This is a genomic window from Caulobacter sp. BE254, assembly GCF_031457295.1.
Taxonomy (GTDB): Bacteria; Pseudomonadota; Alphaproteobacteria; order Caulobacterales; family Caulobacteraceae; genus Caulobacter.
Genome location: NZ_JAVDWJ010000010.1, coordinates 1 through 190,556 on the forward strand (window position 1 = coordinate 1; position 190,556 = coordinate 190,556).

At 69.1% G+C, this 190,556-nt stretch carries 167 protein-coding genes, 1 tRNA gene, 4 pseudogenes and 2 riboswitches; of the genes and pseudogenes, 71 read left to right on the forward strand and 101 right to left on the reverse strand.

Translation table 11 applies throughout. The features are described 5' to 3' along the window. Nucleotides 1-109: 109 nt before the first annotated feature. From J2X41_RS17150 to J2X41_RS17165, 4 genes are all read right to left on the reverse strand, one after another. Nucleotides 110-1,342: a sigma-70 family RNA polymerase sigma factor gene (locus J2X41_RS17150; RefSeq protein ID WP_310083443.1), complete on the reverse strand. Its 1,233-nt coding sequence runs from the start codon at nt 1,340-1,342 to the stop codon at nt 110-112. Nucleotides 1,343-1,347: 5 nt separating this feature from the next. Then, nucleotides 1,348-1,701 (reverse strand): YciI family protein, encoded by a 354-nt coding sequence (locus J2X41_RS17155; protein ID WP_310083446.1) that lies wholly within the window; start codon nt 1,699-1,701, stop codon nt 1,348-1,350. A gap of 122 nt (nt 1,702-1,823) precedes the next feature. Then, nucleotides 1,824-2,180: a YciI family protein gene (locus tag J2X41_RS17160; protein WP_310083449.1), complete on the reverse strand. Its 357-nt coding sequence runs from the start codon at nt 2,178-2,180 to the stop codon at nt 1,824-1,826. A gap of 218 nt (nt 2,181-2,398) precedes the next feature. Continuing rightward, nucleotides 2,399-3,733 carry a dihydroorotase gene (locus tag J2X41_RS17165; protein WP_310083451.1) on the reverse strand — a complete coding sequence of 445 codons (1,335 nt, stop codon included), beginning with the start codon at nt 3,731-3,733 and terminating at the stop codon, nt 2,399-2,401. A gap of 283 nt (nt 3,734-4,016) precedes the next feature. Between J2X41_RS17165 and pip the strand changes: the two genes are divergently transcribed. Beyond that, the gene (gene pip / locus J2X41_RS17170; RefSeq protein ID WP_310083454.1) at nt 4,017-5,102 is read left to right on the forward strand and encodes a prolyl aminopeptidase; all 1,086 of its coding nucleotides are present in this window, start codon (nt 4,017-4,019) and stop codon (nt 5,100-5,102) included. A gap of 12 nt (nt 5,103-5,114) precedes the next feature. Here pip and J2X41_RS17175 read toward each other — a convergent pair whose 3' ends face one another. Beyond that, the gene (locus J2X41_RS17175; protein WP_310083457.1) at nt 5,115-6,239 is read right to left on the reverse strand and encodes a glycosyltransferase family 9 protein; all 1,125 of its coding nucleotides are present in this window, start codon (nt 6,237-6,239) and stop codon (nt 5,115-5,117) included. 109 nt (nt 6,240-6,348) lie between these two features. Between J2X41_RS17175 and J2X41_RS17180 the strand changes: the two genes are divergently transcribed. The 3 genes from J2X41_RS17180 to J2X41_RS17190 all read left to right on the forward strand — a co-directional run bounded on the left by J2X41_RS17180 (nt 6,349) and on the right by J2X41_RS17190 (nt 8,896). Further along, nucleotides 6,349-7,167, forward strand: a complete 819-nt coding sequence (locus tag J2X41_RS17180) for a folate-binding protein YgfZ (RefSeq protein WP_310083460.1) — start codon at nt 6,349-6,351, stop codon at nt 7,165-7,167. Nucleotides 7,168-7,219: 52 nt separating this feature from the next. After that, entirely contained in the window at nt 7,220-7,804 is a 585-nt protein-coding gene (locus J2X41_RS17185; RefSeq protein WP_310083849.1) for a DNA-3-methyladenine glycosylase I, read from the forward strand. Nucleotides 7,805-7,891: 87 nt separating this feature from the next. After that, nucleotides 7,892-8,896 (forward strand): glycerophosphodiester phosphodiesterase family protein, encoded by a 1,005-nt coding sequence (locus J2X41_RS17190; RefSeq protein ID WP_310083462.1) that lies wholly within the window; start codon nt 7,892-7,894, stop codon nt 8,894-8,896. Here J2X41_RS17190 and J2X41_RS17195 read toward each other — a convergent pair. Beyond that, a complete protein-coding gene (locus tag J2X41_RS17195; RefSeq protein ID WP_310083464.1) occupies nt 8,880-10,934 on the reverse strand; it encodes an acyltransferase family protein in 2,055 nt (684 codons plus the stop codon). The two genes, J2X41_RS17190 and J2X41_RS17195, sit on opposite strands and share 17 nt — an antisense overlap. A gap of 201 nt (nt 10,935-11,135) precedes the next feature. Here J2X41_RS17195 and J2X41_RS17200 point away from each other — a divergent pair, with 201 nt between their 5' ends. Continuing rightward, nucleotides 11,136-11,786, forward strand: coding sequence for a ribonuclease HII (locus J2X41_RS17200; RefSeq protein WP_310083852.1), 651 nt, complete (start codon nt 11,136-11,138; stop codon nt 11,784-11,786). Nucleotides 11,787-11,793: 7 nt separating this feature from the next. On the opposite strand, the gene J2X41_RS17205 is transcribed toward J2X41_RS17200, so the two are convergent. Then, the gene (locus J2X41_RS17205; protein WP_310083467.1) at nt 11,794-12,351 is read right to left on the reverse strand and encodes a dihydrofolate reductase family protein; all 558 of its coding nucleotides are present in this window, start codon (nt 12,349-12,351) and stop codon (nt 11,794-11,796) included. Nucleotides 12,352-12,567: 216 nt separating this feature from the next. Here J2X41_RS17205 and ccrM point away from each other — a divergent pair, with 216 nt between their 5' ends. Further along, complete coding sequence (ccrM, locus tag J2X41_RS17210; protein WP_310083469.1) at nt 12,568-13,644, forward strand: adenine-specific DNA-methyltransferase CcrM; 1,077 nt, start codon at nt 12,568-12,570, stop codon at nt 13,642-13,644. A 5-nt stretch (nt 13,645-13,649) separates the two neighbouring features. On the opposite strand, the gene J2X41_RS17215 is transcribed toward ccrM, so the two are convergent. Beyond that, complete coding sequence (locus J2X41_RS17215) at nt 13,650-14,246, reverse strand: hypothetical protein (RefSeq protein ID WP_310083472.1); 597 nt, start codon at nt 14,244-14,246, stop codon at nt 13,650-13,652. A 61-nt stretch (nt 14,247-14,307) separates the two neighbouring features. Continuing rightward, nucleotides 14,308-15,372 carry an A/G-specific adenine glycosylase gene (gene mutY / locus J2X41_RS17220; RefSeq protein WP_310083474.1) on the reverse strand — a complete coding sequence of 355 codons (1,065 nt, stop codon included), beginning with the start codon at nt 15,370-15,372 and terminating at the stop codon, nt 14,308-14,310. Between the two features lie 201 nt (nt 15,373-15,573). On the opposite strand from mutY, the gene J2X41_RS17225 reads away from it, so the two are divergent. From J2X41_RS17225 to J2X41_RS17240, 4 genes are all read left to right on the forward strand, one after another. Then, nucleotides 15,574-16,116, forward strand: coding sequence for a DciA family protein (locus J2X41_RS17225; RefSeq protein ID WP_310083478.1), 543 nt, complete (start codon nt 15,574-15,576; stop codon nt 16,114-16,116). A 152-nt stretch (nt 16,117-16,268) separates the two neighbouring features. Further along, on the forward strand, nt 16,269-16,904 hold the full coding sequence (locus J2X41_RS17230; RefSeq protein WP_310083481.1) for a thioredoxin domain-containing protein: 636 nt from the start codon (nt 16,269-16,271) through the stop codon (nt 16,902-16,904). Further along, nucleotides 16,901-17,557: a DsbA family protein gene (locus J2X41_RS17235; RefSeq protein WP_310083484.1), complete on the forward strand. Its 657-nt coding sequence runs from the start codon at nt 16,901-16,903 to the stop codon at nt 17,555-17,557. Before J2X41_RS17230 ends, J2X41_RS17235 begins: the two co-directional genes overlap by 4 nt. Nucleotides 17,558-17,573: 16 nt before the next feature. After that, nucleotides 17,574-21,020, forward strand: coding sequence for an AAA family ATPase (locus J2X41_RS17240; RefSeq protein WP_310083487.1), 3,447 nt, complete (start codon nt 17,574-17,576; stop codon nt 21,018-21,020). Between the two features lie 148 nt (nt 21,021-21,168). Here J2X41_RS17240 and J2X41_RS17245 read toward each other — a convergent pair whose 3' ends face one another. The 3 genes from J2X41_RS17245 to J2X41_RS17255 form a co-directional block, all read right to left on the reverse strand. Further along, on the reverse strand, nt 21,169-21,963 hold the full coding sequence (locus J2X41_RS17245) for a TSUP family transporter (protein WP_310083490.1): 795 nt from the start codon (nt 21,961-21,963) through the stop codon (nt 21,169-21,171). A gap of 76 nt (nt 21,964-22,039) precedes the next feature. After that, nucleotides 22,040-22,369: a DUF6481 family protein gene (locus J2X41_RS17250; RefSeq protein WP_028037484.1), complete on the reverse strand. Its 330-nt coding sequence runs from the start codon at nt 22,367-22,369 to the stop codon at nt 22,040-22,042. Between the two features lie 102 nt (nt 22,370-22,471). Beyond that, nucleotides 22,472-24,454, reverse strand: a complete 1,983-nt coding sequence (locus J2X41_RS17255) for a hypothetical protein (RefSeq protein WP_310083493.1) — start codon at nt 24,452-24,454, stop codon at nt 22,472-22,474. A 366-nt stretch (nt 24,455-24,820) separates the two neighbouring features. On the opposite strand from J2X41_RS17255, the gene J2X41_RS17260 reads away from it, so the two are divergent. The 5 genes from J2X41_RS17260 (at nt 24,821) to J2X41_RS17280 (ending at nt 27,439) form a co-directional block, all read left to right on the forward strand. Beyond that, entirely contained in the window at nt 24,821-25,201 is a 381-nt protein-coding gene (locus J2X41_RS17260) for an AtpZ/AtpI family protein (RefSeq protein WP_310083494.1), read from the forward strand. Between the two features lie 25 nt (nt 25,202-25,226). Then, entirely contained in the window at nt 25,227-25,997 is a 771-nt protein-coding gene (locus J2X41_RS17265; protein ID WP_310083854.1) for a F0F1 ATP synthase subunit A, read from the forward strand. 50 nt (nt 25,998-26,047) lie between these two features. Beyond that, the gene (locus J2X41_RS17270; RefSeq protein WP_018061086.1) at nt 26,048-26,275 is read left to right on the forward strand and encodes a F0F1 ATP synthase subunit C; all 228 of its coding nucleotides are present in this window, start codon (nt 26,048-26,050) and stop codon (nt 26,273-26,275) included. Between the two features lie 105 nt (nt 26,276-26,380). Beyond that, nucleotides 26,381-26,917 (forward strand): hypothetical protein, encoded by a 537-nt coding sequence (locus tag J2X41_RS17275; RefSeq protein ID WP_310083496.1) that lies wholly within the window; start codon nt 26,381-26,383, stop codon nt 26,915-26,917. A 12-nt stretch (nt 26,918-26,929) separates the two neighbouring features. Then, nucleotides 26,930-27,439 (forward strand): F0F1 ATP synthase subunit B, encoded by a 510-nt coding sequence (locus J2X41_RS17280; protein ID WP_310083498.1) that lies wholly within the window; start codon nt 26,930-26,932, stop codon nt 27,437-27,439. 228 nt (nt 27,440-27,667) lie between these two features. On the opposite strand, the gene J2X41_RS17285 is transcribed toward J2X41_RS17280, so the two are convergent. The 6 genes from J2X41_RS17285 to gcvT all read right to left on the reverse strand — a co-directional run bounded on the left by J2X41_RS17285 (nt 27,668) and on the right by gcvT (nt 33,254). Further along, entirely contained in the window at nt 27,668-28,111 is a 444-nt protein-coding gene (locus J2X41_RS17285; protein ID WP_310083500.1) for a hypothetical protein, read from the reverse strand. After that, nucleotides 28,108-28,539: a hypothetical protein gene (locus J2X41_RS17290; protein WP_310083502.1), complete on the reverse strand. Its 432-nt coding sequence runs from the start codon at nt 28,537-28,539 to the stop codon at nt 28,108-28,110. Before J2X41_RS17290 ends, J2X41_RS17285 begins: the two co-directional genes overlap by 4 nt. 133 nt (nt 28,540-28,672) lie before the next feature. Beyond that, a complete protein-coding gene (gcvPB, locus tag J2X41_RS17295; protein WP_310083505.1) occupies nt 28,673-30,253 on the reverse strand; it encodes an aminomethyl-transferring glycine dehydrogenase subunit GcvPB in 1,581 nt (526 codons plus the stop codon). Then, nucleotides 30,250-31,596: an aminomethyl-transferring glycine dehydrogenase subunit GcvPA gene (gene gcvPA, locus J2X41_RS17300; RefSeq protein WP_310083509.1), complete on the reverse strand. Its 1,347-nt coding sequence runs from the start codon at nt 31,594-31,596 to the stop codon at nt 30,250-30,252. Before gcvPA ends, gcvPB begins: the two co-directional genes overlap by 4 nt. Nucleotides 31,597-31,736: 140 nt before the next feature. Continuing rightward, nucleotides 31,737-32,102 carry a glycine cleavage system protein GcvH gene (gene gcvH, locus J2X41_RS17305; RefSeq protein ID WP_310083512.1) on the reverse strand — a complete coding sequence of 122 codons (366 nt, stop codon included), beginning with the start codon at nt 32,100-32,102 and terminating at the stop codon, nt 31,737-31,739. A gap of 24 nt (nt 32,103-32,126) precedes the next feature. Beyond that, on the reverse strand, nt 32,127-33,254 hold the full coding sequence (gcvT, locus tag J2X41_RS17310; RefSeq protein WP_310083855.1) for a glycine cleavage system aminomethyltransferase GcvT: 1,128 nt from the start codon (nt 33,252-33,254) through the stop codon (nt 32,127-32,129). A gap of 138 nt (nt 33,255-33,392) precedes the next feature. After that, nucleotides 33,393-33,484: riboswitch (glycine riboswitch) on the reverse strand. Nucleotides 33,485-33,718: 234 nt separating this feature from the next. Between gcvT and J2X41_RS17315 the strand changes: the two genes are divergently transcribed. Continuing rightward, nucleotides 33,719-34,066 (forward strand): antitoxin Xre/MbcA/ParS toxin-binding domain-containing protein, encoded by a 348-nt coding sequence (locus tag J2X41_RS17315; RefSeq protein ID WP_310083515.1) that lies wholly within the window; start codon nt 33,719-33,721, stop codon nt 34,064-34,066. A 10-nt stretch (nt 34,067-34,076) separates the two neighbouring features. Beyond that, nucleotides 34,077-34,595 carry an RES domain-containing protein gene (locus tag J2X41_RS17320; protein WP_310083518.1) on the forward strand — a complete coding sequence of 173 codons (519 nt, stop codon included), beginning with the start codon at nt 34,077-34,079 and terminating at the stop codon, nt 34,593-34,595. Nucleotides 34,596-34,598: 3 nt separating this feature from the next. On the opposite strand, the gene J2X41_RS17325 is transcribed toward J2X41_RS17320, so the two are convergent. Both J2X41_RS17325 and J2X41_RS17330 read right to left on the reverse strand, forming a co-directional pair. Beyond that, on the reverse strand, nt 34,599-36,440 hold the full coding sequence (locus tag J2X41_RS17325; protein ID WP_310083522.1) for an arginine--tRNA ligase: 1,842 nt from the start codon (nt 36,438-36,440) through the stop codon (nt 34,599-34,601). Then, nucleotides 36,437-37,144, reverse strand: coding sequence for a Tat pathway signal sequence domain protein (locus tag J2X41_RS17330; protein WP_310083525.1), 708 nt, complete (start codon nt 37,142-37,144; stop codon nt 36,437-36,439). The genes J2X41_RS17325 and J2X41_RS17330 overlap by 4 nt, the downstream gene beginning before the upstream one ends. 158 nt (nt 37,145-37,302) lie before the next feature. Here J2X41_RS17330 and ispH point away from each other — a divergent pair, with 158 nt between their 5' ends. From ispH to rnhA, 4 genes are all read left to right on the forward strand, one after another. Further along, a complete protein-coding gene (gene ispH, locus J2X41_RS17335; RefSeq protein ID WP_310083528.1) occupies nt 37,303-38,274 on the forward strand; it encodes a 4-hydroxy-3-methylbut-2-enyl diphosphate reductase in 972 nt (323 codons plus the stop codon). Nucleotides 38,275-38,601: 327 nt separating this feature from the next. After that, nucleotides 38,602-39,387: a type VI secretion system-associated protein TagO gene (locus J2X41_RS17340; protein WP_310083530.1), complete on the forward strand. Its 786-nt coding sequence runs from the start codon at nt 38,602-38,604 to the stop codon at nt 39,385-39,387. A 206-nt stretch (nt 39,388-39,593) separates the two neighbouring features. Next, complete coding sequence (gene thrB / locus J2X41_RS17345; protein ID WP_310083532.1) at nt 39,594-40,556, forward strand: homoserine kinase; 963 nt, start codon at nt 39,594-39,596, stop codon at nt 40,554-40,556. Continuing rightward, a complete protein-coding gene (rnhA, locus tag J2X41_RS17350; protein WP_310083535.1) occupies nt 40,553-41,002 on the forward strand; it encodes a ribonuclease HI in 450 nt (149 codons plus the stop codon). Before thrB ends, rnhA begins: the two co-directional genes overlap by 4 nt. Here the strand turns inward: rnhA and J2X41_RS17355 are convergent. After that, nucleotides 40,999-41,418 carry a rhodanese-like domain-containing protein gene (locus J2X41_RS17355; RefSeq protein ID WP_310083538.1) on the reverse strand — a complete coding sequence of 140 codons (420 nt, stop codon included), beginning with the start codon at nt 41,416-41,418 and terminating at the stop codon, nt 40,999-41,001. The genes rnhA and J2X41_RS17355 overlap by 4 nt on opposite strands. Before the next feature lie 86 nt (nt 41,419-41,504). On the opposite strand from J2X41_RS17355, the gene ftrA reads away from it, so the two are divergent. The 4 genes from ftrA to J2X41_RS17375 all read left to right on the forward strand — a co-directional run bounded on the left by ftrA (nt 41,505) and on the right by J2X41_RS17375 (nt 45,561). Next, a complete protein-coding gene (gene ftrA, locus J2X41_RS17360; RefSeq protein ID WP_310083540.1) occupies nt 41,505-42,515 on the forward strand; it encodes a transcriptional regulator FtrA in 1,011 nt (336 codons plus the stop codon). Nucleotides 42,516-42,545: 30 nt separating this feature from the next. Further along, nucleotides 42,546-43,157, forward strand: a complete 612-nt coding sequence (locus J2X41_RS17365) for a hypothetical protein (RefSeq protein WP_310083543.1) — start codon at nt 42,546-42,548, stop codon at nt 43,155-43,157. Nucleotides 43,158-43,430: 273 nt separating this feature from the next. Continuing rightward, complete coding sequence (locus J2X41_RS17370; RefSeq protein ID WP_310083547.1) at nt 43,431-44,369, forward strand: VOC family protein; 939 nt, start codon at nt 43,431-43,433, stop codon at nt 44,367-44,369. A gap of 13 nt (nt 44,370-44,382) precedes the next feature. Continuing rightward, on the forward strand, nt 44,383-45,561 hold the full coding sequence (locus tag J2X41_RS17375; RefSeq protein WP_310083549.1) for a Gfo/Idh/MocA family oxidoreductase: 1,179 nt from the start codon (nt 44,383-44,385) through the stop codon (nt 45,559-45,561). A gap of 157 nt (nt 45,562-45,718) precedes the next feature. Here the strand turns inward: J2X41_RS17375 and J2X41_RS17380 are convergent, their stop codons facing one another. Next, nucleotides 45,719-46,327: a helix-turn-helix domain-containing protein gene (locus J2X41_RS17380; RefSeq protein WP_310083551.1), complete on the reverse strand. Its 609-nt coding sequence runs from the start codon at nt 46,325-46,327 to the stop codon at nt 45,719-45,721. A 190-nt stretch (nt 46,328-46,517) separates the two neighbouring features. Between J2X41_RS17380 and J2X41_RS17385 the strand changes: the two genes are divergently transcribed. The 3 genes from J2X41_RS17385 to J2X41_RS17395 all read left to right on the forward strand — a co-directional run bounded on the left by J2X41_RS17385 (nt 46,518) and on the right by J2X41_RS17395 (nt 49,665). Further along, on the forward strand, nt 46,518-47,855 hold the full coding sequence (locus J2X41_RS17385; RefSeq protein WP_310083860.1) for a cytochrome P450: 1,338 nt from the start codon (nt 46,518-46,520) through the stop codon (nt 47,853-47,855). Between the two features lie 128 nt (nt 47,856-47,983). Next, nucleotides 47,984-48,907 carry an ABC transporter ATP-binding protein gene (locus tag J2X41_RS17390; protein WP_310083554.1) on the forward strand — a complete coding sequence of 308 codons (924 nt, stop codon included), beginning with the start codon at nt 47,984-47,986 and terminating at the stop codon, nt 48,905-48,907. Continuing rightward, on the forward strand, nt 48,904-49,665 hold the full coding sequence (locus tag J2X41_RS17395; RefSeq protein ID WP_310083557.1) for an ABC transporter permease: 762 nt from the start codon (nt 48,904-48,906) through the stop codon (nt 49,663-49,665). Before J2X41_RS17390 ends, J2X41_RS17395 begins: the two co-directional genes overlap by 4 nt. A 126-nt stretch (nt 49,666-49,791) precedes the next feature. Here J2X41_RS17395 and J2X41_RS25335 read toward each other — a convergent pair. The 4 genes and pseudogenes from J2X41_RS25335 to J2X41_RS17415 form a co-directional block, all read right to left on the reverse strand. Beyond that, a pseudogene (locus tag J2X41_RS25335) lies at nt 49,792-49,854 on the reverse strand (hypothetical protein); the annotation flags it as partial. Further along, complete coding sequence (locus J2X41_RS17405; RefSeq protein WP_310083560.1) at nt 49,853-50,305, reverse strand: NfeD family protein; 453 nt, start codon at nt 50,303-50,305, stop codon at nt 49,853-49,855. The pseudogene J2X41_RS25335 and the gene J2X41_RS17405, both read right to left, overlap by 2 nt. Nucleotides 50,306-50,309: 4 nt before the next feature. Beyond that, entirely contained in the window at nt 50,310-51,266 is a 957-nt protein-coding gene (locus J2X41_RS17410) for an SPFH domain-containing protein (protein WP_310083862.1), read from the reverse strand. A gap of 47 nt (nt 51,267-51,313) precedes the next feature. Then, nucleotides 51,314-51,751, reverse strand: a complete 438-nt coding sequence (locus J2X41_RS17415) for a TIGR02301 family protein (RefSeq protein WP_310083563.1) — start codon at nt 51,749-51,751, stop codon at nt 51,314-51,316. Between the two features lie 156 nt (nt 51,752-51,907). On the opposite strand from J2X41_RS17415, the gene J2X41_RS17420 reads away from it, so the two are divergent. Then, nucleotides 51,908-52,117, forward strand: coding sequence for a hypothetical protein (locus tag J2X41_RS17420; RefSeq protein ID WP_310083566.1), 210 nt, complete (start codon nt 51,908-51,910; stop codon nt 52,115-52,117). A gap of 103 nt (nt 52,118-52,220) precedes the next feature. Beyond that, a complete protein-coding gene (locus J2X41_RS17425) occupies nt 52,221-52,973 on the forward strand; it encodes a Crp/Fnr family transcriptional regulator (protein ID WP_310083567.1) in 753 nt (250 codons plus the stop codon). Nucleotides 52,974-53,174: 201 nt separating this feature from the next. On the opposite strand, the gene J2X41_RS17430 is transcribed toward J2X41_RS17425, so the two are convergent. The 7 genes from J2X41_RS17430 to yaaA all read right to left on the reverse strand — a co-directional run bounded on the left by J2X41_RS17430 (nt 53,175) and on the right by yaaA (nt 57,918). After that, a complete protein-coding gene (locus tag J2X41_RS17430) occupies nt 53,175-53,312 on the reverse strand; it encodes a hypothetical protein (protein ID WP_310083569.1) in 138 nt (45 codons plus the stop codon). A 246-nt stretch (nt 53,313-53,558) separates the two neighbouring features. Beyond that, the gene (locus tag J2X41_RS17435) at nt 53,559-54,098 is read right to left on the reverse strand and encodes a DUF1993 domain-containing protein (protein ID WP_310083572.1); all 540 of its coding nucleotides are present in this window, start codon (nt 54,096-54,098) and stop codon (nt 53,559-53,561) included. 33 nt (nt 54,099-54,131) lie between these two features. Further along, nucleotides 54,132-54,449: a hypothetical protein gene (locus J2X41_RS17440; RefSeq protein ID WP_310083575.1), complete on the reverse strand. Its 318-nt coding sequence runs from the start codon at nt 54,447-54,449 to the stop codon at nt 54,132-54,134. Then, nucleotides 54,446-54,910, reverse strand: a complete 465-nt coding sequence (locus J2X41_RS17445) for an NUDIX hydrolase (protein ID WP_310083577.1) — start codon at nt 54,908-54,910, stop codon at nt 54,446-54,448. The genes J2X41_RS17440 and J2X41_RS17445 overlap by 4 nt, the downstream gene beginning before the upstream one ends. 87 nt (nt 54,911-54,997) lie before the next feature. Then, the gene (locus tag J2X41_RS17450; protein WP_310083580.1) at nt 54,998-56,059 is read right to left on the reverse strand and encodes a patatin-like phospholipase family protein; all 1,062 of its coding nucleotides are present in this window, start codon (nt 56,057-56,059) and stop codon (nt 54,998-55,000) included. Between the two features lie 191 nt (nt 56,060-56,250). After that, nucleotides 56,251-57,048 (reverse strand): 3-hydroxybutyrate dehydrogenase, encoded by a 798-nt coding sequence (locus J2X41_RS17455; RefSeq protein WP_310083584.1) that lies wholly within the window; start codon nt 57,046-57,048, stop codon nt 56,251-56,253. Nucleotides 57,049-57,150: 102 nt separating this feature from the next. After that, complete coding sequence (yaaA, locus tag J2X41_RS17460; protein WP_310083587.1) at nt 57,151-57,918, reverse strand: peroxide stress protein YaaA; 768 nt, start codon at nt 57,916-57,918, stop codon at nt 57,151-57,153. Between the two features lie 101 nt (nt 57,919-58,019). Between yaaA and J2X41_RS17465 the strand changes: the two genes are divergently transcribed. Continuing rightward, nucleotides 58,020-58,352, forward strand: coding sequence for a hypothetical protein (locus tag J2X41_RS17465; protein ID WP_310083589.1), 333 nt, complete (start codon nt 58,020-58,022; stop codon nt 58,350-58,352). Between the two features lie 15 nt (nt 58,353-58,367). Here the strand turns inward: J2X41_RS17465 and J2X41_RS17470 are convergent, their stop codons facing one another. Next, nucleotides 58,368-59,777, reverse strand: a complete 1,410-nt coding sequence (locus tag J2X41_RS17470) for an FAD-binding oxidoreductase (protein WP_310083591.1) — start codon at nt 59,775-59,777, stop codon at nt 58,368-58,370. 67 nt (nt 59,778-59,844) lie between these two features. Between J2X41_RS17470 and J2X41_RS17475 the strand changes: the two genes are divergently transcribed. Together J2X41_RS17475 and J2X41_RS17480 are read left to right on the forward strand one after the other, a co-directional pair. After that, nucleotides 59,845-60,129 (forward strand): type II toxin-antitoxin system VapB family antitoxin, encoded by a 285-nt coding sequence (locus J2X41_RS17475; protein ID WP_310083595.1) that lies wholly within the window; start codon nt 59,845-59,847, stop codon nt 60,127-60,129. Further along, a complete protein-coding gene (locus J2X41_RS17480; RefSeq protein WP_310083597.1) occupies nt 60,126-60,524 on the forward strand; it encodes a type II toxin-antitoxin system VapC family toxin in 399 nt (132 codons plus the stop codon). Before J2X41_RS17475 ends, J2X41_RS17480 begins: the two co-directional genes overlap by 4 nt. On the opposite strand, the gene J2X41_RS17485 is transcribed toward J2X41_RS17480, so the two are convergent. Genes J2X41_RS17485 through J2X41_RS17495 form a run of 3 tightly spaced genes read right to left on the reverse strand, consistent with a single transcriptional unit; the run spans nt 60,521 to nt 63,105 of the window. Beyond that, nucleotides 60,521-60,838, reverse strand: a complete 318-nt coding sequence (locus tag J2X41_RS17485) for a 1-deoxy-D-xylulose-5-phosphate synthase (protein ID WP_310083599.1) — start codon at nt 60,836-60,838, stop codon at nt 60,521-60,523. The two genes, J2X41_RS17480 and J2X41_RS17485, sit on opposite strands and share 4 nt — an antisense overlap. Nucleotides 60,839-60,844: 6 nt before the next feature. Further along, nucleotides 60,845-61,822 (reverse strand): L-threonylcarbamoyladenylate synthase, encoded by a 978-nt coding sequence (locus tag J2X41_RS17490; protein ID WP_310083602.1) that lies wholly within the window; start codon nt 61,820-61,822, stop codon nt 60,845-60,847. Next, nucleotides 61,753-63,105 (reverse strand): YceI family protein, encoded by a 1,353-nt coding sequence (locus J2X41_RS17495; protein ID WP_310083604.1) that lies wholly within the window; start codon nt 63,103-63,105, stop codon nt 61,753-61,755. Before J2X41_RS17495 ends, J2X41_RS17490 begins: the two co-directional genes overlap by 70 nt. Before the next feature lie 50 nt (nt 63,106-63,155). On the opposite strand from J2X41_RS17495, the pseudogene J2X41_RS25340 reads away from it, so the two are divergent. After that, nucleotides 63,156-63,247, forward strand: a pseudogene (locus J2X41_RS25340) (hypothetical protein); the annotation flags it as partial. 27 nt (nt 63,248-63,274) lie between these two features. Here the strand turns inward: J2X41_RS25340 and J2X41_RS17505 are convergent. Beyond that, nucleotides 63,275-63,904, reverse strand: a complete 630-nt coding sequence (locus J2X41_RS17505) for a YceI family protein (RefSeq protein ID WP_310083606.1) — start codon at nt 63,902-63,904, stop codon at nt 63,275-63,277. Nucleotides 63,905-64,076: 172 nt separating this feature from the next. Here J2X41_RS17505 and J2X41_RS17510 point away from each other — a divergent pair, with 172 nt between their 5' ends. Further along, nucleotides 64,077-65,822, forward strand: coding sequence for an acyl-CoA dehydrogenase (locus J2X41_RS17510; protein ID WP_310083609.1), 1,746 nt, complete (start codon nt 64,077-64,079; stop codon nt 65,820-65,822). Between the two features lie 184 nt (nt 65,823-66,006). On the opposite strand, the gene J2X41_RS17515 is transcribed toward J2X41_RS17510, so the two are convergent. Next, nucleotides 66,007-66,489, reverse strand: a complete 483-nt coding sequence (locus tag J2X41_RS17515) for a peroxiredoxin (protein WP_310083612.1) — start codon at nt 66,487-66,489, stop codon at nt 66,007-66,009. A 136-nt stretch (nt 66,490-66,625) separates the two neighbouring features. Here J2X41_RS17515 and J2X41_RS17520 point away from each other — a divergent pair, with 136 nt between their 5' ends. Beyond that, on the forward strand, nt 66,626-67,237 hold the full coding sequence (locus tag J2X41_RS17520; RefSeq protein ID WP_310083614.1) for a YqgE/AlgH family protein: 612 nt from the start codon (nt 66,626-66,628) through the stop codon (nt 67,235-67,237). Nucleotides 67,238-67,360: 123 nt separating this feature from the next. On the opposite strand, the gene J2X41_RS17525 is transcribed toward J2X41_RS17520, so the two are convergent. Both J2X41_RS17525 and J2X41_RS17530 read right to left on the reverse strand, forming a co-directional pair. Continuing rightward, nucleotides 67,361-69,028 (reverse strand): bifunctional diguanylate cyclase/phosphodiesterase, encoded by a 1,668-nt coding sequence (locus J2X41_RS17525; protein ID WP_310083618.1) that lies wholly within the window; start codon nt 69,026-69,028, stop codon nt 67,361-67,363. A 69-nt stretch (nt 69,029-69,097) separates the two neighbouring features. Beyond that, a complete protein-coding gene (locus tag J2X41_RS17530) occupies nt 69,098-69,682 on the reverse strand; it encodes a GNAT family protein (RefSeq protein WP_310083621.1) in 585 nt (194 codons plus the stop codon). A gap of 261 nt (nt 69,683-69,943) precedes the next feature. On the opposite strand from J2X41_RS17530, the gene J2X41_RS17535 reads away from it, so the two are divergent. Both J2X41_RS17535 and J2X41_RS17540 read left to right on the forward strand, forming a co-directional pair. Continuing rightward, nucleotides 69,944-71,167: a serine hydrolase domain-containing protein gene (locus tag J2X41_RS17535; protein ID WP_310083623.1), complete on the forward strand. Its 1,224-nt coding sequence runs from the start codon at nt 69,944-69,946 to the stop codon at nt 71,165-71,167. Between the two features lie 137 nt (nt 71,168-71,304). After that, nucleotides 71,305-71,832, forward strand: a complete 528-nt coding sequence (locus J2X41_RS17540; protein WP_310083627.1) for a hypothetical protein — start codon at nt 71,305-71,307, stop codon at nt 71,830-71,832. Between the two features lie 55 nt (nt 71,833-71,887). Here J2X41_RS17540 and J2X41_RS17545 read toward each other — a convergent pair whose 3' ends face one another. From J2X41_RS17545 to coxB, 11 genes are all read right to left on the reverse strand, one after another. Next, nucleotides 71,888-73,153, reverse strand: coding sequence for a pitrilysin family protein (locus J2X41_RS17545; RefSeq protein ID WP_310083629.1), 1,266 nt, complete (start codon nt 73,151-73,153; stop codon nt 71,888-71,890). Between the two features lie 128 nt (nt 73,154-73,281). Continuing rightward, the gene (locus J2X41_RS17550) at nt 73,282-73,566 is read right to left on the reverse strand and encodes a hypothetical protein (protein ID WP_310083631.1); all 285 of its coding nucleotides are present in this window, start codon (nt 73,564-73,566) and stop codon (nt 73,282-73,284) included. A gap of 3 nt (nt 73,567-73,569) precedes the next feature. After that, entirely contained in the window at nt 73,570-74,970 is a 1,401-nt protein-coding gene (thrC, locus tag J2X41_RS17555; RefSeq protein ID WP_310083635.1) for a threonine synthase, read from the reverse strand. Continuing rightward, nucleotides 74,970-75,650 carry an SURF1 family cytochrome oxidase biogenesis protein gene (locus tag J2X41_RS17560; RefSeq protein ID WP_310083638.1) on the reverse strand — a complete coding sequence of 227 codons (681 nt, stop codon included), beginning with the start codon at nt 75,648-75,650 and terminating at the stop codon, nt 74,970-74,972. The genes thrC and J2X41_RS17560 overlap by 1 nt, the downstream gene beginning before the upstream one ends. Further along, nucleotides 75,643-76,005 (reverse strand): DUF983 domain-containing protein, encoded by a 363-nt coding sequence (locus J2X41_RS17565; protein ID WP_310083641.1) that lies wholly within the window; start codon nt 76,003-76,005, stop codon nt 75,643-75,645. Before J2X41_RS17565 ends, J2X41_RS17560 begins: the two co-directional genes overlap by 8 nt. 71 nt (nt 76,006-76,076) lie before the next feature. Further along, the gene (locus tag J2X41_RS17570) at nt 76,077-76,952 is read right to left on the reverse strand and encodes a cytochrome c oxidase subunit 3 (RefSeq protein WP_310083644.1); all 876 of its coding nucleotides are present in this window, start codon (nt 76,950-76,952) and stop codon (nt 76,077-76,079) included. A 135-nt stretch (nt 76,953-77,087) separates the two neighbouring features. After that, nucleotides 77,088-77,726 (reverse strand): cytochrome c oxidase assembly protein, encoded by a 639-nt coding sequence (locus J2X41_RS17575; RefSeq protein ID WP_404979952.1) that lies wholly within the window; start codon nt 77,724-77,726, stop codon nt 77,088-77,090. Between the two features lie 31 nt (nt 77,727-77,757). Next, the gene (locus J2X41_RS17580; RefSeq protein ID WP_310083650.1) at nt 77,758-77,904 is read right to left on the reverse strand and encodes a hypothetical protein; all 147 of its coding nucleotides are present in this window, start codon (nt 77,902-77,904) and stop codon (nt 77,758-77,760) included. Then, entirely contained in the window at nt 77,901-78,941 is a 1,041-nt protein-coding gene (cyoE, locus tag J2X41_RS17585) for a heme o synthase (protein ID WP_310083653.1), read from the reverse strand. Before cyoE ends, J2X41_RS17580 begins: the two co-directional genes overlap by 4 nt. Before the next feature lie 95 nt (nt 78,942-79,036). Beyond that, nucleotides 79,037-80,716, reverse strand: coding sequence for a cytochrome c oxidase subunit I (ctaD, locus tag J2X41_RS17590; protein WP_310083655.1), 1,680 nt, complete (start codon nt 80,714-80,716; stop codon nt 79,037-79,039). Nucleotides 80,717-80,740: 24 nt separating this feature from the next. Then, nucleotides 80,741-81,685, reverse strand: coding sequence for a cytochrome c oxidase subunit II (coxB, locus tag J2X41_RS17595; protein ID WP_310083657.1), 945 nt, complete (start codon nt 81,683-81,685; stop codon nt 80,741-80,743). 383 nt (nt 81,686-82,068) lie between these two features. Between coxB and J2X41_RS17600 the strand changes: the two genes are divergently transcribed. From J2X41_RS17600 to J2X41_RS17610, 3 genes are read left to right on the forward strand one after another with little or no spacing between them, the layout of a single operon-like run. Next, nucleotides 82,069-82,395, forward strand: coding sequence for a PadR family transcriptional regulator (locus tag J2X41_RS17600; RefSeq protein WP_310083661.1), 327 nt, complete (start codon nt 82,069-82,071; stop codon nt 82,393-82,395). After that, nucleotides 82,392-82,958, forward strand: a complete 567-nt coding sequence (locus tag J2X41_RS17605; protein ID WP_310083664.1) for an HAAS signaling domain-containing protein — start codon at nt 82,392-82,394, stop codon at nt 82,956-82,958. The genes J2X41_RS17600 and J2X41_RS17605 overlap by 4 nt, the downstream gene beginning before the upstream one ends. 10 nt (nt 82,959-82,968) lie before the next feature. Continuing rightward, nucleotides 82,969-83,781, forward strand: a complete 813-nt coding sequence (locus tag J2X41_RS17610) for a GIN domain-containing protein (RefSeq protein ID WP_310083667.1) — start codon at nt 82,969-82,971, stop codon at nt 83,779-83,781. Nucleotides 83,782-83,885: 104 nt separating this feature from the next. Here the strand turns inward: J2X41_RS17610 and J2X41_RS17615 are convergent, their stop codons facing one another. Genes J2X41_RS17615 through J2X41_RS17625 form a run of 3 tightly spaced genes read right to left on the reverse strand, consistent with a single transcriptional unit; the run spans nt 83,886 to nt 85,922 of the window. Then, the gene (locus tag J2X41_RS17615; protein WP_310083865.1) at nt 83,886-84,230 is read right to left on the reverse strand and encodes a VOC family protein; all 345 of its coding nucleotides are present in this window, start codon (nt 84,228-84,230) and stop codon (nt 83,886-83,888) included. Between the two features lie 43 nt (nt 84,231-84,273). Next, complete coding sequence (locus tag J2X41_RS17620) at nt 84,274-84,948, reverse strand: methyltransferase (protein WP_310083669.1); 675 nt, start codon at nt 84,946-84,948, stop codon at nt 84,274-84,276. 32 nt (nt 84,949-84,980) lie between these two features. Next, entirely contained in the window at nt 84,981-85,922 is a 942-nt protein-coding gene (locus tag J2X41_RS17625) for a fatty acid desaturase family protein (protein ID WP_310083671.1), read from the reverse strand. 72 nt (nt 85,923-85,994) lie between these two features. On the opposite strand from J2X41_RS17625, the gene J2X41_RS17630 reads away from it, so the two are divergent. Next, nucleotides 85,995-86,351, forward strand: a complete 357-nt coding sequence (locus J2X41_RS17630; protein ID WP_310083675.1) for a hypothetical protein — start codon at nt 85,995-85,997, stop codon at nt 86,349-86,351. Nucleotides 86,352-86,499: 148 nt separating this feature from the next. Here J2X41_RS17630 and ubiA read toward each other — a convergent pair whose 3' ends face one another. After that, nucleotides 86,500-87,438: a 4-hydroxybenzoate octaprenyltransferase gene (gene ubiA / locus J2X41_RS17635; RefSeq protein ID WP_310083677.1), complete on the reverse strand. Its 939-nt coding sequence runs from the start codon at nt 87,436-87,438 to the stop codon at nt 86,500-86,502. A 228-nt stretch (nt 87,439-87,666) separates the two neighbouring features. Here ubiA and J2X41_RS17640 point away from each other — a divergent pair, with 228 nt between their 5' ends. The 3 genes from J2X41_RS17640 to J2X41_RS17650 all read left to right on the forward strand — a co-directional run bounded on the left by J2X41_RS17640 (nt 87,667) and on the right by J2X41_RS17650 (nt 91,029). Then, the gene (locus tag J2X41_RS17640) at nt 87,667-87,915 is read left to right on the forward strand and encodes a hypothetical protein (RefSeq protein ID WP_310083679.1); all 249 of its coding nucleotides are present in this window, start codon (nt 87,667-87,669) and stop codon (nt 87,913-87,915) included. Between the two features lie 986 nt (nt 87,916-88,901). Further along, nucleotides 88,902-89,192, forward strand: coding sequence for a DUF454 family protein (locus J2X41_RS17645; protein ID WP_310083681.1), 291 nt, complete (start codon nt 88,902-88,904; stop codon nt 89,190-89,192). Nucleotides 89,193-89,238: 46 nt separating this feature from the next. Beyond that, nucleotides 89,239-91,029 (forward strand): ABC transporter ATP-binding protein, encoded by a 1,791-nt coding sequence (locus J2X41_RS17650; RefSeq protein ID WP_310083684.1) that lies wholly within the window; start codon nt 89,239-89,241, stop codon nt 91,027-91,029. Nucleotides 91,030-91,141: 112 nt separating this feature from the next. Here the strand turns inward: J2X41_RS17650 and J2X41_RS17655 are convergent, their stop codons facing one another. Next, nucleotides 91,142-92,941 carry a DUF4153 domain-containing protein gene (locus tag J2X41_RS17655; RefSeq protein ID WP_310083687.1) on the reverse strand — a complete coding sequence of 600 codons (1,800 nt, stop codon included), beginning with the start codon at nt 92,939-92,941 and terminating at the stop codon, nt 91,142-91,144. 134 nt (nt 92,942-93,075) lie between these two features. Between J2X41_RS17655 and J2X41_RS17660 the strand changes: the two genes are divergently transcribed. Genes J2X41_RS17660 through J2X41_RS17670 form a run of 3 tightly spaced genes read left to right on the forward strand, consistent with a single transcriptional unit; the run spans nt 93,076 to nt 95,229 of the window. Beyond that, entirely contained in the window at nt 93,076-94,605 is a 1,530-nt protein-coding gene (locus tag J2X41_RS17660) for a UbiD family decarboxylase (RefSeq protein WP_310083690.1), read from the forward strand. A 43-nt stretch (nt 94,606-94,648) separates the two neighbouring features. After that, on the forward strand, nt 94,649-94,915 hold the full coding sequence (locus J2X41_RS17665) for an AbrB/MazE/SpoVT family DNA-binding domain-containing protein (protein WP_056758129.1): 267 nt from the start codon (nt 94,649-94,651) through the stop codon (nt 94,913-94,915). Then, nucleotides 94,909-95,229, forward strand: a complete 321-nt coding sequence (locus J2X41_RS17670) for a type II toxin-antitoxin system PemK/MazF family toxin (protein ID WP_310083695.1) — start codon at nt 94,909-94,911, stop codon at nt 95,227-95,229. Before J2X41_RS17665 ends, J2X41_RS17670 begins: the two co-directional genes overlap by 7 nt. Nucleotides 95,230-95,240: 11 nt before the next feature. Here the strand turns inward: J2X41_RS17670 and J2X41_RS17675 are convergent, their stop codons facing one another. Continuing rightward, entirely contained in the window at nt 95,241-96,056 is an 816-nt protein-coding gene (locus J2X41_RS17675; RefSeq protein WP_310083698.1) for a DUF817 domain-containing protein, read from the reverse strand. A 54-nt stretch (nt 96,057-96,110) separates the two neighbouring features. Here J2X41_RS17675 and hisI point away from each other — a divergent pair, with 54 nt between their 5' ends. The 3 genes from hisI to J2X41_RS17690 all read left to right on the forward strand — a co-directional run bounded on the left by hisI (nt 96,111) and on the right by J2X41_RS17690 (nt 98,149). Beyond that, nucleotides 96,111-96,512, forward strand: coding sequence for a phosphoribosyl-AMP cyclohydrolase (hisI, locus tag J2X41_RS17680; RefSeq protein WP_310083701.1), 402 nt, complete (start codon nt 96,111-96,113; stop codon nt 96,510-96,512). Nucleotides 96,513-96,673: 161 nt separating this feature from the next. Further along, nucleotides 96,674-97,480, forward strand: coding sequence for a hypothetical protein (locus J2X41_RS17685; protein ID WP_310083704.1), 807 nt, complete (start codon nt 96,674-96,676; stop codon nt 97,478-97,480). 39 nt (nt 97,481-97,519) lie between these two features. Then, on the forward strand, nt 97,520-98,149 hold the full coding sequence (locus tag J2X41_RS17690) for a LysE family translocator (RefSeq protein ID WP_310083706.1): 630 nt from the start codon (nt 97,520-97,522) through the stop codon (nt 98,147-98,149). A 151-nt stretch (nt 98,150-98,300) separates the two neighbouring features. Here J2X41_RS17690 and J2X41_RS17695 read toward each other — a convergent pair whose 3' ends face one another. Further along, a complete protein-coding gene (locus J2X41_RS17695; RefSeq protein WP_310083709.1) occupies nt 98,301-98,978 on the reverse strand; it encodes a TetR family transcriptional regulator in 678 nt (225 codons plus the stop codon). Nucleotides 98,979-99,070: 92 nt separating this feature from the next. Between J2X41_RS17695 and J2X41_RS17700 the strand changes: the two genes are divergently transcribed. After that, complete coding sequence (locus J2X41_RS17700) at nt 99,071-99,736, forward strand: O-methyltransferase (RefSeq protein WP_310083712.1); 666 nt, start codon at nt 99,071-99,073, stop codon at nt 99,734-99,736. A gap of 141 nt (nt 99,737-99,877) precedes the next feature. Here the strand turns inward: J2X41_RS17700 and J2X41_RS17705 are convergent, their stop codons facing one another. Next, the gene (locus J2X41_RS17705) at nt 99,878-101,590 is read right to left on the reverse strand and encodes an alkaline phosphatase D family protein (protein ID WP_310083715.1); all 1,713 of its coding nucleotides are present in this window, start codon (nt 101,588-101,590) and stop codon (nt 99,878-99,880) included. 271 nt (nt 101,591-101,861) lie between these two features. On the opposite strand from J2X41_RS17705, the gene J2X41_RS17710 reads away from it, so the two are divergent. After that, complete coding sequence (locus tag J2X41_RS17710) at nt 101,862-102,926, forward strand: RluA family pseudouridine synthase (RefSeq protein ID WP_404979949.1); 1,065 nt, start codon at nt 101,862-101,864, stop codon at nt 102,924-102,926. A gap of 32 nt (nt 102,927-102,958) precedes the next feature. Here the strand turns inward: J2X41_RS17710 and J2X41_RS17715 are convergent, their stop codons facing one another. Next, nucleotides 102,959-103,288, reverse strand: coding sequence for an antibiotic biosynthesis monooxygenase (locus tag J2X41_RS17715; protein ID WP_310083716.1), 330 nt, complete (start codon nt 103,286-103,288; stop codon nt 102,959-102,961). 250 nt (nt 103,289-103,538) lie between these two features. Between J2X41_RS17715 and J2X41_RS17720 the strand changes: the two genes are divergently transcribed. From J2X41_RS17720 to J2X41_RS17745, 6 genes are all read left to right on the forward strand, one after another. Then, nucleotides 103,539-104,267 carry a hypothetical protein gene (locus J2X41_RS17720; RefSeq protein ID WP_310083718.1) on the forward strand — a complete coding sequence of 243 codons (729 nt, stop codon included), beginning with the start codon at nt 103,539-103,541 and terminating at the stop codon, nt 104,265-104,267. Between the two features lie 101 nt (nt 104,268-104,368). Then, the gene (locus tag J2X41_RS17725) at nt 104,369-105,211 is read left to right on the forward strand and encodes an MBL fold metallo-hydrolase (protein ID WP_310083721.1); all 843 of its coding nucleotides are present in this window, start codon (nt 104,369-104,371) and stop codon (nt 105,209-105,211) included. Between the two features lie 85 nt (nt 105,212-105,296). Beyond that, nucleotides 105,297-105,719 carry a PaaI family thioesterase gene (locus tag J2X41_RS17730; protein ID WP_310083723.1) on the forward strand — a complete coding sequence of 141 codons (423 nt, stop codon included), beginning with the start codon at nt 105,297-105,299 and terminating at the stop codon, nt 105,717-105,719. 136 nt (nt 105,720-105,855) lie between these two features. Then, nucleotides 105,856-105,945: transfer RNA gene (locus tag J2X41_RS17735), tRNA-Ser, on the forward strand. Nucleotides 105,946-106,511: 566 nt separating this feature from the next. After that, a riboswitch (cyclic di-GMP riboswitch) is annotated at nt 106,512-106,587 on the forward strand. Between the two features lie 246 nt (nt 106,588-106,833). After that, nucleotides 106,834-121,851, forward strand: coding sequence for an autotransporter-associated beta strand repeat-containing protein (locus J2X41_RS17740; protein ID WP_310083725.1), 15,018 nt, complete (start codon nt 106,834-106,836; stop codon nt 121,849-121,851). Nucleotides 121,852-122,594: 743 nt separating this feature from the next. Beyond that, entirely contained in the window at nt 122,595-125,729 is a 3,135-nt protein-coding gene (locus J2X41_RS17745; RefSeq protein WP_310083726.1) for an amino acid permease, read from the forward strand. A 527-nt stretch (nt 125,730-126,256) separates the two neighbouring features. Here J2X41_RS17745 and J2X41_RS17750 read toward each other — a convergent pair. From J2X41_RS17750 to J2X41_RS17770, 5 genes are all read right to left on the reverse strand, one after another. Continuing rightward, nucleotides 126,257-127,270 carry a DUF1353 domain-containing protein gene (locus J2X41_RS17750; RefSeq protein ID WP_310083729.1) on the reverse strand — a complete coding sequence of 338 codons (1,014 nt, stop codon included), beginning with the start codon at nt 127,268-127,270 and terminating at the stop codon, nt 126,257-126,259. A 92-nt stretch (nt 127,271-127,362) separates the two neighbouring features. Next, nucleotides 127,363-130,197 (reverse strand): AAA family ATPase, encoded by a 2,835-nt coding sequence (locus J2X41_RS17755; RefSeq protein WP_310083732.1) that lies wholly within the window; start codon nt 130,195-130,197, stop codon nt 127,363-127,365. Continuing rightward, the gene (locus tag J2X41_RS17760) at nt 130,194-131,273 is read right to left on the reverse strand and encodes a hypothetical protein (protein WP_310083734.1); all 1,080 of its coding nucleotides are present in this window, start codon (nt 131,271-131,273) and stop codon (nt 130,194-130,196) included. Before J2X41_RS17760 ends, J2X41_RS17755 begins: the two co-directional genes overlap by 4 nt. Further along, nucleotides 131,274-132,296, reverse strand: a complete 1,023-nt coding sequence (locus J2X41_RS17765; protein WP_310083737.1) for a serine protease — start codon at nt 132,294-132,296, stop codon at nt 131,274-131,276. Beyond that, on the reverse strand, nt 132,293-132,970 hold the full coding sequence (locus J2X41_RS17770) for a hypothetical protein (RefSeq protein WP_310083740.1): 678 nt from the start codon (nt 132,968-132,970) through the stop codon (nt 132,293-132,295). The genes J2X41_RS17765 and J2X41_RS17770 overlap by 4 nt, the downstream gene beginning before the upstream one ends. A 123-nt stretch (nt 132,971-133,093) precedes the next feature. On the opposite strand from J2X41_RS17770, the gene J2X41_RS17775 reads away from it, so the two are divergent. Continuing rightward, nucleotides 133,094-134,182, forward strand: a complete 1,089-nt coding sequence (locus tag J2X41_RS17775; RefSeq protein ID WP_310083743.1) for a hypothetical protein — start codon at nt 133,094-133,096, stop codon at nt 134,180-134,182. Nucleotides 134,183-134,376: 194 nt separating this feature from the next. Further along, the gene (locus J2X41_RS17780; RefSeq protein WP_310083747.1) at nt 134,377-136,062 is read left to right on the forward strand and encodes an alpha-glucosidase; all 1,686 of its coding nucleotides are present in this window, start codon (nt 134,377-134,379) and stop codon (nt 136,060-136,062) included. 47 nt (nt 136,063-136,109) lie between these two features. Here J2X41_RS17780 and J2X41_RS17785 read toward each other — a convergent pair whose 3' ends face one another. The 7 genes and pseudogenes from J2X41_RS17785 to J2X41_RS17815 form a co-directional block, all read right to left on the reverse strand. Then, nucleotides 136,110-136,946 (reverse strand): alpha/beta hydrolase, encoded by an 837-nt coding sequence (locus J2X41_RS17785; RefSeq protein WP_310083870.1) that lies wholly within the window; start codon nt 136,944-136,946, stop codon nt 136,110-136,112. 296 nt (nt 136,947-137,242) lie between these two features. Then, nucleotides 137,243-137,959 (reverse strand): annotated as a pseudogene (locus J2X41_RS17790) (DUF6445 family protein). After that, nucleotides 137,956-139,551 carry a tryptophan 7-halogenase gene (locus J2X41_RS17795; protein WP_310083749.1) on the reverse strand — a complete coding sequence of 532 codons (1,596 nt, stop codon included), beginning with the start codon at nt 139,549-139,551 and terminating at the stop codon, nt 137,956-137,958. Before J2X41_RS17795 ends, J2X41_RS17790 begins: the two are co-directional and overlap by 4 nt. 42 nt (nt 139,552-139,593) lie before the next feature. Further along, the gene (gene nagE, locus J2X41_RS17800; protein WP_310083751.1) at nt 139,594-141,354 is read right to left on the reverse strand and encodes an N-acetylglucosamine-specific PTS transporter subunit IIBC; all 1,761 of its coding nucleotides are present in this window, start codon (nt 141,352-141,354) and stop codon (nt 139,594-139,596) included. A gap of 5 nt (nt 141,355-141,359) precedes the next feature. Next, the gene (gene ptsP, locus J2X41_RS17805; RefSeq protein ID WP_310083754.1) at nt 141,360-143,888 is read right to left on the reverse strand and encodes a phosphoenolpyruvate--protein phosphotransferase; all 2,529 of its coding nucleotides are present in this window, start codon (nt 143,886-143,888) and stop codon (nt 141,360-141,362) included. A 27-nt stretch (nt 143,889-143,915) separates the two neighbouring features. Then, nucleotides 143,916-146,282, reverse strand: a complete 2,367-nt coding sequence (locus J2X41_RS17810) for a family 20 glycosylhydrolase (RefSeq protein ID WP_310083872.1) — start codon at nt 146,280-146,282, stop codon at nt 143,916-143,918. A 207-nt stretch (nt 146,283-146,489) separates the two neighbouring features. Continuing rightward, a complete protein-coding gene (locus J2X41_RS17815) occupies nt 146,490-149,261 on the reverse strand; it encodes a TonB-dependent receptor (protein WP_310083756.1) in 2,772 nt (923 codons plus the stop codon). A 200-nt stretch (nt 149,262-149,461) separates the two neighbouring features. Here J2X41_RS17815 and J2X41_RS17820 point away from each other — a divergent pair, with 200 nt between their 5' ends. The 3 genes from J2X41_RS17820 to nagA are packed head-to-tail and all read left to right on the forward strand — an operon-like array spanning nt 149,462 to nt 152,540. After that, nucleotides 149,462-150,256 (forward strand): GntR family transcriptional regulator, encoded by a 795-nt coding sequence (locus J2X41_RS17820; RefSeq protein WP_310083758.1) that lies wholly within the window; start codon nt 149,462-149,464, stop codon nt 150,254-150,256. A gap of 53 nt (nt 150,257-150,309) precedes the next feature. Then, nucleotides 150,310-151,401 carry an SIS domain-containing protein gene (locus J2X41_RS17825; RefSeq protein WP_404979950.1) on the forward strand — a complete coding sequence of 364 codons (1,092 nt, stop codon included), beginning with the start codon at nt 150,310-150,312 and terminating at the stop codon, nt 151,399-151,401. Next, nucleotides 151,401-152,540 carry an N-acetylglucosamine-6-phosphate deacetylase gene (gene nagA, locus J2X41_RS17830; protein WP_310083762.1) on the forward strand — a complete coding sequence of 380 codons (1,140 nt, stop codon included), beginning with the start codon at nt 151,401-151,403 and terminating at the stop codon, nt 152,538-152,540. Before J2X41_RS17825 ends, nagA begins: the two co-directional genes overlap by 1 nt. Nucleotides 152,541-152,626: 86 nt before the next feature. On the opposite strand, the gene J2X41_RS17835 is transcribed toward nagA, so the two are convergent. From J2X41_RS17835 to J2X41_RS17895, 13 genes and pseudogenes are all read right to left on the reverse strand, one after another. After that, nucleotides 152,627-155,611, reverse strand: a complete 2,985-nt coding sequence (locus J2X41_RS17835; protein ID WP_404979953.1) for a TonB-dependent receptor — start codon at nt 155,609-155,611, stop codon at nt 152,627-152,629. A gap of 340 nt (nt 155,612-155,951) precedes the next feature. Continuing rightward, nucleotides 155,952-156,422: a chemotaxis protein CheE gene (locus tag J2X41_RS17840; RefSeq protein ID WP_310083767.1), complete on the reverse strand. Its 471-nt coding sequence runs from the start codon at nt 156,420-156,422 to the stop codon at nt 155,952-155,954. Continuing rightward, nucleotides 156,419-157,003 (reverse strand): response regulator, encoded by a 585-nt coding sequence (locus J2X41_RS17845; RefSeq protein ID WP_310083770.1) that lies wholly within the window; start codon nt 157,001-157,003, stop codon nt 156,419-156,421. Before J2X41_RS17845 ends, J2X41_RS17840 begins: the two co-directional genes overlap by 4 nt. Before the next feature lie 3 nt (nt 157,004-157,006). After that, nucleotides 157,007-157,396, reverse strand: coding sequence for a chemotaxis protein CheU (locus J2X41_RS17850; protein ID WP_310083773.1), 390 nt, complete (start codon nt 157,394-157,396; stop codon nt 157,007-157,009). A 4-nt stretch (nt 157,397-157,400) separates the two neighbouring features. Continuing rightward, the gene (locus tag J2X41_RS17855; protein ID WP_310083777.1) at nt 157,401-157,976 is read right to left on the reverse strand and encodes a chemotaxis protein CheD; all 576 of its coding nucleotides are present in this window, start codon (nt 157,974-157,976) and stop codon (nt 157,401-157,403) included. Further along, entirely contained in the window at nt 157,973-158,362 is a 390-nt protein-coding gene (locus J2X41_RS17860; RefSeq protein WP_019847929.1) for a response regulator, read from the reverse strand. Before J2X41_RS17860 ends, J2X41_RS17855 begins: the two co-directional genes overlap by 4 nt. A 4-nt stretch (nt 158,363-158,366) precedes the next feature. Further along, nucleotides 158,367-159,395: a chemotaxis response regulator protein-glutamate methylesterase gene (locus J2X41_RS17865; RefSeq protein ID WP_310083780.1), complete on the reverse strand. Its 1,029-nt coding sequence runs from the start codon at nt 159,393-159,395 to the stop codon at nt 158,367-158,369. Continuing rightward, nucleotides 159,395-160,276, reverse strand: a complete 882-nt coding sequence (locus J2X41_RS17870; RefSeq protein ID WP_310083782.1) for a protein-glutamate O-methyltransferase CheR — start codon at nt 160,274-160,276, stop codon at nt 159,395-159,397. The genes J2X41_RS17865 and J2X41_RS17870 overlap by 1 nt, the downstream gene beginning before the upstream one ends. A gap of 1 nt (nt 160,277) precedes the next feature. After that, the gene (locus J2X41_RS17875; protein WP_310083785.1) at nt 160,278-160,745 is read right to left on the reverse strand and encodes a chemotaxis protein CheW; all 468 of its coding nucleotides are present in this window, start codon (nt 160,743-160,745) and stop codon (nt 160,278-160,280) included. 4 nt (nt 160,746-160,749) lie between these two features. Beyond that, on the reverse strand, nt 160,750-162,999 hold the full coding sequence (locus tag J2X41_RS17880) for a chemotaxis protein CheA (protein ID WP_310083787.1): 2,250 nt from the start codon (nt 162,997-162,999) through the stop codon (nt 160,750-160,752). Between the two features lie 47 nt (nt 163,000-163,046). After that, entirely contained in the window at nt 163,047-163,412 is a 366-nt protein-coding gene (locus tag J2X41_RS17885; RefSeq protein WP_028038734.1) for a response regulator, read from the reverse strand. Beyond that, nucleotides 163,409-163,696, reverse strand: coding sequence for an STAS domain-containing protein (locus J2X41_RS17890; RefSeq protein WP_310083789.1), 288 nt, complete (start codon nt 163,694-163,696; stop codon nt 163,409-163,411). The genes J2X41_RS17885 and J2X41_RS17890 overlap by 4 nt, the downstream gene beginning before the upstream one ends. Then, nucleotides 163,696-165,709 (reverse strand): annotated as a pseudogene (locus J2X41_RS17895) (methyl-accepting chemotaxis protein). Before J2X41_RS17895 ends, J2X41_RS17890 begins: the two are co-directional and overlap by 1 nt. A gap of 358 nt (nt 165,710-166,067) precedes the next feature. Between J2X41_RS17895 and J2X41_RS17900 the strand changes: the two are divergent. Next, a complete protein-coding gene (locus tag J2X41_RS17900; protein WP_012284370.1) occupies nt 166,068-166,379 on the forward strand; it encodes a hypothetical protein in 312 nt (103 codons plus the stop codon). A gap of 170 nt (nt 166,380-166,549) precedes the next feature. On the opposite strand, the gene J2X41_RS17905 is transcribed toward J2X41_RS17900, so the two are convergent. Continuing rightward, nucleotides 166,550-167,698 (reverse strand): acyl-CoA dehydrogenase family protein, encoded by a 1,149-nt coding sequence (locus J2X41_RS17905; protein WP_310083793.1) that lies wholly within the window; start codon nt 167,696-167,698, stop codon nt 166,550-166,552. A gap of 157 nt (nt 167,699-167,855) precedes the next feature. Here J2X41_RS17905 and J2X41_RS17910 point away from each other — a divergent pair, with 157 nt between their 5' ends. After that, on the forward strand, nt 167,856-168,536 hold the full coding sequence (locus tag J2X41_RS17910; protein WP_310083796.1) for a phytanoyl-CoA dioxygenase family protein: 681 nt from the start codon (nt 167,856-167,858) through the stop codon (nt 168,534-168,536). Nucleotides 168,537-168,546: 10 nt separating this feature from the next. On the opposite strand, the gene J2X41_RS17915 is transcribed toward J2X41_RS17910, so the two are convergent. From J2X41_RS17915 to J2X41_RS17925, 3 genes are all read right to left on the reverse strand, one after another. Continuing rightward, on the reverse strand, nt 168,547-170,820 hold the full coding sequence (locus J2X41_RS17915) for a S8 family peptidase (protein ID WP_310083799.1): 2,274 nt from the start codon (nt 170,818-170,820) through the stop codon (nt 168,547-168,549). A 28-nt stretch (nt 170,821-170,848) separates the two neighbouring features. Beyond that, complete coding sequence (locus J2X41_RS17920; protein WP_310083802.1) at nt 170,849-172,279, reverse strand: amino acid permease; 1,431 nt, start codon at nt 172,277-172,279, stop codon at nt 170,849-170,851. 418 nt (nt 172,280-172,697) lie between these two features. Beyond that, the gene (locus tag J2X41_RS17925; RefSeq protein ID WP_310083804.1) at nt 172,698-172,949 is read right to left on the reverse strand and encodes a DUF6356 family protein; all 252 of its coding nucleotides are present in this window, start codon (nt 172,947-172,949) and stop codon (nt 172,698-172,700) included. 46 nt (nt 172,950-172,995) lie between these two features. On the opposite strand from J2X41_RS17925, the gene J2X41_RS17930 reads away from it, so the two are divergent. Both J2X41_RS17930 and J2X41_RS17935 read left to right on the forward strand, forming a co-directional pair. Continuing rightward, nucleotides 172,996-173,535 carry an Lrp/AsnC family transcriptional regulator gene (locus tag J2X41_RS17930; RefSeq protein WP_404979951.1) on the forward strand — a complete coding sequence of 180 codons (540 nt, stop codon included), beginning with the start codon at nt 172,996-172,998 and terminating at the stop codon, nt 173,533-173,535. 252 nt (nt 173,536-173,787) lie between these two features. Next, nucleotides 173,788-174,165 (forward strand): hypothetical protein, encoded by a 378-nt coding sequence (locus J2X41_RS17935; protein ID WP_310083809.1) that lies wholly within the window; start codon nt 173,788-173,790, stop codon nt 174,163-174,165. A 287-nt stretch (nt 174,166-174,452) separates the two neighbouring features. Here the strand turns inward: J2X41_RS17935 and J2X41_RS17940 are convergent, their stop codons facing one another. Then, nucleotides 174,453-174,947 carry a DUF2199 domain-containing protein gene (locus J2X41_RS17940; RefSeq protein ID WP_310083812.1) on the reverse strand — a complete coding sequence of 165 codons (495 nt, stop codon included), beginning with the start codon at nt 174,945-174,947 and terminating at the stop codon, nt 174,453-174,455. A gap of 111 nt (nt 174,948-175,058) precedes the next feature. After that, nucleotides 175,059-175,688 carry a helix-turn-helix domain-containing protein gene (locus tag J2X41_RS17945; protein ID WP_310083817.1) on the reverse strand — a complete coding sequence of 210 codons (630 nt, stop codon included), beginning with the start codon at nt 175,686-175,688 and terminating at the stop codon, nt 175,059-175,061. Between the two features lie 262 nt (nt 175,689-175,950). Here J2X41_RS17945 and J2X41_RS17950 point away from each other — a divergent pair, with 262 nt between their 5' ends. Both J2X41_RS17950 and J2X41_RS17955 read left to right on the forward strand, forming a co-directional pair. Beyond that, nucleotides 175,951-176,781 carry a UDP-2,3-diacylglucosamine diphosphatase gene (locus tag J2X41_RS17950; protein WP_310083819.1) on the forward strand — a complete coding sequence of 277 codons (831 nt, stop codon included), beginning with the start codon at nt 175,951-175,953 and terminating at the stop codon, nt 176,779-176,781. After that, nucleotides 176,781-177,872, forward strand: coding sequence for a glycosyltransferase family 1 protein (locus tag J2X41_RS17955; protein WP_310083823.1), 1,092 nt, complete (start codon nt 176,781-176,783; stop codon nt 177,870-177,872). Before J2X41_RS17950 ends, J2X41_RS17955 begins: the two co-directional genes overlap by 1 nt. Nucleotides 177,873-178,051: 179 nt before the next feature. Here the strand turns inward: J2X41_RS17955 and J2X41_RS17960 are convergent, their stop codons facing one another. The 6 genes from J2X41_RS17960 to J2X41_RS17985 form a co-directional block, all read right to left on the reverse strand. Further along, nucleotides 178,052-180,697: a glycoside hydrolase family 3 C-terminal domain-containing protein gene (locus tag J2X41_RS17960; RefSeq protein WP_310083826.1), complete on the reverse strand. Its 2,646-nt coding sequence runs from the start codon at nt 180,695-180,697 to the stop codon at nt 178,052-178,054. A 137-nt stretch (nt 180,698-180,834) separates the two neighbouring features. After that, nucleotides 180,835-181,149 carry a hypothetical protein gene (locus tag J2X41_RS17965; protein WP_310083829.1) on the reverse strand — a complete coding sequence of 105 codons (315 nt, stop codon included), beginning with the start codon at nt 181,147-181,149 and terminating at the stop codon, nt 180,835-180,837. Continuing rightward, nucleotides 181,146-181,394: a hypothetical protein gene (locus J2X41_RS17970; protein ID WP_310083830.1), complete on the reverse strand. Its 249-nt coding sequence runs from the start codon at nt 181,392-181,394 to the stop codon at nt 181,146-181,148. The genes J2X41_RS17965 and J2X41_RS17970 overlap by 4 nt, the downstream gene beginning before the upstream one ends. Further along, a complete protein-coding gene (locus tag J2X41_RS17975; protein ID WP_310083833.1) occupies nt 181,394-181,726 on the reverse strand; it encodes a DUF6481 family protein in 333 nt (110 codons plus the stop codon). Before J2X41_RS17975 ends, J2X41_RS17970 begins: the two co-directional genes overlap by 1 nt. Nucleotides 181,727-181,748: 22 nt before the next feature. Next, entirely contained in the window at nt 181,749-181,874 is a 126-nt protein-coding gene (locus J2X41_RS17980) for a hypothetical protein (protein ID WP_156402172.1), read from the reverse strand. A 393-nt stretch (nt 181,875-182,267) separates the two neighbouring features. Further along, nucleotides 182,268-183,008, reverse strand: coding sequence for an enoyl-CoA hydratase/isomerase family protein (locus J2X41_RS17985; protein ID WP_310083836.1), 741 nt, complete (start codon nt 183,006-183,008; stop codon nt 182,268-182,270). A gap of 284 nt (nt 183,009-183,292) precedes the next feature. Between J2X41_RS17985 and ccrA the strand changes: the two genes are divergently transcribed. Next, entirely contained in the window at nt 183,293-184,564 is a 1,272-nt protein-coding gene (gene ccrA / locus J2X41_RS17990; protein ID WP_310083839.1) for a crotonyl-CoA carboxylase/reductase, read from the forward strand. On the opposite strand, the gene J2X41_RS17995 is transcribed toward ccrA, so the two are convergent. From J2X41_RS17995 to J2X41_RS18005, 3 genes are all read right to left on the reverse strand, one after another. Beyond that, complete coding sequence (locus J2X41_RS17995; RefSeq protein ID WP_310083841.1) at nt 184,548-187,925, reverse strand: M1 family aminopeptidase; 3,378 nt, start codon at nt 187,923-187,925, stop codon at nt 184,548-184,550. The two genes, ccrA and J2X41_RS17995, sit on opposite strands and share 17 nt — an antisense overlap. A gap of 69 nt (nt 187,926-187,994) precedes the next feature. After that, nucleotides 187,995-189,185, reverse strand: coding sequence for an MFS transporter (locus J2X41_RS18000; RefSeq protein ID WP_310083844.1), 1,191 nt, complete (start codon nt 189,183-189,185; stop codon nt 187,995-187,997). A 61-nt stretch (nt 189,186-189,246) separates the two neighbouring features. Continuing rightward, nucleotides 189,247-190,212, reverse strand: coding sequence for an NAD-dependent epimerase/dehydratase family protein (locus J2X41_RS18005; RefSeq protein ID WP_310083846.1), 966 nt, complete (start codon nt 190,210-190,212; stop codon nt 189,247-189,249). Between the last annotated feature and the right edge of the window lie 344 nt (nt 190,213-190,556).

Below are 190,556 nucleotides of genomic sequence, written 5' to 3' on the forward strand. Positions count from 1 at the left end.
ACGTCACCAGCCCAAGGGCTGGCTAGACTTAGCGAAGCAGGGGCCGAGGTGTCAGCTATGTCCCCGGACTGAACAACAAGGCCCGGGATGACGGCTGCAGTGTGGGCAATCACGGCCCTGCCGCCCGCCCCCGCCGCCGCTCCAGCCACAGGCGCTCGGCCGGGGCGGGATCAAGCGCCAGGGCGCGGTCGTAGGCGGCGACGGCCTCGCCGCCGCGGCCCAGCCGGGCCAGCAGGTCGGCGCGCACGGCGTGGAACGGGCCGAAGTCGCGGAAGGCGACGGAGTCCAGCCAGTCCACCTCGGCCAGGGCCTGGGCCGGCCCCGTCACCTCGGCCACCGCCACGGCCCGGTTCAGCCGCACCACCGCGTCGTCGCGCCACCGCAGCAGGGCGTCGTAGAGGGCCAGCACGGCCGGCCAGGGCGCGGGCTCGGCCAGGCTGGCGCGCGAGCACCAGGCCGCGTGGATCGCGGCTTGAAGCTGCCTGGGCCCTGGCTGGCGGCGGCGGGCGGCGGCGTGCAGCAGGGCCTCGGCCTGGTCGATCAGCGGTCGCCGCCACAGGGCCGGATCCTGCTCGGACAGCGGCGTCATCGCCCCGCCGTCGTCCAGCCGCGCCGGGCGTCGGGCCTCGGCGTAGCGGACCAGGGCGGCGAAGGCCAGGCATTCGGGCTCGTCGGGCAGCAGGTCGGCCAGCACCGCGGTCAGGTCCAGCATCTCCTTGGCGTAGCCGGCGTGCTGCCCGGCCCCGGCCGCGTCCTCGTGGGCCTTGGCGTAGGCGATCTCCAGGGTCGACAGCACCGCCCCGATCCGCTCGGGCCAGGCCTCGGGACCTGGCACCTCGAAGGCGATGCCGGCCTCGGCGATCTTGCGCTTGGCCCGCACCAGCCGCTGGGCCAGGGTCGGCTCGGCCACTAGGAAGGCGCGGGCGATCTCCTGGGTGGACAGGCCGCAGACCAGGCGCAGGGTCAGGGCCGCGCGGGCGTCGGGCGCCACGGCCGGGTGGCAGCAGACGAAGATCAGCCGCAGCCGCTCGTCGGGGATCAGGCGGGCGTCGTCGATCATGGCGTCCTCCGCGCTGGGGGGCGGCGCCGGCGGGTCGGGGACCAGCCGGGTCCGCACCCCGCGCCGCCGCAGCATGTCCAGCGCCCGCCGCTGGGCGACGCTGTAGAGCCAGGCGGCGGGATCGCGCGGCTCACTGTCCTTGGGCCAAGCCTGGGCGGCGGCCAGGCAGGCTTCGGCGAAGGCCTCCTCGGCCAGGTCCAGGTCGCGGAACTTGGCGGCCAGGGCGGCGATCACCCGCCCGCCGTGCGCCCGGGCCGCCTGGTCGAGGAGACTCCTGCCCATCGCGGTCAGGTCGTCCCGTCAATGATCGGCCGGACCTCGACCGAGCCGTCGCCGGCCAGGGGCAATTTGCGGGCCCAGGCCAGGGCGGCGTCCAGGTCGTCCGCCTCGATCAGGTAGAAGCCGCCCAGCTGCTCCTTGCTCTCGGCGAACGGTCCATCGTGCAGGCCGCACTGGCCGCCGGCCCGGCGCACGGTGGTGGCGGTGTTGGTGGTCTTCAGCCCCGCGCCACCCCGCAGCAGACCTTTCTCGACCAGTTCGGCCGCGAAGGCCTGGTGCTGGGCGATGATCTCCTTCCAGGCGCGGCCGTTCTCGTCGCGATAGGCCGTCTCGTCCTCGTAGATCAGCAAGGCGTATTGCATGGATCGGTCCTCCTCGATGGCCGGATCGGCGGGAGCGCCGGCCGGTCTCGGATCAGAGACGGGGCAGCCTGGCCGGACTCGACATTCGCCCGCAAGTTTTTCGGCGCGCCCGGTCGTCAGCCTCAGGCGACCTCGTGCGCGATCGCCCGGATCTCGACCTTGCCGCCCGGGATCTGCGGGATCTTCCGGGCCCAGGCCTCGGCGGCCGCCATGTCCGGCGCCTCGACCAGGTAGAAGCCGGCCAGCTGCTCCTTGGTCTCGGCGAACGGCCCGTCATGGACCACGTGGCCGTCGGCGGTCTGGGCGATGGTGCGAGCCGACGGGGTATTGACCAGCCGCGCCCCCAGCCAGGCCACGCCGCCGGCCCGCAGCTCCGCCTGCAGCGCCTCATGCGCGGCGATGACGCCCGGCTTGATCGGATCGGTCTCGGGCCGCGCCCACTCGGCTTCGCTGGAATAGATCATCAGCAGGTACTTCATCGAACCCTCCGTCGGCGCACGGGCGCGCGCCCTCGCTGAAAGACGCGCGAGGTGGAGTGGATTCGACAGGGTGGTGAAGAAAAGTCGAGGGAGATAGGTCCTCCCCCTGTGGGGGAGGCGGCGCGAAGGCGCCGGTGGGGGGCGTAGACCCACCTCGGCAAACTCCCCCCTCCGTCGGCTGCGCCGACACCTCCCCCATAGGGGGAGGGCCTTTTGCGTCAGCCCGCCAGCGTCTCCAGGAACCTTACCGGCGCGCCCGTCCCCTCCGCCACGATCTCGTCGTCGCGCATGACCACGGTCCCACGCACGATGGTCGCCACCGGCCAGGCCTTGGCCTCGAAGCCGTCGAACGGGGTCCAGCCCGAGCGGGTGGCCATCCAGTCGTGGGTGATGATGCGCCGGGCCTTCATGTCGACGATGGTGAAGTCGGCGTCGAAGCCCTCGGCGATGCGGCCCTTGTCGGCCAGGCCGAACACGCGGTTGACCCCGTGGCTGGTCAGGTCGACGAAGCGCTCCAGCGACAGCCTGCCATTCACGACATGCGTCAGCATGATGGGAACAAGCGTCTGGACGCCGGGCATGCCCGAGGGCGAGGCCGGATAGGGCCGGGCCTTTTCCTCGCGGGTGTGGGGGGCGTGGTCGCTGCCCAGCACGTCGGCGATGCCCGTCTCGATCCCGCGCCAAACGCCGGCCACGTGCTCGGCCGAGCGGATCGGCGGGTTCATCTGGGCGAAGCCCTTCAGCCGCTCATAGGCCTCGGGCGCGACCAGGGTCAGGTGCTGGGGCGTGACCTCGACGCTGGCCACGTCCTTGTTCCGGGCCAGGAAGTCGATCTCCTGGTGGGTGGTGACGTGCAGCACGTGGATGCGCTTGCCCAGGCGCTTGGCGATGTTCACCAGGCGATGGGTCGACTGCAGGGCGGCCTGGGCGTCGCGGACCTCCGGATGGCTGGTCCAGTCGCCGGGCCGGGCCAGGCTGCGACGCTCGGCCAAGCGGTATTCGTCCTCGGAGTGGAACGCCGCGCGGCGGTTGACATGCCGCAGCACGTTCTCGACGCCCTCGTCGTCCTGGACCAGCAGGGTGCCGGTCGAGGCGCCCATGAACACCTTGATGCCGCAGCAGCCCGGCAGGCGCTCCAACTCGCCCAGGAAGGTCGCGTTCTCGTGGGTGCCGCCGACATAGAAGGCGTGGTCGGTGTGCATGCGACCCTTGGCGCGGGCCAGCTTGTCGGCCAGGGCGTCGGGATCGGTGGTGGTCGGCTCGGTGTTGGGCATCTCGAACACCGCCACCACCCCGCCCAGGGCCGCGCCGCGCGAACCGCTCTCCAGGTCTTCCTTCCACTCCAGGCCGGGCTCGCGGAAGTGGACCTGGCTGTCGATGACGCCGGGCAGCACGGTCAGGCCGGCGGCGTCGAACACCTCGCCGGCGCTGGCCTGGGACAGGTCGCCGATGGCGACGATCTTGCCGCCGCGCACGCCGATGTCGGCGAAGCCGCGGCCCGCGTGGTTGACCACCTCGCCGCCGCGCACGATCAGGTCGAAGGTCTGGGTCATGAGGCTGAGCTCCCAGTGAGTTTGGGCGGTCTAGGACAGATCGACGTCTAACGGCTGTGGCGAAAACCTCGTCCTTCGACAAGCTCAGGATGAGGTTTTTCTAACGCCGTAGCCTGTGAATGGTCCTCATCCTGAGCTTGTCGAAGGACGAGGACCACGCACTGTTCGAATGCAGGCCCGTCCTAGGAGTGCGCCTGGGCTACCGCAAGCCAAAACCGACATTGACCGCCGCGCGCGACGGGCGCACCTCCCCGTCGTTTCCTCAAACAGCAACGAGGCTCCGATGGACTTCTCCAGGCTCCAGGCCGCCAGCAAGGTCACGGACGAGTGGAAGTATCCGCAAGCCCGGCCCAACCGCACCGGGATGCTGCCGGTCGACCAGGCGCCCGATCACACGCTCTACTGGGAGGAATACGGTAACCCGCAGGGCGAGCCGGTGATGTTCCTGCACGGCGGGCCGGGCGGGGCCTGCGCGCCGGTGATGTCGCGGTTCTTCGATCCCGGGCGCTATCGGGTGATCCTGTTCGACCAGCGCGGCTGCGGCAAGAGCACGCCGACCGTCGCCTCGCACGGCCCCGCCGTCGCCCTGGTCCGCAACGACACCGACCACCTGGTGGCCGACATCAACCGCCTGCGCGAGGCGCTCGGCATCCGGGGTCCGATGCACGTGTTCGGCGGCAGCTGGGGCAGCACCCTGGCCCTGGTCTACGCCGTCCGCCATCCCGAGCACGTGGCCTCGCTGATCCTGCGCGGCGTCTTCCTGGGGACGCGCGAGGACCTGCTCTACATGTACCAGGGCAATGCGGCGGTGTTCGACAAGACGCCCTACGCCCTCAGCGAGCCGGGCGCCTATGTCGCCTATCCCGACGAGTGGAAGGCGTTCGTCGAGGTCATACCGCCCGAGCGGCGCGGCGACATGATGGGGGCCTACAAGGCGATCTTCGACGCCAAGCCAAGCGACGATGCCGGCCGCCAGGCCCAGCTGCGCGCGGCCCTGGCCTGGTCGGTCTGGGAAGGGGCGATCTCCAACATGATCCCCGAGACCGGCGACCCGGGAAAGTTCGGCGAGGCCGACTTCGCCCTGTGCTTCGCCCAGATCGAGGCCCAGTTCTTCGCCAACGACCTGTTCCTGGAGCCGGACTATATCGTCCGCAACGTCGCGCGGATCGCCCGGCTGCCGATCCACGTCGTGCACGGCCGCTTCGACCAGGTCTGCCCGCTGACCCAGGCCTCGCGGCTGGTCGCGGCGCTGGCGTCGGTCGGCGCCGCCCCGGCCACCTATGTGCGCACCAACGCCGGCCACAGCGCCATGGAGGCGCAGACCGTGCTGGCCCTGACGGCGATCATGGACGGGCTGCCGAGGCTGTGAGTTGGGATGGCGCTAAGTGCGGTCTGCGTCGATAGCGTCTTCGGAAGGCGCGGCCTCTTCCGCTGGCGCCGCATCCTCGACCACGGCCTGGAGCTCCGACGTCACCGCCGCGTCCTCGACGGTCGGCTCGGCCGCGTCTTCCTCGATCGCCTTGGCCTTGACCTCGGCCAGCAGCGCCTTGGCCGCCTTGACCACCGTGGCCACCGGCAGGTCGCTCATGTGGCGGATGGCCTGGGACAGGTCGGGGTCGACGGCCAGGAACTGCTCGAAGCTGCGCGGGCCGCGCACGGCCTTGGTCAGCGGGCCCCAGGGGCCGTAGCGGCGCTCGTCCGAGGGGCCGAACAGGCCGATCGTCGGGACGCCTGCCGCGGCGGCGATGTGCATCAGGCCGCTGTCGTTGCCGATGAACAGGTCGGCGCGCTTCAGGGCCGCATAGGCGGTCAGCAGGTCGACCTTGCCGGTCAGGTCGACATAGCGGCCGCGGGCCGAGGCCATGCGCAACTCCTCGACCATCCGCCCGTCGCCGGGACCGCCCAGGATCAGCAGCCTCCCGCCGGCCAGAGCGCCGCCGGGCCCCAGAAGCTGCTGGGCGGTCTGGGCGAAGCGCTCGATCGGCCAGATCTTGCCCACCCAGTTAGAGGCCGGGCCGACGGCCAGGATCGGACCCGCCGGCTCGCCCGGGCGCGGCGCCAGCAGCTGGTCGGCCAACGACTGGACGTCGGGGGTGATGTAGAGGTGCGGGGCCGGCGGGTCGCCTTCCAGCTTCAGCACCTTGGCGGCCTCGACCACCTTGTGGATCGGCTCGCCGGTGTTGCGCTTCCAGACCGCGCGCTTCTCGCGGCGCAGGAAATAGGCTGTGCCCGAGCCGCGCAGATCGACGACCAGGCCCCATTTGCGATGACGCACCTGGTTCCACAGCTTGAACCAGTGGCCCTTGCCCTTGCCCTTCTCCATGACGATCACCCGGTCGAGCCCGGGCACGTGGGCGAAAAGGGGAGCCGCCAGAGGGCCGGAGACGATGGTGAAGCGGGCGTTGGGGATCTGGTCGGCCAGGAACTTGATCAGGCCGGACGACAGCACGGCGTCGCCGATCCGCGTGGCGGTGATGAAGAGAATCGGGAAGGCCCGCTGTGTCATCGGAGCATGTATAGGGCGTCCGGCGAGTCGGCGCATCCCTCGATAACGGTTGAGCTTTCTCTTCGTTAAGGACTGGCGCGGGTGCGTCCGCCTTGCCACATGTACAGGCATGAGCACGCCCCGCATCGCCCACCTCGACAGCCGCGCCGTCATCGCCGTCACCGGTCCCGACGCCAAGACGTTCCTCAACGGCCTGTTGAGCCAGGAGATCGAGACCCTCGCGCCGGGCGAGCTGCGGTTCTCCGGCCTGCTGACCCCGCAGGGCCGGCTGCTGTACGACCTGTTCGTCGTGGCGGTGGGGGACGGACTGCTGCTGGACATCGCGGCCGAGCACCGCGACGCCATCCTCGCGCGCCTGACCCTGTACAAGCTGCGGGCCAAGGTGGAGCTGGTGGCGTCGGACTCGGCCGTTCTCGCGAACTTCCCAGCCCAGGTCGACGAGGTGGAGGCGGGATGGTTCGCCGACCCCCGCCTGCCTGCCCTGGGCTGGCGGGCCTATGGCCTCGACGTCGCGCCCACCGCCACGGAGGATGACTACGACGCCCATCGTCTGACCCTCGGCGTACCCGGCCCGACCGACTGGGGAACCGACAAGACCTATCCGATCGAGGCCGATTTCGACCTGCTGAACGGGATCGACTTCAAGAAGGGCTGCTTCGTCGGCCAGGAAACGACCAGCCGCATGAAGCGGCGCGGGACGATCAAGAGCCGCATGCTGCCGATCGCCTTCGACGGCCCGCCGCCGGCCTTCGGGACCGAGGTGCTGGCGGGCGAGCTGCGGGCCGGCGAGCTGCTGTCAGGCCGCGACGGCCGGGCCATGGCCCTGCTGCGCCTGGACCGCGTCGCGGGCGCGGCGCTGACGGCGGACGGCCGCGCGGTGACGGTCGATTGGCCCGACTGGGTTCCCGCGCCGACGCCAGCCGAGTAGGCGTTCACGAAAAGTTCTGGAAATTCTCGTGAACCTCGGCCAAGCTCGCGGCATGACCGAGATCCAACGCTGCACCTGGCGGGGCATGAACGGCGACCCGTTCTACGAGGCCTATCACGACACCGAATGGGGCGTGCCGGAGTACGATTCCCGCGCCCTGTGGGAGAAGCTGGTGCTGGACGGGTTCCAGGCCGGGCTGTCGTGGATCACCATCCTGCGCAAGCGCGAGGCCTTCCGCGCCGCCTTCGCCGATTTCGATCCCGACAAGGTGGCCCGGTTCGGCGACGCCGACCGCGCCCGGCTGATGGCCGACGCCGGCATCATCCGCTCGAACGGCAAGATCGACGCGGCGATCTCCGGCGCCCGGATCTATTGCGACATGCGCGAGCGCGGCGAGGACTTCTCCGCCCTGCTGTGGGGCATGGTCGGCGGCAAGCCGGTGCAGAACCATTGGACCGGCGGCGACGTCCCGGCCCAGACGCCCCTGGCGGTCGACATGGCCAAGATGCTCAAGGCCAGGGGCTTCAAATATTGCGGCCCGGTGATCGTCTACGCCTTCATGCAGGCGACGGGCCTGGTCAACGACCACCTGACGACCTGCTTCCGGCACGAGCAGTGCCGCGAGCTGGCGCGGTAGGGCGCGGCGCCCGTCATGGCCCCGTCGATCTTCTGACGCTCTACTGTTGCGGGAATCTGGCATATAGGCGCAGTGGATAGCTTGACCATGCGCCCCGCCCGTTTCCTTTCCCGACGCCTCGCGGCGATCGCCGCGGCGTTCGCCGCCGGCGCCGGCCCGGCGCTGGCCGAAATCCCGGCGGATCCGCCGGGGGCGGACCTGCGAGGCCGGCTCTATGACTGGGCCGACGGCGTGCTGGTGGTGGCGCACCGCGCCTGCCACGCGCCGGCCGCTTCGCGCGGCATGGCGGCGGCCCTGCCGGAAAACTCCCTGGCGGCGCTGGATCGCTGCCTGGCCCTGGGCGTCGACATGGTCGAGATCGACATTCGCCGCACGGCCGACGGCGCGCTGGTGGTCCTGCACGACCCGACCGTCGACCGCACCACCGACGGCCACGGCCGGGTGGCCCAAATGACCTTGCGCCAGGTCCAGGCGCTGCGCCTGACGTCGCCCGGCGGCCGGTCGGGCGAGGCCCCGCCGACCCTGGAGGCGTTTCTGGCGCACGCCCAGGGCCGCATCCTGGTCAATCTCGACGTCAAGGAGCCGATCGCCGAGCAGGTGGCCCAGGTCGTCCTGGCCAGCGGGGCCGCCGGTCAGGTGCTGGTCAAGGCCCGGCCCGAACCGGACGCCGCCCCCATGGCCGACCTGCCGCCCTATAGCGGCCTGGCCTTCATGCCGATGGTCGGCGCCGTCAACGGACGCGCGGCGCGCGACCCGGCCGGGATCACCGCCCGCCAGGTGTCGGCCGAGAACCGCGTCCCGGCGATCGAGCTGTGCGACCTGCGGCGCTCGCAGTTCAAGGCCGTGCGGGCCGCCGCGCGCCTGGCGCGGGTGAGGCTGTGGAGCAACGCCCTGGCCGGCAAGGGTCTGAAGGGCGTCTGGGCCCGGGCCTGGGCCGGCGGCGCGGCGGCCGACGGGCGGCGCACCTGGGCGCGGCTGGTCGACGACGGGGTCAGCGTGATCCAGACCAACCGGCCGGCGGCGCTGCTCGACTATCTCGACGCGCGAAGCCTGCGCGGTCGCGCCCCGCCCCTCGTCAACGCCGCCCTGTAGGCGCCCCCAGCGGCGCGGACAGGCGCCGCCAGCCGTCGTCCAGCCACGGCGGGACCAGCCGCCGCGCGCCGGAGGCGCTGAGGTGGTCGTCGTCGAAATAGACCGGACGGCCGTCGATCACGCCGGCGCAGCCGTCGTCCCGGCACAGCGTGTCGGTGGGGAAGACGGCGACGACGCCCGGACGGTCCTCGACCGCGGCGCGGATCGCGGCCTCGGCGGGTATGGCCCGGGCCAGGGGCGGACCGGCCGGGACCCGGGCGCAGACATCGGGGCGCCCGCCCAGCTGGCGCTGCTGGGCCAGGCATTCGGGCGGGGCCAGGGTCAGTTCCGGCACGGGGCCGATCACCACCACCCGCAGGTCTGGCCGGCGGCGGGCGATGGCGTCCAGGGTCGCGCCGAGGACGGCCGACAGTTCCGGCCTGACGCCGGGCCGGGCGGCGGCGTCGACCGCCACGCGCGGCGAATTGACGTCGTAGAACGGTGGCGCGTCGCGATACAGCGGCCAGCGGGCCGCCAGCACCACCAGGGTCAGCCGGCGATCGGCGGCGATCTGGTCCAGGGTCCTGGCCGCCCACGCCTCGCAGCCCCGGTCCAGGCGGCCGAACACCCGCACCCGCACGCCCGTCAGCGGCGGACAGCCGCCCCGGGCGACTTCGCGCACGCTCCAGCCCCGCGCCCGCGCCCAGGCGACCACGCCCGGCGTGACGGCGTCGGCGTGGGAGTCGCCCCAGACCAGCACCTGGTCGCCCCCGGGACCGGGCGCGACGCCCGGCGCAGCGCCGAACCGGCATTGGTCGGGCGAGGCCTTGTCCGCCCCTTCGAAACAGGCCTTGCGTGCCGGATTGACGTCGGTTTCCTCCAGGTCGGCCAGGGCCCGGGCGTCCGGTGACAGGCGCTGGGGCAGGCCATGACCGAGGAACAGCGCCGCTCCGGCCACGATGGGCGCCAGCAGCAGCGGCAAGACGCCGCCCAGCCGCCGCCAGGGACGGTCGACCGGGCCGCGCCGCAGGGGCTGCTCGACGAAGCGCCAGGTCAGGACGGCCAGGCCCAGCGAGAGCGCCACCACGCCCAGCCGCTGGACGATCGTCAGGGGCTGCTGCGCCACGTCGGCGGCCAGCACCAGCAGCGGCCAGTGCCACAGATAGAGCGAATAGGACACGCGCCCCAGAGCCACGACCGGGGCGGCCCGCAGGAGCGCCGCCGCGCCGGGCGTCGCGTCCTGGCCGCTCCAGACCAGCAGCGCCGCGCCCAGGCAGGCCGGCACGGCGCCCAGGCCGGGGAACGGACTGGCCTGGTTCAGCGCGACCAGGCTCCAGGCGATCGCCAGCAGGCCGCAGCCCGCCGCCAGGTTGGCGGCTCGGGAATCGCCGGGCGGACGTACCAGGCCCAGGGCCAGGATCCCGCCCGCCAGGAACTCCCAGGCCCGGGTCGGCAGATGGAAGAAGGCCGCGACCCCGCCGCCGCCGGCCACCATCGCCTGGGCCAGGACCAGCGACGCCGCCAGCAGCGCCAGGGCCAGCCCGGCCCGGGCCCGGCGTAACGCGCCCAGCGACAGCAGCGCGATCAGGGCCGGCCAGACCAGGTAGAACTGCTCCTCCACCCCCAGCGACCACAGGTGCAGCAGCGGGTTCTGCTGCAGGGATGGCGCGAAATAGCCAGGGCTCTGGCCGGCCAGGACATTGGCCAGGAACAGGCCCGAGGCCGCCGCGGCCGCGCCGGTCTGGGCCAGCAGGCGCGGCATCTCGATCCAGGCCGCCAGGGCGACGGTGACCAGCGTCACCAGGACATAGGCCGGAACGATCCGCCGCGCCCGGCGCAGGTAGAACCCGCCCCAGGAGAACCGCCCTTCGTCGCGCGCCCCGGCCAGGATGCGGGTGATCAGGAAGCCCGAGATCACGAAGAACAGGTCCACCCCGACGAAGCCGCCCGGCAGGACGGCGGGGAAGGCGTGGTGGATCACGATGGCGGCCACGGCCAGGGCGCGCAGCCCGTCGATGTCGCGTCGGTAGGCCGGACGCCCCTCTTGACCGTTCTGCATGCCGCCCTCGACTTACATCTGTAATCTACAGTGCCGCGACTAGGCGGGCTCGGTCAAGGCTATTTATTACGGGCGTAATTATCCTCACGGCGCGCCGTTTCACGCGGCCGCCATGCACGCCCGGTCTTTTCCCCTTCCCCCGAAACGGACTATGAGCAGGTCGTGCCCAAGTCCCCCGCCCTCGCCCGCACGGGCCCCGACATGATGCTGGAAGCCGCCTGCGGCCCCGGCCACGTCTGCGGCGTGGACGAGGCCGGGCGGGGCCCGTGGGCTGGACCGGTCAGCGCCGCGGCGGTGATCCTGGACCCCGCCCGCGTTCCCAAGGGCCTGGACGACTCCAAGAAGCTGACCGCCAAGGCCCGCGCGTCCCTGGAGATCGAGATCAAGCAGGTCGCGATCGCCTGGTGCGTGGGCCTGGCCAGCGTCGAGGAGATCGAGGACCTCAACATCCTGCACGCCGCCGGCCTGGCGATGCGCCGGGCGATCGAGGGGCTTTGCGTCCAGCCGGCCATGGCCCTGGTCGACGGCAACTACGCGTTCAAGCTGCCCTGCGGGGTCAAGACGGTGGTCAAGGGCGACAGCCTGTCGTGCTCGATCGCCGCGGCCTCGATCCTGGCCAAGGAAGCCCGCGACCGGATCATGGTCGAGATGGACGCGGTCTATCCCGGCTACGGCTTCGCCGGCCACAAGGGCTATCACGCCGCCGTCCATGTCGAGGGCCTGCGCAGGCTGGGCCCCTCGCCGATCCATCGGATGGGCTGGGCGCCGGTCAAGCTGGCCCTGGCTGGCGAGCTGGGGTCTGGTGACCTGGCGCTGGGCGATGCAGCGTTCGACGACGAGCTCGGCGCCTGACCAGCCGCTACGAAGCCACCGCCAGCTTCCGAACCGACCTGTAGCTCAGCCCGTAGTCCAGCAGAACCACCCCGCGCTCCAGCGCCTCGACACCGTTCAGCCGCATGCCGCCCAGGCCTCGCGCGCAGCGGGGAAACAGCGACCGCCCCTCGCCCAGCAGCACCGGCGCGACCAGCAGTTCCAGCCGGTCCAGCGCCCCGGCCTCGATCATGCCCGCCATCAGCCGGCCGCCGCCCACCACCCAGACGTCGCCGTCGTCCAGACCGCGCAGATAATCGACCAGGGCCGGCAGGCCGTCGGTCCAGAACCGCGTCTTCTCGCGCACGCTGGCGCCGCGCCCCGAGGTCAGCACTAGGCCGCGCTTGCCGGCGTAGGGCCAGCCGATCCCCAGGCTGGGGATCAGGTCGTAGGTCCGCCGGCCCATCACCACGGTGGCGACCTGGTCGATGAACCGCTGGTAGCCGTGCTCGACCGAGACGAACGGCGCTAGCGCCGCGACGCTCCCGTCGAGGCCGGCCACATAGCCGTCCAGGCTGGCGGCGATCAGTCCGCGAATGACGGCCATGGCTCCCTCGAAATCAGACGCGAAAGTCGGGTCGCCAGCATTTCAGAACAATTAGGGAACATCAAGTATCGCGCTGACGATGCTGGATTTTCTGAGTCCGATCAGACTCAATCGGTCGAGCGCCGGTAGGGTTAACGGGCGATAACCATGTCCATCAACACACTATTTACTAGCTAGACTCATGATTCCGCTCAGTGTTTTTGACGGGAAGCGGACATGTCCTTCGGGCCTGAAACCATCATCCAGGGCGACTGCATCGAGGCGATGAACGCCCTGCCCGAGAAGTCCGTGGACCTGATCTTCGCCGATCCGCCCTATAACCTGCAGCTGGGCGGCGACCTGCTGCGTCCCGACAATTCCAAGGTCGACGCGGTCGACGACCACTGGGACCAGTTCGAGAGCTTCGCCGCCTACGACAAGTTCACCCGCGAGTGGCTGAAGGCCGCCCGCCGGGTGCTGAAGGACGACGGCGCGATCTGGGTGATCGGCAGCTACCACAACATCTTCCGCGTCGGCGTCGCCGTGCAGGACCTGGGCTTCTGGATCCTCAACGACGTGATCTGGCGCAAGTCCAACCCGATGCCCAACTTCAAGGGCACCCGCTTCGCCAACGCCCACGAGACCCTGATCTGGGCCTCCAAGAGCCAGGGCGCCAAGCGCTACACCTTCAACTACGACGCGCTGAAGATGGCCAATGACGAGGTGCAGATGCGCTCGGACTGGACCATCCCGCTGTGCACCGGCGAGGAGCGCATCAAGGGCGCCGACGGAAACAAGGCCCATCCGACCCAGAAGCCCGAAGCCCTGCTCTACCGGGTGATCCTGTCGACCACCAAGCCGGGCGATGTGATCCTGGACCCGTTCTTCGGCGTCGGCACCACCGGCGCGGCCGCCAAGCGCCTGGGTCGCAAGTTCGTCGGCATCGAGCGCGAGGCCGAATATATCGCCCACGCCAAGGCGCGCATCGCCAAGGTCGTTCCGATCGCGCCGGAAGACCTGGACGTCATGGGCAGCAAGCGTTCGGAGCCGCGCGTGCCGTTCGGCAACATCGTCGAGGCCGGCCTGCTCAATCCGGGCGACACCCTGTACTGCGCCAAGGGTTCGCACGCCGCCAAGGTCCGGGCCGACGGCTCGATCACGGTGGGCGACCTGTCGGGCTCGATCCACAAGGTCGGCGCCCTGGTGCAATCGGCCCCGGCCTGCAACGGCTGGACCTACTGGCACTTCAAGACCGACAAGGGCCTGGCCCCGATCGACGTGCTGCGCAGCCAGGTGCGGGCGGGGATGAACTAGCAGGCTTAGTGGGTCGTGGCGCCCCGAAAAGCATCGAACTCAGCCGCGAGATCGGCCAGGGGACGGGCTTCCGGTGGCGCGAGGGCTTCAAAGCTGACCGCTCCGACCCCGGTCATGACGTCATACTCACCCAATGCCTGATCGAGCATTAGAAATCCGATCATTGAACGCTCGCGCTCGGTGAAATCCCCGTCGATGAAGACCGCCAAGTCGAGCTTCTCGCCGTCGAAAGCCGAATTATAACGAACATCATCGCCGGTGATTTTCCGATCCAGGATTTCCAGGCCCAGGGTCGGCCAGCGATGGCGAAACGCGGTGAAGAGGAAACCCGGCAACTTCGGCGCGGCGCGCGTAAGTGCGAGAACCGCCGGCAAGGCCTCCCTCATGCCATCGGCCGAAATAATCAGTTCGACGGTGTCCGCGTCGGGCTTGCCGATCTCGTGGACCACGGTCGGATGCACTTTCGAGAGCCTGTCACCTAGTTTTCCGATGATGAGAGCATGATCCTGGCGTTCGACGCCCTTCCGGATCTTGTCGGCGTTCGCCCCGAACCAACGCCAGAAGGCGGCGACGTCATCCTTCGGGCGAAACCAGTTCAACATGATCAATCCACTTCAGGTCGAGCTTGCACGGAAGCATGCCTCGCCGTCTGAAGGCAATAAGCTAGACCAGGCGATCCCGTCCCGCCTTGGCCGCCTTCAGGAACACGCTCGGCAGCGCCGCCAGGCCTTCCGGATCGGTCCAGACGAAGTCGCCCTCGCCGTTACTCTCGGCCCGCAGCACCCTCAGCGTGAGGGAGAAGTGGGTGAAGACGTGCTCCACCACGCCGAAGTCGCGCCAAGCGCCGGCGGCGGGCGCGGCCTCGGCGGCTTCCGAATCGGCCCACGGACGATCGCGCCAGTCGCTGGTCGGCAGGCCCAGCATGCCGCCCAACAGGCCCTTGGGAGGGCGGCGGACCAGGGCGGTGGCGTCGCCGCGGGTCAGCACATAGGCCACGCCATGGCGGTGCGGCCGGTCAGCCTTCTTGACCTTGCGTGGATAGGTCTCCGGCGCGCCGGTCTTCAGGCCCGCGCACCAGGCCCGAACCGGACAGCGGTCGCACAGCGGGCTCTTGGGCCGGCACACGCCGGATCCCAGATCCATCAGCGCCTGGGCCCAGTCGCCGGGGCGCCCATGGCCCTTAGCGCCGGTGACCAGCTCGCCGGCCAGGCGCTTGAGTTCGGGCTTGGCGTCGGGAACCGGATCCTCGACCGCGAACAGCCGAGCCATCACCCGCTCGACATTGCCGTCGACGACATTGGCCGGGCGGTCGAAGGCGATGGCGGCCACGGCGGCGGCGGTGTAGGCGCCCACGCCCGGCAACGCTCGCAGGCCTTCTTCGGTGTCGGGAAACACCCCACCGTGCTCGGCCGCCACGGCCCGGGCGCAGGCCAGCAGGTTGCGGGCCCGGGCGTAGTAACCCAGCCCCGCCCAGGCGGCCATCAACTCGCCGTCCTCGACCGCCGCCAGGTCCGACACGGTCGGCCAGCGCTGGGTGAAGCTCAGGAAATAGGGCGTGGCGTGCGGCACCGTGGTCTGCTGCAGCATCACCTCCGACAGCCAGACGCGGTAGGGATCCGACCGCGCCCCGGCCTTGCCGGCCGCCGGCCCTGTGCGCCAGGGCAGGTCCCGCGCCTGGGCGTCGTACCAGGCCAGCAGGGCGGCGCGGAGGGCGGGGATGTCGAGCATGAGGCTCGTATGGCAAATCCGGGAGAACAGGGGGAGCCCCCTTTCGGTTGTCATCCCGGAAAGCGCGTGGCGCTTGTCCGGGACCCAGGACAGCCGCACCGCCTTCGCCCAGTCCCCTGGGCCCCGGACAGCCTCTGCGAGGCTTCCGGGATGACACCCTTTTTGATCATCACAGGCCTTCGCCTCTGCTACCTTGCCGCCATGCGCCGTCGCCCCCTGCCCACCGCGGAAGAAGCCCTCGAGATCCTCAAGCGCCGCCGCACGCGTCCGCAGCGGCGACCGCCGCCGCCGGCCGGCAAGTCGCTGGCCCCGCTGATCAAGCAGCTGGACGAGAAGTTCGGCCAGGGGCCCGCCGTGCTGAAGGCCCGCTGGCGCGAGATCGTCGGCGAGACCCTGGCCCGCCGCACCGAACCCGTGCGCGTGATCAAGAGCCGCACCGGCGAGGGCGGCACGCTGGAGCTGCGGGTCGACGGGCCCGTGGCTTCGCTGATCCAGCACCAGGCGCCGCAGATCACCCAGCGCCTGGACCTGCTGCTGGGCAAGGGCGCGGTGACCAAGCTGCGCATCGTCCAGGGACCGGTGAAGGCCCCGGCGGCCCCCGTCGCGGCCGCCTCGCGCCGCAAGCCGCCGCTGGACGCCGCCCAGGAGCGCGACCTGGCCGACAGCCTGGCCAGCCAGCCGGACGGCGGCCTGAAGGACGCCCTGCTGAAGCTGGGCCGCGGCGTGCTGCGCGATCCGCGCTGAACCCGGCCGCCGGCAGGCCTTAACGGCAAGGCCTCACTGGATTGACAACCGGACGTTCGATAGGCTGATGCGACGCCTTATCCGCGCCCTTTTCACGCGACTAAAGAATCGCGCTTAACTTCACTGTTCACGCCTCTTCCAGGGAAGATCACATGCGTCCGCTGACCCGCCGGCTCCTGACCGCCGTCGCCCTCACCGCCTCTCTGGGCGTCGCGCTCGCCGGCTGCGACAAGAAGGAGTCGGTGTCCGCCGACGACATGTCGCTGGGCAACGCCAACGCCAAGGTCACGGTCGTCGAGTACGCCTCGGCCTCGTGCGTCCACTGCGGCCGCTGGAACAACGAGGTCTTCCCGGCCTTCAAGGCCAAATACATCGACACCGGCCGCGTGCACTACGTCTATCGCGAGTTCCTGACCGAGCCTGTTCAGGTGGCCTCGGCCGCGTTCCTGATGGCTCGCTGCGCCGGCAAGGACAAGTATTTCTCGGTGCTCGACTCGGTCTACCACTCGCAGGAAGAGATGTTCACCACCGGCGACTATCGCGGCGTGCTGCTGCGCATCGCCCAGTCGGCCGGCATGGACGAGGCCCAGTTCACCAGCTGCGTGACCGACGAAAAGGCCCTCAAGGCCCTGAACGCCCGGGTCGAGAAATACCAGGCCGACGCCAAGATCACCGGCACCCCGACCTTCGTCATCAATGGCAAGAAGGCCGGCGGCGACGACGGCGGCGAGCAGTCGATGGCCCAACTGGACGCCGCCATCGCCGCGGCCGAGGCCGCCGCCAAATGATCCTCGACCGGCGCGCCTTGATCGGAACGGGTCTCCCTGTCTTGGGATGGGCGGCCTCGGGCGCGGCGATCATCGCCGCGCCGACGATCGCGCGCGCCGCGCCGCTGCCGCCGGCCGAGGGCGACATGGCCTTGGGCTTGCCCAAGGCCAAGGTGCAGGTGGTGGAGTACGCCTCGCTGTCCTGCACCCACTGCGCCCACTGGAACAACGAGGTGTTCCCGGCCTTCAAGGCCCGGTTCATCGATACGGGCAAGGTCCGCTACGTGTTCCGCGAGTTCCTGACCGAGCCCGCCCAGTTCGCCGCCGCCGGCTACCTGCTGGCCCGGCGGGCGGGGCCGGGCCGCTATTTCCAGGTGATCGACGCGGTCTTCAAGCAGCAGGCGGCGATCTTCGAGAGCCAGGACCTGTGGGGCGGCCTGCTGAAGATCGGCAAGAGCTTTGGCCTGACCGAAGAACAGTTCACCGCCGCTCTACAGGACAAGGCGGGGCTGGACGCCGTCAACGCCCGGGTCGAGAAGGCCGCCGAGCGCGACAAGATCCAGTTCACCCCGACCTTCTTCGTCAACGGCCAGCGCTACGAGGGCGGCCTGCCGATCGAGACCCTCGCCGGCGCGATCGCCAAGGCGGCGCAAACCAAGCCCGGCAAGGGCTGAGGGGCGGGCGCGCGCCGTGCAATTCCAGCGCCTGCGCCTTTCGGGATTCAAGTCCTTCGTCGAGCCGACCGAGTTCCGGATCGAGCCCGGCCTGACGGGGATCGTCGGGCCGAACGGCTGCGGCAAGTCCAACCTGCTGGAAGCCCTGCGCTGGGTGATGGGCGCCAACTCCGCCAAGGCCATGCGGGCGGGCGGCATGGACGACGTGATCTTCGCCGGCAGCGGCGCCCGCCCGGCCCGCAACCACGCCGACGTCACCCTGACCATCGACAACGCCGACCGTACGGCCCCGGCCCAGTTCAACGACGATCCGGTGCTGGAGGTCGTACGCCGCATCGACCGCGGCGAGGGCTCGACCTACCGCATCAACGGCCGCGAGGTGCGGGCCCGCGACGTCCAGCTGCTGTTCGCCGACGCCTCGACCGGCGCCAACTCGCCGGCCCTGGTCCGCCAGGGCCAAATCAGCGAGCTGATCGGCGCCAAGCCGCAGAACCGCCGCCGCATCCTGGAGGAGGCGGCCGGAGTCTCGGGCCTGCACACCCGCCGCCACGAGGCCGAGCTGCGGCTGCGCGCCGCCGAGGCCAATCTCTCGCGGCTGGAGGACGTGGCCCGCGAGCTGGAGACGGCGCTGGGCCGCCTTCGCCGCGAAGCCCGCCAGGCCGAGAAGTACAAGCGGCTGTCGGCCGAGATCCGCGCCGTGCAGGGCGCGGTGCTCTACACCCGCTGGACCGAGGCCCGCGACACCCTCAACCGCACGCAGAGCGAGGCCACCGAGGCCGCGCGCGCCGTCGAGGACACCGCCCGCGCCGCCGCCGCCGCCCAGACCGCGATCCTGGCGGCCGAGACCGCCATGCCGCCGCTGCGCGAGGAGGCCTCGATCGCCCAGGCGATCCTGGGCCAGCTGGCCATCCAGAAGGACCGGGCCGAGCGCGAGGCCGAGGCGGCCCAGGCCGAGTTCGAGCGATTGTCGGCGGACCTCGCCCGTATCGACGACGACCGGGCTCGCGAGGCGCAAGGGCTGCAGGACGCCGTCCAGGCCCTGGCCCGCGCCGACGCCGAACTGGCCGAGCTGCGGGCCCTGATCGCCGCCGCGCCGGCCCGCGGTCCGGAACTGGCCGCCGCCGCCAAGGCCGCAGAGGACCGGCGGGCCAAGGCCGACACCGAGGTCGAGCAGTTGGCCGCCCGCGCCGCCGCCGAGGACGCCCGGGCCCGCGCCGCCGCCCAGCGCCTCGCCGAGGCCGAGAGCCGCCTGGCCCGCACCGTCCGCGCCCTGGACCAGGCCAAGGCCGAGCGCGCCGCCGTCGGTCCCGTGGTCGACCCCGCCGCCGCCGAGGCCCGCCAGCGCTTCGCCAACGCCGAGGCCGGCCTGGCCGCGGCCCGCAAGGCTCTCGAGGACGCCGAAGCCGTCCGCGTCAAGGCCGCCGCCGCCGAGGCCCAGGCCCGCGACCTGGCCCGCAAGGTCGAGGACCAGCTGGGCCGCCTGCGCACCGAGGCCCGGGGCCTGGCCCAACTGACCGCCCCGCGCGCCAAGAGCGGCTTCTCGCCGGCCTTGGACGCGGTGACGCCGGAGAAGGGCTACGGCGCGGCCCTGGCCGCCGCGCTCGGCGACGACCTGGAGGCGGCGCTGGATCCCCGCGCGCCGTCGTTCTGGGCGGGCGGCGAACCCAAGCCCGTAGCCTGGCCGGACGGCGCGACGCCGCTGGCTCCGCTGATCAAGGCCCCGCCGGAGCTGGCGGCCCGGCTGTCGCACGTGGCCGTGGTCGAGCGGGCCGACGGCGACCGCCTGGCCAAGGGCCTTCCGGTCGGGGCGCGGCTGGTCTCCCGGGAAGGCGACCTGTGGCGCTGGGACGGCTTCACGGCCCGGGCCGACGCGCCCAAGCCGGCCGCCGTGCGGCTGGAGCAGCGCACCCGCCTGGCCGAGGTCGAGGCGGAGATCGACCAGGTCGCCCCGCGCGCCGACGCCGCGACCGCCGCCCTGAAGACCGCCGCCGACGCCCTGCGGGTCGCGGAGGAAACCTTGCGGGACAAGCGGCGCGGCCCGCCCGACGCCGAGCGCCTGCTGACCGGGGCGCGCGAGCAGGTGGCCCGCTACGAGCGGGAGTCCGCCCAGCGCGAGGCGCGCGCCCAGTCGCTGGACGACACCATCGCCCGCTTCGAGGCCGAGCGGGTCGAGGCCGACACGGCCCTGGCCGCCGTCCGCGCCGAGAGCGCCGGGGTCGAGAGCGCCGAGGACCTGGCCCCACGCCTGGCCGCCGCCCGCCAGGCCGCGACCGCCGCTCGTGAAACCGCCGCCGCCGCCCGCTCGGCCCTGGACCAGGAAACCCGCGAGACCGCCGGCCGGGCGCGTCGCCTGGAGAGCCTGGAACGCGACCACGCCGACTGGGCCAAGCGCCGCGAGGCCTCAAGCCGGCGCGAGACCAGCCTGGAGGCCGATCGGATCAAGGCCGCCGCCGCCCTGGAGGCCGCCCGCGAGGCGCCGACCGTGCTGGCCGGCAAGCTGGTGGTCATCGTCGAGCAGTTCGCCGCCGCCGAGGATCGCCGGGCCAAGGCCTCAGACGCCCTGGAGGCCGCCGAGACCGCCCGCCTCAACGCCGACCGCGCGGCCCGCGCCGCCGAACAGGCCGCCTCGGAAGCCCGCGAGAAGCGCGCCGGCCTGGTGGCCACCCTGGACGCCGCCCGCGACCGCTTCGCCGAGGTGGCCGGGGCGATCCGCGAGCAGGCCCGCATGGAGCCGGAGGAACTGGGCCGGCACGTGGCCGGCGAGGCCGTGGCCGTGCCCAAGGACGCCGCGGGCGTGGAAGCTCACCTCTTTGCTCTCGAAAGAGAGCGGGACGCGATCGGTCCGGTGAACCTGCGCGCCGAGGAGGAGGCCAACGAATATGCCGCGCGGCTGGAGACCATGCGCACCGAACGGGCCGACCTGTCGGGCGCGGTGGGCAAGCTGCGGGCCGGCATCGAGGAGCTGAACGCCGAGGGCCGCGAGCGCCTGCTGGCGGCGTTTGACGTAATCAACGCCAACTTCCAGACCCTCTTCCAGGCCCTGTTCGGCGGCGGCCAGGCCGAGCTGAAGCTGATCGAGAGCGACGACCCGCTGGAGGCCGGCCTGGAGATCTTCGCCTGCCCGCCCGGCAAGCGCATGGCCAGCATGAGCCTGATGAGCGGCGGCGAGCAGGCCCTGACCGCCAGCGCCCTGATCTTCGGCGTCTTCCTGGCCAACCCGGCTCCGATCTGCGTGCTGGACGAGGTCGACGCCCCGCTGGATGACGCCAATGTCGACCGCTACTGCAACATGCTGGACGAGATGCGCCGCCGCACCCGCACGCGGTTCATCGCCATCACCCACAATCCGGTGACCATGAGCCGGATGGACCGGCTGTTCGGCGTGACCATGGCCGAGCGCGGGGTCAGCCAGCTGGTCAGCGTGGACCTCAGCACGGCGGAGCAGCTGGTGGCGGCGCAGTAAGATTCTCAAGGTCCTCCCCCTGTGGGGGAGGTGTCGGCGAAGCCGACGGAGGGGGGAGTGATTGGCAGGCCGTCAGGCCTACGATCGACGATCCTAAAACTCCTCCCACCGATCGCTTCGCGATCCCCTCCCCCACAGGGGGAGGAGCTTAGTGGGTGAACAGCCCGACCACCGCATGCCGCAACGGGTTGACCGGATCGCTGAGCAGCTTCACCGCCATGGCGCAGGACATCACCACCAGCAGCGGCCGGATCAGCCGGGCTCCGAACCGCATGGCCAGGCGTGAGCCGATCTGCGCGCCGATGAAGGCGCCGGCCGCCATGGCCAGGCCGATCGGCCAGATCACCGCGCCCTTCAGGATGAACAGCGACAGGCTGCCCAGGTTCGAGGCGGCGTTGGCCAGCTTGGTGTGGGCGGTGGCCTTCAGCGCGCCGTAGCCCAGCAGGGTGACGATGGCCACCATGTAGAAGGCGCCGGCCCCGGGTCCGAAGATCCCGTCATAGAAGCCGATCAGCGGCGTCACGCAAAAGGCGAAGACCGGCAGGGTCAGGCGCGGATGGACGTCCTCGCCCTTCAGCCCCTTCGAGAAACCGAAATAGAGGGCGATGACGATCAGCAGCACCGGCACCAGCGCCGCCAGCACGCGCGGCGACAGCAGGCTGGCGCAGAGGGCGCCGCACAGGCCGGCGACCGCGGCGGCGCCGGCGACCGGCAGGGCGGTCTTCCAGTCGATCAGGCCGCGTCGAGCGAAGGCGGTGGTGGAGGACAGGGCGCTGACCGCGCCCTGCAGCTTGTTGGTGCCCAGGGCCGCGACGGGGTTCATGCCGGTCAGCAGCAGGGCCGGCACGGTCAGCAATCCGCCGCCCCCGGCGATGGCGTCGAACGCCCCGGCGACCATGGCCACGGCGAACATGGTGGCCAGCAGGGCGAAATCGACGTGCATCTCTCAAGCCCTCGCATGGTCCGCCCTCAAGACGGGCCGGGACCACGCGACAGAGCGAGCAGGTGTTCGTCGTGGATTACTTCTGGCGCGCCTTGCGGGCGGCGTACTTGGCGTCGCGAGCGGCCTTCTGCTCGGCCTGGGTCAAGGCCTTGCGTTCCTTGCGGTCGGCGCGCTTCTCGGCGAGGGCGGCTTCTTCGCGGGCCAGGATCTCCTGGCGGGCGGCTTCCTTGATCGCCGCGCGCTCGGCCCGGACCCGTTCCAGCTCGGCTTCGCGCTCGGCGTGGCGCTGCTCGAAATTGGGGTCCTGAACGGTGGGCTTCACCTTCATCTTGGCCAGCATGGCCTTCTTGGCTTCGGCGGCGGCGGTGATGCGATCGGCGAAGCCGGTGTTCTTCAGGTGCGACATGAATCTTCTGGTTGGTGGAAAGTGCGCTCCTAAGACCCCAAAACGCCGGAAAAAGCAATTGATGATCCCCGGCGCGACCATTCGCGCCGGGGATCTCGAGCATCACTTCTCGATTCGGTAGACCATGTAGCTGTGCGGCGCGACCGCGGCGGCGAACTCGGTGCGGGCCGGCACGCCCTGGCGACGCCAGGCGTCGGCCTTGCCGTCGGGCGCCTTGGCCTGGACCAGCTTGCCGGTGGCCATGTCGCGCAGCTTCACCCCCGCCCCCAGCAGCGATAGGTTCACGTCCGTGTCGTCGTCGCGGAACGACTGCACCACGAAGGTCCCGTTGTCATAGGCGAACAGGCTGACCCGGTCGGGGGCGTCCAGCCGCACCGGGAAGTCGCGCTGCAGGTAGCGCTTGATCTCGGTCGTCACCCCCTGGGGCAGGTTGTAGAGGTCGCCCGGGTTCTCCGGCATGGTGATCACATAGAGCACCCCGCCGCCGTAGCGGTTCATCAGCAGGATCGGGAAGCCCTTGGCGTTGGCCACGCCGCGGATGATCCCCCAGCTGTCGTTGGTGTAGAAGGCCAGCTCCGGGAACAGCACCGGCGGGGTCTCGCGTTTGGGGTCGTTCAGGCTCTCGCCGTTGCCCGCGCCGTAGCCGTTCAGGAAGTCGTGCAGGGCCACCTTGCGGCCGGTGTCGCGCACCTCGAGGATGTCCTCGATCCCCTTGCCTTGCAAAGCGCCCAGCAGGCCCGAGGTGATGAACACCGTCTTGCCGGCCAGCAGGTTGCCCTTGATCTCCTCGACGATCTTCGGGTCCTTGGCCGCCGCCTGGGTCAGCAGGGCGACGTCGGCGCCCTTGGGGAAGTTGGGCGACAGCTCGATCGGGATGCCGATATTGCCCAGATAGTTGTGCAGGAAGTCCTCGCCCGACGACTGGTAGGGCTTGTACGACGCGATGCCGATCGGCTGGCCCAGCAGGCCCAGGTCCTTGTCGATCTTCTCCAGCGACCAGCCCGCCGCCCGGCCCCAGCCGGGACCAGGATCGCCCGCTTGGCCCGAGGGCCTGTAGCTGGCGACCATCGCCTTCCAGTCGAAGCTGGTGGCCTTGTCCTTCCACGGACGCGCGCCCGGCTCGACGGCCTTGGGCTCGTTCATCGGCCGCCAGTTGAATAGGGTGATCTCCGGCGCCTTGGCCAGCAGGGTGTCCCACAGCTGCTCGGCGTAGCGGTCGACATAGAGGGTCGAGAAGGTGTCGACCCAACCGCCGCCGTTGCCCTTGCCGCCGTTGGAGCCTTTGGGGCGGATGTTGTCGTAGTAGCGGACGATCGAATAGCTCTCGTACTGCTGCAACAGCTGGTCGGTGACCACCGGGTCGCGGGTCTCGGTGCCGGTATAGATGCCGTCGAACATCTGCGACTGCTTCTCCAGGTCGTAGCCCGTGCCCTGGAAGTGCTCGTACCAATTGGGGTACTTGATGATCATCCGCACCTTGGGATTGACCGCCTTGGCCGGGCCCAGCACCAGGTCCTGGCTGACCTTGCGCATGGTCTCCAGCCGGTACTGGCTCCAGGAGCGGTCGCCCTTGGCGGCGATGTCGGCGGGGCTTTTCGACGTGTAGAAGAAGAAGTCGTCGAGGATCACCTCGTCGAAGTGCTTGGCCGCCAGGCGCACGGCCTTTTCGCACTCCGCCCTGTCGGCGGGCTTTTCGTAGTCGAAGGTGCCGAACTGGCCGCCCTCGCCGCCGGCCGCCAGGGTGATCCCGCCGGCCACGGTGACGCCGCGCTCCTCGAACCAGCCCTTGACCCGCTCGATCTGCTCGTCGGTGGCGAAGTTCTTGTCGCGATAGACCTCCAGATAGACCTTGTCGAAATGCAGCTGGCGGCTGGCGCGCTCGAACTCTCGGTCGAACGTGGCCTTGTCGGCCAGCTCCTTGGCGTTGTTGACCGCGATATAGATGGCGGCGCGGAAGTTCTTGTAGGCCGGCAGGGGCTGCGGCTTGGCGGCGGGCGCGGCCTGGGCGCTCGACGACAGCGCGGCGGGCGCGAGGAGCGCGCACAGCGCCGCGGCGCCGAGCAGACTGCGGGGGACGCGGATCATGACTGGTTCTTCCCTCAATGAGCCCGCCGGCGCATTGAGGCGTCCGGTCATGGTTGCGGTACCATAGGGTTGGCGCGACGGGCGAGGCGAGGGAAATCTGTGGACCGCGTCCAAACCAGGGGCGACGACGCCCCCGTTCTGCGACGGAACCGCCCGCCTCGAACCGTCCCCGATCACGTAAGGGCGCGACGATTCCGGCGCCCGGTTCTAAAATCTCCAAAAACCATTATAAAACGGCCACTTGACGGGATACCCGCCAACCTTGACGCACCGCAGCGCGCCCTATAGGTTCCGCCGCGATCAAGCCGGCCGGAAAACCGCCTCTTTTGGGGCGGCCGCGGGCGTTATCGGACCTGACCGCTTCCCATGCCCAAGGCCGACGAACCGAACGACAAGGCCCCGCAAAGCCTCGACGCTCGGATCGCCGCTTTCGAGGCGCGGAAGGCGGCGGAAGCGCCGGTACGCGCCGAGCACGAGAAATCGTCCCAGGACGGCTATCGTCTTCTGGCGGATCTGATCGGGGGCGTTCTGGTGGGGCTCGGCTTCGGCTGGCTGCTCGACCGCTACGCCGGCACGGGGCCCTGGGGCATGGTCGGCGGTCTGCTGATCGGCATGGGATCCTCGATCTACATCGTCGTCCGCAAGGCGACGAAACTGAGCGCGCAGGCGTCGGCCAAGTCCGCCAAGGACGTAACCGACGGAGACACGGGAGGCGGGTCTACCGCCCCCAAGCAGAAGAGAGACTAGGGCCTTGGCCACGCCGATCGACCCGATGCACCAGTTCATGATCCAGAAGATCGTGGAGCTGCCGTCCTTTACTGTCCCGGGCCTGGGCGCGATCGACCTGTCGATCACCAACTCGATCGCCGCCATGCTGCTGTCGGCGTTCCTAATCGTCACCTTCTACGCCTTCGCCGGCAAGGGCGCCGTCGTTCCAGGCCGCCTGCAGACCGTGGGCGAGATGCTCTATGGAATCGCCGACGGCCTGACGAGCTCGATCATCGGCCACGACGGCAAGAAGTACCTGCCCTTTGTGTTCACCCTGTTCGCCTTCGTGCTGTTCGCCAACCTGCAGGGCATGCTGTTCGGCTGGACCGGCAACTTCCTGGGCTTCACCTCCACCTCGCAGCTGGCCGTGACCCTGACGCTGGGCATGCTGGTCATCCTGACGGTGATCGCCGTCGGCGTGGCCAAGAACGGCTTCAAGTTCTTCAAGCTGTTCGCCCCGTCGGGCGTGCCGTGGCCGCTCTACATCATCCTGGTGCCGATCGAGATCATCTCGTTCCTGATCCGCCCGATCACCCTGGCGCTTCGTCTGTTCGGCAACATGCTGGGCGGCCACGTGGTGCTGAAGATCTTCGCGACCTTCGTGGCCATCCTGCTGGCCATGGCCCCGGCCTACTGGCTGGTGGGCCTGCTGTCGCTGACCTCCGTCGTCGCCCTGACGGCCCTAGAGTTCATGGTGGCCTTCCTTCAGGCCTTCGTGTTCGCGGTGCTCACCTGCGTCTATCTGAACGACGTCGTGCACCTCGACAGCCACTGATCAACCTTTAGTCTTTCAACCAACACACCACTTCCCAAGGAGTCTCAATCATGGACGCTTCCGCCGCTAAGTTCATCGGCGCCGGCCTGGCTATGCTCGGCATGATCGGCGCGGGCATCGGCCTGGGCATCATGTTCGGCAACTACTTCCAAGGCGCCCTGCGCAACCCGACCGCGGCCGCCCAAGAGCGTCCGATGCTGTTCCTGGGTATGGCCCTGACCGAAGCCCTGGGCATCTTCGCCCTGGTCATCGCCTTCCTGATCCTGTTCTCGAAGTAAAACCCTGGGGCGCGGCCGGTCTTCCGGACCGACGCCGCCCCGGACTCGTTCTTCGGGCGTTTCCCATGTCGGGGAATGCTCCAACCTAAAGAGGCTTCTTCGCCCATGGCGACGGAACATCACGGCACGGTCGAGTCGACCGAGCCCCCCCACGGGCAGGAAAGCGGCGGGCTTCCCCAGCTGCAGTTCCAGCACTGGGGCGGCCAGATCGTTTGGCTGCTGCTCATCTTCGCCGTCCTCTACGTGGTGTTGTCCAAGGCGCTCCTGCCTCGGGTCAGCGGCGCGATCGAGGAACGCGGCGCCAAGATCGCCGGCGACATCGCCGACGCCCGTCGTCTGAAGGACGAAGCCGAGGTCCAGGCCCGCGCGGCCGCGGCCGAGGTGGCCGAGGCGCGCGCCAAGGCCCAGAAGACCGCGGCGGACGCCAAGGCCAAGGCTTCGGCCGAGGCCGCCGAGCGTCAGGCGAAGGAAGAGGCCGTGCTGGCTGAAAAGCTCGCCGCCGCCGAAGCCCGCATCCAGGTCGCCCGCGACGAGGCCATGGGCCACGTCCGCGCGGTGGCCTCGGAAACGGCCGACGCCATCGTCGAGAAGCTGACGGGCAAGGCGGCTTCGGCCGCCGAGCTCAAAGCCTCGATGGCCTAGGGAGAGACGACGATGGAACACGAAACCCTCTTCGATCTCGCCAATCCCGAACTGTGGGTCCTGGTCGGCCTGGCCCTGTTCATCGGCCTGCTGGTCGTGCTCAAGGTCCTGCCGGGCGCGCTGTTCGGCGCGCTCGACGCCCACGCGGCCAAGATCAAGGCCGAACTCGACGAAGCCCAGCAACTGCGGGAAGAGGCCCAGGCCCTGCTCGCCGACGTGAAGGCCCAGCGGGAAGAAGCCGAGCGTCAGGCCGCCGGCATGCTCGAAGCCGCCAAGGCCGACGCCGCGCTGATCGCGTCGGAAGCCAAGGCCCGGCTCGAGGAGCAGATCACGCGCCGCGCCGAAATGGCCGAACGCAAGATCGCTCAGGCCGAGGCCCAGGCCGCCGCCGACGTCAAGTCGGCCGCTGTCGACCTCGCCGCCCAGGCCGCCGAGCAGATCCTGGTCGCCCGCCTGGCGACCGGCGCCTCGGACGGCCTTGTCGACGCGGCGATCAGCCAGATCGGCTCGAAGCTGCAATAGCGGTTTCGGATCGGTGAAAACATCAAGGGCGCGCCCCTCGCGGGGCGCGCCCTTTTTGTTTCGAGTCACCTTCCAGATCCTCCCCCTGTGGGGGAGGCGATCGCGCAGCGATCGGCGGGGGGAGTTTTGGGGTCGAAGATCGCGGATCAGGGCGCCGGCCGATCACTCCCCCCGCCGTCGGCTTCGCCGACACCTCCCCACGGGGGGAGGATCTAGGGAGCGCTGGCCCTAAACCGGCTGCTTCTTCAGCCACCGCCGCCGCAGATACTTCCGTCCGCGCTTCAGGACCCGCCACTTGGGCTTGCGCAGGAACACCTTCTCGGACCGCAGCAGCTGCTGCCAGGCGACCAGCATGATCTCCGGCTCGCGGCGCATCAGCCGGCGGATCGGGAAGATCAGCTTGGGATGGCGGCGCTGCCAGCGCAGGAAGCGCCGCTTGGCCTGGAACGAGTTGCGCAGCACGATCATCAGGCCCACGACCAGCAGCGGCAGGCCCAGGTGGCCCGGCAGGGGCGTCAGGACCACCCCGGCCAGCAGCACCAGGACGCCGAAGGCCAGCGCCGCCCAGCGGGCGACGCGCCCCGCGGTTTCCCGCAGGACGAGGGCCAGGCGGCGACGGCGGCGATAGAGCCTCGAAGGCAGCCTGGCGAGCGTTTCGGCCGCCGAGTTCACGCGCCCTGCTTGGAAGCTTGGCGCTGGAGAGACCGGCGCTTGAGCGATTGGCGCCAGCGCTTGGCCACGCGCCAGCGGCGCGGCACGACCAGCCGCTCCATGCGCAGCACCTGCTGCCAGGCCACCGGAAACACTTCCGGCTCGCGGCGCAGCAGGCGGCGCAGCGGGAACAGCAGCTTGGGGTGGGCGTGCTGGAAGCGGACGAACTGCTTGCGCGCCCGGAACGAGTTGCGCAGCACCAGCATCAGGCCGACCACCGTCAGCGGCACGCCCAGCGGGCCGGGCAGCGGCGCGATCAGGAACCCGGCCAGGATCAGGATCAGGCCCAGGGTCACCAGCACGATGCGCGAAATCCGCCCGAGGAGCTCGCGGGCGAGTTCGTCGGCGGCGGAGAAACGCACGGGCGGCATGGCGAGGGCGAGGTTCATGGCGGGACGAAACGGGTTCCGTGGTCCGTTCGATCCCGGCGACGGCCGGCCTTCTCGGCTCACTGGATCCGATATGAGAACGGGGCGCCCTTCCGTAAAGGCGCCCCGTTCCGCTTTCGTGCGACTGTGGCGCCTATTCCGCCGCCAGTGGCGCGGCGGCCACAGGTTTCCACCTCAAACGCGGTTTACGCGCGGCCTGGGTCTCGTCCAGCCGCTTCAGCGGCGCGTGGTAGGGCGCGCCCTTGAAGCGATCGACGTCGCCACCCTTCGCGGCTCCCGCCAGGGCCCGCAGCGCGGTGACGAACCGGTCCAGCTCCTGCTTGCTCTCGGTCTCGGTCGGCTCGATCAGCATCGCGCCATGGACCACCAGCGGGAAGTACATGGTCATCGGGTGGAAGCCCTCGTCGATCATCGCCTTGGCGAAGTCGAGCGTGGTCACCCCGGTGCCTTCCAGCCAGGCGTCGTCGAACAGCGCCTCGTGCATGCACGGGCCGTTCGGGAAGGCCGGGCTCATCAGGTCGCCGAGGCGGGCCTTGATGTAGTTGGCGTTGAGGACGGCGTCCTCGGCCACCTGGCGCAGGCCGTCGGCGCCGTGGCTGAGCATGTAGGCGTAGGCGCGCACGAACATGCCCATCTGGCCGTGGAAGGCGCTCATCCGGCCGAAGGCCTGGGCGGCGGGGCCCTTGACCTCCTCGACCAGCTTGAAGCCGAACTCGTGGCTCACCACCCAGGGGGTCGGGGCGAACGGGGCCAGGGCCGCCGACAGCACCACCGGACCCGCGCCAGGACCGCCGCCACCGTGCGGGGTGGAGAAGGTCTTGTGCAGGTTGATGTGCATGGCGTCGACGCCTAGGTCGCCCGGGCGCACCCGGCCGACGATGGCGTTGAAGTTGGCCCCGTCGCAGTAGAAATACGCGCCGGCCGCGTGGGTCAGCCGGGCGATCTCGACCACGTCGCGCTCGAACAGGCCGCAGGTGTTGGGGTTGGTGACCATGATGGCGGCCACGTGGTCTCCCAGCTTGGACTCCAGGTCGGCCAGGTCGACCCGACCATCGTCGGTCTGAGCGATCTCGACGACGGTGTAGCCGCAGAAGGCCGCCGTGGCCGGGTTGGTGCCGTGGGCGCTGGTCGGGGCCAGCACGGTCTTGCGGTGGCCGTTGCCGGCCGCCTCATGGGCTGCACGGATCGCCAGCAGGCCGCACAGCTCGCCATGAGCCCCGGCCTTGGGGCTCAGGGCGACAGCCGGCATGCCGGTCAGGGTCTTCAGCCAGTGGGCCAGCCGGTCCATCAGCTCGATCGCGCCCTGCACCGTCGACTGCGGCTGCAGCGGGTGGATGTCGGCGAAGCCCGGCAGGCGGGCCACCTTCTCGTTGAGCCGCGGGTTGTGCTTCATCGTGCACGAGCCCAGCGGATAGAGGGCCAGGTCGATGGCGTGGTTCTTCTGGCTCAGGCGCACATAGTGGCGCACCGCCTCGGGCTCGGACAGGCCGGGCAGGCCGATCGGATCCTTGCGGACCAGGTCGCCCAGGTCGTCGGCCGGCGGAGCGTCCGGCAGGTCGACGCCGGTCTTGTCCCAGGCGTTCAGTTCGAAGATCAGCGCCTCGTCCTGTAGCAGGCCTCGGGCCCCGGTCAGTGTCGGGTGGACGTAGTCGTTGGCGTCAGCGCCCAGGGGGGCTTCAGGACGGGTCGGCCGTCCGACGGAATTCATGCTCATTGGTCCAGCACCTTGGTCAGGGCCTTGGAGAAGAAGGTGATGTCGCTGTCGGGCGTGGTCTCGGTGGCGGCGACCAGCAGCACGTCGTCCAGGCCGGCGGCCGGGTCGAGGCGCGAGAACGGCACGCCGGCGATGACGCCGTTGGCGGCCAGGGTCTCGACCAGTTCGGCGGCGTTGGCCGGAACCCTGATCGCGAACTCGTTGAAGAAGCGCGGCGTCAGGACCTCGACCCCGGGCACGGCGGCCAGGGCGTCGCGCAGCTTCACGGCCTTCTGGTGGTTGACCAGGGCCAGCCGGCGCAGGCCCTTCTCGCCCAGCAGGCTCATGTGGATGCTGAACGCCAGGGCGCACAGGCCGCTGTTGGTGCAGATGTTCGACGTGGCCTTGTCGCGGCGGATGTGCTGCTCGCGGGTCGACAGGGTCAGGACGAAGCCGCGCCGGCCGTCGGCGTCGACGGTCTCGCCGCACAGCCGGCCCGGGGCCTGGCGGACGTATTTTTCCTTGCAGGCGAACAGGCCGACATAGGGACCGCCGAAATTCAGGCCGTTGCCGATCGACTGGCCCTCGGCCACGACGATGTCGGCGCCCATCTCGCCGGGCGACTTCAGCAGGCCGTACGACACCGCCTCGGTGGTGACCACGATCAGCAGGGCGCCGGCGGCCTGGGCGGCGGCGGCGATCTTGGTCACGTCGGTGGCCGTGCCGAACACGTTGGGGGTCTGGACCACCACGCAGGCGGTGTCTGCGTCGATGGCGGCGATCACCGCGTCCTCGGCGTCGATGGCCGGCGCCAGGCGCTCGGTGGCGACGCCGGCCGCGTGGGCCAGGGTCTCGACCGTGCCGACATAGTGCGGGTGCACGCCGCCCGACAGCACCGCCTTGCTGCGACGGGTGACCCGCGTGGCCATCATCACAGCCTCGGCCGTGGCGGTGGAGCCGTCATAGAGCGAGGCGTTGGCCACCTCCATGCCGGTCAGGGCCGCGACCTGGGTCTGGAACTCGAACAGCACCTGCAGCGTGCCCTGGGCGATCTCGGGCTGGTAGGGCGTGTAGCTGGTCAGGAATTCCGAGCGCTGGATGATGTGGTCGACGCTGGCTGGCACATGGTGGCGATAGGCCCCCGCCCCCACGAAGAACGGACCTTCCGAGGCCGAGCGGTTGCGGCGCGACAGGCCAAGCATCTCGCGCTCGACCTCCAGTTCGCCGGCATGGAGCGGCAGGTCGACCACGCCCGTGCGGCGGGCGACGGCGGGCACGTCGACGAACAGGTCGTCGATCGACTCCGCGCCGATGACGCCGAGCATGTCGGCGCGATCCTGGGGTGTGAGGGGGAGGTAGCGCATGAGACGGTGGCTTTCTTGGACCGCCCTCGTCCTTCGAGGCCGCTTCGCGGCGCCTCAGGATGAGGACTACTGAGATCGCATTCGAACCTCATCCTGAGGCGCCCGCGCAGCGGGCCTCGAAGGACGAGGTTCGTGGCAAGCTAAAGGGTCGAGAGGAACGCTTCGTACGCGTCGCGGTCCATCAGGGCGTCGAGCTCGGCGGGGTTGGAGAGTTTGATCTTGGCGAACCAGCCGCCGGTTTCCGGCAGGGCGTTGACGGTCTCGGGGCTGTCGCCCAGCTCGGCGTTGGCCTCGACCACCTCGCCCGACACCGGGGCGTAGACGTCGGAGGCGGCCTTGACGCTCTCGACCACCGCCAGGGCCTCGCCCTGCTTGACGGCCTTGCCGACGTCCGGCGTCTCGACGAACACCACGTCGCCCAGCTGCTCGGCGGCGTAGGCGGTGATGCCGACCGTGGCGACGTCGCCGGCGACTTCGACCCACTCGTGGTCCTTGGTGAACTTCATGGTCTGGGCCCTTTGTGTCTGGAGCTAGATCTTGCGCACGTAGCGGGTCGGGACGAACGGCGAGGTCACGACCTCGGCCGCCTGCGACTTGCCGCGGACGATGACTTTCAGCTTCGAGCCGACCACCGCCAGGGCGGGCGGCACGAAGCCGATGGCGATGGCGCCGCCGAAGCTGGGCCCGAAGCCGCCACTGGTGACCACGCCGACCACGGCGCCCGTCTCGTCGGCGATCTCCGCGCCTTCGCGGGCCGGGGCGCCTTCCAGCACCTTGAGGTTCACCCGCAAGCGCTTGAGATCGCCGGCCAGTTCCTTGAGAATTCGGTCCGCGCCCGGAAAGTCGGCGGCCTCGCGGCGGCTCTTGCCGACGGCGAACGGCATGCCGGCCTCGATCGGCGAGACCGTCTCGTCCATGTCGTGGCCGTACAGCGGCAGGCCGGCCTCCAGGCGCAGGCTGTCGCGCGCGCCCAGGCCGATGGCCTTGACCCGCTCGTCGGTCAGCAGGGTGTTCCAGATGCGCGTGGCTTCGGTGGCCGGCACCGAGATCTCATAGCCGTCCTCGCCGGTGTAGCCCGAGCGCGAGATGATGGCGTCGGTCCCGAAGGCGGTCATGGCCGCGGTGTCCATGAACACCATGTTCGCCGCTTCCGGCACGTGGGCGGCCAGGACGGCGGCGGCCTCGGGGCCTTGCAGGGCCAGCAGGGCGCGGTCTTCCAGGCGTTCCACAGTCGCCTCGCCTTCCAGCGCCTTGGCGATGATGGCGTAGTCGTTGTCCTTGCAGGCGCCGTTGACGACGATGAACAGGCCGTCGTCGTCGGGACGGGCGGTCATCAGGTCGTCGATCACCCCGCCCTGGTCGTTCAGCAGCACGGCGTAGCGCTGCTTGCCGGGCTTGAGCCCCTGATAGTCGGCCGAGACCAATTTCTCGAAGCTCTTGGCGGGATTGACGCCGCGCAGCCGGGCCTGGCCCATGTGCGACACGTCGAACAGGCCCGCGTGCTCGCGGGTCCACAGGTGCTCCTTCAGCACCCCGTCCTTGTACTGCACCGGCATGTGGTAGCCGGCGAACGGCACCATGCGCGCGCCGGCCGCGACATGCGCGTCGTACAGCGGGGTCTTCTTGAGATCTTGGTCGGACACGCTTTGGGCTCCAATCGGGGTCGGCGACGCCGCCCGGCTTTCGCCAGGTGGTCTCGCCCCCGCTGTCCCTTTGACCTGAGAGATTTCGGCCCGTGAACAGGGCCTTGCTCCTTCGGCGGACAGCTCTCGCGAACTGCCTCTTTCCAGCGTTCCTAAACCCGCGCGGTCCTTTTGCCTGAGCGTTTCCGGGGCGGTTGCGCCTTCGGCCTCGGGACCAGAATCCCGATGTCTCCCGCGAGGGTCGAGGCGTGTTTGGGCGAGGGGGCGGCGGGAGTCAACGGGGAAGGAATTGGCGGCGCGCGGGGCTCGGTCGATCACTCACCCGGACGGATTGCCGCCGCTCAGTATATGCCCTATATTTTGTCCGTATATTTGGACCTTGGAAAGGGCATTCCATGCCGAGCCAAGCCAGCCGCCGGAAACCTCCCGCCGCTCATCCGGCAAAGGCGGCGGTTGCCTCGGCGGGAGCTTCGCCCACCGTGGTCGATTTCATGGCCGCCGACGGCCGGCTGGATCTCGACCGGATCACCACTGGCTTCAACCTGACCAAGAGCCAGTTGGCCGAGACGGCCGGCCTGGCCAGCGACACCCTGCAGAAATCGGCGCGACGGGACGCCCCCAAGACCCAGGCGCGGATGACCGAGGTGCTGGAAATCCTCAGCCGATTGGAAACCTGGGCCGGCGGACGCGGCCAGGCGCTGGCCTGGTACCGCGCCCAGCCCATCGCCGCCCTCGACGGCCGCACGGCCGAGGCCCTGGTCAAGTCCGGCAAGGCCGCGGTCGTGCGCGACTATCTGGATCACCTGGCCCTCGGCGGCTTCGCCTGAGGCGGGCGACTTGCACCTCAAGACCCAGGCCTACCGGGCCCATGATCCCAAGTGGTCCTTCAAGCCGCTGTCCGGCGACGGCGCGGCGATCCATGGCGGACGCTTCAACCCGAAGGGCGTCCCGGCTCTCTATCTGGGCCTAACGCCGATGGCGGCGATCAAGGAGGCGAGCCAAGGTCTGGCCTTCAAGATCGAACCGCTGGTGTTGTGCAGCTACGCCGTCGATTGCGCCGACGTCATCGATCTATGCGACGAAGCGACGCTTGAAGGCCTGCCCGTCGCGGCTCCCGACCTGGCCTGCGGCTGGATGCTGATGGCCCGCGACGGCCGAAGACCGCCGACCTGGACCCTGGCGCGCCAGCTGATCGCCGACGGCCAGGCTGGCGCGATCGTGCCCAGCTTCGCGCCTGGCGCCACGCTCGACGATCGCAATCTGGTGCTCTGGCGCTGGGGTCCGGCGCCGCCGCACCAGGTGACGGTCCACGATCCGTCCGGCCGATTGCCCAAGAACCAGCTGTCTTGGCGGTAGGCCCTACATCCGCTCCGGCGCTTCGATGCCCAGCAGGTTCAGCGCCAGTTCCAGCTGCTTCAGCGTCGTCTGCGCCAGGGCCAGGCGCGAGGCCCGGACGGACGGCTCGTCGGCGCTCAGGATCGGGCAGGCGGCGTAGAACTTCGAGAAGGTCTGGGCCAGCTTGTAGGCGTGCTCGGCGATGAAGTTGGGGGCCTTCTTGTCGTAGGCCTCACCCAACGCGCCCTCGAAGGCGTCCAGCAGCAGCGTCAGGTCGCGCTCGGCCGGCTCGCCGACCACGATCGGGCCGGAGGCGACGTTCTGCTCGGTCGCCTTGCGCAGGATGCTCTTGATGCGCACCGACTGGTACAGCAGGTACGGTCCGGTCTTGCCCTCGAAACTGGTGAAGCGGTCCAGGTCGAAGACGTAGGACGTGCCGCGGAAGTTCTGCAGGTCGGCGAACTTCAGGGCCGCGATCCCCACCTTGTGGGCGATGTCCTCGAAGGCCTCGTCCGAAAGCTCCGCGCCCAGGCCGGCCTCGCGCAGGCGCTCGCGGGCCTTCTCGCGGGCCATCTCGATCAGGTCGTGCAGCTTGAGCACCCCGCCCGCGCGGGTCTTGAACGGCTTGCCGTCGGCGCCGTTCATGGTGCCGAAGCCGATGTGCTCCAGCCCGCCCGGCTCGGCGTAGCCGGCCAGGTACGAGGCGCGGAACACCTGCTCGAAATGGTCGGCCTGGCGCTGGTCCACGGCGTAGAGGACCAGGTGCGGGTCGAACGAGCGGCGGCGGTCCAGGATGGTGGCCAGGTCGGTCGTGCCGTACATGGCCGAGCCTTCCGACGAGACGACCAGCAGCGGGTCGGGGCTCTCGACCTCGACCACCGAGCCGTCGGGCAGCTTCTTCTTCTTGGTCTCGCCGGGGCGGGCCACGCGGACGATCCGGGCGCCCTGGTCGTCGACCAGCAGGCCCTTGTCCTCCAGCTCGCGCACCATCGGCGCGATCAGGTCCTGCACGTCGCTCTCGCCCTTCCAGAGGTCGAAGTCCACGCCCAGGGCGTGGAACTCGCGCTCCAGGGCCACGCGGCTGATATTGACGAAGTGACGCCACAGCAGGCGGTAGCCGAAGCGGCCGTTCTGCAGCTCGGCGGTGGCCTTGCGGGCCCGCTCCTTGAACTCGGGGTCTTCCTTCTGGCGCGCGGAGGCGGCCGGGTAGAGGCGATCCAGGTCCTCGAGGCTGACGCGCGAGGCGAACTGCGCCATCACCCCGTCCTCGTCGGCCTGGGTGAAGCCCTGCGGGGCCTCGATCAGGCGCTCGAGCTCGGCGCGGATGACCGCGTCCTCCTCCATGATGGCGCTGATCAGCAGGCCCATCTGGAAGCCCCAGTCGCCGAAGTGGGCGTCGCCCAGCACCTCGTCGCCGCGGAAGCGGTACAGGCGCTTGATCGACTCGCCGATGATCGAGGCGCGCAGGTGGCCCACGTGCATCGGCTTGGCGACATTGGGGCCGGCATAGTCGACCAGCACCCGGCGCGGCGCGGCCAGAGGCTCGGCCCCGGCGCGCGGGTCGGCGGCGATTTCGTTGGCGCGGACCGATAGGGCGTCATCGCTGACGCGCAGATTGATGAAGCCGGCGCCGGCGATCTCGACCGAGGCCAGGCGCGGGTCGGCCTTCAGGACGTCGACGACCTGCACGGCGATCTCGCGCGGATTGCGCTTGGCGCTCTTGGCGGCCGCCAGGGCCCCGTTGCATTGGAAATCGGCCAGGTCGGGCCGGTCGGACGCGGTGACGCGCCCGAAGTCGGGAGACAGTCCGGCGGCCTGGAAGGCGGCCGCGGCCGCCTCGCTCAGGGACCGCTTCAAATCACTCATGGCTTGGCGACGTTCCCGGGCTGCGTCTGGGCTTGCTGCGTCTGGCCGGCGTTGACGCGGAAGCGCTTGCCGTCGCGGTTGAAGGCGGCCATTTCCGGCGTCACGTCGAAGCCGATCAGGACTTCGAAATTGCCGCCGCTGACCTTCTCGTCGGCGCGCGGGATGGTGATGGTCTTCAGGGTTTCGGTGGCGTAGACGCGATCCTGGCCGTCGCGGAAGGTGACCGGCAGGTCGAAATATTCCTTGGCCAGCACGTCCTTGTTGCGCTCGGTCACGGCGACCCAATAGCGGTAGGTCTTCTGATTGCCGGTCGCCTGCGGACCACGCCCCAGTTCGAACAGCATCTGGACCTGCATCTTGATCGGGTCGTTGCTCTTGTAGGCGCAGCCCGAGGACAGGCCCTGGATCTCGCCGGTATAGGCGGTCTGGGCGGCGGACTCCTTGCCGTCCTTGAACTCGACATAGCGGCTGGCGTCGTACAGCACCTTCACATAGGGGCACGGGCCGGCGTTGCGCAGCTGGGCGAGGGGCGCCTTGGGCTGGTTCCACTCGTCGTCACGCTTCTTTTTCTTGGCGGCCTGGTCGTCGCCGCCGCCCTGGTCTTGGCCGCCCCGACCGCCCGCTTGGGCGTGGGCGGTCGCCGCCGTGGCGGCGATGGAGAGGGCCATAAGGGCGCTGAGGGCGACGGAGAGAGTGCGGCGCATGAAACGTCCGGTTCGAGATTGCAAAGCTTGAGCGGGATTCCCCACCAGCGTCATGGAGCCTGATAAAGGCATATGCGTGACGTCGCAATGCGCAGCAGATTTCGGCGAGTCGCGGTCGGATGCTGGCGCGGACGGCCCGGAACCCTTAGGTTCAGCCCATGAACGCCCATTCGCCCATCCCCTCCCCCGGCCGCCGCGAGCTCCGCGTGGTCCTGGCCAGCCCGCGCGGCTTCTGCGCCGGGGTCGACCGGGCGATCCAGATCGTCGAGCGGACCCTCGAAAAGTTCGGCGCGCCGGTCTATGTGCGCCACGAGATCGTCCACAACCGCCATGTGGTCGACCGCCTGAAGGCGCTGGGGGCGGTGTTCATCGAGGAGCTGCACGAGGCCCCGACCGACCGCCCCGTGGTGTTCTCGGCCCACGGCGTGCCCAAGTCGGTGCCGGCCGAGGCCAAGTCGCGCGAGATGGTCTATCTCGACGCCACCTGCCCGCTGGTGTCCAAGGTCCATGTCGAGGCCCAGAAGCACTATGACGCCGGCCGCGAGATCGTGCTGATCGGCCATGCCGGCCACCCCGAGGTGGTCGGCACCATGGGCCAGCTGCCCGCGGGCACGGTGACCCTGATCGAGGACATCGACGACGCCCGCGCCTGGATCCCCAGGAACCCCGCCAACGTGGCCTTCCTGACCCAGACCACCCTGTCGGTCGACGACACCGCCGAGATGGTCGACCTGCTCAAGCAGCGCTTCCCGGGCATCGCCGCCCCGCACAAGGAAGACATCTGCTACGCCACCACCAACCGCCAGGAGGCGGTGAAGATGCTGGCCGAGGCCTCGGAACTGGTGCTGGTGGTCGGCTCGCGGAACTCGTCCAACTCGGTGCGGCTGATGGAAGTCGCCAAGCGGGCCGGCGCCACGGAAGCCCACCTGATCGAGGACGCGCGCGGCATCGACTGGTCGTGGTTCGAGGGCGTGACCACGGTCGGCCTCACCGCCGGGGCCTCCGCGCCGGAGGATCTGGTCCAGGGCGTGATCGACGCCATCGCCACCCGCTACGACGTGACCGTCGACGAACTGGTCGAGGCGCGGGAGACGGTGACGTTCAAGCTGCCGCGGCTGCTGACGGCCTAGCGGCGCGATCAACCGCAATCCTCGGAGGTGCTCGCTCCCGAGCCGACATCAACTGTGCGTCGTGATCTAGAGCCGGCGTCCATTTAGCGAGCCGACACCTAGATCCGCTCACGGACCCTAGTCGGACCTTGGTGCGCCACCTAGCGCGGTCGGATGACCCATCTTAGCGCGGGTATGCAATCGCAAACGATTGAGGGGTTTCTCGGGCGTGCGCTTGTTGCCAACGCACTATGAGGATTTCCCGGCAGGGCTTCCAACCCGCTCTTTCACGCCCTAAAGTGGAGCTTGAGACCTTCCTGGAGCGGAAGGATCGGGGGAGTTGCAAAAGTGCGACGTCAATATGCCGTTCTCGTCGTTGCCGCATTGGCTTTGGCCGGATGCGAAAACAAAGCCGAAGAGGCTGTAAAGCGCGAACTGATCGACGGCGGCTCTGCCCAATTCCGCGATGTCCAGCGTTGCTCAAGCGACAGTTCGATTTACAAGGGCGAGGTCAACGCCAAGAACCGAATGGGTGCTTACGTTGGCTTTGAGCCATTCTTTTACGATGGCACGAGCGTCACCTTCGCGGCCAATCCCGAATTTATGACGGCGATGAATAGATGCTACGCGACGGGGGCGAAACCTGTGGGTAGAGCGCCGGCAGCTGAGGACAAACCATCACCCATGGGGGCCTGGACAACTAGCGAGGATGTAAACCCTGTCGATGATAGCAAGACCCACTTCGCATCGCTCATCGCGGAAGAAGGCGCTGCGTCTGGCGGAGAGCCGATAACGCTGACGATCCGTTGCCAGTCGAATAAGACCGAACTCTACGTCAACTGGAATGACTATCTGGGTGACGATAGCCACGACGTCTACAACGACTGGAAGCAGGTAATCGTGCGCGTCGGCACGGCGGAAGCGACCACCCAGCGGTGGGGCATCTCTACTGACAGCAATGCGACTTTCGCTCCCGGCTCGCCCGTCGCGCTGATCCAGAAGATGGGAAAGGCCGACCGGCTAGTGCTCCAAACGACGCCCTACAACGAAAACCCGGTTACTGCCGTGTTCAAGCTCAACGGTATGGACATCGCGACGAAGCAGCTGGGCGAAAGTTGCAGCTGGAAGCCGTGATCAATTCGGCAAGCGCCTGCGCAGCGTCAGGCCGGTGCGGCCTGATAGCGACCTGCTGAGAACTTCAACAGCCAAGAAATAGGGGTTGGCATGAGGCTTTGATCGCCGTCTGTTTCACCGACCATGGACGTCTGCTTCCAACGCCATCTCAGCACAATTCCGCCGACGCTCTTGACCGCCAGCGCCCTGTCCCGCATCCCCGCGCCATGGCCGTCTATACCGACATCACCGACGACGAACTCGCCGTCTTCCTCGCCGACTACGACCTGGGACAGGCCGTGGCGTTCAAGGGCATCGCCGAGGGGGTGGAGAACTCCAACTTCCTGCTGGAGACCGAGCGCGGCCGGTTCATCCTCACCGTCTACGAGCGGCGGGCCAAGCCCGAGGACCTGCCCTATTTCCTCGACCTGCTGACCTGGCTGGCCGATCGCGGCTATCCCAGCGCCAAGCCGATCGCCGACCGATCGGGCGAGACCTTGAAGACCATCCGCGGCAAGCCCGCCGCCTTGGTCGAGTTCCTGCCCGGCCTGTCGGCCCGCCGCCCAACCGTCGCCCACTGCCGCGAGGCCGGCGAGGGCCTGGCCTGGCTGCATCTGGCCGGCGAGGGCTATCCGGCCCGCCGCGCCAACGACCTGGGCCAGCCGCACTGGGCGCCGCTATTCGCCAAGCACCGCAAGGCCGCCGACGGCCTCAAGCCGGGCCTCTCCGCCACCATCGACAAGGACCTGGCCGAATTGGCGCTGTCCTGGCCGCGCGGCTTGCCGACCGGCGTGATCCACGCCGACTACTTCCCCGACAATGTCTTCTTCAAGCCGGACGGCAAGTTCGCGGCCGCCATCGACTTCTACTTCGCCTGCGACGACGCCTTCGCCTACGATATCGCCGTGACCCTGAACGCCTGGTGCTTCGAGGCCGACGGCAGCTTCAACATCACCGCCGCCCGGGCGCTGGTGGCCGGCTACGAGCGCCGCCGGCCGCTGAGCCCGGCCGAGCGCGACGCCATCCCGATCCTGGCGCGCGGCGCGGCCATGCGCTTCTTCCTGACCCGCCTAGCCGACTGGGGCGCGACCCCGGCCGGGGCCCTGGTCAAGCCGAAGGACCCGCTGGAATACGAGCGCAAGCTGGCCGTGCACCGCGAGGGCCTCAGCCTGTTCGGAGCCGGCGCGTGACCCCGAAACTGGTGATCTACACCGACGGCGCCTGCCGCGGAAATCCCGGCCCCGGCGGCTGGGGGGCCCTGCTGATGTACGGCGACAAGAAGAAGGAAATCATGGGCGGCGAGTTGGCGACCACCAACAATCGCATGGAGCTGATGGCCGCCATCCAGGCGCTGGAAGCCCTGAACAAGCCGACCAAGGCCGAGCTGCACACCGATAGCCAGTACGTGATGAAGGGCGTCACCCAGTGGATCCACGGCTGGAAGGCCAAGGGCTGGAAGACCGCCGACAAGAGCCCCGTCAAGAACGTCGACCTCTGGCAGCGCCTGGACGCGGCCCGGGCCCGGCACGATGTCGACTGGCGCTGGGTCAAGGGCCACGCCGGCCACGTGCACAACGAACGCGCCGACGAGCTGGCGCGGCTGGGCATGCTCAAGGCGCTGGGCGAGAAGGCCTAAGCCGCCAGCGCCCCCGGCTCCGCCCCCGTCGCGAACGGCAGGCCCTCGTCCTCCCAGCCGGTGACGCCGCCGATCATCAGCTTCACCGGCCGGCCCAGCGTGGCCAGCTTCAGCGCCGCGCGGTCGGCCCCGTTGCAGTGCGGGCCGGCGCAATAGACCACGAATAGGGTGTCGGCCGGCCATTGCGCCATGCGCTCGGCGTCGATCTCGGCGTGGCGCAGGTGGATCGCGCCGGGCACGTGCCGGCGAGCATAGGCCTGCGGCGAGCCGACCACGTGCAGCAGGACGAAGTCTTTCTCGCCGGCCTTCATCGCCGCGGCGACATCGGCGCAGTCGGTCTCCAGGGCCAGGCGGCGGGCGAAGTGGACGGCGGCTTCCGGCGACGGCGCGGCGGGGATGGCGGAAACAAAGCTCATGGCGACCTCCTCTGTTGGGCGCCGAAGACTTGCCCCAGGCGGCGGCGTCGCGTTAGCTGGCACGATTGACATAGGCAGTAAAGATCATGCCAAAGCCTTCAGATTGTCCCGGCCCAGCCAACAGAAGGGTGGTCGCCCTGGCCTATGACGGCCTGTGCACCTTCGAGTTCGGGGTGGCGGTCGAGCTGTTCGGCCTGCCCCGGCCCGAGATGGGCCCGGACTGGTACGCCTTCGCCACGGCGGCGGTCGAGCCGGGCCCCCTGCGCGGCCTGGGCGGCGTCCAGGTGGTCCCCGACGGCGGGCTTGAGCTCGTCGAGCGGGCCGGCACGATCATCGCCCCAGGCTGGCGCGGCGCCGACCAGCCCGTGCCCCCGCCGCTGATCGAGGCGCTCCAGGCGGCCCACGCCAACGGCGCCCGGGTGATGTCGATCTGTTCGGGCGTCTTCGTGCTGGCGGCGGCGGGCCTGCTGGCCGGGCGGCGGGCCACCACCCACTGGCGTCACGTCGACACGCTGAGGGCGCTTCATCCCGACATCGAGGTGCTGCCCGACGTGCTCTATGTCGACGAGGGCGACGTCATGACCTCGGCCGGCAGCGCCGCGGGGCTGGATCTGGGCCTGCACCTGGTGCGTCGCGACTTCGGCCCCGAGGCGGCCAACACCGTGGCTCGGCGGCTGGTGATCCCGCCGCACCGCGACGGCGGCCAGGCCCAGTTCATCCAGCGTCCGGTGCCGACCGCGCACGAGGCCTCGCGGCTGTCGCCGATCCTGGACCGCCTGCGCGCCGATCTCGCCCGCGAGCACACGGTCAAGACCCTGGCCGACGCGGCCGGCATGAGCCCGCGCACCTTCCTGCGCCGCTTCGAGGCCGCCACCGGCACGACCCCGGCCCGCTGGCTGCTGGCCGAGCGCTTGGCCCGGGCCCGCGACCTGCTGGAGACCACGCCCGCCGGCGTCGAGCAGATCGCCCAGGCCGTCGGCTTCGGCGCGGCCGCCCTGCGCCATCACTTCCGCAAGACGCTGGCCACCACGCCCCAGGCCTACCGGGCGCGGTTCGGGGATCGGCGCGATCTTGGAGCGACGTGGAATCCACCCTAGGGTTGCTCTTTCCGTTTCGGACAGGACCCCATGACCAAGTATGTCCCCGCCCTCGTCACGGGCTCCGTCGTCAGCGTGGCCATCAGCTTCGTCCTGGGCTTGGCGGCCTCGGCGAGCGGCCAGCCGCCCAGCCTTTCGACCTGGCTGCCCGGCATGATCTTCGGCGTGATCACCGCCTTCGTGATGGCCAACCTGGTCGGGACCAAGGGCTCCAAGGCCGCCACCCCGGCCCAGAAGGAGGCCGCCCTGGCCTTTCGCGCCGAGCCCGGCCAGGCCCTGCTGATCGTGTTCCGCGAAGGTTTCGTTGGCAAGGCCGTCGGCCTGAACCTCATGCTCGACGGCGTCGCCGCCGCCCAGCTGAAGAGCCCGCGGTTCACGGCGCTGTCGATCGCGCCCGGCGCGCACACGCTGTCGGCCGGCTTCGGCGGCCTGGCCGCGTCGCAGAACCGGCCCGTCGAGGAGGCCTTCACGGCGGCCGCGGGCGACCTGGTGGCCTTCCGCGCGGTGATGTCGATGGGCATGGCCAAGAACACGATCCGCCTGGAACGCGTCGACGACCGCGCGTCCCTGGCGTCCAAGCTCAAGGCCATGATCATGGTCGCGCCGCACGCCCCGGCCGGAGCCGCGACGCAACAAGTTTGAGCCCCTGAAACGAAACGGCCGCGAAATGACCTTGGTCGCGCCGTTGCGAAGCCTGGTTCGGATCCCAATCTCTTATTCGACGCGGACAACCCGGCTTCTCCCCCCCGGCCGGCCCCAACGTCCTAGAAGCGCAGCGCCCGTGCCCTCCCCCTCGGCACGGGCGCTGTTTGCGTTCAAGCCCGACGAACGTCGCTGAAATTATCCTGGTAACGCTACCATTCCGCGCTATCCTGCGGCCCGGAAACCTTCGTCCGCCCTTGAGAGCGAAGGACCATGGGAGCGATCGGCATGCGGGCGCTGGCCTACGCCTTGACCATCCTGGCCAGTTGCGGCGTCGCCCAGGCGGCCGCGCCGACCCGGCCACCGATCGTCTCGGTGTCGCACCTGGCCGTTCACGCGGCCGATCCGGCCAAGAGCGAGGCCTTCTACGTCCACGATCTAGGTGCGGTGAAGGGGCCCGATCCGGAGAACCCCGAGGGCGCGCGCTACTATTTCAGCCTCACCCAGTTCGTCGAGGTGCTGCCCCTGCCGCTCGGCGCGCCGAAGGTCGACCGGCTGGACCACGCCGCCTTCAACACCGCCGACACCGAGGCCCTGCGCCTTTATCTGGCCGCCAAGGGCGTGGCCGTGCCCGGCCGTGTCGAGACGGGCGCGGACGGCGGCCGCTGGTTCGACGTGGTCGATCCGGAGGGCGTGAGGATCCAGTTCGTCCAGCCCCCAAGGACCCCGCCCGACGTCACCGTCAACCCGCTGTCCAGCCGGATCATCCATGTCGGCTTCATCGTCCACGACCGCGCGCGCCAGGACGCCTTCTACCGCCAGGTCCTGGGCTTTCGGCCCTACTGGTTCGGCGGCATGACCGACGAGGCGGCCTCCTGGGTCTCGCTGCAGGTCCCGGACGGCTCGGACTGGCTGGAATACATGATCGTCGCGCCATCCGACGGCCGCGGGACGCCGCCCGGCATGAGCCAGGCCACCGCCGGCGTGCTCGACCACTTCTCGCTCGGCGTGCCCGACACCCGCCTGGCCTACACCCTGCTGTGGAACGGCGACCGCCTGCGCGGCCAGGCCGAGACGCCCAAGATCGGCCGCGACGCCAAGTGGCAGCTGAACCTCTACGACCCGGATGGCACCCGCGCCGAGATCATGGAGTTCCAGGCCATCGGCAAGCCCTGCTGCTCGCCCTTCACCGCCGCCGATCCCAAGCCCTAGAGGAGACGAGCCCATGCCCATTTCCAGACGCAGCCTGATCGGGGCCGCCGGCGCCACCGCGGCGCTGGCGCCGACGGTCTCGAGTTCACAGGGGGCCGCCGTGGCCGACAACGACAAGATCGGTTTCGCCATCGTCGGCCTGGGCAAGCTGAGCCTGGGCCAGCTGATTCCCGGCCTGAAGGTCGCCAAGGGCGCCAGGCTGGCCGCCGTGGTCAGCGGCCATCCCGACAAGGCCCGCCGCGTCGCGGCCGAGAACGGCCTGCCGGCCGACGCGGTCTATGGTTATGACGACTACGACCGCATGGCCAAGGACCCGCGCATCCAGGTCGTCTACATCGTGCTGCCCAATTCGCTGCACGCCGAGCACACGATCAAGGCGCTGAAGGCCGGCAAGCACGTGCTGTGCGAAAAGCCGATGGCGACCCGCATCCAGGACGCCGAGGCGATGATCGCCGCCGCCAAGGCCGCCGACCGCCACCTGATGATCGCCTATCGCTGCCATTACGAGCCGATGAACCTGGACGTCATGCGACGGCTGCGCGCCCGGTCGCTGGGCCGCGTGCGGCAGATCAACACCACCATGGGCCGGCAGGCCGATCCGTCGGACCCGTCCGACGCCTGGCGGCTGGACGGCGAGATGTCCGGCGGCGGCGCCCTGGGCGACATGGGCGTCTACGGGATCAGCGCCGCCCGCTACCTGCTGAACGAGGAGCCGGTCGCCGTCCAGGCCTGGGCCTCGACCGACCCGGCCGATCCCCGGTTCAAGGAGACACAGGACCTGATCAACTGGCAGTTCCGCTTCCCGTCGGGCGTGATCGCCAACGGCTCGACCTCGTTCGCCTACGCCCCGACCATGGCCTTCGAGGCGATCTGCGAGCAAGGCCGGCTGGTCGCCGATCCGGCCGCCTTCTATGGCGGCAACCGCCTGACCGTGGTCAAGGGCGGCCAGGCCCAGCCGCCGATCCCCGCCCCGCCCGGCGACCAGTTCGCCCGCGAGATGGACTGGATGGCCGACGTGGTGCGCGGCAAGGCGCCGATGGTCTCGCCGGGCGAAGAAGGCCTGCAGGACATGCGCCTGATGCAGGCGATCCTGGAGTCTGCGGCCAAGGACGGGGCGACGGTGAAGACGGACTGGGGCTACAAGCGGGCGGTCGATCCAGCGGTGGCGGTGGATGGGCCGGGGAAGGCGTGAAGGCGCCGGCCTTCTAGCCCCTCCCCCTGTGGGGGAGGTGTCGGCGCAGCCGACGGAGGGGGGATTGGTCGGCCGGCGGTCTCGATCTGGCTCGATCCAACAAAGCCCCCCACCGACCCTTCGGGTCGCCTCCCCCACAGGGGGAGGAGCTGACCTCCTACCTCCCCGTCAGCAACCGCCACCAGCTCTCCGCCAGGGCGTCCAGCAGCGGCTCCAGCGGCGCTGACGCCCGCTGGACGACCAGCAGGTAGGCCAGGCGTTCCAGCTGCACGAGCTGCATCAGCATCCGCGTGCGCGCCGCCGGTCGCTCGGCCTCGGGGAACCGGGCCAGGTAGTTGGGCATGGCGTCGATGAACAGGTCGATGAAGCGCAGATAGTCGTCGGCCAGGTCCGGGTCGGCAACATTGGCCTCCGTGGCCACGGCCAGCAGGTTGCGGCGCTCCTCGGTCTGCTCGGCCAAGCCCTGGACCAGCCAGGCGCGGACGTCCTCGACCGTCGGGTCCGGAAGGGCGTCCAGCGCCGCGAAGATGGCCTGGATGTGGGGAACCAGCCGGTCGCCGATGGCGTTGGCCACGTCCTCCTTGTTGCGGAAATGCAGGTAGAAGGTGGCGCGGTTGGCGCCGGCCTCGGCGGCGATCTGCTCGATGGTCACGGCCCGAAAGCCGCGCGCGCCGAACAGGACGACGGCGGCGTCGACCAGCCGCTCGCGGGTCAGCTGGCGCTGGGCCTCGCGCAGGCCGCCTGTTCGTTCCGAAGCTTTCGTCAAATCGTCCTCCGCCGCGCCCGCGGACGGGGACAGGCGCATGCGCCTGTCCCCAGCCCAGCCCCAGCCGTTTCGCCTTTTTGCCACGCCCCAAGATTCAACACCAGTCAATTGACACGACACTTGTCGTCTGAACTACTTCGCGACGTCACGCGACGGAGCGCGCGGGCTCACAGGGAAGACGCGCATGGCCATGCAGCTTGTCAGCGAAACCGCCTTCGACGGCATTCCAGGACCGGGGGCTCCGACGCTGTATCCCACGCTGGACGGGGTCGACCTGTCCAACATCGAGCGGTTCACCCGCGGCCAGCCCTATGGCGACTTCGCGCGGCTGCGCGCCCAGGCCCCGGTGATGTGGCATCCCGAGCCCTATGGCGGACCGGGCTTCTGGGCGGTCACCCGCCACGCCGACATCCTGGCGGTGGAGGCCGATCCGCAGACCTTCTCGTCGCGCAAGGGCGGCATACTGATGGCGCACGGCGATCCGCAGAAGCGCCACGCCCTGCTCTATCGCGCCTCGATGGACACCATGATCAACCTCGACGGCGCCGAGCATATGCAGCTGCGCCGCGAGCACATGCCCTACTTCACCCCGGCCTATCTGCGCGGCGTGACCGAGGCGGTGCGGGCCGAGGTCGGCCGGCTGCTGGACGAGATGGCCCCGCTGGGCCGCTGCGACCTGGTCGAGGCGTTTTCGTCCAAGCTGCCGCTGTTCACCCTGTGCGAGATCCTGGGCGTGCCGCCCGAGGACCGCGGCAAGTTCCTGACCTGGATGCACTATCTGGAAAGGGCCCAGGATCTGGCGCTGAAGCAGCACCTGGCCCCGATCGAGCCGACCCTGGAGTTGATGCAGTTCGTCCAGGACTTCAACACCCATGTCGAGGCGATGTTCGACTACGGTCGCACCATGCTGCACAAGCGGCGGCTGGAGCCCAGGGCCGACCTGATGAGCGCCATCGCCCGCGCCCAGGTCGACGGCGACCTGCTCAGCGACGAATACCTGGACGGCTCGTGGCTGCTGATCGTCTTCGCCGGCAACGACACCACGCGCAACACCCTATCGGGCGCGATGAAGCTGCTGACCGAGTTCCCCGACCAGAAGGCCCGGCTGGTCGCCGACCCGTCGCTGATCGGCGGGGCGGTCAACGAGTTCATCCGCATGGTCAGTCCGGTAATTTACATGCGCCGCACCGCGACGCGCGACGCCCAGATCGCCGGCCAGGCGATCCGCGAGGGCGAGAAGGTGGTCATGTACTACGGCGCGGCCAATCGCGACGAGGCGGTGTTCGACGATCCCGACCGGCTGGACATCACCCGGCCCAACGCTGACAAGCACATCGCCTTCGGCTACGGCCCGCACGTCTGCATCGGCAAGCGGGTGGCGCAGATCCAGCTGGAGGAGGCCTATCGCCAGATCCTGGGTCGCTTCCCCGACATCCGCTGGACCGGCGAGATCGACATCGCCCCCAACAACTTCGTCCACGCCATCAGCCGGCTCGAGGTCGCGTTCACGCCGGGCGGCCGAGCCTGACCCTCGCCGCGCGAACGAGAATGTTTTGCGCTCATACCGCTCATGAGCCCTAGCCAAGTCGGCGCTTGCGCCCCATCTGGCTCTGGCGGCCCGGTTCCAGGGAGGGACGGCCGCTCACCAGGGGCCCCATGGCGATCATTTCCGTTTCCGGTCTGACCAAGACCTATGCTTCCGGCCACCAGGCCCTGAAGACCATCGACCTCGACATCCGCAAGGGCGAGATCTTCGCCCTGCTGGGTCCCAATGGGGCCGGCAAGACGACGCTGATCAGCATCATCTGCGGCATCGTCAATCCCAGCACCGGCACGGTCACGGCCGACGGCCACGACGTGGTCAAGGACTACCGCGCCGCCCGGACCAAGATCGGGCTGGTGCCGCAGGAGCTGCACACCGACGCCTTCGAGACCGTGTGGGCCACCACCCGGTTCAGCCGCGGCCTGTTCGGCAAGCCGCCCAACGACGCCTATATCGAGAAGATCCTGCGCGACCTGTCCCTATGGGACAAGAAGGACAGCAAGATCATGGCGCTGTCGGGCGGCATGAAGCGCCGGGTGATGATCGCCAAGGCCCTCAGCCACGAGCCGACCATCCTGTTCCTTGACGAACCCACCGCCGGCGTCGACGTCGAGCTGCGCCGCGACATGTGGGAGATGGTCCGCAAGCTGCGCGAGAGCGGCGTCACCATCATCCTGACCACCCACTATATCGAGGAGGCCGAAGACATGGCCGACCGGATCGGGGTGATCAGCAAGGGCGAGATCATCCTGGTCGAGGACAAGGCCGTGCTCATGCGCAAGCTGGGCAAGAAACAGCTGACCCTGCAGCTGCAAAGCCCGCTGGAAGCCATCCCCGCCCGGCTGTCGGACTATCCGCTGGAGCTGGCGGCCGACGGTCACGAGCTGGTCTACACCTTCGACGCCCAGGCCGAGGAGACCGGCATCGCCGGCCTGCTGCGTCGGCTGTCCGAAGAGGGCGTCGACTTCAAGGACCTGCACACCAGCCAGAGCTCGCTGGAAGACATCTTCGTCAGCCTGGTGAGGGCGCCGCAATGAACATCCACGCCATCAAGTCCATCTACCGCTTCGAGATGGCCCGCTGGTTCCGCACTCTGGCCCAGAGCGTGATCTCGCCGGTCCTGTCGACCTCGCTGTACTTCGTGGTGTTCGGCTCGGCGATCGGCTCGCGGATGCAGGCCATCGACGGGGTCAGCTACGCCGCTTTCATCATCCCCGGCCTGGTCATGCTGTCGCTGCTGGGCGAGAGCATCTCCAACGCCTCGTTCGGCATCTACATGCCCAAGTGGGCCGGCACGATCTACGAGCTGCTGTCGGCCCCGGTCTCGTGGATCGAGACGGTGATCGGCTATGTCGGGGCGGCGGCGACCAAGTCGGTGTGCCTGGGCCTGCTGATCCTGGCCACGGCGCGGATCTTCGTGCCCTACGAGATTTCCCACCCGTTCTGGATGCTGGGCTTCCTGGTGCTGACGGCCATCACCTTCAGCCTGTTCGGCTTCGTGATCGGGGTCTGGGCCACCGACTTCCAGAAGCTGCAGATCGTGCCGATGCTGGTGGTCACGCCCCTGACCTTCCTGGGCGGCAGCTTCTATTCGATCAGCATGCTGCCGCCGATCTGGCAGAAGATCACCCTGTTCAACCCCGTGGTCTACCTGGTCAGCGGCTTCCGCTGGAGCTTCTACGGCGTATCGGACCTGAACCCCGTGGTCAGCTTCGGCGCGACGCTGTGCTTCCTGGCCGCCTGCCTGACTGCGGTGTGGTGGGTGTTCAAGACCGGGTACCGGCTGAAGGTCTAGGGCGCTTATGAAGAACCCTCTCCCAGCGGGAGAGGGAGGGGCCCACGACGAAGTCGTGGGAGGGAGAGGGGTTACACCCTCTCCGATTTCACGAAACGCCCTGCCGGCACGCCGGTTGACGTTTTAACCCCTCACCCTCCCACCGCTTCGCGGCGGGCCCCGCCCTCTCCCTTTGGGAGAGGGTTCTTTACCGCACCGTCAGCACCGCGCCGTCGACGGCGACGATCAGCACCTTCTGGCCGGCTGCCGGCGGTTCGCCGTCCGGCGCGACCGCGGCCCATTCCTTGCCGTCGACGAACACCCGGCCCTTGCCGTTCTGGAAGCCGTCCAGCGCCTCGCCGTCGCGGCCGACCAGGCGCAGCGACGGATCGTTGAGGTCGGGCGTGCCGGCGTCCAGCACCGGCTTCAGGAAACGCCGCGCCAGATAGGTGGCGGCGATGGTCAGCACCGCGAACAGGCCCAGTTCGAGGGGGGCTCCCAGCGGCAGGACCAGGGTCAGCAAGCCGACCAGCAGGCCCGCGGCGGCCGGCCACAGCAGCCAGCCGGTGCCGGTGGCCACCTCGACCGCCAGGAAGATCGCCGCGACCGCCAGCCAGACCCAGAACGGATGGGTGGCGTAGAACGACATCAGGCCGTGCATGGCGTCACGCTCCGCGCGGCGGCTTGGTCGGCGGCACGGCGGCGCGCGACGCCTCGTTGCCGCCCAGGGTCTTCACCAGCTCGGCGACGCCGGCCACCGTGCCGGTCAGACCGGCGAAATCGGCCGGGACGATCACGGTCTTGGCGTTGGGCGAACGGGCCAGGTCGCCGAAGGCTTCGACATACTTCTGGGCGATGAAGTAGTTGATGGCGTTGACGTCGCCCTTGGAGATGGCTTCCGACACGAAGGCCGTCGCTTTCGCTTCCGCTTCGGCTTCCCGCTCGCGGGCTTCGGCGTCGCGGAAGGCGGCTTCGCGCCGGCCCTCGGCCTGCAGGATGGCCGATTGCTTCTGACCCTCGGCGCGGGCGATCTGGGCCTGCTTCTCGCCCTCGGCCTCGGTGATCACCGCGCGACGCTCGCGCTCGGCCTTCATCTGCCGGGCCATGGCGTTGGTGATGTCGGCTGGCGGGGTCAGGTCCTTGATCTCGATGCGCGCCACCTTGACCCCCCAGGGATTGGTGGCGTGGTCGATGGTGGCCAGCAGCCGGGTGTTGATCAGGTCGCGCTGGCTAAGCACCTCGTCCAGCTCCATCGAGCCCACCACGGTGCGCAGGTTGGTCTGGGTGAGCTGGGTGATGGCGTACATCAGGTTGTCGACCCGGTAGGCGGCCTGCGAGGCATCCATCACCTGGATGAAGACGATGGCGTCGACCTTCACCGAGACGTTGTCCTTGGTGATGACCTCCTGCTGGGGCACGTCCAGCACCTGCTCCATCATGTTGACCCGCCGGCCGATGCTCTCGACAAACGGGGTCAGGATGCTGATGCCGGGCTTGAGCGTGCGGGTGTAGCGGCCGAACCGCTCGACGGTGAACTCGCGCCCCTGGGGCACGATCTTGATGACGTTGACGACGAGGAACAGCGCCAGCGCCACGAGCACCAGCGGAACAAGGAAAGACAGCACTGCAGAGCCTCCCACAACCGATGGAAGAGACCCTAGCGCGTGGTTCAGTTGTCCGCCACGGATTCCGGCGCCGCTTGGTCGGACGGCGGCCGGACCCGCATGGAGCGGGCCAGCTTGGCCGCCAGGGCCTGGCCCTTGCGGGCCGCCTGCTGCTCGGCCCGAAGGCTGGCTTCGCCGCATTCGGGGAACTGGCCCTGGCCGGCGGCGAAGCCGGTGTTGAACCGGTCGCGCAGCTGGGCGTCGAAGGCCTGGTCGGCCTTTTCCAGGTCGGTCAGCCGCATCATGCGCGCCCGCCAGTACTGGTCGCCCGCCCCTTCGCAGACCTGCCGCAGGGCGTGGCTTTCGCCCAGGGTGAAGGCCAGGTCGAGCAGGGTCTGGCGCTCGGCCGGGCTTCGGTCCTGGGCCAGGGCGGCGCCGCTCGCGACCAGGCCCCCGGCCAAGATGGAAAGCGCGAGCAAGGCGTTGAGCGACAGGCGTTTCATGGCCGCATTATCGCCGCCGGGAAGGGCGCTGTCACGGCCCGCGCGCCTCGGGTTAACCGTGTGGATGCACAAAAGACTCCATCAGGCCTTGCGAAGGCCATCGATCGGAGCGACCCTGTGGATAACGTGGGGAACAACACGCGCAGGGAGGTCGTCATGGCTGAAGTGCACTATGGAGTGGTCCGCGTCGGGGAAACCTGGGCCATCATCGGCGACCAGCTTCGGGTCGGCGCCTACACCACCCGTCGACAGGCCGAGACCGCGGCCCACCGCCTGGCGGAACAGGCCACGGGCGTGGGCCTTCCGGTCCGCATGCACCTGCAGGACGACACCGGCCAGCTGCACCGGCCCACCTTGCTGAGCTAAGGCGGGAAACACCACCCTCCAGCGCGCGACACCCGCAGGAAACCGATTACGCCGTCGTGCGCTTTGCTCCTGAAAAAGCTGGGCTGTTTTTCAGGAGGCGAACATGGCCGATACCGCCGAACTGGCCGTCGTGGGCGCGACCCTGCCGCCGGGCTGCGCGGGCAATCGCCTGCTGGCCGCCCTGCGTCCGGGCGACCTGGCGATGCTGGCCCCGCACCTGTCGCCTCTGGCCCTGACCACCGGCCAGACCCTGTTTGAGGCCGGCGAGGACGTCGTCAACACGGTCCTGCCCTGCTATTCGACCATGGCCTCGCTGCTGGTGGTCACCCGCGACGGCGACGAGATCGAGGTGGCCTCGATCGGCCGCGAGGGCGCCATCGGCGGCATCGTCAGCGCCGGCTTCAAGCCCGCCTACGGCCGCGCCGTGGTCCGCATCCCCGGCGCCGCGCTTTCCATTCCCACCAACCGGCTGGAGGAGGCCAAGCTGCGCTCGCCGGCCCTGGCCGACCTGTTCTCGCGCTACGCCGACGTGCTGCTGGCCCAGATGATGCAGTCCTCGGCCTGCAACGCCCTGCACAGCATAGACCAGCGCATGTGCCGCTGGCTGCTGTCGACCCACGACCGGGCCAATGACGCGACCATCCGCCTGACCCAGGAAACCCTGGCCGACATGCTGGGCGTGCAGCGCACCACGGTCACCGCCGTCGCCAAGGCCCTGCAGGACGAGGGCCTGATCCGCACCGGCCGCGGCCGCGTCGAGATCCTCGACCGCCCGCGCCTGGAGCGCCGGGCCTGCGAATGCCACGCCCAGGTCGAGGCGCACTTCCAGCGGATGCTGCCGGAGGTGCAGACCTGAGGCCTGACGCCCCCTCCGTCACGATGCGTATCCGCATCGCGCCACCTTCCCCGCGATGCGGGTGAGGAGAGGGTCGACGCGGCTTCTTCCTCACCCGTGAAACGGGGGAGATGGCGCGTTGCTAGCAACGACGTGACGGAGCGTGCCGCAAGGGCAGTGTCCTGGAACCTGACGGCTGAAAGGAGGGAGCAACAGTCGAGCCTAGTCCCGCGAAACGAACTCCGGCTGGACCTCGGCTTCCGAGGTCCAGAAGCACGCCGCCATCGCGGTCAGGATCATCGCGATCAGGGCCAGCATGCCTCTGGGCGGGGCCAGGCCCACGATGTCTTGCGGCGTCATCTGTCGTTTCCTCCGGCGACGCCCAGGTCTGATGCCCGAACTGTCGACAGGGGAACCTTCTCACCGGCTACAGGGTTCCGCAAGCGCCCAATTTTTAAGGACATTTCGTGGACCCGGCAGTCCAGCTTTCGGCCTGGAAAGCCTCTAGAGCGAACCGCGCGATGTTAGGAATCGCGCGGTTCGCTCTGGATTTTTGTTTTCGCATCGCTTTGCGGAAAACCGGCATCCACTTTTCCGCGCGACGCTCTAGCGCCCCGGCATCGTTCCCGGCCGGACATAGCCGATCACATGGGCCACGTAGTCGGGCTTGCCCAGGGCCACGCCCTTGTGGCGCAGGATGGCGTAGGCGGTGACCAGGTGGAAGTAGAACTGGGCCAGGGCCCAGTCGCGCAGGTACTGCTCGCCGGTCATGTCGAAGACGATGCCGTTGGCCATCCGCAGCTCGATCGCCCGTCCGGCCGCCCCGTCGAAGGCCTCAGCCGGCGTCGCTTCCAGCCTGGCGACCGTCGCGGCGATCAGGGCCTGCAGCGCGGCGAAGTCGGGCTCGACCTGGACCAACTCTGGCGGCGCCTGGCCGGTCAGCCGGGCGGTCGCCTCGGCGGCCTGGTGGCAGGCGAACCGCACTTGGTCGGCCAGCGGAAACATGTCCGGCGCCAGCCGCGCGCCGATCAGGTCCTCCAGGGCCAGTCCGCTGTCGGCCGCGAACGCCGCGCCCTTGTCGAGCTGGGCCGACAGGTTGCGCAGCATCTGCAGAAAGGTCGGCACGGCGAGGGCGTGGAGGGTCATGGGCGGGTTCCGGATCTCGGAGACGCGGCGAAGCTACCGGAGACTCATCCGATAGGGGGACTGAATGATCACCAGCATCAGGAGGACATAGAGGGCCAGCGCCAACCGGGTCAGCCAGAACAGCACGCGCAAAGGTCCGTCCTTCGTACGCCCAAACAACACCATCCTGGCGTAGCCCCAGCCCACATCCCGGCGGGACGCCTTGCGGTCGAAGCGATATCCCCCCTCGATATTGTCGACCCCGACGACGCCGGCTCGCCACAGCGCCATGATCAGACGGGCGAAATAAAAGATCGTGAGCGCCCACAACAGGCCATCCAGGGGCAGCTTCACGATTTCGGCCAGCATCACGCCCTCGGCTCCGGAAACCGCTCGAACGTCTCCCTAATCACCGCGCGCGTCACGTCCCACTCGACCATCGCCAGCGCCTGGTCCAGCGACACGAACCTGGCCTCGGCCGCGTCGTCGCCGGCCACCGGTTCGCCCGCCACCCACCGCGCGGCGTAGTCGATCATCACGTAGTGGCGGGTGACCTGGCCGGTCTCGCGCGCGGTGAACAGGCCGTCGACCACGTCGACCAGGCCCAGCAGATCGGCTTGCACCCCCGTCTCCTCGGCCAGCTCCCGCAGGGCGGCGACGGCGGTGGTCTCGCCGCGCTCCAGCCGGCCTCCGGGCAGGCTCCACTGGCCCAGGCGCGGCGGCGTGCCGCGCTTGATCAGCAGCACTTGGTCGCCGCGCAGGCAGACGACGCCGACGGTGGGAACGGGGAACTCAGAAGCCGTAGGAGCGACGGCGGCGGAAGCGCGAGACATGGGCGTCAGATACCCTTCGTTCGGGCCGCGTCAAGCGATTGGGAACACGGCGATTGGGGACAGGCGCATGCGCCTGTCCCGACCTCGTCACGGAAACCCCGCCTTCAAATCCAGGCTGGAGCTGACGCCGACCTGCGTCAGGCAATGGCCCAGCCAGTCGTCGGCGGCCTTGTATCCGCGCTCCCGAAGGTCGGTCAGGAAGCTCCACTCGGTGTCGAATTTGCTGCCCAGCGACAGGTCGGCCAGGGCCTTGTCGGCGGTGATGGCGTGCATCAACATCCGCCGGTAGCGGCCGCGGGCGTTGTCCTTCAGCAGGCCCTCGTCCAGCAGTTTCTGCACGAAGCCGATGGCCCGCAGCTCACTGGCCAGGGCGGCGTTGAAGGTGATCTCGTTGAGCCGGTCCATGATCTCGCCCGGCGTCTTGGGCGTCTCGTCGCGGACGAACGGGTTGAGGCTGACCAGCAGGATGTCGTCGGGGGTGTCGTCGTAGAACAGCGGCCATAGGGGCGGATTGGCCAGGAAGCCGCCGTCCCAATAGGGCTCGTCGTCGATCTCCACCGCCTGGAACACCTGGGGCAGGCAGGCGCTGGCCATGATGTGGCGGGCGGTCAGCTCGGTCTCGCGGAACACCTTGGACCGGCTGGTGCGCACCTGGGTGGCGGCGATGTACAGCTTGATCGGCGAGCGCTCGCGCAACGCCTTGAAATCGATCTCGCCTTCCAGGGCGTCATGCAGCGGGTTCAGGTTGAACGGGTTGAACTCGTAGGGGCTCATCGACAGGGCGAAGGTCTCGGCCATTCGCCAGCCGGGGGTGTTCTTGAGCCAGTCGGTTCCGCCGGCGAAGGCGTTGGTCCAGATGCTGGTGTCGCCGAACACGTTGCGGCCGCCATTGCGGTTGACCTGCTTCCAGAAGCGCTCCAGTCGCGCCTTGGCCCCGTCGCGCCCGCCGTCCAGGAGCCCCTGGGCCAGGCAGACGGCGTTCATCGCCCCGGCCGAGGCGGCGGTCACCGCCTGGATCTCCAGATCCTCCTCCTCGAGCAGGCGGTCCAGCACGCCCCACTCGAACGCCCCGTGCGAGCCGCCGCCCTGCAGGGCCAGGGCGATCGGCCGGGGACCGGCGGGCTTCTTCTTGAACGGCGGGATGGGCATGCGTGGCGGGCTCCTGTTCGAGACAGTAAGTACGCTTCCTCGCCCCCAATGTTGTCATCCCGGAAAGCGCGAAGCGCTTGTCCGGGACCCAGGGGAACCGCAAGGCTTTTGCCCAGTCGCCTGGGTCCCGGACAGCCTCTGCGAGGCTTCCGGGATGACAACCGGTTTTGGGGCCTGGCGTTCTTCTATCGCTACTGCGCCGTCCAGCCGCCGTCGATGCTGAAGGCCGCGCCGTTGGCCGAGGCCCCGGCGTCGGAGACCAGGTACAGCAGCAGGCCGTTCAGCTGGTCGAAGGTGACGAACTGCTTGGTCGGCTGGGCGGCCAGGATCACGTCCTTCATCACCGCCTCTTCGGAGATCCCCCGGGCCTTGGCCTGGTCGACGATCTGGGCCTCGACCAGGGGGGTCTTCACGAAGCCCGGGCAGATGGCGTTGCAGGTGATCCCGAAGGTGGCGGTTTCCAGGGCGACGGTCTTGGTCAGGCCCAGGATGCCGTGCTTGGCGGCGACATAGGCGCTCTTGAACGGCGAGGCGACCAGGCCGTGGGCCGAGGCGATGTTGACGATCCGTCCGCGGCCCTGCTCCTTCATGATCGGCACGGCCGCGCGGGTGGCGTGGAAGGCCGACGACAGGTTGATGGCGATGATCAGGTCCCACTGGTCGACCGGGAAGTCCTCGATCGGGGCCACGTGCTGGACGCCGGCGTTGTTGATCAGGATGTCCAGCTCGCCGAACTCGGCCTTGGTGGCCGTCACCATCTCGGCGATCTGGCCGGGCTTGGTCATGTCGGCGCCGTTGTAGAGCACCTCGACGCCGTGCTTCTCGGCCAGTTCGGCGCGGGTCTTCTCGATGGCGGTCATCTCGCCCAGGCCGTTGAGGACGATGTTGACGCCCTGGGCGGCCAGCGCGTCGGCCATGGCGTGGCCGATGCCGCTGGTCGAACCGGTCACGATCGCGACCTGCCCCTGCAAACCGAAATCCACGGCCATCGGCAACTCCCTGCGCTCAACGCCCATCATGCTGCAACGCAGCATATAGCTCGCTCTCGCCCAAGTACACTGGCGATGCGCTAATTTCATCGATAGGTGAAATCAGGGCTGGAGGCGAGCGAAAACCCAGTCGGCGGGGGTGGAGAGGTCGCTGCGGAACCGGTAGCCGTCGAGATCGAAGCCCTTCAGGTCCTCGGCCCGGTCGATGCGGTTGTCGATCGCGAACCGGGCCATGCGGCCGCGGGCCTTCTTGGCGAAGAAGCCCAGCACCCGCAGGGTGTTGCCCTTCTCTTCCTTGAAATGGCAGGTCACCGTCGGCAGCTTCAGGGCCTTGGCGTCGACGGCCCCGAAATATTCCTGGCTGGCCAGGTTCACCAGGGTCGGGTCGGCGTGGTCGGCGGCGGCGGCGGTCAGGGTCTTGGCGATGGTCTCGCCCCAGAAGTCGTAGAGGTTCTTGCCACGCTTGGTCTTCAGCCGCGCGCCCATCTCCAGGCGGTAGGCCTGCAGGGCGTCCAGCGGTCGCAGCACGCCGTACAGGCCCGACAGGATGCGCAGGTGGTCCTGGGCCCATTCCAGGGCCGGACGGTCCAGCTCGCGGGCGGCAAGCCCGGCATAGACGTCGCCGTTGAAGGCGATCACCGCCTGCAGGCCGTCTTCGACCTGGGCGTCGAAATCCTGGAACCGGGCGTGGTTCAGGACCGCCAGCTTTTCGGAGATGTGCATCAGCCGGCGCAGGTCGGCGACCGTCAGCCTACGCGTCGCCTTGGCCAGCTCGGCGATCTGGGGCTTCAGCTCGGGCGTGGTGAGCGGCAGCACCTGGTCGGGCGCGGTGAAGTCCAGCGACTTGGCGGGGGAGATGACCATCAGCATGGCGGTGCAGATAGAGGCTCGGGACGGCCAGGGCTAGTGCGAGGCTGGACAATGGGCCCGCCCGCCGCGATGTTGCCCGCCCTTTTGCCGGACCATGACCGATGCCCCCGCTTCTTGGCCTCCTGGCCGCCCTGACCTGCCCGCTGGTGATGTTCGTGGGCCTGTTCCTGGTGATCCGCACGCCGGGGCTGAAGTGGCGCATCGCCTGGGCGGTGCTGTGCTTCGTCGGCATCGGGGCGTTCTGGATGCGGGCGTCCACGGGCGAGTGGGGCTTCGTGCCGGCGGCGATCAACCTGCTGGGCCCGGGCCAGCAGGCCGGCTTCTACAAGGCCACGACCCCGGTCGGGGCCCTGGCCTCGATCTTCGTGTGCGTCAGCGTCCGGCGCGCCCGGAAGGCGGCCCTGGCGGCGAAACGGACGGACGGCGCGGCTTAGAGCCCCGTCCGAAAGCTAGAACAGCACGCGAGGGTTCATGATCCGCCGCGGGTCCAGGGCCGCGCGGATGGCGCGCAGGGCCTCGATCTCGACGGGGCTCTTGTAGCGCAGGGCCTCGGCCGACTTCATGGTCCCCAGGCCGTGCTCGGCGCTGATCGAGCCGTCCATCGCCGCGACGATGTCGTGGACGATCCGCGCGCCCGCGTCGCGCAGGGCGTCGTGGGCGTCGTCCGAACCGCCGTCGGCCCGCAGCACGTCGTAATGAACATTGCCGTCGCCGACATGGCCGAAGGCCACGACCCGCACGCCCGGCGACAGCCTCTCGACCGCCGCGGTGGCCTGGTCGATGAAGTCGGCGACCCTGGAGACCGGGACCGCGACGTCGTGCTTCCAGGCCGCGCCCTCGGGCTTCTGGCCGCCGGACTGGTTCTCGCGCACCGCCCAGAAGGCGTGGGCCTGGGCAGCGGATTGAGCGACGGCGGCGTCCTGGATCAGGCCGCTTTCCAGCGCGCCGGCCAGCAACCGCTCCATGGCCGCCTCGGCCGCGCCGGGCTCGCCCGATGCGGTCTCGACCAGCACGTACCAGGGATGCACCGCCTCCAGCGGCTCGCGCAGGCCGGGGATGTTCTTCAGGGCGAAGGCCACGCCCAGGCGGCTCATCAGCTCGAAGGCCTCGACCGCCCCGCCGGTCTCGTCCTTGGCCCGGGCCAGCAGGGCGATGGCGTCATGCGGCGTGGCGACGGCGGCGATGGCCACGCAGCGCGAGGCCAGCAGGGGATGAAGCTTCAGGCTGGCGGCGGTGATGATCCCCAGCGTGCCCTCGGCCCCGATCAGCAGGTGCTTGAGGTCATAGCCGGTATTGTCCTTGCGCAGGCGCTTGAGGCCGTTCCAGACCTCGCCGTTCGGCAGCACCGCCTCCAGCCCCAGGATCTGGTCGCGCATCACCCCATAGCGCAGCACCGCCGTGCCGCCGGCGTTGGTCGAGGCCAGGCCGCCGACGGTGCACGAACCCTCCGAGGCCAGGCTCAGTGGGAAGCGGCGGTTGACCGACAGGGCCACCTCGTGGGCCCCGGCCAGGGTCACCCCCGCCTCCAGCACCATCACGTCGTCGAAGGCGTCGACGTCGCGCACGGCCGTCAGCTTCTCGGTCGAGAGCAGGATCTCGCCGCGCGGGATCTGGCCGGCGACCAGGCCGGTATTGCCGCCCTGCGGGGTGATCGCCACGCCGTCGGTCGCGCAGATCCCGACCACCGCCGCGACCTGCGCCGTCGAGCGCGGCAGGGCCAGCAGCGGCGTCTCGCCGGTCCAGCGGCCCCGCCACTCCTGCAGCTTGGGGGCCAGGCGGTCGGGATCCTGGCTCCACCCGCCCTCGCCGAGCACGGCCTTCAGGCGGGACAGGGTGTCGGCGGGAACGGACTTGGTCATGGGGGCGGAGGATACGCTTTCTGGGCAGTCGCTGTCAGTATATACTGCCGTCTATACGGAGACCGTCATGGGCATCCTGATCAAGAACCCCGGGGCCGAGCGCGCCGTGCGCGAACTGGCCGAGCTGACCGGCGAGAGCCTGACCACCGCGGTCGAGGTGGCCGTTCGCGAACGTCTGGCTGCCAAGCGCAACGAGGCGCGGCCGCATCGGCCCCGGAGCGTCGCGGAAATGGACGCGATCACGAAGAAGTACCTGACGCCCGAAGCGCTGGCGGGTCTTCTGCCGCCGATCACCAAGGCCGATTTCGACGAACTCAATGAGATCCCCGGCTATGACGTGTCGGATTCGTGAGGATCGTTGTCGATAGCTCGGCGTTGGTGGCCATCGGGACTTTCGAGCCGGACAGGCCCGCCCTCATTCGGGCTATCGAGACCGCAAGCGAGATTCTGATCTCTCCGATCAACTATGTCGAAACCGGTGTCGTTCTGACGGGTCGAGGCCATTTCGTTTCGCGCCAAGCCTTCGACGAATGGCTTTCCAACTATCGGGTCCGGGTCGCGGCCGAGCCGGCTATCGACGCCCTGGCCCTCGACGCTTACCTGACCTTCGGCAAGGGCCGGCATCCCGCCCGTCTGAACCTCGCCGACTGCTTCGCCTACGCTCTGGCCAAGTCGCTGGACGCGCCGCTGCTCTACAAGGGCGACGACTTTCGGATGACCGACGTCCGCTCGGCGCTGGACGTCTAACCCGCCGCCGGATCCGGCACGCCCCGCACGTCGCGCCAGTATTCCTCGCGCACGTCCTCGTCGATCACCGGCGGATCGCCCGCGCCCTTGTAGAGCCGATCGTCGCCGCCCTTGCGGGCCTTGGCGATCCAGAAGGGCTGACCGGTTTCGACGTCGCTGAAATTGGCCTTCAGGCCCGAGTTCCGCAGCGCCTCGAACGTGCGCCCGCCGTAGTAGAGGGTCTCGCCCGTCTTGGAGAGCCTGACGCGCCCGATCCGGGCCGGACCGTTCAGGCCCTTGGACTTGTCTTCGAGATACATGATGCGGAATTTCATCCGCCCTTATCCCACGAACCCGGCCGCCCGTCTCAGGCGGTCGTTGATCGCCTCGCCCAGGCCTTCGTCCGGGATCGGGGCGACGGCGATGCCGGCGGGCCCGATCCGGTCGGCGGCGCGGAGGAACGCGAACAGGTTGGCCGCTGCCTCCGCGAGATCGCCCGAGGGGCTGAGGTTGAACACGCCCTCGCCCGCCGGCCACGGCCCGAACGCCAGGAACGCCTCGCCCTCGCGCGGAGCCTCGGCGTCGACCCGCACGGGCGCGTCGGGCGCGTAGTGCAGGGCCAGGCGGCCGGGCGAGCGCTTGGCGTCGTCGTCGGCCTGGGCCAGCGGACCGACCACCGCCTCCAGCTGGGCCCGGGTCACGGCGCCGGGGCGCAGCAGACGGACCGGGCCGTCGAGCACGGCGACGACGGTGGATTCCAGGCCCACCGCGCAGGGCCCGCCGTCCAGGGCGGCGGCGGCCTTGTCGCCGGTCTCGGCGAAGGCGTCGGCGAAGGTGGTCGGGCTGGGCCGGCCCGAGCGGTTGGCCGACGGCGCGACCACCGGCCCGCCGAACGCCGCCAGCACGGCGCGCGACAGCGGATGGCCGGGCACGCGGATGGCCACGGTGTCCAGCCCCGCCCGCGCCAGGTCGCAGACGGCGGCGGGATCGCGGATCGGGGCGACGATCGTCAGCGGTCCCGGCCAGAAGGCGGCGGCCAGGGCCTGGGCGCGGTCGTCGAAGACGGCGATGCGGGCCGCGGTCTCCGCGTCGTGGACGTGGGCGATCAGCGGGTTGAAGCGCGGACGGCCCTTGGCCTCGAAGATCGCCGCCACCGCCGCCGGGTTCGCGGCGTCGGCGCCCAGGCCGTAGACGGTCTCGGTCGGCAGCAGCACCAGGCCGCCGTCCGCCAGGACCCTGGCGGCGGCCGCTATGTCTTCTTGGCCGTGATGGCGAAGCTGACCTTCACCTTGCCGCCGATCTGATCCGTAGACGCCCATTCGCCCTGTCCAACCCCGAACGCCGTCCGGTCCAGGGTGGTTACACCGCGCGCCGTGGCCGTGTCGCCGTCGATCTTCAGGGTGAACGGCAGGCTGAGCGGCTTCTTGACGCCGCGCAGGTCCAGGGTCCCGTCCGCCACGAACTTGCCTTCGCCGGTCTTGCGGAACTTGCTGGCGGTGAAGGTGGCCTTGGGGTGGGCGGCGACGGCGAAGAAGTCGTCGCTGGGCAGGCTGGAGTCACGCTGGTCGTCGCCGGTGGCGGCCGAGCTCATGTCGATGCTGACGGTCAGTTTCGAGCGGTCCAGCGCCTCGGGCGAGAACAGGATATCGGCGGTCCAGCGCTTGAACTGGCCCTCGATGGCGTCGCCGGCCCAGCTGGCGGTGAAGTTCAGGGTCGAGCTCTTGGCCACCGTCCAGGCGACCGGGTCCTTCAGGGCCGCGTCGGGCCCAGGCGGGGCGGCGGCGGGCGCGGCTTCGGTGACCGGCGTAGTCGGGGCCGGGCCAGCGACCGTGGGTTCCGGCGGGGCCGCCGGGGCCTGGACGTCGGCGATCTCGGCCGGGGCGGCGGGCGCCTTGGCCTTGACCGCCGGCTTGTACAGGTAGCCCGCCGCGATCACGGCGATCAGGCCGGCGGCGGCCAGCCAGGCCCGCGGTTCCTTCCAGCCAGGCTTGGCGCCGGCCGCCATGTGGCCGAACACTTCGTCGCGGTCGAGGATCTGATGCTTGGCCACCGCGCCCAGGTGCAGGGCCAGCAGCAGATAGGTCGTCTTGACCAGCAGGTCGTGGCTGATCTGGCCGGCCTTGTACCAGAGGTGCTTGGGCTCCGTGGCCAGTTCGGGCAGCAACGGCAGATGCGGCCAGGGAACGGTCCCGTACAGCAGGGTCGGGATGTTCAGCTTGCTGGCCGAGACCATGATCCAGCCGGTAACCGGCAGGCCGATCATGATCACGTAGAACGCAACATGGACGACTTGCGAAGCGATCGTCTCCCAGCGCGGCTGCCCTACCGGATGCGGCGGCGGCCGGTGGAACAGCCGCCAGGCCAGCCGCGCCAGGCTGAGCAGCAGGATGGTGATGCCGATCGACTTGTGCAGCTGGAAGATGGCGTAGGTGGCCGGCCCCTTGGGCTCGTCGCCCATCCGCCAGCCCAGGATGATCTGGAAGAGGATGGCCGCGGCGATCAGCCAGTGCAGGACGATCGCCACCGTCGTGTAGCGAGAGGGCGTGTAGCGAACGGGACGACCCGCCGCCGAAGGGGTCTCGATAGGCGCTTCGGCGGTCATGGTCGTCCTCGTCTCAACTCTAGTGCGCTGGGCGCCACCATCCGGTAGGTCCGCCCTCGTCCTTCGACAAGCTCAGGATGAGGGCTACTTTAGCGGTTCAGTAGAAATCCTCATCCTGAGCTTGTCGAAGGACGAGGATTTCGGACCAAGGCCGCCTCCCACCAAAACTCTACTTCTTCGGATTGAACTCGGCTTCGATGAACAGGTCGACGTCGTCGCTGACCATCGGCACCAGGTGGCTGAAGCCGAAGTCCGAGCGCTTGATCTTGCCGGTGGCCGAGAAGCCCATGATCTGCGAGCCGAACGGGGTCTTGGCGTAACCGTTGTACTTGACGTCCAGGGTGACCGGCTTGGTCACGCCGCGGAAGGTCAGGTCGCCGGTCAGCTTGCCCGGCTCGACCTTGGTCGAGACGAAGGTGATCTTGGGATACTGCGCGCCGTTGAAGAACTTCGGGTCCGTGCCGATTTCCTTGTCGAAGTCCGGCAGGCCGGTGTCGACCTTGGTCGCGTCGATGGTGATCGACACCTTGGTGTCCAGCGGCTTGGCCGGGTCGTAGGCGTACGAGCCGTCGATGGCGCCCTGGGCGAAGCGGAAGGTGTAGTGCGAGGTGCCGAAGTGCGTGACCTTCAGGGTCAGGCTGGCGTGGCGCTTGTCCAGCGTCCAGGTTCCGGCGGGGGCGGCGGCCGGATCGCTCGCGACCTGGGCTGAGGCCACGGTCGGCAGGGCGGCCGACGCGGTCAGAAGAGCGCCAGCCAGGAGGGCGCCCCTGAAGAGAGCGGGGGCGATACGGCGGTTCATGGGGACAGTCTCCAAACTGTAATAGCAGCGGTTGCTGAACCCCCAACTTAGGAAGCTTGGCCCGAGGATGAAGGGACCGCCCTTCACGAAGCCGTGATCCGATCGACTTTGCAGGGGACGGCGCGACATCTAAACAGAGTTCACCTACCCCGCCGCCAGATCGGACCTGTTCATGACCTACCGCGCGCCCGTCCGCGACCTCGCCTTCGCCCTGAAGCACGTGGCCAGGTTCGACCGCCTGGCCGACGCCTTCCCGGAGGCCGACGCCGACACGATCAGCGCGGTGCTGGAAGCGGCGGGGGCGTTCGCCAGCGAGGTCCTCGCGCCGCTGAACCGGGGCGGCGACCTGGGCGGCGCGAGGCTCGAAAACGGCGTGATCCGCACCGCGCCCGGCTTCGCCGACGCCTACCGCCGGTTCGCCCAGGACGGCTGGACCAGTCTGGCGGCCGCGCCCGAGCACGGCGGCCAGGGCCTGCCCAAGACCCTGGAGGTGGCGGTGCTGGAAATGGTCCAGGCCGCCAACATGGCCTTCGGCCTGTGCCCGATGCTGAGCCTGGGGGCCATCGAGGCGCTGGCCCATCACGGCTCCGACCGCCAGAAGGCGCTCTACCTGCCTCGCCTGGTGTCGGGCGAATGGACGGGGACCATGAACCTGACCGAGCCCCAGGCCGGCTCGGACCTGGGCGCCCTGACGACGATGGCCACGCCGGACGGAGACGGCGGCTACACTCTGTCGGGCCAGAAGATCTTCATCACCTGGGGCGACCACGACGCGGCCGACAACATCCTGCACCTGGTGCTGGCCCGCACGCCCGACGCCCCGCCCGGCGTCAAGGGCATCTCGCTGTTCCTGGCTCCCAAGGTTCTGGTCGACGAGGCCGGCGGCCTGGGCGCGGCCAACGCCCTGCGGGTCGGCGGGCTTGAGCACAAGCTGGGCATCCACGGCTCGCCGACCTGCGTGATGCTGTACGAGGGGGCCAAGGCCGAGCTGGTCGGCCAGCTGGGCCAGGGCCTCGCCCACATGTTCACGATGATGAACGCCGCCCGGCTGCAGGTCGGCGCCCAGGGGACGGCCATCGCCGAGCGGGCCTACCAGCAGGCGCTGGACTTCTCGCTGGAGCGGACGCAAGGCCGCTCGGCCTGGACCGGGGCCCACCCCGCGCGCCTCTACGACCATCCGGACATCCGCAAGACCCTGGTGCTGATGAAGGCGAAGATCGAGGCGGCGCGTGGGATCTGCCTGTCCACCGCCGTGGCCGCCGACCTCTCCACCCACGCCGCCACCGAGGAAGAGCGCGCCACCGCCAAGCTGCGCGAGGAGCTGCTGACCCCGATCGCCAAGGCCTGGTCCACCGACATCGGGGTCGAGGTCGCCTCCCAGGGCGTGCAGGTGCACGGCGGCATGGGCTTCATCGAGGAGACCGGCGCGGCCCAGCACTATCGCGACGCCCGCATCGCCCCGATCTACGAGGGGGCCAATGGCATCCAGGCCATCGACCTGATCGGCCGCAAGCTCGGCCTGTCGGAAGGCCAGGCGATCGCCGACCTGATGGACGACATGCGCGACACTCAGGAGGCGCTGGAGTCGGCCGGCGGCGACCTGGGCGGCGTGGCCCTGCGCTTCAAGGCGGCCCTGGATGCGGCCAGTTCGGCCACCGCCTGGCTGATCGAGCGCCGGGTCCGGGCCATGCCCGACGCCCTGTCCGGCGCCACGGCCTATCTGAAGCTGCTGGGCGACACCGTCGGCGGCTGGATGCTGGCCAAGGGAGCCCTGGCCGAGCCCGCGGGGCTGCGGCTGGCCCTGGCGCGGGTCTATGGCGAGAACGTGCTGGCGACCGTGCCGGGGCAGGTGGCGGCGGTGACGGGCGGGGCGGCGGATCTAGAAGGCGTGACGCCGGAGATGCTGGGCGCGCACTGACTTGCCCCCACCTGGCGGCTTCGCCGCCTGTCCGCCCCCATAGGGGGCGGAGCCTTGCACCGGAGCGCTCTTCCCCCTTTGGGGGAAGACGACCGCGAAGCGATCCGTAGGGGGCAAGTGTTCGCCGCTATGAAAAAAGGGCGGCTCCTCCCAGAGCCGCCCTTTCATGTTCTCTGGGCTCGACCTACAGCTGGCCCAGCATGTAGTCGGCCGACGAGACCTTGAATTCCCCGCCCTCTTCCACGTTCAGGGTCTCGACCACCCCGTCCTTGGCGATCAGCGAATAGCGCTGCGAGCGCAGGCCCATGCCGAACTTGCTGCCGTCGAACTCCAGGCCGACGGCGCGGGTGAAGTCGCCGTTGCCGTCGGCCAGCAGCAGGACCTCGTCGGTGATGCCCTGGTCGGCGGCCCAGGCCTTCATCACGAAGACGTCGTTGACCGAGACGCAGGCGATCGTGTCGACGCCCTTGGCCTTGAGGTCGGCGGCCTTCTCCTTGAAGCCCGGCAGGTGCTTGGCCGAGCAGGTCGGGGTGAAGGCGCCGGGCACCGCGAACAGGGCCACGGTCTTGCCCTTGAACAGGTCGTCGGTCGTGACCGGGGCCGGGCCCTCGGCCGTGCTGGTCATGAAAGTCGCCGAAGGAAGCTTGTCGCCAACCTTGATCGCCATGTGCGGTGTCCTGTGGGTTGCCCGGGGAAAGGGAAGATGCGCGTTGAGAACGCGCAACCGAGATAAAGGCCCCGACGCGGATCGCCAAGGGAAGGTTGGACTTGAAACCGACGCGTTCCGATCCGATCCTCTTGTCATGGACTCACCTCGCACGGATCGCGGAGCCTCGGACCAGAATGGCGGCCAGACCGGCTTCCTGGCCGGCCAGATGTTGGTGGCCATGCCGGGCATCGAGGACCCGCGCTTCGAGCGCGCCGTGCTGTACGTCTGCGCCCACGACGCCGAGCAGGCCATGGGCCTGGCGGTCAACCGCCCGGTCGAGGGCCTGACCCTGTTCGAGCTGCTCAACAACCTGGGCGTCGCGCCCGAGATCGAGGCCGGCGGCGACCTGGTGATGCTCGGCGGCCCGGTCGAGCGCGAGCGCGGCTTCGTGCTGCACACCGACGACTATGTCTCGCCCGACTCCACCGTGCCGGTGGCCGACGGCCTGGCCCTGACCGTGACCCGCGACGCCCTGGACGCCCTGGGCAGCAAGATCCGCCGGCCGCGCCACGCCATCCTGGCCCTGGGCTATTCCGGCTGGGGTCCGGGCCAGCTGGAGCAGGAACTGCGCGACAATGTCTGGCTGATCTGCGACGCCGACGAGGCCCTGCTGTTCGGCGACGACTACGACAACAAATGGACCATGGCCCTGGCCAAGATCGGCGTCACGGCCGACCACCTGTCGAGTCAGGCGGGCCGGGCGTAGAAGGTCCTCCCCCTGTGGGGGAGGCGATCGCAAAGCGATCGGTGGGGGGATATTGCCGAGGTGGGATTACTCCCCCCTCCGGCCCATTCGGGCCACCTCCCCCACAGGGGGAGGATCTGATCATCACCCCCGCGCCTTCACCGGCGCGGCGCCGTCCACATAGGCCTCGTTCAGATAGACCTCGGCCTCCTGCGGCGACAGGGCCGGGGCGTAGCCGAAGCCCTGGCCGTAGTCGCAGCCCAGCGACTGCAGGGCGCGGGCCATCTCGGCGTTCTCGACGCCCTCGGCGACGACTTCTAGGTCCAGGTCCTGGCCCAGCTTGACCACCGAGCGGACGATCTTGGCCGAGCCGGCGTTGCTGCCCATGGTCCGCACGAAGTAGCGGTCGATCTTCAGCGTGTCGAACGGCAGGCGGGTCAGGTAGGACAGCGACGAGAAGCCGGTGCCGAAGTCGTCCAGGGCCAGGCCGGCGCCGGCGTCGCGCAGGGTCCGCAGGATCACCGCGGCCCGCTCGGGATCGCGCATGATGTCGCTTTCGGTGACTTCCAGCTTCAAGGCGCCGCGCGGCAGGTCGTGCTCCTTGAGCACCTGGCGTACGTCGTGGACCAGGCCCGGGCGGTCGATCTCGCCGGTCGACAGGTTGACGCTGACGGTCAGGGCGCCGACGGCGGGGTGCGAGCGGCGCCAGGCGGCCAACTGGCGGGCCGAGGTGCGCATCATGTGCTCGCCCAGCTCGCTCATCAGCCCCATCTCCTCCACCAGCGGGAGGAACTCGTCGGGCGGCAGCATGCCGCGGCGCGGGTGGATCCAGCGGGCCAGGGCCTCGAAGCCGGACAGGGCGCCGGTCGACAGCCGCACCACGGGCTGGAAGAAGGGGGTGATCTCGCCGCGGCCGATCGCGCCGCGCAGGTCGGCCTCCAGGGCCAGGCGCGACAGGCCGTCGGTCTCCATCGAACGACCGTAGGCGGCGGCCCCGCCCCGTCCGGCGGAACCGGCGGCCTCGACGGCCAGCTCGGCGCGGCGCAGCAGCTCCGCCGCCTCGGGGGCGTCCTCGCCGCCCTCGACCGCCACGGCGCCGATCGACAGGGTCGGATGAATGTCGAAGCCGGCCACCCGCAGGGGCTGTTCCAGGGCGGTGCGCAGCAGCTCGGCGGGCTCGAAGCCGGCCGGGTCGCACAGCACCGCGAACTCGTCCTCGCCGATCCGGCCCAGCAGGGCCTCGGACGGGAAGGCGGCGGCCAGACGCGAGCCCAGGGCGGCCAGCACCAGGTCGGCCCGCTCGTGGCCCAGGGCCTCGTTCAGGCGGCGCAGGCGATCGACGTCGGCGACCACCAGTTCATGCACGCCGCTCCTGGCCAGCCGCTCGCGGGCGTGGGCGATGAAGCTCTTGCGGTCCAGAAGGCCGGTCAGGGTGTCGCGCTCGGAGGCTGCGAACTTGACCTCGGGGGCGATGACGCCGGCGGCGCGCACCCCGTCTTCCAGCCAGGTCCCGCGCCAGATGCAGATCTCGCCGCCCCGCATACGCAGGCGCGCGACGATCTCGCTGCCGGGCGCGCGGACCTTGAGAATGTCCTCGGCCTGGGCACGGTCCTGGGGCAGGGTCAGGGCGCGGAAGGCGGCGGAGGAGCAGTCAGGGGCCAGCGGCCCCAAGCCTAAAGCGCGCGAAGCGCCGTTGACGCGCAGGCGGTCGGCCTCGGGTTCCCAGAGCCACAGCGCGACTTCGGCGGCGCCCAAGGCCTCCAGCGTGGCCGTGGCGTCCCATACGCGTCGCTGACTGATCTTGAACGACATGCCCTGATCCCGCGCCGAAAGCGCCGCGCCCGGGTCCGCGCTGAGGTTCTTCCCCGAAGAGAAGACCGGCTAACCGACCGGAGGCGCGACCATCCCGAACAGACGATGATCTCGCCACTCGCCGTTAATTTTCAGATAAGCGGGCGCATATCCCTCTTCCCTGAAGCCCGATTTCAGCAGAACGGCGGCCGAGGGCTGGTTTTCCGGCATGCAGGCGGCTTCCAGCCGGTGCAGCCCCAGCTCGCCGAACGCGAAGTCGATCGCGGCCCGGACGCCGTCCCGCATGTAGCCCTGGCGAGCGTAGGGCTGGCCGATCCAGTAGCCCATGACCGCGGTCTGCGACACGCCGCGGCGGATGTGGAACAGGCGCACCCCGCCGATCAGCGCACCGTCCTCGCGCCGGAACATGAAGAACGGAAACGCCTCGCCCACCTCCATCTCGCGGGCGTAGGCGTTGAGCCGGGCGCGGAAGGCTGGGCGGGTCAGGTCGTCCTCGGGCCAGGTCGGCTCCCAGGGCTTGAGGAAGGCGGCCGACCGGGCGCGCAGCTCGGCCCACGGCTTGTAGTCGCTCAGGCGCGGCAGGCGCAGGAACACCGTCTGGCCCTCGAGGCGCGGGCCGGGATCGGTCTGGAAGAGGCGCAGAAAGGCGGACAAGCGGAAGGTTCTCGTTGAGGGGCGCACCTTCGAGCGTCAACGCGCCGGAGGCAATAGGGGCGCGCCTCGCCGACGCCCCGTGACCTTTGGACGCGACGCGGCGCGCCGAAGCGCCTTGTCGCGGCGCGGCAAAGGGGTAGGACACGACCTCCACCACGCGCGACGCGGATTCGACGGAACAGACGGCTGACCAAGTTCTACAAGACCCGGCAAAACACCTTCGCCCGCCGTCCGCGGCGCGGCTGGCGGATCGCGGCGGCGGTGCTGCTGGCGGCCGGCCTGGGCGCGCTGGGCTGGACCGCCCTGCATCGTCCGCATCCGGTCAAGATCCGCGAGGCGGCGGCCGCGCCGGCGACGCCGCTCGCCCTGCCGCTGGAGCCGAAGGACTGGCGCGGCGAGATCGACTATCGCGCCCTGGACGCCCGCATCCAGGCGATGATGGCCGACCCCTCCATGCAGGGCCTGGCGATCGCCGTGGTCGAGAACGGCCGCCTGTCGTTTGTGCACGGCTATGGCCTGACGTCTCCCGACGACGGCGAGAAGGTCGGCGCCGACACCATCTTCCGCTGGGCGTCGCTGTCCAAGACCGTGGCCAGCACGCTCAGCGCCCGCCTGGCCCGCGACGGGGCGTTCTCGCTGGACGATCCGCTGGGCAAGTTCGGCACCAGCCTGCGCCTGCCCGGCGACGCCCAGAACGCCCTGACGGTCGCGCAGCTGCTGTCCCAGCGCACCGGCCTGCCGCGCAACGCCTATGACGGGTGGCTGGAAGGCGGCCGGGATCCCAGGACGATCCGCCAGAGCCTGGCGGCGGTGGCGCCGCAATGCCCGCCGGCCACCTGCCACACCTACCAGAACGTGGCCTACGACACGATCCGCGAGGTCGTGGAGACCGCCACCCACCGGCCCTATGCGGACGAGGCCCGCCAGCGGCTGTTCCTGCCCCTGGGCATGACCAGCGCCACCATCGGCGCCGACGGCCTGCGCGGCGCCAGCCATTGGGCGCGCCCGTCGCACGTCGGTCGCGCCCTGCCCCTGGCCGACGCCTACTACCGGATCCCGGCCGCGGCCGGGGTCAATTCCAATATCGTCGACCTGGCGCGGTGGATGCAGGCCCAGATGGGCCAGGCTCCCGCCGTCCTGCCGGCCGAAGTGCTGGCCGAGATCCAGCGCCCGAGGGTCGATACCGGCCGTCCCTACGGCAATTCCCCCCTGGGCCGTTCGCTGGACCACCCCGGCTACGGCCTGGGCATGCGCAGCTTCGGTTACAAGGGCCACCGCCTGGTGGGCCATAGCGGGGCGGTGGACGGCTATCGCTCGACCATGATGTTCGACCCGGCCACCAAGACCGGCGTGGTGATGCTGTGGAACAGCGACGGCAGCCTGCCCTTCAAGCTGCAGGCCGAGGTCTTCGACCTTTACTACCACCTGCCGTTCACCGACTGGCTGCAGATGAAGGGCGACCCAGGACCTGCGCTGGCGCCCTGAGGTGACGGGAGGCCGACCGTCGGGACCCGTACTCGGTTGAGCGGGCTCCAAAGCGCGAGCGAGTGTCGCACACCAGGGTCGACAGGGCGACCGAGGCTCCCTAGCCTCTCCGCTCAAGTCGGTGTGGGGGCGTGCGTATGGCCAAGAATCTGGTGAAGAGCGAACGCGCCGACGTCTGGGCGCTATGGGACAAGCTGAAGCGCCTGTTCCCGACCTGGAGCTTGCTGCCGGAGGCCTTCTACACGCCCGGAGCCTGGGGTTATGTGGGCGTCGACTTCGTCAGCGGCTTCCGCAAGAACGCCTCGACCCTGAAGACCTTCGACCTGCTGAAGGATGTCGACGACGCGCGCTTCGACGCCCTGTCCGCCTTGGCCAACCTCAACGCCCGCCGCCAGGAGCAGCTGCTGCGCGCGGTCGTCGTCGGCTATCTGACCTTGCCGCTGACGATCACGGCGCTGGCCGCCGACTTGGCCGGCGACAGCGTCATGGGCTTGCTTCGCGAGCACACCACCGCGGCGATCCAGATCGGCGCCACGATCACGCTGGGCCCGCTCGGCTACTTCCTGAGCCACTGGCGTTCGCGCCAGATCGTCGGCGTCCTGGACCTGATCCGCATCGAGCGCGGCCAAACCCCGTTCACGGCGCTGGAATTGCGGGAGGAGTAGGAGGCGGCCTTCAAGGTCAACGACGGATCGACGCTGTCCCTCGGCGTCCCCTCCCCTATCCCAGCGCCCGCTCGAACACCTCGCCCGCCTTCAGGGACGCCTTGGCGCCGAGGATGGCGCTGGCGGCCTTGCCGGGGCCCAGGATCATGCGGCCCAGGCGCTGGAGGTCGTCGACGCTCACGGCGTCGACCGCCTCGGCCAGTTCGGCGGGAGCGTAGAGGCGGTCGAACATCAGGGCCTGGCCGGCCGCCTGCTCGGCGCGCGACAGGGGCTGTTCGCGGGCCATGAACATGTGGGCCTTCAGCTGGGCCTTGGCGCGGGCCAGTTCGGCGTCCTCGATCCGGGCGGCCAGCAGGGCGATCTGCTCGGCGCAGACCTTGGCGGTCTCGGCCGCGTCGCCGGCCGCGCAGCCGGCATAGACCCCCAAGGCGCCGGCGTCGGCATAGGTGTCGGCATAGGCGTCGATGTTGTAGGCCAGACCCCGCTTCTCGCGGGCTTCCTGGAACAGCCGCGACGACATCCCCCCGCCCAGGGCCTCGGCGAAGATGCGCAGGGCGAAATAGTCGTCCTCGCGGGCGCTGACGGCCGGCAACATGAACACCAGGTGCGACTGCTCCAGCTTGCGGGCCTGGCTCTTGCGGCCGCCGACGAAGCCGGCCGGGGCGGAGGCCAGGGCTCCCGGCGCGGTGGGCATCGCGCCGAACTCGCGGCGGGCCAGATCCAGAACCTCGTCCAGCTCCACCGCGCCCGAACAGCTGACGATCAGCCGGTCGGCGGCGTAGAGCTGGCCGCGCCAGTGCGACAGGCCGTCGACGGTGGCGGAATTGACGCTGTCGACCGTGCCCAGGATCGGCCGGGCCAGCGGGTGGTCGCCCCAGGCGGCGGCCTGGACCAGGTCGAACACATAGTCGTCGGGGGCGTCGGCGGCCTCGGCGATCTCCTGGGCCACCACCTGCTTCTCGCGGGTCAGGTCGCCCTCGTCGAGGGTGGGGCGCAGGACGAGGTCGGACAGCACCGCCATGCCCAGGTCCAGCCCGCCCTTCAGGGCGCGAACCTGGAAGCTGGTGCGCTCATAGCCGGTGGCGGCGTTGATCTGGCCGCCCTGCGTCTCGATCACCTCGACGATATCGCGGGACGAGCGCTGGCCCGCGCCCTTGAACACCATGTGCTCCAGCAGGTGCGACCAGCCCGACCGGGCCGGGTCCTCATAGGCCGCGCCGCGGCCGGCCACGACCGACAGGGCGATGGTCTCCAGGCCCGGCATCGGGTCATGGACGACGCGGACGCCGTTTTCGAGGGTGTGGAGGGTGGTGGTTGTCATGTCCCCATGTAGCGGGGGCGACGAGGCCGCGCCAGTGCGGGGCGCAAGCATGGCGGTTGTCATCCCGGACGAGCGCATGGCGCGAAGATCGGGGACCGGGCGTGACCGCATGCGATTGGGGCGGTCCGTCAGCCGAACTGGGTTGGTGTGTACCGCGTGACGCTGGCGGTTGGATCGATCTTGAAACTCGCTTGGTTAGCCGCGCACCAGATCTCCAGTTCGGCCTTGAGTATCGGCCAGAGATCGACGGCCCAGTCCGGCGCCACGTCCTTCCAGACATTTTCGGTCGGCAGGTAGGCGGTCAAATGTCCCATCGGCAGTTCGAGGACGAGCCGCCCACCGGGGCCAGCGACGACCAACTCTTCCTTCCAGCGGGGCTGAAAGCGGAAAACTCGGTCACGCCGGCCCGCCATGGCTCAGCTCCCTGACGCGAACACCCGCACGAAAGCCTTCACCGTCTCGGCGTCGGCCGGCAGGCGGTCGAACTTTTCCGGCTTCTTCGACAGGTCCGGCGTGGCGCGCGGCGTGGCGGGCGTGACCCCGGCGGCGGCCGCGACGGCCTCGGGGAACTTGGCCGGGTGGGCGGTGGACAGCACCACGACCGGGGTCGTGGAATCGGCCAGACGCAGGCTCGCGGCGGCGGCGACGCCGACGGCGGTGTGCGGGTCGATCACCTCGCCGGTCTCGTTGAGGGTCGACAGGATGGTCTTGGCGGTGTCGGCCTCACTGACCGACGCGCCCTGGAACAGCTCGCGCATCTTGGCGTGGGCGCTGGGCGGGATGTCCAGCAGGCCCGTGCCGGCGAAGGCGCGGAAGGCGCGGCCGGTCTCGACGCCGTCGCGGCCGACGGCTTCGAAATAGAGGCGCTCGAAATTGGAGGCCACCTGGATGTCCATGGCCGGGCTCTGGGTGGCGGACACCGCGCCGCGCGCATAGCGGCCCTCCTCGAAGGCCCGGGCCAGGATGTCGTTGGAGTTGGTCGCGGCCACGATCCGGGCCACCGGCAGGCCCATGCGGGTGGCGACATAGGCGGCGTAGGCGTCGCCGAAATTGCCCGTGGGCACCACGAAGGCCACCTTGCGGGCCGGCGCGCCCAGGGCGACGGCGGCGGTGAAGAAATAGACGCTCTGGGCGGCGATCCGCGCCCAGTTGATCGAGTTGACTCCCGACAGGTCGACCGCGTGGCGGAACTGGTCGTCCTGGAAGGCCTGCTTGACGATGGCCTGGCAGTCGTCGAACGAGCCCTGGATCGAGACGCAAGCGACGTTCTTGTCGGTCGCCGTGGTCATGAACCGGCGCTGGACCTCGCTGATCCGGCCCTCCGGGAACAGGGCGACGATGCGGGCGTGCGCGCGGCCGCGGAACGCTTCGACCGCCGCGCCGCCGGTGTCGCCCGAGGTGGCGCAGATGATGGTCATGGTCCGCGACTGGCGCGACAGCACGTAGTCGTACAGCCGCCCCAGCAGTTGCATCGCCACGTCCTTGAAGGCCAGGGTCGGGCCGTGGAACAGCTCCAGCAGGTGACGGCCGGGGGCCAGTTGCTTCAGCGGAACGACGGCGGCGTGGGCGAAGGTCGAATAGGCCTCCTCGCACATCAGGGCCAGGTCCTCGGCCGGGACGTCGTCGCCGACGAACTTGCCGACCACGGCCGCGGCCACCTTGGCGTAGGGCTGGCCGGCGAAGGCGGCGATCTCTTCGGGCGTGAAGGTCGGCCAGCGATCGGGCACATAGAGGCCGCCGTCCGGGGCCAGGCCGGCCAGGACCGCGTCGAGGAAACCGATCGAGGGGGATTCGCCCCGGGTCGAAACGTAGCGCATCAGGATCTCATCTTCCGCCAGAGCATGGCGGCATAGATAAACAGCAGGGTCACGGCAAGACCGAACCACGTCAGGGCGTATTCCAGGTGCCGATTGGAAATTTCTGCCGGCAGCGGTGCGGGGGTGATTCCCGCCGGCGCGGGGGTCGCGGACTCGACCATCAGGATGTACGGCGCGGGCTTGTCGGCGGCGAAGCGGGCCACCGTCGCGGCCCGGTCGCCACCCAGCGACTTGGGGGCCATCAGCACGCCGACGGCCTGGGTTGGAGCGGCCAGGGCCAGCGGCGCGGGCGTCGGCTGGCCGGTCAGGGCCTTGACCACGCCGAGGTCCAGCAGGATGGCGCCGTAGCCCGCCGCCGAGGTCCGGCAGATGGCGGTGGCGCGCCAGACGATGTCGCCATCGCGGACGCCGTAGACCAGCGGCAGGGTCTCGGCCTGGCCGGGGGCGCAGGTCACCGAAACGCGGGTCCAGGATGCGTCGCCCTTGCCCGCCAGGACGGTCGCCAGTGGCCGGGCCGGCGCGGTCTTCAGCACCTCGATCCGGGCCAGCAGGTCTTGCTTCCAGGCCAGGCGCTTGAGCTGCCAGACGCCCAGGCCGCACAGGATGACGAAGGCGACCAGGGTGGCGATCGTCAGGCCGATCGGGAAGCGGCGATCCTTCGGAACAGAAGCGTCAGACATCGTGGCGGCCGGCCTCGGAGGCTTTGTTGGCGATCTGGGCGGCGACCATCAGGCCCTTGGCCGGCCGCATCAGACCCAGGCACAGGACCAGGGTGACCGGCAGCCAGACCACCAGCAGCAGCCAGATCGGCCAGGCGAAGGCGAACATCGAGAACAGCGCCCCGAACGCGCACAGGGCGCCGGCGATCAGGATCACGAAGGTCGAGGCCCCGTCGCCGGTCTCATAGGCGCCCAGGTCGAAGCCGCAGGCCTCGCAGGTCTTGGAGACCTTCAGGAACCCGTCGAACAGCATCCCCTCGCCGCAGTGCGGGCAGCGGCCGGTCGCGCCGGCGAGGTAGGGGTTCACGTGAGCCATCAAAGGGTCCCCGAAAAGCAAAAAGGCCCGGAACGCTATCTGGCGTTCCGGGCCCCCTCGAAGCAGATGATCTAGTGCGGCGAAGCGCCGAAGATCACGTAGACGAAGGCGAACAGGAACAGCCAGACCACGTCGACGAAGTGCCAGTACCAGGCGGCGGCCTCGAAGCCGAAGTGCTGCTTGGGGGTGAAGGCGCCGTTCATCAGCCGGATCAGGCAGACGATCAGGAACAGGGTGCCGACGAACACGTGGAAGCCGTGGAAGCCGGTGGCCAGGAAGAAGGTCGAGCCGTAGAGGCCCGAATTGGCGGCCGCTTCCGAGTAGAACAGGTGCTCATGGTTGATGTGGCTGTACTCGTAGATCTGGATGGTCGTGAACAGCGCGCCCAGCAGGATGGTCAGGATCAGGCCCCACTTGGCGCCCTTGCGGTCGCCCTGCTGCAGGGCGTGGTGCGACCAGGTGATGGTCGTGCCCGACAGCAGCAGGGTCAGGGTGTTGACCAGCGGCAGGTGCCAGGGCGAGACGGCCTCGACGCCGGCCGGCGGCCAGGTGGCCCAGGCCGTGCGCACTTCCTCGATGCCCGACAGGGTGCGGTGGTGATGGAACAGGGCCATCTCGAAGAAGATCCAGAACCACGCCACGAAGAACATCACCTCCGAGGCGATGAACAGCACCATGCCATAGCGCAGGCCGATCGAGACGACGGGGGTGTGGTCGCCGGCGTTGGCTTCCTTCACCACGTCGCGCCACCAGCCGAACATCGTGTAGAGCACGCCGGCGAAGCCGGTCGCGAACAGCCACCACTGGCCCTTCTCGATGCCGAAGACGCCGCCCTTGATCCAGGCGATCAGGCCGATGGCCATCAGCGTGGCCGAGGCCGAGCCGACGAACGGCCACGGGCTGGGGGGCAGGATGTGATAGTCGTGTTTGACGGCGCCGTGGGCCATGTGCGTGCTAACCCTTTAATCCCTCAAGAGCGTGATCGCCGAGGAGGAAGCCGTTGCCGGCGGCCCTCACGCTCTCACCCTGTAAATCCGGCGCATCGACCCGGTTCCCCCTGCCGACGCGCCCTGTGTGAAACGCTATAGCGCCCTCGGCGGCTTGCCGCCAAGGGGTTGAACGATGCGCGGCGTCGTCGCCGCCTGTTTCGCCCCAGCCGCGTCAGCAACCGCCGGGAAGAAGGTGTACGACAGGGTGATCGTCGACTTGTCCTTGGTGTCGGCGTCGGTCACGAAGCCGGGGTCGACGAAGTAGACGACCGGAAACTCGACCGTCTGGCCCGGCTCGATCGTCTGGTTGGAAAAGCAGAAGCATTCCAGCTTCTGGAAATAGGCGCCGGCCTGCTCGGGCACGACGTTGTAGAGCGCCCGGCCGGTCATCGGCTTGTCGCCCTTGTTGGTCACCTTGAAGAAGGCGAGGCCCGTGTCGCCGATGCGGACCTGCTGGCTAGTCTGCATGGGTTGGAAGTCCCACGGCAGTGTGCGGACATTGGCGTCGAAGCGGATCTCGACCTTGCGGTCCAGCACCTTGGTCGGCTTGGCCACGGCCTTGCGCACCGTGCCGTCGAAGCCGGTGGCCTGGCAGAACAGCTTGTACAGCGGCACCGCCGCATAGGCCGCCCCGACCATGCCGAAGAAGGCCAGGCCGCAGATCACGGCGACCTTCAGGTGGCCGCGTCCCTTGGGCCGGGGACCGACGCCGACCTGGTTGTCGGCCTCGATCTTGGCTCGGTCTTGTGGCGACAGGTCGTCCTTAGAAGTGGGGGCCAACATTGCCTCCCAGCTTCACGACTGTGACAACGAACACCAGGATGACAAACGCCGCCAGGCCCAGCCCCAGGGCGATGTTGCGGCCGCTGCGGGCCTTGTGGGCCGGGTCGTCCTTGCGCGGCGGGGTCATAGCGGCAGCTCCAGGACTTTAAGGCCCAGCACCGCCTCGGCCAGCAGGGCGGCGAACAGGGCGAACAGGTAGAGGATCGAGAAGGCGAACAGGTTGCGGGCGTGGCGCGCATCGCCGACAGGCTTGCCGCGCTTGGCGGCCGCGTCGCCGACCTCGTAGAGGTCGCGGTCGGCCGGGCGCGGATCGGCGGCGTCGCCGGCCGTGCTGGCGAAAACCCGCCAGGCCAGGGTCAGGAACACCAGCCCGCCCAGGCCCGACACGGCCAGGTACAGCCAGCCGCCCAGGCCGGTGAACACCGGCGCGACGCAGACCGGGATCAGGACCAGGCTGTAGAGCAGGATCTGCCGGCGGGTCTCCTTGGCGCCCTTCACGACGGGCAGCATCGGCACCCCAGCCTTGGCGTAGTCGGTGCTGATGTACAGCGACAGGGCCCAGAAGTGCGGCGGGGTCCACAGGAAGATGACCAGCACCATCAGCCAGGCGTTCAGCGGCGCGTGGCCCGTAGCCGCCGCCCAGCCGATGGCCGGCGGCAAGGCGCCGGCCAGACCGCCGATGACGATGTTCTGGGCCGTCCAGCGCTTGAGCCACATGGTGTAGACCACCGCGTAGAACACGATGGTGAAGGCCAGCAGGCCGGCGGCCAGCCAGTTGATCGCCATGCCCATCAGCATCACCGACAGCAGACTCAGCACCACCCCCAGGGTGGCGGCCTCCTCGCCCTTGACCAGGCCCATGGGCACGGGCCGGCCGCGCGTGCGGCGCATCTTGGCGTCGATGTCGGCGTCGTACCACATGTTCAGCGCGCCCGAGGCCCCGGCGCCGACGGCGATGCAGAACACCGCCACCGCGCCCAGCAGCGGGTGGATCGGGGTGCGGGCGGCCAACAGACCCGTCAGGGCCGTGAAGACGACCAGCGACATCACCCGCGGCTTCATCAGCTGGAAATAGTCCTGCCAACGGGCATGGCGGACCGTGGCGGTCGCCTTGTCGTCGGGGGTCAGGGCCTCTCCAGGAGTCAGGACGGGGGAACGGGCCATTTTACTTAAGGGTTCGGGTCTTCTGATGGGCGAAGGGCGCGGACTGGATTCTCATCCGGCCCGCGCCCCCGTTTTGCGTGTCTAGTCTACCAGATTCAGTGGCTATCGGCCTTGATGACCGGCGGGTCGCTGAACTGGTGGAACGGCGGCGGCGAGGACAGGGTCCATTCCAGGGTGGTGGCGCCTTCGCCCCACGGATTGGCCTCGGCCTTGCGGCGGCGGATGGCGGCTTCCAGCAGGATCACCAGGAACACCACCACGCCCACGGCCGTGATCGCGTAGCCGACCGACGAGACGTAGTTCCAGTGCGCGAAGGCGACCGGATAGTCCACATAGCGGCGTGGCATGCCCTGCAGGCCCAGGAAGTGCTGCGGGAAGAACACCAGGTTGACGCCGACGAACATGATCCAGAACTGCACGCAGCCCAGGAACTCGTTGTACTTCACGCCCCACATCTTCTCGAACCAGTAGAAGAAGCCGGCGAAGATGGCGAACACCGCGCCCAGCGACAGCACGTAGTGGAAGTGGGCGACGACGTAGTAGGTGTCGTGCAGGCTGTAGTCGATGCCGGCGTTCGACAGCACCACGCCGGTCACGCCGCCGACGGTGAACAGGAAGATGAAGCCGATCGCCCACAGCATGGGCGTCTTGAAGCTGATCGACCCGCCCCACATCGTGGCGATCCACGAGAAGATCTTCACGCCGGTCGGCACCGCGATGACCATCGTCGCGGCCACGAAATAGGCGCGCAGGTTGATGCTCATGCCGACGGTGTACATGTGGTGGGCCCACACGATGAAGCCGACGAAGCCGATGGCGACCATGGCGTAGGCCATCGCCAGATAGCCGAAGATCGGCTTCTTGGAGAAGGTCGAGACGATGTGGCTGATGATGCCGAAGCCCGGCAGGATCAGGATGTACACTTCCGGGTGGCCGAAGAACCAGAACAGGTGCTGGAACATGACGGGGTCGCCGCCGGCGGCCGGGTCGAAGAAGTGGGTGCCGAAGTTGCGGTCGGTCAGCAGCATGGTGATGGCGCCGGCCAGGACGGGCAGCGACAGCAGCAGCAGGAAGGCGGTGATCAGCACCGACCAGGCGAACAGCGGCATGCGGTGCAGGGTCATGCCCGGCGCGCGCATGTTGAAGATCGTGGTGATGAAGTTGATCGCGCCCAGGATCGAGCTGGCGCCGGCCAAGTGGAGGGCCAGGATCGCTAGGTCCATCGACGGGCCGGTGTGGCCGGTGGTCGACAGCGGCGGATAGATCGTCCACCCGCCCCCGAAGCCGCGGCCCGGGCCGCCGTCGACGAACATCGAGGTCAGCAGCAGGCACCAGGCGGCGACCAGCAGCCAGAACGAGATGTTGTTCATCCGCGGGAAGGCCATGTCCGGCGCGCCGATCATGATCGGCACGAACCAGTTGCCGAACCCGCCGATCATCGCCGGCATGACCATGAAGAAGATCATGATCAAGGCGTGGGCGGTGACCACGGCGTTGTAGCCATGCTTGGACTGCTCGACGAGGCCCATCAGGTGAACCGACGAGTTGGGACCGAAGATCTGGATGCCCGGCTCGGCCAGTTCCCAGCGAATCAGGCCCGACAGCGCGCCTCCCACCAGGCCCGCCATGATGGCGAACAGGATGTAGAGCGTGCCGATGTCCTTGTGGTTGGTCGAGAAGAACCAGCGCTGGAAGAACGGCGGCTTGTGGTCGGCGTCGTCGTGCCCAGCACCATGGGGCGCGTCGTGGTGATCGATGTCAGCGGCGTGAGCCATCGGACTTAATCCTGCAATCGTATCTTAGGCCGCCGGCGCGGCGGGAGCCGCGGCCGGAGCGGAAGCGGGGGCGGCGGCCGGCGTGGTCGCGGCCGGAGCAGCGGTCGCGGGAGCCGGGGCGGCAGCTGCCGTGGTGGGCGAGGTCTTGGACTTCACCCAGGCGTCGAAGTCGGGCTGGCTGACGACATGGATCTCGATCGGCATGTTCGAGTGGTCGACGCCGCACAGTTCCGAGCACTGGCCGTAATAGACGCCGATCTTGTCGGCCTTGAACCAGGTTTCGTTCAGGCGGCCAGGGATGGCGTCGGTCTTCAGGCCGAAGGCCGGCAGGGCGAAGGCGTGGATCACGTCGGCGCCGGTGACCTGCACGCGGATCACCTGGTTGACCGGCACCACCATCGGCTTGTCGGCGGCCAGCAGGTAGGGCACGCCCTTGGCGTCGGCCTCTTCCTTCTTCAGCGGCACCGAGGTGATCTCGCTGATCTTCTGGTCGGGATATTCATAGCCCCAGTACCACTGGTAGCCGGTGGCCTTCACCGTCAGGTACGGCTTGGGCATGTCGTTGTAGGCGAACAACAGCCGGAACGAGAAGATCGCGATAATCATCAGGATCAGCACCGGGCCGATCGTCCAGATGATCTCGACGGTGGTGTTGTGGCTGAACTTGGCCGGGACCGGGTTGGCCTTGGCGTTGTAGCGAATGACGATCCAGATCAGCAGGCCCAGCACCAGCAGGGTGATGAGCGTGATGATCGGCATCAGGATGTGGTTGTGGAAGGCGATGGCCTCGTACTTCAGGGGCGAGGCCGCCTTCTGAAGATCGTAGGCGCCGGGGGTCGGCTGACCCAGCAGTTCGGCGCCCTTGGCGAGGGCCTGCCCCGCGAACACGCCCGAAAGGGCCATCGTCGTGGCGGCGACGGCGGCTACGCCCGTCAACTTCCGCCGCATCCCCTGAATTTGCGCCTTCATATCCCTCACGGCCCGTTTCGGCGGCGATTTGGCGTCGCGATCAACCCACGCCGCGCCGACATGCACAATACGACCAGCGACACGGGACTTAGGCAATCGACTTCGTCAGGCGACGGGAATCGAGCGCTGGTCCCGGCGTCTCTGGCCGGTCGCTGGCGTGCATACGCGCTCCAATCCCCGTTGCCAAGCGCCTGAGGCGTTCGCCCGGACGCCTTGCGTGGACCCGAGGCGCCCAACCTGAGAACCGCTCTCAACAACCGCCATTTCGGCGCGGTTGCGGCTACGTACCATTACTAACATGTAATGACAGCTACCTTGCATTGGACACTACCTTGCGTCACAAGGGTGCCCAGCAACGGGCCAGAAGCAAAGAAGCGGACACCGTGACGGAAGCCATTGAAGTTCAACTGAAGAAGGGCGTGCTGGCGCTGTGCGTGCTGGCCCTGCTGTCGAAGGCCGACAGCTACGCCTACGAAATCGCCAGCAAGCTCGCCAAGGACATCGATATGGGGGAAGGGACGATCTACCCGCTCATGCGCCGCATGCAGTCGGACGGCCAGGTCGAGACCTATCTGGTGGAATCCCAGAGCGGTCCGCCGCGCAAGTACTACCGCCTGACCGACGCCGGTCGGGCCAGCTTCACGGCCCAGAAGGCCGAATGGGCGGCCTTCGTCTCCGCCGTGGAAAACATCCTGGGAGCCGCCGCATGACGCGCGCCGAATTCCTCACCCGCCTCAAGCGCGGGCTGGCGGGCATGCCCGCCGCCCAGATCGCCGACATCGTCGCCGACTACGAGGCCCACTTCAACGACGCCCAGGAGGCTGGGCGCAGCGAGAGCGAAGTCGCCGCCGCCCTGGGCGAACCCGAGCGCCTGGCCCGCGAGCAGCGCGCCGAACAAGGCGTCAAGCGCTGGGAGGAGACCAAGAATCCCTCGGCCGCCGCCAGCGCGATCTTCGCCGTCGTGGGCCTGGGGGCGATCGACATCATCTTCCTGCTGCCCCTGCTGATGGGCGTGCTGGGGACGCTGTTCGCCTTCTTCATGGCCGCCATCGGCGTCTTCGTGGCCGGCGGGGTGGTGACCACCGTGGGACCGTTCGCCGGACCGCCCGGCGGCCCCGCCGTGGCCTTCCTGCTGGGCATCGCCCTGATGGCCGGCGCCACCGCCCTGGCCGCGGTGACCACCCTGCTGACCATCGGCCTGGTCAACGGGCTGATCTGGTACGGCCGCCTCCACTACCGGCTGCTGAAGCCGGCCATCGAAACCCAGGTCTGAGGGGACCGCCATGATCCGCAACCTGACCATCGTCGCCGTCGCCAGCTTCGTGCTGTTCGTCGGCTGCCTCGCCGGGGCCTTCGCGCTCGGCGGTCGCGACATCATGCAGCACGGCTGGACCTTCCCGGCCGACTGGAACATCGAGGTCAACGACGACAACGACCATGTCCATATCGGGCCCGGTTCGTCGGACGCCGACAACGGCGAGACCACCACGCGAGAGGTCGCCTGGAGCGGCGCCGACGCCCTGCAGATCGACGTGCCGGCCGAGGTGATCTTCACCCAGGCCGCGCCCGGGGCGGGCGCCAGCGTCAAGGTCGTCGGGCCCCAGCGGCTGGTCGACCGGGTGACCCTGGAGAACGGCCGCCTGGCCCTGCGCGACGGCGGGGACGATGACGGCGATGGTTCGATCTCCATCCACGGCCACGGCGTGCACATCAACCGCGACGGCGACCGCCTGTCGGTCGAGATCGTCGCCCCGGGCGTGCGAGCCTTCACCCTGAACGGCAGCGGCGACCTTCACCTGAAGGCCTACGACCAGCCGGACCTGGTGCTGGAGATCAACGGCAGCGGCGATGTCGACGCCCAGGGCAAGACCAGGAAGGTCGACCTGAGGGTCTCCGGTTCCGGCGAGGCCGACCTGCGCGGCCTTGACACGGGCGACGCCAAGATCGCCCTGGCCGGCAGCGGCGAGGCCCACGTCGCCCCGCACGGCGCGGCCGAGATCGAGGTGGCCGGCAGCGGCGACGTCTACCTGACCAGCAAGCCCGCCGTCCTCACCTCCAACGTCGCCGGCTCCGGCGAGGTGCACCAGGACTGGTAGGCTCGGCGAAGGAGAGCTCCTTTCCTTATCGCCGTCGTCCCGGGCCTTGCTGTTCGGCCCGGGACGACGATAGGACCGGCGGGGCTGGACGAACCCAAAAAACCCTAGCCCTCGCTCCACACCGCCAGCTCGTTGCCGGACGGGTCGGTGAAGTGGAAGCGGCGGCCGCCGGGGAAGCTGAAGATCGGCCGGGTGACCACGCCGCCCGCCGCCGTCACCCTGGCCAGCATGGCCTCGATGTCGTGGGCGTAGAGCACCACCAGCGGCCGGTCGGTCGAGCCCTCCTGCGGCGTGCAGAACCCGCCGTCGGTCCCCTGGCCCTCGAAGGCCGCGTAGTCGGGGCCATAGTCGGTGAACGCCCAGCCGAAGGCCTTCGCATAGAAGGTCTTGGTGGCCGGCAGGTCGCCAGCGGGCCATTCGATATAGTCGATCTTGCCGTCTTCGCGCATGGTCGCGGCCCTCAATCTGTTCTTCTTACGTTCTAGGTCGCCGTCAAGGCAGAGTCCAGACGCTGGTGCGCTTGACCGCCATGTCCTCTAGTTCGCGCGTGGTCGGCACCTGGTACTCGGCCAGCTTCACCAGCCCGTCCTTGGGGAAGTAGGTGCGGCCCGGATCGCCGACCAGCACGGTGGCGCCGGCCGCCCGGCCCAGGCCCAGCCAGGCCATGACCGCCTCCGCCATCGGCCGCTCGTAGCAGATGTCGCCGGCCAGCAGCACGTCGGCGCCAAAAGGAGGACCGACCGGCGGCGGGGCGTCCAGCAGGTCGGTCTCGGTGAAGGCGACCTCGACGCCATTGGCCGCCGCGTTGAGGCCGATGGCCGCCTCGCAGAACACGTCGATGTCGGCGGCCAGCACGCTGGCCGCCCCCGCCCTCATCGCCGCGATCGCCACTAGGCCCGAACCGGACGCGAAGTCGATGACCCGCTTGCCGGCGACGATCTCGGGGGTGTCGAGGATATAGCGCGCCAAGGCCTGGCCGCCGGCCCAGGCGAAGGCCCAGAACGGCGGCGGCAGGCCGATCTCGGCCAGGGCCTCCTCGGTCAGCGTCCAGATCGGGGTGATCTCGTCGGCCAGGTGCAGCCGCAGTTCCGGCGTGTGCGGCGGGGCCTGGAGCCGGGTGTTCTCCAGGATGAAGGCGCGGCGGCCGGCGAGGGAGGCTTCGATCATGGGCGGCTTAGAGCACGGCCCGGCTCTGGTCTCTAGGCCGGCGCCCGGCTGGACGCCGCCTTCAGCACCGACATGTAGCCGGGCGCGGTCAGCATGCCTTCGGTCCGGCCCTTGGCCGCCAGCAGCCGATGGGCCTTGGGCAGGTTCCAGCACGGCATGTGCATGAACAGGTGGTGCTCGGCGTGGAAGTTGACATGGTAGGGCGCGATCAGGGCCCGCTCGATCCAGTTGGCCCGGGTGGTGCGGGCGTGGCGGAACGGGTCGGGCTCGTCCCTGGCCACCAGGGCGTGCTCGGCGATGTTGCGCAGGCGGGTGACCAGCGGGAACCAGGTCGCCATCGGCACGATCCATAGCGCCAGCCAGGCCCACCACAGGCCGATGGCGCTCAGCACGGCCAGCAGGCCCAGGTTCCACAGCAGGAACGGCGCCTGGCGTCCCACCTCGCCGCTGAAGATCGCGCCCTTCGGCTGGCCGCCCTTCAGCTTGCCCAGCAGCGGGCCGAATCGCTGCTTGAAGAAGGTCTGGCCGGTCAGGTCGCGGACGATCTTGCGGCGCAGCGAGGCGCGGGTGGTCGGGAACGGCGCCGACAGCACCAGGTCCGGATCCTCGGCCTGCTGGGCGTACTTGTGGTGGGTCAGGTGATAGGGCCGATACTTGGCCAGGGAGGCGCCGGTCGGGGCCGCGCACAGCCATTCGCCGACCCAGTCGTTGACCTTCAGGTCCGGGTGCAGCCCGCCGTGGGCGGCCTCGTGCATCAGGATGGCCAGGCCCAGTTGGCGGGCCCCGATCAGCATCACCGCCAGCAGGTAGGTCAGCGGATTGGGCCAGAGCACGAACGCCGCCCCGGCCGCGACGATCACCGCCCAGGCGTGGGCGACCATCAGCAGGCCCCGCCACGACGAGCGCGCCGACAGCGGCGCCCATTCCTGCGGCGTGAACAGTTCCTGCGGCTTGATGCGGGACGCGACGGCCATGGAACGATCATGCCACATTCAGCGTCCGGCTTACAGAATGACCCGACGTCATGCTGCCTTCGGAGATTCCCCATGCGCCTGATCCTGACCGCCCTCGCCCTGGCCTTCGCCCTGCCCTTCGCGGCCGCCCCAACCCTGTCCTGGGCCGCCAGCTTCGACTGCAATCGCGCCCGGGCTCCCGACGAGAAGGCGGTCTGCGCCAACACCGCCCTGAACGACAAGGACGTGAAGATGTCGGTGCTCTACGAGGTCAACAGGCGCACCCTGGCCATGGGCGGCCGCGGCGCGCTGATCGACGCCCAGCAGCAGTGGCTGCGCGACCGCCGAGGCTGCGGCGCCAACCGCGCCTGCCTGAACCGCGCCTATGACCGCCGGCTGGGCGAGCTGGAGCGGAGCATGGAGCGGATCTATCGCAACGGGCCGTTCTGATCCCTGTCGCGCTCTCTCCGTTGTCATCCCGGAAAGCGCGCAGCGCTTGTCCCGGGACCCAGGGCAGCCGCACCGCATCTACCCAGTCCCCTGGGTCCCGGACAGCCTCCGCGAGGCTTCCGGGATGACAACGGTGGAGACCGGATCCCTACAGCCCCGGCGGCTTCCACATCCCCGCCGCCAGGGCCAGGAACAGCACGAAGCCGACCTGGGCGTTGGACTTGAACAGGGCCAGGGCCCCGGCCGGGTCGTCGATCCGCACCCGGGCGGCCTGGCGCGACAGGTGGACGGCGACCAGGGCGGCCAGGGGCAGGAACAGCGGCCCCAGCCCCCCAACCCACGCCGCTGCGACGACCAGCACGAAGCAGGCGACATAGAAGGCCAGCACGCCTTTCTGGACGTGCGCCCCCAGCCGGCGGGTCGAGGACTTCACCCCGGCCAGGGCGTCGTCCTCGATGTCCTGGATGGCGTAGATCGTGTCGTAGCCCAGGGTCCAGAACAGGCCCGAAGCGTAAAGCAGCGCCGCCGACCAATCCAGCCGGTGGGTCGCCGCCGCATAGCCCAGCAGGGCGCCCCAGTTGAAGGTCAGGCCCAGCCAGGCCTGCGGCCACCAGGTGATGCGCTTCATGAACGGATAGGCCGCCACCAGGCCCAGCGAGGCGACGCCCAGGCCGATGGCTAGCCAGCCCAGGCAGACCAGGATGCCGAAGCTGACCAGGCAGCAGCCGATCACGAACGCCCAGGCCTGCTTGACGCTGATCAGGCCGGCGGGGATGGGACGCAGGGCCGTGCGGCTGACCTGGGCGTCGAAGTCGCGGTCGACGATGTCGTTGAAGGCGCAGCCGGCCGCCCGCATCAGGGCCGCCCCGACGAAGAAGGCGATCAGCAGCCACGGATTGGGCCATTGGCCCTGGCCGGCCGCGGCCAGGGCGATGCCCTGCCAGCCGGGCAGCATCAGCAGCCAGATCCCCGCCGGCCGATCGAACCGGCCCAGCTTCAGCCAGGGCCGCAGGGCCGGCGGCGCATGGCGGTCGACCCAGTTGCCGGCGGCGGCGTCGGGCAGGATGGTGGTGTCGGGCGAACTCATGGCCAAGGCTTAGCCCCCGGCTCCCGCCTCGCGCAACCATGCCCAGAGGCTGCCATAGAACTTTCCGATCTCGCCGCGAAAAACGATCAATTGGATTGATTGAAGGCCGCCAGCCAAGGTGTGTTCAGCGAAACGGCGGCCCCCTCCAGCCGGTTCGCTAGCCCGAGGAGGGTCGCCGTCCTTCCCCCGGGGCGGCGGCCCTTCTCCTTCCGCTCCGAAAGGCTTCCGATGACCCGTCCGTCCCTCGCTCTCCTGGTCGACCGCGTGGAAGCCTGGGCCCTGCTGGTCCTCGGCCTGGCCGCCGGCATCGTGGCGCCGCATCCGGTGACCACCGCCCTGTGGACCGCGGCGGCGCGGGCCTTCGACCGAGCCGGCGACGCCGGCATGGTGTCGCGACTGACCTCGGGCACGAAGTTCGGCGGCCGCATCCGCGCCGGCCTGCGTGGCGACAGGCTCAGCCACCTGCGGTTCGCCTAGGGTCGACCTCCAACGCTGTGCGTGGTCCTCGTCCTTCGACAGGCTCAGGATGAGGACCAATTTGCAGGCCGAGCCGTAGAAAACCTCATCCTGAGCTTGTCGAAGGACGAGGTTTTCGGCCCCACCGGGGGGTGCATGTCGATCTGATTTTGGGAAGGGCGCGGAGACACGATTTCGCCGCCTCACGCGGAAAGCCGCTGAGCTGAATGGGAAGGGTGCGAAGCGCCCGGGCCTCGCCCGGATGATTTGCGGTTGTAAGTACCGTTTCGACGAAGTGCAGGCGCTTCGCGTGGAACCGTTATCCGGAAGCCTTCGGGTCGCGGATTTTTAACCCGCTCCGATGGAGGCCCCCGACGGGCGGAGGGGCGACGTACCCCGTCCGGGCCGCGCGGGCGATTTCAGCCCGCGCCTGGTGCGTTTCGCCGTTCGGCCCCGAGGGGATGTTCCCGCCGCCCGGCCCGGACCGCCCGAGGCCCCATCCGAGGCCTCCACGCTCCGCCGACCGACCCGAAGGGCCCTCCGACACCGGCCAGCGGACGCTCCCCGCTCGACCACCCCCGAAAGCCGCATCGGTCGCCGTACGTGCGCCCTCCCCGTGCTTTCAGGTGAGATCAGGATAAGGGTGGTCTGAAGGGGTGAGGATAAAATCGGGTCGAGAAAGTTCAGAGCGTTGAAATCGCGAGGCTTTGTTCCCTGAACGCCGAGCATAAGTCCCTTCCCTCCCCCTCGTGGGGAGGGTGGCCCTGGCGGCGCCAGGGTCGGGTGGGGGGCTGCTGAGTCAGCCAGCAAACCCGCTAGACACCCTGCACCGATCCCCCACCCGACCCCCTACGCGGGCCACCCTCCCCGCAAGGGGGAGGGAAGGACAATTCCGGTTTTTGCCGCGACGCAAACCGGCCAGGGCGTCACATGCCTCCCTCCAGCGCCCGCAACAGGCGAGAAAGCCGTCTTCCCGTTTCGCGCCTGATCCCCCACATTCCAGTCCGATGACCGACGCTCCCCGCCCGTCCCGCAAGCGCTTGTCCCGTCCGGTCCACTGGGCGCTGGACGGGCTGGGCGCGGCGCTGGTGGCGATCGGGGCGATTGGCATCGTGACGCCGGGCCTGCCGACCACGGTGTTCTGGATCGGGGCGGTGATGTGCTTCCTCAAGACCCGGCCGCATGCGGTGCGGCCGCTGCTGCGCACCCCGATCGTCGGCCCGGCCATCCGCTGGTACCTGCGCTGGCGGCCGTTCGGCGGCGGGCGGCGCCGAAGCCACAGCTCGAAACAGGCTTGAACCGCCGCTCGCGCCGCGCGTGCGGAGCGCCTATCTGTCCTCCACCATGACCGACCAGATCGACGAGGATGAGACCGGCGCTCCCCGCCGCGCCCTGAGCAACGCCAGGGTGCTGGGCTTCATCGCGCGCTTCTGGCTGCGCCGGAAGGGGCTGTTCTTCACCGGCGTCGGCCTGACCCTGATGGCGATCTGTTTCGACCTGGCCCTGCCCTGGGCCTCTGGCCGGCTGATCGACACGATCACCAAGGGACCGTCGGCGATCGACGCGGCCTGGGGCGCCTGGGCGGCGTTCGTCGGGGTCTATCTGGGCTTTTCGCTGATCCGCAACCTAGCCATGCGGTTCTGGATCCCGCTGGCCGCCCGCAACATGGAGGAGATGACCAACGAGGGCTACGCCCGCGTCCAGGCCTTCTCGTCCGACTGGCACGCCGACAGCTTCGCCGGCGCCACGGTGCGCAAGCTGACCCGCGCCATGTGGGGCTATGACAGCGTGACCGACGCGGTGACCATCTGGCTGGCCCCCAGCCTGATCGTGCTGGTCGGGCTGTCGGTGATGCTGCTGCTGCGCCAGCCCTTGGCGGGGATCGTCGCCCTGGTCGTGGTCGCCGCCTACATCACCGTCAACCTGGTGGTCACCACGCGCTATGTGCGGCCCGCCAACCTGAAGTCCAACGCCCTGGATTCGAAGATCGGCGCCAGCCTGGCCGACGCGGTGACCTCCAACCCCACCGTCAAGAGCTTCGGGGCCGAGGCCCGCGAGAGCGCCCAGGTCGCCCAGGTCACCGCCGCCTGGCGCGAGGCGGTGATGGTCACCTGGCACAAGTTCACCAATGTCTGGCTGGGCCAGAACCTGCTGCTGGTGCTGCTGCAGGGCGGACTGACGGCGGCGATGATCCACGCCTGGGCCAAGGGGACCGCGACGCCCGGCGACGTCGCCTTCGCCATCACCGCCTTCATGCTGATGAGCGGCTATCTGCGCAACATGGGCGAGAACATCCGCATGCTGCAGAAGGGCCTGGACGACACCGAGGACCTGGCCGCCTGGGAGGGCCTGGCGCCGCAGATCGCCGACGCCCCCGGCGCGCCCGACTTCAAGCGCGGCCCGGGCGCCATCGCCTTCGAGGACGTGACCTTCCGCTACAAGTCGGCCGGCGCGCCGCTGTACGACCACTTCTCGCTGCGGATCGCGCCCGGCGAGCGGGTGGCGCTGGTCGGGCCGACCGGCTCGGGCAAGTCGACCTTCGTCAAGCTGGTCCAGCGGCTGCACGATCTGCAGGGCGGCCGGATCGTCATGGACGGCCAGGACGTCGCCCAGGTCACGCAAGGCAGCTTGCGCCGCGCCATCGCCGTGGTGCCGCAGGACCCGGCCCTGTTCCACCGCACCTTGCGCGAAAACATCGCCTATGGCCGTCCCGACGCGACCGAAGAAGAGGTCGTCGAGGCGGCGAAGAAGGCCCGCGCCCACGACTTCATCCTGCGCCTGCCCCAGGGCTACGACACCCTGGTCGGCGAGCGGGGCATCAAGCTGTCGGGCGGCGAGCGCCAGCGCGTGGCCATCGCGCGGGCCTTCCTGACCGACGCCCCGATCCTGGTGATGGACGAGGCCACCTCCTCGCTCGACGTCGAGACCGAGGGCCAGGTCCAGGCCGCCGCCGAGGCCCTGATGGCCGGCCGCACCACCATCGTCATCGCCCACCGCCTGTCCACCGTGCGCGGCGCCGACCGCATCCTGGTGTTCCAGAACGGCCGGGTGGTCGAGGAAGGCCGGCACGGGGAACTGAAGGCGGCCGGCGGGGTGTATGCGCGGCTCAACGCGGTGTCGGAGGGCGTGGGCTGAGGCCGGGGACATGCCCTCGCGGCGTGTCCCCCGCGGTTCGCACGGCGCTTGTTTTGGGAACACGCCGCAAGGGCGTGTCCCCGGCAGCATGAACGCCCTCAGCGAGGGCGGACTAACGCCCTTCGAAGGTAATCGTGGCAGGCGTCAACGGCGGCCCTTTTGCTTCCGCGCGACACCCGTCTCGGGTCGGTTGGACCTGGAGACGCAGACCGCCCACCAGGATGTCACGCCGCGCAACGGGCGGAGCCAGGCGGATGTCACCGCTCTTGAACGCCTCGTCCACCTTGCCGCCGCCGCAGTCCGAGGCTGAGCCGACCTGCCGCCACAGACCGTCCTGCACCTTTACGATCTCGACTACCGACCCGTTCCAAACCAGCACTTCGTCGATGCCGTCCTCGTCGATGTCAAGCAGGGTTATGGCGCAGGTTTCGGGTGAGTACACGCAGGTCGAACGGAGCTTCCAGCCGCCGTTCTGCTTCAGGAAGCTCTCGGGCAAGACCCTGCCCTTGGGGTAGACATGGATCTCGGCTACGGCCTTGGCGGAAGGCCTGTCGTCTCCTTTCGAAAGCTCATAGGGGCTGGTGGCGCTGAGCGCCTTAGCGGCAGGGGCGTTGAACGCCGCGTTCCGGTCCTTGCCTAAGGCGATCAGAGCCTCGCGACCAATACGCCCCCCCTGGAAACGCAGGAAGGCGTAGTCGAACGCCTCAGGCTTGACCTTGCCGGCGTGCAGCCGCGCCACCTGGTCCTCCACCGACAGCCGCCGGGGATCCGCCAGCGGCGTGCAAAGGGCCAGCAGCACCGCGATGACCACGAAGGCCATGGCGATGTTGGTGGTCTCCAGCGCCTTCATCCAGGCCCCCGGCCGCACGGCGGCGACCGCGTAACCCACCGCGTAGCCCGCCGCGACCAGCACGCAGGCGGCGGCGATGATCCGGTCGGGGCTGAGGCCGTACTGGCCGATCCGCAGGCTGAGGCCGTAGCCCGCCAGCACGGTGATCGGGACCAGCAGCACGCCCGCCAGCCGCGCCGCCCACCGCAGCACCGCGGCGGTGGTCTCGGTCCCGTCCTGGTAGGCGGCGTTGGCCAGCAGGATCAGGAAGGCGTCGGCGACCAGCAGGATGGCGGTGGCGCTTTTCGTCTTCCACAGCGGCTCCAGGCCGGTGAACGGCAGGGTCAGCAGGAAGGCCGCGGCGATCAGCGCCATCAGCGGCAGCAGCCAGGCCAGCAGGGTCAGGGCGACCGTCCGCACGCCGCGCACCAGGTTGGCCCGCACGTCGGTCAGCTGGACGGCGGCGGCGAACATCACGGCGGTGGCGGGGAAGCTGAACCACTCGTGCTTGATCAGCTTGTCGATGGCGTCGACGCCGATCAGCTTGAACAGGGCCGCGGCCAGGAACAGCAGCAGCCAGAAGGCCCCGGTGAAGCCCACCGACAGCGCGCCCTGCACCCCGTGCTTCCAGGTGACGTCGAAATAGGTCGGGTAGCGGGCGATGCGCCGCCGCTCCAGGTCGGCCGGCTCGACCAGGTGATGGCCGATGAAGACCAGGGCGGCGATCGCGAAGAAGGTTTGCGGCCCCAGGGCGTCGACGCCCTTGGCGGCCGGATCGCCGCTCCACACGCCATAGGCGCCGAGGCCCGCGGCGGCGACGGCCGCCACGCCCTTCCAGGCCGCCAGGGTGCGCCAGCGCAGGGCTGACACGCCCGCCAGGACCAAAAACGGCGTGAACAGCACGACCAGCAGCAGGGCGCCGTAGAGCTCGCGCTGGGTGGCCGGCCAGACCTTGGACTGGTCGGCCTGGTAGAGGCCGTACAGCAGCAGCCCCTGGGCCAGGCCCGCGGCCAGGCGGAGGATCGTCGCGCGGCGCACGGCGCGGGGATCGGACGGGGCGGTCTCGTTCAGGGCGTCGGTCATCTTGCTGCAACCTCGAATGTCGTGGGGCCAGAGATCACGCCGTGGGCGCGGCGCCTAGGGTCGAGCTTTCCGGCCCGACCTTGCCGGAGCGGGAGGGCGCCTCTAGGTTCCGCCGCGTTCAGGAGTCCGCCCGCATGGCCTATCGCTCGCTTCGCGAATTCATCGACGTCCTCGAGGCGAAGGGCGAGCTGGTGCGGGTGAGCGAACCCGTCTCGACCGTGCTGGAGATGACCGAGATCCAGACGCGCCTGCTGGCCACGGCCGGGCCGGCGGTGCTGTTCGAGAACGTCATCCTGCCCGACGGCTCGCGCTCGCCGATGCCGGCCCTGGCCAACCTGTTCGGCACGGTCAAGAGGGTGGCCATGGGCGTCACCCTGGGCGGCGAGCCGCGCACCACGGCCGGCGAGCTGCGCGAGGTCGGCGAGCTGCTGGCCTTCCTGCGCCAGCCCCAACCGCCCAAGGGCCTGAAGGACGCCCTGGACATGCTGCCCCTGGCCAAGACCGTGATGGCCATGCGGCCAGGCACGGTGAAGAAGGCCCCGGTGCAGGAGGTGGTGCTCACGGGCGACCAGATCGACCTGACGAAATTGCCGGTCCAGACCTGCTGGCCGGGCGAGCCGGCCCCGCTGATCACCTGGCCGCTGGTGGTCACCAAGGGCCCGGGCAAGGACCGCGAGGACGACTTCAACCTGGGCATCTACCGCATGCAGGTGATCGGCAAGGACCGCTGCATCATGCGCTGGCTGGCTCATCGCGGCGGAGCCCAGCACTACGCGCGGCACAAGAAGGCGGGGAATCGCGACCCCCTGCCCGCCTGCGCCGTGCTCGGCGCCGATCCCGGCACCATCCTGGCCGCCGTGACCCCGGTGCCCGACACCCTCAGCGAATATCAGTTCGCCGGCCTGCTGCGCGGGGCCAAGGTCGACCTGGTGCCGGCCAAGACCGTGCCGCTGATGGTGCCGGCCCACGCCGAGATCGTCATCGAGGGCCACGTCCTGCTCGACGAATATGCCGACGAGGGGCCGTACGGCGACCACACCGGCTACTACAACAGCGTCGAGAAGTTCCCGGTCTTCCAGGTAACCGCGATCACCATGCGCAAGGACCCGATCTACCTGACCACCTTCACCGGCCGGCCGCCGGACGAACCGTCCGTGCTCGGAGAAGCGCTGAACGAGGTGTTCATCCCGCTGATCCGCCAGCAGTTCCCCGAGATCGTCGACTTCTGGCTGCCGCCCGAGGGCTGCAGCTACCGCATCGCCGTGGTGTCGATGAAGAAGGCCTATCCGGGCCACGCCAAGCGGGTGATGCTGGGCGTCTGGAGCTATCTGCGCCAGTTCATGTACACCAAGTGGGTGATCGTCGTGGACCACGACATCAACGCCCGCGACTGGAAGGACGTGATGTGGGCGATCAGCACCAAGATGGATCCGGCGCGGGACATCACGGTGATCGAGAACACCCCCATCGACTATCTCGACTTCGCCTCGCCCGAGAGCGGGTTGGGCAGCAAGATCGGTCTCGACGCCACCGACAAGCTGCCGCCCGAGACCCATCGCGAATGGGGGAACGAGATCCGCATGGACCAGGCGGTGATCGACGCGGTCAGCGAGAAGTGGGCGCGGCTGGGCTTGCCGGGGGACGGCAAGCCGATCTGGAAGTAACGGCCAAAGAATGTTATAACTCCGTTCTAACGGAGACGGCCTCATGCGATCCTCGGTGCGCAAGATCGGCAATTCGGCCGGGGTGATCCTGCCCAAGCCCTTCCTCGCCAGTATCGGCGCGGAGGCGGGCGATCCCGTGGACGTGACGATGGAAGACGACCGCATCATCATCGTGGCGGCGCCGAAAAAGCATCCGCGCGACGGCTGGGAAGAAGAAGCCCGCGCGATGGCGGAAGCCGGCGCCGACGGGCTCGTCTGGCCAGAATTCGGCAATGATTTCGATGACGAGGAATGGGACGGCGAATGGTGACCCGGGGAGAGGTCTGGCTCGCCAACTTCGATCCGACCGTCGGCCACGAAATCCAGAAGACCCGACCGTGCGTCGTCATCTCGCCCGACGAACTGAACAAGGTCGTGCGGACGATCCTGGTCGCGCCGATGACCACCGGCGGCTGGGCCACGTCGTTCCGCGTGCCGGTGGTGTTCAACGGCAAGGATGGCCTGATCGTGCCGGATCAGATGCGTTCCATCGATCGCCAGCGCCTGCGCAAGAAGCTTGGCGCGCTGGCCAACGACGACCTCGAAGCCCTGCTCGGCGTGATCCGGACGATCTTCGAAACCTGATCGTCGAGCCATCACGCCCGCCTTGGCCGGTGCACCGCCGTCACCAGGACGTAGCTGAGCAGCATCAGCAGGTACCAGGCGCCGAGCTTGCCGGGGGAGACCATATGCCAGCCGTGGCGCTGGCTGGGATAGGCCCAGGCGCCGGCCAGGGTGCCCAGGTTTTCCGCGAACCAGATGAACAGGGCCACCAGCCCGAAGCCCAGCAGCAGCGGCATGCGGCGCGGCGTCCGGTCGGGCGTGAACACCACCCCGGTGCGACCGAACAGCACCGCCGAGGCCGCGAACAGGCCGATCCGGATGTCGGGGCCGTAGTGGTGGGTGAAGAAGTTCAGATAGGCCAGCACGGCCAGCGTCCAGGTGGCCCAGATCGGCGGATAGGCCGTGAACCGGAAGTCCATCAGTCGCCAGATCCGGGCGATGTAGCTGCCGATGCAGGCGTACATGAAGCCGGAAAACAGCGGCACGCTGGCGATCTTCAGCAAGCCGGGCTCGGGATAGATCCACGAGCCGTGGGCGGTCTTGAACACCTCCATGACCGTGCCGACGACATGGAAGACCGCGATCACCGCCGCCTCGTCCCAGCGTTCCAGCCTCAGGGCCAGCAGGGCGACCTGGATGGCCAGCGCGGCGAGGACGAGGACGTCGTAGCGCGCCAGCGGCGCGCCAGCTGGCCACCACAGATGCGTTCCCACGATCAGGGCCAGCATCAGCCCGCCGAACAGGCAGGCCCAGGCCTGCTTGAGGCCGAACAGCAGGAACTCGTAGGCCCAGCCGTTGAGGCGCGAGCGCTCGGCCCACTGCCGCGCCCAGGCGTCCAGCGCCGCCACCCGTCCCTTGATCCAGGCTTTGACGCCCGGCCAAGGGGCGCCATATCTGCGCCCATGACCTCCCAGATCTTCCCGCCCGCCGCCGACAAGACCGCTCTGGAGCGCGGCGCCGCCATCGCCCCGCGCTTTGACGCCAACGGCCTGGTGGCCGCCATCGCCCAGCACGCCGACACCGGCGAGATCCTGATGTTCGCCTGGATGAACGACGAGGCCTTGAAGCTGACCCTCGACACCGGGATCGCCCACTATTTCAGCCGCTCGCGGGACAGCCTGTGGAAGAAGGGCGAGACCAGCGGCCAGCTGCAGGTCGTCACCGAGCTGCGCATCGACTGCGACCAGGACGCGGTGCTGATCAAGGTCCGCCCGCAAGGCGACGGCGGCGCCTGCCACGTGGGCTTTCGCTCGTGCTTCTACCGCGTCTGGGAGAACGACCGACTGGTCGAGCGCGAGGCTTAGGGTTCTTCTCATGCCGCCAGCCTGCCCGGCCCGCATCGAACCGGCGGCCAGGGAACGTGCAGATCGCGTGAAGACCATCGGTCGAAGAACGTTGTTACACCTACGTTACAGGTGACAGGATCTGTGGCATCGTCGTCCCGGGGACTATGGGGGCGCGACACATGACCGAAGCGGCTTTGCAGACCGGTGCGCGAGCGAACGCCTCGCGCCAATTCTATTTCGCCATGGCCCTGACCTGCCTGGCCATCGCGGTGCTCGGCTTCATGCCGACCTATTTCCTGCCCATGGCCCAGGGCCGGTTCAGGGCCGAGCCGCTGGTCCACATCCACGGCCTGGTGCTGTTCTCGTGGATGGCGCTGTTCTGCGCCCAGACCTGGCTGGTGGCCCAAGGCAAGACCGTCGCCCACCGCACCTGGGGTCTGCTGGGCGTGGCGATCGCCACCGCCATGGTGTTCGTGGTCACCGCCGTCGTCTCGCTGCGGGTCGCCCAGGCCTCGCTGCCCGGCCAGCCCGAGGGCCTGGCCCACCAGGTGCGCGCCTTCGCCTGGGTCAGCATGGGCGGGATCGGCTTCTTCGCCGTGCTGTTCGTCCTGGCGATCGTCAACATCAGACGGCCGGAGACGCACAAGCGCCTGCTGCTGCTGGCCACGATCTCGATGCTGGGCGCGCCGATCGCCCGCTGGTTTCTGACCTTCCTGGCCCCGCACGGCGGGCCGCCGCCAACCCCGCCGCCCGGCCTGCCCCTGGTGGGCGCGCCGCCGGTCTTCGTGGCCATCCCGCCGGCCCTGCTCGGCGACCTGCTGCTGTTCTTGGCCATGTGGGTCGACTGGCGCACCCGCGGACGTCCTCACCCGGTCTATCTGGTCGGCGGAGCGGCCATGCTGGCGCTGCATCTGACCCAGGTCCTGGTCGCGGAATCGCCGGCCTGGCAGGCGATCGCCACAGCCATCGGCCATATCGCGGGCTGACCGCTTGCCTCGAGCCGGGACGCGGCGGACAAGGTCGGCATGACCGCCGCTCAGTCCCTGATCGCCTTCGCCGTCGCCGCCGGCCTGCTGACCCTCACGCCGGGCCTGGACACCGCCCTGGTGCTGCGCACGGCCGCCGCCGAGGGCGGGCGGCGCGCGAGCGCCGTGGCGGTGGGGATCGGCCTGGGCTGCCTGGCCTGGGGCGCGGCGGCGGCGTTCGGGGCCGGCGCCCTGCTGGTGGCCTCGCATGCCGCCTACACGATCCTGAAGTGGGCGGGCGCGGCCTATCTGGTCTGGCTGGGCGTCAACCTGCTGCGCAAGCCGCGCGCCGCCTTCGACACCGGCGCCGGCGAGCCCCCGCCGTCGGGCGGCCTGGCCGCGGCCCTGGCCAGGGGCTTCTGGAACAACCTGCTGAACCCCAAGGTCGGGGTGTTCTACGTGTCGTTCCTGCCGCAGTTCATCCCGGCCGGCGCCAGCCCCGCCGCCTTCGGCCTGCTCCTGGCTTCGATGCACGTGGCCATGGGCCTGACCTGGGCCGGGGGCCTGATCCTGGCCACTGCCCCGATCGCCCGGGCGCTGCGGCGGCCCGGGGTGGTGCGATGGCTGGACCGGGTGACCGGCGGGGTGTTCGTGGCGTTCGGCGTGCGGATCGCGCTGGAGCGGCGATAGGGGCGCCGGCGCTTGCTCCGTTGAGTGGCGGAATATCCAAAAGAAATCAGAGACCCGAAACCCCGTTGTCATCCCGGAAGCCTCGCAGAGGCTGTCCGGGATCCAGGGGCCGGCGCACTGCGGTGGTCCTGGGTCCCGGCCTTCTGCTTCGCTACAGCCGGGATGACAACGGTGGGGATGGATTTGAATCTCGCGCTTGAGACCCGCCAAGCCCCCGCAGATAGGCCTCGAACATGTCGGCCATGGCGTCGCTGTAGGCCGCGATCTCGGCCTGCGTTCGCGGCGTCTCCGAGAAGGCCTTGCCCACCTGGCTGAGCGTGGCCTTGATCAGGTCGCCGGCCAGGGCCCGCCGGGTCTCCGAGGCTGCGGGCAGCACTTCGCGCAGGAAGCCCTGGACGATGTCGGCGCCCGCCGCCTTGGCGTCGTGGGCCTCGGGCGCGTCGCGATAGAGCGGGGCGGCGTCGTTCAGCGCCACGCGCATTTCGGCTTCCTCGCATTCGGAGCGGATGAAGGCGTGGACCAGGGTGCGCAACCGCTCGAACGGCGGGCGGTCGACGTCCTCGAGGATGGCGCGCAGCAGATGGGTGGTCTGGCGCCATTCGTCGCTCTGCAGCCGGAACAGGATCGCGGCCTTGTTGGGAAAGTACTGATAGACCGAGCCGACGCTGACCCCGGCCTTCTCGGCCACCCGCGCGGTGGTGAAGCGCCCCGCGCCCTCCTTGGCCAAAACCTGAACAGCGGCCTCCAGAATGGCGGAAACGAGTTCGGTCGAGCGCGCCTGGCGAGGCTGTTTTCGTGAGGAAATCCGTGGGCTTGGGCGCTCGGTCATCGGGGCCTGGGGCGATGCGAATAGTCAATCTGACGAATTAGTCGCATTTTTCGAGGCGGCGCAAGGACGCGCCTTTGAGACCGGAATTTCCCATGAACACCCTGACCACCGCCCCGGTGGCGCCCCTGCTGGATCGTCTGTTCGAAGAGGCCGACGCCGCCTCGCCGATGAATAGTCCCCTGGCGGCGGCCCTGTCGGTCGAACAGCATCGGCGCCTGATGCAGAGCAAGACCGACTATCTCGACTTCTACAGCCAGATGAAGGACTTCCCGCTGCCGGTCTCCCGCGAGACCGGCCTGCTGCTCTACATGCTGGCCCGCGGCGGCGGCGCCCGCACGATCGTCGAGTTCGGGACCTCGTTCGGAATCTCGACCCTCTATCTGGCCGCGGCCCTGCGCGACAACGGCGGCGGCGTGCTGATCACCAGCGAGTTCGAGCCGTCCAAGATCGAGCGGGCCCGCGGCAACCTGGCGGCCGGCGGCCTGATCGACCTGGTCGAGATCCGCCAGGGCGACGCCTTGCAGACGCTGAGCGTCGACCTGCCCGAGACCATCGACCTGTTGCTGCTGGACGGCGCCAAGGCGCTGTATCCCGAGATCCTGGACCTGGTGGAAAGCCGCCTGCGGCCGGGCGCCCTGATCGTCGCCGACAACGCCGACTACAGCCCCGACTACCTGGCGCGCGTCCGCTCGCCGGCGTCAGGCTACCTGTCCACGCCGTTCGCCGAGGACGTCGAGCTGTCCATGCGGATCGGGTGACGGGCGCTGTTGAAGCCCATCTTCGTGTTGTCATCCCGGCTGGAGCGAAGCGGAAGGCCGGGACCCAGGACCACCGCACTGCGCCGGCCCTGGATCCCGGACAGCCTCTGCGAGGCTTCCGGGATGACAACGGTTCAGCCCTCACCCCTCGGCCAGCGCCTTGACCCCGCCGCCGTCGCCCGGCGTCACCACGAACCGCTTCAGCACCCGCGTCTGGTATTGGGGATCGAGGATCGTCGACACGGCGACCAGCTCGCCGGTCGCCTTGCCGTGCTCAAGGGTCAGCAGCAGGAAGCCCTTGGCGGCCTGGTCGGTGAACTTCACCTCCTTGTTGCGCGCCACATAGGCCGTGTCGAGCGGCGCGCCGGGCAGGTAGTCGCCATAGCCGGGCGAGGTCACCGAGGTGACCCCGAACTCGGCCGCCACCCGCGCGGCGCCGGCGTCGTCCCACAGCTCGTTGACCCAGAAGGCGTGGCTGTCGCCCGACAGCACGATGGGCCGGGCCTTGTAGGCCTTGAAGATGTCGTGGACCCGGGCCCGGTCGGCCGGATAGCCGTCCCAGGCGTCCAGGTTGCCGGGCAGGCCGGCCTGGGACAGGCCCCGGCTCTCCTCGACCGGCTTGGCCACATAGTCGGGCAGCTTGGCCAGCAGGGCGGCGTAGGCCGCCTCGCCCATGGTCGCCTTCAGGTCGGGCGGGACCACCCGGGCCATCACCACCTGGTTGCCCAGCACCTGCCAGGCCGTGCCGGCCTTCATCGAGGCGTCGATCTCGCGGGCCAGCCACTGCTCCTGGCCCTGTCCCATCATCCGCCGGTCCGGGTCGTTGAGCTTGGCGGCGAAGGCGGCCATGTCGGGCTTGCCGTCCGCCCCCGCCAGGTCGCGGCCGTAGTCCAGCTGGTGGGTGCGGGCCGTCAGCCGGGTCTCGGTCATCATCAGGGTGACGATGTCGCCGAACTGGAAGCGGCGCCAGGACGCCTCGGGCAGGGTCCCGGCCACCGGCTCGCGGATCGGCATCCACTCGTAATAGGCCTTGATCCCGGCCGCCTTGCGCTTGGCCCAGTCGCCTTCGGTCGCGGGCTGGTGGTTCTCGGCCCCGCCGATCCAGCTGTTGTCGGCGGTCTCGTGGTCGTCCCAGACCACGATCCACGGTGCGCGGGCATGGGCCGCCTGCAAGGCCGGGTCGGTCTTGTAGAGGGCGTGGCGGCGGCGGTAGTCCTCCAGGTTGAGCAGCTCGCGCGGCGGGTCGGGGACGCGGGTCTTGGCGGTCGGCGAGGCCATGCCGTAGTCGCCGGGCGCGGCGCCGTACTCGTAGATGTAGTCGCCCAGGTGCAGCACGGCGTCGACGCGCGGCAGCTTGGCGACGGCGTCATAGGCGTTGAAGTAGCCGTTGGGGTAGAGGGCGCACGACACCACGGCCAGGACGACGTCGCGGGCCTCGCCCTTGGGCAGGGTGCGCGTGCGGCCGCCGACGCCCTTGCCGAACGGCTTGCCGTTCTTCACGTAGCGAAAGCGATAGAAATAGTCCGTCGCCGGCTTGAGGCCGGTCACGTCGACCTTGACCGTATAGTCGCGGCCCGAGACTGCGGTGGCCTGGCCCTGGCGGACGATGGCCTTGAAGGCCGCATCGGTCGCCACGTCCCAGCGCACGGCGATCGGGGCGGTGGTCGCCTCGGCCGTGATCCGGGTCCACAGCACCACCCGGTCCTCCATCGGATCGCCCGAGGCGACGCCGTGCAGGAAGGCGGTCCGGCCGGCGAAATAGGCCCGGGGCTTGGCCGCCGCCATCGCCTCGCCGGCCGCGCCCGCGCCGCCCAGGCCGAAGAGGGCCAGGGCCCTGCGTCTGTCGATGGTCATGCTCAACTCCCCGGGGGCTCACGGCGCCGCTTGGTCTTCTCGTGCGTTAGCCTGTGGAGACAACAGTAGGATGACGGCGCCTGTCCAGCGAAGGCCTCTGAAGTCCGCGCGAAAACTTCGGGCGGGAGCCTTGATCCCCATGAGGGATCCCGCTTGGCGGCGGTAATGCCGGTCATCACGACGGTGGTGCGGGACGCGCGCATCGACTATCCCCTTCCGACGCGGGCGACATCCGCGACGCGACAGCCCGCGACGGAGCCGTGAAGACGCCTTGATCCCCTCGCCCGACCCGATCGCGACGCTCGACGACGAGGTCGACGACCTCGACATCCCGGACCTCGACGTCCTGGAGGGGAGAGCGGCCGGCGAGATCGTGCGCATCGACCTGGGCCCCGACCTGGCCGGTCAGCGGTTGGACAAGGCCCTGGCGACCGCCGCCCCCGACTTGTCACGCGCCCGGCTGCAGGCCCTGATCGCCGCCGGCCAGGTGTCGCTGGTCGTCGAGGGCGGCGAGCCGCGTCCGATGGCCGACGGCAAGGCCAAGGCCCCGGCGGGCGTCTACCAGGTGCGGGTCCCGCCGCCGGTCGCCGCCGAGCCGGAGCCGGAGGACATCCCGCTGCGCGTGCTCTACGAGGACGCCCACCTGATCGTCATCGACAAGCCGCCCGGCATGGCCGCCCACCCCGCCCCCGGCTGCGACACCGGCACCTTGGTCAACGCTCTGCTGTTCCATTGCGGCGCCAGCCTGTCGGGGATCGGCGGGGTAGCCCGGCCGGGCATCGTCCATCGGCTGGACAAGGAGACCTCCGGCGTGATGGTGGCGGCCAAGACCGACGCCGCCCACCAGGGGCTGTCGGCCCTGTTCGCCCGGCACGACATCGACCGCATGTACCTGGCCCTGGTCCGCGGGGCCCCGCATCCGCCGGCCGCCACGATCACCACCCAGCTGGGCCGCTCGCCCGGCGACCGCAAGAAGATGGCGGTGCTGAAGTCCGGCGGCCGCGAGGCGATCACCCACTATCGGGTGGAGAAGACGTTCGGCGGCGACAAGCCGCTGGCCGCGCGGGTGGCCTGCCGGCTGGAGACCGGCCGCACCCATCAGATCCGCGTGCACCTGGCCAGCAAGGGCAGCCCCTGCCTGGGCGACCCGGTCTACGGCGCCGGCGCCCCCGCCGCGCCGGTCAAGGCGGCCCTGACCGAGATCGGCTTTTCCCGCCAGGCCCTGCACGCCGCAGTGCTGGGCTTCGTCCACCCGATCACCGGCGAAACCCTGCGGTTCGAGACCCCCCTGCCGCCGGACATGGCCGCGCTGGAAGCCGCCCTCGAGGCTTTGTGATTCCGAGGCCGCTTTCGGCCCTAAGCGGACCTTTAAAGCGGAGGGGACTTGGATTTTCCATCCGTCGTTTTTGAACGGAACTCGCCAACCACCTCATACATGCCGGGATCAAATGTAGCGAATGACAGGGCTTCTTCGAGATATGGGCGTGGGGCTGGGTCTTGGCGCATGGCCTCATAGTCAGCGAGGCTGGCCCATTTGGCGTACATGGTGACCTTGCTGCCGTCTGTGCTGCGATGAAGGGTCGACGAAACGAACCCGGGCGCTTTGCTGACGATCTCACCGGTGACCTTGGTCAATATATCGACCAATCTCTGTTGATTGGGCGGATCGACTTGGAAGACGTTGATGAAGACAATCACGGCGTTCCAACCTGGGCGAAAAGCGAATCGCTCATACGAGAAGTAGGGTCGACGGGCGCAGAGGCAACTGCCGCTTTCCACCCATAGCTGACATTGAACGCGTCCACCGCCGGACCGCAGCGACGTCAAAGCGCGGTCGCTACGAGCCGCCCCTGCTCGCGCCCCCAGCTAGACCTTGCCTGGCCGATACATTCAGGCCCTAATTCGGTTACAGATCGAGCCCACTGTGGCGGGGTCGGAGGTTTCGTCCATGTTCGCGTCCCGCATCGCCCTCGCCGCCCTGATCGCCCTGCCTCTGATGGGGCCGCTGGCCCTGCCTGCCGCCGCGTTCGCCCGCTCGGCCGACGACGAGGTGGTGACCACCGCGGCCGCCCGCGCCACCCGCCCGCCGACCGAGGCCGAACTGGAGAAGGCCAAGGCCGACGCCCAGGCCCGCGACGCGGCCGAACGGGCCAAGCCGACCGCCGTCGACCCGCTGTCGGCCTGGATGGCCGACGCGCCGCCGGTCCAGGGCGATCCGATCCACTATGCGCCGCGCGCCGAGCTCGACGTCAACGGCTACCCCCTGGACAAGGACGGCAAGCGCCAGGTCCACGGCGAGATGGGCGTCAGCGTCGGCACGGGCGGCTATCGCAGCGGCTATGTCTCCAGCCTGATCCCGATCGGCGAGACCGGCACCCTGGGCGTCGCCGTCAGCCAGACCGACTTCGGCAAGCACGGCGGCTATGGCTACGGCGGCTATGGCGGTTACGGGGGCTATGGCGGCTACGGCGACGGATACGGCTGGGGACGGCGCGGCGGAACGTCCCAGTCCCTGGCCCTGTCGCTGGACATGCGCGGTGGCGGCGGACGCTCCAAGTCCGACACGCCGGAGGGCTGCGCCCCCGGCTTCCGCGACGGCGAGCGCTATGTCGAGCCGGTCTGGGTGACCCAGATGCGCGGCGACAAGAGCTGCGCGGCCGCGACCGACCGCCCCTAGGCGAAGACCGAGACCGATCGTCGCGACGACATAGTCTTGTTCGCCGATACTTAAGAGCTTGCGGTCAAGGTGCGCGCCTCAGGGCGTCATCGGACCGATCTATGCAGCCGGAAATCACCGCTTTCCACCATCCCGCCACCGGGCGGGTGACCTATCTGATCGCCGACCCGGCCACCTTGCTCTGCGCGTTCGTCGACCCGGTCCTGGACTACGACCCGCTGACCCAGGCCGTCGACACCCGCTTCGTCGACGCCATCATCGCCGACGTCCGCGCCAGGGACCTGGGCCCGACCTGGATCCTGGAAACCGGCCTGCACACCGACCACCTGTCGGCGGCCGGCCACCTGAAATACGAGACCGGCGCCTCGATCTGCATCGGCGCCCCGGTGCTGGACAGCCTCCGGCGCCTGGTCCCGGTGCTGGGCAGTGACGGCGTCGACCTGGACGGTTGGGACTTCGACAAGCTGGCCCAGGACGGCGAGGCCCTGCCGATGGGCGGCGTCGAGATCACCGCCATCGCCCTGCCCGGCCGTCTGCCGGGGGCCACCGCCTACCAGATCGGCGACGTGGTGTTCGCCGGCTCGGCCCTGCTGCCGCCGGACCAGGGCCTGGACGACAGCGCCGCCCCGGGCGCCGACGCGGCCGGCCAGCACGCCGCCGCCCGCCGCCTGCTGGGCCTGCCGCCCCAGACCCGGCTGCTGGTCGGCCAGACCGGCGCCGACGCCGACGCCTGGAACACCACCGTCGCCGACCAGAAGGCCCGCAACATCGACGCCGGCGACGCCGTGCCGGCCGAGGCCTTCGTCGCCCGCCGCGCCGCCGTGGTCGCCTCGCCCGGCCCGCTGGCCGCCCCGGCCCTGCAGGTCGGCGTCCGCGCCTTCCGCCTGCCGCCGCGGGGCGAGGACGGCAAGCGCTTCCCGCACGTCGATATCAGTTCCATTTAAAAACCCACTTGCCTCGCGTCGGTCCTGGCGTCTAGATGCTTCGCACGCGAAGAACTTGACACCAGAACACCGGGGAGCCGCCGCCGTGGCCGAAGACAAGAGCGCCGAACTGACCGCGGCCCAGGCCGACAACCTGCCGGGCCTCCTGGGCCTGGAATGGCAGGAGGCGGTCCCCGGGCGCGTGACCGGCCGCATGACCGTGGCCAAGCATCACATGGCCCCCAACGGCTTCCTGCACGCCGCCAGCGTCATCGCCCTGGCCGACAGCGCCTGCGGCTACGGCTGCGTGGTGTCGCTGCCCGACGGCGCCAGCGGCTTCACCACCATCGAGCTGAAGTCCAACTTCCTGGGCACGGTGCGCGAGGGCGGCGGGGTGGCCTGCGCGGCGACCCTGGTCCATGGCGGCCGCAACACCCAGGTCTGGGACGCGATCGTCACCGCCGAGGCGACCGGCAAGACCATCGCGCTTTTCCGCTGCACCCAGATGGTTCTCTACCCCAAGGCCTAGGTTAGAGAGGTCCGAAGCGGGAAACCGCGCCCCGCGACACAAAAGCTTGTCACAGGCTCTTGCGCTCTTCGGGCGACGCCGCTAGGTATCCCGCCCTCACTCAAGGCGCGCCCCCGGGCGGCCTCGAAGACCCCCTGGAGAGGTGGCAGAGTGGTCGAATGTACCGCACTCGAAATGCGGCGTGCCTGGAAGGGCACCGTGGGTTCGAATCCCACCCTCTCCGCCACTACCCATCGATTTTATTGAATAATTCGCCCCTGGCGAGCACACTCCTACGACTGGAGTAGCAATTCCGTACCTGTTGGTCGCAGGAGCTTTGCCGTGGTGTCTTTTCCATATCCGATGAGCTAGGCGCCTTTGATCTTGGGCAAGATCGGAAGCCAGACTTCTAACGCGTCGCCCACTCTATCATAGTAGAGGTTGTAAAGCTCTGCGCCGCTTGCAAGCGCCGCACCGGCAATCTGCCCCATCGGCTCGCCAGCTAGTTCGTAGGCCGTGTGGTGATGATGCGCCATCATAGGGCATTGTCGGCTAGCGAGAAGCGGACCTTCAGGCCCGCCGGCTGAACGAGCACTTTCGGCGCGAAGATCCATTTCCGAAACCAGGCGGAGCGCGACTTGGCGATCTTGCCTATGCCCTGGTTGCTTACGAAATTTTACAATCTGTAGCCGCAAACGACGTCGTAAATTAGCCTTTTGTTAGCGTTTCTGACACCCCTCTCAGGGGCGCGGCTGAAGCGAGCGCAACCGGATCAAGGGCGGGCGTTCGTTGCCGTTCGTATCGAACGCGATCCACTGAAAAAGGCAAACCGCCGGCAACGGCGGGACGCAAAACCTCCGGACTCATACGAGTTAGCGGGGTCGCCAATGGAGAACGTATGCGGGTCGCTGAGCATTTCCACCCGTCCGCCTCCTGCCAGATTGCTGAATAGGTTTCCGTCCGAGGCTCTCGCTTCGGGTGGCGTTTCGTGTTGCGTACGGGGTTAAAGATGACGAAGAAGCAGGCTCGGTCACATTCGGCTGATCGTCCGCGGCCATTGCCGCTAGCCTATCGCCCCTCCAGTCCCGTCGGTCGTCGCAATGGACGCCTGCTCTGTGGCGCCTCGCTCGCCGTAATGGCGTTGATCAGCCAGCCGTCGATCGCCCATGCGCAGTTGGACAGATACTGGGACCCCAACGGCACGGCCGCCAATAGCGGCGGCGCGGGCACCTGGAACACCAGCGCGCCGACATGGAGCCCCAATGCCGATGGTGTCAGCGGTCCCTATACCGCGTGGGACAATGCCGGGATCGACAACGCCATTTTCGGCGGCCCCAGCGGCACGAACGCCACGGTCACGCTGGCCACGCCGATCATCGCGCACAATCTCACCTTCGATGCCGGCACCACTTACACGCTCACCGGCAATAAGCTGACGCTTGCCGGCGTGACGCCGACGATCACGACGAACGGCGCCGCCACCATCAATTCGATCCTTGCGGGCAATGCGGGACTGACCAAGGCGGGCGCCGGCGCCCTGACCCTGAACGGCGCCAACACCTTCACGGGCGGGATCAATCTCACCGGGGGCATACTGACGGTCAACGGCGATTCTGCTCTTGGTCTCGGCAACAACATCACTCTCTCCGCAGGCGCGAGTCTACGCAGCGCCGGCGCGCTGGCCTCCACCCGCGTCGTCACCCTCGCCGGCTCGGCGAGCATCGGCGGCGGGGTGGGTTCGGCGCACATCACCGGCGCCGGCGCCCTCCAGCTCGTCCAGTCGACGACGCTGAGCGACAACACCAACGACTTCACCGGCGACCTAAATGCCAACGGCGTCAGCCTGAGCTTCAGCTCGGTCGGCAATATCGGCCAGGCGAGCGCGCTGGGCGCCGGCAACGCGATCTTCATCGGCTCGGAAACCGGCGCTGGCAGCGCGAGCGCCGTCTATACCGGCGACGGAGACGTTTCCAATCGCGCCTGGTCGATGCGGAACGGCGGGGGCGGGATCACCCTGATCAATCAGGGAACCGGGACGCTGTCGCTGAGCGGCAACTTCTCCCAGAGCGGATTGACCACGGTCTTCGTGGCGTTCAGCGCCCAGACGGCCGACATGGAATTGCTGGGCGTCATTTCCGGATTCCGGCCGATCTTCTTCCAGGGCAGCGGCACCGCGCGTACCATCACGCTGGGCGGCGCCAACACCTTTACCGCGCCCACCACAATCGGCGGCGTCACCGTCCGGGCAAGCACGCTGGCGAACCGGGGAACCAACAGTTCGCTGGGCACCGGCATGACCGGCACCGGCGCCATCGCCATAAACAATGGCATATTGTCTTATACCGGCGCCGGCGGCGGCACCGATCGGGCGCTGTCGATCAACGGCAGCAGCAGCGTCCTCAACGACGGCGCCGGTGCGCTCGTCCTCAGCGGCGCCTTAGCGTTCAATGCCGCGGCTCCGGCCGACAGCTTTACCCTTGGCGGCAGCTTCGCCGGCAACAACACGATGTCGGGAGTGATTTCCGGCAACGGCGGCGTAATCATGAACGGCGCGGCGGGGAGCGCCTGGCTGCTCAGCGGAGCCAACACCTATATCGGCGCGACCACGGTTGCGAGCGGCGCCCTGCGGGCCGGCAGCGACCAGGCGTTCGGCGCGCCCAACGCAGTGACCGTCAATGGCGGCACGCTCGACCTCAACGCGCACGATATCATGGTCGCCTCGCTCGCTGGAACGGGCGGCAGCGTGGCGCTCGGCGGCGGCGGGCTGACCGTCAACGGCGCCGCCAGCACGAACTATGCAGGCAGCATCACCGGCAACGGCAATCTCGTGAAACGCGGCACCGGCACGCTGACGCTGGCCGGGCAAAGCACCTACACCGGCAGCACGACGATCAATGGCGGCACGCTGGCGCTGAATTTCGCAGGAGCGGGAGCGCCGACCAGCGACATCCTCTCGGCCACGTCGACTCTGAACATGGCCGGAGGCACGCTCGCCGTCACCGGCGCGGCGGGCGCGACGAACAGCCAGAGCTTCAACGGCCTGAACGTCACCGCCGGCAACAACCGGCTCGTCGCGACTTCCGGCGCGGGCGGCAGCATGACGCTGAACCTCGGCGCGCTCAGCCGCACGGGCGGCCTGATTGATTTCACGCTGCCGGCCAGCGGCGCGATCACCACGACCAACGGCGATGCGGCTCTTGGCTGGGCGACGGTCAACGGCACCGATTATGCGCAGGTGCTGGCGGGCAATGTCATCGCTTTCGCCAGCTATGCGAACAAGGACGATGCGAGCACCTGGCTGACCGGCGACGTGGTCGCCGATACGGGAGGCGCGCTCAACACGCCCTTCGGCAACACCGTCTCGGGCAATGTGCAGCTCGGCGGCCTCAAATATACCGCCGCGGCCAATTCCACCGTCACCGTCGGCGGCGCCAACACGCTCGGCGTGGACGGCACGATCATCGTCGCCGCGAGCATCGGCAACGCCAGCCAGACGATCACCGGCGGCTCGCTTACCGGCAGCGCCGGTGGGGGCACTCTCGGCGTCCTCCACAATGGTACGGGCACGGGCGCGCTCACCATCGCCTCGACGATCGTCGACAATGGCGGCGCCACCGGCTTCATCAAAGGCGGCGCCGGCAAGGTCTCGCTGACCGGCGCCAACAGCTATACCGGCGGCACCACGCTCAGCGGTGGTACGCTCGTCGTCAACAGCGTCGCCAATGGCGGCGTTGCAAGCAGTCTCGGCGCCTCGTCGGCGGCCGCATCGAACCTGGTGATCGAGAGCGGGACGCTGGAATATACCGGTGGCGCCGCGACGACCGATCGCGGCTTCACGCTGGTGAACGGCGGTCCGTCGCGGACGATCCAGATCACCAACGCTGCCGCCAACCTGACCTTCTCCGGCGCGGTCAGCGGCCCGGACGACGCCAGCCTTATCAAGACGGGCGCCGGCACGCTGACGCTGGCGAATGCGGCAAACGACTATACCGGCGTCACGACGGTGTCCGGCGGCGCCCTGGCGGTCAGCACGCTGGCCAATGGCGGCGTGGCGAGCGGCATCGGCGCATCGTCGGCGGATGCGGCCAACCTCGTGCTCCAGAACGCCGGCGGGCTGCAATATACCGGCGCCACGGCCAGCAGCGACCGCGGCTTCACGCTGGGCACGGGCAATGGCCGGATCGGGGTGAGCGATCCCGCCGCGACGCTGACGCTCAGCGGAACGGCGATCGGTTCCGGCGGGCTGATCAAGGAAGGTGACGGCACATTGTTGCTGTCCGGCGCCAACAGCTACACCGGCGGAACGACGGTCAGCGCCGGTACGCTGCGCGCGGGATCGGTGCAGGCGTTCGGGAGCCAGACCGCGCTCATGGCCGTCGACGCCGGGGGGACGCTGAATCTCGCCGGATTCGCCAACAGGGTCGGCGCGCTTTCCGGCGCCGGCTCGGTCGTGCTGGGCTCCGCCACGCTGACCTCGGGCGGAATCAGCGGCACATTCACCGGCACGATCAGCGGCAGCGGCGGCTTCTACCAGACGGCAGGCGGCGTCCAGACGCTCGCCGGCTGCAACAACAACTATACCGGCGCCACGTCGATCGTCAGCGGAACGCTGAGCGTGAATTGCATCGCCAATGGCGGCGTCGCCAGCGCCATCGGAGCATCGAGCAGCGCGTCCGCCAATCTGGTCCTGAGCAACGGCAATCTGATCTATTCCGGCGGCAGCGCCAGCACCGATCGTGGGTTCACGCTCGGCGGGACCGGCACGCTCACGGTCAGCGATCCCGCCGCCACGCTTCAATTCAGCGGCGCGGTCGTGGGTGCAGGGGCCTTGCAGAAGGCAGGCGCCGGCGCGCTGCTTCTGTCCGGCGCCAACAGCTACACCGGCGGCACGGCGATCATCGGCGGCATATTGCGCGCCGGCAGGACGAACGCATTCGGGACCGGCGGCGTATCGCTCGGCAACACCGCCGGGGTCGCCCTCGATCTCAACAATTTCAACACCACCGTGGGCTATCTGGGTGGCGGTGGCGCTCTTGGCGGCAATGTCACGCTCGGCACGGCGGCGTTGACGCTCAATGTGGCTTCCGGGGCCGCCAGTTACGCCGGCGCCATCAGCGGCAGCGGCGGCCTCGTCAAGAATGGCGGCTACACCCAGATCCTCAGCGGCTGCGGCAGCAGCTATACCGGAAGCACCGCAATCAACGGCGGCGTGCTCGAAGTCTCGTGCCTCGCCGATGGCGGCAACAATAGCGCCATCGGCGCCTCCGCCGCGAACGCCGGCAATCTGATCATCAATGGCGGCACGATGCGCTACACCGGCGCTGGCGGCAGCACCGATCGCCTATTCACGCTTGGCGCCTCGGCCGCCAGTCGGCTCGAAGCTTCGGGTACGGGTGCGATTGCCTTTACCGGCGCCGCGCCGATTGCGTTCACCACGCCCGGCGCCAGCCAGACGCTGGCCATCGGCGGGGCCAATATTGGCAACAACAGCCTTTCCGCCCAGATCACCAACAATGGCGCGGGCGTGACCTCGCTGACCAAGGATGGCGTCGGCGCCTGGACCCTCAACAATGCCGGCAGCAGCTATACCGGCATCACCACGATCAACGGCGGCGTGCTCGGCGTCAGCAAACTGAGCGACGGCGGCGTGGCGAGCAGCATCGGCGCGTCGTCGGCCGCCGCGGCCAATCTGGTGATCGGCAACAACTCGACCCTGCGCTACACCGGCGCGGGCGACACCACCAACCGGCTGTTCACGCTTTCGGCCGGGACCACCTTCATCGAGTCCTCGGGCGCCGGCGCAATCGTCTTCACCGACACCGGGCTGGTGACGCTGGCGGGCGCCAACCAGGCGCGCACCATCGCGCTTGGCGGCGCCAATAGCGGCAACAACACGCTGGCCGGATCGATCGGCAATTCGGGCAGCGGCATCACCACATTGGCGAAGAACGACGCCGGCGCCTGGCTGCTGACCGGCGCCAACAGCTATACCGGTCCGACCAACATCAACGCCGGGACGCTCATTCTCGGCAATGGCGGCACGACGGGCTCGATCGTGAGCGCCACGGTCAACAATCTCGGGATCCTTGGCTTCAACCGATCCGATACGCTGACCTATGGCGGCGTCATCACGCAGACAGGCTCGGTGCGACAGCTCGGCGCCGGCGCCACGATCCTGACCGGCACCAACAGCTACACCGGCGGCACCACGATCAGCGCCGGCACGCTGCAGCTCGGCAATGGCGGGACGAGCGGCAGCATCACCGGCAACGTCGTCGACAATGGCGTGCTGGCGTTCAACCGCTCGGACACCATCACGTTCAATGGCGTGATTTCCGGCGCCGGTTCGGTGCGGCAGGCAGGCGCAGGCACGACGATCCTGGCGGGCGTCAACAGCTATGCCGGCGGAACGGCCATCAATGCCGGGACGCTGCAGGTCTCCAGCGACGCCAATCTGGGCGCGGCCGCGGGTCCGCTCAGCTTCAATAACGGCATCTTGCGCACGACCGCGAACATCAGCAGCGCGCGCACCGCGACGCTGACCGGCGCGGGCACGATGCTGACCGATGCCGGAACCGGCTTCACGCTCAGCGGTGTGGTTTCCGGTGCGGGCGGACTCACCAAAGCGGGCGCGGGCACGCTGACCCTGACCGGGGCAAACGGCTATACGGGCGGCACGACCATTTCGGGCGGCACGCTGTCGCTCGGCAATGGCGGCGCCAGCGGCACGATCCTCGGCGATGTGGCCAACAACGGCGCGCTGGTCTTCAATCGCTCGGACAATATCGGATTTGGCGGCCTCGTCTCGGGAACGGGATCGGTCACGAAAACGGGCGCCGGCGTGGTCACGCTGACGGGGAACAACAGCTATACCGGCGTCACGAATGTGAATGCCGGCACGCTGCTGATCAACGGCAACCAGTCGGCCGCGACCGGTCTCACCAGCGTCGCCTCGGGCGGGGTGCTCGGAGGCAGCGGCATCATTGGCGGCAATGTGAACGTGGCCAATGGCGGCATCCTCGCACCGGGCAACAGCCCCGGCACGATGACGATCAATGGCAATCTGTCGCTGGCGAGCGGTTCGATCCTCAATTTCGAGTTCGGTCAGGCAGGCGTCGTAGGCGGCCCGCTCAACGATCTTGTCAATGTTGGCGGCAATCTGGTGCTCGACGGCACGATCAACGTCGGCGTATCGGCCGGCGGCGCCTTCGGCGGCGGCATCTACCGCGCGTTCAACTACGGCGGCACGCTCACCGACAATGGCCTCACGCTCGGCGTGCTGCCGGTCGGCAGCAGCGTCACCGTTCAGACCTCAGTGGCCGGCCAGGTCAATCTGATCAATTCGCTCGGCCTGTCGATGAGCTTCTGGGACGGCGGCGCCGGGCCGAAGTTCAACAATGTGATCAATGGCGGCAGCGGCGCCTGGCATCTTGGTGGCTCCGACAATAACTGGACCAATTCCGACGGCAGCGTGAACGCCGCCTATGCCGACGGTACGCTCGCCATCTTCGCCGGCGCCGCCGGCACGGTGACGGTGGACAATAGCGGCGGCGCGGTGACTGCGTCCGGATTGCAGTTCGCAAGCAACGGCTATCTCGTCAACGGCGCCCCGCTGACGCTGACCGGCCCGGACTCGATGGTCCGCGTGGGCGACGGCACGGCCGCCGGCGCCGGCTACACCGCCACGATCGGCGCGGTGCTCGCCGGCGCCACCCGGCTGGTGAAGACCGACCTCGGCACATTGGTCCTAAGCGGCGCGAACACTTACACGGGCGGCACCGCGATCAACGGCGGCACGCTGCGCATCGCGAGCAATGCCAATCTCGGCGATATTGCAGGCGGTATCGATTTCAACGGCGGCACGCTCAACACCACCACGAATATGGGGATCGGCCGGGCAGTCACCCTGACCGGTGCGGGAACCTTCACCAATACGGGCACTACCCTGACGCTGACCGGTGGCGTCACCGGCGGCGGCAGGCTCACCAAGAGCGGAACCGGCCTGCTGCTGCTGACTGGCAACGCCACCCACAGCGGGGGCACGACCATTGCGGCCGGTACGCTCCAGGTCGGCGGTGGTGGCACGACGGGCAGCATCGTCGGCGATATTGTCAACAATGGCGCGCTCGAGTTCCAGCGCAGCAACGCCTATACCTATGGCGGCAGCATCAGCGGCACCGGCACGCTCACCCAGTCCGGCGCCGGCGTGCTCAGCCTGACCGGCAACAGCAGCTATGGCGGCCTGACCAATGTCACGGCGGGCGAGCTTCGCGTCGCCAGCGGGAACACGGTCAGTTCCGGCGGCGGCACGGGTATTACCTCGGCGGTGCTCAGCATCGATGGAAGCGGTTCGGTCTTCAGTACCACAGCGCTCACTGCGCAAACTCAATCTGGTTCCGGTATCGTCGCCACTGTGAATGTCCAGAATGGCGGCGTGCTCAGAACGACGGTCGGCAATCTGGTACTTCGCAACGCGCCGGTTGCCCCCGTCCTCACGAGCCTCAATATATCGGGCGCGGATTCGCTCGCGGACGTCACCGGCGGATTGTTGGTGGGGACGTCGATCAGCTCCAATATCGCGGGCGCCACGCTCAGCGCAGGCGGCGCACTGCGCACCGGCGGGGCAAGCCAGATCGGTGCGGCGGCCGGCAACACGACCGCGCCGTTCGTCACGATCACCGGCGCCGGGTCCAACTGGACGAGCACCAACTCGCTCGCGATGACCAACGGGACCTTCTCGCTGCTGAACGGCGGCGCGGCGAGCTTCACCACCGCGACGATCGGCTCAGTCTCGGCGGCGCGACCGGCAACCCTGCTGGTCTCGGGCGCCAATTCGGGCTTCACCACCACGGGCAATCTCACTGTCGGCAGCGGTGTCGGTACGGGCGTGGTCACCCTCGCCGATCGCGGGCTGATGAGCGTCGGCGGATCGCTGGCGCTGGCCGACAATGCCGGTGCGACCGGTGTGCTCAACATCGGCGGCGGCGAGAGCCTAGCCGCCGTGGCGGCCGGAACCCTCAATGCCGCGTCGCTCAGCCTTGGAAGCACGACGTCGCGAGTCAACTTCAACCACAATGATCCGGCCTATAGCTTCACGACGCTGATCAGCGGCGCCGGCAGCGTCAACCAGGTGGCCGGAACCACCATCCTGACGGGCGCCAACAGCTATACCGGAGCGACGAACGTCCTGGGCGGCGCCCTGATCGTCAACGGCGACCAGACCGGAGCGACCGGACTGACCGCGATTGCCGCGGGCGCGACGCTCGGCGGCGTGGGAACGATCGGTGGAAACGTCACCGTGGCCGGCGGCACGATCAATCCGGGCGACATCGGCATCGCGCCGGGCGCGCTGACGATCAACGGCAATCTGAACTTCGCGGCGGGCTCTACCCTGAACGTCAATCTGGGTCAGGCGAACGTCGTGGGCGGTGCGCTCAACGATCTGGTCAATGTCGGCGGCGACCTCATGCTCGATGGCGCGCTCAACCTGCAGACCTCGGCGGGCGGCAGCATCGATCCGGGCCTCTATCGCCTCATCAACTATGGCGGGACCCTCACCGACAACGGGCTCGACACGACCCTGCCACCCAATTTCTACGTGCAGACCTCGGTCGCCCATCAGGTGAACCTGGTGAACACCTCGGGGCTCCAGTTCCGCTTCTGGGACGGCAACGGCGCGAAGAATGACGGCGTCGTCAATGGCGGCGACGGTGTCTGGCAACGCTTCACGGGCAACGACAATTGGGTGGATGACGGCAGCATTCCCAATGCTCCGTTCGCCGACGGCGCATTCGCCGTGTTCCAGGGCGCCGCAGGCGCCGTCACGGTCGATGAAAGCCTTGGCGCGGTCAACGTGGCGGGCATGCAGTTCCTGACCGATGGCTATCTGATTGCGGGCGACGCCCTCACCCTCACCGGCACACAGGCGACGATTCGCGTCGGCGACGGCGCGGCGGCGGGTGCAGGCACGACCGCGACCATCACGGCTGAACTGACCGGTACGGCCCAGTTGCTGAAATCGGATCTCGGCACGCTCCTGCTCACCGGCGCCAACAGCTACACTGGCGGGACTGCGATCAATGCCGGCGTGCTTCGGATCTCCGGCGACGCCAATCTTGGCGATGCAGCGGGCGGCCTCACCTTCAACGGCGGCACGCTCGAGACGACGGCCGACTTCGACAGCAGCCGCGCGGTAGCCCTCGCGGGCAACGGCGCCCTGCTGACCGTCGCCGGCACCACGTTCGGCCTGACGGGGGTGATCGATGGCGCGGGCAATCTGACCAAGAATGGCGCGGGTACGCTGATCCTGACCGGAGCCAACAGCTATGCGGGCGACACCCTGGTCAATGCGGGCGCGTTCTTCGTCAATGGAGACCAGACCGGCGCCACGGGCCCGACCAGCGTGGCTTCCGGCGCCCTGCTTGGCGGCAGCGGCGTGATCGGCGGTAACGTGACGCTCGCCAACGGCGCGACGCTCGCGGCCGGCGCCAGCAATGTCGGCACGCTCACCATCAACGGCAATCTGGCGCTCGGCGCCGGGTCGGTGCTCGACTTCGAGTTCGGCCAGGCGAATGTTGCGGGAGGGTCGCTCAACGACCTCGTCAATGTCGGCGGGAATCTGACGCTCGACGGGACGCTCAACGTGTCGGCGCCGACCGGAGGCAGTTTCGGTCCGGGCCTCTACCGCGTGTTCAACTATGGCGGCGGGCTCACCGACAACGGTCTCACCTTGGGCGCCATGCCGGGCGGCAGCGCCGTATCGCTGCAGACCGCGGTCGCCGGACAGATCAACCTCGTCAATTCGGCCGGGCTGACGCTGAGCTTCTGGGACGGCGCGGTCGGCCCGAAAAACAACGGCCAGATCGACGGCGGCAGCGGCATATGGCGTATCGGCGGCGGCTCGAACGACTGGACCGAGAGCACCGGCGCGCTGAACGCCGATTACACCCCGGACAGTTTCGCGATCTTCTCGGCCGCGCCGGGCACTGTGAGCGTCGACAATGGCAGCGGCAACGTCCGCGCGTCGGGCATGCAGTTCGCGAGCAATGGCTATGTGATCACCGGCGACGCGCTGACCCTTACCGGCGCGCAGGCGCTGATCCAGGTCGGCGACGGCAGCGCGGCCGGCGCAGGCTATACCGCGACCATTGCAAGCGAGATCACAGGCAGCGCGGGGCTGGTCAAGACCGATCTCGGCGCCCTCGTGCTCACCGGCGCCAACAGCTACACGGGCGGCACCCGAATCGACGGCGGTACGCTGGCGCTCGGCAATGGCGGCGCGACCGGCAGCATCGCCGGCGACATCGTCAACGATGCCGCGCTGGTGGTGAATCGTAGCGACACCTTCACGCTCGATGGCGTGATCTCGGGCACGGGCACGCTCACCAAGCTGGGCGGCGGCACGCTGATCCTGAGCGGGACCAACAGCTATTCGGGCGGAACCACCGTCGGCGGCGGCATCGTCCAGGTGTCGAGCGACGCCAATCTCGGGACCGCGACGGGCTCGCTGTCTCTTCAGGGGGGCGTCCTGCAGGCAGGAGCCTCATTCACCTCGGCGCGCAATATCCAGCTGGGTAGCCCGACCTCGAACAGCATCGACACCCAAGGCTTCAATGTCACCTTGGCCGGCGCGATCGGCGACGGGGCCAACAATTCGGCTGGCAACGACCTCAACAAGCTCGGCTCCGGCACGCTAACCCTGACGGGCGCCAACACCTACAGCAACAGAACCACCATCACCGACGGCACGATGGCGCTCGCGGGCGCGGGCGCCATCGGGGCCGGCAATCTGGTGATCGCCGGAGGCGCCGTCTTCGACATCTCCCAGACCACCACCGGCGCCCGCGTCGTCCAGCTCAACAGCGGTCCTGCGGGCACGATAGCCCTGGGCGGCAAGGTGCTGACGCTCGGCCTCGGCAACGCGTTCAGCGACTGGTCCGGAACGATCGCCGATGGCGGCATCGCCGGAGGCGTCGGCGGCCACGTCGTGATCGCGGCTCCGAACGGCGCGGTGCGGTTCTTCGAGGCCAACAGCTACACCGGCGGCACCACCGTCTCTTCGGGGACGTTCGAACTGAGCGGCGCCGGATCGCTCTATTCAGGCGGCGCAGTGACCGTGAACGGTGGCGCGACCTTCAGCATCGCCGGCCTGACAGGGCCGGGCACGACGATCGGCGATCTTTCCGGCGGGGGTGCGATTGCCCTCGGCGGCAAGACGCTGACCTTCGGGACGGGTAACAGCACGGCCGTCACCGGCGCGATCACCGGCGCCGGCGGCGCGTTGGTGAAGACGGGCGCGGGGACCGTCACGCTGGGCGGCGCCAACAGCTATACCGGCGCGACGAACGTCACCGCCGGCACGCTGCTCGTCAACGGCGACCAGGCAGCCGCGACTGGGCTCACCACTATCGCCTCGGGCGCCACGCTGGGCGGCTCGGGAAGGATCGGCGGCGATGTCATCGTGGCGGACGGCGGCACGCTCGCACCGGGCGTGGGCGGCGCCGGGTCGCTTGCGATCAACGGCAATCTCGCACTCGGCGGCGGCTCGCGGCTCGACTACGAGTTTGGCCAGGCGAACAATCCGGGTGGCTTGTTCAACGATCTCGTCAATGTCGGCGGCGACCTGACGCTCGACGGCGCGCTCAATGTCGCGATCACACCGGGCGGCGCGTTCGATATCGGCCTCTACCGCGTCGTCAACTATAGCGGCGCGCTCACCGACAACGGTCTTTCTCTCGGTGCGCTCCCGGCGGGCGCCGACGTGTTCGTGCAGACGTCAGTCGCCAATCAGGTCAATTTGATCAACGTCGGCGGCGCAACCCTCAGCTTCTGGGACGGCGCGGCCGGGCCCGGGTTCAACGGTGCGGTCAACGGCGGCGCCGGCGTCTGGCAAGGCGGCGCCGGCAACGACAGCTGGACCGACGCCACCGGCGCGGTGAACGCCGGCTATGCCGACGGCGCCTTCGCGATCTTCACCGGTGCGGCTGGAACGGTCACGATCGACAATAGCTTGGGCCCAGTCACGGCCTCGGGCCTGCAGTTCGCGGTCGACGGCTATACGATCACTGGCGATGCGCTGGCCCTGACCGGTCCGCAGTCGGTGATCCGCGTCGGCGACGGCACGGCGGCGGGGGCGGGCTACACCGCCACCATCGACGCCGTGCTCACCGGCGGAACCCAGCTGGTCAAGACCGACGCGGGCACGCTCACCCTGACCGGCGCCAATCTCTACACCGGCGGTACAGCGATCAACGGCGGCACGCTCCACATCGCCAGCGACGCCAATCTCGGCGCGGCCACGGGCGGACTCAGCCTCAACGGCGGCACGCTGGCCACGCGTGCGGACATGAGCTCCGCGCGTGCGGTCGATCTCGCCGGCGCCGGCGTGTTCCGCACCGATGCAGGTTCCACGCTGACCCTCAGCGGCATGGTCACCGGCGCGGGCAGCCTGACCAAGAGCGGAACCGGCGCGCTGGTGCTCTCCGGAACCGGCAGCTACGCGGGCGCGACCAACGTCACCGCCGGCACGCTGCTGGTCAATGGTGACTATGCCGGTGCGACCGGCGCGACCACGATCGCCTCGGGCGCGAGCCTTGGCGGCGTCGGCACGATCGGCGGCGATGTGAACCTCGCCGGGACGCTCGCCCCGGGGGCGGGCGGCGTCGGCACGCTGACGATCAACGGCAATCTGGCGATCGCTCAGACCGCGACGCTCGACTATGCGTTCGGCCAGGCCAATGTCGCCGGCGGCGCGCTCAACGACCTCGTCAATGTCGGCGGCAACCTCACGCTCGACGGCGCGATCAACGTGACCGTGCCGACAGGTGGCGCGTTCGAGACCGGCATCTACCGGGTGTTCAACTATGGCGGGACACTCACCGACAACGGCTTGACGCTGGGCTCGATGCCCGGCGGCGGCAGCGTGGCGGTGCAGACCTCGATCGCCGGCCAGATCAATCTCGTGAACAGCGCCGGGCTGACGCTCTCCTTCTGGGACGGCGCCGCCGGGCCGAAGAACAACGGCGTGATCAACGGCGGCGCCGGCGCCTGGCAGGCCGGAACCGGCAATGACAACTGGACCGAAGCGACGGGCGCCGTGAACGCGGCCTATTCGGACGGCGCCTTCGCGGTGTTCGGCGGGGCGGGCGGCACGGTGACGGTGGACAATGGCCCTGGCCAGGTGACCGCTGGCGGCATGCAGTTCGCGGCGAACGGCTACACGATCACCGGCGGCGCGATCGCCCTGACCGGACCGCAATCGACGGTCCGCGTCGGTGACGGCAGCGTCGCAGGCGCTGGATTCACCGCGACGATCAGCGCGGCGCTCGACGGCGCGACCCAGCTGATCAAGACGGACGCGGGCACGCTCGAGCTCAGTGGGACCAACAGCTATACCGGCGGCACGAGCATCAACGGCGGCACGGTGCGGATCTCGGCCGACGCCAACCTCGGCGCGGCCGCGGGCGACGTGACGTTCGACGGCGGCACGTTGGCGACCAGCGCCGATATTACCAGCGCCCGCGACATCGTCGTGGCCGGCGCCGGCGCGATCTCCACCGCGAGCGACACGACGTTCACGTTCAACGGACGGCTCTCGGGCGCTGGCGCGCTGACCAAGGCGGGGGCGGGCACGCTGCTCCTCACCGGCGACAGCTCGGGCTTCACCGGGAGCACGCGGGTCGAAGGTACGTTGACGGTCAACGGCAGCCTGTGCGGCGATGTGAACGTGCTTGCTGGCGGCCGTCTTGGCGGGACGGGCACGGTGTGCACCACCGTCAATTCCGGCACGATCGCGCCCGGCAATTCGATCGGCACGCTGACGGTCGCGGGCAGCTATACCGGGAACGGCGGCAAGCTCGAGATCGAAGCCGAACTCGGAGGAGACTCGTCGCCGGCGGACCGGCTGGTGGTCACCAATGGCACGTCGGGCGCCACGGAGGTTGTCGTCATCAACCGGGGCGGGCTTGGCGCGCAGACGGTGGAAGGCGTCAAGATCGTCGATGTGACCGGCGGGGCCTCCACCGGAACGTTCACCCTGCGCGGCGACTATGACTTCGAGGGCAGTCCGGCGGTGATCGCCGGCGCTTTTGGTTACAGACTTCTCAAGAATGGCGTGTCGACGCCCACCGATGGCGACTGGTATCTGCGCTCGACGCTGCTCGACGGTCCGGAAGAGCCGGACGTTCCGCAGGGGCCACTCTATCAACCCGGCGCGCCCCTCTACGAGAGCTATGTAAGCACGCTGCAGACCCTCAACGGTCTGCCGACCTTGCAAGAGCGGGCCGGAAATCGCCAATGGTCGGGCTTCAGCGCCTCGGGCATCGGCATGTGGGGCCGGATCGAAGGCAGCCGCCTGCGTCCCGAAGCGGCCGTCTCGACCAGCGGCGCCGACGTCAACACCAACACCTGGAGCGTCCAGTTCGGCCTTGACGCCGCCGTCCTCGATGCGGATCGCGGCGTGCTCATCGCCGGCGTCAACGGTCGCTATGGCGCGGCCGACGCGCGGATCCGCTCGCGGTTCGGCAACGGCCGGATCGACACCGATGGCTATAGCCTCGGCGCGACGCTCACCTGGTACGGCAATGGCGGGTTCTATGCCGACGCCCAGGCGCAGGCGAGCTGGTACGACAGCGACCTGGACTCCGACGTGCTGGGCAGGCTCGTCGACGACAGCGACGGCTCGGGCGAGGCGCTTAGCCTCGAAGCGGGCCAGCGCCTGCCGATCGGCGGCGGCTTCAGCCTCACGCCGCAGGCGCAGATCGCCTACTCGACCGTGCGGTTCGGCGCGTTCTTCGACCCCCACGACGCGATCGTGTCGTCGAAAGACGGCGACAGCCTGCGCGGCCGGCTCGGCCTTTCGCTGGACCATCAGAAGACCTGGCGGCGGCGGAGCGGCGGCACGGCCCGCACCCACTTCTACGGCATCGCCAATCTCGAATATGAGACGCTCGACGGCTCGCGGGTGGATGTTTCCAACACCCCGCTGCTGCGCCGCGAGGATCGCCTGTGGGGCGAGCTGGGCGTCGGCGGAAGCTATAGCTGGGACGACGGCCGGTTTACCGTCTTCTCGGAGGCCTCGGCGAACACCGCCCTGTCGAACTTCGGCGACAGCAACAGTTTGAGAGCCAATGCCGGCCTCCGGATGCGGTTCTGAACCGCATCCGCCCGTTCGCTGCGATCTGATCAGGAGAGACTTATGGTCGCCGCATCGCCGGGCGGCGCCATCGACACTGTTCAGGACGGCCGCGACCTGTTGCGCCGGTCGCTCCATGGCGAAATCGTCGCCGTAGATTGTCGCCGCGGCGTCCGAGCAAACCCCCGCGAGCTTGAGGCCGAGGGCACGCGTAAGGCCTGGACCAGAACATCGCGCTCGGCGAGCCGGGGCGCGAACTCGCGCCCCAACGACAGCGCCGCGCCATAACCCGACTCTAAGAGCCCTCCGGAAAGGCGACCTTCAGACGGTGCCCGACCGGCAACGACCGAGGCTTTGTAAAAACACGGGCCTGAACCGTTTCACGGAAGAAGGCTTTCGCGTCCCGATTGGCCGCCATGCGCGACAAAGCGCCAGATCAGCCATTTGGCGGCCCGGTCAAAGGGCGCTTCCAGGTCCGAAACGCGTTTTCACACAGCCTCCGCTCCTCCCCTGCCGATCAGGAAGTCTGCATGGCCGGCCGGGTCGCGCCACGAGCCAACGCTGCCGCGACGCCAAGAGGCGGACCTTCGCTGCACGGTCTAGTCCAAGCCAGCAAGACCCGAGAAAGAACGCGGAACAGATTACTTTCCGCCTCTCTCGCGGCAATTTTCGAGCGAGATTAAAGGCGATATGCCGCAGACGAGGTTAATTAGGGGCAGGGTTTCGACAGGTACTGATGAGATATTCGATCTCTGAGGTGCTCAGTGAAATCTCTTCAACTCGGCCAAGCAGCCCATCCCGCTCACGGGGCCTCTGAGATTCCCGCCAAACCGCATCCCCCGATTCTGGGGTGGATCGGCACCAGCGCTTTGGCCATGGGCGGCAGCAATCAAAGCCTGTTTCTCATCGCCGCGCTCTTCGTCGGACAGGGAAACATCCTCGGCCAGGGAAGCGCGGCCGTGCCGCTGATGATCGTGGGGCTTTTCCTGAGCTGGGCCGCGGCCCCCGCCTGGGTGGAACTGGTGCTGATATCCAAGCATAGGGTAGGCGGCATCGGCGCGGCCTGCACGGAGGCCTTCAAGCCCTATAGCCCCGTCCTCTCCGCCCTCACCGGCGTCTGCTATTGGTGGGGCTGGGTTCCGACCTGCGGGCTGACCGCGCTCCTCTCGGCGTCCGCCATCCACCAATGGATCTTGCCGGGCATACCCATCGCGGTGATCGCCTGCGCATTGGTGGCGTTCTTCACCGCGGTCAATCTGTGCGGCCTGAAGGCCGTCAACGGCCTGGCGATCTCGATCGGGGCGGTGTCCGCGGTCCTGGCGTTCCTGGCCGTGCTCATTCCGGTGTTCTCGGGGCACGTCGACTGGCGGCAGGCGACGAACTTCTCTCTGGTGACGCCCTTCGCGGGCTGGTTCGGCGGCCTCACCTCGATCATGGCCGGCCTCTATCTCATAGGATTCGCCGCGCCGGCTTTCGAGGCCGCGACCTGTCACGTCGCGGAGACGAAGTCGCCGGAGCGGAACGTGCCGCGCGCCGTCTTCGCCAGCGGGGCGATGGCGGCGGTGTTCTTCATCCTGCTTCCCGTGGTGTGGCTGGGCGCCCTGGGCCCGGCCCCTCTGGGCAGGGACCTGGCCCTGTCGCTGGGCCCGATCTACGCCCCGCTGTTCGGCAGCGCGGGCAAGGCCGTCGCGATCGGCTTCATGATGTTCAACATGTTCCACGGGACGCTCCAGCCGCTGGCCGGCGCCTCCCGAACCCTGTCGCAGCTCAGCGAGGATGGCGTGCTGCCGCGGTTTCTGGGGCTGCGGTCGAAAAACGACTGTCCCTGGGCGGCGACCCTGCTGACCGCCGCCATGGCGATCGCGCTTCTGCTGATCGGAGATCCGATCTGGCTCATCGCCGCCGCCAATTTCACCTACCTGATCAGCCTTTGCCTGTCGAATATCGCGGCCTGGTTGCTGCGCAAGGACGCCCCGAACCTCGCGCGCCCCTACAGGGCCCCGCGCGGGACCATAGGGCTGGGGCTCGCAGCCTCGGGCGTCTGGCTTCTCGCAGCCATTCTCGGCTTCCAGCAGTTCGGCATGCCGACGGTCCTTCTGGGGCTCGCCATGGCCTATGCCGGGGCCGCCTTCTACGCCTGGCGCAAGATCGAGGACCGGCTGGCTCAGGGGGTCCCGGTGTTCCAGGCCAGCCTGAATCTGACGCTCACCGGTGCGATGCTGCTGGTCCTGATGCTCGATGGAGCAGGCTATCTCCTGGCCGTGCAGTCCCTGGGCAAGCACGGCGGCGCACTGCCGACCGCCCTGGAGGACATCTTCGTCGCCGTGGCGATACTGACGCTGGCGGTCGGGCTGGTCCTTCCCGGCATCATCAGCCACTACGCCCTGCAGATCTCCGACCGCGCCCGCCTGCTGACGACGGGCGCGATGCAGGACTTTTCCAACGCCATGGCCGCGCTCGGCCGCGGCGACCTCGACGCGGCCTATGTGGAGGCCAATTTCACACCCCTGCCGGTGTCGTCGCGCGACGAATTTGGCGAAATGGCTCTTAGCTTCAACCGCCTTCAGGAAGAGGTGGCGACCGCCGCTCTCGGGTTGGATGGCGCTCGGGAAGGCCTGAGATCGAGCCAGACGCAATTGACCACCGCCAACGCCGCTCTGACCCTGAAGATCGAGGAGAGCACGCGCATCTATGACGAACTCCTTGTGGCGAAGGAGAGCGCGGAGGCGGCCAGCATTGCGAAAAGCCAGTTCCTGGCGGTCATGAGCCACGAAATCCGCACGCCCCTGAACGGCGTATTGGGCATGGCCCAGGCCATGGAGCGCAGCGTCCTGTCGGACGCGCAAAAAGATCGCCTGGATGTGATCCGCCAGTCCGGAGAGTCGCTGCTGGCCATCCTCAACGATATTCTGGACATCTCGAAGATCGAGTCGGGCAAGCTGGATCTGGAAGCCGCGCCCTTCGATCTGGAGACCCTGGCGCTCGGCGCCCACAGCGCCTTTACCGGCCTTGCGAACAACAAGGGGCTTTCCTTCGGTGTTGCTGTGACCCCAGCCGCATGTGGCAGCTACCTCGGTGACTCCGCCCGGATCCGCCAGATTCTCTACAATCTGATCTCCAATGCCGTGAAGTTCACCGCCGAGGGTGAGGTGAGGGTCTCGATCGATCGGTGCGACGGAGATGTCCTCATTCGCGTCTCCGACACGGGGATCGGCATTTCCGCCGAGCAGGCCGGCAGATTGTTCGAGCCCTTCGTTCAGGCCGACTCCTCGACCACGCGAAAGTTCGGCGGCACGGGCCTGGGCCTGGCGATCTGCAAGGAGTTGTGTTCGGCCATGGGCGGCGCGATCGACGTGGTCAGCCAGCCTGGCGGGTTGACCACCTTTGAGGTCAGGCTGCCGCTCGAGTTCCTCCCGGGCGTTGCGGAGGCGCAACAGAGGTCCCTGGACGCTGCTGAGTCGTCCCCCATTTCCGAAGGCTTCCGGATACTCGCTGCGGAAGACAATCCCATCAACCAACTGGTGCTGAAGACCTTGCTCGCCCAGTTCGATCTGACCGTAACGGTGGTGGATGACGGCCTGAAGGCCGTGGAGGCATGGCGAACCGGCGATTGGGACCTGATCCTGATGGATATCCAGATGCCCCTGATGGACGGCCCCTCTGCAACGCGACGCATCCGTGAATTGGAGGCCGAGTCCGGACGCAAAGCGGCGCCCATAGTCGCCTTGACCGCCAACGCGATGGTGCATCAGGTCGCGAGCTACATGGCCGCTGGGATGAATGACGTCATCGCCAAGCCCATCGATATCCGAGAACTCCTGCGGGTCATCCAGGCGGTCGCCAACGCCGTCAGCTATGACGAGGCGACCCTGGCGCTTCGCTCATCCAAGGCCTCCTGACAGGGGAACGGTAACGGAGCGCCAGGAGCCGACGTTGGCGCGCCTCCAAGAACCGGACGTTCAGATTGCGGGCACGTGATTTTTTTGTAGCGGGCCGCGTGAGGGCGCCTCGCTGCAGCCGAGGCTTTGGTTGACGCACAAAGGCAGGAGCGCTTCGGCACTAATCGGCAGCAGGCAAGCCTCGGAGCGATGCGCCGGCCGCAACGACGGCGAAGGCTTCTGTGAGATCATATTGGCCGTAGCCTACTGCGTGGTCGAGCGAATCCATATTTTACAGATCATCGCGCGGCGAATGAAAATCGCGGCCGGACTCCGACGATGAGTCAACTTGTTCAACCCGCGCCGTAAGCGCCGGCCTGCGACCCATCGCCGTCGATCCGCAGGTCTGCATGGCCGGCCGGCGCTCGGTGCTGTTTGACGTGCTCAGCGTCCACGGGCTGCGAAATGGTCGAGTCGAACTGGCCATGAATGGGCAAAGGCCAATCCGACCTTCCTAAATTCCCGGAAACCAAGAAGCGCCCGCAAATTCATGCATTCAAAGGCGCCCGGGCGCGAGCGAGGGCCTCGATGACGGCGGGGTTGGGGTCGGTCTCCTGGATGATCTTGACGTCCGCAGCGAAGCTCTCCGGGTCGAAGGCTTCCACGGGAATGGGGGTGGCGACCTCCGCGGTCTCGTCGCCGAAGCTTTCCAGTCCCGGCGCGGCGGCGACCTTGGACAATTCCCACCGGGGGCCGAAACGGTAGACAGCGTAGTACATAACCTTGGCTTTGACTGGGTTGACGCCACTGCACATCATACCGTCGTAGAACACCCGGTGGGTGTCAGGCCAGGTGCGGCTCTTGACGTCGCAATAGTAGTCGTGGACGACGGAGGCATAGCGGTATTTGCCCTCCAATGGACCTCCGATCAGGCTCCAGAACACCTGTGGGATGGAGGCGCCATCGACAATGGCCTCCGCCGGTACCGGCCATTCGCGGCCGTTCTGCTGGATGTAACCGAAGGGGGCGTTCAGTTGCATGTTGCGCCCGTCCTGCAGCCAGGTGGTTGTCGGTTGCTCGGGCTGATAGCGCCCGAAGGCTTCCGCCGCCTCCAGGCCGTGCGCGCGCGTCCAGGTCAGGGCCGTGGGCCGCAAGATGGCGACCAGGTCGGCCCGCCGGTGGATGGGCTTGATACGCACCTCGGCGTGGACGGCGTGCGCCGCCGCCGGCGTGGTGGTGGTATGGCCGCCGCCGCCGGCCTCCAGTATATTCAGGCCGCCCCAAGCCAGAGCGATGTGGCTCACCGCCTCCTCGCCGCCGTAGAAGACAATGTCGCCCAGATCCGCCTGAGCGTCGCTCACCGCAGTGGCATGGCCGGCCCTGCGGAAATAGCGGTAGAGCCCCTCCGCCGTCTGATCCCCCGCCGGGTCCAGCCCCAACAGCCCCAGCGCCCACTGAACGAAACCTGAGCAGTCATAGGAGTCCGGCCCAGAGGCGCCCCAGATATAGGGTTTGCCGATCTCCGCCTCACAACGGGTCTTCCATTCGTCTCGGCTAGGCATCGGTATCTCCACGGTAGGGGGTGATGTCGGGACGGCCGAAGCGATGACCGTATGCTTCGCGGTGGCGTGGGCTTCTATGTCCACGCCCGGGATCAATCGGTCTGACGTCGGACAAACGGCCCGGTGACGGCGCGCTTGAGCGTCCAATCCACCTCGTCCTGCAAGACCGGGATCAAGCGGCTAAGGCCGTCGCTGTCGTAGAGCCGCTTCATCTGCGTGTTGATCATGTTACGGAAGGAAGTGTCGGGTTCCATCCCGAGCGCCACAGCGATCGTTGTCAGACGCCCAGGGTCGATGCGTATACTTGGGAAGGCTTCGCCGGCGCCGACGAGCCAATCCAGAATTTCCCTGATCGGCCGCAGACTTGGATCGACGATCGGCGCGCGCTCAGTCGGCCAGAGAAGCAATTCAGAAACTTCCGCCACGCACTCCCGCGCCAGCACGGGGCGCTCGCGAACGGGGTCCCCGAGGACGTCCAACCACACCGTGGCGCGCTTGAGAGACGCTATTCGCGCTTCGTCCAGCTGCCTCAAAGGACCGGCGAGGCTCGGGTTTTTCCACTTTCGCGTGACGCGAATCTGGCCGACCACCGCCGCGAGGGTGTTGTGTGGAGCGTAGGTTCCGTTGGCCGAAAAGGCTTCGGAAACCCGCCAGTCCTCAAGCGCCGCATGCAGGTCGCCCAGGCCCTCTAGAGCGCCGGCGACGGTGGCGAAGACGGCCGCCCGCACGTCCGCCCATTGAACTGGCATATCGAAATCGATCCAGCGCGAGAGACGGTCCGCTTCCCTGATAAGGCGGTTAATCCTTCCCTCCGCGACCAGGGCTTCGGCGTAGAGATCGCCCGCCGGCCCGTCGAGCCGGGCCAGTTCGTTGATCTCCATGAACTCCAGCGTTGCGGCGCGCGCGGCGCTGTCATGCGTCTGGCGTTGGAGGAGGGCCCGTGCGGCGTCGAGATCGTCAAAGCGCGCGGGATAGCGCGACGGCGAGGCGCCAAGGTCGGTCACATCCGCCAGGGCAACACCTCCCAGCCGCCGGCGCAGCAGGCGGCGCGCGGCGGCGGGAAACTCGGTCAGGGCGTTCTTCAGCCGCTCGGCGGGCTCGCCTCCCAAGCGCCCACCGATCTCGTGCTCCGGCAGGTTCAGCCGCAGGGCGTGATAGAGAGCTTCCGTCCGCGCCGCTACGCCTGTCTGACCGTCGTAGTAGTCCAGCGCCGCGCGGTTCACCGCCCGCGCCTGGTCTGCGGTGATCCGGTCGAAGTCCCGCAGCATCAGACGGCGCACGTCCGGTCGATGCCAGAGGGCGCTTGGATCGTCGGGGTCAGCGATGAAGAGCTGGCCCTCCCTGGCCGCTCGTTCCATAAGGGCCTGGCCCGAAACCTGCCTCAAGTCGATGCCGCACGCCCCGGCCAGCACCCGCTCGATCACCTCGACCGTCAGCCTGCGCAGCTGCAGGCCCGGCTTGGCCAGCCGTTGCAGGTCGGGATCGTGCAGCCGCAGCAGGATGCGGTCGTAGAGCGCGGCCTGGATGCGTTCGGACGAGCCCCGCAGGCTCCTGGCCCAGACGGCGGCGTCGAAGTCCGGCCCCTCCTTCTCGATCAGGATGGCGGCCAGCCGCACGGCCAGAGGCGAGCGGCCGACCACGCGCAGGGCCGCGCGCGCCTTGGCTTCGTCCAGCTTGACGCCCAGCCGCGCGGCCTCCCCGGCCAACAGTTGCAGAGCCTCGCTCGTGGAGAAGACGCCCAGTGACGCTCGGGCGCGCACCGGCGCCTCGCCGAGGATTGGCCTGCCGACTTGGAAGGTCACGTCGAGGACCGGGCCGAAATCGCGGGAGGCATAGATGTCGAACACCTTGGCCCGCTCACGACGCATCATGCTGGCCAGTGTCCCGGGGTGGCGGGCGGTCTCGTCGTCGAAACCCAGCACCTGCTCGAAGCTGTCGATGAAGAGCACGATGCGCGCCTGCTCCTTTCGCCCCAGCATGTCGCAGAGCTCCCGAAGGGTGTCCTCGTGCGTCCGCGCGCCCTCGCCCCGCGAAGCCCCGAAGGTCTCCAGGTTGGAGCCCTGCTCCGCGAAGCGATAGGCTTGGCGCAGGTCCGCCAGCCGCCCTCTGTCTTCTTCGCCGATCCAGCGCTCAGCCTGGCGCAGCAGTTCGGCGATCATCGTCGCGAGGCCCGCCCGCTGCAGGTCCCGGCGATCGAAATCCAGGTGAAAGACCGCGTGGGGCCGCCCGCCGGGCGGCTCCGTCAACCGATCGGCGACAAACCGGCTGACCAGCATGGACTTGCCCATGCCGCCCGGCGCATCGACCAGCACCGGCCCGATCCAGGGCGCGTCCCAGGTCTCCTTCAGCTGGCTCAGCTGCGTCGCACGGCCCACGAACCGGTCTAGGTCTGGCCCGCCCATGCCGCGCAGGAAATTCAGCTCCGCCACCTGCGCATGCAGCGTCGAGGGGTCAAAGCCCGGCGGCGCGCCGGCCGCCCCCGCCCACTCACCGACGGTGGCCAGGGCGGTCAACTGGTCGCGGTCGGTGGGGTCGGGCTCGACGGCCCCGTCGCTCAGCATAGTCTTGAGCAGGGATTCGCTAAGCGTGACGTCGCCATCGGGCAGGGTCTCCACCAGCGCGCGCGTGGCGTCCGGCCCCAGCGATTGCAGCACCTGGAAACGCTGGACGCTGGGCAGACGCAGGGCCGGGCCCCCGTCGGCGCCCTGGGCGGCGATCGAGGCCTGCTCCAAATCCAACGCCGCCTCCATGGCGGCCATCCGTGCGTCCGGATCCGTCGGGGCGTGATCGCGCAGCCAGGCGTCCAGCAACTCGCTGGTGCGGAAGCGTTCCCGCACCGCCGCCGCGCCCCACAGGTCCCGTGCTGGCCCGTCGGCGGCCCAGGCCAGCGGCGGGTCCGCCGCCGGTGAGGTTTCCAGGGCGCTCACGCTCCCACCTTCACGCGAAGGTCGACCAACCGCTTGCGCACGGCATCGCAAAGGTCGCGGCCCTTGAGCGTCTGGGTTAGGGCGCAGACCTCGGCGCTGAGGGCGGAGAGATCGGCGTCGCTGAGTTTAGTGGTCGCCTCGGCCAGGGCATTGACCCCCTTGATCGTCGCCTCGATCTCCCAGGCCTGGAACTCGCCCAGCGCATCCGTGCGCGACAGGGCGTTGGGATCGCTGATGTCGATGATCGGATCGGGAGCCAGCACGAAGATGACGCAGCGAGTAAAGTCGTTGTTCAGCCGCCTCTGCGCTAGGTCGGCCACCAGTCGCTTGACCGCCTCCGGCACGCCCTCGCGGTCCATGTTGTCGAACACCAGCCACACCGGCCTGGGCCAGTCTTCGGAGGCCTCGTTGATCCGCCGAGCCAGTTCCGCCCCGAACCGCTCGCCCTCGGTAGTGGCCGTCACCCCGTCGCTGGTCGGCGTCCTGTCCGGGTCACGACCCACCTTCAGCTCTTCGACCAGGAGGAGAAACAGCTCCTTTGCGGTGCGCTTTTCCAGCACCGGCGAGATCAGGTCGGCCTTGACCAGCTTGGCGGCCCCGGTGGTGCGGGCGACATATTCGATCAGGTGCCAGGAGTGGGTGCGTCCCAGACCCCGGTCGCCGCGCACCACCGCCACGCGAACGTCGTTTTCGTGGGCCGCATCCTTGAGGATTTGGCGGAGCGGCTTTCGATTGACCATCGGCACGCCGGCCGCCAGCCAGGCTTCGTACGGCGGCCCGGCAGCCTGAAGCTTCTGGATAATGGACGCAAGTCGCACGCCCGCGGCGGCCATGATCGCCGCCTCCGCGCGCGCCGGGGTGAGGGCGGCGGCGGCCGTCAGCACGTCCGGGGCGCAATCGGCGTTGGCGTCCAGCCAGGCCGCGAAGGCGACGGCGACGGCGAGCATGGTGGCGTTGATACCGGCCAGCACCGGAATGTCCGGCACGCCTTCGCTGGCCAGGAAGAGCCGGAAAAAGTCGGGCTGCATGTCGGCGGTCCAGCTCAGCACCGCCCGCTTTTCGTCCTTCAGCAGCATCTAGATCGTCACGCCCTTCGCGCGCAGGCTGGCCAGGATGACCCCGATCGGAATGGCCTGGTTGTAACCCAACGTGGCTGGAGGCCAGTCCAGATGGCCGGCGTGATGGACAGCCACCATGTTCAGCCCGGCGTCGAACACCGGCGCGCCGGACGAGCCCTTCATGGTGTTGACGCTGTGGCGCAGGCGGGTTTCACCAACCTGCTTGACCGACCCCAGGTCGATTTTCATCGGCAGATCATCGGGATGCTGCAGCACGATCAGCCCGTCGGCCACCTGCGGCACGGGGGCGGCGTCACTGAGCTTCACGAAGCCGCGCGGGTCGCCGCCGGCGGCGACCGCCTCCTCATCGATCTTTCGCTCCAGCTCTAGCAGCGCGTAGTCCAGCGCGTCCGACGCCTCGGTCAGCGGACCGGGACTTTCGTCGGTCGGGGCGTGCGTGCTGGTCGCAAGCACCCGCTTTACCGCCACGCGGGTTTCGGGGGTGACATAGCCGTTCGGACCCTTCTTCTTGTCGAATACGCAGACGACGGCGCCAGTCAGACTGCCGTCCGCCGCCAGATCACGGGTCACCACATGCTCGTTGGTCAACACATAGCCAGGCGCGATCAGCGTCCCCGTGCCGGTCAGCGAACCCACCACCTGGCAGACCGCCCGCTCGCGCATCGAAAGGGTGGCGCGGAAGAAGTCCACATCCTGGAAAGGCGTCCCCGCCGGCCGCACCAACGCCTCCAGCCCCTCCACCGGCAGCTGGGTGAAGCCCATGCGGTCGGCCACATGGGCGAAGTCGGGGACCGACGGCCGTGCGTCGCGCAGCACGGCGACCAGCCGCTCCACCTCGTTCAGCATCGCAAAGCGCTGGTAGGTCTGGAGAACCTGCTCCTCCAGGGTTCCATTGCGGTTGGCGATGTTGCCGAGATTCAACCCGAAGTTCCACAGCAGGATGTTCGACAAGCTCACCCAATCGAGGCTGCGCTGCATGGCCCGCAGGAAGATGCCGGTCTCGGGCGGGTTGAGGATCATGGTGCAACGCCCGGGTCGGCCAGATCGCCGGCGGCGACCATGGCCTTCAGCACCACCGCCGCGCCGCACTGTTCCGAAACCAGGTCGGGGTCGTATCCATGGTCGTGGCTGTACTTGCCCTTAAGGTACTGGTTGGAGAAGCTCCACAGGTAGGGCGAGTTGACGCTGCGGCCGTAGTAGCCGAAGCCGTTGAAGCCCTCAAAGCGGAAGAGTGACCGGGCCAAGCTCCAGTCGGTCAGGTGGGCGAAGCCCTCGTAGGTCACGGCGTCGATGGCGCTGGAGGCCCAGTCGCTAGGCGGGTTCCACACCGGCGGCCGGCCCCTCGGGACCTGCACAGTGCGCACGCCGAGCGGGTCGCCGTTATGCAGGTGGGTGTTAAATTTGAAGTTGCCCTCCAGCCCGTGGACGATGCCGATGAACCACCAGGGCGCGCCGGTCGCTGACGCCACCGCGTCGTAGCGCGGCCGACCCTTCAGCACGGCGGCGCGAACCTTGGCCACCAGCGCCGCCCGTTCCGGCCGCACAACGCAGCCCTTCCAAAGCACCTCGTAACGTTCTCTGAGCTGCGAGAACTTGGTCCCGGTGAAGGGCGGCAGTGGCGTGGTTGAAGGCGGCGTTGATGGCGCCGCTCCGGCTTCCAGCGGATTTGCGCCCGCTGCCGCGGTCCTAGCCATGACTTTTGCCCTCAAAACGATCCTAAAGCTGCGATCGTATCGTGAAGGTAGAAATTTCCTTGCGCAAGACTATAGTTAAGGTCGATCTTTGATGAACTGCAACGATCGAGGGAGGGGCGTCCCGTGGCGACATTTCGGATTCTCGGAAACAAGGTGCTTACCCAGGCGGCGTTCGCCGAAGCAGCAGCCAAGCTGCCGCGGTCCGGCCTCGAGGCGGGCGAGTCCGTTGCAACCCACCCCCTCGCCGCGGCCTTCGCCGGCCCGGGGGGGCTGGAAGCTGCGCCGGGCGCCGCGGCCTTCACGCCTATCGGCATCGGCCTTCCCCTGACCATCCTGATCCGCGAAGTCTATACGGGCAAATACCCGTCCAAGGGTTTCCTCGGCGGGGGTGGAAAGCCGATGGCCGTGGTCACAGGCTTGCGAGACTACAGCACCTATGCGGCCAGCAGCCGGGCGGTAAATTATCTGAAGAAGGGCGTCGGCCAGCACAGCCGCTTCCAGGCTCCGTCCACCTTCGAGGACGGCACCAATGTCGTCGCTTATTCGCCGGCGGTGGTCAGCGAGTCGTTCTACTTCTCCGTCGAGATTGCCTTCGACAAGTTCGACGGCGGCCTATTCGAGACCATCGCCAAGGGGCTGGGACTAGCTGCGGGGATCCCGCTGCTGATACCGGCCCAGGGTTATCTGCTGGCGGGCAGCGCCTTGATCAAGACGGGCGCCAGTTGGGCCGACGCCCTGACCGACGGCAAGGCGTCGTTCAGCATCAACGACCAGCTGAATTTCGACGTCCCCGGTTCGGTGCCGCCGGTCGCCGATTTCCGTGTACTGTGCCACTTCGACGCCAGTGGCATGACCTATAATCCGACCAAGGGTTTGATCGGCAAGGACGGCAACGTCTATGCGGGCGATGATCCCTATGTGGTGGTCAGCCTCGACGGCGCGCCGCGCAAGTCGCTGGCCGATTTCGCTCCCACCATAGCGACAGCCGGCGTGCTCAAGCAGTTCTTCAACATGCAGGACGGGGCCGACGCCACCGTCGCCGCCATACTCGACGGCCTGAAGCTGACCAGCGACATGGGCTTTCGCAAGAAGGCTGAGGACGCCAAAAAGGATCTCGCGGCCGCCGCTACGGATGCTGAGAAGACCGCCGCTAAAATCCACCTCGATGCCTACAACAAGAACATTCTCAATGAGGTTCTGCGGATAACTTAAGGGCGCTGACGGCGCGTCGCGGCAATTCAGCAGGAGCAAGCTTTCACTGGGCGCCGTAGTAGATCCAAAGGCAAAGATGGCTGGCGCTCATATTTATGAGCTTTTCTATACGCTCAGCGGACACTCTCTCCGCCACTAACCCCGTCGCGAAAATCGGTTAGCGTCTCCGGGCCAAGGCCTGGGAGAAACCGCTCGTGCACGATGACCAACCGACACTCCCCGCCGAGCCGGTCCCCGGCCGCCGTCCCTGGTGGAAGGACGCGGTCGTCTATCAGGTCTATCCGCGCTCGTTCCTCGACACCGACGGCGACGGGATGGGCGACCTGGCGGGGATCACCGCGCGGCTGGACTATCTGAAGGCCCTGGGGGTCGACGTGGTGTGGCTGAGCCCGCACTTCGACAGCCCCAACGCCGACAACGGCTACGACATCCGCGACTACCGCAAGGTGATGGCCCAGTTCGGGACCATGGCCGATTTCGACGCCATGCTGGACGGGATGAAGGCGCGGGGCATCCGGCTGATCATCGACCTGGTGGTCAACCACACCAGCGACGAGCACGCCTGGTTCGTCGAGAGCCGCCGGAGCCGCGACAACCCCTATCGCGACTACTACATCTGGCGCGACGGCAAGGCGGGCGGCGGCCCACCGAACAACTACCTCGCCTTCTTCGGCGGCTCGGCCTGGACCTTCGACCCGGGCTCGGGCCAGTACTACCTGCACTATTTCGCCGCCAAGCAGCCGGACCTTAACTGGGAGAACCCCAAGGTCAGGGCAGAGGTCCACGACCTGATGCGGTTCTGGCTGGACAAGGGCGTATCGGGCTTCCGGATGGACGTGATCCCGTTCATCTCCAAGCCGCCCGGCCTGCCGGACCTGGCGCCGGAGGACCTGCACGCGCCACAGTTCGTCTACGCCGCCGGCCCAAGGCTGCACGACTATCTGCGCGAGATGCGCCGCGAGGTGCTGGACCGCTACGACACGCTGACCGTCGGCGAGGCCTTCGGCCTGCGCCCCGAGAACGCCCGCGACCTGGTCGACAGCCGCCGCCGCGAGCTGGACCTGGTGTTCAATTTCGACATCGTGCGGATGGACATCGACGGCTGGCGCAAGACGACCTGGACCCTGCCGCGGCTGAAGGCGCTCTATGCCGAGCTGGACCAGGCGGCCGGGCCGTTCGGCTGGAACACGGTGTTCCTGTCCAACCACGACAACCCGCGCTCGGTCTCGCACTTCGGCGACGACGACCCGGCCTGGGTCGAGCGCTCCGCCAAGGTCCTCAACACCCTGATCCTGACCCAACGCGGCACGCCGTTCCTCTACCAGGGCGAGGAGCTGGGCATGACCAACTATCCGTTCCGGACCCTGGACGACTTCGACGACCTGGAGGTGGCCGGCCGCTGGCGGGACGTGCGCCACCGGGTGCCGGAGGAAGAGTACCTGGCCAACGCTCGGGCCATGGGCCGCGACAACAGCCGCACGCCGATGCAGTGGACCGATGGCCCGCATGGCGGCTTCACGACGGGCAAGCCCTGGCTGGCGGTCAATCCGAACGCCGCGACGATCAACGCGGCGGACCAGGTCGGGCGGCCGGATTCGGTGCTGGCCCACACCCGCGCCCTGATCGCCTTCCGGCGCGGGTCCGCCGACCTGCGCGAGGGCGACTACCGCGACCTCGACCCCGACCACCCACAGGTCTTCGCCTACCGCCGGGGCGAGCGGATCCTGGTGCTGCTGAACTTCGGCCGCGAGACGGTGCGCTACGCCCTGCCCGACGGCCTGTCGGTCGAAGGCGCGGCGTTCGGGGCGGCGCAGGTCGCCGACGGCGCCGTGACGCTGGCGGGCTGGGCCTTCGTGATCCTGACGGTCGCGGACCTCTAAAAAGGCGCCGGCCGCTGGCGGACGCCCCTTCATGCGCTCCGGAACGCCTACGCCTTGATGAAGGCCAGCAGGTCCGGGTTGATGATCTCCGGGTGGGTGGTGCACATGCCGTGCGGCAGGCCCGGATAGGTCTTCAGCGTGCCGTGCTTGACCAGCTTGATGCCGAGCAGGGCGCTGTCGGCGATCGGCACGATCTGGTCGTCCTCGCCGTGCATCAGCAGCACCGGCAGGTCGACCGCCTTGAGGTCCTCGGTGAAGTCGGTTTCCGAGAAGGCCTTGATGCAGTCGTAGTGCGCCTTGGCGCCGCCCATCATGCCCTGGCGCCACCAGTTCTCGACCGTGGCCGGCGAGACCTTCGCGCCCGGGCGGTTGTAGCCGTAGAACGGGCCGGCCGCGACGTCGTGGAAGAACTGGGCGCGGTTGGCGTTCTGGGCGGCGCGGAAGCCGTCGAACACCTCGATCGGCAGGCCGCCGGGGTTCTTGTCGGACTTGACCATGATCGGCGGCACGGCGCCGATCAGCACCACCTTGGCCACCCGGCCGGGCTTGGCGCGGGCCGCGTAGTGGATGGCCTCGCCGCCGCCGGTGGAGTGGCCGACATGGACGGCGTTCTTCAGGTCTAGGTGGTCGGCCAGGGCGATGACGTCGGCGGCGTAGGTGTCCATCTCGTTGCCGGTGTCGGTCTGGCTGGAGCGGCCATGGCCGCGGCGGTCATGGGCGACGACCCGGAAGCCCTCGCCCAGGAAGAACATCATCTGGTTGTCCCAGTCGTCGGCGCTGAGCGGCCAGCCGTGGTGGAACACGATCGGCTGGGCGGTCTTGGGACCCCAGTCCTTGTAGAAGATCTGCGTGCCGTCCTTGGTGGTGATGAAGCCGCTGCTCATTTTGGTGTCTCCTGGGGATTTGGGCGAAGCCTTGGGCGTCGCCGCGGACGAGGGGGCCGGCGCGAGGGACGGAAGGGCGGCCGCGAGGGCCAGGCCCAGGCCGCTGGCCACGACGCCGCGCCGCGAGGCACCGTCCGTGTCGCTGGAAGATCTGGTCATGCCCGCCGCTCCGCCGGTCCGGCGGAGGGACCGCCGGATTCGGGCCGGAGGCTAGGCCGTTCGCCGGCCCGGCGCTTGGACATGTCTGCCGTGACTTGAAGGTTCTTCGCGCCTGACAAGGTTGGCGCCGGGCGCGATCAGGGCTCTGGGCGGAAAAAGGTGTTGGCCGTCAGCCGCCCGGCGCGCGGATCGGCGCTGGCCGGGCGGTCGGCCAGCACGCCGGCGTGCAGCAGGTTGCTGGCATAGACCACGATCCGGTTGAAGACCGGCGCGACCACGGCCGTCTGTTCGTAGAGCGGATTGGAGGCGGTGACGTAGCCGCCCTGGCCGCCGTCGCTCTCGGCCATCTCGCGACGCGCCGCCGCCAGATAGGCCGGGCCGCGCGCGGGAGCGATCGCCTCGAACCCGGTGGCCCGATGGCGGTAGAAGGCCGTGCCGCCGTGCGGGGGTCCGCACAGGTAATGCAGGATCGCCAGCTGGAGCGGGTTGGTGGTGTCGATGTGCGGCAGCCGCTAGGCGAGGCTCGCCTGGTCGGCCGGCAGGGTCGCCATCGACAGGGCGCAGGTGACGTGGGCGCGGCCGTCGGGCGGCGCCCCGAACGTCGTCGCCAGATGCGGCCGCAGGGCGGTGACCAGCGCCTGGACATAGCCGGGCGGCGCCGGGGCGCGGACGCCGGGATAGAAGTTGGCGGCGGCCTTGACCGGAGCCAGCACGGCCGTGTCGGCGGCGAACGCGACCAGGTCTTCGGCGCCGGTCAGTAGGCCGTCGACGACCAGCACCGGGCGCGCCTCGCGGCCGACCCGCAGCACCTCGACGCGGGGATCGGGACCCGGCGCGAAGGCGAGCCCGCTCACCGCCGGGGCGCCTCGCCGGCCTCGATCGTGGCGAGGTCGGGCGCCTTGGTCGAGAAGCCGCGGGCATAGACGTCTGTCAGCAGGGCGCGATGGTCGGGCAGGCTGGCGGCGGCGCGCAGGCCCGCCTCCCGCACCCGCGCGAAGTCGGCCCGGGCCAGGTCGCCATGGATGTGGGCGGCCGGGTCGACCTGGGTCTCGAAGCCCATGCCATAAAGAATGTACTGGTAATTGAAGTACTTGAAGCTCTCGTGCAGGTTCGGGAAATCGAACACGTTGGGCGGGCGGTGCTTCCACATCGCCAGGTGGTCCCGCAGCGTCTCGGGGATCGAGGCGGGGTCGGCGTTGTCGGTCCAGAAGCGGTTGTCGGTGCGCTGGCTGAGGCAGTAGTGCAGCTTGATGAAGTCGATGGCTCGCAGGTAGCGGTCGGTCATGGCCGCGTTGAACTGGCGCGCGGCCGCCTCCATACCGCCCCGGCGCGGCAGGTTGCGGGCCAGCATGTAGGCGGCGGCCTCGATCAGCACGATGCCGGTGGATTCCAGCGGCTCCAGGAAACCGCCGGACAGGCCGACGGCCACGCAGTTCTTGATCCAGTGCGCCTGGCGATGGCCGACCTTCAGCTTCAGCAGTCGCGGCGTCAGCCCGTCGCCGGCCTGGCCGACATAGCCGCGCAGCACCTGCTCGGCGCGGTCGTCGGTGGTGTGGCGGCTGGAATAGACATAGCCCGTGCCCCGGCGGTCGGGCAGGCCGATGTCCCAGGTCCAGCCGGCCTCGTGGGCGGTGGAGATCGTGGTCGTGGCCACCGGGGCGTCGGGCCGGTCGTAGGGGACCTGCAGGGCCAGGGCCCGGTCGACGAACAGCGTGTCGCCCTTGTCGATCCAGGCCGAGCCCATGGCCTCGCCGATCAGGGCGCCGGCAAAGCCCGTGCAGTCGACATAGAGGTCGGCGGCCAGGTCGCCATACTCGCGGGTCGTCACCGAGGCGATCGCGCCGTCGTCCGCCTTGTTGACCGCCAGCACGTTGCCCAGAAGATGCCGGACCCCCGTGGCCTTGCCGACGTCGCGCAGCAGGGTCGCCAGCTTGCCCGCATCGAAATGATAGGCGTAGGCCATCGGCCCGCCGTACTGCGGGTCGTCGCGCCGCTTGGGGCCGCGCATGGCCTCGCAGACCTTGTCCTGCAGGGTGACGGCGTCGGAGAACGGGATGTCTCCGGCCTCGCCCATCAGCCAGTAGGGCGCCAGGTCCAGGCCGCCGTTCAGCAGCCGGGGCTGGGCGAACGGATGGTAGTAATGGCTGTGGACCCCGTCCCTGGGCGCGGTCTTCCAGTCGACGAACTTGATGCCCTGCTTGAAGGCGGCCCCGGCCTCGCGCAGGAACCGCGCCTCGTCGACGCCGAGCGTGCGCATCGTGTTCTGGATGGTCGGGAACGTGCCCTCGCCCACCCCGATGATGCCGATCTCGCTGGACTCGATCAGGGTGACACGCACCCCGTCCGGCCGGGTCGAGCCCAGACGCCGGGCGAGGTAGGCGGCCGTCATCCAGCCGGCCGTGCCGCCCCCGACGATCAGGATGTCGTTGATCGACCTGTCCGTCACCCTGGTTCCCTCACCCCTTCACCGTTGCTGGCGCGGCCCTCGTCAGGCCGGCAGCAGGCAGCGCACGGCCTCGCAGATGCGCTCGGCGTCTGGACCCAGCACCACGTGCACGGACCGCTCGCCGACCCGAACCACGCCGCGCGAGTCCAGGGCCGCCAGGGCCGCCTCGTCGACGGCGGCGTTGTCGCGGACCACCAGCCGCAGCCGGCTGGAACAGGCCCCGACCGCCTCGACATTGGCCAGGCCGCCCAAGGCGCCGACCAGGGCCTCGGCCTTGGCGTCGTCGGCGGCGGTCGGCAGGGCGACGGGCGCCGCGATCCTGGCGACGGCGGGCTTGGCCGGAACCGGCGCGGCGCCGGGTCCCCCGGCCATGGCGGCGCGGATCTCGCCGGCCACGCCGTCGGCGATCGGACCCAGCACCACCTGCAGCGCCTTGTCCGAGGGCTTGACGATCCCTCGCGCGCCCAGGGCCTTGAGAGCCGGTTCGTTGACCGCGCCCTGGTCGGCGACGATCAGGCGCAGGCGGGTGGTGCAGGCGTCGACCGACACCAGGTTGGCCGCGCCGCCCAGGGCCAGGACGAAGTCCGCCCCGCGTCCGCCGCCGGTGGTCGCCGCCTCGGCGGTCACCACGTCGTCGGCCTCGCGCCCCGGGGTCTTCAGGTCGAACTTGACGATGAAGAAGCGGAAAAGGCCGTAATAGATCCCGGCGTACAGCGCCCCCAGCGGCAGCAGCCACAGCGGATGGGTCGCCTTGCCGAAGTTCAGCACATAGTCGAACAGCCCGGCCGAGAAGGTGAAGCCCAGCTTGATGTCCAGAGCGTTCATCGCCGCCATGGCCACGCCGGTCAGCACCGCGTGCACCGCGTAGAGCAGCGGGGCCAGGAACATGAACGAGAACTCGATCGGCTCGGTCACCCCGGTCAGGAACGAGGTCAGGGCCAGCGAGGTCAGCATGCCGCCGACCGCCTTTTTCTTCTCCGGCCGGGCCGTGTGGTACATGGCCAGACAGGCGGCAGGCAGGCCGAACATCATCACCGGGAAGAACCCGCTCATGAAGCCGCCGGCGCTGGGGTCGTCGGCGAAGAACCGGCGAAGGTCCCCCGTCGCGCCGTGATAGTCGCCGATCACGAACCAGGCGATGTTGTTGAGGATGTGGTGCAGGCCGGTGACGATCAGGATCCGGTTCAGGAAGCCGTAGACCAGCAGGCCCGTCTCGCCCGAGCCGACGATGGCCCGGCTGGCCCCGTCGACCGCGCCATTGATGCCGTCGTAGCCCAGGCCGATCAGCACCGCGATCAGCAGACCGGCCAGGCCGCTGATGATCGGCACGAACCGCCGCCCGCTGAAGAAGGCCAGATATTCGGGCAGCTTGAAGGTCGAGAAGCGATTGTAGAAGATCCCGCCGATCAGGCCCGAGGCGATGCCGATCGGCACGCTGAGCTTGGCCAGGGCCTTGGCCTTGTAGGCGGCCGAGGCGAGGTCGGCGTGGGCCTTGATCAGACCGGCCGTGACGTCCGGCGGCACGTGCAGCAGGGCCTTGGCGCCCTCGGTGGCGATCAGGAAGCAGACCACGCCCGCCAGGCCGGCCGCGCCGTTGTTCTCCTTGGCGAAGCCCACGGCGACACCGATGGCGAACAGCAGGCCCAGGTTGGAGAAGATCGCGTCGCCGGCCGCGGCCACGAAGGCGATGTTCAGCAGATCCGGCTGGCCTAGCCGTAGCAGCAGTCCCGCCACCGGCAGGACGGCGATGGGCAGCATCAGGGCGCGGCCCAGGGGCTGAAGGAATTCGAGCGGGGACTTCATCGCTTTTAGGCTCCAACCTTCGCGTGGAAGGCCTTGCAAAGATCTCGGACCGCCTCGGGCGAGGTCTGGTCCAGCGCCTGGCGGGCCAAGGCCTGGCAGGCGTCGAGGTTCAGGGCGCGGACCAGGGCCTTGACCTCCGGCACGGTGGCGGCCGTGGCCGACAGCTCGGTGACGCCCAGGCCCAGCAGCACCGGCACGGCGACCAGGTCCGAGGCCAGGCCGCCGCAGACGCCGACCCAGCGGTGGTGGCGGGCGGCGCCGGCGCAGGTCTGGGCGATCATCCGCAGCACCGCCGGGTGCAGGGCGTCGATGCGGGCGGCCAGTTCGGGATTGCCCCGGTCCATGGCCAACACGTACTGGGTCAGGTCGTTGGTGCCGATCGACAGGAAGTCGGCCTCGGCGGCCAGCAGGTCGGCGGTCACGGCGGCGGCCGGGGTCTCGATCATCACCCCCAGCTCGACCCGCTCGGTGATCTCCAGCTCGCGCTTGGCCTCCTCCAGCACGGCGCGGACGGCGCGCAGCTCGTCCAGGCTGGCGATCATCGGGACCATGATCCTGCACTGGCCCAGCGGCTTCACGCGCAGGATGGCGCGCAGCTGGGTCTTCAGCAGGTGAGGCCGCCACAGCGACACGCGCACGCCGCGCAGGCCCAGGGCCGGGTTCTCCTCGGCCGGGATCGGCAGGTAGGGCGCGGCCTTGTCGCCGCCGACGTCCAGGGTTCGGATGATCAGCGGCCGGCCGTCCAGGGCCGAGGCGATGGCCTGGTACTGGCGGGCCTGCTCGTCCTCGTCGGGCGGGGTCTCGCGCTCCAGGAACAGGAACTCGGTGCGCAGCAGGCCCGAGCCTTCGGCGCCGTTGGCGGCGGCGGCCAGGGCGTCGTTCAGCGAGCCGACATTGCCGAACACCTCGATCCGCGTCCCGTCGGCCGTGCGGCTTTCCTGGTGGGCGGCGGCCTTGGCGGCGGCCTTGCGCTCGTGGCGGGCGGCGATGGCGGTCTGGGCGTCGGCCAGCTGGCCGGCGTCGGGACCGACCCGAAGCGTGCCGTTCTCGGCGTCGAGGATCAGGCTGGCGCCCTCGGTGACGTCCAGCACGCCCGGGCCGGCGGCGACGATGGCCGGGATGCCCATGGCGGCGGCCAGGATGGCCACGTGCGAGGTCGGCCCGCCCTTGGCGGTGCAGAAGCCCGCCACCTGGCCGGCCTCGACGCCCATCAGCTGCGAGGGCAACAGTTCGTCGGCCAGCAGGATGGCGCCGGCCGGCAGCGAGCGAGCCTCGTCCTCTTCGCCGCTGAGGGCGCGCAGCACCTGGCGCTCCAGGTCGATCAGGTCGTCGACGCGCTCGGCCAGCCGGCGGTCGCCCAGGCCGCGCAGGGCCTCGACATAGCCGCCGACCGCCCGCCGCCAGCCAAAGCCGGCGCTCTTGCCCTCGGCGATCAGCCGGTGGGCCGAGGCGGTCAGTTCCGGGTCTTCCAGGAAGGCCAGGTGGGCGCCGAGAATGGCCTTGCGGGCGGTGTCGCCTTTCGCGGCCGCCTGTTCGATCCGGGCGCGGACCTGGGCCAGGGCGGCTTCGAGAGCGGCGCGCTCGATCTCGGCGCCGGCGCCCGCCTCGACCACGGCGATGTCGCTGGAGACGAACCGCACCGCCTGGCCGATAGCCAGGCCCGGGGCGGCCATCACGCCGCGCAGCAGGCCCGGCTCGCTGGCCAAATGGCGATCTTGGGCGGCGCGGACGGCCTCGACCACGGCTGGCGGGGCGGTGGTCGGCGGCAAGGCCGCGCTCTCGCCCATGCCGCTCTCGATCAGCTCGACGACGGCGGCGACGGCGAAGTCGGCGTCCGGCCCGCTGGCCGCCACGCTGATGCGGTCGCCATGGCGGATGGCCAGGGCCATCACCCCGACCGGACTCTTGGCGCTGGCCCGGCGGTTGACGGCGACCAGGGCGACCTCCGAGGCGAACTTGCGGGCGCTCTCGGCGATGCGGGCGGCCGGCCGGGCGTGGATACCGTGCTGCAGCGGCACCACCACCTCGCGCGACACCTCGCCGTCGGCGACCGCCAGGGTCGCGCCGGCCCCGCCGACCGCGGCCAGCTCCATCAGGAAGTCGCCGACCGAAGCGGCGTGGTCCTGCTCGCGGCGGACGATCCGGAAGGCGTCGGGATTGGTGATCACCACCGGGGTGATCAGGCTCTTGGCGCGCTGCGACAGCAGATCCAGGTCGAAGCTGATCAGCTTGTCCCCGGCCTTGACCGCGTCGCCGTCCTTGACGTGGACCTCGAAGCCCTCGCCGCCCAGGCCGACGGTCTCCAGGCCGACATGCATCAGGATCTCGGCGCCATTGTCGGCCCGCAGGGTGACGGCGTGGCGCGTGGCGTGCACGGCGATCACCCGCCCGTCGCAGGGCGCGTGCAGGGTCGAGCCCAGGGGATCGATGGCCAGGCCGTCGCCCAGCATGCGCTCGGCGAACACCGCGTCGGGCGTCTCGTCCAGCGGGGCGATCCAGCCCTTGAGCGGCGAGGACAGTACGAGATTGGGCACCGATACGCTTCCTGGTTCTTTGAGGATCTAGAGAGGGGTCTTGGTCGCGGTCAGCGTGACCTGGTCGAGCACCAGCGTCGGCTCGACCGTACGCGCTGTAAAGGTCAGGCAGAGATCGTGCACGCCTTCGCGCCTGGGCAGGGCGCCGGACACCGTCCCCAGGCCGGGCCCGCGGGCGGCGGCGCCCAGCGGCAGGGCGGCGATCCGCTCGCCCGCGCAGCCGTCGATCCGCACCTCCAGCTCGCCGGCCGGGGTGGCCGGCGGGCGCAGCGGGATCTTCTGACGGTCGGCGCCGATCTGGAAGTTGAACGGGACCTGGCCGATGCGGGCGCTCAGGGTCAGGCCGGCCGACAGGTCAGCGCCCTTCCACACCCAGCAGGGGTTCATCAGGTCGACCGCGAACACCGCGCGCGGGCCATCGCCCGAGCCGGTCTTCGGCGCGTCGTCTTCCAACGACAGGTTGATGCCGTCGCCGCAGAGCTCCAGCTGGTGGCTGTCGCGGGTCCGGGCGGCCAGCAGGGTGACCGGATAGTCGCGAACCCGCCCCAGGGCGTCGTCGCCCAGGAACGTCCGGGTTCGGACGGTCTTGCCCGGCGCCAAGGCCAGGGGCGCTTCGTAGAGGCCGGACGCCTTGTTCGGGACCTGGCCGTCCAACGTGTAGCGGATCTCGCCCAGGCCCAGTCCCGAGGCCAGGGCGACCGAAACTTGGCCGCCCTCGGCCGGGCGCAGGGTGGCTTGCGGCTCGTAGGGCACCGCGTCGTGGGCCACGCCCAGCACGTCCAGCCGCGCGCTCTCGGCCGGCAGGCGGGCCGCGAAGCTGGCCCAGTCGCGCCGGTCGTCCGGAGTCCAGCCGTTCTCGGCCACGGCGATCAGGCGGGGGAAGGTCATCCGCTCCAGCCGCTCGTCGGTGCGCATGTGCTCGGTGAAGGCGGTGGCCTGCAGGCCCAGGATATGGGTGCGCTGGGCCGGGGTCAGGGCCGCCGGGGCGGCGTCGAAGTCGTAGACGTCCTTGAGGCTGACGATCTTGATCCGCCCCGGCGGCTCGTCGGCCGAGGCGCTCTGGCGGCGGTCCATATAGAGGGTGCTGTCGGGGGCCAGCACCGCGTCATGGCCTTGGGAGGCGGCGGCGACCGCTCCGTCGATGCCGCGCCAGGACATCACCGTGGCGTTGGGGGCCAGGCCCCCTTCGAGGATCTCGTCCCAGCCGATCATCCGCCGCCCCCGGGCGTTGATGTGCTTTTCGGCCCGCTGGATGAACCAGCTCTGCAGGCCGTGCTCGTCCTTGACGCCCGGGGCCTGGATCTGGGCCTGGATCTCGGGGCTGGCCTTCCACTGGTCCTTGACCGCCTCGTCGCCGCCGACGTGGATGTATTCGGACGGGAACAGGTCCATCACCTCGTCGAGCACGTCGTTCAGGAAGCCGAACGTCTCTTCGCTGGGTCGATAGAGGTAGGGGAACACGCCCCAGTCGCCCATGGCCGCGCGCGGCGGGGCCTTGGTCATGCCGAACCGGGGATAGGCGACCAGCGGCGCCAGGGCGTGGCCGGGCATCTCGATCTCGGGCACGATGGTGATCCCGCGCGCCGCCGCGTAGGCGACCAGGTCGCGCACCTGGTCCTGGGTGTAGAAGCCCTGGTAGCGGACCGGTTTGCCGGTCCTGCGGTCCTTGCCCGCCGCCCCGGCCGGGACGCGCCAGGCGCCTTCCGAGGTCAGCTTCGGATACTTCCTGATCTCCAGCCGCCAGCCCTGGTCGTCGACCAGATGCCAGTGCAGGACGTTCAGCTTGTGGGCGGCCATGGTGTCGAGGATCGCCTTGATCGTCTCGACGCTTTGGAAATGGCGGGCGCTGTCCAGCATGAAGCCGCGCCAGGCGAAGCGCGGGCTGTCGTCGATGCCGACGGCCGGCAGCAGAGCGGGCCCCTTGGCGGCGTCCTGCACGGCCAGCTGCCAGACGCTGACCGCGCCGTAGAACAGACCGGCGCGCTTGGGGGCCTGGATCCGGACCTGCTGGGGCGAAACGTCCAAGGCATAGGCCTCGGGCACGGTGTCGTCCTCATCCGTGAGCGGACCGCGCATGATCAAGATGGCCGCCTCGCCGGCGGGCGGCGCGCCCATGACGACGGCGGGCTTGAGTCCCCGGGCCTTGAACAGCATGTCGGAAAGCTGGCCGGCCACGACGCGGGCCTCGACGTCGCCCTTCGCGACGAAGATCCGGGTCCTGGCGGTCAGGGCGAACGCCCCTTGGCCCATCGTCGCCTGGGCCGGGGCGGGCGTCAGGGTCAGGGTCGGTTCAGCGGCGCAGGCGGCCGAGGCGAAGGCCAGGGCGGCGGCCGAAACCGACAGGGCGCCGGCCAGTCTCTGGGCGGCGCGGGCGAAGGGCGGGGCGAAGATCATCAAGGGACGCTCACCGGCCGACCGGAAGCAAAAAGCGGGCGGAGCGTTTGACCGCTCCGCCCCAGCTCCATGCTTGCAGTCAGGAGGACTTGGGTCGCGATCGGCGGCGGACAGGTCATGGAACGATCCTGACCGCCGCCGACGCGACGAACTTGAAAATAAGGACGGGGCCCGAAGCCCGGATGCCGATGACCCCGTCCATATTGGCTAGAACTTGAACCGGACGCCGCCAAACACCATGCGGCCGTTCTTGTAGATACGGGCCGGACGGTTCTTGTCGTTGTCGTAGTTGTCGGTCTGCTTCTCGTCGGTGAGGTTCACCGCGTCGAGGCTGAGCGAGATCTGGTCGGTCAGGTTGACGCTGGCCGACGCGTCGAGCGAGGCGATCGAGTCCGACCACAGCTGCCGGTAGCCGCGCTCGGCGTCGTAGTCGACGAAGAACTTGGACCGGTAGTTGTAGGACAGGCGGGCGCTGAAGCGCTCGTTCTCGTAGTAGCCGCTGACGTTGAAGATGTTCTTCGAGTTCGACGGCACCGGCACCCCCGACGACGAGCTGGCGTCGGAATAGGTGTAGTTGGCCAGGACGCCGAAGCCGTTCCAGACGGGCATCTGGAAGTTGACCTCGAAGCCCTTGGTCTCGCCGCCCGCCACGTTGACCGGACGGCCGACATTATAGTCGCAGCTGTAGAGGCCGGCCGATTGCAGCACGCAGTTGTTGGCCGGGTTGACGACCCGCGGGTCGGTGGCGGCGGCCTGCAGCGGCAGCTTCTCGACCGTCGCGCCCTGGACGATGTAGGTCGAGATGTCCTTGTAGAAGAAGTCGACCGACAGGATCGACTGCGGGGCGAAGTACCACTCCACCGTCGCGTCGTACTGGTTGGCGCGGTAGGGATCCAGGTCGGGGTTGCCGCCCGAGGCCGTCAGCAGGGACTCGGTCAGCGAGGTGAAGCCGGCCATCTGGGCGTAGTCCGGACGGGCCAGGACCCGGGCGGCGGCCAGGCGGATCACCACGTCGTCGCGGACGTCGAACGAGAAGTTCGCCGACGGCAGGATGTCGGTATATTCCTTCTCGCCCGCGGTCGGGGCCATCAGGCCGAACGGGTTGTTGATGGCGCCTGGCGTGCCGGCCGACACGCCCACCCGCCAGGCGTTGGTCTCGATTTTGGTGTTGACCACGCGGACGCCGACATTGCCGCGCCAGCCCTCGCCCTTCAGGTTGCCCATCACATAGCCGCCGAAGGTCTTCTCGTTGAAGTCGAAGCTTTCCAGCGGGCCGAAGTGGTCGCAGTTGTTGAGGTTGATGCAACCGCCGACATTGGGGTTGTTCGGGTCATAGACCGTGGCCGGGCCGAGCTTGGCGTAGATGGCCTCGATCTTGTTCTTGTCGGCGGTCAGATAGCTGCTGAGCACGCCGGGTCCGCGAATGCCCTTGAGGTAGTCGCCGTCGGTCAGGCCGTTGGCGACGTCGTCCAGACCACAGGCGTTGTTGCTGCAGCCGGTACCGTTGTTCAGCAGCGCGCGACGCTGGCCGTAGGTCTGCACCACGTCGCGGTCGTGGTCGGTGTATTTCAGGCCGAACTTGACCGAGCTGAACACGCCGCCGTCGAGGAACTTCTCGCCGTCGACGAAGGTGTAGAACTCGTCGTCGGTGTTGACGGTGGTGTTGGCCGAAGCCCAGCCCAGCGTCATCTCGTCGTCGGCCGTGGTCGGATTGATGTCGGTGAAGCTGACCTTCGGCAGGCCGTTCGACAGGTCGTAGGTCAGGCCGGTCGGGGCGTTGGTTTCCCAGAACGGCTGCAGGTCGGTCGCGCCCTTGGCCTTGGTGTAGCCGACGCGGCCGCTGAACTCCCAGCCGTCGGCCGGGCGCCACTTGCCGGCCAGGTCGATCGAACCGACGTTGGTGTGGGCGATGCGGTCGATGGCGTCGAACACCACGCCGTTGCCGCCGATGGCGTTGAAGTTGCCGGCGGTGGCGGTGCCGTTCTCGACGCGGGTGATGTTGAACTGCGAGCCCGGCGAGGTGCTCAGGGCCCCGACCTTCTGGCTGATCCAGGCCATGTAGTTCTGGTTGAAGTTGTCGGCGTCCATCTTGGAATAGAGGCCGGTCAGGTTCAGCTCGAACTTGTCGGTCGGCGCGTACTGGATGGCGAAGTTGGCGCCCTTGCGCTCGCGGGTCTGGGTGAACAGCGACGAGCCGATCAGGCTGGGGGCGTAGACGGTCTGGCCCGGGGTGATGCCGCTGATGTTGCCGGCCCCCGAGGCGGTGGTCACGGCCTGGTAGCCCAGGACCTCGATGCCGTCGCGGCGGATGCGGCGCTTGTCGTAGATGCCGCCGACCAGGACGCCCAGGGTCTTGTCGGCGTTGTGCCAGCTGAGCATGGCCGAGGCGGTCGGATCGGTGTTGCCCGACTTCTCGTCGTGGAAGGCCTGGATCGAGCCGGACACCGACAGCGGCGCCAGGTCCAACGGGTTGCGGGTGTGCACATTGACCGTGCCGCCCACGCCGCCCTCGTCGATGTCGGCCATCGGGCTCTTGAACACCTCGACCTTGCCGACGATTTCCGACGGCAGCATCAGGTAGTTGAAGCTGCGGCTGGCCTTGAACTGGTCGAGAATGAACCAGTCGGCGGTGGCCACGGCGTGGCCGTTGAGCAGGGTGCGGTTCAGGGTCGGCGCGGTGCCGCGGATCGAAATCCGCTCGCCTTCGCCGAACTCGCGCTGGATGGTGACGCCCGGGACGCGCTGCAGCGATTCGGCGACGTTCTTGTCCGGGAACTTGCCGATGTCCTCGGCGGTGATCACGTCGATCACGGCGTTGGCGTTGCGCTTGGCCTGCACCGAAGCCTGCAGCGAGGCCCGAATGCCGGTGACCACGACTTCGTCGACTTGTGTAGAGTCCTGCGCGAAGGCCGGCGCCGCCATTGCAACCGCCAGCATGCTGGCGGACGCGGTTAGAATGGTTTTGTGAAACTTTCTCATTATCGAATTCTCCCCGTTGCCAGGCCTCTTGGACTTGGAGCCGAGCCCCAAGCCCAATCTGATACCAATTATCTGCGGACATCCGTAGAATGCGGTACTTCTCGGGCCTCGGAGGGTGACTGTGACGGAAAATGGTTGGATGACAAGGCCAAAAAAGAACCAATTCGGGACCAGGTTCTTATTGGTACGGAAATGGTCATATGCTATCCCCATGGTCACGGGGTGGCGCGGTTTTGGGCTGGGGTGCGGAATTGGCGACGTTTTCTGAGAGGATCGGCGGCCTGGCCGGCGACGACCACGCCCCGCTTTACAAGCAACTGCAGCGCGCCCTGCGCGAGGCCATCCAGAAGAAGGTATTGTCGCCCGACGACGCCCTGCCGGCCGAACGCGACCTGGCCGAGGAATTCGGCGTCTCGCGGATCACCGTGCGCAAGGCGCTGGACGGGCTGGTCGGCGAGGGCCTGCTGACCCGCCGCCAGGGCGCGGGCACCTTCGTGGCCGCGCGGGTGGAGAAGAGCTTCTCCAAGCTGTCCTCGTTCACCGAGGACATGATCTCGCGCGGGCGCACGCCGCGCAGCGAGTGGATCAGCAAGGCCGAGGGCTCGGTCACCCCGGAGGAGTCCCTGACCCTGGGCCTGTCGCCCGGCACGCCGGTCTATCGTTTCGCCCGGATCCGCTATGCCGACGGCGCGCCGATGGCCATCGAATATTCGACCGTCGCCGGCTTCGCCCTGCCCTCGGCCGAGGCGGTCGGCGTTTCGCTCTACGAAGCGCTGGAGGCCACCGGCCACCGTCCCGCCCGCGCCCTGCAGCGGCTGCGCGCGGTGCTGTTCACCGCCGAACACGCCGAGCTCCTGGGCGTTCCGGCCAAGGACGCCGGCCTGCTGATCGAACGTCGCGGCTTCCTGAAGGACGGCCGGGCGGTCGAGGTGACCCAGTCCTATTATCGCGGCGACGCCTACGACTTCGTCGCCGAACTGAACGCCCTTTCCTGAGGGTTCGTGCTGAACGGGGCTCGCCCCGCGCTTATCTGAAGGGAACGCCCGTCTTGGAGGCCCATGTCTTGACCCGATCCGCCCCCCCCACCGACCCTTCCTCCTCGCGTGGGCGCCTGACCGCGGAATCGACCCGCATGTTCCTCGAGGCCGGCCAGGCCTCGCAGGTGGTCGCCGCCCAGCTGGGCGCCAACGCCGCCCGCGCCGCCCGGATCGCCGAGCGCCTGCGCGCCAGCCCGCCCCGCGCCGTCGTCACCTGCGCGCGCGGCAGCTCGGACCACGCCGCCACCTTCGCCAAGTACCTGATCGAGACCCGCACCGGCGTTCTGACCTCGTCGGCCGCCCTGTCGGTCAGCTCGGTCTACGCCGCCCAGCAGGACCTGGGCGACGTGCTGTACCTGGCCATTTCGCAGTCGGGCAAGAGCCCGGACCTGCTGGCCTCGGTCCAGGCCGCCAAGGCGGCCGGGGCCTTCGTCATCGCCCTGGTCAACGACACCAGCTCGCCCCTGGCCGCCCTGGCCGACGAGGTGCTGCCGCTGCACGCCGGGCCCGAGCTGAGCGTGGCCGCCACCAAGTCCTACATCGCCGCCCTGTCCGCCATCGCCCAGCTGGTCGCCGCCTGGACCGGGGACGAGGACCTGACCGCCGCCCTGGCCACCCTGCCCGCCCTGCTGGCGGAAGCCTGGACCTTGGACTGGAACCCGGCCGTCGAGCGCCTGAAGCCGGCGCGCAACCTCTATGTGCTGGGACGCGGCGTCGGCTTCGGCGTCGCCCAGGAGGCGGCCCTGAAGTTCAAGGAAACCTGCGGCCTGCACGCCGAGGCCTTCAGCGCCGCCGAGGTGCTGCACGGTCCGATGGCCCTGGTGAAGGAAGGCTTCCCCGTCCTGGTGTTCGCCCAGAACGACGAGAGCCGCGACAGCGTCGACGCCATGGCCAAGGGCGTGGCCGAGCGCGGCGGCGACGTGCTGCTGGCCGGCGCCGGGGAAGCGGGGGCCGGGGTCCTGCCCGCCGTCGCCGCCCATCCGGTGATCGAGCCGATCCTGATGATCCAGAGCTTCTACCGCATGGCCAACGCCCTGTCGGTGGCCCGCGGCTACGACCCCGACAGCCCGCCGCACCTCAACAAGGTCACAGAAACCGTCTGATGCAGTCCGTTCTCGTCAATGGCCGCATCCTGACGCCCGAAGGCATCGTCGACGGCAAGGCCGTGACGATCCGTGACGGACGGATCGGCGGTCTCCTCGACAGCGCCGCCATTCCCGCCGGCATGGCCCGCCACGATCTGGACGGCGGCCTGCTGGTCCCCGGCTTCATCGACACCCAGGTCAATGGCGGCGGCGGGGTGCTGTTCAACGACTCGCCCACCGTCGAGGCGATCGCCGCCATCGGCGCCGCCCACCGGCCCTACGGGACGACGGGCTTCCTGCCGACCCTGATCAGCGACGACCTGGCCGTGGTCGACGCGGCCATGCGGGCGACCGAAAAGGCGATCGCGGCGGGCGTGCCCGGCGTGCTGGGCGTGCACATCGAGGGCCCGTTCCTCAACGCCAAGCGCAAGGGCATCCACGACGCCAGCAAGTTCCGCACCCTGGACGACAAGGCCGTGGCCCTGCTGAGTTCGCTCAAGCGCGGCAAGACCCTGGTGACCCTGGCGCCGGAGACCACCACGCCGGACATGGTGCGCCGCCTGGCCCAGGCCGGGGTGATCGTCGCCGCCGGCCACACCAACGCCGCCTACGGTACGGTCCGCAAGGCGCTGAACGCCGGCCTGACCGGCTTCACCCATCTGTTCAACGCCATGTCGCCGCTGACCAGTCGCGAGCCGGGCGTGGTAGGCGCGGCCCTGGAAAGCCAGGCCGCCTGGTGCGGAATCATCGTCGACGGCCGTCACGTGGATCCGGCCGTGCTGCGCATCGCCCTGCGCACCCGGCCGCTGGACCGCTTCATGCTGGTGACCGACGCCATGCCGACGGTCGGCATGATCGACAAGAGCTTCGACCTGCAAGGCCGCCACATCCGGGTGGTCGACGGAGTCTGCGTCGACGACCACGGCACCCTGGCCGGCTCGGACCTCGACATGATCGGCGCGGTGCGCAACGCGGTGGCGATGCTGGGCCTGTCGCTGGAGGGCGCGATCTCGATCGCCTCGGCCGCCCCCGCCGCCTTCCTGGGCCTGGCGGGCCGTCGCGGCGCCATCCAGGTCGGCCAGGCCGCCGACCTGGTGCTGCTGGACGAGGGTCTGAACGTGCGCGAGACCTGGATCGACGGCGCACCCAGCCGATAGCCGGCTCCGGGCCACAGCCTTAACGACAAAAAAGAAGGGCGCTGGTTCGCACCAGCGCCCTTCCGTCGTTCAGGATGGACGTCGACCTAGAACTTGTACTTCACGCCCAGATAGAACTGGCGGCCGTAGTGCACGTACTCTTCCGAGCTCATGCGGGTGGAGTCGTCGACCTTGCTGTCTTCCTGGTCGGTCAGGTTGATGGCCTCCAGGGTGACGGTGAACTTGCCCAGTTCGTAGCTGACCTGGCTGTCGAGGTTGAAGGTCTTTTCCTTGATCCGCACGTCGTTGTTGTTGGTCGCCGAAGGGGCGACCTGGATCAGGTAGGCGTCGCGGTACGAGCCCGAGATCCGCGCCTTGAACGGCCCGTTTTCATAATAGAGCGTGGCGTTGAAGGCGTCGGGCGACAGGTTGACCAGCGGCTGGGTGACCAGCAGGGCCGGGGCGGTCTGCACCTTGGCCGCGTTATAGGTCGGGGCCTTGATGATGTAGTCGATGTCGCTCTTGACGTGGGTGTAGTTCAGGATCGCGCCGAACTTGTCGAACGGAGCCGGCAGGAAGGTGAACGGACGCTGGGCGCTCAGTTCGAAGCCCTTGAGCTTGCCGCCTGGGCTGTTGACCTGGGTGGTCACGGTGAACGGCGTCGCCGAGGTGTTGGGGCTGGTCAACAGGCTGTCGGGAAGACCCGTCGCCGACCAGGGCATGACCTCGGCCGTCTGCTGGATATAGGACTTGATGTCCTTCTGGAAGAAGCCGGCCGACAGCAGGGTTTCCTTGTCCGGATACCATTCGAAGCTGAGGTCCAGGTTGTTGGCCAGCATCGGATTGAGATCTGGGTTGCCGCGCGTCAAGGTCTGCGAACCTTGGCTGATGGCGGTGTAGCCGGGCGACAGGTTCTGCAGTTGCGGACGGGTCATCACCTTGGCCGCGGCGAAGCGAACGAAGACGTTCTCCGCGGGCTGGATCGACACGTTCAGGGCCGGCAGGGTGTTGTGATACTCGCGGGACGTAGTCTGCACGCCGTCGATCGGCGTCGTCTCGTTCAGAACGACGCCCGACGGCAGGGTGACCAGGACGTTGTTCTTGCTGCCCACGTTGTAGTGGCCCAGGGCGTCCTGCTGGGTCTTCACATAGCGCACGCCGATATTGCCGCGCACCGGCATGTTGAAGAGATCGTAGTCGAAGTCGCCCTGCAGATAGAGGGCCGTATCCTCCTCGGTGACTTCCCGGACCGCGCCCAGCTGGTTGATGCTGCTGAGACGGAAGTCGCCGTTGGCGTTGATGCAGTCGCAGTCGTAGCCGATGGCCGTCTTCAGCTTGTCCAGGTCGGGCGCGATCCAGGAGGTCGGCACGCCGGCCGGGAGATCGAGGCCTCGGCCGAAGCCGGTGATCAGGCGCGAAACGTCGGCGATCGTGACGCCGGCGGGCAGAGCAAAGCCTGCTTCGGCGGTATAGGCCGTCTGGCCGGCCAGCTGCCGCGAGAACAGCCGCTTTTCCGACGAGTTGAAGCCGAACTTCTTCCAGTCGAAGCCGTAGCGCAGCTTGAAGCCGTCGAGGATCTGGTAGTCGACGTCGGCGCGGAAGGTCTTGAAGGTGTTGACGGCCTTGCTGGGACGCATGCGCAGCAGGGAGGGATCACCCAGGGTGTTGCTGGGGCTGTAGACGAAGTTGCTCGCTTGGGTCGGATCGAAGCCGTAGTTCAGGACCGGCAGCTTGTCGTTCTGCGAGTAGTCGTAGCTGTAGCCGTCGCTGTTGTAGCGATCGAACGAAAAGGTCGTCTGGACCGGGTTGTCCTGGATCGACCGCGACTGGCCATAGACGAGGTTCAGGTGACCGGCGTCGCCGAACTTGGTGTCGTAGGTCAGGGTGAACTGGTTGAACTCGGTCTTCAGGTCGTCGTGGCGATATTCGACCCGCGCGTCGACGTCGTCGAACGTGCCCTTGATCAGGTGACCCTTGTCGTCGGCCTGGAAGTTGACCACGTCGGTCTGCGGCAGGCCCGCGCCGCTGCGGCTGAACGAGATGACTTCCAGATAGGTCTCGTCGCGATTGTTGGTGAAGTTGGCCACCAGGGCGTCGAGGCTCAGGGTCGAGTTCTCGGTCGGGCGCCATTGCAGCGAACCGGTGATCCCCAGGCGCTTCTGGTCGTATTGCAGGCGGCCGTAGCGCGGAATGCGCGGGTGCCAGAGGTTGTTGGCGGTACCGGCTGGCGCGGCGGTGGGCGCGCTCGTGCTCGGGGTGTTCACGCCGATCGTCGTACAGGCCGGCGAGGTCGCCGCCGTGGGGCCGCCCGGCGTGAAGCCCGGCGTCTGCGGGTTATAGGCCGCGCCGAAACACGGGAAGGACGTCGACGAGTTGAACGCCACGCTGGGGTTTTCCCAACGGCCGGTCGAGGAGCCCTCTTCCAGCGTCTTGCGCTCGGCGTAGGCCACCGAGATCAGGGCGCCGATCTCGCCGATGCCGGTGTCCCAGCGGTTGCTGGCCAGGAAGGTGAAGCGCGGGTCCTTCTTCCGCGACAGGTCGTTCCAGCCGATCTTGGCGCCCATGCTGAGGGCCGGGCCGCTGAAGTCGAACGGGCGCGAGGCCTGCAGGTCGATGATCGCGCCCAGCGAGCCTTCTTCGTTGGAGGCCGAGGTCGACTTGCGCACGGTGACGCTGTTGAACAGCTCCGAGGCGAAGATCGAGAAGTCGAACTGGCGGCCGCGGTTGGCGCCGCCCGAGCTGTCCTTGCCGCCGGTGGTGGCCAGGGCCTCCAGGCCGTTCAGGCGCACGACGGTGAAGTCGGGACCCAGGCCGCGGACGGTGATCGTGCGGCCTTCGCCGCCGTCGCGGTCGATCGACACGCCCGGCACGCGCTGCAGCGACTCGGCCAGGTTCAGGTCGGGGAAGTCGGCGATGTCCTGGGCCTTGATGACGTCGACCAGGTCGTTTTCACGGCGCTTGATGTCCAGGGCGTTGGCGAGGCTGGCGCGGAAGCCGGTGACGACCACTTCCTCGACGGCGGTGTCGTCCGCGGCGGGGGCCGGCGTCTGCTGCGCGGCGGCGGCTCCGGCCAGCGCCATCGCCATGAGCATGGCGCCGCTGGACGCACCGAGCTTCAGCGCGCGAACGCGCTGCTTAGAGACCTGAGACAATGGATCCTCCTCCCGTGATCACGTTTCTTTTGAACGACGCGTTCGCGTCGCCCGGCCGAAGAGTGCGTCCGCGCTTCCTTCCCGCGCGGCCGTTCTTGGGCCGTCTATTCTGACACCGGTGTCACATTCGAGCGAGACGCGCGTCTTGACACCGGTAGCAATGCAAGCGGTATCAAATGAAACCGCCGATCACAAGATGGCTGAAGCGTGGCGGATCGTAGCGATCGGGCGAACGTGTCGTTTCGGCCACATTAAGGCCAAGCTTATTCCGCCGACCGCCTCAGGCGTCGTCGATACGTCGTTGACTGACCTTGTTGAGCCCGTCGATCACCGCGCGCCGCTGGTCCGGGCTCAGGTCGGTGGTCCGCAGCAGCCGCAGCGCGTTGATGTGCACGTCGACGGCGTCCCAGCGCCAGACGCCGGCCTCGGCGCAATTGTCGACCAGGGCGCAGAACGAGATCGCCGCCTGGTCGACGCATGAGCCCGGCAGGAAGCCGGAGACGTCGATGATCCGCAGGGCCAGGGTGTAGAGGTCCTGGTGGAGGCCGGACGCGCGGGTCGCCGCCGCCGACCGGCCGAACCGGGCCTCGATCTCCGCCAGGGCGGCGTCCAGCACCGCCAGCGACTCGGCGCGCAGCGGCTCCAGCGCCGCGTCGGCGGCGGCCAGGGCGTCCTTGGCCATCATGCCGCCGTCGGCCCGGACCAGCATCGACAGGCGGTTGGGGGCGCGGAACTTACGCATGACGCTCATGACTTGGCTTTCTGGGAGTCGGCGGACTCCAGCGACGGGGCGCCGGGCGGGCGGAGCGCTTGTGGCGGGTCTTCACGGCGACGCCCCTTGGCGCCGGGCGGAGGACCGTCGTTCCTGAACCGGCGGTCGGGCCCAAGATAGGTCTCGCACTCGATGAACTGGCGGTCTTCCTTGGCCGCCCACAGGATGCGCTCCAGGACGATCTTGGGCGTGATCGGCTTGGCGATCGTGAAGTTGGCGCCGGCGTCGCGGCCCTTGAACACCTGCGAGGGCGGCGTGTGGCCCGAGACCAGGATCACCGCCAGGTAGCGGTTGGCCTCCAGGGCGCCGCGGCGCAGCCACTTGACCAGCTCGTAGCCGTCGACTCCCGCCATGTTGGTGGCGCTGATGACCAGGTCGAACGTGCGCTCGCGCAGCAGGGTCTGGGCCGCCCTGGCGCCGTCGGCGCGGGTGAGATTGCCCACCCCGAAGCCGAGCAGCACCTGGGACAGCAGGTTCAGCGACGGGACGCTGTCGTCGACCAGCAGAACCTCGACCTTCTCGAGATTGATGCGGGCCGAGGCGTGGAGCGGTTCGCGCATGGCCTAGAAGAAATCGAGTTCGCCGGCCGTGGCGTCCCAGCCGTCATGGTTCTTCGCGTCGCGCAGACGCACCACGAGATCGGCCAGGCCCAGGCCCTCGAGCAGCGGCTCGACCGCCATGCTCCACTCGCCAGAGGCGTGCTGGCCGATGCGGGCCAGGACGTCAGACAGGCCGTGCAGGCGCTGGCTCAGCTCGTCCAGGGCCTGCAGCCGCGACAGGTTTTCCAGGGCCGCGCCGCCGCTGGCCAGGTCGCCGGCGATGTGCTCGCAGTCGCGGCAGATCGCCGCCGCCGCCATCAGCTCCGCCGCCAGCCGACGCGAAAGCTCGCCCACGGGCAGCTGCCCGGGGAAGGTCTCGTCGGTGTCGGTCAGGGCCAGCGGCTGAACGGTCATGGGGTCAGAACAGGTCCACGTCGCCGCTGGACGCGGCGGGCATCGGGGCGGGCGCGGGACGACGGACGTCCTGCGGGGCGTTGTCGACGGCGACCAGGCGCTGGCGAACCCGGCCGGAGGCGGGCCAGAACTCGACGCGTCGGGCCGACAGACCGCCGGTGCTGGACGAGACGATCGGAATACCCTCGTCGCGCAGGAAGCGCTCGGCGAAGGCGGCGTTGCTGGCGCCGACGTCCGAAAGGCCATCGAACAGCTTGCCGCCGCCGAAGATCTTGGCCTCGAGACGATCGCGGCGCGCGCCCTTCTTGAGCAGGCCGTTGATCAGCAGCTCCATGGCGTAGGCGCCGTAGCGGACCGCGTCGCCATTGTCGTTATTGGTCCGGCCGCCGGTATCGGGCAGCAGGAAGTGGTTCATGCCGCCGATGCCGGTGGTCGGATCGCGCAGGCAGGCGGCGATGCACGAGCCGAGCACCGTCGTCATGACCACCTGCGGATCCGACGACACGTGGCTCTCGCCCTGGGTGACGTGAACCTTGATCGCCGGCCCAATCTCGTCTGGGTGGGGATCTCGATTGATCATGTCAGCTGGCCAAAGACCTGTTCGATCTTTTCCTTCAGGCCCTGAACGGTGAACGGCTTGACGCAGTAGTTGTTGACGCCGAACTGCACCGCGCGCTGGACCAGTTCGCGGTCGGCCCGACCAGTCAGCATAACGAAGGCGGTCTGGCGGATCGGCGGGTGCGAGCGCACCGCCCGCAGCAGGGCCAGCCCGTCCATCTTCGGCATGTTGAAGTCCGAGATGACCAGGTTGGCCGGCTTGGCCAGCAGGTTCTTGAGGGCTTCCTCGCCGTCGGGGGCCTCGCGGATGTCCTTGAAGCCGATCTGCTGCAAGGCGTTGCGGATCAACGCCCGCATGGTCAGCTGGTCATCGACGACGAGAACGGAAATGGAGCTTGCTTGGGGCATGGGTTCATCGCCTCGCGGAGGCCAGATCGAGGATGGTTTGGCCCATGGAGGACAGGGTGACCTGCTTCTCCACGGCGCCGAGTTCAAAAGCCGTGCGCGGCATGCCGTAGACGACGCAGCTCTGCTCGTCCTGGCCGACCGTCCGGGCCCCGGCCTTGCGCATGGCCAGCAGACCCTGGGCGCCGTCGCGACCCATGCCGGTCAGGATGGCGCCGACCGCCTTGTCGCCGACCGCCTGGGCCACGGAGTTGAACAGCACGTCCACCGACGGCCGGTGGCCGCTGACGGGATCGCCCTGGACCAGGCGGCAGCGCAGCCCGGCCGAACGGACGACTTCCAGGTGGGTCGCGCCGCCCGGGGCGACATAGACCTTGCCCGGCTCCAGCAGGGCGCCGTCGACGGCTTCCTGCACCCAGGCGCCGCTGGCCCGGTCGAGGCGGGCTGCGAAGCTGGCGGTGAAGGTCGCCGGCATGTGCTGGGTGATCACCGTCGGCGGGCCGGTTTCGGGAAACTGGCTGAGGATCGTCAGCAGGGCTTCCACCCCGCCGGTCGACGAGCCGATCGCCACGATGTCGCCCGAGGGGACGTAGTTCAGGCGGCGGGCGGTGGCCGGCGCGGCGTCGGCCTTGGTCCGCACCGAGGCGCGGGCGGCGGCCTTGACCTTGTCGGCCACCTCGGCCAGCGCCTCGGCGGTGCCGGTGGCGTTGGTGGGCTTGCCGACGCAGTCGACCGCGCCCAGCTCCAGGGCGCGCAGGGTCATCTCGGCCCCGGCCTGGGTCAGGCTGGAGACCATGACCACCGGCATCGGCCGCAGGCGCATGATCTTCTCGAGGAACTCGATGCCGTTCATGTTCGGCATCTCGATGTCGAGGGTGACGACGTCGGGGTTCAGGGCCTTGATCATGCCCCGGGCCTCGAACGGGTCGCCGGCGGCGCCGACCACCTCGATCTCGGGGTCACGGGTCAGGGCGGCCGTGATCAGGCTCCGCATGGTGGCGGAGTCGTCGACGACGAGAACGCGAATCCTGGCCATCAGCGACCTGCCTTGCGGTAGGCGGTCAGGCCGGCGCTTTCGAAGGCGGTGACGGAGGCGCCCACACGTTCGGAATGGCCGACATAGAGCTTGCCGCCCGGGGCGACCAGCGGTGCGAAGCGCTGCCAGACCCGCTCCTGGGTGGGCTCGTCGAAATAGATGACGACGTTGCGGCAGAAGATGGCGTCGAACGGCCCCTTCATCGGCCAGCTGGGGCCGTTGAGGTTCAGCTCGCGGAAAGCCACCATCTGGCGGGCCGCCTCGCAGACCCGGAAGCTGCGGCGGTCGCTGGCGTCACGTTCGAAATACTGGTTGCGCATGTTGGCGGGGATGCCCTCGAGGAGCTGTTCCTCGTAGACGGCCGCCCGGCCGGTGGCCAGCACGTTGGTGTCGATGTCGGTGCCCAGGATCCGGATGTCCAGGTCGGCGGCGTTCGGCCACACCGACAGCACCGTGAAGGCCATCGAATAGGGTTCCTGGCCCGACGAGCAGGCCGCCGACCACAGGCGCAGGCGCCCGCCGGCCCTAACCTTGTCGGCCATCGGCTCCAGGATGCTGGCGCGCAGGTCGTCGAAGTGGTGCGGCTCGCGGAAGAACCGGGTGACGTTGGTCGTCAGGGCCCGGAGCATGTGCTGCTGCTCGTCGACATTGCCGTCCTGGGCGACGAACGCGCAGTACTCGGCGAACGACTTCAGGCCCAGGGTGCGCAGGCGCTTGGCCAGGCGCGAATAGACCAGCGTCGCCTTGCTGTCGGGCAGGCTGATGCCGGCCTGGTCGTACAGCAGGGCGGCGATCCGCTTGAAGTCGGCGCTCGTGAAGGCGAACTCGCCATCGACGAGGGCCTCGCGGCGATCGGTGAAGGAGGTCGAGGGTGTGGTCATCTCAGGCGGCCAGGGCCTCGCGCTCGGGGAGCAGGCGGTCCAGCGAGATCTCGCTGATCATCCGCCCTTCAATGGAAATGATGCCGCGCACGAAGTGGCGGACGTTCTCGCAGGCGATATCCGGGGTCGGCTGGCACATGGCGTCGGTGATCGACAGGATGTCGGACACCGCGTCGACCAGCAGGCCGACCGTGCGGTCGCCGGCCTGGACGACGATGAACACGCTGCGCACGTTCGGCTCGGTGGTCGGCATGCCGATGCGGGCGGCCAGGTCCATGATCGGCAGGACCGCACCGCGCAGGTTGATCACGCCGCGCATGTAGGCGGGCGACTGCGGCAGGGTGGTGGCCGGGCTCCAGCCGCGGATCTCGCGGACGGCCATGATGTCCACGCAGTATTCCTGCTCGCCCACGCGGAACGAGATCAGTTCGCGGGTTTCGGTGCTGGACGTGGGGGTGGGTTCGGTCATCGGGCTATTCCGCGGCGATGAGGGTGGGGTCGGAAGGCTGCGGCGGACCGCGGCGACGCAGGTTGATCACCGCGTCGACGTCGAGGATCAGCGCCACCCGGCCGTCGCCCAGGATGGTCGCGGCGGCGACCCCCTCGACCTGCTGGTAGTTCTGCTCGAGCGACTTGATGACCACCTGGCGCTGGCCGTGGATGGCGTCGGCCACCAGGGCGGCGCGCGAGCCGTCCTCGCCCTCGACCAGCAGGACCACGCCCTCGGTGGCGGCCGGCGAGCGGTCGCGGTAGTTCAGCGTCAGGCCCACGTCGATCAGCGGCACGAAGCTGTCGCGCACGGCGAGCACGTGACCGGAGGGACCCAGCGGGCGGATTTCCTCCGCCTTCGGACGCAGGCTCTCGACGATGCAGGCCAGCGGGATGACCAGGGTCTCGCCGGCGACGTCGACCACCATGCCGTCCAGGACGGCCAGGGTCAGCGGCAGGCTGAGGGTGAAGGTCGAGCCCAGGCCCGGACGCGAGGTGATCGAGATGCGGCCGCCCAGGGCCTGCACCGAACGCTTGACCACGTCCATGCCGACGCCGCGGCCGGAGACGTCCGAGATCTTGTCCGCGGTCGAGAAGCCGGGGAGGAAGATCAGGTTGTCGATCTCCTCGTCGGTCAGGGTCAGGTCCGGCGAGATCAGGCCCTTCTTGACCGCGATCGAGAGCACCCGCTCGCGGTTGATGCCCTTGCCGTCGTCCTGGACCTCGATGACGATCCGGCCGCTGCGGTGCAGGGCCGCCAGGCGCACGACGCCCTCGGGATTCTTGCCGGCCGCCTTGCGCTCCTCGGGGCTTTCCAGCCCGTGGTCGATGGCGTTGCGCAGCATGTGGGTGATCGGGTCGGCCAGACGCTCGATGACCGTCTTGTCGACCTCGGTGTTCTCGCCGTCCATCACCAGGCGGGCCTGCTTGCCCGTCATGTTGGCGACTTCGCGGACCAGGCGCGGCATGCGCTGGAACACCGACTTCACCGGCTGGGCGCGGATGGCCATGACGCTGTCCTGGATCTCGCGGGTGAGCTGTTCCAGCTCATCCAGACCCATGGCCAGGTTGGAGGACGGGGCGATGCCGTATTCGCCGACGCGTTGGGCCAGCATGGCCTGGTTGATGACCAGCTCGCCGACCAGATCGATCAGGCGGTCGATGCGCTCGGGATCGACGCGGATCACCGACTGGCCCGGACCGGGGACGTCGATCTGGGCCGGCTTGGCCGCGGGGGCGGCCGGGGCGTTGGCGGCGACCGGGGCGGCGACGGGGGCCGGCGGGGCGATCTCGACGACCGGAGCGGCGGCGACCGGCGCTTCGACGGGGGTCTCGATCGCGGCGGGCGCGGGTTCAGGCGCCGGAGCGGCCACTTCGAGCAGGGTGGCCAGCACCTCGGCCACCGGGGCCTCGCCGCGGGTGATCTCCAGTTCGCAGTCGCCGTCGACGAATTCGAAGACCTCGCGGATGGCCTCCTCGCCCTGCTCGGTCTCGAGCCGGACGCTCCAGGTGACATAGGCGGCTTCGGGGTCGATGAATTCCAGGGTCGGCAGGGCGCTGTCGTCCAGGGTCGCCTGGATCGGGCCCAGGCGGTTCAGTTCGCGCAGCAGCAGGGCCGTCTCGTTGGCCTTGCGGTAGAGGTCCGACTTCGGACGGATCGACACCGTCCAGACTTTGCCGTCGAGCACGGCCGCGTCGGCGGCCTGGGCGTCGAGGCTGATGGTCATCGGCTGGAAGTCGAAGCCCAGGTCGTCGTCGTCCAGGCCGTCGTCAGAGCCGATGACGATCGGGGCGGCGTCGACGTACTGGGGAGCCTGCTCCACCGGCGCGGCGGCGACCGGGGCGGCGTTGGGGTCGGTGACCGCCTTCAGCTCGGCGGCCATGGCGGCCGAGACGTCCATGTCGACCACCCCCAGGCCGCGGGCGGCGCTGACGTGGTCGGCCAGCACGTCCGAGGCGCGCAGCAGCAGGGCGGTCAGGTCGGGCGTGCCGGGGATCTCGTTCGACCGCAGGGCGTCCAGCAGGGTCTCGAACACGTGGGCGAAGCGCACCAGCGGTTCCAGACCGAAGGCTCCCGCCCCGCCCTTGATCGAGTGCACGGCCCGGAAGACGGCGTTGACGGTGTCGCCATCGTCGTTGCCGTCCTGCATGGCCAAGAGCCCGCCTTCAAGATCGGCGAGCAGTTCCTCGCATTCCTGAAAGAAGGTGACCTTGATGGCCTCTAGCTCGTCCATTCCCCGACTTCCTACAAAGGCGCTTCAGTACCTAGAACACCTGACGATCAGGCCGCGACGCGGCGGATCGCCTCAACGAGCTTCTCGGGATTGAACGGCTTGACGATCCAGCCCGTCGCGCCGGCTTCGCGGGCCCGCTGCTTCTTGCTGGGGTCGCTTTCCGTGGTCAGGACCAGGATCGGGATGGCGCGATAGTCGTCGTCGACCCGCACCGCCTCGATGAAGCCGAAGCCGTCCAGCTTGGGCATGTTGATGTCGGTGATGATCACGTCGGGGCGATGGGCGGACAATACTTCCAGCCCGTGTTCGCCGTCGACGGCTTCGACGACGTTGAACCCGGCGCCGGCGAGGGCCATGCGCAGCATGTCCCGCATCGTACGCGAGTCATCGACCGTGAGGACAGTACGCGTCACGATGCAGCTCCTTGGATTTCGGCCTGAAGCAGGACCCCTTCGGCCCCGAAAAGACGGATGGTTTCCACGAACGCCTCGGAAGGCGCGGTGATCGAAAAGGGTTTGCCGTCCTCGGCCCAGGCCTTGCGGGCGGCCAGCAGGACCTGCAGGCACAGCCCGCCGAGGCGGCGCACCTGGTCGGCATGGACTTCGATGTCCTGGCCGCGGCGTTCGACGAAGGCCTGCTTGAGCGGCCCCGAAGCCTTCAGATCAAGGGTTTCGGGCAAAGCGATCGCTGTCGACATCAGAACTCCTCCCAGCCGTCGCTGGCCGGGGCGGCCGCCGCGCCGCCACGCCCGGGACGGGCGAAGGCGTTGAGGCGGGCGCGCTGCTCGGCCACGGGATTGGCGGCGGGGGCGTGGTAGGCGGGATCGGCCATCTGCGGACGCTCGTAGGACGCCTGCTGGCGACCGCTGCCGACGTTGAAGCGGCCGATCAGGCGCACCAGCTCGCCCGTCTCGCCCTTCAGCGAGTGGGTGGCGGCGGTCGACTGCTCGACCATGGCCGCGTTCTGCTGGGTCACCTGGTCCATCTGGTTGACGGCGGTGTTGACCTCGTTGAGCCCTGTCGCCTGCTCGGCGGCCGAGGCGGCGATCTCGGTGACCAGGGCGTCGATCTCGCCGACCTTGGTGACGATCCGCTGCAGAGCCTCGCCCGTCTGGCCGACCAGGCTGACGCCTTGGCTGACCTGCTGGGTCGAGGACGAGATCAGGGTCTTGATCTCCTTGGCGGCCTCGGCCGAGCGCTGGGCCAGGGCTCGGACTTCCTGGGCCACGACCGCGAAGCCTCGGCCAGCGTCACCGGCGCGAGCCGCTTCGACGCCGGCGTTCAGGGCCAGCAGGTTGGTCTGGAAGGCGATCTCGTCGATCACGCCGATGATCTGGTTGATCTGCTTGGACGAGTCCTCGATGGCGCCCATGGCCGAGACGGCCTCGTGCACGACCTGGCCCGAATGGGTGGCTTCGCCGCGGGTGCTGGAGACCACTTCCGAGGCCTGCTTGGCGCCGCTGGCGGTGCGGCGCACCGTGGCGGTCAGCTCGTCCAGGGCGGCGGCGGTTTCTTCCAGCGAGGCGGCCTGCTGCTCGGTGCGGCGCGACAGGTCGTCCGAGGCGTGGGCGATCTCGTCGGCGCCGGTGCGCAGGCCGTCCGTCGAGGCGGCGATGACCTTGATGGTTTCCTGCAGCTGGGTGATGGCGGCGTTGAAGTCGTCCTTCAGCTTGCGGTAGTCGCCCGGGAAGTCGGCCTGGACGCGATAGGTCAGGTCGCCCTTGGCCAGGTGCTCCAGCGCGTCGGCCAGCGACGACACCACCAGGGCGTTCTCGCGGGCGGCGGCGGCGGCGGCCTCTTCCTTGGCCCGGCGCTCGTCGGCGGTCAGGGCGGCCGACTTCTCCTGCTCGGCGCGCATCTGCTCCAGGTGCAGCTGGTTGTCGCGGAAGACCTTCAGCGAGCGGACGATGGCGCCCAACTCGTCGCCGCGGGTCATCTTTTCCAGGTCGATCGTGTTGTCGCCCTTCGACAGCTTCTCGGTGGCGCCGGCGATGTCGCCGATCGACTTGCGGGTGGTCATGACCGTCATGAAGGCCAGGCCGGCGACCGCGCACAGCGTGATCAGCGACAGGACGATCGTGGCGCTCATCGCCGCATTGGCCTCGGCCTGCTTCTTGGCGGTCTCGGTGGCGACGCGGGTGTTGGCGGACGCCACGACACCGTCCAGCTGGGCGGTCATCTTGGCGTACTGCTCTTCGAACGGGGCGATGAAGCCGGCGGCCATGTTGAAGTCGACGCCGATCATCCCGCTGACCGTGTCGATGGCGCTGCGGCATTCGTCGAGCGACTTGATCAGCTCGACGATCTTGCCCTGCTCTTCCTTGGGCAGCTTGCCCTTCAGAGCGGTCAGGTCCTTCTTGATCGCGTCGGTCTCGGTCAGGATCGCCGCCATGCGGGCGTCGTTCTTGTCGACCTCGATGTTCCCGGCCTTGTGGGTCATCACGGTGAACAGTTCGCCGTTGATGTTGGAGATCCGCTTGGAGATCGCCTGGATCTCCATGTTCTCGCGCATGTCGTTCTCGACGACCTGCTTGAGCGCGGCGGACTGGCTCTTCTGCACGACGATCGCGCCGCCGGCCATCAGGGCCAGCATGAGCAGAGCGAAAGCCGGCGCGAAGCCGATTTTGATGATCAACGGAAGATCGACGAGCCGAAAGCGCTTCATCGGATGGGTCCCCTCTAGCGGTGTTTCCGTGCGCACGGATCACCAACGTCGAGGGCGATCATCACGGCATATTCCTAATAGTTCCTGACTTTGGTTAAGAGCCTGTGCCGCAGGGCGTGTCGCACCCCAAAAATTCCGCGCCACGCAAAGCCCCGGCCGCCTGGTCCTGGAATAAGGAATGGGCGCGCGCGAGTCGCGCACGCGAAGACGACGAGTCGACGACGCTGGAATCTGAGTGTAGTTTCAAGTGAAACCACGTATTCGGCAAGTAAACGTGGTTACCGATGAGTGAAGAAAACTATCTTCCGGTGACTCAGAATATTTTAACTCGGTTCTGCGAAAAAGCTCAGGCGTCCGGACGACGCGACGTCCGAAGGGCGAGACACACTATTAGGAGCAGCGGGATGAAATATCCGATCGCTATTGCCGCGGGAATCGCTGGCAGCTTTTTCGTCGCTCAAGCCGCCTCGGCGGCTGGCGGCTTCGAAGACCAAATGGGCCGTTGCCTGCAGCAGTTCGCCAACACGCGCGACGCGGCCCAGGTGATGCTGGAATGCACCGCCGACGCCGGCAAGCTGACCGAGTGCAAGGTCGTCGACAACAGCGCGGCCGGCAAGGGTTTCGACAAGGCCGCCATGTGCATCGCTGAAAAGCTGCCGATGGGCGCCAAGACCGGCACCGTGAAGGTTCCGTTCCGCTTCCCGGGCGGCGCGTAAGTCTAAAAGCTCTCTCCCTTCCTGGAGAGATCTTAATACGCCTCCGCTGGCTCCGCCGGAGCGTCCTTACAGGGGACGTTCCGGCCCGGGGCCGGTGGGGGCGTTTTGCGTTTTGGGGTCGTGCGCCGAGTGGGGACAGGCACATGTACCTGTCCCCGGCGGCAAATCCCCTACCCGCCCCGCTTCAGCGTTTCGCGGGCGATGACCAGTTGCTGGATCTGGCTGGTGCCCTCGTAGATCCGGAAGATCCGCACGTCGCGGTACAGCCGTTCGATGCCGTAGTCGGCGACATAGCCCGCGCCGCCGAAGATCTGCACCGCCCGGTCCGCCACCCGGCCGACCATTTCCGAGGCGAACAGCTTGGCGGCCGCCGCCTCCAGGGTCACGCCCCGCCCGGCGTCGCGCTGGCGGGCCGTCTCGAGCACCAGGGCCCGGGCGGCCAGGGCCTCGGTCTTGCTGTCGGCGATCATCGCCTGGATGAGCTGGAAGCTGGCGATCGGCTGGCCAAACTGCTTGCGCTCAGAGGCATAGGCCACGCAATCGACCAGCAGGCGTTCGGCCACGCCCACGCAGACGGCGGCGATGTGCAGTCGCCCCCGGTCCAGCACCTGCATGGCGACCTTGAAGCCCTCGCCCTCCTCGCCCAGCCGGTTCCAGGCCGGCACGCGGACATTGTCGAAGGTGACGTCGTGAATGTGGGCCCCCTGCTGGCCCATCTTCTTCTCGGGCTTGCTGACGCTCAGGCCGGGCAGATCGCGCGGCACCAGGAAGGCCGAGACGCCTGAACCGCCCTTGGCCTCGGGGTTGGTGCGGGCCATCACCGTGAACAGCGAGGCCTTGCCGGCGTTGGTGATGTAGCGCTTGGACCCGTTCAGCACATAGTCGTCGCCATCCAGGGTCGCGCGGGTCTGGACCGCGGCGCTGTCGGACCCGGCCTCGGCTTCGGTCAGGGCGAACGAGGTGACGATCTCGCCGGACGCGATGCCCGGCAGCCAGCGGGCCTTCTGCTCATCGGTGCCGAACATCACCAGGCCCTGGCTGCCGATGCCGACATTGGTGCCGAACACCGAGCGGAAGGCCGGCGAGGCGCGGCCCAGCTCGATGCCGACCAGGCATTCTTCCTCCATGTTCAGGCCCAGGCCGCCGAAGTCCTCCGGGATCGACAGGCCGAACAGGCCCAGCCCCTTCATGTCCTCGATGACCTCGGCGGGCACCGCGTCGTCCTCGGCGACCTTGGCCTCGATCGGGCGCAGCCGCTCGGCGACGAACCGGCGGACGGTGTCGATCAGCTGCTCGCGGGTCTTGAGGTCCAGGGCCATGGCGTTCCTTCCGCTTCAAACATCTGTTTTGAGCAGACTGTAGCGGCGGAGCGCCGGAAGGAAAGGGCCGAGTGCGCGACGGCGCGGGCGGCGACGGATCCGGCAGCGACGCTGTCTTTCCGCTTCAAAAGCGACCCGGGGTTGCTAGGCTCCCGCCATGAGCGATCTCCTTGCGCCGACAAAGGTCGATCCGCTGCCGGCGCCGCAAGCCGCCGCCCTGGACCGCGACGGCTACCTGCTGCTGCGCGACGTCGTGCCGCAGGCCTGGCGCGAGGCTCTGCGCGACGCGTTCGAGGTCGGCGTGGGGAGCGAGAACCAATGGGCCGCGCCGCGCGGCGTCGGCTGGCGCCACGCCCTGGTGGACCTGGATCCCACGGTGCGACGCGCCTGCCGGCTGCCATCCCTGCTGGCCGCGGCGGGACGGATCCTGGGCGAGCCCTTCTTCCTCTGCCAGGTCGAGGGTCGCGAGCCGCTGCCGGACGCCGGCCACCAGCCCCTGCATCGTGACGGCGCTGGCCAGAAGGCGGTGGCCGCCCTGGTCTTTCTGGATTCCTATGGAGCCGACAACGGCGCCACCCGCGTGGTCCCGCGCCCGCTCGATCCCGGAGACCAGGGCGGCGAGCCCGACGAGGCCGCGTCCCTGGTCCTGGCCGGCGAGGCGGGGGACATCCTGGTGTTCGACGCCGACTTGCTGCACGGGGCGACCCGCAACCGCTCCGGCGCGCGGCGGCGCTCGCTGCTGCTGAGCTTCAAGCCGGCGCGCACGCGGGCGGACGAGGACGCCTGCCGCGCCATCCGCAACGTGCGCATGGACACCGGCGAGGTGTTCGCGCTGTGAACCTCGGCGGCTAGAACCGCGAGCGCCAGGTCGCCAGGGCGCCGACCTCGGGCGCGGCGTCGGCCTGGTGGCCGGGCTGCAGGGCCAGGCTGGTGCGCACCACCAGCGAGCGCCAGGGCCCGAAGGCCCGCTCCAGGCCCAGGCTCAGGTCGATCTCGCGGCCGTCGGGCGAGGCGCTGAACCGGCGGGTCGAGAAGGTCAGCGGATCGTCATAGGCCAGGGGCACGTCGGCCAGCACGGCCTGGAACTTGCCGCTCTCGATGCGCAGGGGCTGGGCGATCCCGAAGGTCAGGCGCGAGCAGGCCCAGCCGACCAGCCGGCAGTCGGCGCCGGCCTCCAGCCGCCAGGCGCTGCTGATCGCCCGGTCCAGCGACAGCAGGCCGCCGTCCACTGCCGTGCGGCCGATCGACAGGTCGGCGTGCAGCGACAGGCCGGGGCGCGGATGGAGGTCCACGGCCGCCGCCCCGAACCGGGTCCGGGCCGGCAGGGCCAGGGTCGCGCCGGGCGCCAGATAGGACCCCAGCGGACCCAAGGGCTCGTCCAGGGCCCCGCCGGTCAGGCTGACCAGGGCGGCGCCGACCTGCACCATGCCGGTGGCCGAGGCGTAGGTGGAGCCTTCGATCTCGTTGATCCGCAGCGGCTGGCGCGGATGGGCCGAGCCCTGCTCGGCCAGCAGGGCGAACCGGCCCAGGCGCAGGGCGGCCTGGGTGGAGCGGTCGGGCTGGGCGATGGCCTGGAAGGCGTCGCGGCCCGCCGGGCCCGCCGGGGCGGGCGCCCCGCCCTCGCCGCTCCAGTTGGACAGGCTAAGGCGCCCGTAGGCGGCCTGCATCCGCACCGAGCGCATCGGCTGGGGCCCCAGGGTCAGGGACGGCTGAGGCTCGTGGGCGCGCTCGTCGAACACCGGCCCCTCGACCGAGACGGCCAGGTTCAGCCCGCCCAGCGCCGGGCCGCCCAGCATCACCTGGCTGGAGGCCTGGATCGGCGGCGGGGCCAGCGGGGCGCGACGCCGCTGGCCCGGCAGGCCATCGGCCAGGTTCACCGAAAACAGCCGGTTGTAGTCGTCGTGGATCACGGTGCGCAGGCCGTCGCCGCGCCGCAGGACCGAGCCGAAGGCCGAGCCGACATTGCCGCCCACGCCGGAACCGGTCAGGACGGTGGTTCCGCCGCCCGGCAGGGACAGGCTGCTGGCTCCCACCGGCGCGAAGGCCCGGGCCAGGTCCAGGCCGCCGCGGCCATAGGTGGAATCGGTTCCGGCCGTCCCCAGGTCGTCGGCCGTGCGCAGCAGGATGTCGAGGGCCTCCCGTCCGGACAGGTTGGGGAAGGCCTGCAGCAGCAGGGCCAGGGCCCCCGAGACCTGGGGCGCGGAGAACGAGGTGCCGGAGACCACCGCGCAGCCCGTGCTGTCGCACTCGGTGGCGATGCTGTCGCCGGGCGCGGCCAGGTAGCCGTTGGCGGCGACGCCGGCCTTGTTCGAATAGCTGGCCATCACCCCGGCCTGGGTCAGGGCCCCGACCGCCACCACCGAGCCGGCGTAGCGCGGATCGACCGCGTAGCGGGCCGGCCAGGACGGATCGGGATCGCCGTCATTGCCCGATGCGACGGAGACCACCGCCCCGGCGGCGACGGCGCGGGCCAGGGCCGCCTCGAACCGGGTCCCTTCCGGTCCATCGCCGCCCAGCGACAGGTTGACCACCTTGGCGCCCTTGGACACGGCGTAGTCCAGGGCGGCGGCCAGGCTGTCGGAGTCGAAGACGCAGTCGGGGCAGTCGGGGGTGGCCACGCCGCTGTCGTCGGCCCGGATCGACAGGATCGTGGAGTTGTAGGCGACGCCGATCGTGCCGGCCCCGTTGAAGCGCGCGGCGATGATGCCGGCCACCCGCGTGCCGTGGCGGCTGGAGCCGACCAGGGCGCCGCGCCCGATGATGTCGGTGGAGTCGGCCGAGACCGCGCCGACCAGGTCGGCCTGGGCGCCGTCGACGCCGGTGTCGATCACGGCCACGGTGATCCCCTGGCCGGTGGCTCCCTTGCCGTAGGCGACGTCGGCATGGATCGCGGCGAGGTTCCAGCCGCGCTGGTATTCGGCGCTGCCCGTCGAGGGGATGGGCGGCGGGGGAGGGGGCGGAGGCGGGGGAGGTGGCGGTGGAGGCGGAGGGGGGGTGACCACGCCCGGCGCGGGTCCCGAGCCCCCGCCCCCGCCGCCGCACGCCACCAGCGGGATCGCCGCGAGCAGAACCCAGGCGCCGGGGCGAAACAGGCCAGACCGAACCAAGCGCAGCAAGTTCACCCCCGAGGACGCCGACGATCCTGTTCTCTTACACCTTTCCGGCCTCGGCCCGCGCGAGGGCGCTACGTCGCACCCCGTAGAGGAAATACACCGCCGCCCCGATCAGGTGGGCGTACAGGAAGTAGCGCTGGGTCTTGGAGGGCAGGCTGTAGAACAGGTACAGGCAGCCGAGGATGGCGCCGGGCGCCACCACTTGCCACAGCGGGGTGGAGAACATCCGCGGCCGTTGCGGGTCGCGCACCCGCAGGATGATCACCGACAGCCCCACGGCGATGAAGGCCGCCAGGGTGCCGGCGTTGGCCAGCTCGGCGATGTCCTTCAGCGACAGCAGGCCCGACAGCAGGGCCGACAGGGCGCCGGTCAGCAGGGTCATCAGCACCGGCGTGCCGGTCTTGCGGTTCACCCGCGACAGGGCCGGAGGCAGCAGGCCGTCGCGGGCCATCACGAAGAAGATCCGGCTCTGGCCGTACATGAAGGCCAGGATCACGGTCGGCAGGGCGACCACCGCGGCCAGGGCCACCAGCTGGGCCATCCTTGGGTGTTGCAGGGTCTCCAGGATGAAGACCAGCGGCGCTTCGCTCTTGGAGAACACCTCGGCCCGCGACGCGCCGATCGCGACGCCGGCCACCAGCATGTAGATCAGGGTGCAGGCCAGCATCGAGCCGACGATGCCGATGGTCAGGTCGCGCCGCGGGTTCTTGGTCTCCTCGGCGGCGGTCGACACCGCGTCGAAGCCGTAGAAGGCGAAGAAGATCAGGCTGGCGGCGGCCATCACCCCGACCTTGACGCCGTCGGCGCCCGTCCCCTGGGCGGTGTGGGCGGCGAAGCCCTGCGGCATGAACGGCGTGAAGTGGCTGGCGTCGAAGGCCGGCAGGCACAGGACGACGAACACCGCCAGGGCGGCGATCTTGATCACCACCAGCACCATGTTGACGGTGGCGCTCTCCTTCGTGCCCAGGGCCAGCAGCCCGGCCACGGCGAACGAGATGATCACCGCCGGCAGGTTGACCAGCCCGCCCTGGTGCGGTCCGGCCAGCAGGGCGGGCGGGAAGCCGGCCATCTGGAACAGCCCCTGGGCGTGGGCCGACCAGCCCACCGCCACGGCCGCGCAGACCAGGGTGTATTCGAGGATCAGGCTCCAGCCGACGAACCAGGCGACCGGCTCGCCCATGGCCACGTAGCTGTAGGTGTAGGCGCTGCCCGACGCCGGGATCATCGTCGACAGCTCGGCGTAGCACAGGGCCGCGCAGGCGCAGACCGCCCCGGCGATCAGGAACGACAGCATCACGCCCGGCCCGGCCAGCCCCGCCCCGACGCCGGTCAGGGTGTAGATGCCGGTGCCGACGATGGCCCCGACGCCCAGGGCGACGAGATGGTACCAGCTCAGGGTCTTCTTCAGGGCGTGGGCGGCGTCGCCACCGGCGGTGTCGATCGCCTTGCGGCGCGTCCAGAAACTCATCCAGTCCTCCCGACTCTTTCGCCGGGACGATGGGCTAGCGACGCGCCGCCGCCAAGGGGGAGAATTTGCTCCGCCGACGACGTTTCGAGCACGCTCCTCCCCCCTGTGGGGGAGGTGATCGCGTAGCGATCGGTGGGGGGAGTTTTGGGATTGTTGATCGGGTTGCAGCCATCGGCCGATCACTCCCCCCACCGTCGGCTGCGCCGACACCTCCCCCACAGGGCAGGGCTATCGCATATGAAGAACGAAAGGTGGACGGCCTGAGCCGTGCGTCCAATCGAGACCAAAAAGGCAGGCTCGTGAGTCTGTTTGGATTCGTTTTGTTCGCCTTTTGGTAGAGCTTGCCTCGATCCAACGCGGGCTCTCGATAGGACGAATCCATATGCGATACCCCTGCCCCACAGGGGGAGGATTGGGTTCAGATCACCGCGTCGAAGGCCGCCCAGTTGGGCATTTCGGCGTCGGGCTTGCGGCCCCGGTTGGCGATCCGGGTGTAGAGCAGCTTCACGCAGCGGCTGCCTGTGGTCTCGAACAGGAACGGGAAGATCCCGTGGACGAAACAGGCCAGGCCGCCCAGCAGCATCGGAACGGCGAAGCTCCAGGCCACGGCCATGTGCTCGCCATAGGTCTCGTCGACCGAGCGGGGATGACGGGTGAAGAGATCGAACATGACGAGCCTCATGGAACGTCCTTCCATCATGCCGTGCTTCGCGAGAATGACATGGTCTCAGTCGCGCCGTCATGGCAGGTATGGGGAATTCAATTCTCCAGATAGGGCTTCGGACAGAATGATCTCGCTGGACCAGATCGACCGCCGCCTGCTGGCGATCCTGCAGCAGGACGCCACCGTCCCCATCGCCGAGCTGGCCGAGCGGGTGGGACTGTCCCAGACCCCTTGCTGGAAGCGGGTCAAGCGGCTGCAGGACAGCGGGGTGATCACCGCCCGCGTCGCCCTGATCGACCGCGACGCCCTGGACCTGCCGCTGACCGTGTTCGTCGCCGTCAAGACCGGCCGCCACGACGAGGACTGGCTGGCGACCTTCGCGGCCGGGGCCAAGGCCCTGCCCGAGGTCATCGAGTTCTATCGGATGAGCGGCGAGGTCGACTACCTGCTCAAGGTCGTGGTCCGCGACATCGCCGCCTATGACCGCTTCTACCGCCGCCTGATCGCCACCGCCCCACTGACCGACGTGTCGTCCAGCTTCGCCATGGAGCAGATCAAGTTCACGACGGCCCTGCCGATTTCCATGGGGTAGAACGCGAAAAGTTATCCACAGGGCCGCAGTCGGGGACATGCCCTTGCGGCATGTCCCCAAACACCGCGCCGGGACGTCAGGATAAGCACCGCAGAGCCTGTCGGTGGGGACACGCCGCAAGGGCGTGTCCCCGACTGCGTCACGGTCGTTTATCCCCGCGAAATCCGGACCCGGCTCCAACGAAATCAAGGTGCTACACAAAAACGCACGTTTCCTGTCCCCACCCTCCAGGGCGGGCGCACACTTCTGGCCATGACCCAGACCCAAAACACCCCCGCCCCGTCCCTGGCCTGGCGCCAGGCCCTGCAGACCAAGCTGATGGCCGCCCTCGACGCCGCCTGGGCGATCCTCGAGCACTGCGACGATCCCGCCGAGATCAAGCGGGTCCGCGACCGGCTCAGGGCGATCGGCGACCTGGCCGCCCAGGCCCGCAAGGTGGCGCTGATCACCCCGAAAGAGTCGAAAGCCGACGCCAATGTCGCGGCCAAGGCCGAAATGCTGGCCCGGGTGATGGCGCCCGGCCTGGCCGCCGAAGCCCTGGTCGCCGCCCGCGCCCCCGCCGCCGCCCAGGCCGAGCTCTCCCGCCGGGCGCTGGAAAAACTGAAGGGCGGCGGCCGGGCGCGGTTGTAGGCCCCCAACAACCGCTCATCCCGGCGAAAAAGGGTGGCCCTCTCGCCCTCCGCCGGCGGCGAGGCCGCGCCTTAAAACCTTGATGGCGAGCCTGCTCTGGCGTCTGGCCGTGTCAAGGACGGCCCCGCTGGGGCCGCCGCGACGCGGCCGGCCGGAGGCCGGTCCTTGACACGGCCAGACGCCAGAGCTCCGATCCACCAAGGCTTTAAGGCGCGGCCCCATCCGGGGCGGATGGGGCGATCCGAGAAGCAGACGTTCTGAGAGTCAGTGATTGGTGGTTCTCGGACCTAATGCATGTAGGCCGCGTACAGTTCAGCCACGCGTTCCACGGAGATCCCTGTCCGTTGCTCCAGCGCAAGCGGATGGTCTGTCGGCTCCAATTCGATGTAGGGGCGAAGCCCGTCATCTCTCAGATGAACCATCGTTTTTAGATTTTCGGTGTCGGGATAGGTTTTGAGGGACGCCGAAAGCCAACCAAAATATGGACCGTTTTCCGCCCTAGACGGCGCATCTTGCAGGGCGAGAAACTCATCGAAGCGCTCGCGGTTGAGGGAAACCCACACGCCCCAAATGAAGGGTTCATCAGTTCCTTCGACCGGAATTTCTATACAGCCCCGCACAAAGAAGAACTCTTGATCGATGACGCATGTATCTGCCGTCAGATCACATCGACCATCGCGATCCGCCTCCGGAATTGCGTAGTAATAAAGGGGTGCGGAAGCTCCAAAGCCAGGCATGCCTTCGTGCCATTCATCGCAGCTCGCGCACTTGAAACGGAACATCTCTGCCACCTCGCTAGCCTTGGCCTAGCTGCGCAATAGATGGTGTGCAAGGTCCGACTAGGGTCGCGAGTAGTCGTTGACGCCCGTCTCGAGAACTGACGCCCTTCCCCCCTAATCCGGCCAAAGATCCTGCACATCCCCCTTGCGGTTGAGCATGTGGGTCGCCCGCTTGATCAGCATCAGCAGCCGCTCGCGCCGGCCGTCGCTGTCATAGGTCAGGGACGCCCGCGCCAGGCCTTCCAGCATGAACCGCGCCAGGTCGCGGCTGGCCTGGAAGCGCGGGCCGGCCCCGGCGTGGAGAATCTTCAGGAAGTGGTCGCCGGCCTGGGCGCGGTCGAACTCGGCCTGGGCCGGGGCCAGCAGGGCCTGGACCGCCGGGTCGGTGCGGCCGGCCGCCTCCAGCTCGGCGAAGGCCAGGAACGGCACGGTGTGCAGCAGGTCCCAGTAGCTGTCGATCGCGTGCTCGGTGACGTCGGCGCCCGAGGGCAGGCCGTCGGCGGCGGCGCGGAACAGGGCCGAGCGCTCGGCCTGGACGTGGGCCACGGCCGCCTCGACCAGGGCCTCGCGGGTGGGGAAGTGGTAGAGCATCGCCCCGCGCGTCAGGCCGGCGGCGTCGGCGATCACCGGATTGGTCGCGGCGTGATAGCCGATCTCGGCGATCAGGCGCATCGCGCAGTCGAGAATCCGCGCCCGGGTCTTCAGCGACTTGGGCGTATCCTTGGCGAGGCGAGCGGCGTCCATGATCTTGATCTAGTCAAAGCCATGTTGCGCTGCAACAGCCGAGCGACGGCCGGGCTGCGCCTTGTCCGACAAGATCGACACGATGGTCAAAATTCGGGCGTTGGTGCGACGCGGCGTCGCGCGGCGGGCGCGGCGCCGTTTCACGAAAGCGACATGCAATCAGCTTAATCGCCGGACGGCTCGCCCCAACGCCATCCGGGGCCGGGGGCCGGTCCGGGGGGATCGGCTTGAACGCCGACCAGAACCGCCGGAGGGGCAAGCCATGGTCACCGACACCGACATCGAGATCCGCCGCTATCGCTCGATCTTCATCAGCGACGTGCACCTGGGCACCCGCGGCTGCCAGGCCGAGCTGCTGCTGGACTTCATCCGCCACGTGGAGTGCGACAAGCTCTACCTGGTCGGCGACATCATCGACGGCTGGAAGCTGCGCAGCGGCTGGTACTGGCCCCAGAGCCACAACGACGTGGTGCAGAAGATCCTGCGCCTGGCCCGCAAGGGGGTCGAGGTGATCTATGTGCCGGGCAACCACGACGACCGGGTCCGCGACTTCTGCGGCGTCCACTTCGGCGGGGTGGTGGTGGTGCGCGACGTGATCCACGAGGCGGCCGACGGCAAGCGCTACCTGGTGGTCCACGGCGACGAGTTCGACGGGGTGGTGCAGCACGCCAAGTGGCTGGCCTTCCTGGGCGACTGGTCCTATAGGACCATCCTGATGCTGAACACCTTGCTCAACCGCGCGCGTCGGAAGCTGGGGTTCGGCTACTGGAGTCTTTCGGCCTATCTGAAGGTCAAGGTGAAGAACGCGCTGCAATTCATCGAGAATTTCGAGGCCGCGGTCGCCGACGAAGCCCGTCGTCGCGGCGTCGACGGCGTGATCTGCGGCCATATCCACAAGGCCGAGATGCGCGAGATCGACGGCGTGCTCTATGTCAACGACGGCGATTGGGTGGAAAGCTGCACCGCGCTGGTGGAACATATGGACGGACGGCTCGAAATCCTGGAATGGTCCAAGCTTAGGTCCTGGTCGGTGATCGACCGGGCAAGGGCGCTCCCCGTCGAGCCCCCCATAGCGGAGCCTGCCGCCGCCTGATGCGGATACTACTCGCCACAGATGCTTGGGAACCGCAGGTCAACGGCGTGGTTCGGACCCTCACCAAGGTGATGGCCGAGCTGAAGGCGATGGGCCACGAGATCGACGTCGTCAGCCCCGACCAGTTCCCCACCTTCCCGCTGCCGACCTATCCGGAGATCAAGCTGGCCATCGGCGCCTACGAGCCGGTGATGGAGCGCTTCAAGTCGTTCGAGCCCGAGGCGATCCACATCGCCACCGAGGGTCCGATCGGCTTGGCCGCCCGCCGCATCTGCCTGGAATGGAAGCTGCCGTTCACGACCAGCTACCACACACGGTTCCCCGAATACGTGTCGGCCCGCCTGCCGCTGCCGCTGTCGGCCGGCTACACCTACATGCGCTGGTTCCACAAGCCGTCGGGCCGGCTGATGGTCGCCACCCCGACCATGCGCGACGAGCTCATCCGCCACGGCTTCCGCAACATCTCGCCCTGGACGCGCGGCGTCGACACCGACGTGTTCCGCCCCCGCCAGGCGGGCGAACCGGACGTGTTCGAAGGCCTGGCCCGGCCGATCTTCCTCAATGTCGGCCGCGTGGCGGTCGAGAAGAACATCGAGGCCTTCGCGGGCCTGGACCTGCCCGGCACCACGGTGATCGTCGGCGACGGCCCGCAACGCGAGGAGCTGGCCGAGAAGTACCCGAACGTGGTCTTCGCCGGCGCCAAGTTCGGCGAGGAGCTGGCCCGCTATTTCGCCTGCGCCGACGTCTTCTGCTTCCCGTCCCTGACCGACACCTTCGGCCTGGTGATCCTAGAGGCCATGGCCGCGGGCGTGCCGGTGGCGGCGTTCTCGGCCCCGGGACCGATCGACATCATCCCCGGCTCGGGGGCCGGCGTGCTGGCGCCCGGCCAGACCGACGGCCTGCGCGAGGCTTGCCTGGCCTGCCTGGACATCGACCACGCCACGGTGCGCAAGTTCGCCGAAGGCTTCTCGTGGCGCGCCTGCGCCGAGGAGTTCTACAAGAACCTGCAGCCCTATCCCGAGCCGGAAAAGACCCGCTTCTGGCGCCGGCTGCGGCGGTTGGCGCGGCTGCGTAGGAAACCGGCAGCCTAGCACCGGCGAACACTTGCCCCCTACGGACCGCTTCGCGGCCGTCTTCCCCCACAGGGGGAAGAGCGCTGAGGTCGGCGCCGTGCGGCTCCGCCCCCTATGGGGGCGGACAGACCGCGAAGCGGTCAGGTGGGGGCAAGTGGGTGAGCCTCTGAAACCCTCGACCTATGGAAGAGGGAGACCTATCGCGAAAGCTGGACGGCGCTCCCCTCGACCACGAACCGCGCCTCGACCCCGGCCGCCGTGGCCAGCCCCAGCCGGCTCACCGGCTGGCCGCCGCCGATCCACAGGGTGACCGAACCCGGCGCAATCGACCGGCTCCCGTCCGCCGCCACCACGCTCATCGCCGCGCCGTCCAGGGCGAACCGCACGCGGCGGGTCTCACCGACCTTCAGATGCACCCGTTGGAAGCCGTGGAGCGACCGCGCCGGCGCGCCGGCCACGTCGCGCGAGACGTAGAGCTGCACCACCTCGTCGCCGTCGCGCGGCCCGCTGTTGGTGACGTCGACCGCCACGCCCTGGGCCTCGCCGGCCTTCACCGCCGCCTGCTCCAGCACCGGCTCGCCATAGGCGAACCGCGTGTAGCTGAGGCCATGGCCGAACGGATACAGCGCCTCACCGCCGAAGTAGCGATAGGTGCGGCCGGCCATGCCGTAGTCCTTGAACGGCGGCAGCTGGTCGGCCGAGCGGTAGAAGGTCACGGGCAGGCGGCCGGCCGGGCTGAAGTCGCCCGCCAGCAGGCCGGCCACGGCGCGACCGCCCTCGCCGCCCGGATACCAGGCCTCGACGATGGCCGGCAGGTGGGCGTCGGCCCAGTTCACGCTCAGCGCCGAACCGTTCATCAGCACCAGGACGACCGGCTTGCCGACGGCGTGCAGGCGCTCCAGCAGGCCCTCCTGGGCGGCGGGCAGGTCCAGGCTGGTGCGGTCGCCGCCGGCGAAGCCCGGGGCCCGCACCGACATCTCCTCGCCCTCCAGCTTGGCGGTCAGCCCGCCGACGAACACCACCAGGTCGGCGGCCTTGGCCGCGGCCACGGCGGCGTCGGCCCCGCGGCTGGGCCGGCTCCATTGCAGGCGCAGGTCGCCGCGCGAGCCGGACTGGTTGGCCTCGACGACGATCGCATGGGCCTTGCCCGCCGTCAGGGCGACCTGGCCGTCTGGGGCGGAGTCGGACGCACGGGTCCAGGCGTCGACCACGGTTCGGCCGTCGACGATCACCCGGTAGCCGCCCTCGCCGCTGACCGACAGACGGTGGACGCCGGTCTCGGTCGGGACCAGCGTTCCCGTCCAGCGCATCGAGGTCTGGCGCTCCTGGCGCTGGGGTCGCCCCCAGCTGAACCTGGCGTTGGCGGCCGCTTCGGTCGAGGTCGCCGGCCCCTCAAGGTCCAGGCCGTGGAAGGTCTCGACCTTCAGGTCCTTCAGCGCCGAGTCCGGCACGGTCTCGCGCGGCGCCTCGGTCCAACCGCTGCCCTCGACGAAGTCGATCCGGGCGCCGGGGAAGCGCGCGCGCAGGCCCGCCAGCACGGTGACCGGCCGGGACGGCGTGCCGTTGTAGTTACCGACCAGGGCGTCCAGGCTGTCGGCGTTGGGACCGATCACCGCGATCCGGGCCGGGGCGGCCTTCAGCGGCAGCAGGCCGTCGTTCTTCAGCAGCACCAGCGAGGCCTTGGCCGCCTCCAGCGACAGGGCGCGGTGCTCGGGCGTATCGTTCTCGGCGGCCGTGATCTTGAAGTACGGCACGCGCGCGGGCGGATCGAACAGGCCCAGCTTCAGCCGCGCGACGAACAATCGCCGGACCGCCTGGTCCAGTTCGGCCTCGCTCAGCAGGCCATGGCGGACGGCGTCGACGATCGGCGCGATGTCGGCGCTCTTGTCGGGCCCGAACTCGCCGCAGAACAGGTCGGTCCCGGCCTTGATGCTGACGGCGGCGGCCTGCTCGGCGGTCTTCACATAGCCGTGCGAGGTGGGCAGGAAGACGTCGGCGATGGCCGCGCAATCCGAGACCACATGACCGGAAAAGCCCCAGTCGCGGCGCAGCCGGTTGGCCAGCAGGGCGGTGTTGGCGCAGGCCGGCGCGCCGTCGACGGCGTTGTAGGCGCACATCACCGACTCGACCCGGGCCCGGGTCACCAGGGCCTTGAAGGCCGGCAGGTAGGTGTCCTCCAGGTCGTGGGCCGAGGGGTGGATGTCGTCGCGATGGCGGTCGGCCTCGGGGCCGCTGTGGACCGCGAAGTGCTTGGCCGTGGCCACGGTCTTGTAATAGGTCGGGTCGTCACCCTGCAGGCCAGTGGCGAAGGCCACGCCCATCTCGGCCGTCAGGAACGGGTCCTCGCCATAGGTCTCCTGGCCCCGGCCCCAGCGCGGATCGCGGAAGATGTTGATGTTGGGCGACCAGACGGTCAGGCCGCGATACTGGGCCGAGCCGCCGTTCGCCGCGCGCGTCGCCACGTACTTGGCGCGGAACTCGGTGGCGATGGTGTCGGCGACGCCATGGACCATCGGCGCGTCCCAGGTAGCGGCCAGGCCGATGGCCTGCGGGAACACCGTGGCCTCGCCCGCCCGGGCCACGCCGTGCAGCCCCTCGCTCCACCAGTTGTAGGCCGGTACGGAGAGGCGCGGGATGGCGGGGGCGGCGTGCTTCAGCTGGCCGGCCTTCTCCTCCAGGGTCATGGCCGAGACCAGAGCCGCGGCGCGGGCGTCGGGCTTCAGGGCCGGGTCCAGGAACGCCGCCGGCGCCTGAGCGAAGGCGGGCGGCCCCAGGCCCATGACCGCCAAGGCCAGAGCCAGGGCGAGCGCGCCGCCGGATGGAATGATCGCTGAAGCCTTCACGCGTTTCCCCTCGTCCCGCGACCTTGAAAGGTCGTCTTGCCCGGCGCGACACCGGTGTCAGAGGTATGTAGACACAGGCTGGGGATCAGGAACAGCGAAAAGGTACCGGTACCTTTGGCAAGGCCGCCATGGCCGTCCTATCCCGCCAGCCAGGCCAAGGCCCGCCGGGCCAGAACGACGAAAACCGCTCCCAACGTCGCCAGCAGCCCTGCGGCCGGGACCAGCAGCAGCGGACCTCCCCAACGCGGTCCGCCGGCGGTGCGCGCGGCGATCAGGAACAGGATCAGCAGCACGGCCGCGGCGGCGATGGCGATCCACAGGCCCGGCCGCGCCCCGCCGGCCCGACGCGGGAAGGCCTGCCAGCGCACGAGCCCGCCGATCCGCCGTTCGGGCCCGATCCGCCTGGCCCCTTCGCTTCGGAGTCGCCGCCGCCGTCCGTACGAGGCGCTCATCGGCGGAGCGCCTCGATGATCCGGCAGCGGACGCTCCAGCCCTCGCCGCCGCGATCGGTGAAGTCGGTGACCACCAGTTCGTAGACCTCGCCGTCCTGGGTGAGCGTGCACAGGTCGCCCACCCGCATCGGTCGGGCGTGGCGCGAGCGGATATGGGCCTCGCGCAGGGTGATCAGGTTGTCGCACAGCAGCTCGTAATCCTGCGAGCCGAACGGCGAGACCGGGACCGGCGCGCGCTTAGCCATCAGCGGCGCGCCTTGCGGGCCGCGTACTTGGCGTCGCGCTTGTCCTTGGCCTCGGCCTCGGTCGGAGCCTTGGCCCGCTTGCGTTCGGCCCGCTCGACCGCCGCGACCGCCGCCCCGGCGGCGACGGCGTCGGCCGCCTTCTTCTTGACGGTGCGGACCGCCTGGCGTTCGGCGCGCACGGCCTTCAGCTCGGCCGCCGCCGCGACGCCGCGCTCGTCGAACAACGGATCGGCCGCCGCCGGCTTGGGCTTGAACTTGGCCAGCAGCGCCTGCTTGGCCTCGGCGGCCGCCTTCAGCCGGTCGGCCAGCCGGGCGCCCTTGGTCTCGTTCATGTCGTGCTCTTCATCGGAGGGGTCAGGTCTTGGTGCCGCGCAGCGCGTCGGGGTCGATCGGCCGGGGCCGCGTGGGCTGATTACCGGTCGAGCGGGGGTCGTTGAGGCCCTTGGGCCCCGTGGGGCGGGTGCCGGGATAGGTCTTCATGGGAGTCTCCTTCGATCGGGGGCGACGGGAACGCGGCGGCTATTTCTTCTTGCCGCCCAGCGGAGACAGCAGGGTCGGCGCGGCGGCGGCGATCACCTTGGGCTTGGCGGTCTTGGGCTTGCGGACTTCACGATTGCCTTTGGACAAGGAGCGTTCCTTTTTCGAAGAGAAAACCGCGCGCGACGGCGCGCGCGATGAACGGCGATATCAGGTCCGTGAAGGGCGCTGGTCGTGGCGGTTGACGGTCATGCGACCCCTTTCCGGGGTGCGTCGAGACGGCCCGCCAAGCGGGCTGGAACTCGTCGAGGGCGCGTCCTAGCGCCTTGATGGAGCTTAGCACGGTTGAGGGACCGGCCGTTGGAAATACGTTCCCCCCCGCCCGGGCGTACTGGGTCACCCCCGCTTGAACAGCGTGGTCCGCTTGGCCATGAACGCCGCGATCGCCTCGCGGTGGTCGGCGCTGGCCACCAGGGCGGGCAGCTCCTCCTCGACATAGGAGCGGCCGTCGACCACCCGCTTGGTGGCCTCCACCGCCAGGGGCGCGCGCGAGGCGATCCATTCGGCCAGGTGGAACGCCTCCGGCAGCAGGCGCTCGGGGGCGTGGACGGCGGTGACGATCCCGTCGGCCAGGGCCCGCTCGGGACCGAACTGGGCCCCGGTCAGCAGGTGGGCCTTGGCCCGGGCGACGCCGATCAGCCGCGGCAGGCGCGCGACCGAGGCCATCAGCCCGATATTGACCCCGGAGGCGGCGAACACCGCCCGCTCGCTGGCCAGGCGGATGTCGCAGGCCAGGGCCAGCTCCAGCCCGCCGCCGAAGCACCAGCCATCGATGGCGGCGATGAGCGGCACGCGCAGGGCCTCGATCCAGTCCATCAGCCGGTTGAAGTTCTCGACCGCCGCCAGGGCGTCGGGCGCGGTCCGTCCATGGGCCTCGCGCAGGTCGTCGCCGGCGCAGAACACCCCGCCCCGGCCGGTCAGCACCACCGCGCGGACCTCGTCGTCGGTGGCGATCTCGTCGAGGATCTTCACCAGCTGGGCCCGCACGGCCAGCCCCAGGGCGTTGGCCGGCGGGGCGTCCAGCTCCAACAGCAGGATCGAGCCGGTGGGGCGGCTGACGTGGATCATCGCGCTCATCGGCCGAACGTGGCGGATGAGGGCTGGTTTGGAAAGCTGAGCCGTTTGTTCTTCGCCGCGAGGAAGGCGGTCGTTTCACGCGCAACCATGCTGCGACGCAACAACTTTCCCCTTGCCAGAGTCAAACGCTTGTCACAGCCTGGACAGGCCTTGGCGGCGGAACATCGCGCGCGGAGGCCAGAACGATGGATCGACGCCGGGTTCCGAGCCGGCGGAACAGTCCACGGAGCGCAGGAAACCGTTCGAGCGTTCGTGTTGCGGCGCCGAAGAAACCGGGGAGCGAGATGACCGACACGCTGGACAAGACCGGACTGAAGGACCTCTACGAGATCGGCGAGATCCCGCCGGCCTTCCACGTGCCCAAGACCATGTACGCCTGGGCCATCCGCAAGGAACGCCACGGCAAGCCGTCCGACGCCATGCAGGTCGAGGTCGTGCCCACCTGGGAGATCGGCGAGGACGAGGTGCTGGTCCTGGTGATGGCCGCCGGCGTCAACTACAACGGCGTCTGGGCGGCGCTGGGTGAGCCGATCAGCCCGCTGGACGGCCACAAGCAGCCCTATCACGTGGCCGGGTCCGACGCCTCGGGGATCGTCTGGAAGGTCGGCGCCAAGGTCAAGCGCTGGAAGCTGGGCGACGAGGTTGTCATCCACTGCAACCAGGATGACGGCGACGACGAGGAGTGCAACGGCGGCGACCCGATGTTCTCGGCCAGCCAGCGGATCTGGGGCTACGAGACCCCGGACGGCAGCTTCGCCCAGTTCTGCCGGGTGCAGTCGCGCCAGCTGATGCCGCGGCCCCGGCACCTGACCTGGGAAGAGGCCGCCTGCTACACCCTGACCCTGGCCACCGCCTACCGCATGCTGTTCGGCCACAAGCCGCACGAGCTGAAGCCCGGCCAGAACGTGCTGGTCTGGGGGGCCTCGGGCGGGCTGGGCGTGTTCGCCGTGCAGCTGGCCGCCGTGGTCGGGGCCAACGCCATCGGCGTGGTCAGCGACGACGACAAGATCGACTATGTGAGGAGCATGGGCGCCAAGGCGGTGCTGAACCGCAAGGAGTTCAACTGCTGGGGCCAGCTGCCCAAGGTCAACGGTCCCGAGTTCGCCGACTACATGAAAGAAAGCCGCAAGTTCGGCAAAGCCATCTGGCAGGTCACCGGCAACCGCGACGTCGACCTGGTGTTCGAGCATCCGGGCGAGCAGACCTTCCCGGTCTCGGTGTTCGTGGTCAAGCGCGGCGGCATGGTGGCCATCTGCGCCGGCACCAGCGGCTTCAACCTGACCATGGACGCCCGCTTCCTTTGGATGCGCCAGAAGCGCGTCCAGGGCAGTCACTTCGCCAATCTGATGCAGGCCAGCGCCGCCAACCAGCTGGTCATCGACCGGCGGGTGGACCCCTGCCTGTCGGAAGTCTTCCCCTGGACCGACATCCCCGCCGCCCACGAAAAGATGCTGGCCAACCAGCACCTGCCCGGCAACATGGCCGTGCTGGTCTGCGCGCAGCGGCCGGGCCTGCGGACGTTCGAGGAAGTGGTGGAGATCAGCGCGGGGCTTTAGGCGCGACCTTAGCCCCCGGGCCCGCTTTCGGCTCCCCCGGCTTGGCGCGGGAAGGCTTGTCAACCCTGGCCTTGGGCGCCGGGCTCTTGATCGCCGCCATGGTCTCGTCCGGCCCACCGTAGAAGGTGACCGACGTGGGAGCGTCGCCCCGGAACAGCGACTCGACCCGCCCCCATCTCTCGGCCGGGCAATGGCGGCGCAGCGTGGCCATCAGGTCTTCGCTGGTCGCGTAGGGCGCGCCCTTGAAGCGGTGGGCGGCGAGAAACTCGCGCAAGGCGGCGTGCAGTGCCGCCTCGCCCATCAGGTCGCGCACGGTCTCCAGCACCAGGGCCGAGCGGTAGTAGGCGACGAAATTCTGGTCGGTGACCCGCGCCGGCGATTGCAGTGGGCCAGTGCGCTCGGCGAGGCCCTTCTGGTAGAGACTGTACTCGTTCCACAGGCCCTTATTGGCCATGACCCGCCCCTGCAGGCGGCTCTGGGCCATGAAGGCGCTGTACTCGGCCAACCCCTCCGACAGCAGCCGCGCGCCCTTGGCGTCGGCCCCGATCACCTGGTGCGCCCACCACTGGTGGGCCAATTCGTGCAGGGTGACGTTGGTCACATAGTCGAAGCCCTTGGGATCGCGCATGTCGGCGACGAAGCCGATGTTCTCGGAGAACGGGATCGTGCCCGCGAACGACTGGGCGTAGTCGCCATAGGCCGGAAACTCGACGATCCGCAAATAGTCGAACTGGTAGGGTCCGAACTGCGCCTGGTAGACGTCCAGGCCGCCCTCGACCGCCTTGATCATCCGTTCGACGTTGGCCTGGTGGCCCGGGTGGTAATAGATCGCGATGGCCACCTTGCCGTGCTGGACGCGGCGCACGGCGTAGCGCGCCGACTGGATCGAGAAGGCCGTGAGGATCGGCTGGTCCGAGACGAACCGGGCGGTGCGCCGTCCGTCCGCCACGCCGCTGGCCACCAGCTGGCCCGGCGCGATCGGCGTCTGGTCGGCGTCGGTGACCACGGTGATGTCCGACGTCGCCCAGTCGGCGTGGACGTCGTTCTGGCGCGTGGCGCGCGGATCCGACGGCTCGAACTCGCCGCGTTCGGCCGGCAGGCCCTGGCGACGGCGGGCGTCGGCGTCGGTCAGGAAGCCCTGGGTCCGCACGCCCAGGCTGGGCGCGAAGAGCCAGCTCTGCAGAAAGGTCCCGTTCTCGACGATGGCCGTCTGGCCGCCGTTGTCGCCAAAGCCGCGCGGCGTGATCTCCGAGCGGAACCGCAGGCGACGGCGCTCGCCGGGGGCCATGGGCCGGTCCAGGCGCAGGACGGCCAGGCCGTAGGGGCTGGACGTCCGGGTCGCGCCCTCGACGTCCAGGGTCGAGCGATCCAGCCCGCCCGGCATGTCGACATGGATCGTCCTCAGCGTCTGGCCCGTGCGGTTCTCGATCACGTAGGTCCCGTCGGCGATCAGGCTTGGCCGGCGCGGCCGGATGTCCACGCGCAGGGTCACCGCGACGATCGTCGGCTCGGGCAGGCCGACATAGGGCCGCACCGCGCGTTCCCAGTCGGCGGCCTGGCCCTCGGCCTGCTGCTTGGTGGTGTAGCTGTTCCAGACGTTGACGTTCAGGAAGACGAACCCGCCGACCACCAGCAGCGGCGCCGCGAGGCCGCCGGCGACCCAGCCGCCCGGACCGCGCAGCCGGCGCAGGGCCTGGTCACGGCGCGCCCGCCATGGCGCGGGCCGACCTCGCGGCCAGACCAGCCAGGCGGCCAGCAGCGCGATTCCCATCCACAACGACCAATAGAGGTTGATCCAGTCGCCGGCGTGGGTCCCGTCGCCGGCCGTGTTCATCTCCGACAGGCTGTTCGAAGGCCCGGCCAGGAACACCAGCAACGGATGATCGACGCCGTAGCTGGTGGTGACGAACGCCGCGCCGATCACCGCGCCCGTCACGCCCCAGGCGACATAGCGATTGGGCGACAGCGCCGCCGCCGCCACCGAGCCGGCGACCATCACCATCAAGGCGCCGCCGATCGGCAGCACCATCATCGACAGGTAGAGGTCGGGGCGACCGTCGAAATAGCCCTTGGCCGCCTGCACGGCGAAGGCCGACACCATGCCTGTCGCGCCCAGCAGCAGCACCACCCCCCCCATGGCCAGCACCTTGGCGGCCATCAGGCAGGCATCGGGAACCGGCGACACGTCGATCATCTCGCCGGCCTGGATGTCCCGGTCCCGCCAGACCAGCTCGCCGGCGTAGAAGGTGCAGACGATCAGCCCCATCAGGGTGAACCACTCGCGCAGATCGGCGGCCAGGATCCGGGTGGCGGGCAGGGCCGGGATCTCGTTGATCTCGCCGGCGCTCCACAGGCTCCAGAACGACAGCAGGGCCGACAGGGCGATCAGGATCAGCAGGGACGGGCTGCGCAACAGCATCCGCAACTCCCAGGCCAGGCGGGCGCGGAACTGCGCCAGGCGCGCGCCCGCGTCGAACCGGGGCGCGACACGCGGCCAGGCCATCGGCGCGGCCATGGCGGACACCGCGGCGGGCGACCGCCGCAGCCGGGCGATGTCGTCGATGCGCTCGAACAGCAGGGCCAGTCCCACCAGCCCGGTCGACAGCGCCGCCCAGGCCAGGCGGTTGTCGACCAGATAGCCGCCCCACCGCACGGCCGCCGCGGCCCGCAGCGCCGGATCCAGGTCGCCGAGGTCGGCGCGCAGGGCGATCAGGCCGAACGGTTCGATCAGCGAGACGGCGGTAAACCACCATCCCTGCAGCTGTTGCGAGAGGCTGACGGCCCGCAGCGCCAGCACCCACAGCACGATCACCGTCACATAGACCGCGGTCACCGAACGCAGGCCCGCCGCCAGGGCGAAGCACAGCGAGGTCAGGGCCGCGACAGTGGGCACGGCCACGACGAAGACCACCACCAGGGTCTGGGCCATGTCGAACGCACCGACCGCGGCCTTGTCGGTCCAGGGCGCGAACACGCCGGCGACCAGGCCCGACAGGCCGATCAGGAAGGCTAGATTGGCGGCGACCTGCGCGCCGATCCAGCGTCCCAGCAGGTGCTCGATCCGCCGCACCGGCGTGGCGCGCAGGATGGGCTCGAAGCCGCTGCGCGCGTCGCGCAGGGCCGCGTCGCCGGCCATGGCCACGACCACCGCCAGGTAGAAGACGCTGAGGATGACGACGGCCTTGGACAGCTCCGGCGGCGCGTTGCGCGAGGTGACGGCCGAGCCCAGGATCCCGTGCTTGGACATCAGCATCAGCGCGAAGGCGAAGAACAGCGCGCCGGCCACCCCGAACAGAGGCTGGCGGACCTGGCGGCCGATCTCGAACAGGGCGACATGGACCACGCGCCGGGCGCTGGCCACGGCGGCGCGCGCCCCGGCCCTAATGGCCTCCCTTAAACCGAATGGATCGACGCGCCCCACCGGCTCAACCTAGGGGCGGGCGAGATCCACCGCAACAGACTTGCTCATCCAGGTCAGCAATCCCGCCACCGCGCCCGCCAGGACGACGACCGGGACCAGGGCCCCGACCACCGCCGCGCCGTCGGCGCCGCCGCCGATCAACTGGGCGGCGGCCAGGGGGCCGAGGATCGAGCCGACGCGGCCAGCGGCCACCGCCGCCCCAACCCCAGCGCCCCGCACGGCGGCGGGATAGTACAGCGGTCCCAGGCCGTAGAGGGTGAACTGTCCGCCCATCAGCAGGAAGCCGGCGGCGAAGGCCAGGGCGGCGATGGTCCCGCCGTCGGCGGCGCCCGCCAGCACGACCAGGGTCGCGGCGAGCCCCGCGAAGCCGGCCAGCAGCGGCCAGCGCGCGCCGATCCGGTCGACGACCAGGCCGAAAGCCAGCCCGCCCGCCGCTCCGCCGAGATTGAACATCGCGGCCGCCCCGCTGGCCGAAGCCGGCGGCAGGTCGCGCGCCACCAGCAGGGTCGGCAGCCAGTTGAGCAGCAGGTGCAGGGTCAGGGCGGCCAGGGCGTAGCTGGTCCAGAGGCAGGCGGTGACTGGCCAGCGTCCGGCCCCGAACAGGGCGCGGGCGGTGTCGCCGCTTCGCCAGGCGGCGCGGTCGGGCCGTCCGACCGGCAGCAGCCGGTGGAGCAGCGGGGCGACGACCAGCGGCGCCAGGCCGCCGACCAGGAAGATCGTCCGCCAGTCGTCCAGGGCCATGGGCGTGCGGGCGACCAGTCCCGCCGCCGCGCCGCCCAGCGGCATGCCGCCGGCGATCAGGGCCACCATGGTCGCCTTGCGGGCCGGGCTGGCCTGTTCCGAGGCCAGGGCGATCAGCATCGGCATGGCGCCGCCCAGGCCCAGGCCGGTCAGGACTCGCACCAACAGCAGCGGCGCGAAGCCGCCGGCCAGGGCGGTCAGCAGCGAGAAGAGGCCGAACGCCGCCACCGAGCCGGCCAGCACCGGCCGTCGCCCGATCCGGTCGGCGAGCGCCCCGCCCAGGCTGGCCCCGACCATCAGCCCGACCAGGCTGGCGCTGAACGCCCAGCCGGCCTGGCTCGGCGTCAGGTGCAGGGCCGGCAGCATGCGCGGCGCCGCCACGCCCATCGCCTGGATGTCGAACCCCTCGATCATCGCCGCCAGCAGGCAGATCAGCCACACAGGCCAGGTTCGCTTCATGATCGCCCCTCCTTGAACCAAGCTACGTCGTCGCCGCATCCTCTCCCAGGGGGAGCAGGTGTCAGCGCTCCATCTCGTCCGCCGCCGTCCGCCCCAGGGCGTCGTCGAGATCCGTCACCTCGGCATAGCCCAGTCGGCGGCGGATCTTGGCGTTGTCGATGAACAGCGGGTAGCCCAGGTCCAGGCCCGACACCGCCTTGGCCAGCGCGCCCCGCGCCACGTCGGGATGAGCCAGCTGGACCTCGCCGGGCCAGTTCAGGTGCTCGGCGAAGGTCGCCGCCCAGGCGAGGTTGGTCGGGGTGTTGGCGCGGCCCAGGTTGAAGGTCTCGCCACTGGCCCGGGGATGGACGGCCGCCAGGGCGATCCCCGCCGCCACGTCGTCGACATAGCCGAAGGTCGCCCGCCAACTGGCCCACGGATGGGGAATCACGAACCGGGGTCGGCCCTGGACCATCGGCCGGATAGCCCACGAGAACCGCCGCTGCCGGTCGCCGGGCCCGAACACCATCGGCAGGCGCAGGATGGTCGCCTCCAGCCCCGCGGCCGCGCGGGCCGCCTCTTCCAGCGGGATCTTGTCGTAGCCGTCCATCCAGGCCTGGGGGTCGCCAGCGGCGCGCAGCCTGGCCAAGCGATAGGGAAAGCGACTGTCCCGCAGCGGCGCGTCCTCGGTCAGCCGGTCCCAGATCGGCGTCGGCCGGCCCTTGCGATGCAGGCCCTCGTAGTTGCGATAGACGTCGATCGAACTGACCAGCACGTAGCGGGCGATGCGGCCGGACAGGGCCTCGAGCAGCGGCAGGGTGTCGGCTTGCGTGTAGGCGATCAGGTCGACCACCGTGTCGGCGCCCAGATCGCGCACGGCGGCCAGCACCGCCGCCGGGTCGCGGCGGTCCAGCACCACCGACCTGGCTCTAGCCGCGACCGGCCGCGCGCCGTGATGGGCGACCGCCGTCTCGACGCCCTGGGCGACCAGCCGCGCCGCCACCGGCCCTCCGATGAAACCCGTCCCTCCAAGAACCAGGACGCCCATGCTGCTTCCCGCAACGTCTTCGCCAGGGGCCAGCGTATGCGCGAGCGCGCGCCATCGCTTCAAGGCAAATCCGCCACCTCTCCACCGTCATCCTCGGACTTGTTCCGAGGACCCCTGTTTCAACCGCGAGGAAGAGCGATCCGTGAAGCGGTGAGATCGCCGTGCACCCCCAACCGACAGCGCGGCGGAGATAGGGGTCCTCGGAACAAGTGTTCAGTCCGGGGACATCCCTGACAGGTGTTCGGGGAGATAGCTGACACATCATCATTGGCAGGATTGGCTCGAAAGGAGGGCGGTCCATGCCTTGGCGAGAGGTGTCGGCGATGGAGCAGCGTCGGGAGTTC

What these genes read in the sequence shown, in the direction of transcription:
- J2X41_RS17150 (WP_310083443.1), bottom strand. Translation starts at nt 1,342, where the DNA reads ATGGGCAGGAGTCTCCTCGACCAGGCGGCCCGGGCGCACGGCGGGCGG.
- J2X41_RS17155 (WP_310083446.1), bottom strand. Translation starts at nt 1,701, where the DNA reads ATGCAATACGCCTTGCTGATCTACGAGGACGAGACGGCCTATCGCGAC.
- J2X41_RS17160 (WP_310083449.1), bottom strand. Translation starts at nt 2,180, where the DNA reads ATGAAGTACCTGCTGATGATCTATTCCAGCGAAGCCGAGTGGGCGCGG.
- J2X41_RS17165 (WP_310083451.1), bottom strand. Translation starts at nt 3,733, where the DNA reads ATGACCCAGACCTTCGACCTGATCGTGCGCGGCGGCGAGGTGGTCAAC.
- pip (WP_310083454.1), top strand. Translation starts at nt 4,017, where the DNA reads ATGGACTTCTCCAGGCTCCAGGCCGCCAGCAAGGTCACGGACGAGTGG.
- J2X41_RS17175 (WP_310083457.1), bottom strand. Translation starts at nt 6,239, where the DNA reads ATGACACAGCGGGCCTTCCCGATTCTCTTCATCACCGCCACGCGGATC.
- J2X41_RS17180 (WP_310083460.1), top strand. Translation starts at nt 6,349, where the DNA reads ATGAGCACGCCCCGCATCGCCCACCTCGACAGCCGCGCCGTCATCGCC.
- J2X41_RS17185 (WP_310083849.1), top strand. Translation starts at nt 7,220, where the DNA reads ATGACCGAGATCCAACGCTGCACCTGGCGGGGCATGAACGGCGACCCG.
- J2X41_RS17190 (WP_310083462.1), top strand. Translation starts at nt 7,892, where the DNA reads ATGCGCCCCGCCCGTTTCCTTTCCCGACGCCTCGCGGCGATCGCCGCG.
- J2X41_RS17195 (WP_310083464.1), bottom strand. Translation starts at nt 10,934, where the DNA reads ATGCAGAACGGTCAAGAGGGGCGTCCGGCCTACCGACGCGACATCGAC.
- J2X41_RS17200 (WP_310083852.1), top strand. Translation starts at nt 11,136, where the DNA reads ATGATGCTGGAAGCCGCCTGCGGCCCCGGCCACGTCTGCGGCGTGGAC.
- J2X41_RS17205 (WP_310083467.1), bottom strand. Translation starts at nt 12,351, where the DNA reads ATGGCCGTCATTCGCGGACTGATCGCCGCCAGCCTGGACGGCTATGTG.
- ccrM (WP_310083469.1), top strand. Translation starts at nt 12,568, where the DNA reads ATGTCCTTCGGGCCTGAAACCATCATCCAGGGCGACTGCATCGAGGCG.
- J2X41_RS17215 (WP_310083472.1), bottom strand. Translation starts at nt 14,246, where the DNA reads ATGTTGAACTGGTTTCGCCCGAAGGATGACGTCGCCGCCTTCTGGCGT.
- mutY (WP_310083474.1), bottom strand. Translation starts at nt 15,372, where the DNA reads ATGCTCGACATCCCCGCCCTCCGCGCCGCCCTGCTGGCCTGGTACGAC.
- J2X41_RS17225 (WP_310083478.1), top strand. Translation starts at nt 15,574, where the DNA reads ATGCGCCGTCGCCCCCTGCCCACCGCGGAAGAAGCCCTCGAGATCCTC.
- J2X41_RS17230 (WP_310083481.1), top strand. Translation starts at nt 16,269, where the DNA reads ATGCGTCCGCTGACCCGCCGGCTCCTGACCGCCGTCGCCCTCACCGCC.
- J2X41_RS17235 (WP_310083484.1), top strand. Translation starts at nt 16,901, where the DNA reads ATGATCCTCGACCGGCGCGCCTTGATCGGAACGGGTCTCCCTGTCTTG.
- J2X41_RS17245 (WP_310083490.1), bottom strand. Translation starts at nt 21,963, where the DNA reads ATGCACGTCGATTTCGCCCTGCTGGCCACCATGTTCGCCGTGGCCATG.
- J2X41_RS17250 (WP_028037484.1), bottom strand. Translation starts at nt 22,369, where the DNA reads ATGTCGCACCTGAAGAACACCGGCTTCGCCGATCGCATCACCGCCGCC.
- J2X41_RS17255 (WP_310083493.1), bottom strand. Translation starts at nt 24,454, where the DNA reads ATGATCCGCGTCCCCCGCAGTCTGCTCGGCGCCGCGGCGCTGTGCGCG.
- J2X41_RS17260 (WP_310083494.1), top strand. Translation starts at nt 24,821, where the DNA reads ATGCCCAAGGCCGACGAACCGAACGACAAGGCCCCGCAAAGCCTCGAC.
- J2X41_RS17265 (WP_310083854.1), top strand. Translation starts at nt 25,227, where the DNA reads ATGCACCAGTTCATGATCCAGAAGATCGTGGAGCTGCCGTCCTTTACT.
- J2X41_RS17270 (WP_018061086.1), top strand. Translation starts at nt 26,048, where the DNA reads ATGGACGCTTCCGCCGCTAAGTTCATCGGCGCCGGCCTGGCTATGCTC.
- J2X41_RS17275 (WP_310083496.1), top strand. Translation starts at nt 26,381, where the DNA reads ATGGCGACGGAACATCACGGCACGGTCGAGTCGACCGAGCCCCCCCAC.
- J2X41_RS17280 (WP_310083498.1), top strand. Translation starts at nt 26,930, where the DNA reads ATGGAACACGAAACCCTCTTCGATCTCGCCAATCCCGAACTGTGGGTC.
- J2X41_RS17290 (WP_310083502.1), bottom strand. Translation starts at nt 28,539, where the DNA reads ATGAACCTCGCCCTCGCCATGCCGCCCGTGCGTTTCTCCGCCGCCGAC.
- gcvPB (WP_310083505.1), bottom strand. Translation starts at nt 30,253, where the DNA reads ATGAGCATGAATTCCGTCGGACGGCCGACCCGTCCTGAAGCCCCCCTG.
- gcvPA (WP_310083509.1), bottom strand. Translation starts at nt 31,596, where the DNA reads ATGCGCTACCTCCCCCTCACACCCCAGGATCGCGCCGACATGCTCGGC.
- gcvH (WP_310083512.1), bottom strand. Translation starts at nt 32,102, where the DNA reads ATGAAGTTCACCAAGGACCACGAGTGGGTCGAAGTCGCCGGCGACGTC.
- J2X41_RS17325 (WP_310083522.1), bottom strand. Translation starts at nt 36,440, where the DNA reads ATGAGTGATTTGAAGCGGTCCCTGAGCGAGGCGGCCGCGGCCGCCTTC.
- J2X41_RS17330 (WP_310083525.1), bottom strand. Translation starts at nt 37,144, where the DNA reads ATGCGCCGCACTCTCTCCGTCGCCCTCAGCGCCCTTATGGCCCTCTCC.
- ispH (WP_310083528.1), top strand. Translation starts at nt 37,303, where the DNA reads ATGAACGCCCATTCGCCCATCCCCTCCCCCGGCCGCCGCGAGCTCCGC.
- thrB (WP_310083532.1), top strand. Translation starts at nt 39,594, where the DNA reads ATGGCCGTCTATACCGACATCACCGACGACGAACTCGCCGTCTTCCTC.
- J2X41_RS17355 (WP_310083538.1), bottom strand. Translation starts at nt 41,418, where the DNA reads ATGAGCTTTGTTTCCGCCATCCCCGCCGCGCCGTCGCCGGAAGCCGCC.
- ftrA (WP_310083540.1), top strand. Translation starts at nt 41,505, where the DNA reads ATGCCAAAGCCTTCAGATTGTCCCGGCCCAGCCAACAGAAGGGTGGTC.
- J2X41_RS17365 (WP_310083543.1), top strand. Translation starts at nt 42,546, where the DNA reads ATGACCAAGTATGTCCCCGCCCTCGTCACGGGCTCCGTCGTCAGCGTG.
- J2X41_RS17370 (WP_310083547.1), top strand. Translation starts at nt 43,431, where the DNA reads ATGGGAGCGATCGGCATGCGGGCGCTGGCCTACGCCTTGACCATCCTG.
- J2X41_RS17375 (WP_310083549.1), top strand. Translation starts at nt 44,383, where the DNA reads ATGCCCATTTCCAGACGCAGCCTGATCGGGGCCGCCGGCGCCACCGCG.
- J2X41_RS17385 (WP_310083860.1), top strand. Translation starts at nt 46,518, where the DNA reads ATGCAGCTTGTCAGCGAAACCGCCTTCGACGGCATTCCAGGACCGGGG.
- J2X41_RS17390 (WP_310083554.1), top strand. Translation starts at nt 47,984, where the DNA reads ATGGCGATCATTTCCGTTTCCGGTCTGACCAAGACCTATGCTTCCGGC.
- J2X41_RS17395 (WP_310083557.1), top strand. Translation starts at nt 48,904, where the DNA reads ATGAACATCCACGCCATCAAGTCCATCTACCGCTTCGAGATGGCCCGC.
- J2X41_RS17405 (WP_310083560.1), bottom strand. Translation starts at nt 50,305, where the DNA reads ATGCACGGCCTGATGTCGTTCTACGCCACCCATCCGTTCTGGGTCTGG.
- J2X41_RS17415 (WP_310083563.1), bottom strand. Translation starts at nt 51,751, where the DNA reads ATGAAACGCCTGTCGCTCAACGCCTTGCTCGCGCTTTCCATCTTGGCC.
- J2X41_RS17420 (WP_310083566.1), top strand. Translation starts at nt 51,908, where the DNA reads ATGGCTGAAGTGCACTATGGAGTGGTCCGCGTCGGGGAAACCTGGGCC.
- J2X41_RS17425 (WP_310083567.1), top strand. Translation starts at nt 52,221, where the DNA reads ATGGCCGATACCGCCGAACTGGCCGTCGTGGGCGCGACCCTGCCGCCG.
- J2X41_RS17430 (WP_310083569.1), bottom strand. Translation starts at nt 53,312, where the DNA reads ATGACGCCGCAAGACATCGTGGGCCTGGCCCCGCCCAGAGGCATGCTG.
- J2X41_RS17435 (WP_310083572.1), bottom strand. Translation starts at nt 54,098, where the DNA reads ATGACCCTCCACGCCCTCGCCGTGCCGACCTTTCTGCAGATGCTGCGC.
- J2X41_RS17445 (WP_310083577.1), bottom strand. Translation starts at nt 54,910, where the DNA reads ATGTCTCGCGCTTCCGCCGCCGTCGCTCCTACGGCTTCTGAGTTCCCC.
- J2X41_RS17450 (WP_310083580.1), bottom strand. Translation starts at nt 56,059, where the DNA reads ATGCCCATCCCGCCGTTCAAGAAGAAGCCCGCCGGTCCCCGGCCGATC.
- J2X41_RS17455 (WP_310083584.1), bottom strand. Translation starts at nt 57,048, where the DNA reads ATGGCCGTGGATTTCGGTTTGCAGGGGCAGGTCGCGATCGTGACCGGT.
- yaaA (WP_310083587.1), bottom strand. Translation starts at nt 57,918, where the DNA reads ATGCTGATGGTCATCTCCCCCGCCAAGTCGCTGGACTTCACCGCGCCC.
- J2X41_RS17465 (WP_310083589.1), top strand. Translation starts at nt 58,020, where the DNA reads ATGCCCCCGCTTCTTGGCCTCCTGGCCGCCCTGACCTGCCCGCTGGTG.
- J2X41_RS17470 (WP_310083591.1), bottom strand. Translation starts at nt 59,777, where the DNA reads ATGACCAAGTCCGTTCCCGCCGACACCCTGTCCCGCCTGAAGGCCGTG.
- J2X41_RS17475 (WP_310083595.1), top strand. Translation starts at nt 59,845, where the DNA reads ATGGGCATCCTGATCAAGAACCCCGGGGCCGAGCGCGCCGTGCGCGAA.
- J2X41_RS17485 (WP_310083599.1), bottom strand. Translation starts at nt 60,838, where the DNA reads ATGAAATTCCGCATCATGTATCTCGAAGACAAGTCCAAGGGCCTGAAC.
- J2X41_RS17490 (WP_310083602.1), bottom strand. Translation starts at nt 61,822, where the DNA reads ATGGGCGTCTACGGATCAGATCGGCGGCAAGGTGAAGGTCAGCTTCGC.
- J2X41_RS17495 (WP_310083604.1), bottom strand. Translation starts at nt 63,105, where the DNA reads ATGACCGCCGAAGCGCCTATCGAGACCCCTTCGGCGGCGGGTCGTCCC.
- J2X41_RS17505 (WP_310083606.1), bottom strand. Translation starts at nt 63,904, where the DNA reads ATGAACCGCCGTATCGCCCCCGCTCTCTTCAGGGGCGCCCTCCTGGCT.
- J2X41_RS17510 (WP_310083609.1), top strand. Translation starts at nt 64,077, where the DNA reads ATGACCTACCGCGCGCCCGTCCGCGACCTCGCCTTCGCCCTGAAGCAC.
- J2X41_RS17515 (WP_310083612.1), bottom strand. Translation starts at nt 66,489, where the DNA reads ATGGCGATCAAGGTTGGCGACAAGCTTCCTTCGGCGACTTTCATGACC.
- J2X41_RS17520 (WP_310083614.1), top strand. Translation starts at nt 66,626, where the DNA reads ATGGACTCACCTCGCACGGATCGCGGAGCCTCGGACCAGAATGGCGGC.
- J2X41_RS17525 (WP_310083618.1), bottom strand. Translation starts at nt 69,028, where the DNA reads ATGTCGTTCAAGATCAGTCAGCGACGCGTATGGGACGCCACGGCCACG.
- J2X41_RS17540 (WP_310083627.1), top strand. Translation starts at nt 71,305, where the DNA reads ATGGCCAAGAATCTGGTGAAGAGCGAACGCGCCGACGTCTGGGCGCTA.
- J2X41_RS17545 (WP_310083629.1), bottom strand. Translation starts at nt 73,153, where the DNA reads ATGACAACCACCACCCTCCACACCCTCGAAAACGGCGTCCGCGTCGTC.
- J2X41_RS17550 (WP_310083631.1), bottom strand. Translation starts at nt 73,566, where the DNA reads ATGGCGGGCCGGCGTGACCGAGTTTTCCGCTTTCAGCCCCGCTGGAAG.
- thrC (WP_310083635.1), bottom strand. Translation starts at nt 74,970, where the DNA reads ATGCGCTACGTTTCGACCCGGGGCGAATCCCCCTCGATCGGTTTCCTC.
- J2X41_RS17560 (WP_310083638.1), bottom strand. Translation starts at nt 75,650, where the DNA reads ATGTCTGACGCTTCTGTTCCGAAGGATCGCCGCTTCCCGATCGGCCTG.
- J2X41_RS17565 (WP_310083641.1), bottom strand. Translation starts at nt 76,005, where the DNA reads ATGGCTCACGTGAACCCCTACCTCGCCGGCGCGACCGGCCGCTGCCCG.
- J2X41_RS17570 (WP_310083644.1), bottom strand. Translation starts at nt 76,952, where the DNA reads ATGGCCCACGGCGCCGTCAAACACGACTATCACATCCTGCCCCCCAGC.
- J2X41_RS17580 (WP_310083650.1), bottom strand. Translation starts at nt 77,904, where the DNA reads ATGACCCCGCCGCGCAAGGACGACCCGGCCCACAAGGCCCGCAGCGGC.
- cyoE (WP_310083653.1), bottom strand. Translation starts at nt 78,941, where the DNA reads ATGGCCCGTTCCCCCGTCCTGACTCCTGGAGAGGCCCTGACCCCCGAC.
- ctaD (WP_310083655.1), bottom strand. Translation starts at nt 80,716, where the DNA reads ATGGCTCACGCCGCTGACATCGATCACCACGACGCGCCCCATGGTGCT.
- coxB (WP_310083657.1), bottom strand. Translation starts at nt 81,685, where the DNA reads ATGAAGGCGCAAATTCAGGGGATGCGGCGGAAGTTGACGGGCGTAGCC.
- J2X41_RS17605 (WP_310083664.1), top strand. Translation starts at nt 82,392, where the DNA reads ATGACGCGCGCCGAATTCCTCACCCGCCTCAAGCGCGGGCTGGCGGGC.
- J2X41_RS17610 (WP_310083667.1), top strand. Translation starts at nt 82,969, where the DNA reads ATGATCCGCAACCTGACCATCGTCGCCGTCGCCAGCTTCGTGCTGTTC.
- J2X41_RS17615 (WP_310083865.1), bottom strand. Translation starts at nt 84,230, where the DNA reads ATGCGCGAAGACGGCAAGATCGACTATATCGAATGGCCCGCTGGCGAC.
- J2X41_RS17620 (WP_310083669.1), bottom strand. Translation starts at nt 84,948, where the DNA reads ATGATCGAAGCCTCCCTCGCCGGCCGCCGCGCCTTCATCCTGGAGAAC.
- J2X41_RS17625 (WP_310083671.1), bottom strand. Translation starts at nt 85,922, where the DNA reads ATGGCCGTCGCGTCCCGCATCAAGCCGCAGGAACTGTTCACGCCGCAG.
- J2X41_RS17630 (WP_310083675.1), top strand. Translation starts at nt 85,995, where the DNA reads ATGCGCCTGATCCTGACCGCCCTCGCCCTGGCCTTCGCCCTGCCCTTC.
- ubiA (WP_310083677.1), bottom strand. Translation starts at nt 87,438, where the DNA reads ATGAGTTCGCCCGACACCACCATCCTGCCCGACGCCGCCGCCGGCAAC.
- J2X41_RS17640 (WP_310083679.1), top strand. Translation starts at nt 87,667, where the DNA reads ATGACCCGTCCGTCCCTCGCTCTCCTGGTCGACCGCGTGGAAGCCTGG.
- J2X41_RS17645 (WP_310083681.1), top strand. Translation starts at nt 88,902, where the DNA reads ATGACCGACGCTCCCCGCCCGTCCCGCAAGCGCTTGTCCCGTCCGGTC.
- J2X41_RS17650 (WP_310083684.1), top strand. Translation starts at nt 89,239, where the DNA reads ATGACCGACCAGATCGACGAGGATGAGACCGGCGCTCCCCGCCGCGCC.
- J2X41_RS17655 (WP_310083687.1), bottom strand. Translation starts at nt 92,941, where the DNA reads ATGACCGACGCCCTGAACGAGACCGCCCCGTCCGATCCCCGCGCCGTG.
- J2X41_RS17660 (WP_310083690.1), top strand. Translation starts at nt 93,076, where the DNA reads ATGGCCTATCGCTCGCTTCGCGAATTCATCGACGTCCTCGAGGCGAAG.
- J2X41_RS17665 (WP_056758129.1), top strand. Translation starts at nt 94,649, where the DNA reads ATGCGATCCTCGGTGCGCAAGATCGGCAATTCGGCCGGGGTGATCCTG.
- J2X41_RS17670 (WP_310083695.1), top strand. Translation starts at nt 94,909, where the DNA reads ATGGTGACCCGGGGAGAGGTCTGGCTCGCCAACTTCGATCCGACCGTC.
- hisI (WP_310083701.1), top strand. Translation starts at nt 96,111, where the DNA reads ATGACCTCCCAGATCTTCCCGCCCGCCGCCGACAAGACCGCTCTGGAG.
- J2X41_RS17685 (WP_310083704.1), top strand. Translation starts at nt 96,674, where the DNA reads ATGACCGAAGCGGCTTTGCAGACCGGTGCGCGAGCGAACGCCTCGCGC.
- J2X41_RS17690 (WP_310083706.1), top strand. Translation starts at nt 97,520, where the DNA reads ATGACCGCCGCTCAGTCCCTGATCGCCTTCGCCGTCGCCGCCGGCCTG.
- J2X41_RS17695 (WP_310083709.1), bottom strand. Translation starts at nt 98,978, where the DNA reads ATGACCGAGCGCCCAAGCCCACGGATTTCCTCACGAAAACAGCCTCGC.
- J2X41_RS17700 (WP_310083712.1), top strand. Translation starts at nt 99,071, where the DNA reads ATGAACACCCTGACCACCGCCCCGGTGGCGCCCCTGCTGGATCGTCTG.
- J2X41_RS17705 (WP_310083715.1), bottom strand. Translation starts at nt 101,590, where the DNA reads ATGACCATCGACAGACGCAGGGCCCTGGCCCTCTTCGGCCTGGGCGGC.
- J2X41_RS17720 (WP_310083718.1), top strand. Translation starts at nt 103,539, where the DNA reads ATGTTCGCGTCCCGCATCGCCCTCGCCGCCCTGATCGCCCTGCCTCTG.
- J2X41_RS17725 (WP_310083721.1), top strand. Translation starts at nt 104,369, where the DNA reads ATGCAGCCGGAAATCACCGCTTTCCACCATCCCGCCACCGGGCGGGTG.
- J2X41_RS17740 (WP_310083725.1), top strand. Translation starts at nt 106,834, where the DNA reads ATGGCGTTGATCAGCCAGCCGTCGATCGCCCATGCGCAGTTGGACAGA.
- J2X41_RS17750 (WP_310083729.1), bottom strand. Translation starts at nt 127,270, where the DNA reads ATGCCTAGCCGAGACGAATGGAAGACCCGTTGTGAGGCGGAGATCGGC.
- J2X41_RS17760 (WP_310083734.1), bottom strand. Translation starts at nt 131,273, where the DNA reads ATGCTGCTGAAGGACGAAAAGCGGGCGGTGCTGAGCTGGACCGCCGAC.
- J2X41_RS17765 (WP_310083737.1), bottom strand. Translation starts at nt 132,296, where the DNA reads ATGATCCTCAACCCGCCCGAGACCGGCATCTTCCTGCGGGCCATGCAG.
- J2X41_RS17770 (WP_310083740.1), bottom strand. Translation starts at nt 132,970, where the DNA reads ATGGCTAGGACCGCGGCAGCGGGCGCAAATCCGCTGGAAGCCGGAGCG.
- J2X41_RS17785 (WP_310083870.1), bottom strand. Translation starts at nt 136,946, where the DNA reads ATGAGCAGCGGCTTCATCACCACCAAGGACGGCACGCAGATCTTCTAC.
- nagE (WP_310083751.1), bottom strand. Translation starts at nt 141,354, where the DNA reads ATGAAGTCCCCGCTCGAATTCCTTCAGCCCCTGGGCCGCGCCCTGATG.
- J2X41_RS17810 (WP_310083872.1), bottom strand. Translation starts at nt 146,282, where the DNA reads ATGATCTTCGCCCCGCCCTTCGCCCGCGCCGCCCAGAGACTGGCCGGC.
- J2X41_RS17815 (WP_310083756.1), bottom strand. Translation starts at nt 149,261, where the DNA reads ATGAGAAAGTTTCACAAAACCATTCTAACCGCGTCCGCCAGCATGCTG.
- J2X41_RS17820 (WP_310083758.1), top strand. Translation starts at nt 149,462, where the DNA reads ATGCTATCCCCATGGTCACGGGGTGGCGCGGTTTTGGGCTGGGGTGCG.
- nagA (WP_310083762.1), top strand. Translation starts at nt 151,401, where the DNA reads ATGCAGTCCGTTCTCGTCAATGGCCGCATCCTGACGCCCGAAGGCATC.
- J2X41_RS17835 (WP_404979953.1), bottom strand. Translation starts at nt 155,611, where the DNA reads ATGCTCATGGCGATGGCGCTGGCCGGAGCCGCCGCCGCGCAGCAGACG.
- J2X41_RS17840 (WP_310083767.1), bottom strand. Translation starts at nt 156,422, where the DNA reads ATGAGCGTCATGCGTAAGTTCCGCGCCCCCAACCGCCTGTCGATGCTG.
- J2X41_RS17845 (WP_310083770.1), bottom strand. Translation starts at nt 157,003, where the DNA reads ATGCGCGAACCGCTCCACGCCTCGGCCCGCATCAATCTCGAGAAGGTC.
- J2X41_RS17850 (WP_310083773.1), bottom strand. Translation starts at nt 157,396, where the DNA reads ATGACCGTTCAGCCGCTGGCCCTGACCGACACCGACGAGACCTTCCCC.
- J2X41_RS17855 (WP_310083777.1), bottom strand. Translation starts at nt 157,976, where the DNA reads ATGATCAATCGAGATCCCCACCCAGACGAGATTGGGCCGGCGATCAAG.
- J2X41_RS17860 (WP_019847929.1), bottom strand. Translation starts at nt 158,362, where the DNA reads ATGCCCCAAGCAAGCTCCATTTCCGTTCTCGTCGTCGATGACCAGCTG.
- J2X41_RS17865 (WP_310083780.1), bottom strand. Translation starts at nt 159,395, where the DNA reads ATGGCCAGGATTCGCGTTCTCGTCGTCGACGACTCCGCCACCATGCGG.
- J2X41_RS17870 (WP_310083782.1), bottom strand. Translation starts at nt 160,276, where the DNA reads ATGACCACACCCTCGACCTCCTTCACCGATCGCCGCGAGGCCCTCGTC.
- J2X41_RS17875 (WP_310083785.1), bottom strand. Translation starts at nt 160,745, where the DNA reads ATGACCGAACCCACCCCCACGTCCAGCACCGAAACCCGCGAACTGATC.
- J2X41_RS17880 (WP_310083787.1), bottom strand. Translation starts at nt 162,999, where the DNA reads ATGGACGAGCTAGAGGCCATCAAGGTCACCTTCTTTCAGGAATGCGAG.
- J2X41_RS17890 (WP_310083789.1), bottom strand. Translation starts at nt 163,696, where the DNA reads ATGTCGACAGCGATCGCTTTGCCCGAAACCCTTGATCTGAAGGCTTCG.
- J2X41_RS17900 (WP_012284370.1), top strand. Translation starts at nt 166,068, where the DNA reads ATGAAATATCCGATCGCTATTGCCGCGGGAATCGCTGGCAGCTTTTTC.
- J2X41_RS17905 (WP_310083793.1), bottom strand. Translation starts at nt 167,698, where the DNA reads ATGGCCCTGGACCTCAAGACCCGCGAGCAGCTGATCGACACCGTCCGC.
- J2X41_RS17910 (WP_310083796.1), top strand. Translation starts at nt 167,856, where the DNA reads ATGAGCGATCTCCTTGCGCCGACAAAGGTCGATCCGCTGCCGGCGCCG.
- J2X41_RS17920 (WP_310083802.1), bottom strand. Translation starts at nt 172,279, where the DNA reads ATGAGTTTCTGGACGCGCCGCAAGGCGATCGACACCGCCGGTGGCGAC.
- J2X41_RS17925 (WP_310083804.1), bottom strand. Translation starts at nt 172,949, where the DNA reads ATGTTCGATCTCTTCACCCGTCATCCCCGCTCGGTCGACGAGACCTAT.
- J2X41_RS17930 (WP_404979951.1), top strand. Translation starts at nt 172,996, where the DNA reads ATGACATGGTCTCAGTCGCGCCGTCATGGCAGGTATGGGGAATTCAAT.
- J2X41_RS17935 (WP_310083809.1), top strand. Translation starts at nt 173,788, where the DNA reads ATGACCCAGACCCAAAACACCCCCGCCCCGTCCCTGGCCTGGCGCCAG.
- J2X41_RS17940 (WP_310083812.1), bottom strand. Translation starts at nt 174,947, where the DNA reads ATGTTCCGTTTCAAGTGCGCGAGCTGCGATGAATGGCACGAAGGCATG.
- J2X41_RS17945 (WP_310083817.1), bottom strand. Translation starts at nt 175,688, where the DNA reads ATGGACGCCGCTCGCCTCGCCAAGGATACGCCCAAGTCGCTGAAGACC.
- J2X41_RS17950 (WP_310083819.1), top strand. Translation starts at nt 175,951, where the DNA reads ATGGTCACCGACACCGACATCGAGATCCGCCGCTATCGCTCGATCTTC.
- J2X41_RS17955 (WP_310083823.1), top strand. Translation starts at nt 176,781, where the DNA reads ATGCGGATACTACTCGCCACAGATGCTTGGGAACCGCAGGTCAACGGC.
- J2X41_RS17965 (WP_310083829.1), bottom strand. Translation starts at nt 181,149, where the DNA reads ATGAGCGCCTCGTACGGACGGCGGCGGCGACTCCGAAGCGAAGGGGCC.
- J2X41_RS17970 (WP_310083830.1), bottom strand. Translation starts at nt 181,394, where the DNA reads ATGGCTAAGCGCGCGCCGGTCCCGGTCTCGCCGTTCGGCTCGCAGGAT.
- J2X41_RS17975 (WP_310083833.1), bottom strand. Translation starts at nt 181,726, where the DNA reads ATGAACGAGACCAAGGGCGCCCGGCTGGCCGACCGGCTGAAGGCGGCC.
- J2X41_RS17980 (WP_156402172.1), bottom strand. Translation starts at nt 181,874, where the DNA reads ATGAAGACCTATCCCGGCACCCGCCCCACGGGGCCCAAGGGCCTCAAC.
- J2X41_RS17985 (WP_310083836.1), bottom strand. Translation starts at nt 183,008, where the DNA reads ATGAGCGCGATGATCCACGTCAGCCGCCCCACCGGCTCGATCCTGCTG.
- ccrA (WP_310083839.1), top strand. Translation starts at nt 183,293, where the DNA reads ATGACCGACACGCTGGACAAGACCGGACTGAAGGACCTCTACGAGATC.
- J2X41_RS18000 (WP_310083844.1), bottom strand. Translation starts at nt 189,185, where the DNA reads ATGAAGCGAACCTGGCCTGTGTGGCTGATCTGCCTGCTGGCGGCGATG.
- J2X41_RS18005 (WP_310083846.1), bottom strand. Translation starts at nt 190,212, where the DNA reads ATGGGCGTCCTGGTTCTTGGAGGGACGGGTTTCATCGGAGGGCCGGTG.